This window comes from candidate division WOR-3 bacterium (genome assembly GCA_013177935.1).
Lineage (GTDB): Bacteria > Hydrothermota > Tepidihabitantia > Tepidihabitantales > Tepidihabitantaceae > Tepidihabitans.
Genome location: JABLXZ010000001.1, coordinates 115,344 through 346,029 on the forward strand (window position 1 = coordinate 115,344; position 230,686 = coordinate 346,029).

General features: G+C 48.1%; 203 protein-coding genes and 11 tRNA genes (2 of these 214 only partly in view). 139 read left to right on the plus strand and 75 right to left on the minus strand.

Annotated elements, in window-relative coordinates; translation table 11 throughout:
- The 24 genes from HPY86_00585 to HPY86_00700 all read left to right on the plus strand — a co-directional run.
- Positions 1 to 1,029 carry the final stretch of a hypothetical protein gene (locus HPY86_00585; GenBank protein NPV13419.1) on the plus strand. Its footprint begins 2,121 nt before the window's first position, so 1,029 of the gene's 3,150 nt are visible here — the last part of the coding sequence; its start codon lies off the left edge, out of view; it ends in the stop codon at positions 1,027 to 1,029.
- Between the two features lie 159 nt (positions 1,030 to 1,188).
- Positions 1,189 to 1,770: a hypothetical protein gene (locus HPY86_00590; protein ID NPV13420.1), complete on the plus strand. Its 582-nt coding sequence runs from the start codon at positions 1,189 to 1,191 to the stop codon at positions 1,768 to 1,770.
- Between the two features lie 37 nt (positions 1,771 to 1,807).
- Positions 1,808 to 2,365, plus strand: coding sequence for a hypothetical protein (locus HPY86_00595; protein NPV13421.1), 558 nt, complete (start codon positions 1,808 to 1,810; stop codon positions 2,363 to 2,365).
- Positions 2,366 to 2,470: 105 nt separating this feature from the next.
- Complete coding sequence (locus HPY86_00600; protein ID NPV13422.1) at positions 2,471 to 3,739, plus strand: hypothetical protein; 1,269 nt, start codon at positions 2,471 to 2,473, stop codon at positions 3,737 to 3,739.
- A 104-nt stretch (positions 3,740 to 3,843) separates the two neighbouring features.
- Positions 3,844 to 7,428: a T9SS type A sorting domain-containing protein gene (locus HPY86_00605; GenBank protein ID NPV13423.1), complete on the plus strand. Its 3,585-nt coding sequence runs from the start codon at positions 3,844 to 3,846 to the stop codon at positions 7,426 to 7,428.
- A 396-nt stretch (positions 7,429 to 7,824) separates the two neighbouring features.
- Positions 7,825 to 8,832 carry a helix-turn-helix domain-containing protein gene (locus tag HPY86_00610; protein NPV13424.1) on the plus strand — a complete coding sequence of 336 codons (1,008 nt, stop codon included), beginning with the start codon at positions 7,825 to 7,827 and terminating at the stop codon, positions 8,830 to 8,832.
- 96 nt (positions 8,833 to 8,928) lie between these two features.
- Positions 8,929 to 10,095, plus strand: a complete 1,167-nt coding sequence (gene pgsB, locus HPY86_00615) for a poly-gamma-glutamate synthase PgsB (protein NPV13425.1) — start codon at positions 8,929 to 8,931, stop codon at positions 10,093 to 10,095.
- Positions 10,085 to 10,528 (plus strand): poly-gamma-glutamate biosynthesis protein PgsC, encoded by a 444-nt coding sequence (pgsC, locus tag HPY86_00620; protein NPV13426.1) that lies wholly within the window; start codon positions 10,085 to 10,087, stop codon positions 10,526 to 10,528. The genes pgsB and pgsC overlap by 11 nt, the downstream gene beginning before the upstream one ends.
- The gene (pgsW, locus tag HPY86_00625) at positions 10,528 to 11,619 is read left to right on the plus strand and encodes a poly-gamma-glutamate system protein (protein NPV13427.1); all 1,092 of its coding nucleotides are present in this window, start codon (positions 10,528 to 10,530) and stop codon (positions 11,617 to 11,619) included. The genes pgsC and pgsW overlap by 1 nt, the downstream gene beginning before the upstream one ends.
- Positions 11,619 to 12,515 carry a hypothetical protein gene (locus tag HPY86_00630; GenBank protein NPV13428.1) on the plus strand — a complete coding sequence of 299 codons (897 nt, stop codon included), beginning with the start codon at positions 11,619 to 11,621 and terminating at the stop codon, positions 12,513 to 12,515. Before pgsW ends, HPY86_00630 begins: the two co-directional genes overlap by 1 nt.
- Complete coding sequence (locus HPY86_00635) at positions 12,502 to 13,533, plus strand: hypothetical protein (GenBank protein ID NPV13429.1); 1,032 nt, start codon at positions 12,502 to 12,504, stop codon at positions 13,531 to 13,533. The genes HPY86_00630 and HPY86_00635 overlap by 14 nt, the downstream gene beginning before the upstream one ends.
- Entirely contained in the window at positions 13,530 to 14,783 is a 1,254-nt protein-coding gene (locus HPY86_00640; protein NPV13430.1) for a hypothetical protein, read from the plus strand. The genes HPY86_00635 and HPY86_00640 overlap by 4 nt, the downstream gene beginning before the upstream one ends.
- Positions 14,784 to 14,785: 2 nt before the next feature.
- On the plus strand, positions 14,786 to 18,172 hold the full coding sequence (locus tag HPY86_00645; GenBank protein NPV13431.1) for a hypothetical protein: 3,387 nt from the start codon (positions 14,786 to 14,788) through the stop codon (positions 18,170 to 18,172).
- A 15-nt stretch (positions 18,173 to 18,187) separates the two neighbouring features.
- Positions 18,188 to 19,477 carry a hypothetical protein gene (locus HPY86_00650; protein NPV13432.1) on the plus strand — a complete coding sequence of 430 codons (1,290 nt, stop codon included), beginning with the start codon at positions 18,188 to 18,190 and terminating at the stop codon, positions 19,475 to 19,477.
- The gene (locus tag HPY86_00655) at positions 19,478 to 22,870 is read left to right on the plus strand and encodes a T9SS type A sorting domain-containing protein (GenBank protein ID NPV13433.1); all 3,393 of its coding nucleotides are present in this window, start codon (positions 19,478 to 19,480) and stop codon (positions 22,868 to 22,870) included.
- Positions 22,871 to 22,895: 25 nt separating this feature from the next.
- Positions 22,896 to 23,279: a hypothetical protein gene (locus HPY86_00660; GenBank protein ID NPV13434.1), complete on the plus strand. Its 384-nt coding sequence runs from the start codon at positions 22,896 to 22,898 to the stop codon at positions 23,277 to 23,279.
- A gap of 100 nt (positions 23,280 to 23,379) precedes the next feature.
- Positions 23,380 to 24,165, plus strand: a complete 786-nt coding sequence (gene mazG / locus HPY86_00665; GenBank protein ID NPV13435.1) for a nucleoside triphosphate pyrophosphohydrolase — start codon at positions 23,380 to 23,382, stop codon at positions 24,163 to 24,165.
- 209 nt (positions 24,166 to 24,374) lie between these two features.
- Positions 24,375 to 24,881, plus strand: coding sequence for a GyrI-like domain-containing protein (locus HPY86_00670; GenBank protein ID NPV13436.1), 507 nt, complete (start codon positions 24,375 to 24,377; stop codon positions 24,879 to 24,881).
- A gap of 65 nt (positions 24,882 to 24,946) precedes the next feature.
- Positions 24,947 to 25,270: a hypothetical protein gene (locus tag HPY86_00675; protein ID NPV13437.1), complete on the plus strand. Its 324-nt coding sequence runs from the start codon at positions 24,947 to 24,949 to the stop codon at positions 25,268 to 25,270.
- Positions 25,261 to 27,510: a V-type ATP synthase subunit I gene (locus HPY86_00680; GenBank protein ID NPV13438.1), complete on the plus strand. Its 2,250-nt coding sequence runs from the start codon at positions 25,261 to 25,263 to the stop codon at positions 27,508 to 27,510. The genes HPY86_00675 and HPY86_00680 overlap by 10 nt, the downstream gene beginning before the upstream one ends.
- Positions 27,511 to 27,519: 9 nt before the next feature.
- Positions 27,520 to 27,999, plus strand: coding sequence for a V-type ATP synthase subunit K (locus HPY86_00685; GenBank protein NPV13439.1), 480 nt, complete (start codon positions 27,520 to 27,522; stop codon positions 27,997 to 27,999).
- 3 nt (positions 28,000 to 28,002) lie between these two features.
- On the plus strand, positions 28,003 to 28,599 hold the full coding sequence (locus tag HPY86_00690; protein ID NPV13440.1) for a hypothetical protein: 597 nt from the start codon (positions 28,003 to 28,005) through the stop codon (positions 28,597 to 28,599).
- Between the two features lie 14 nt (positions 28,600 to 28,613).
- A complete protein-coding gene (gene rfbD / locus HPY86_00695; GenBank protein NPV13441.1) occupies positions 28,614 to 29,462 on the plus strand; it encodes a dTDP-4-dehydrorhamnose reductase in 849 nt (282 codons plus the stop codon).
- Complete coding sequence (locus HPY86_00700) at positions 29,443 to 29,847, plus strand: NUDIX hydrolase (GenBank protein NPV13442.1); 405 nt, start codon at positions 29,443 to 29,445, stop codon at positions 29,845 to 29,847. The genes rfbD and HPY86_00700 overlap by 20 nt, the downstream gene beginning before the upstream one ends.
- Here HPY86_00700 and HPY86_00705 read toward each other — a convergent pair whose 3' ends face one another.
- From HPY86_00705 to gcvT, 7 genes are read right to left on the minus strand one after another with little or no spacing between them, the layout of a single operon-like run.
- Positions 29,848 to 31,662 carry a methylaspartate mutase gene (locus HPY86_00705; GenBank protein ID NPV13443.1) on the minus strand — a complete coding sequence of 605 codons (1,815 nt, stop codon included), beginning with the start codon at positions 31,660 to 31,662 and terminating at the stop codon, positions 29,848 to 29,850.
- Complete coding sequence (locus HPY86_00710) at positions 31,659 to 31,991, minus strand: hypothetical protein (protein ID NPV13444.1); 333 nt, start codon at positions 31,989 to 31,991, stop codon at positions 31,659 to 31,661. Before HPY86_00710 ends, HPY86_00705 begins: the two co-directional genes overlap by 4 nt.
- Positions 31,991 to 33,433, minus strand: coding sequence for an aminomethyl-transferring glycine dehydrogenase subunit GcvPB (gene gcvPB, locus HPY86_00715; protein NPV13445.1), 1,443 nt, complete (start codon positions 33,431 to 33,433; stop codon positions 31,991 to 31,993). Before gcvPB ends, HPY86_00710 begins: the two co-directional genes overlap by 1 nt.
- The gene (locus tag HPY86_00720) at positions 33,430 to 33,630 is read right to left on the minus strand and encodes a hypothetical protein (GenBank protein ID NPV13446.1); all 201 of its coding nucleotides are present in this window, start codon (positions 33,628 to 33,630) and stop codon (positions 33,430 to 33,432) included. Before HPY86_00720 ends, gcvPB begins: the two co-directional genes overlap by 4 nt.
- 3 nt (positions 33,631 to 33,633) lie before the next feature.
- Positions 33,634 to 34,980 carry an aminomethyl-transferring glycine dehydrogenase subunit GcvPA gene (gene gcvPA / locus HPY86_00725; protein NPV13447.1) on the minus strand — a complete coding sequence of 449 codons (1,347 nt, stop codon included), beginning with the start codon at positions 34,978 to 34,980 and terminating at the stop codon, positions 33,634 to 33,636.
- Positions 34,981 to 34,983: 3 nt separating this feature from the next.
- Positions 34,984 to 35,391, minus strand: a complete 408-nt coding sequence (gene gcvH / locus HPY86_00730; GenBank protein ID NPV13448.1) for a glycine cleavage system protein GcvH — start codon at positions 35,389 to 35,391, stop codon at positions 34,984 to 34,986.
- 9 nt (positions 35,392 to 35,400) lie between these two features.
- Positions 35,401 to 36,498: a glycine cleavage system aminomethyltransferase GcvT gene (gcvT, locus tag HPY86_00735; protein ID NPV13449.1), complete on the minus strand. Its 1,098-nt coding sequence runs from the start codon at positions 36,496 to 36,498 to the stop codon at positions 35,401 to 35,403.
- A gap of 197 nt (positions 36,499 to 36,695) precedes the next feature.
- Between gcvT and queD the strand changes: the two genes are divergently transcribed.
- Positions 36,696 to 37,049, plus strand: a complete 354-nt coding sequence (gene queD, locus HPY86_00740; GenBank protein ID NPV13450.1) for a 6-carboxytetrahydropterin synthase QueD — start codon at positions 36,696 to 36,698, stop codon at positions 37,047 to 37,049.
- On the opposite strand, the gene HPY86_00745 is transcribed toward queD, so the two are convergent.
- Genes HPY86_00745 through HPY86_00760 form a run of 4 tightly spaced genes read right to left on the minus strand, consistent with a single transcriptional unit; the run spans position 37,046 to position 41,470 of the window.
- Positions 37,046 to 38,587 carry a S8 family serine peptidase gene (locus tag HPY86_00745; GenBank protein ID NPV13451.1) on the minus strand — a complete coding sequence of 514 codons (1,542 nt, stop codon included), beginning with the start codon at positions 38,585 to 38,587 and terminating at the stop codon, positions 37,046 to 37,048. The two genes, queD and HPY86_00745, sit on opposite strands and share 4 nt — an antisense overlap.
- A 3-nt stretch (positions 38,588 to 38,590) precedes the next feature.
- Positions 38,591 to 39,265, minus strand: a complete 675-nt coding sequence (locus HPY86_00750) for an Ig-like domain-containing protein (GenBank protein NPV13452.1) — start codon at positions 39,263 to 39,265, stop codon at positions 38,591 to 38,593.
- A complete protein-coding gene (locus tag HPY86_00755) occupies positions 39,255 to 40,634 on the minus strand; it encodes an MBL fold metallo-hydrolase (GenBank protein ID NPV13453.1) in 1,380 nt (459 codons plus the stop codon). Before HPY86_00755 ends, HPY86_00750 begins: the two co-directional genes overlap by 11 nt.
- Positions 40,631 to 41,470, minus strand: coding sequence for a deoxyribonuclease IV (locus HPY86_00760; GenBank protein NPV13454.1), 840 nt, complete (start codon positions 41,468 to 41,470; stop codon positions 40,631 to 40,633). Before HPY86_00760 ends, HPY86_00755 begins: the two co-directional genes overlap by 4 nt.
- Before the next feature lie 657 nt (positions 41,471 to 42,127).
- Here HPY86_00760 and HPY86_00765 point away from each other — a divergent pair.
- The 8 genes from HPY86_00765 (at position 42,128) to dapB (ending at position 50,858) form a co-directional block, all read left to right on the plus strand.
- Entirely contained in the window at positions 42,128 to 42,637 is a 510-nt protein-coding gene (locus HPY86_00765) for a 4Fe-4S binding protein (GenBank protein ID NPV13455.1), read from the plus strand.
- A 4-nt stretch (positions 42,638 to 42,641) separates the two neighbouring features.
- Positions 42,642 to 44,843, plus strand: a complete 2,202-nt coding sequence (sppA, locus tag HPY86_00770; protein NPV13456.1) for a signal peptide peptidase SppA — start codon at positions 42,642 to 42,644, stop codon at positions 44,841 to 44,843.
- A 23-nt stretch (positions 44,844 to 44,866) separates the two neighbouring features.
- Positions 44,867 to 45,166, plus strand: coding sequence for a (2Fe-2S)-binding protein (locus tag HPY86_00775; GenBank protein ID NPV13457.1), 300 nt, complete (start codon positions 44,867 to 44,869; stop codon positions 45,164 to 45,166).
- Complete coding sequence (locus HPY86_00780) at positions 45,147 to 46,283, plus strand: FAD-binding oxidoreductase (protein NPV13458.1); 1,137 nt, start codon at positions 45,147 to 45,149, stop codon at positions 46,281 to 46,283. The genes HPY86_00775 and HPY86_00780 overlap by 20 nt, the downstream gene beginning before the upstream one ends.
- Positions 46,284 to 46,384: 101 nt before the next feature.
- Positions 46,385 to 47,371, plus strand: a complete 987-nt coding sequence (tilS, locus tag HPY86_00785; protein ID NPV13459.1) for a tRNA lysidine(34) synthetase TilS — start codon at positions 46,385 to 46,387, stop codon at positions 47,369 to 47,371.
- Positions 47,361 to 49,232 (plus strand): ATP-dependent metallopeptidase FtsH/Yme1/Tma family protein, encoded by a 1,872-nt coding sequence (locus HPY86_00790; GenBank protein NPV13460.1) that lies wholly within the window; start codon positions 47,361 to 47,363, stop codon positions 49,230 to 49,232. Before tilS ends, HPY86_00790 begins: the two co-directional genes overlap by 11 nt.
- Positions 49,233 to 49,251: 19 nt before the next feature.
- Entirely contained in the window at positions 49,252 to 50,139 is an 888-nt protein-coding gene (locus HPY86_00795) for a 4-hydroxy-tetrahydrodipicolinate synthase (protein NPV13461.1), read from the plus strand.
- Positions 50,136 to 50,858, plus strand: coding sequence for a 4-hydroxy-tetrahydrodipicolinate reductase (gene dapB, locus HPY86_00800; GenBank protein NPV13462.1), 723 nt, complete (start codon positions 50,136 to 50,138; stop codon positions 50,856 to 50,858). Before HPY86_00795 ends, dapB begins: the two co-directional genes overlap by 4 nt.
- Here the strand turns inward: dapB and hslV are convergent.
- Positions 50,855 to 51,394, minus strand: a complete 540-nt coding sequence (gene hslV, locus HPY86_00805; GenBank protein ID NPV13463.1) for an ATP-dependent protease subunit HslV — start codon at positions 51,392 to 51,394, stop codon at positions 50,855 to 50,857. The genes dapB and hslV overlap by 4 nt on opposite strands.
- An 81-nt stretch (positions 51,395 to 51,475) precedes the next feature.
- Between hslV and metG the strand changes: the two genes are divergently transcribed.
- Genes metG through rsmA form a run of 3 tightly spaced genes read left to right on the plus strand, consistent with a single transcriptional unit; the run spans position 51,476 to position 55,104 of the window.
- Positions 51,476 to 53,479 (plus strand): methionine--tRNA ligase, encoded by a 2,004-nt coding sequence (gene metG / locus HPY86_00810; protein ID NPV13464.1) that lies wholly within the window; start codon positions 51,476 to 51,478, stop codon positions 53,477 to 53,479.
- Between the two features lie 4 nt (positions 53,480 to 53,483).
- Complete coding sequence (locus tag HPY86_00815) at positions 53,484 to 54,284, plus strand: TatD family hydrolase (GenBank protein NPV13465.1); 801 nt, start codon at positions 53,484 to 53,486, stop codon at positions 54,282 to 54,284.
- A gap of 22 nt (positions 54,285 to 54,306) precedes the next feature.
- Positions 54,307 to 55,104, plus strand: coding sequence for a ribosomal RNA small subunit methyltransferase A (rsmA, locus tag HPY86_00820; protein ID NPV13466.1), 798 nt, complete (start codon positions 54,307 to 54,309; stop codon positions 55,102 to 55,104).
- On the opposite strand, the gene HPY86_00825 is transcribed toward rsmA, so the two are convergent.
- The 7 genes from HPY86_00825 to HPY86_00855 all read right to left on the minus strand — a co-directional run bounded on the left by HPY86_00825 (position 55,069) and on the right by HPY86_00855 (position 59,938).
- Positions 55,069 to 56,232, minus strand: a complete 1,164-nt coding sequence (locus tag HPY86_00825) for a glycosyltransferase family 4 protein (GenBank protein ID NPV13467.1) — start codon at positions 56,230 to 56,232, stop codon at positions 55,069 to 55,071. The genes rsmA and HPY86_00825 overlap by 36 nt on opposite strands.
- Entirely contained in the window at positions 56,229 to 57,413 is a 1,185-nt protein-coding gene (locus HPY86_00830) for a glycosyltransferase family 4 protein (GenBank protein NPV13468.1), read from the minus strand. The genes HPY86_00825 and HPY86_00830 overlap by 4 nt, the downstream gene beginning before the upstream one ends.
- Positions 57,346 to 57,783: a dUTP diphosphatase gene (dut, locus tag HPY86_00835; GenBank protein NPV13469.1), complete on the minus strand. Its 438-nt coding sequence runs from the start codon at positions 57,781 to 57,783 to the stop codon at positions 57,346 to 57,348. Before dut ends, HPY86_00830 begins: the two co-directional genes overlap by 68 nt.
- Entirely contained in the window at positions 57,780 to 58,655 is an 876-nt protein-coding gene (locus HPY86_00840) for a hypothetical protein (protein NPV13470.1), read from the minus strand. Before HPY86_00840 ends, dut begins: the two co-directional genes overlap by 4 nt.
- Positions 58,636 to 59,055, minus strand: coding sequence for a ribonuclease HI family protein (locus HPY86_00845; GenBank protein ID NPV13471.1), 420 nt, complete (start codon positions 59,053 to 59,055; stop codon positions 58,636 to 58,638). The genes HPY86_00840 and HPY86_00845 overlap by 20 nt, the downstream gene beginning before the upstream one ends.
- A 50-nt stretch (positions 59,056 to 59,105) precedes the next feature.
- Positions 59,106 to 59,834 (minus strand): hypothetical protein, encoded by a 729-nt coding sequence (locus HPY86_00850; GenBank protein NPV13472.1) that lies wholly within the window; start codon positions 59,832 to 59,834, stop codon positions 59,106 to 59,108.
- Between the two features lie 28 nt (positions 59,835 to 59,862).
- Positions 59,863 to 59,938 (minus strand) — tRNA-Val (locus HPY86_00855).
- Between the two features lie 520 nt (positions 59,939 to 60,458).
- On the opposite strand from HPY86_00855, the gene HPY86_00860 reads away from it, so the two are divergent.
- The 7 genes from HPY86_00860 (at position 60,459) to HPY86_00890 (ending at position 72,303) form a co-directional block, all read left to right on the plus strand.
- On the plus strand, positions 60,459 to 61,073 hold the full coding sequence (locus HPY86_00860) for a hypothetical protein (GenBank protein NPV13473.1): 615 nt from the start codon (positions 60,459 to 60,461) through the stop codon (positions 61,071 to 61,073).
- A 75-nt stretch (positions 61,074 to 61,148) separates the two neighbouring features.
- Complete coding sequence (locus tag HPY86_00865) at positions 61,149 to 62,582, plus strand: Do family serine endopeptidase (protein ID NPV13474.1); 1,434 nt, start codon at positions 61,149 to 61,151, stop codon at positions 62,580 to 62,582.
- Positions 62,583 to 62,764: 182 nt separating this feature from the next.
- Positions 62,765 to 63,646 carry a bifunctional 5,10-methylenetetrahydrofolate dehydrogenase/5,10-methenyltetrahydrofolate cyclohydrolase gene (locus HPY86_00870; protein NPV13475.1) on the plus strand — a complete coding sequence of 294 codons (882 nt, stop codon included), beginning with the start codon at positions 62,765 to 62,767 and terminating at the stop codon, positions 63,644 to 63,646.
- Positions 63,624 to 64,451 (plus strand): polyprenyl synthetase family protein, encoded by an 828-nt coding sequence (locus tag HPY86_00875; protein NPV13476.1) that lies wholly within the window; start codon positions 63,624 to 63,626, stop codon positions 64,449 to 64,451. Before HPY86_00870 ends, HPY86_00875 begins: the two co-directional genes overlap by 23 nt.
- Positions 64,452 to 66,323, plus strand: coding sequence for a 1-deoxy-D-xylulose-5-phosphate synthase (locus tag HPY86_00880; protein NPV13477.1), 1,872 nt, complete (start codon positions 64,452 to 64,454; stop codon positions 66,321 to 66,323).
- On the plus strand, positions 66,320 to 71,962 hold the full coding sequence (locus HPY86_00885) for a hypothetical protein (GenBank protein ID NPV13478.1): 5,643 nt from the start codon (positions 66,320 to 66,322) through the stop codon (positions 71,960 to 71,962). Before HPY86_00880 ends, HPY86_00885 begins: the two co-directional genes overlap by 4 nt.
- Positions 71,962 to 72,303, plus strand: a complete 342-nt coding sequence (locus tag HPY86_00890; GenBank protein NPV13479.1) for a helix-hairpin-helix domain-containing protein — start codon at positions 71,962 to 71,964, stop codon at positions 72,301 to 72,303. The genes HPY86_00885 and HPY86_00890 overlap by 1 nt, the downstream gene beginning before the upstream one ends.
- 22 nt (positions 72,304 to 72,325) lie before the next feature.
- Here HPY86_00890 and HPY86_00895 read toward each other — a convergent pair whose 3' ends face one another.
- The 8 genes from HPY86_00895 to HPY86_00930 all read right to left on the minus strand — a co-directional run bounded on the left by HPY86_00895 (position 72,326) and on the right by HPY86_00930 (position 79,947).
- Positions 72,326 to 73,402, minus strand: a complete 1,077-nt coding sequence (locus HPY86_00895; protein ID NPV13480.1) for a hypothetical protein — start codon at positions 73,400 to 73,402, stop codon at positions 72,326 to 72,328.
- A gap of 15 nt (positions 73,403 to 73,417) precedes the next feature.
- Positions 73,418 to 74,551, minus strand: a complete 1,134-nt coding sequence (locus tag HPY86_00900) for a peptidoglycan DD-metalloendopeptidase family protein (GenBank protein NPV13481.1) — start codon at positions 74,549 to 74,551, stop codon at positions 73,418 to 73,420.
- The gene (locus HPY86_00905; GenBank protein NPV13482.1) at positions 74,551 to 75,330 is read right to left on the minus strand and encodes a hypothetical protein; all 780 of its coding nucleotides are present in this window, start codon (positions 75,328 to 75,330) and stop codon (positions 74,551 to 74,553) included. Before HPY86_00905 ends, HPY86_00900 begins: the two co-directional genes overlap by 1 nt.
- Before the next feature lie 143 nt (positions 75,331 to 75,473).
- Complete coding sequence (gene ftsE / locus HPY86_00910; protein NPV13483.1) at positions 75,474 to 76,184, minus strand: cell division ATP-binding protein FtsE; 711 nt, start codon at positions 76,182 to 76,184, stop codon at positions 75,474 to 75,476.
- Positions 76,174 to 76,833: a glycosyltransferase family 2 protein gene (locus HPY86_00915; GenBank protein NPV13484.1), complete on the minus strand. Its 660-nt coding sequence runs from the start codon at positions 76,831 to 76,833 to the stop codon at positions 76,174 to 76,176. Before HPY86_00915 ends, ftsE begins: the two co-directional genes overlap by 11 nt.
- 1 nt (position 76,834) lies before the next feature.
- Positions 76,835 to 77,710, minus strand: a complete 876-nt coding sequence (locus tag HPY86_00920) for a Gfo/Idh/MocA family oxidoreductase (protein NPV13485.1) — start codon at positions 77,708 to 77,710, stop codon at positions 76,835 to 76,837.
- A gap of 3 nt (positions 77,711 to 77,713) precedes the next feature.
- Entirely contained in the window at positions 77,714 to 78,652 is a 939-nt protein-coding gene (locus HPY86_00925; protein NPV13486.1) for an SDR family oxidoreductase, read from the minus strand.
- A complete protein-coding gene (locus HPY86_00930) occupies positions 78,649 to 79,947 on the minus strand; it encodes a UDP-glucose/GDP-mannose dehydrogenase family protein (protein NPV13487.1) in 1,299 nt (432 codons plus the stop codon). The genes HPY86_00925 and HPY86_00930 overlap by 4 nt, the downstream gene beginning before the upstream one ends.
- A gap of 177 nt (positions 79,948 to 80,124) precedes the next feature.
- On the opposite strand from HPY86_00930, the gene HPY86_00935 reads away from it, so the two are divergent.
- The 6 genes from HPY86_00935 to HPY86_00960 are packed head-to-tail and all read left to right on the plus strand — an operon-like array spanning position 80,125 to position 86,274.
- Positions 80,125 to 81,009: a branched-chain amino acid ABC transporter permease gene (locus HPY86_00935; GenBank protein NPV13488.1), complete on the plus strand. Its 885-nt coding sequence runs from the start codon at positions 80,125 to 80,127 to the stop codon at positions 81,007 to 81,009.
- A 6-nt stretch (positions 81,010 to 81,015) separates the two neighbouring features.
- On the plus strand, positions 81,016 to 82,002 hold the full coding sequence (locus HPY86_00940; protein ID NPV13489.1) for a branched-chain amino acid ABC transporter permease: 987 nt from the start codon (positions 81,016 to 81,018) through the stop codon (positions 82,000 to 82,002).
- Positions 81,999 to 82,769, plus strand: a complete 771-nt coding sequence (locus tag HPY86_00945) for an ABC transporter ATP-binding protein (protein ID NPV13490.1) — start codon at positions 81,999 to 82,001, stop codon at positions 82,767 to 82,769. Before HPY86_00940 ends, HPY86_00945 begins: the two co-directional genes overlap by 4 nt.
- A 3-nt stretch (positions 82,770 to 82,772) precedes the next feature.
- Positions 82,773 to 83,474, plus strand: a complete 702-nt coding sequence (locus HPY86_00950) for an ABC transporter ATP-binding protein (protein NPV13491.1) — start codon at positions 82,773 to 82,775, stop codon at positions 83,472 to 83,474.
- Entirely contained in the window at positions 83,404 to 85,209 is a 1,806-nt protein-coding gene (locus tag HPY86_00955) for a DUF2723 domain-containing protein (GenBank protein NPV13492.1), read from the plus strand. The genes HPY86_00950 and HPY86_00955 overlap by 71 nt, the downstream gene beginning before the upstream one ends.
- A 3-nt stretch (positions 85,210 to 85,212) precedes the next feature.
- Positions 85,213 to 86,274, plus strand: a complete 1,062-nt coding sequence (locus HPY86_00960) for an MFS transporter (GenBank protein ID NPV13493.1) — start codon at positions 85,213 to 85,215, stop codon at positions 86,272 to 86,274.
- On the opposite strand, the gene HPY86_00965 is transcribed toward HPY86_00960, so the two are convergent.
- Together HPY86_00965 and HPY86_00970 are read right to left on the minus strand one after the other, a co-directional pair.
- Positions 86,271 to 86,669, minus strand: a complete 399-nt coding sequence (locus HPY86_00965) for an EamA family transporter (GenBank protein ID NPV13494.1) — start codon at positions 86,667 to 86,669, stop codon at positions 86,271 to 86,273. The two genes, HPY86_00960 and HPY86_00965, sit on opposite strands and share 4 nt — an antisense overlap.
- 55 nt (positions 86,670 to 86,724) lie before the next feature.
- Positions 86,725 to 87,630, minus strand: a complete 906-nt coding sequence (locus tag HPY86_00970) for a hypothetical protein (protein ID NPV13495.1) — start codon at positions 87,628 to 87,630, stop codon at positions 86,725 to 86,727.
- A 171-nt stretch (positions 87,631 to 87,801) separates the two neighbouring features.
- Here HPY86_00970 and HPY86_00975 point away from each other — a divergent pair, with 171 nt between their 5' ends.
- A complete protein-coding gene (locus HPY86_00975; protein ID NPV13496.1) occupies positions 87,802 to 89,925 on the plus strand; it encodes a T9SS type A sorting domain-containing protein in 2,124 nt (707 codons plus the stop codon).
- Positions 89,926 to 90,052: 127 nt separating this feature from the next.
- A complete protein-coding gene (gene fusA, locus HPY86_00980; GenBank protein NPV13497.1) occupies positions 90,053 to 92,137 on the plus strand; it encodes an elongation factor G in 2,085 nt (694 codons plus the stop codon).
- Between the two features lie 2 nt (positions 92,138 to 92,139).
- On the opposite strand, the gene HPY86_00985 is transcribed toward fusA, so the two are convergent.
- Positions 92,140 to 92,805: a rhomboid family intramembrane serine protease gene (locus HPY86_00985; GenBank protein ID NPV13498.1), complete on the minus strand. Its 666-nt coding sequence runs from the start codon at positions 92,803 to 92,805 to the stop codon at positions 92,140 to 92,142.
- Positions 92,802 to 93,290, minus strand: coding sequence for a 2-C-methyl-D-erythritol 2,4-cyclodiphosphate synthase (ispF, locus tag HPY86_00990; GenBank protein NPV13499.1), 489 nt, complete (start codon positions 93,288 to 93,290; stop codon positions 92,802 to 92,804). Before ispF ends, HPY86_00985 begins: the two co-directional genes overlap by 4 nt.
- Before the next feature lie 157 nt (positions 93,291 to 93,447).
- Here ispF and HPY86_00995 point away from each other — a divergent pair, with 157 nt between their 5' ends.
- Complete coding sequence (locus HPY86_00995; protein ID NPV13500.1) at positions 93,448 to 93,867, plus strand: hypothetical protein; 420 nt, start codon at positions 93,448 to 93,450, stop codon at positions 93,865 to 93,867.
- Positions 93,868 to 94,014: 147 nt separating this feature from the next.
- On the plus strand, positions 94,015 to 96,627 hold the full coding sequence (locus HPY86_01000) for a T9SS type A sorting domain-containing protein (GenBank protein ID NPV13501.1): 2,613 nt from the start codon (positions 94,015 to 94,017) through the stop codon (positions 96,625 to 96,627).
- A 498-nt stretch (positions 96,628 to 97,125) separates the two neighbouring features.
- Here HPY86_01000 and HPY86_01005 read toward each other — a convergent pair.
- From HPY86_01005 to HPY86_01025, 5 genes are all read right to left on the minus strand, one after another.
- Positions 97,126 to 97,198: transfer RNA gene (locus HPY86_01005), tRNA-Asn, on the minus strand.
- 34 nt (positions 97,199 to 97,232) lie between these two features.
- Positions 97,233 to 100,049, minus strand: coding sequence for a S8 family serine peptidase (locus tag HPY86_01010; protein NPV13502.1), 2,817 nt, complete (start codon positions 100,047 to 100,049; stop codon positions 97,233 to 97,235).
- Between the two features lie 13 nt (positions 100,050 to 100,062).
- Positions 100,063 to 100,136 (minus strand) — tRNA-Lys (locus HPY86_01015).
- 19 nt (positions 100,137 to 100,155) lie between these two features.
- A tRNA-Arg gene (locus tag HPY86_01020) sits at positions 100,156 to 100,229 on the minus strand.
- A gap of 19 nt (positions 100,230 to 100,248) precedes the next feature.
- A tRNA-His gene (locus HPY86_01025) sits at positions 100,249 to 100,323 on the minus strand.
- Positions 100,324 to 100,467: 144 nt separating this feature from the next.
- Between HPY86_01025 and HPY86_01030 the strand changes: the two genes are divergently transcribed.
- Genes HPY86_01030 through HPY86_01040 form a run of 3 tightly spaced genes read left to right on the plus strand, consistent with a single transcriptional unit; the run spans position 100,468 to position 102,820 of the window.
- The gene (locus HPY86_01030; protein ID NPV13503.1) at positions 100,468 to 101,442 is read left to right on the plus strand and encodes an L-threonine 3-dehydrogenase; all 975 of its coding nucleotides are present in this window, start codon (positions 100,468 to 100,470) and stop codon (positions 101,440 to 101,442) included.
- A gap of 20 nt (positions 101,443 to 101,462) precedes the next feature.
- The gene (locus HPY86_01035; protein ID NPV13504.1) at positions 101,463 to 102,236 is read left to right on the plus strand and encodes a GTP cyclohydrolase I FolE2; all 774 of its coding nucleotides are present in this window, start codon (positions 101,463 to 101,465) and stop codon (positions 102,234 to 102,236) included.
- Positions 102,233 to 102,820, plus strand: a complete 588-nt coding sequence (locus tag HPY86_01040) for a C26 family cysteine hydrolase domain-containing family (GenBank protein NPV13505.1) — start codon at positions 102,233 to 102,235, stop codon at positions 102,818 to 102,820. Before HPY86_01035 ends, HPY86_01040 begins: the two co-directional genes overlap by 4 nt.
- Positions 102,821 to 102,955: 135 nt before the next feature.
- Here the strand turns inward: HPY86_01040 and HPY86_01045 are convergent, their stop codons facing one another.
- Positions 102,956 to 104,134, minus strand: a complete 1,179-nt coding sequence (locus HPY86_01045; GenBank protein ID NPV13506.1) for an aminotransferase class I/II-fold pyridoxal phosphate-dependent enzyme — start codon at positions 104,132 to 104,134, stop codon at positions 102,956 to 102,958.
- A 98-nt stretch (positions 104,135 to 104,232) separates the two neighbouring features.
- On the opposite strand from HPY86_01045, the gene HPY86_01050 reads away from it, so the two are divergent.
- From HPY86_01050 to HPY86_01070, 5 genes are all read left to right on the plus strand, one after another.
- On the plus strand, positions 104,233 to 104,892 hold the full coding sequence (locus HPY86_01050) for a DUF3108 domain-containing protein (GenBank protein ID NPV13507.1): 660 nt from the start codon (positions 104,233 to 104,235) through the stop codon (positions 104,890 to 104,892).
- Between the two features lies 1 nt (position 104,893).
- Positions 104,894 to 105,967: a mannose-1-phosphate guanylyltransferase gene (locus tag HPY86_01055; protein NPV13508.1), complete on the plus strand. Its 1,074-nt coding sequence runs from the start codon at positions 104,894 to 104,896 to the stop codon at positions 105,965 to 105,967.
- Positions 105,964 to 106,557: an RdgB/HAM1 family non-canonical purine NTP pyrophosphatase gene (gene rdgB, locus HPY86_01060; protein ID NPV13509.1), complete on the plus strand. Its 594-nt coding sequence runs from the start codon at positions 105,964 to 105,966 to the stop codon at positions 106,555 to 106,557. Before HPY86_01055 ends, rdgB begins: the two co-directional genes overlap by 4 nt.
- Before the next feature lie 53 nt (positions 106,558 to 106,610).
- Positions 106,611 to 106,684 (plus strand) — tRNA-Pro (locus HPY86_01065).
- Between the two features lies 1 nt (position 106,685).
- Positions 106,686 to 106,759, plus strand: a tRNA-Arg gene (locus HPY86_01070).
- Between the two features lie 50 nt (positions 106,760 to 106,809).
- Here HPY86_01070 and HPY86_01075 read toward each other — a convergent pair.
- From HPY86_01075 to HPY86_01090, 4 genes are read right to left on the minus strand one after another with little or no spacing between them, the layout of a single operon-like run.
- Positions 106,810 to 107,952 carry an acyl-CoA dehydrogenase gene (locus tag HPY86_01075; GenBank protein NPV13510.1) on the minus strand — a complete coding sequence of 381 codons (1,143 nt, stop codon included), beginning with the start codon at positions 107,950 to 107,952 and terminating at the stop codon, positions 106,810 to 106,812.
- Positions 107,953 to 107,961: 9 nt separating this feature from the next.
- Entirely contained in the window at positions 107,962 to 109,080 is a 1,119-nt protein-coding gene (locus tag HPY86_01080; protein ID NPV13511.1) for an acyl-CoA dehydrogenase, read from the minus strand.
- Positions 109,081 to 109,095: 15 nt separating this feature from the next.
- Positions 109,096 to 109,860 (minus strand): 3-oxoacid CoA-transferase, encoded by a 765-nt coding sequence (locus HPY86_01085; GenBank protein ID NPV13512.1) that lies wholly within the window; start codon positions 109,858 to 109,860, stop codon positions 109,096 to 109,098.
- Positions 109,860 to 110,831: a CoA transferase subunit A gene (locus HPY86_01090; GenBank protein NPV13513.1), complete on the minus strand. Its 972-nt coding sequence runs from the start codon at positions 110,829 to 110,831 to the stop codon at positions 109,860 to 109,862. The genes HPY86_01085 and HPY86_01090 overlap by 1 nt, the downstream gene beginning before the upstream one ends.
- A gap of 257 nt (positions 110,832 to 111,088) precedes the next feature.
- Here HPY86_01090 and HPY86_01095 point away from each other — a divergent pair, with 257 nt between their 5' ends.
- From HPY86_01095 to HPY86_01150, 12 genes are all read left to right on the plus strand, one after another.
- Positions 111,089 to 111,712, plus strand: coding sequence for a MotA/TolQ/ExbB proton channel family protein (locus HPY86_01095; GenBank protein ID NPV13514.1), 624 nt, complete (start codon positions 111,089 to 111,091; stop codon positions 111,710 to 111,712).
- A gap of 2 nt (positions 111,713 to 111,714) precedes the next feature.
- A complete protein-coding gene (locus HPY86_01100; protein NPV13515.1) occupies positions 111,715 to 112,143 on the plus strand; it encodes a biopolymer transporter ExbD in 429 nt (142 codons plus the stop codon).
- On the plus strand, positions 112,140 to 112,562 hold the full coding sequence (locus HPY86_01105) for a biopolymer transporter ExbD (protein NPV13516.1): 423 nt from the start codon (positions 112,140 to 112,142) through the stop codon (positions 112,560 to 112,562). The genes HPY86_01100 and HPY86_01105 overlap by 4 nt, the downstream gene beginning before the upstream one ends.
- Positions 112,562 to 113,191, plus strand: coding sequence for an energy transducer TonB (locus HPY86_01110; GenBank protein ID NPV13517.1), 630 nt, complete (start codon positions 112,562 to 112,564; stop codon positions 113,189 to 113,191). Before HPY86_01105 ends, HPY86_01110 begins: the two co-directional genes overlap by 1 nt.
- Before the next feature lie 64 nt (positions 113,192 to 113,255).
- Positions 113,256 to 115,022 carry a T9SS type A sorting domain-containing protein gene (locus HPY86_01115; protein ID NPV13518.1) on the plus strand — a complete coding sequence of 589 codons (1,767 nt, stop codon included), beginning with the start codon at positions 113,256 to 113,258 and terminating at the stop codon, positions 115,020 to 115,022.
- A gap of 106 nt (positions 115,023 to 115,128) precedes the next feature.
- Positions 115,129 to 116,220 carry a hypothetical protein gene (locus HPY86_01120; protein NPV13519.1) on the plus strand — a complete coding sequence of 364 codons (1,092 nt, stop codon included), beginning with the start codon at positions 115,129 to 115,131 and terminating at the stop codon, positions 116,218 to 116,220.
- Between the two features lie 9 nt (positions 116,221 to 116,229).
- Positions 116,230 to 119,016, plus strand: coding sequence for a TonB-dependent receptor (locus tag HPY86_01125; protein NPV13520.1), 2,787 nt, complete (start codon positions 116,230 to 116,232; stop codon positions 119,014 to 119,016).
- Positions 119,017 to 119,028: 12 nt separating this feature from the next.
- Positions 119,029 to 122,004, plus strand: coding sequence for a hypothetical protein (locus tag HPY86_01130; GenBank protein ID NPV13521.1), 2,976 nt, complete (start codon positions 119,029 to 119,031; stop codon positions 122,002 to 122,004).
- Positions 122,005 to 122,014: 10 nt separating this feature from the next.
- Entirely contained in the window at positions 122,015 to 123,043 is a 1,029-nt protein-coding gene (locus HPY86_01135) for a PorV/PorQ family protein (GenBank protein ID NPV13522.1), read from the plus strand.
- A 67-nt stretch (positions 123,044 to 123,110) separates the two neighbouring features.
- The gene (locus HPY86_01140) at positions 123,111 to 124,610 is read left to right on the plus strand and encodes a PQQ-like beta-propeller repeat protein (protein NPV13523.1); all 1,500 of its coding nucleotides are present in this window, start codon (positions 123,111 to 123,113) and stop codon (positions 124,608 to 124,610) included.
- The gene (locus HPY86_01145) at positions 124,607 to 126,958 is read left to right on the plus strand and encodes a DAK2 domain-containing protein (GenBank protein ID NPV13524.1); all 2,352 of its coding nucleotides are present in this window, start codon (positions 124,607 to 124,609) and stop codon (positions 126,956 to 126,958) included. Before HPY86_01140 ends, HPY86_01145 begins: the two co-directional genes overlap by 4 nt.
- Entirely contained in the window at positions 126,955 to 127,608 is a 654-nt protein-coding gene (locus HPY86_01150) for a glycerol-3-phosphate acyltransferase (protein NPV13525.1), read from the plus strand. Before HPY86_01145 ends, HPY86_01150 begins: the two co-directional genes overlap by 4 nt.
- A gap of 85 nt (positions 127,609 to 127,693) precedes the next feature.
- Here the strand turns inward: HPY86_01150 and HPY86_01155 are convergent, their stop codons facing one another.
- Positions 127,694 to 131,422: a hypothetical protein gene (locus tag HPY86_01155; protein ID NPV13526.1), complete on the minus strand. Its 3,729-nt coding sequence runs from the start codon at positions 131,420 to 131,422 to the stop codon at positions 127,694 to 127,696.
- 150 nt (positions 131,423 to 131,572) lie between these two features.
- On the opposite strand from HPY86_01155, the gene HPY86_01160 reads away from it, so the two are divergent.
- From HPY86_01160 to HPY86_01170, 3 genes are read left to right on the plus strand one after another with little or no spacing between them, the layout of a single operon-like run.
- Positions 131,573 to 132,712 (plus strand): aminotransferase class V-fold PLP-dependent enzyme, encoded by a 1,140-nt coding sequence (locus HPY86_01160; GenBank protein ID NPV13527.1) that lies wholly within the window; start codon positions 131,573 to 131,575, stop codon positions 132,710 to 132,712.
- On the plus strand, positions 132,712 to 133,356 hold the full coding sequence (locus tag HPY86_01165; protein NPV13528.1) for a hypothetical protein: 645 nt from the start codon (positions 132,712 to 132,714) through the stop codon (positions 133,354 to 133,356). The genes HPY86_01160 and HPY86_01165 overlap by 1 nt, the downstream gene beginning before the upstream one ends.
- Positions 133,357 to 133,358: 2 nt before the next feature.
- Complete coding sequence (locus HPY86_01170; protein ID NPV13529.1) at positions 133,359 to 135,026, plus strand: formate--tetrahydrofolate ligase; 1,668 nt, start codon at positions 133,359 to 133,361, stop codon at positions 135,024 to 135,026.
- 11 nt (positions 135,027 to 135,037) lie between these two features.
- Here HPY86_01170 and HPY86_01175 read toward each other — a convergent pair whose 3' ends face one another.
- Genes HPY86_01175 through plsY form a run of 3 tightly spaced genes read right to left on the minus strand, consistent with a single transcriptional unit; the run spans position 135,038 to position 136,989 of the window.
- Complete coding sequence (locus HPY86_01175; protein ID NPV13530.1) at positions 135,038 to 135,382, minus strand: MerR family transcriptional regulator; 345 nt, start codon at positions 135,380 to 135,382, stop codon at positions 135,038 to 135,040.
- A complete protein-coding gene (locus tag HPY86_01180) occupies positions 135,383 to 136,378 on the minus strand; it encodes an NAD(P)-dependent glycerol-3-phosphate dehydrogenase (protein ID NPV13531.1) in 996 nt (331 codons plus the stop codon).
- Positions 136,375 to 136,989, minus strand: a complete 615-nt coding sequence (plsY, locus tag HPY86_01185) for a glycerol-3-phosphate 1-O-acyltransferase PlsY (protein NPV13532.1) — start codon at positions 136,987 to 136,989, stop codon at positions 136,375 to 136,377. The genes HPY86_01180 and plsY overlap by 4 nt, the downstream gene beginning before the upstream one ends.
- A 688-nt stretch (positions 136,990 to 137,677) precedes the next feature.
- Between plsY and HPY86_01190 the strand changes: the two genes are divergently transcribed.
- The 23 genes from HPY86_01190 (at position 137,678) to HPY86_01300 (ending at position 157,419) form a co-directional block, all read left to right on the plus strand.
- Positions 137,678 to 138,460 (plus strand): hypothetical protein, encoded by a 783-nt coding sequence (locus HPY86_01190; GenBank protein ID NPV13533.1) that lies wholly within the window; start codon positions 137,678 to 137,680, stop codon positions 138,458 to 138,460.
- A 59-nt stretch (positions 138,461 to 138,519) separates the two neighbouring features.
- Positions 138,520 to 139,077, plus strand: coding sequence for a hypothetical protein (locus HPY86_01195; protein ID NPV13534.1), 558 nt, complete (start codon positions 138,520 to 138,522; stop codon positions 139,075 to 139,077).
- 24 nt (positions 139,078 to 139,101) lie between these two features.
- A complete protein-coding gene (locus HPY86_01200; GenBank protein NPV13535.1) occupies positions 139,102 to 140,325 on the plus strand; it encodes a 2,3-bisphosphoglycerate-independent phosphoglycerate mutase in 1,224 nt (407 codons plus the stop codon).
- On the plus strand, positions 140,326 to 140,889 hold the full coding sequence (locus HPY86_01205; protein NPV13536.1) for an IMP cyclohydrolase: 564 nt from the start codon (positions 140,326 to 140,328) through the stop codon (positions 140,887 to 140,889).
- Positions 140,890 to 140,967: 78 nt separating this feature from the next.
- Positions 140,968 to 141,369, plus strand: coding sequence for a 30S ribosomal protein S13 (rpsM, locus tag HPY86_01210; GenBank protein ID NPV13537.1), 402 nt, complete (start codon positions 140,968 to 140,970; stop codon positions 141,367 to 141,369).
- 3 nt (positions 141,370 to 141,372) lie between these two features.
- A complete protein-coding gene (gene rpsK / locus HPY86_01215; protein NPV13538.1) occupies positions 141,373 to 141,747 on the plus strand; it encodes a 30S ribosomal protein S11 in 375 nt (124 codons plus the stop codon).
- A 47-nt stretch (positions 141,748 to 141,794) separates the two neighbouring features.
- The gene (rpsD, locus tag HPY86_01220; GenBank protein NPV13539.1) at positions 141,795 to 142,409 is read left to right on the plus strand and encodes a 30S ribosomal protein S4; all 615 of its coding nucleotides are present in this window, start codon (positions 141,795 to 141,797) and stop codon (positions 142,407 to 142,409) included.
- Positions 142,406 to 143,467 carry a DNA-directed RNA polymerase subunit alpha gene (locus HPY86_01225; protein ID NPV13540.1) on the plus strand — a complete coding sequence of 354 codons (1,062 nt, stop codon included), beginning with the start codon at positions 142,406 to 142,408 and terminating at the stop codon, positions 143,465 to 143,467. Before rpsD ends, HPY86_01225 begins: the two co-directional genes overlap by 4 nt.
- Positions 143,468 to 143,529: 62 nt before the next feature.
- Positions 143,530 to 143,922, plus strand: coding sequence for a 50S ribosomal protein L17 (gene rplQ, locus HPY86_01230; protein NPV13541.1), 393 nt, complete (start codon positions 143,530 to 143,532; stop codon positions 143,920 to 143,922).
- Between the two features lie 13 nt (positions 143,923 to 143,935).
- Positions 143,936 to 144,289: an aspartate 1-decarboxylase gene (locus HPY86_01235; protein NPV13542.1), complete on the plus strand. Its 354-nt coding sequence runs from the start codon at positions 143,936 to 143,938 to the stop codon at positions 144,287 to 144,289.
- 205 nt (positions 144,290 to 144,494) lie between these two features.
- Positions 144,495 to 144,821: a LytR C-terminal domain-containing protein gene (locus HPY86_01240; protein ID NPV13543.1), complete on the plus strand. Its 327-nt coding sequence runs from the start codon at positions 144,495 to 144,497 to the stop codon at positions 144,819 to 144,821.
- Between the two features lies 1 nt (position 144,822).
- Complete coding sequence (gene rsfS, locus HPY86_01245; protein ID NPV13544.1) at positions 144,823 to 145,173, plus strand: ribosome silencing factor; 351 nt, start codon at positions 144,823 to 144,825, stop codon at positions 145,171 to 145,173.
- Between the two features lie 27 nt (positions 145,174 to 145,200).
- Positions 145,201 to 145,659: a PTS sugar transporter subunit IIA gene (locus tag HPY86_01250; GenBank protein ID NPV13545.1), complete on the plus strand. Its 459-nt coding sequence runs from the start codon at positions 145,201 to 145,203 to the stop codon at positions 145,657 to 145,659.
- Positions 145,656 to 146,006: a hypothetical protein gene (locus HPY86_01255; GenBank protein NPV13546.1), complete on the plus strand. Its 351-nt coding sequence runs from the start codon at positions 145,656 to 145,658 to the stop codon at positions 146,004 to 146,006. Before HPY86_01250 ends, HPY86_01255 begins: the two co-directional genes overlap by 4 nt.
- A 95-nt stretch (positions 146,007 to 146,101) precedes the next feature.
- Positions 146,102 to 146,803, plus strand: coding sequence for a hypothetical protein (locus HPY86_01260; GenBank protein NPV13547.1), 702 nt, complete (start codon positions 146,102 to 146,104; stop codon positions 146,801 to 146,803).
- Positions 146,794 to 148,359, plus strand: a complete 1,566-nt coding sequence (locus tag HPY86_01265) for a hypothetical protein (protein NPV13548.1) — start codon at positions 146,794 to 146,796, stop codon at positions 148,357 to 148,359. Before HPY86_01260 ends, HPY86_01265 begins: the two co-directional genes overlap by 10 nt.
- The gene (locus tag HPY86_01270; protein NPV13549.1) at positions 148,352 to 149,182 is read left to right on the plus strand and encodes a histidinol-phosphatase HisJ family protein; all 831 of its coding nucleotides are present in this window, start codon (positions 148,352 to 148,354) and stop codon (positions 149,180 to 149,182) included. Before HPY86_01265 ends, HPY86_01270 begins: the two co-directional genes overlap by 8 nt.
- Positions 149,183 to 149,216: 34 nt before the next feature.
- Positions 149,217 to 150,131, plus strand: coding sequence for a hypothetical protein (locus HPY86_01275; protein NPV13550.1), 915 nt, complete (start codon positions 149,217 to 149,219; stop codon positions 150,129 to 150,131).
- Positions 150,131 to 151,195 carry a CoA protein activase gene (locus tag HPY86_01280; GenBank protein NPV13551.1) on the plus strand — a complete coding sequence of 355 codons (1,065 nt, stop codon included), beginning with the start codon at positions 150,131 to 150,133 and terminating at the stop codon, positions 151,193 to 151,195. The genes HPY86_01275 and HPY86_01280 overlap by 1 nt, the downstream gene beginning before the upstream one ends.
- Complete coding sequence (locus HPY86_01285; protein ID NPV13552.1) at positions 151,170 to 152,120, plus strand: 2-hydroxyglutaryl-CoA dehydratase; 951 nt, start codon at positions 151,170 to 151,172, stop codon at positions 152,118 to 152,120. The genes HPY86_01280 and HPY86_01285 overlap by 26 nt, the downstream gene beginning before the upstream one ends.
- On the plus strand, positions 152,080 to 153,669 hold the full coding sequence (gene amrB / locus HPY86_01290; GenBank protein ID NPV13553.1) for an AmmeMemoRadiSam system protein B: 1,590 nt from the start codon (positions 152,080 to 152,082) through the stop codon (positions 153,667 to 153,669). The genes HPY86_01285 and amrB overlap by 41 nt, the downstream gene beginning before the upstream one ends.
- Before the next feature lie 47 nt (positions 153,670 to 153,716).
- The gene (locus tag HPY86_01295; GenBank protein NPV13554.1) at positions 153,717 to 154,397 is read left to right on the plus strand and encodes a hypothetical protein; all 681 of its coding nucleotides are present in this window, start codon (positions 153,717 to 153,719) and stop codon (positions 154,395 to 154,397) included.
- Positions 154,398 to 154,407: 10 nt separating this feature from the next.
- The gene (locus tag HPY86_01300; GenBank protein NPV13555.1) at positions 154,408 to 157,419 is read left to right on the plus strand and encodes a T9SS type A sorting domain-containing protein; all 3,012 of its coding nucleotides are present in this window, start codon (positions 154,408 to 154,410) and stop codon (positions 157,417 to 157,419) included.
- A 16-nt stretch (positions 157,420 to 157,435) separates the two neighbouring features.
- On the opposite strand, the gene HPY86_01305 is transcribed toward HPY86_01300, so the two are convergent.
- Entirely contained in the window at positions 157,436 to 158,014 is a 579-nt protein-coding gene (locus tag HPY86_01305) for a hypothetical protein (GenBank protein NPV13556.1), read from the minus strand.
- 258 nt (positions 158,015 to 158,272) lie between these two features.
- Between HPY86_01305 and HPY86_01310 the strand changes: the two genes are divergently transcribed.
- From HPY86_01310 to HPY86_01345, 8 genes are all read left to right on the plus strand, one after another.
- The gene (locus HPY86_01310) at positions 158,273 to 158,899 is read left to right on the plus strand and encodes a protein-L-isoaspartate(D-aspartate) O-methyltransferase (protein NPV13557.1); all 627 of its coding nucleotides are present in this window, start codon (positions 158,273 to 158,275) and stop codon (positions 158,897 to 158,899) included.
- A gap of 38 nt (positions 158,900 to 158,937) precedes the next feature.
- A tRNA-Pro gene (locus HPY86_01315) sits at positions 158,938 to 159,012 on the plus strand.
- A 49-nt stretch (positions 159,013 to 159,061) separates the two neighbouring features.
- Positions 159,062 to 159,586, plus strand: coding sequence for a hypoxanthine phosphoribosyltransferase (hpt, locus tag HPY86_01320; GenBank protein ID NPV13558.1), 525 nt, complete (start codon positions 159,062 to 159,064; stop codon positions 159,584 to 159,586).
- A complete protein-coding gene (gene ade / locus HPY86_01325) occupies positions 159,576 to 161,318 on the plus strand; it encodes an adenine deaminase (GenBank protein ID NPV13559.1) in 1,743 nt (580 codons plus the stop codon). The genes hpt and ade overlap by 11 nt, the downstream gene beginning before the upstream one ends.
- Positions 161,311 to 161,766: a TIGR00725 family protein gene (locus HPY86_01330; protein ID NPV13560.1), complete on the plus strand. Its 456-nt coding sequence runs from the start codon at positions 161,311 to 161,313 to the stop codon at positions 161,764 to 161,766. Before ade ends, HPY86_01330 begins: the two co-directional genes overlap by 8 nt.
- A gap of 10 nt (positions 161,767 to 161,776) precedes the next feature.
- On the plus strand, positions 161,777 to 163,270 hold the full coding sequence (locus HPY86_01335; protein NPV13561.1) for an aldehyde dehydrogenase family protein: 1,494 nt from the start codon (positions 161,777 to 161,779) through the stop codon (positions 163,268 to 163,270).
- Between the two features lie 9 nt (positions 163,271 to 163,279).
- Positions 163,280 to 164,269, plus strand: coding sequence for an ATP-binding cassette domain-containing protein (locus HPY86_01340; GenBank protein NPV13562.1), 990 nt, complete (start codon positions 163,280 to 163,282; stop codon positions 164,267 to 164,269).
- A gap of 11 nt (positions 164,270 to 164,280) precedes the next feature.
- A complete protein-coding gene (locus HPY86_01345; GenBank protein NPV13563.1) occupies positions 164,281 to 165,036 on the plus strand; it encodes an ABC transporter permease in 756 nt (251 codons plus the stop codon).
- A 40-nt stretch (positions 165,037 to 165,076) separates the two neighbouring features.
- Here the strand turns inward: HPY86_01345 and HPY86_01350 are convergent, their stop codons facing one another.
- From HPY86_01350 to larA, 9 genes are all read right to left on the minus strand, one after another.
- Positions 165,077 to 165,721: a hypothetical protein gene (locus tag HPY86_01350; GenBank protein NPV13564.1), complete on the minus strand. Its 645-nt coding sequence runs from the start codon at positions 165,719 to 165,721 to the stop codon at positions 165,077 to 165,079.
- Positions 165,718 to 166,614, minus strand: a complete 897-nt coding sequence (locus HPY86_01355; GenBank protein ID NPV13565.1) for a hypothetical protein — start codon at positions 166,612 to 166,614, stop codon at positions 165,718 to 165,720. The genes HPY86_01350 and HPY86_01355 overlap by 4 nt, the downstream gene beginning before the upstream one ends.
- Entirely contained in the window at positions 166,611 to 167,279 is a 669-nt protein-coding gene (locus tag HPY86_01360) for a DUF3623 family protein (GenBank protein ID NPV13566.1), read from the minus strand. Before HPY86_01360 ends, HPY86_01355 begins: the two co-directional genes overlap by 4 nt.
- A gap of 9 nt (positions 167,280 to 167,288) precedes the next feature.
- Entirely contained in the window at positions 167,289 to 168,371 is a 1,083-nt protein-coding gene (locus HPY86_01365; GenBank protein ID NPV13567.1) for a fibronectin type III domain-containing protein, read from the minus strand.
- A gap of 87 nt (positions 168,372 to 168,458) precedes the next feature.
- Positions 168,459 to 171,650 carry a UvrD-helicase domain-containing protein gene (locus tag HPY86_01370; protein NPV13568.1) on the minus strand — a complete coding sequence of 1,064 codons (3,192 nt, stop codon included), beginning with the start codon at positions 171,648 to 171,650 and terminating at the stop codon, positions 168,459 to 168,461.
- On the minus strand, positions 171,651 to 174,527 hold the full coding sequence (locus tag HPY86_01375) for a hypothetical protein (GenBank protein ID NPV13569.1): 2,877 nt from the start codon (positions 174,525 to 174,527) through the stop codon (positions 171,651 to 171,653).
- 202 nt (positions 174,528 to 174,729) lie between these two features.
- Positions 174,730 to 174,987: a hypothetical protein gene (locus HPY86_01380; protein NPV13570.1), complete on the minus strand. Its 258-nt coding sequence runs from the start codon at positions 174,985 to 174,987 to the stop codon at positions 174,730 to 174,732.
- Between the two features lie 12 nt (positions 174,988 to 174,999).
- Positions 175,000 to 176,289: an asparagine--tRNA ligase gene (gene asnS, locus HPY86_01385; protein ID NPV13571.1), complete on the minus strand. Its 1,290-nt coding sequence runs from the start codon at positions 176,287 to 176,289 to the stop codon at positions 175,000 to 175,002.
- 403 nt (positions 176,290 to 176,692) lie between these two features.
- A complete protein-coding gene (larA, locus tag HPY86_01390; protein NPV13572.1) occupies positions 176,693 to 177,916 on the minus strand; it encodes a nickel-dependent lactate racemase in 1,224 nt (407 codons plus the stop codon).
- A gap of 249 nt (positions 177,917 to 178,165) precedes the next feature.
- On the opposite strand from larA, the gene purE reads away from it, so the two are divergent.
- The 16 genes from purE to HPY86_01470 all read left to right on the plus strand — a co-directional run bounded on the left by purE (position 178,166) and on the right by HPY86_01470 (position 197,404).
- A complete protein-coding gene (purE, locus tag HPY86_01395) occupies positions 178,166 to 178,675 on the plus strand; it encodes a 5-(carboxyamino)imidazole ribonucleotide mutase (protein ID NPV13573.1) in 510 nt (169 codons plus the stop codon).
- A gap of 29 nt (positions 178,676 to 178,704) precedes the next feature.
- Positions 178,705 to 179,355 (plus strand): SagB/ThcOx family dehydrogenase, encoded by a 651-nt coding sequence (locus HPY86_01400; GenBank protein NPV13574.1) that lies wholly within the window; start codon positions 178,705 to 178,707, stop codon positions 179,353 to 179,355.
- A gap of 28 nt (positions 179,356 to 179,383) precedes the next feature.
- Positions 179,384 to 180,268, plus strand: coding sequence for a phosphoribosylaminoimidazolesuccinocarboxamide synthase (locus HPY86_01405; protein ID NPV13575.1), 885 nt, complete (start codon positions 179,384 to 179,386; stop codon positions 180,266 to 180,268).
- A complete protein-coding gene (queA, locus tag HPY86_01410; GenBank protein NPV13576.1) occupies positions 180,269 to 181,291 on the plus strand; it encodes a tRNA preQ1(34) S-adenosylmethionine ribosyltransferase-isomerase QueA in 1,023 nt (340 codons plus the stop codon).
- 53 nt (positions 181,292 to 181,344) lie between these two features.
- Entirely contained in the window at positions 181,345 to 182,688 is a 1,344-nt protein-coding gene (locus HPY86_01415) for a UDP-N-acetylmuramoyl-tripeptide--D-alanyl-D-alanine ligase (protein NPV13577.1), read from the plus strand.
- Positions 182,669 to 184,594 (plus strand): acetyl-CoA carboxylase biotin carboxyl carrier protein, encoded by a 1,926-nt coding sequence (gene accB / locus HPY86_01420; GenBank protein NPV13578.1) that lies wholly within the window; start codon positions 182,669 to 182,671, stop codon positions 184,592 to 184,594. The genes HPY86_01415 and accB overlap by 20 nt, the downstream gene beginning before the upstream one ends.
- 73 nt (positions 184,595 to 184,667) lie before the next feature.
- Positions 184,668 to 185,027 carry a peptide chain release factor-like protein gene (locus HPY86_01425; GenBank protein NPV13579.1) on the plus strand — a complete coding sequence of 120 codons (360 nt, stop codon included), beginning with the start codon at positions 184,668 to 184,670 and terminating at the stop codon, positions 185,025 to 185,027.
- A 115-nt stretch (positions 185,028 to 185,142) separates the two neighbouring features.
- Positions 185,143 to 187,401 (plus strand): T9SS type A sorting domain-containing protein, encoded by a 2,259-nt coding sequence (locus tag HPY86_01430; protein ID NPV13580.1) that lies wholly within the window; start codon positions 185,143 to 185,145, stop codon positions 187,399 to 187,401.
- Between the two features lie 133 nt (positions 187,402 to 187,534).
- Positions 187,535 to 187,608 (plus strand) — tRNA-Arg (locus HPY86_01435).
- Between the two features lie 9 nt (positions 187,609 to 187,617).
- The gene (gene tadA, locus HPY86_01440; protein NPV13581.1) at positions 187,618 to 188,097 is read left to right on the plus strand and encodes a tRNA adenosine(34) deaminase TadA; all 480 of its coding nucleotides are present in this window, start codon (positions 187,618 to 187,620) and stop codon (positions 188,095 to 188,097) included.
- A gap of 11 nt (positions 188,098 to 188,108) precedes the next feature.
- Positions 188,109 to 188,196: transfer RNA gene (locus HPY86_01445), tRNA-Ser, on the plus strand.
- A gap of 179 nt (positions 188,197 to 188,375) precedes the next feature.
- Positions 188,376 to 191,483, plus strand: coding sequence for a T9SS type A sorting domain-containing protein (locus tag HPY86_01450; protein NPV13582.1), 3,108 nt, complete (start codon positions 188,376 to 188,378; stop codon positions 191,481 to 191,483).
- Positions 191,480 to 194,209, plus strand: coding sequence for a T9SS type A sorting domain-containing protein (locus tag HPY86_01455; GenBank protein NPV13583.1), 2,730 nt, complete (start codon positions 191,480 to 191,482; stop codon positions 194,207 to 194,209). Before HPY86_01450 ends, HPY86_01455 begins: the two co-directional genes overlap by 4 nt.
- Before the next feature lie 12 nt (positions 194,210 to 194,221).
- Positions 194,222 to 194,872: a hypothetical protein gene (locus HPY86_01460; GenBank protein NPV13584.1), complete on the plus strand. Its 651-nt coding sequence runs from the start codon at positions 194,222 to 194,224 to the stop codon at positions 194,870 to 194,872.
- Positions 194,873 to 194,876: 4 nt separating this feature from the next.
- Positions 194,877 to 196,484, plus strand: coding sequence for an L-aspartate oxidase (gene nadB, locus HPY86_01465; GenBank protein NPV13585.1), 1,608 nt, complete (start codon positions 194,877 to 194,879; stop codon positions 196,482 to 196,484).
- A 20-nt stretch (positions 196,485 to 196,504) separates the two neighbouring features.
- Positions 196,505 to 197,404 carry a tyrosine recombinase XerD gene (locus HPY86_01470; GenBank protein NPV13586.1) on the plus strand — a complete coding sequence of 300 codons (900 nt, stop codon included), beginning with the start codon at positions 196,505 to 196,507 and terminating at the stop codon, positions 197,402 to 197,404.
- 10 nt (positions 197,405 to 197,414) lie between these two features.
- Here the strand turns inward: HPY86_01470 and HPY86_01475 are convergent, their stop codons facing one another.
- Together HPY86_01475 and HPY86_01480 are read right to left on the minus strand one after the other, a co-directional pair.
- Positions 197,415 to 198,413 (minus strand): phosphoribosylformylglycinamidine cyclo-ligase, encoded by a 999-nt coding sequence (locus HPY86_01475; GenBank protein ID NPV13587.1) that lies wholly within the window; start codon positions 198,411 to 198,413, stop codon positions 197,415 to 197,417.
- A 78-nt stretch (positions 198,414 to 198,491) separates the two neighbouring features.
- Positions 198,492 to 199,445: a GNAT family N-acetyltransferase gene (locus HPY86_01480; GenBank protein NPV13588.1), complete on the minus strand. Its 954-nt coding sequence runs from the start codon at positions 199,443 to 199,445 to the stop codon at positions 198,492 to 198,494.
- Between the two features lie 346 nt (positions 199,446 to 199,791).
- Here HPY86_01480 and HPY86_01485 point away from each other — a divergent pair, with 346 nt between their 5' ends.
- From HPY86_01485 to HPY86_01495, 3 genes are read left to right on the plus strand one after another with little or no spacing between them, the layout of a single operon-like run.
- Positions 199,792 to 201,057: a YjgP/YjgQ family permease gene (locus tag HPY86_01485; GenBank protein NPV13589.1), complete on the plus strand. Its 1,266-nt coding sequence runs from the start codon at positions 199,792 to 199,794 to the stop codon at positions 201,055 to 201,057.
- The gene (locus tag HPY86_01490; protein NPV13590.1) at positions 201,054 to 202,139 is read left to right on the plus strand and encodes a YjgP/YjgQ family permease; all 1,086 of its coding nucleotides are present in this window, start codon (positions 201,054 to 201,056) and stop codon (positions 202,137 to 202,139) included. The genes HPY86_01485 and HPY86_01490 overlap by 4 nt, the downstream gene beginning before the upstream one ends.
- 7 nt (positions 202,140 to 202,146) lie before the next feature.
- Positions 202,147 to 202,803, plus strand: a complete 657-nt coding sequence (locus HPY86_01495) for a prolyl oligopeptidase family serine peptidase (GenBank protein NPV13591.1) — start codon at positions 202,147 to 202,149, stop codon at positions 202,801 to 202,803.
- On the opposite strand, the gene polX is transcribed toward HPY86_01495, so the two are convergent.
- The 5 genes from polX to HPY86_01520 are packed head-to-tail and all read right to left on the minus strand — an operon-like array spanning position 202,800 to position 208,610.
- Positions 202,800 to 204,521, minus strand: a complete 1,722-nt coding sequence (gene polX / locus HPY86_01500; protein ID NPV13592.1) for a DNA polymerase/3'-5' exonuclease PolX — start codon at positions 204,519 to 204,521, stop codon at positions 202,800 to 202,802. The two genes, HPY86_01495 and polX, sit on opposite strands and share 4 nt — an antisense overlap.
- The gene (locus HPY86_01505) at positions 204,518 to 206,005 is read right to left on the minus strand and encodes an amidohydrolase family protein (protein ID NPV13593.1); all 1,488 of its coding nucleotides are present in this window, start codon (positions 206,003 to 206,005) and stop codon (positions 204,518 to 204,520) included. Before HPY86_01505 ends, polX begins: the two co-directional genes overlap by 4 nt.
- Positions 206,006 to 206,009: 4 nt before the next feature.
- On the minus strand, positions 206,010 to 207,359 hold the full coding sequence (gene rlmD / locus HPY86_01510) for a 23S rRNA (uracil(1939)-C(5))-methyltransferase RlmD (GenBank protein NPV13594.1): 1,350 nt from the start codon (positions 207,357 to 207,359) through the stop codon (positions 206,010 to 206,012).
- On the minus strand, positions 207,353 to 207,835 hold the full coding sequence (locus tag HPY86_01515) for an LptE family protein (GenBank protein ID NPV13595.1): 483 nt from the start codon (positions 207,833 to 207,835) through the stop codon (positions 207,353 to 207,355). The genes rlmD and HPY86_01515 overlap by 7 nt, the downstream gene beginning before the upstream one ends.
- Entirely contained in the window at positions 207,819 to 208,610 is a 792-nt protein-coding gene (locus tag HPY86_01520) for a thiazole biosynthesis protein (GenBank protein NPV13596.1), read from the minus strand. Before HPY86_01520 ends, HPY86_01515 begins: the two co-directional genes overlap by 17 nt.
- A 154-nt stretch (positions 208,611 to 208,764) precedes the next feature.
- On the opposite strand from HPY86_01520, the gene HPY86_01525 reads away from it, so the two are divergent.
- Entirely contained in the window at positions 208,765 to 209,178 is a 414-nt protein-coding gene (locus HPY86_01525) for a hypothetical protein (GenBank protein ID NPV13597.1), read from the plus strand.
- Between the two features lie 19 nt (positions 209,179 to 209,197).
- Positions 209,198 to 209,557 (plus strand): hypothetical protein, encoded by a 360-nt coding sequence (locus HPY86_01530; GenBank protein NPV13598.1) that lies wholly within the window; start codon positions 209,198 to 209,200, stop codon positions 209,555 to 209,557.
- Positions 209,558 to 209,688: 131 nt separating this feature from the next.
- Here the strand turns inward: HPY86_01530 and HPY86_01535 are convergent, their stop codons facing one another.
- Genes HPY86_01535 through HPY86_01560 form a run of 6 tightly spaced genes read right to left on the minus strand, consistent with a single transcriptional unit; the run spans position 209,689 to position 216,471 of the window.
- On the minus strand, positions 209,689 to 210,717 hold the full coding sequence (locus HPY86_01535; GenBank protein NPV13599.1) for a glycosyltransferase family 4 protein: 1,029 nt from the start codon (positions 210,715 to 210,717) through the stop codon (positions 209,689 to 209,691).
- Positions 210,714 to 212,213 (minus strand): polysaccharide deacetylase family protein, encoded by a 1,500-nt coding sequence (locus HPY86_01540; protein NPV13600.1) that lies wholly within the window; start codon positions 212,211 to 212,213, stop codon positions 210,714 to 210,716. The genes HPY86_01535 and HPY86_01540 overlap by 4 nt, the downstream gene beginning before the upstream one ends.
- Positions 212,210 to 213,415: a glycosyltransferase gene (locus tag HPY86_01545; GenBank protein NPV13601.1), complete on the minus strand. Its 1,206-nt coding sequence runs from the start codon at positions 213,413 to 213,415 to the stop codon at positions 212,210 to 212,212. Before HPY86_01545 ends, HPY86_01540 begins: the two co-directional genes overlap by 4 nt.
- Positions 213,412 to 214,368, minus strand: a complete 957-nt coding sequence (locus HPY86_01550) for a histone deacetylase (protein NPV13602.1) — start codon at positions 214,366 to 214,368, stop codon at positions 213,412 to 213,414. Before HPY86_01550 ends, HPY86_01545 begins: the two co-directional genes overlap by 4 nt.
- A 36-nt stretch (positions 214,369 to 214,404) precedes the next feature.
- A complete protein-coding gene (locus tag HPY86_01555) occupies positions 214,405 to 215,502 on the minus strand; it encodes a hypothetical protein (GenBank protein ID NPV13603.1) in 1,098 nt (365 codons plus the stop codon).
- 3 nt (positions 215,503 to 215,505) lie between these two features.
- Positions 215,506 to 216,471 carry a hypothetical protein gene (locus HPY86_01560; protein NPV13604.1) on the minus strand — a complete coding sequence of 322 codons (966 nt, stop codon included), beginning with the start codon at positions 216,469 to 216,471 and terminating at the stop codon, positions 215,506 to 215,508.
- Between the two features lie 594 nt (positions 216,472 to 217,065).
- Here HPY86_01560 and HPY86_01565 point away from each other — a divergent pair.
- Positions 217,066 to 217,140 (plus strand) — tRNA-Pro (locus tag HPY86_01565).
- Positions 217,141 to 217,163: 23 nt separating this feature from the next.
- Here HPY86_01565 and rplT read toward each other — a convergent pair.
- The 4 genes from rplT to thrS are packed head-to-tail and all read right to left on the minus strand — an operon-like array spanning position 217,164 to position 220,166.
- Complete coding sequence (gene rplT, locus HPY86_01570) at positions 217,164 to 217,523, minus strand: 50S ribosomal protein L20 (protein NPV13605.1); 360 nt, start codon at positions 217,521 to 217,523, stop codon at positions 217,164 to 217,166.
- A gap of 12 nt (positions 217,524 to 217,535) precedes the next feature.
- A complete protein-coding gene (gene rpmI, locus HPY86_01575; GenBank protein ID NPV13606.1) occupies positions 217,536 to 217,736 on the minus strand; it encodes a 50S ribosomal protein L35 in 201 nt (66 codons plus the stop codon).
- Complete coding sequence (locus HPY86_01580; GenBank protein ID NPV13607.1) at positions 217,733 to 218,203, minus strand: translation initiation factor IF-3; 471 nt, start codon at positions 218,201 to 218,203, stop codon at positions 217,733 to 217,735. The genes rpmI and HPY86_01580 overlap by 4 nt, the downstream gene beginning before the upstream one ends.
- A 52-nt stretch (positions 218,204 to 218,255) precedes the next feature.
- Positions 218,256 to 220,166 carry a threonine--tRNA ligase gene (gene thrS / locus HPY86_01585; GenBank protein NPV13608.1) on the minus strand — a complete coding sequence of 637 codons (1,911 nt, stop codon included), beginning with the start codon at positions 220,164 to 220,166 and terminating at the stop codon, positions 218,256 to 218,258.
- Between the two features lie 102 nt (positions 220,167 to 220,268).
- On the opposite strand from thrS, the gene HPY86_01590 reads away from it, so the two are divergent.
- The 10 genes from HPY86_01590 to ffh all read left to right on the plus strand — a co-directional run bounded on the left by HPY86_01590 (position 220,269) and on the right by ffh (position 227,408).
- Positions 220,269 to 220,763 carry a DivIVA domain-containing protein gene (locus tag HPY86_01590; GenBank protein ID NPV13609.1) on the plus strand — a complete coding sequence of 165 codons (495 nt, stop codon included), beginning with the start codon at positions 220,269 to 220,271 and terminating at the stop codon, positions 220,761 to 220,763.
- Entirely contained in the window at positions 220,696 to 221,532 is an 837-nt protein-coding gene (locus tag HPY86_01595) for a purine-nucleoside phosphorylase (protein ID NPV13610.1), read from the plus strand. Before HPY86_01590 ends, HPY86_01595 begins: the two co-directional genes overlap by 68 nt.
- Entirely contained in the window at positions 221,529 to 222,278 is a 750-nt protein-coding gene (gene bamD / locus HPY86_01600) for an outer membrane protein assembly factor BamD (GenBank protein ID NPV13611.1), read from the plus strand. The genes HPY86_01595 and bamD overlap by 4 nt, the downstream gene beginning before the upstream one ends.
- Positions 222,278 to 222,901: a nicotinate (nicotinamide) nucleotide adenylyltransferase gene (gene nadD / locus HPY86_01605; protein ID NPV13612.1), complete on the plus strand. Its 624-nt coding sequence runs from the start codon at positions 222,278 to 222,280 to the stop codon at positions 222,899 to 222,901. The genes bamD and nadD overlap by 1 nt, the downstream gene beginning before the upstream one ends.
- A gap of 66 nt (positions 222,902 to 222,967) precedes the next feature.
- Positions 222,968 to 223,231 carry a preprotein translocase subunit YajC gene (gene yajC, locus HPY86_01610; GenBank protein ID NPV13613.1) on the plus strand — a complete coding sequence of 88 codons (264 nt, stop codon included), beginning with the start codon at positions 222,968 to 222,970 and terminating at the stop codon, positions 223,229 to 223,231.
- 36 nt (positions 223,232 to 223,267) lie between these two features.
- Entirely contained in the window at positions 223,268 to 223,819 is a 552-nt protein-coding gene (gene def / locus HPY86_01615; protein ID NPV13614.1) for a peptide deformylase, read from the plus strand.
- Positions 223,810 to 224,754: a methionyl-tRNA formyltransferase gene (locus HPY86_01620; GenBank protein NPV13615.1), complete on the plus strand. Its 945-nt coding sequence runs from the start codon at positions 223,810 to 223,812 to the stop codon at positions 224,752 to 224,754. The genes def and HPY86_01620 overlap by 10 nt, the downstream gene beginning before the upstream one ends.
- Positions 224,741 to 225,490: a PASTA domain-containing protein gene (locus HPY86_01625; GenBank protein ID NPV13616.1), complete on the plus strand. Its 750-nt coding sequence runs from the start codon at positions 224,741 to 224,743 to the stop codon at positions 225,488 to 225,490. The genes HPY86_01620 and HPY86_01625 overlap by 14 nt, the downstream gene beginning before the upstream one ends.
- On the plus strand, positions 225,487 to 226,137 hold the full coding sequence (gene rpe / locus HPY86_01630) for a ribulose-phosphate 3-epimerase (GenBank protein ID NPV13617.1): 651 nt from the start codon (positions 225,487 to 225,489) through the stop codon (positions 226,135 to 226,137). The genes HPY86_01625 and rpe overlap by 4 nt, the downstream gene beginning before the upstream one ends.
- Complete coding sequence (ffh, locus tag HPY86_01635; GenBank protein ID NPV13618.1) at positions 226,122 to 227,408, plus strand: signal recognition particle protein; 1,287 nt, start codon at positions 226,122 to 226,124, stop codon at positions 227,406 to 227,408. The genes rpe and ffh overlap by 16 nt, the downstream gene beginning before the upstream one ends.
- 355 nt (positions 227,409 to 227,763) lie before the next feature.
- Here the strand turns inward: ffh and HPY86_01640 are convergent, their stop codons facing one another.
- The 3 genes in view from HPY86_01640 to miaA are tightly spaced (at most 33 nt apart) and all read right to left on the minus strand, a layout consistent with a single transcriptional unit that may run on beyond the window.
- On the minus strand, positions 227,764 to 229,017 hold the full coding sequence (locus HPY86_01640) for an adenosylhomocysteinase (GenBank protein NPV13619.1): 1,254 nt from the start codon (positions 229,015 to 229,017) through the stop codon (positions 227,764 to 227,766).
- Between the two features lie 27 nt (positions 229,018 to 229,044).
- Positions 229,045 to 230,247, minus strand: a complete 1,203-nt coding sequence (locus tag HPY86_01645) for a methionine adenosyltransferase (GenBank protein ID NPV13620.1) — start codon at positions 230,245 to 230,247, stop codon at positions 229,045 to 229,047.
- A 33-nt stretch (positions 230,248 to 230,280) separates the two neighbouring features.
- Positions 230,281 to 230,686: the 3' portion of a tRNA (adenosine(37)-N6)-dimethylallyltransferase MiaA gene (gene miaA, locus HPY86_01650; GenBank protein NPV13621.1), read on the minus strand. It continues 509 nt past the right edge of the window; only the last 406 of its 915 coding nucleotides appear in the window; its start codon lies off the right edge, out of view — the gene reads right to left on this strand; the stop codon is at positions 230,281 to 230,283.

Genomic DNA, 230,686 nt, shown 5'->3' on the forward strand with positions numbered 1-230,686 from the left:
TATCAGATGCGTTTTTACTACGACTCGACTAATTCGAACTGGAGTCGGATTTTTGGTACGGTGAACACCGTCTGGAATCCGGTTTCGGGAGTGAGATTGGCAACCGATTTAAGTCAATCTTTTCGTCAGGTGCAGTTACGCGATGAACAGTTCCGCTATGTTGGACCGGGTCAGGGGCAGTATGTACGCGACTCAATTACTGGTGGTTATCTGCCTTCACCGGATGGAGATTACGAGCGAGTTGTGGTCTTTCTCGGCAGGTTTGCCGCAGCGCAGGAATTGGGGTGGAACGGGATGGTCGAGTTCAGTCGTTATGAGCCGCTAAACCTTTCCCTTTCTTTTACCCGCAACTGGACCCGCTCGGATACCGGTCTGTTGAGTGAACTTTTTCGGACCGACCTGCGTGCCGAACTGAATTCTTTCGTACCGGTTTTTAGCCCGAGTGCGGGTTTTTCTATTGACCGCAGTCAGGACCGAACCCTTACCTTTACAGGAAGAGGGGTGACTAATTATCGGGTGTTTCTTGAGATGGCAAGCGGTGCACTTAAAGAACTGGAGTTGCAGGGAAAAGTGGAGCGTGCGGAGCGAACACGGCGACTGGTTTCCGGTGAGGTTGACTATGAAGAAAAAGGATGGCGCTTTTCGTTTTCCCCGATTATTGGCAAACAGTTGCGGCTGGAGGTTATTCTGGCTTACGAACCCAAGGAGTTAAGCGAGCCGCTCGCTTACCCGGAACTGGGCAAGTTTCGACTGGATGCTCTTGAAGGTTGGTTAGCAAGGAGCAGTTCATTTGCTTCAAAAACAAAGTTGCGGGTTAGAGCAGGGGGGACCTATCGCCGGGCGTCAGTTGAGGTCTTACCCTGGGATGTGGAGTTGAATCAGCCTTTGGGATTTGTGCCAGAGGTGGGCGTAGAACTGGAGCAGATTTTCAGCGAAATTTTCAGCGCTACCGGGAGATACAACTACACCGACCGGCCCGGACGAACGGCAGAACACGAAGTAAGTTTTGAGTTACGGGCATTTTTTTAATCGGTGACCAAATCAGTTTTTGCTTGACAGGAGGCGGGGTTTTGGTGTATTGTTTTGTGCGGAGTTTATCAGGATGCACATCCATTTTTTGAGGAATAAGCATCAAAAAAGGTTTAAATCGGAAGAGTTCCGCATACCCGGCAAACCAAGGAGGGTGCTATGATGTCTTCAAGCCGGTCAGGTGCTCCGAGAATGGGTCCACCGCGGCGCGGCGCCAAAAAATCCAGTTCATTTCAGATGATGTTGTTTCTGGTTGTGGCGGTTCTGGTGGTGGTAATCATTGCTGTGGTTGCGTTTGGCGGCAAAAAGGGCGGAACCACAAAGACCGCCCGGGAAAAGAGGTCCCGAACTACGACGGTTGCAAAGACCGATGCCGGTTCGGAAACGCAGACGAGAGTCAGGAGTTCTGGCGGAAGAAGAGAACGAGAGGGCCGGCGTAGAATGACAAGAGAAGAAAGGGCAGCCCAGCGGCGAGAACGCAGGAAAAGGGAACGGGAAACGGGCCGGGTTACGGTCCGAAGTTCCCGGGGCGGTTACAGCACAAGAAGAAGCACTACGCCGGTTTTAAGAGCGATTATCGCGGAGCCGAGTGGTGGACGGGTGGCAGTGATTGGTGAACGGAAAGTTAAGGCAGGTGACCAGATTGAGGGGCGCAGGATTACCGAGGTAGGACCGGACAAGGTTAAGGTAGAGTATTTTACCAAAACCTACGAGGTAAAACTTAATCAACCACTTTACTAAAGATAGAACAATAGTTAGATATAGCCGTTTTGTTTTGTTGCTCGGGCTGTTGTTAACCGCCGTTTATCCCCGAGAACTGATTTTTAACGGCGATTTTGAACTGCCCCCAGATTCAGGATGGCAGATTGTGCGCTGGGGTCTTTTTCCTGATACCGGTAATTGCCGTTTGCGCTGGCAGCACAGTTTTAATCCGGACCGGGACTTTGAGGTACTGATTCACAAGATGCTTCATCAGGGGATGAAACTTTATCAGCGCGTGGAAACTCCTTCAATTGACAGTTTAGAGTTTTCCGTTTCCTGCCGGCTCACCGCCAAAAGTGAAAGTGATAGCCTGTTTGCCGCGGCAGCGGTCTGTCTGGAGTTTCTTGATAATGAAGATTCGGTTCTGGGCGAGACAAGGGTTTATTTCGCGACCCGGGGTTGTGATTGGCAGAACAGCCTATGGTTGCATCTCATTCCTGCCCCGGACTCATTGAACTGGTACGATTACCGTTTTCTGCTCCGGGATGAACTGGAAAGTCTGCCCGGAGTTCAGCCCGAACTGGTTAAGGCGGTTCGGATTGGACTGCTCGGGTTTGTCCTTGACAACTGTTGAGGGGTTTATCCGGCGGCGAAGGTCTTCGCCGATGACATCTCCCTGCACACGATTGAGGCACCGGCGCTGGTTTATAAAACATTCCGGGTTCTGGACAGCACCGGTGTGCCTAACGAAAAAATTGACCGGGGCGAAACGGTCGATTTAACCCTTATTCTGCGCAACGCCGGAGCCGGTATCGGTAATACCAGTGGCAGACTCGTCAGTCGAACACCGTTCATTGAAGTCCTGGACGGTGATGGGCTTTTTGGTCCGGCAGGAACCGGGGAAACGACCGCTTCGCTTGTTGACCGGTTTCGGATTCGGGCAATGGTTGATGCGCCAATCGAGGTACCGCTTTACTGCCGGCTGTTTCTCAGCGGCTCGGGATACAGCGACACAATTCTAATACCAATAATTGTTGGTGATTCGATGAATCTGCCGGTTGGTCCTGACGCTTATGGTTATCGGATTTATGACTGGACCGACTCCTGTTATCAGGAGATGCCGATTTACGACTGGTTTGAACTGCGCGGTATCGGAGAGGTGTTGACAATCGGTGATGATGAGACCAGATGGCTGGAGTTGCCGTCGGATTTTGGTTTCTGGCGCTATTACGGCGTTAACTACCGACATGTTTCAATCTGTGCCAATGGCTGGATTGCTGCGGACACAACCAGTCGCTGTGACTTTACCAATGTAGAACTGCCCTATTCTGGAGCGCCACCCAACATCGTTGCGTTTCTCTGGGACGATTTAGCGCCCAGCCGATACGGGACAATTTTATACCATTATGACCGGCAGGGGCACCGGTTTGTAATTCAGTTTGACTCGATTTCCTATTTCGGTCTGCCCGACCGCTGGGAAAAGGTTCAAATTCAGCTTTTTGACACCGCAGTTGCCGGGTCAAACCAGGACAATCCGATTGCCATTCAGTTCCAGACGGCCAACGACTTTCGTTCAGTCACAGTCGGGTTGCAAAATCGGGATGGTAGTGCGGGTTTGACCTATCTCTGGAATGGGAATTATCCGCGCACCGCCGCGCCTTTAATTCCAGCGCATGCCTTGTTTATTAAAGCCGGGGTAACAACCGGACAGGTAGAAAGCCCGGGTGAAATGTTTTGCGATAGACAGTTACGGGTGGTGCCCAATCCTTTCGGGCGCGAGGTGGTATTAGAACTCAATCCGGTTCATAGCATTCCGGCAGATGCCAAAGTTTATCAACCGGATGGTAGATTGGTTAAGAGGATAACTCCGGAACGGTCAAGAGTGGTGCGCTACTTCTGGGATGGTAGAGATGAGCGGGGAAGGATGGTTGCTCCGGGTTTGTATTTCATTGTCGTGCCAGATGGTACTGGTCAATTTCAATCGGCAAAGGTGATATTTTCACCATAAGATTATATTTGACCCGAGCGGTTATTAAGTTAAAATTTTCAAATGAGCGGTTTTCAGAGAAACCGAAGATTGAACAATCCTAAACATCCAACAGGAGGTCCCCAATGGTGAGGCGTGTGTTTGTAGTGCTGATGGCGATTGTTGCCATCGGTATCAGCCGGGCAGAGTGGCTCACGGTTAATGGTGCGCCCGATGTTCCGGCGGTCAAAATTCTCGAGCAGAGTTCAAGGAGCACAACCTTTGAAATCACCGTGCCCGGACTGGAACTGGAACGGGTTGCGGTTGACGGTCAGGAGTTTGTGCGGCTGAACCTGCCGGGTGAGGTGATGGCGGTGTTAGATGAGGGTAAGCCCCAGGTACCAAAAGTTTCGGTTCTACTGGGGATTCCGCAGGGTGCAAAGGTTAGCACCCGGGTTCTGAGCAAGGAGACCGAAAGGTTTAAGGTTGACCGGATTTACCCGTTGCAACCACCCTTGCTTGATAATCAGGAGCCCGGACCGCTGGTAATTGACCAGGCTTTCTACACCCAGAACATCTCTTATCCGGGTAAGGATGTGGAATTAATCAATACCGGTGTGTGGCGCGATTTAGGGGTGGCAAATTTGCAGGTTTATCCGGTTCAGGTCAATCCGGCAAAAGGTGAAATTGAGGTGACAAAACGGATTCGGGTCCGGGTTGACTATTCGGGCGGAAATTACCCTGAATTTGTTGCTGACTGGATGGTGCCGCTTTATAGCCGCTATGTGGACAACTTCAATCTCCTGCCGGTTAAGCCGTTAACGGACTATACGCCCGGTGTACGCTATCTTGTTTTCTGCCACCAGAAGTTTGATACCTGCGCCTATCTTAACGATTCGCTTCTTTCTTGGGTTCATCAGCGCGGTTATCAGGTCCGAAAAATCACCAAGGCGAGTTTTACCGCCCAGGAGATTAAGGACTCAATCCGGGCTGAGTACAACCGCAACAACCCGGCGCTTTTACGCTGGGTGTTGCTCGTTGGTGAATACGGCGACATTCCGATGGGCTCTTATTCCGGTGTGGGCCGGTCTGACTTCTGGTATTCGGATATCTCGCCCTGGCCCAGCGGCGACAACTATCCGGAAATCGGCATTGCCCGGCTTTCGGTGAAGAATCCGGTTGACCTGTCCCAGCAGATTACGAAGATTCTTAAGTACCAGAAAAATCCACCTTCCACCAACAACTGGCTTGACAAACTTTCAATGCCAGCGCATTCCCAAGATTATCCCGGAAAGTATTCGGGCTGTGTGCGCGGGATTTACTTTATGCCCAAGCCTTACTGGAACCCATCGGTGGTTGAGACGATTATGGGTTATTACACCGGCAATACCACGGTGACCAACGCGATAAATGAAGGCAGGGGTATTGTTGCCTATCGCGGACACGGTGACTATATGGAGTGGCAGGCATGGGGTAGGGACGGCTCCTGGTACAACTCGCATGTGAACGCATTGAGCAACGGTGACCTGACACCGGTGGTTTACAATATCGCGTGTAACTGTGGCGACATCTATCAGGACACCTGCCTTTCGGAAAAGTGGATGAACAAATATCCGGGCGGTGCCGCAGCAAGTTTAGCCGCAACTCAGGCTTCCTATACCTATCCAAATCACGGCATCTGCTCAACCTTAGTGCGGGCAACCTGTGACACCTGGACAATCACGGTGCCTGGTGTGCGTAACTACGGTCCGACCGTGTTCCACCTTGCCGATATCAAGTGCTATGGGGTTGATGCCTATGTGGCGAAGTACTGGCCCAGTTCACCTTATCCTGACAACATCTATATGTATGTAATGCTCGGTGACCCGTCAATGCCGGTCTGGGCAGGTGGAATGCCCCAATCACCAAGCGTGACTTTGCCCGATTCAATTCCGCTTGGACCTTACAATCTGAATGTCACGGTGCGGGTTGGGAGCAGACCGGTTGAAGGCGCGCTGGTTTGTGCCTACAAAGAGCCAGACATCTATGTCTCGGAACGGACCAATGCCAGCGGAGTTGCGGTTCTGGCACTTAATGCCAGCACACCGGGTGATGTGCGGATTACGGTGAGTGAAGGTCATGCTGAGCACTCGGTTTCTGGTGTGCAGCATACGCCGATTCTGCCCTTTACAACAACCAGGCCCGTAGGTGGCGGCGGAACACCACAGCCTTATGTTGTTTATGTTTCCAATATGGTTGTTGACTCACCACCTGGCGGCAATAGCAACGGCAGGTTTGATCCGGGTGAAACGGGCAAAATCTATGTAACGCTGCGCAATGCGGGCAATACCGAGGCTCAGGGTGTCACGGCACGCTTGAAATCGAGCAATAACCTTTTTGTAATTACCGATTCCACATCATCTTATGGGAATATCCCGCAGGATTCTTTAAGAAATAACCGCTCTGACCCGTTTGTTGCTCAGGCTAACGGCTCAATTCCGCCGGGAACGGTTGTGGTCTGTACCCTCAAGGTACATTCGGACAATTACCAGCACGACTGGACCTACACATTTAGTTTACAGGTGGGACAGCCGCCAATGCCCGGGCAGTTTATGGTTGACCTTGACACCGGCTCGGTGCTCCTTTCGGTGTGTGCAATCGGTTCCATCGGTTATGACGAACCGGCAACCGACTTAGGTCAGGGTTTCAAAGTACCGAAAACCGCGGCTTCCTGTCTCTACTTTGGTGCATTGCTCGCGGGCAACTCGCCAACCTATCTGGTGGACCATTTCTATGGCCAGCCGGCAAGTTCCGGGACAAATCACGACTGGCGCACTCCAGACAGTTTCCGGATGGTGACACCACCGGCACCTGCGGATGAGCACTGGCTCAATACCCTGACCGATGCGGGCCATTCAACACCCAAAGGTCTGCAGGCGAGTCAGCATCTCTATATGAATAGTGAAAGTGGTTATGACGACTGGGCGGTTTTGACCTATGAGTTCACGAACAACGGTTCCCAGCCGATTAACGGTTTCTATGCCGGGATAATTGCCGACTTTGATGTTGGTTCGTCGCCGACCACAAACATCGTAACCTCGGACACGGTGCGCCGCGCGGTATTGATGCGCCAGTCATCAAGCGAAAACCCGAGTGCGGGTCTGGTTCTGCTTGAGCCCGAACGGTATGCCAACATCGGCGCGCTGGACCACGCTATCTATGTTTATCCGGACTCCTGTATGACCGATAACCAGAAGTATCGGGTTCTCAATGGTACGATTGTTCAGCGCAACTCCAACCGGGCTTATGACTGGTCGGTGTTTGTTTCTGCCGGGCCTCAGGACCTGCCGGTTGGTGGCACCTGGCGGATTGCATTCGGCGTTGTTGGTGCGACTACGGTTAACGGGTTCTGGGAGGCGGCGGACAGTTGCCGGCGCTGGTACCAGGCGAACCTGCTTGGCGTGAAAGAGGAGTCGGGTGAGGTTCAGGCGAGTGCGGCAAAGCCGCTCGTTATCAGTCCGAACCCGTTCCGCAATGGTGCCTTCATCAACTACTTCAGCCCAGAAAAAGGCAATCTGGAACTTTTGGTGTTTGATGCAGCGGGCAGAGTTATGGAACAGCACAGTTTTGCGGTTGAACCCGGAGCGGGCAGATTCTTCTACAAACCGGGCAGGCTTGCCAATGGCGTTTACTTCCTGAAGGTACGGGCACCAGGCTCAAGTGCGGTCGCCAAATTCTTAGTGGTCGAGTAGCGATTTACGGTTAATGCGAATGGGGCGCTCTTTGCAGGGCGCCCCTTAATTTTAATAGAATTTTTTACCCTAACCGGCGGGGCGGGATTGATTGGATTTAACCAGTAGGGAAAATTGTTGATTTCGCATCTGATACTGATGCTGGTTGAAAAGCGGGCATTAAAACCGGTTTAGTAGCCGGTGGTAGTTCAAAAAGAAAATCGGGAGTCAGGGTTAAAACCGTAATAGAAATGGTTTTGGAGATGGTTTTACGCACAATTTCCCATACCATTCCGGAGACTACCCCAGGGTTGGGTAGGGAAAATCGGGCGAGACCGCTAAGTTTAACAGTATCAACTGATTAGTTTCTTGTCCGGGTTTGCCCGGTGTATACTTTAAAGTATAATGAGAATGGCTATGGACAGGTTTGTCTGGACAAAACAGATGGGTGCACGGCTGCGCTCATTAAGGCAACGGGCAAATTTGAGCCTCAGGCAGATGGCAGAATTTATGGGAAAGGGTAAAGGGGGATGTAATGTGTTGAGCCGGCTGGAAAATGCGAGGGTCAAAAATCCATCGATTGGGTTAATTGCCGACTATTTGAGGGTGTGCCGGGCAGGGTTTAAGGAGATTGAGGATTTATTAACGGGTTATACGGCGCTACCAGTGCCGCAGAAAAGGGTCGAGAAAACTGCGCAGAGAACCGCACCGGAGAAGAAACCTAAATTCGTTCGGACCGAAGAGCAGAAGGCGCGACGCCGGCTGGAGGTTTATCTGATGAAACTTCTGCGGCACGATGTTGAGGAGCGGCTTTGTTCAGTTTTGAAGGAGCTGGGTGAGGTGGTGGCACGCACCAGTGTTTGTGGTGCCCTGTGTCAAATCGGGCGCCGCTGGTTTGAGATTCTGTGGCGCACCCGCAACCGGCCCATAAGCCGGGAGCGGCAGTTGAAAAAGGAGTCAAGCCGGGCGTTGCCAATAGCGTTGAAAAAAGAGTGGGTTGAACGGGTGCGGCAGGAGATGGCGTTACTGGTTGAGGAGAAGTTAAGGACGATGGCGGAACTGTCGTCCGAGCAGACATTAGAAACCGTTACCACACCAATCAGGGCTGAAGACCGATTTTTACAGGAGCGGATGGCAGCGCGCATTCAAATTCAGGAGTCCCAAAAGCGCCGGCTGGCGATGTTTGCCGATAAAATCGTTGCGGAGTTGAGAAGAGAAAACCTAACGGAAAATAAAATAGCGATGGTTAAACTTTCCCTTCTGCCAGAACTGATGCGTATCTGTGATGAGACCCGTTTTGACCCGGCTGAGCGACAACGGCGCATTGAACTATTGCTCTTAACCTGGAGGAAATTTCCGCAAATAGCAAGAATAAAGGAGATGTTTCTTGCTTATTATGAACAGGTTAATGATGTAAAGGGATAATGGGAAGAAAGGGTGTGAGGCGTGGTAACTTATGAGGGCGATAATTGACTTGGGCGAGACCGGTAATATAATTTTTTCCAACGACAGGCTCGGTCGATGATTTTTATACTCATTCTTGTCCTGGTGTTTATCGGGTTTGGACTTGCCGAGTACTATCTCCATCTGAGAAACCTGAAAGCGATTCCGGTGCGGGTGCAGGTTAATGGCACCCGGGGCAAATCTTCGGTGACGAGATTGATTGCCGCGGGGTTGCGCGCCGGCGGAATGCGGGTGGTTGCCAAGGTTACCGGCACAAAACCCCGTTTTATTGTTGGTGACAGCGAGGAGTATCCGGTGCGGCGGCTGGGCAAGGCAAACATTATTGAGGAGTTGCGGATTGTGCGGCGGGCAAGAGCGTATCAGGCGCAGGCGCTGGTGATTGAGTGTATGGCGCTGGTGCCGGAGTATCAGCGCATCGAGGGGCAGATGCTGATTCAGCCGACGCATGGGGTGATTACCAATGTCCGCGCCGACCATCTGGATGTGATGGGTCCTACGGTTTGGGATGTTGCCCGGGCTTTGAGCAATACGATTCCGCGACGCGGTAAGTTTTTTACTGCTGAGCGCGGGGCACCCCTTAAGGTGTTGCAGAAACGAATTCGACCAGGGGTGGAGATGACTGTTACCGACCCGGCGACGGTTAGCGATGAGGAGATGCGGGGTTTCAGTTACATCGAGCACAAGGAGAATGTTGCGCTGGCGCTGGCGGTGTGTTCCAGTCTTGGTGTTCGGCGCGAGGATGCGCTGCGCGGGATGCAGCGCAGTTTACCCGACTCCGGGGTGATGCGGATTTATAAAATCGTTGATGGGGGTAAGACACTGGAAGTTGTCAATACCCTTGCCGCCAATGACCCGGACTCAATCGGGATGCTCTGGCGGCTGGTCAAGGACCACAGTGAGCGCCGGATTGTGCTGGTGAACTGTCGCCGGGACCGGACCGACCGCTCGCGCCAACTGGCGGAACTGGTTAAGGACTGGGAAAAGGATTACATTGTGGTCACCGGCGGTTTGACGAAAGTTTTTATCAACCGGGCGCGGCAGTTAGGCGTGCCCGCTGAAAAGGTTGTGGACCTGGGTGAGGAGTTAGAACCGGCGCTGGTCTATGAAAAGGTTTTGAGTCTGGTCAATGAGCGGGCGCTAATTTTCGCCACCGGGAATACGGTCGGTTATGGCGAAAGGCTGATTAACTTTTTTGCCCAGAAAGGAGGCAGGGTTGATAATTGAAACCATCGGGCTGGGGATGCTACTTTCTTTTTTCCTTACCGAGACGGTCGGGCTGGCAGCCGGTGGCATTGTTGTGCCCGGTTACATCGCATTGAGTTTAAATGAGCCGGTGCGACTTCTGTCAACCGTAGCGGTGGCGTTTGTTACCTACTTCCTGTTAAAGTTTTTAAGCCGGTTTATGTTGCTCTTTGGTCGGCGCACACTTCTGCTCGGGGTACTCATCGGCTATCTATTGGGTTATGCGACCAAGATTGCACCGCCGCTGAGCTTGAACACCGGCAGGGTGGATTTAAGTGTGATTGGTTATGTTATCCCGGGACTTATTGCCTACTGGATGAGTCGTCAGGGGATTGTGGAAACGATTTCCACGATGGTGATTGCTGCGGTACTCACCCGTTTTTTGATTACCGCAATATCGGGCGGGGTGTTCTGATGCGACGCCGGCGTGGTAAGATAAATCGCTGGGTGATTTTTGTTCTGGCGCTAATCGCCCTGTTATTTTATTTTATCGAGACACGAACAAAACGGACGGTGCCGAGCCGCTGGTACGAAACAAAAATTGCCGCTGCCCGGTTGTCAGCAAAGGCGTTTGAGGTGGTGCGGAACTACCGGTTGAATGAACTCCATCTACCGATTGACTCGGTTAATGACCCGAACTTAACCGGTCTGGTCGGGGTTCAATATTCCCAGATTACCTATGGGAGAACCGATTTGAGCGATGCTTTGACGACCACCAACCCGAACTTCAGTGCCGCCCTAATTGAGATGTTTTACAAAGCCGGTGCCAAAGCCGGTGATACCGTGGCGATAAACTGGGATGGAACATATCCAGCGTTAAATATCCAGATTCTGGCGGTGGCAAAGACCTTAGGTCTAATACCGGTGATTGTTACCGACCAGAGTGCCGGGATGTGGGGGGCAAACTATCCGGGCTGGACCTGGCTTGAGATTGAGCAAGTTCTGCGTCAAGCCGGACTATGGGATTTTTCAAGTGTCCTGGCAACCCGGGGTGGAGAGACCGATGATGGTCGGGGGTTTTCGCCCGAAGGCAGGATGATTCTTGACAGCGTGGCAAAGTTAACCGGTGTGCCGTTGTTTGTGCCAGAGTCGCTCTCCAAAGCGGTCACAAAACGGGCGGCGATTTTTGAACGGTGCCGGCTTCTGGTTGCAGTGGGTCAGGCAAGTTCCAATTCCGGTGACCCACTTGTGCGGTTGCCATCAAGAGTAATTACCGAACGCATCGCCAAAGCCGGAACCGGGATTGTTGCCGAATTTTTAAACCGGAGATTGCCGGTGATACACATTGGTAGCCCAAGGCGAGTTGCCAGTGATTACCGCTTGCCGATTGCACCGGTGCCGCTGGGCGAGATTGGCAAGGGCAGGTTGTTTTACGAAGCGCGTTACTCGGTTGTCGGTGCGCTCCTTCTGGCAATAGTTCTGTTCGGTCTATTATTTCTAATCGTCCGGTATGAGATTGAGTACTACTTTGGTGTTCGGGGTGAAGATGATGGGGAGGCGGTATGATGAGACCGGTTAGCATGTTGACTGTTTTGTGCCTGACCGGTTTAGTCGCGGCGGCGCAGATTCAGCCGTTTGGCCAGCCGGCTAAAGTTCAGTTGAATGTTATCAAGCGGGTACCGGTTGACTACTACCTTTTGACTGGAGACCAGCCGCTGACCTTTAACATAAGCACCGTTTCCGATACCGGAAACTGGCTGCGGATTTACACCCGTTTGTGGTGGCAGAATCGGCAGGAAGATAAGGCGGTTTATTCAATCCTGTTTATTAAGGGCGGTCAGCGCCAGCGGTTCCGTCTTGAGACCGAACGGTCGAATAAAACACTGGGACCAGCAGGCCAGCAACTTGGTAAGTGGCGCTCTTTTTTTGTAAAACTGATGCCCGGTGATTCAAACTTCAAACTGGTTTTGGACAGTGCTCAGTCTGATACCGTGGCTATACGGCTGGCGTTTGAGACGCCTGCGGTCTGGGAGAGGTTGACAGTTTCGGGTAGTAAAGGTTTGACAGTTATTACCAAACAGGGTAGTGAAACGATGCGCCGAAGTGGTTACTATCATATTATTCGTGATGAGCCCTGTGAAGTCAGTTTTTCCGGCTCTGGTCCGGTTCGGTTGCGGGTGCGGTTGAATTTTGACCCGACAATGCGCGGTGAGCAAGTGTTCGGGATTGCGGTTCAGGAGGATGGCAAATTAATTACGGAAAGGAGTTTTAGAGTGAAGAAGGCGCTTACCGCGCGCTATGAGGAGATGAGCGATGTTGTTCCTTCGGTGGAGCGGGTGTTGAAGTTTGATTTGAAACCGGGTGCGCACCGGCTCAAGATTGTCCTGCAGGGTACGACCGCAAAAGGCGGGGCATTGATGATTGAAAGACTTGTAAAGGAAACAGGTTATGGCCAGGATTAAACCGGTAGTGCTTTTTTTGTTTTTGGCGACTGTTGCCCGGGGTGCGGATTTGTGGCGCACGGTCTGGGAGGCGGATGTTAAATACCATAACAACATCTTTCTTTTTTCCCCATCAGATATTGAGGTGTTCCGGCAGCGCGAGAATCCGGCACGATTTCCATACAAAACGCTTGATGATGTTGATGTAACAGTCTCTGGACAGTTAGCCTGGATGGGAACGAAAGGTTTTGAGCCGCAACTCGGTTTGAAAGTTCACCAGTTCATTATGAATTCAGAGAAGAGTTACGGACTGGTGACCTGCCGGATAAAACAGGATTTGGGAAAAGTTGGGACGGCTAAACTTTCTTTGGTATGGATGCCGAACTATCTGATTCGGTATTATCGCGATAATACCGTCAAGAGCGCTGTGCGGTATGCTGCGTGCCGTTTTAGTGAGTACCTGTTCGGGTTTGATTTTGAGCGGCAGTTCGGTCCGTTTACCCTGCAACCAGAATACCGTTTTGAAACAGACGATTACATTGCACCGTTTGACTATTACGACACCAGGGCGCACCGGACCGGTATTTCAATCGACTGGTGCCCCTGGTCCAACTTTATGCTCAGCGGCGAGTACCGGTTCAAATGGGCAAGGGCAAAAGGTCCAACGCCGGATATATCTTACGACGAACAGCAGATTGGTTTTCAGGTGGCAAGTAGACCCAGAAGGTTTAATCGGTTCGCAATTAACGCCGGCTACAACTGGTCTTATCGGCGTTACACAGCAACTGAAGATGAAACACACGCCGGCAGGATTGACGAAATTCAGGAGATAACCGTGGGCGCCGAATACCGGTTAAAACCGGTTACACTTTCCTTCACATATCAGCTGGAGTGGCGTGAAGTCAGTTCCCCTTACCAGAACGAGATTGACGAAATAAAGAATTACCGGGCGAGTGCATTCAGTTTTGGTGCCCGCCTGCCCCTTAAAATCGGTGCGGGCGCAAAGGCACAAAAAGGAAAGAAAGGGGGAGAAAGGTGAAAACGGCGGGCAAATTGGTTTACCGGCTGTTTTTTTTACTGACGGTAGTCTTTACCGGCTTTGGGGTTTACTGTATTCGTCCCCTGCCTGCTCCGGGTAAAGTGGTGTTGAATCTTCCAGCACCGGATGCGGTTTTAAATTCGGCAGAAGTTACATTTCAATGGGAAGATGTTGGTGCCGACTCTTATCTGTTACAGGTTGCTCAGGATAGCAAGTTTAAAAGTTTGGTGGTTGATGATACGGTTGCCGGATATTCGGTGACGGTCAGGTTGAAGACCGATGGTAACTATTTCTGGCGGGTAAAGGCACAGAGCGAAGAAGGGATTTGGGGTGACTGGTCCGAAACCGGTTCGTTTACGATTCAACGGTTTGCTCTTGTCGGTACGGCCAAGACTACCGGCTATCCTCATAATATTGCGATTGCCGAAAACCGGGCTTATGTGGCGGATGGTCAGGCTGGTCTGGCGGTTTTTGATATTTCCAATCCTGAGGCGCCGGTGTTTATGGGCGGCTATCTGGACTCACTGAATGTCGCCTGGGGCGTTGCGGTGCAAGACAGTCTGGCGTTTCTTGCCTATGGTTATAAGGAACTTTTGATTTTAAATGTCCGCCAGCCCGAGAGTATTAAGGTTACTGGCGTTCTTGAGTACCCGCAACCCGGTTATGGTTACAATCTGGTATTGCAGGACACCTGGGTTTACATCGCGGCGGGCGCTCAGTTTATCGCCGCATCAGTAAGCGACCCGCGTTATCCCAACCTCCGGTTTCAATACTATTACCCGCGTGACTGCCGGGATGTTGCTTTGCGTGCGCCCTGGGCTTTTGTCGCCTGTGAACAGTTAGGCGTTGCTGCCTGGCGTCTTGACACCTTTCCACCGGTACAGGTCGGAAGTTTTGATACGCCAGGAAACGCCCGCGGCATTGCGGTCCGGGATAACCATATTTTTGTCGCGGATGGGCGTACTGGGTTAATAGTTCTTGATGGGTCGGAGCCGGATAGTATCAAGGTGCTGAGTACATTAGCCCTTGAGGGATATGCAAATTCAGTTGTGATAGACGATAGCCTGGTGATAGTTTCCTGCGGTTCCGGTGGAGTTGCAATTGTGAACTGTGTTCAGCCTGAATCACCCGAACTGGTGGCACAGATAAAAACCCCATATGCGTATGCGGCGGGAGTATCTGCCAACCATCACTATTATCTGATTTGTGACCGGGATTGGGGAATTGTAACTATCAGGAAGGAGGAATGATAATGACCGGGTTGGGAATTTTACTTCTTGTCTTTGGTGCGCACAGTTTTATTGACAGTCCTGTTTCGGTTTCTTTCCGGTCTCAAACTTTAAATATCACTGTAACACCTCAAGAATCAATTACTGCTAATGCGATTCTTGTTCCAGCACCGGGCGCGGTTTTACCAGAAGTTTCTTCTGCCCAGAACTGCCAATGGTTTTTTGGCAGGGTGATGAAGGCAGGGGGAGTTGAGGTTGTTCCCTTGATTGTTGTACCCGAAGGTGATAACAAGGCAGAGTTAGAACTGAAATTGGTGCAATCGATTGATAAGCGTTGGATGGATAACCCGATGGCGCGTTTGTTATTTCCCTGGTCGAGCGGCTGGGAAAACAACAATGAAGAAATTGGTTATCTGATTATTGTCCCGGACGATTTTTATGACCACATTCTGCCCTTAGCGCGGTGGAAGGAACTTAAAGGGTTTAAGGTGTGGGTCAAAAAGACATCAGAGACCGGAACACAGCGGGATGAGATACGGAATTTCATCAGCAACGCCTATGCGACCTGGAACCCAAAACCGACCTATGTGCTGTTAGTAGGAGCGATAAACAAAATTCCTGCTTTTCCGACACCGGGTGCAACTTCCTGCGTAACCGACCATACCTACTCTTTGGTGGATGGTGATGACCACCTTGCGGACCTGTTTGTTGGCAGACTCCCGGCAGCGAATGTGTCAGAACTGGATTGCATTGTAGCAAAAATTGTTAACTACGAATCAAACCCTTATATGGCTGATACATCCTGGTTTCATCAGGCGTTGATGGTCGGCACAAGTTATCAGGAAGGCGGTACACCCGCGGTTACGGCACTGGTTACAAAGCGACGCATCCGCGAGCAACTTCTGAGGCGCGGATTTCATAAGGTTGACACCGTATTCTATCCGCCCACGCTTTCTGGTCGGGGACCGGTTGACAGCGCGGTTAATTCCGGAGTTTTGTTTGTCAATGGTAGAGGCTGGGGTCAAACAAGAATGTGGAACTATCCGCAGTTTGAGATTAACGATGTTTATAACCTGAATAATGGATGGAAGTTGCCGGTCATTACCAGTCTTTACTGCGGCACCGGTAATTACGGCGCAAACCCCTGTTTTGGTGAGGCGTGGCTGCGTGCCGGTACCCCTACCAATCCCAAGGGAGGGGTTGCATTCTGGGGGACATCTTATACCGGCACCTCAACCCGCTGGAACAACTGTATGGACTACGGGATTTATCGGGCGATATTTGACCGCAATGTTACGACCACAGGACCGGCGATGTACTGCGGGAAACTGGAGCAGTTGATGAACTTTCCGTTGCCCGAAGACTCTTCGGACCTGATTTTATATTTTTACACTTACAACCTTCTTGGCGATCCATCAATGGAGATGTGGACCACGGTGCCCAAAGAGGTTACCGTTTCCTACCCTGCGGTCTATCCGACTGGAAATATTTCTTTTCCGGTTTATGTCCAGGATGCTTCGGGCAACCCGGTAAAAGACGCCCTGGTCTGTCTTTACAAGTCAGGCGAGGTGCATTCATTGATGCGAACGAACAGCGCGGGCTGGGCACGGTTTGTCATTACCACGACGACACCGGATACGCTGTTTGTCACCGTTACCGGCAAAAATCTTAAACCCCATCTTGGTTTCAGCCTTGGTGAGGAAAGAGGGGTTCTGGTTGGCATTGCTAATTACGACCCGGAACTTGTTTCACCATCCGAGTTAGCCAATGTCTCTGTGACTTTGAAAAATTTTGGTGTTTCACAGCCCGCGAATGGGATTCAGGCGGTTCTTTATTCTCTTGACTCTTTTTCTACGGTAGCGGACTCAATCCGGGATTATGGTACGCTTAATCCCGGAGAGGAGCGCACCGCAACACCGTTTGTGGTCCAGATTGCACCGTCCTGTACCAGTCAGCAACGATTAAATTTTGGGTTGAGGATAACAGGTGGTGACAGTGTCTGGACAACAGGGTTTTCGCTTGAGGTTGTGGGCCCGACTATGGCGGTAACCGGTTTAACGGTCTACGATGCCAATGGATTTCTTGACCCGGGGGAAACAGGAGAGTTGTCGGTACGGGTGCTGAATCGCGGTGATGTTGAAGCGCAAAATGCCACAGGAATTCTGCGTTCTTCTAACAACCGGGCAATAGCGGTGCTTGATTCTTCAGGTTATTTTGGAACGGTTGGAGCAGGTAGCACAGGAGAGAATATTAGCGACCGGTTTGTGGTTCAAGCCGCACCGGGCATCGGTGTTGGCCGGAAGTTTCTTATGTGGTTGGTTTTCAGGAGTTCAGACGGTTTTGAGCAGACTGTAGGATTTCCGATTACAGTGGGCGAGCCAATTGCCAGCGCACCATTGGGTCCAGATTATCATGGGTATTATGGCTATGATGACACCGATATCGGTTATCAGGAGCGACCGGTTTATAACTGGGTTGAGATTGACCCTGGGCAAGGTGGGGCAGGAACCCATCTGGAACTCGGTAATGACCAGACGATACCAATTGACCTGCCGTTTACCTTCAAGTTTTATGGAACTGAGTACCGGACCATCTCGATTGCCGATAACGGTTACATCGCAATGGGCAGCACAACTTTCAGCGACCAGTACAACTGGCACATCCCTTCGGCACAAGGACCGGACGGCTTAATTGCGGTGTTCTGGGACGACTTCCGGGCAGACACATTGGGAGCACCCGGCGTGTTCTACTATTACGACGAACCGAATCATCGTTTTATTGTCCAGTGGAGCCGTGTGTATCATATTCACGGTTTTCGCAGACCCTATATCGGGGAGCAGCAAACATTCCAGGCGATTCTATTTGACCCGGCTTTTCATCCCACAAAAACCGGTGATGGTGCGATTGTTTGCCAGTACCTTTATGTACAGAACGATGACACATTATGGCAGAATAGTCACAATTTCGCTACAGTTGGTATTCAGAGCCCGAGCCACAACGATGGCTTAGAATGGACATTTGCCGGCAGTTATCCAGTAACCGCGGCTGAGGTTGTACCGGGAAGGGCGATTAAGTTCACAACCAATCCGCCAGATACATTTACCTTTGTCAGTGAAGACCAGAGCAGAGAGTTTGGCACCTTGTTTGAAGCGAAACCTAATGTTGCCCAGAGCAACGTTTCGTTTATTATCAGAGGTATTGATGAGGGCACGGTACAGATTTTTGATGTTACCGGCAGACAGGTGCGCAGGTTTGAAGTATCTAATGCTAAACCGCAAAGTTACCTCCGCTGGGATTTAAAAGATAACAAAGGTGCGGTGGTTCCGGGTGGCGTGTATCTGGTGCAATTGACGGGAACGAGCCGCGCCGGTAAAATTTTAGAGAACAAGGCGGTTGTTGTTGTCCGTTAAAAAGAAAGGGGTGTTATGAAGAGGTTGGTCTTAATCCTTGGTTTTCTTGCAATCATCGCGTCTTCCTGGGCGCTTATCTTCCACGGTGTCGCAACACCGCCCGGTGGAGAGCACGCCTGGGTTGTGACGATTGAAACTACCGCAGTGTTTCACTCAACCGATTTTGGTTCATCCTGGGAACCGGTTGAGATTCCTACAATCCGGGACTTTTTTGATGTTTTCTTTTTAACTCCGGATTCAGGCTGGACCTCGGGCAGGTCAGGTGATATCTGGCGAACCATCGATGGCGGGGACAGCTGGTCAAGGGTTAATCTCGGTGGTCCGAAACATGCAGCACGCATCAGATTTTTTGACCCTGAGTTTGGCTGGGCAGCAGGTGGCGATATCGTTCAGTTGAAAAGTACAACCGGTGGTGCCGAATGGGAGCAGATATTTTTAAGGGTTCCGCCATTTCCCGCCGGAGATACCGCTGAGTTTCAAGGGGTCTGGTTTGTTGACCGGAATTATGGCTGGTTGGTTGCCGGTCACTGGCCCAGTGGCGATACATTTTTAGGTGGACAAGGAGTCATTGCTCGAACCAGAGATGGAGGCACCGCAGATAACTGGGAGGTGTTACGCCGCGATAACAACTACGACTTTTATGATGTTTATTTCGCAGACAGCTTGCGAGGCTGGGTTGTCGGCGGTGATGACCGGAATTTCCGGGCGGTCGTTTTACATACGACCGATGGTGGAAATACCTGGGTTGAGCAGACGGTTCCGGCTGAGGCGCGGTTTCTGCGTGCGCTAAAGTTCATCAGTCCAACAAAGGGCTGGGCTTGTGGCAGAAATGGTACAATAATCCACACTTCAGATGGTGGAAATACCTGGGTTAGTCAGATTTCCGGTGCTGATAGTACCCTTTTTGACATCGATTTTGCCGATTCGCTGCGCGGTATGGCTTCAGGAAACGGTGTTGTGGTAAGGACGATTGATGGTGGTGCGACCTGGCAGGTTTGCTTTAGTGGATTGGAGGAAGGGAGTAATGGGCGGTTGTTTAAAGGGCAGGCTATCCGGTGTCTGGGCACAGTGGGTCGGACGATAACTTTTGTAATCGATGAGCAAAATCGGCAGGGCACGATTGAAGTTTATGACCTGTTTGGCCGTCAGTTGGCAATCCTTGGTTTTGGCAACAATACAAAGTCTGTGGTCTGGAATGGCAGTGGTTTTGATGGTCAGCCGGTTAAATCCGGTGTCTATTTTGCTCGGCTGAAAGGGGTGTTAAATTCGGGTGTGAGGTTTGTGTTTATCAGGAGCGAAAATTAAATGAAGAAGCGATTAATTGGCATCTTTTTACTTTTTGCGTTAGGATTTGCGGAAGAGGGGGCAAGGTATCTTATCATTTCTCATCCTGCATATGTTCCAATAGTTCAACCGCTTGCTGAGTGGAAGACGAAGAAAGGGGTGAAGGCGAAAGTTGTTTCTGTGTCGGAAATTGGCTCGACCCCTTCACAAATCCAGGCTTATATCCGGGACGCTTACAACAACTGGCCTGTAAAACCGGAGTTCGTGCTTTTGGTTGGTTCACCCAGTCAAATTCCAAGTTATGGCGGTACCACCGACTGTTACTATGGGGATATGTCTGGAGATTACAAGATGGAGATTTCGGTCGGCAGATTCTTTGCAATGAACGCCCGGGAGTGCAGTACAATGGTTGCCAAGGTCCTTGCCTATGAGAAACCGAACCTGCAGACAATTGACACCCTTTATTATCTGAAAGGGACTACGGTGGTACGTGAGGATAACCCTCCCGATGTTTATTATCAGGCAGATGCCAGACTGGTACGCAGTTACTGGCAGACTGCCGGCTATGTTTTAACCGAAAGTCTGTTGAACAACGCGGGTCACAACACCAGTCATGTAAATGCTGCCGGCATTGACGGCAGGATGTTTATCACTTACCGGGGACAGGGTGTTTATGACTGGTGGTCACCTTTTAACGGAGTTGACCCTTCAAGCTGGAATAATGGGTCAAAGTTACCGATTGTTGTTTCCGGTTCCTGTGCAATGATTGACCTTTCCTCCCAAGGGGGTGGTATGCAGGGTGACCGGTTTGTTCGGGCAGGAACACCTTCTGCGCTCGGCGGCGTACTTGCCTATTTTGGAACAACAAATAGTGGTTCACACATTTCCGACCGGCGCAGCGCCTGTTATCGTGGTTTCTTTACCGCCCTGTTTCAGGAGGGTGAATACCGTCTTGGTCCAGCAACACTGCGGGGCAGGTTCTGGGTTGATTCGCTTTTTCACCAGCAACAATATTACCAGGAGTGGAATCTTCTTGGCGACCCGGAGTTGAATGTCTGGACCGGTGTTCCACGACAGGTTACGGTTCTGTTCGACTCGGTGATTGAGATGGCGCCGCAGGAGATGGTCATTACAGTTTTACGAAATGGGGTTCCGATCCCTGGTGTTCTGGTGTGTGTGTCGATGGACAGCACGATTTATGCAGTGGAAACAACCGATGTGCAGGGCGAGGCTCATATCTTGGTGAACCCAACTCACATCGGGATGATGGAGCTGGTTGTCACCGGGAAAAATATCCTGCCTTATGAGGGAAGGGCACGGGTAATAACAAGTGGTACACCTTTTATTATTAAGGTTCACAGTTCTATTGACGACTACCTGGGAAATCACGACGGGTTGATAAATCCCGGGGAGCAGTTTCGTTTGACAGTCAGTTTGAAAAATGTGGGAGGTGTTACCGCGACCGGTGTTACCGGTCTGTTAAGGGTGTCATCACCGGCATTGCAGGTATTTGATAGTGTATCAAATTATGGTGCCATTGCACCAGACTCAACCCAGAATGGTGACCCGTATGAACTGTGGGTTGACAGTTTGGTGCCCGATGGGTTTGTTATCCCGGCGACGATTCTGGTCCGAGATGAGGCAGGGGATTCCTGGCAATATCCGCTTGATTTGATAGTACGGGCGGGTTTAATCAGGGTCAATACGGCATACTTTATTGATTCAGCACCCGGTGGAAATGGTAATGGCAGGGTAGGTAGACTGGAAAGCGGTTTGGTCCAGCTGGCAGTGGTAAATCAAGGCGGTGGTGCGCTGGAGAGGGTGCAGTGTATTATCACCTGTCTTGATACGAATGTGGTGGTAGTGGATTCTTCGGGTTATTATGGCAGGATTGACTCGGGTGCGATAAACAACGGTTTGCTGGACCAATTTGCGATTTCCGCTGGACCCGGGCTGATACGAAATCAACCGGTACGCTTTTTTGTGAGAGTTCAGGGCGATGGTGGTACATACCGTTATTCGGATACATTCAGTTTTGAACTTTCCGGTGAAGAAGGGGTAACAAGCGAACCGACTGGACCTGATGTATATGGTTACTGGTGTTATGATGATACCGATACAGCCTCGGGACGAGCACCGGTTTACCAGTGGCTGGAACTGGCGCCGCCCGGACCGGGTACGGTTATTTCCGGCGTTTCCGATTCGGATGCGGTGACAATAACATTGCCCATTCCGTTTACATTCCAGTATTATGGTACAAGAGACAATTTTGTCTCAATCTGTTCCAATGGATTTCTGACGCTGGGATATACCACTTATCGTTTTGGTTCCAACCGGCAGATTCCCGATACCGCCGGACCGCCTTTTATGATTGCTCCTTTCTGGGACGATTTGAATCCCGATGAAACCCGCAATGGGTACGGGACCGCATATCAGTATTTTGATACCGTAAATCACCGCTGGATTGTGGAGTTTAAGGATTTTGCGCATTACAATCAGCCTAACATCCGCGAGAGTTTTCAAATAATCTTCTATGACCCGGCTTACTATCCAACACCTACTGGCGATGGCGAAGTGGTCTTCCAGTATCAACAGGTTGCGCTGGGGTCAAGTTGTACTGTGGGCATTGAGGACGGGACAGAAACGCAAGGAATCCAGTATCTATATAACAACAGTTATGCGTCCACTGCTGCTTATCTTCAGGCGAACCGGGCAATAAAATTTACTACTAACCCGCCGAGAAACATTATGAGTCCCTGGCTGGTGCTTTCTGGTGTTCAGGTGAGCGATACTCTTGAGGGCAATGGTAATGGATTATGGGAAGCGGGCGAACGGTTGGAGGTCGCGGTTTTTCTGCAAAATCGGGGGAGTTGTGATGCGGTCAACAGTGTTATTGTCCTGAATTCAGAAGATGGTGATGCGGTTATTTTCGATTCAGTCTCGGTTTTAGGGTTAATTCCTGCCGGTGCGACAGTTAGCAACATTGCCAATCCGTTCCGGCTGGAGATTGTGCCTCAGCCGGAGGATTCAATTCTTGAATTCGGGCTGAGAGTTCAGGCAGAAGGATACATTACACTAAATTACTTTTCGCTCGGGATTTCTGGTTTAACCGGAGTAGAGGAAAAGCGGTCAGGGTTGCAGGTGGTTGGAATTGAGAAAATTAGACCCAATCCGATTAGCCGTTCTACAGTGCTTTACTATACTCTTGCTCAAACCGGTGAGGTTGACCTTGCTTTGTTTGATGCTTTGGGTCGCAGGGTCAAAACAATTGAACGCGGTGTTAAGTCCGGTGGTGTGCATCAGGCTCGTCTTTCTTGCGATGGGCTTTCAAACGGGGTATACTTCTGCCGGCTTTTGGTAAAAAACGGTACGGAAGAGAAGAAGTTTATTCAAAAGGTGCAGATTGTTCGGTGAGGAGTTATTAGAAAAGAGGTAATTAGTGAGATTGCTACTGATTCTTCCTGCTCTCTGGTTCGTGGTTACTTTCTTTAATACGGGATGCAATTCCGGTCTTCCACCTCAAAAACCGCAGATATTTGCCCGCCGGGATAGTGGGGCAGTTGGCGACACAATCATAATTCAAATCTACACTCTGGACCCCGAAGACCAGATGGTAACATACTGGGTTGAATGGGGTGACACAACTGTACCGCAATGGTCTTACTTTTTCCAGAGTGGTGATACCATTGAGCGCACCCATATCTATTGTACTCCCGACACCTATTTTATTCGGGTCAAGGCACGAGATATCGACCGAAATGAGTCGCCCTGGTCTGATAGTTTTAAGATGAGAATAACCGACACCATCACACCGGGGAGTTAAAGCCGGTTGACAGAGTTTGGTTTCTTTCGAAACCGGCGCCCCGATTTTTGTATTATCGCTATTAACTTGCCTTGTCCGACAATTTGATTAAACTCAAAAAATGTTTAATGAACTACTCAAGGTGATAAAGACTTTACGACAGAAGTGCCCGTGGGACAGAAAACAGAATTTAAATTCAACCCGTCCCCTTTTAATAAATGAAGTATTTGAGCTCGATGAAGCGCTGCGCCGCAAGGATAAAGCAGCGATTCAAGAGGAACTTGGAGACTATCTATTTATGGGTTTATTCTTGGCGCACCTTCTTGAAGAAAAAGAGGGTGTAAAACTCAATCACATTCTTGCCGGCGTGGTGGAAAAGTTAAAGGTCAGGCATCCGCACATTTATGGAACTGTTAAGGTAAAGGGTGCGGATGAGGTCCTTCGGAATTGGGAAGAAATCAAGGCAAGGAAAGGGCGACGTTCTATCCTCTCCGGGATTCCGATGGGTCTGCCGGCGTTACAGCAGGCGCAGTTGATTCAAGAGCGATGCCGCCGGGTTGGTTTTGACTGGGAGAATCCGAGGGAAGTTCTGTTAAAGGTGGAGGAAGAGGTCGGGGAATTGAAGAGGGAGTTGGGCCGGCGCAGAGTATACCAAAAGCGGGTTAAGGAGGAGTTAGGCGACCTGCTTTTTGCTCTGGTTAATCTTTGTCGTCACCTCGGGGTTGATGCCGAGGGTACTTTGAAGGACGCAAACCGAAAATTTCGCGAGCGTTTTGAGGTTGTGGAGCAGGAGTTCAGAAGACAGAAAAGAGATTTAAACTCAGTTTCGTTAAGGGAAATGGAAAACGTGTGGCAGCGGGCGAAGAAACAAAATAAAAGAAAAGCAAAGGGTAAAAATAAAAATTGAACAGCAGGTTGATTCACAGATGGACACTGAGATGTTTGACACCGGCAAAGAAGCAGGTATAATCACCGAAACGAGTCAAAATAAATCAAAAAGGAGAGCGGATGGTAGATAAATTGAAATTAACGGCTGTAGTTTCATGTTTTTTTCTTCTGTTTAACTGCGGGCCAAAGTCGGATAAGCCTGAAAGTACTAAACCAGCGCAGGAGTTTGTGGCACAGATAGAAACGCTGGATTCAATGACAGTGGCGAGTCTGAATCGAACTGCGCCTTACTCGGACATCGGAAATGCGATGAATGAATTGAGTGAATGGTTAGAAGCAAACAAGGTTACGGCCGCGGGTGCCCCTTTTGTTTTTTACTATAACAGCCCGCAGCAGGTACCTGCAGAAAGTTGCAATTGGGCGGTTTGTATTCCGGTACCGGCAGCAACGACGTCCGGTCATAAGGGTGAAATCGTTGTAAATAAATTGCCCGCGATGGATATCGCCTGGACGATACATACCGGTGGTTATGACAATGTTCAGTCAACCTATGATAAGTTGCTTGAGTGGATTGACGAAGAGGGGTACGAAGTTGTCGGACCAGCAGTTGAGTTTTTCCTTACCAACGAGAATGTACCGGTTGAGTCGATGAAGACCAAAATCGGGTTTGTGGTCCAGCCTCAACCCGATAACGAGATGGAAGAGGAGAGCGAACCGGCAGGAGACGGAGGTTGATTTTGACATTTCCACCTGGGACGGGTGTGGAAGTTGGCGGATTGAGGTTTTAGTTTTTGAGGACGATGTCTGAGTCAGATATAATTCAGCGGATAAAAGACGCCGAAAACGAAGCAAGAAAAATGGTTGCCGAGGCCGAAGAGGAAAAAAGGCGCGCGGTCGCCGAGGCTGAGGCGGTGGCATCAGAAGTTATCGCACGAACCCGGGAACAGCTTCGGGAGGAATTTGAGCAGGCGTTGACGAAAACGAGTTTAGAGGCAGAAGCGATGTTAAGAAGATTGTTGAAGGAGGCAAATGAGGAGGCGGAAAGGGTTAAAAAAATTCCGCAGGAGCGTTTTGATAAGGCGATAGAATTAGTTGTGCGTATGGTAAAAGAACGATGGCAATAGAACGGGTCTCCAAGGTTGCGATTGTCATTCACCAATCTAAAAAAGCTGAATTCCTAACCAAACTCCAACAGTTAGGGATTTTGCATATTGTACGGATTGCTGAGTCTGACGGCGAAAAACGTTTTGCTGATGAAGAGGGTAATCTCAATCAAATCCTGGGAACGATTGAATTACTGGATAGTTTACAGGATAAAAAGAAAGCAAAGGGAAAAGTACTTCTTGACCGAATGGAGTACGAGCGAATCGCGACGGAATTTGATATTGAGAAGAGGATAAAAGAAATTCAGCGGTTGACGACGAAACGACAGGAACTCGAGTCAAGGCTGAAGTTTCTGGAAGAGGAGATAAACCGTTTAAAACCCTGGGAAAATTTGAAGCACTCGGTTGCCGAGTTTGGTAGTTTTACCAGCGTCAAGGTTTTGTTGGGCAAGTTTCCTACCCGGCAGGAGTATCTTGATGCCCGGTCCGCGCTGGGCGAGAAGTTGGCGGTAATGGAAGAGGTCGGCGAAACGCGAGGTACGGTGTTTGCAGTGGTTTTAGTTTATCGGGAGGCGTTAGAAGATGTTACGGCGATTCTTAACAACCGACATTGGGAAAATGTCGAAATGAAAGATGAAAGCCGCTTGCCAGCGGATGTTATTAGAGACCGGCAACGGGAACAGGAACAAATTAAATCGGCATACGAAGAGGTGGAAAAGGAAATTGCCCGATATGCTGCGGAATTACCACAACTGAAAGCACGTGCTGATGCTATTATCAATCAAATCAAACGTCTGGAGGCAGAGTCTCGTGCGCTCTGGACCGATTCTGCTTTAATAATTTATGGCTGGATTAGAGAACGGGATTACAAAAAGCTGGTGCGTTTGGTTGAAGAGATGAAAACTGCGGTTGTGACTCGGGTACAACCAGAACCGGGCGAGGAACCACCGGTTGCTTTGGTTAATCGCCGTCTCTGGAAGCCGTTTGAGCTTGTTTTAGAGTTGTACCAGTTACCTTTACCAAATGAACTTGACCCAACCTGGTTGATTGCTCCGTTTTTTGGGGTATTTTTTGCCCTGTGTCTTACCGATGCGGGATATGGTATAATTGTAGCGCTGGCGGCTTTACTCTTGATGCGAAAAATGGGTATGGACAACAAGCTATTAGGAATAATCCTTATCGGTGGACTACTGACAATTCCAGCTGGAGCATTGGTGGGAGGCTGGTTTGGCGATTTGCCTGACCGACTTGGGATTTCGTGGCTTGTTGATTTGAAAAATAAGTTTTTATGGTTTGACCCGATGAAAGAGCCGATGAAGTTTTTTGTGCTGTCCCTTGCACTGGGGTATCTCCAGTTGATTGCTGGTATCGCTTTTGAGATAGCAGATTGTATTCGGGTGAAAAATTATGGTGAGGCGTTCCTTGGTCAACTTCCCTGGTTTTTGTTTATCAATAGCCTTGTCTCGCGACTTATTCTAATGCGTTCTTTACCCGTTTGGGTTAGTTCTCTTCTTCTAATCGTTACTCTTCTTTCTGTTGCCGGGATTGTGGTTTGGACCCGACGGGAAAAAGAGACGATGGTTTCTCAGACACTGTGGTTTTTCTTAATTGCCGGGCTTTTAGTTTCCATCGCCGCTCGACTGGGCTGGTTGCCCGAGGAGCTCCTTTTGGTTCGATGGGTGGTTTTGGGTTTGTTTTTTATTATGTCCGGATATGCAATTTATTCCATTTTACATCAAATTTTAATAAAACAGGGTGGGCAAAGAGGTCGGTTACAGTGGTTGCCTTTACTGTTAGGTATCGGAACAATAGTGACTATTGTACTTTATTTCCTTAAAACCCTGCCGGCGATAGTTCCGGGTTTGTTCGGTACCGCATTCTACTTTTTTGCGCCCGTCGGTAAAAGATTACTCAAGAAATTTGTCTGGGGTAGCTATGCTCTTTATGGGGCGACGAGTTATATCGGTGTATTACTTTCTTACATCCGATTAATGGCTCTGGGGATGTGTACTGGCGGGGTGGCAATGGCGATAAATGTGATTGCCTGGATGGTCGTGCGGGTACCGGTTGTCGGAGTTTTGATGGCGTTGATTGTGCTGGTAATTGGTCATACTTACAACATCGCGGTCAATGTTTTAGGGGCGTTTGTTCATTCGCTCCGCCTGCAATATGTTGAGTTCTTCCCTCGCTTTTATACTGGTGGGGGAGAACCTTTTGTGCCTTTCAAAGAAGTTCATCAATTTGTAACATGGAAATCATAAGGAGGCAAAATGGTTGATCCGTTTGGTCTGGCAATGGCATTGTTAGGTTGTGTCGCTGCGGTTTTGCCAGCCGGTATCGGTTCAGCAATGGGTATCAGGCTGGTTGCTGAAGTCGCAAATGGGGTTATGGCGGAAGACCCGAAAAAGTTCGGCAATCTATTTATCCTTGTGGCTCTTCCCGGTACTCAGGGTTTTTACGGATTTTTGGGCGCATTCCTGGCGATGATGAAACTTGGCATTCTTGGACAACTGGCGCCGATTACGATGGGTCAGGGTCTTCAGATGTTTGCCGCCTGTTTGCCGGTTGGTATTGCCGGTTGGCTTACCGCGATATGGCAGGGGAAAGTTTGTGCCGCAGGAGCGGAACTGGTGGCGAAGCGTCCGGCAGAATCGACCAAAGCGGTGATTTTTGGGGCGCTTGTTGAGACCTACGCCGTGCTTGGCTTACTGGCAACGATATTCTTACAGATGGGTGTAAAGCTGGGTTAAACCGTGGGAACTGCCGAACTGATTGAGAAGATACACGCTGATGCCCGTTTAAAGGTAACAGCGATTCAAGAGGAGAAAAAACGAGCGCTGGCAGAAATTGAGCAGCAAACCCAGAAGATAATTGAGACGCTCAAAAAGGAGAACGCCGAAAGGCTCGAACAACGGATTCGGGCTATGAATGACCGGGCTCGAAGTCAAGCGCAACTGGAAGGGCGTAAAATCGTTCTTGAAGCGAAATGGCAGATGATTGACTTAGTGTGTACCGAGGCAAAGAAGGTGATTTTAAGCAGCCCGGATTATCCGAAAATCATAGAGAAACTTGTGAAAAAATACGCATCGCCCCAAGCTTCAATTCACCTGTCACCTGATGATACAAAACGATGGGGCAAAGTAGCAGGCATTACACCGGGTGAACCGGTACCAATTACAGGTGGAGTGATTATTAGAGTAGCTGCGGCCGGTCATGCGGCTGGTAAAGAAGAGCTTGACCTTTCCCTGGACACAATTTTAAATCAGGTGCGGGAGGAGTTTTGCACGGAACTCGCCGCAATTCTTTTTGCGTCCCAAGAGAAGGACAATCGGTCTGAAGGGCAAGAGTAATAAGAAGAGACAAAGTGCGCTGTCTTGTAACTGGGGCACGGGGGCTTCTGGGGAAGTATTTAGTCAAATACTTGTACAGTCAACAGAACGAGGTTGTTCAATGGGACTTGCCGGAAAATGATGTTACCCTGGTGGAACAGGTTATCAATGGGCTGCACTCATTAGACCCGGATGTGGTCTTTCACCTTGCCGCATGGACTGATGTCGATGGTTGTGAGGAAAATCCTGCCCGGGCAATGGCGGTTAACTTTCAAGGAACCTGGGCGGTAGCTCTGGGTACCGCGGAAATAGACGCTAAACTGGTTTACATCTCAACGGATTATGTGTTTGATGGCAACACGAAAAGGGCGTATCGAGAGTCAGACCGTCCCAATCCATTGTCGGTTTATGGCCGGTCTAAGATGATGGGTGAACAGGCGGTAAGGCGCAATAGCCGCAGATGGTTTATCGTAAGGACAAGCTGGCTCTTTGGAAGCGGGGGGAGAAATTTTGTTGATACCATCCGGCAGAAGTGCGCGGTGGAGGCGGAGATTAAAGTGGTAGCAGACCAAGTTGGTTCTCCAACTTATGCTCGGGATTTGTGCGAACCACTTTTAGAACTTGCCCGTAGCGAGCATTATGGCATATACCATCTGACAAATTCGGGATTTTGTTCATGGTTTGAGTTTGCTAAAGAAATTGTTCGCCTTTCTAAAAGTAATTGCGCAGTAATCCCGATTACATCTGAAGAAAGTGGCCGTTGCGCATTACGTCCTCGATTTTCAGTTCTGGAGAACAGAAACTACCACCACCGGTTTGGCAGAGTTTTAAGGCCCTGGCAGGAGGCACTCAAGGACTATTTTGATGAGATATCGTCAACCTAAATTAGCCGTTGACTGCATTATTTTGTTGGGTAAACGTATTGTGCTGATTGAACGTTTGAACGAGCCTAAGGGTTGGGCACTGCCGGGCGGTTTTGTGAATTATGGAGAAACAGTGGAAGAAGCGGTGCAACGCGAGGTAAAAGAAGAAACCGGTTTATCTCTGAGCGGGTTGCGTCAGTTTCGCGTGTATTCAGCGCCGGACCGCGACCCGCGCGGGCATTGCGTTTCGGTTGTATTTGTGGCTCGAGGCCGGGGTAAGTTGAAGGCAGGAGACGATGCCCGGTCCTATAAACTTGTTGCACTGGATAAGGCGACGAAGGAAAATCTCGTTTTTGACCACCAACAGATTATCACCGATTACTTGAAATCTTTAAGAAAAACCTGATTAAAATGGGTAAGCGTTAAGCTGTGTTGCCCATTTTGCCAAAGTTTCTCGTCGAGTCCGGTCATCCGCAGGTAAAGTTAACGGTCGTCCCCGGGCATCGATAATAACTCCAGAAATGCCACCTTCAACCTGGGATTCGTAGGTTTTTCCTGAACCAGCACCAACATCAAACCCTCGTTCGGGCGTTATGATTGCTCGAGCAGTTTCTCCTACCGGTAGCGGCAGGCACTTTATATCGCCAAAGTTTACCCGTGCTTCCATCTCTTCACCATTCGACCTTACTATCTTTACATGAACACAGGGACGTCCCTCTTTGCCCTGTCCGGCGGGAGCAATGCTGGTGCCCAGATGAATCAGGCAGTCTTTTTCGAACACCTCCTGGGCGGCTTCCGGGTGAACTTCAGTAAGGACGCCAAGGTGAGGCATCATAAAGATTGAATCAACCGTGAGCCGGGTTACTCCTTCAGGCTGGAAGGCGTCAAGGAGCATCATTGCGGCTTGTGCCCGTCGCGGTGCATGAGAGAGCGCACCGCCCGAACCGACAACAAGGTTTAGTTCCATCATATTTACGAGGGTTTCGCCCGTTCGAGCCTGAGCAAAGGCATCAGAAATTGTACGTTCCTGCTGAATACCTTTTAACCCGACCGCCATTGATTTGTGATGTTCCAGTGCCAAGCGGAGCGCTTCCCGGGCAATTGCCTGTTCCAGTTTCAGGTCTTCAAGAGTCGATGGGATAGTGGTCGGACGAATCATTTTGTTACGGATACGATTGCGCACTTCGTTGGGCGGAATTTCTAATGGTAGCCAGCGAATGATATTCTCTTCTCCCGCTTCGACCAAAACATTGGAGACCGAATACGACATACCAAGGTTTGCGGAAACGGTACGGTTGAAAATACCCTGGAATACACTGAAAACATCGGTTGTGGCGCCGCCGATGTCGACTCCGAGAACCGCGATGTTCTGGGTTTTGCCGATGTTTTCAATTAGCAGTCCAACCGCACCGGGTGTGGGCATAATCGGAACATCGGTCCATTCCATTAATTTTTTGTATCCCGGAGCGTGTGCCATTACATGTTCCATAAAGAGGTCATGAATTTTGTGGCGCGCTGGTCCGAGATTTTCCCGCTCCAGAACCGGCCGGATGTTTTCGACAATCACTAAACTGGTTTTATCTTTTAAGGTTTTTAATACCAATTCCCGGGCATCGCGGTTCCCGGCATATATCACCGGTAGATTGTAGCCGATGCCGAAGCGTGGCTTTGGGTCAGCCGCGGCGATTAGTTCCGCCAGCTCAACAACATGGGAAATTGTACCACCATCGACTCCACCAGACAAGAGAATCATATCAGGCCGCAGGGTTCGAATTCGCTCAATCTTTTCGTGCGGAAGGCGGCCATCGTTAGATGCAATGACATCCATAACAATGGCACCAGCACCTAAGGCAGCACGGGCAGCGCTTTCTCCGGTCATCGTTAAGACCACTCCGGCAACCATCATCTGCAAGCCACCGCCAGCCGATGAGGTAGAAATATAAATGTCAGTACCCTCTTTTTCACTCGATTTGGGCTTATAAATTTCATCGCCGCGCACGAGTTTGACCCCGGACAGTTCTTCGACCTCCATTACCGAATTGAGTACCCCTTTGGTTACATCTTCAAATGGTGCTTCAACGGTAGTGGGTGCTTCACCGCGAACGATGAGTCGGTATTCAGTCCCACGTTTTTCAATCAGGATTGCCTTAGTTGTTGTCGAGCCACAGTCTGTGGCAAGAATACGGGTTATTTTTTCTTTTTCAAATGTTGATTTCTTCATAATTTCTTACCTTCTTGTGCCGGATGTTGTTTTTCACTTTTTGGAGTTTGGGAGCGGTTTTCTTCCAGGGATTCAATGGTCTGGATAAGAAGTTCGATATTCTCTCTTTCTTCGAGTAGTGCTGCGACCTCATCATATTGATGAAAGGGGAAAATTGCGGTAATTATCGGTTGAAAGAAAACCATCAACTGAGAACCAACAAAGGAGAGTGGTTTTACCGATTCAAGCAGGACGATGGCGACTGGGGTAAGACGCAGGTCTACCGTCTTCCGGGCGATTTTGTTAATTATTTCGGTTCGTCTTGCTGGGTTAATATCAGTGGGAAACATCAGCCTTGAAAGTTGACATCTAATTGCCGCGAGGCTTTGGCTTCATCCAGGCGCCGTACCGGTGTTGTCCAGGGTGCGCCGGTCAAATTTTCTGGTTTAGTTTGAGCTTCAAGGGCGATTGCCTTCATCGCGGCAATGAACTCGTCTAAAGATTCGATTGATTCAGTTTCTGTGGGTTCAATCATCAACGCCTCAGGAACGATTAATGGGAAATACACGGTTGGAGCATGCAGTCTAAAATCCAGTAAACGTTTTGCAACATCAAGGGTTCTGACTCCAAACTGTTTAAGATTGGTGCCGGAAAATACGACCTCGTGCAAAGAACGCCTTTGATAGGGGAGGTCATAAACACCTTCTAACTCTTTGCGGATGTAATTGGCATTTAGAACGGCACATTCGGCAACATCTTTTAACCCTTCGGCACCCAGCATCCTAATGTAAGTATAAGCTTTGACAAGCACCGCAAATTGTCCCTGGAAGGCAAGTACTCGGCCGATAGAATCGGGTCGGTTGTAATCGAACAGGTATTTTCCATCCTGGAACTTAATGACCGGTTTAGGCAGGAAGGGCTCAAGGTGTTTTTTTACTGCTACGGGACCAGAACCAGGACCACCACCGCCGTGTGGGGTTGAAAATGTTTTATGGAGGTTGATGTGCATCACATCAAATCCGGCGTCGCCGGGACGATGGATGCCGACATAGGCGTTGAGGTTGGCGCCATCGAGGTAAACGAGGGCGCCGTAACTGTGCATAACTTCGCAAATCTCTTTGATATCTTTTTCAAACATCCCCAGGGTATTGGGGTTGGTGACCATCAAACAGGCAACGCAGTCTGAGCAGGCACGTTTTAGTTCCGCGATGTCAATCAGTCCTTCGGGTGTTGATTTGATTTGAACGGCCTGGAATCCAGAGAGCGTTACGGAAGCCGGGTTGGTGCCATGGGCTGAATCTGGAATCAGGACAACAGTTCGATTTTCACCCCTTTTCTCAAAGTACTTGCGCACCATCAAAATTCCGGTGAGTTCTCCTTGAGCACCCGCAGCGGGTTCCAGTGTTATGGCGTCAAAGCCGGTCAGTTCTTTTAAATATTCGCCCAGTTCGTACATCAATTGGAGGGCACCTTGTACCAGTTCTTCGTTCTCATGGGGGTGCAAGTTGGTGAATCCGGGTAGTCTTGCGGTCTGTTCGTTGACCTTGGGGTTGTACTTCATAGTGCAGGAACCAAGGGGGTAAAAACCTTTGTCAACATGGTGATTTAAAATTGAGAGCCGGGTGAAATGACGAACAAGGTCAACTTCACTAACTTCGGGCAGACGATTGTCGGTGCGATATTCTTCGCCGAACAGTTTCGCTAAATCAACTTCCGGGACATCAAGTTCGGGAAGAGACCAAGCCCTACGTCCCTTTTTTGAATAGTCAAAGATCAGTTTTTCGTTCTTCATTTCTTTTGCCGTACAGTTTGAATAAAGTAGCTAATTGAGCGGTTATAGGTTCGTTCGGCTTCGGGTGGGAAAAGGCACCCGGGCAGTTCGTTGTTCGGGCGGTGATAGGCGATGCATTCGCAGCATTTGCCTTTCCGGGGACAAGGTTCATAGGTGCAGGTGCAACTATTAAGGTTTTTCTTCAATGAGCATTCCATATCTTATGCACTAAAAGTTTTAAGGAAATCAATGTAACGGTCAAGTTCCGCCCTGGTGCGTTTTTCCGTTGCGGTTATTAAAAGCCAGTGGTTCCATTCGGGGTTGAAATTTCCCAGGTCAACACCGGATAGTATGCCAGATTCGATGCCCGATTTTACAATCTCCCGGGCAGGAACCGGCGTTTTGACAGTAAATTCCCGGACAAACTTCCGGTCACTCAAGAGCGTAAAACCAGGTATGTGTTTGATGGCGTCGGCGATGTAGTGAGTTTTGGCACAGCACTGTTTTGCGATTTCTTTAATCCCTTCACGCCCTGCCCAGGTTAGATAAATGGTGGCGATTAGAGCACACAACGCCTGGTTCGTGCAGATGTTAGAGGTGGCACGTTCCCGGCGGATGTGTTGTTCCCGGGTCTGCAGCGCCAGAACATAACCAATTTTTCCGGTAATATCGGTCGTTCTTGCCGCAATTCGACCGGGCATATGACGAATGTATTTCTTCTGGGCAGTGAAGATTCCCAGATAAGGTCCACCGAAATACAAAGGGATTCCTAAACACTGGCCTTCGGCAACGGCAATGTCGGCATTATAGGCACCGGGCGGCGTAATGATGCCGAGACTGATTGGGTCAACAGCGCAAACGAAAAGGGCGCCTTTTTCATGGGCGGTCTGAACAATCTCGCGAACCGGTTCAAGGTATCCAAAGAAGTTTGGGTGCTGGATTAGTACCGCCGCAGTGTCGTTATCAATGGCGTCATTAAGCGCTTTGAGGTCCGTGGTGAGATCAGCGGTGTAGGGCAGGGTTTGAATCGGGACATTTAAACCGGTGGCATAGGTGGCAACGACTTCGCGGTAACGGGGGTTGATGGTACCCGAGATGAGGATTTTGTGGCGGCTGGTAATGTCCCGTGCCATATGGACCGTTTCGGCAAGGGCTGAGGCGCAGTCGTACATTGATGCGTTGGCGACCTCCATTTCAAACAGCCGACAGATAAGCGACTGAAATTCGTATATCACCTGCAGAGTGCCTTGGCTGACTTCGGCTTGATAAGGGGTATAGGCGGTATAGAACTCGGGTCGGGAGATAATGGCGTCAATTACAGGAGGGATATAATGGTCATAGGCGCCGCCGCCAGCAAAACAGATGAGTCGGTCGGTGCCAAGATTTTTATCGGCGAGGCGTTTGAGTTCGACTGACGCCTCCAATTCAGAGAACGCCGGGGGAAGATTAAGAGGGTTTCGGAGTTTCAGTTCTTCAGGAATGGAGTCAAAGAGTGAGGCAACATCTTTTACTCCGATTTTCTGTAAGAGGTACTGGATGTCTTCTGGAGTGTGAGGAGTGAACTTCATTTTTTAATGGTGTTGCGACCTTTGAACAAGATTGGTGTACGCCTCTTGGTCGAGAAGTGTTGACAGCTCGGCAGGGTTGGAGATTTTTATCTTGCACAACCATCCCATGCCATAAGGGTCACGGTTAACCATTGCCGGCGCATCACCTTCCTTTTTGTTAATCTGGGCGTTGGCTTCAATTACCTCTCCAGATACTGGGGCATAGATGTCGGAAGTTGCTTTGACCGCTTCAATAAAACCGATAGTCTCGGTTTGTTTTACCGTTTTGCCCAAAGCGGTGATTTCTACATAAACAATGTCGGACAGTTCCTTCTGGGCAAAATCGGTGATACCGATGGTGGCGATATCGCCTTCTACCCGGACCCACTCGTGGGTTTTGGTGTATTTCAAATCAGCCGGAATAGATGACATTGTGCCTCCTTACTTTTTTCTGGAACCATGCTTATAAAAAGGTGGAGCAACGACGACCGCTTGATGCCGTTCGCCCCGGATTTCAATCGTCAGTTTCGTTCCGACACTGGCTGATTCCCGTTGAATATAAGCCAGGGCAATGCCTTTGTTCAGAGATGGAGAAAGCGTGCCTGAGGTTACAAATCCAATCGGGTTGCCATTGGCAAACACGGAAAGTTTGGGACGAGGTATCGCCCGGTCTTGCATCTCGAGACAGACAAGCCGGCGCCGTGGTTTTTCCTTTGCAACCTGTTGCAAAACTTCAGCACCGATAAAACCACCGGGTTTATCAAGTTTTACTACAAATCCCAGACCTGCTTCAAGCGGGTTTGTTGTTTGGTCGATGTCGTTGCCATAGAGACAGTATTTCATTTCCAGTCGCAGGGTGTCGCGGGCACCAAGTCCGATAGGCTCAATTTCAAACTCCTTGCCTGCTGCCATAAGTTCATCCCAGACTTTAAGCGCCTGTTCAGCCGGGATGTAAAGTTCAAACCCGTCCTCTCCAGTATAACCGGTGCGGGAAATCAGGACATCGACACCGGCAACTTTTCCTTCCGCTGCCCAGTAAAATCCAATAGGCGATAGGTCAATTGATGAGATTTTCTGCAAGCAGAGTTCCGCTTTCGGACCCTGAACCGCCAGCTGGGCGACTTCGGTTGTGACATTTTCTAATTGGACATCACCAAAGAGGTGGTCTTTTAACCAGGCGGTGTCTTTTTCATTGTTGGCGCCGTTGACAACAAGGAGAAAATGGTCGGGCAGTCGATAAACCACCAGGTCATCAACGATACCGCCGTCAGGGTAGCACATTACTGAATACTGGGCTTGATATACTTCGAGGCTTGAGGCATCATTGGTGGTCATTCGGTTAATAAATTGTAATGCATTGGCACCCCAAACTCTAATTCTTCCCATATGGGAGACATCAAAAACACCGACGGTGGTTCTAACCCGATGGTGTTCCGGAATGATGCCCCGGAATTGAAGAGGGAGTTGGTAGCCTGCGAATTCGACAATTTTACCACCAGCGGCAAGATGCCGAGAATAAAAGGGAGTTGTTTTACTCATAAGAAAAAAAATGTTAACAAGAAATATATAACAGTCAAGAATATGAATTTAGGGTGACACCCCAAAATCCCGAATTACTCAATCAAGGGATTAATCCAATTTAGTGTGGATAACTCACAAGAAGACATTTGCCAACGGCTTCGGCGTTGATTGCCTTAAAATGGTGGTGGGTTAAAATAAGTGGTTAATTGCGTAAAATGGAGGTGGTAATGTGGACGGTAAAGGTTGTGCGTTCTTTCAGTGCCGCGCACTTTTTAAGTGGCAATGATGGCCGATGTGAAAATATGCACGGTCATAACTATCGGGTCGAAGTGACAGTCGGTTCGGATCGGTTAACGCCACCCGGTATGGTGGTAGACTTCATCGAACTGCGTTCTAAGGTTGATGCGATTCTGCCGGACCATCGGTTGTTAAATGAGGTGTATAACTTCCCGCCCACCGCAGAAAATCTTGCCCGGCATTTTTACGAGGAGTTAAAGAAGGTTTACCCTGTTCTCAAAGTTACGGTCTGGGAAAATGAAGATTGCTGTGCCGAATACTTTGAGGATTAACGGGGGATAATCAACTTAACTGAATATGGGGTTTGATTTTCGGGATGGAGAATCAGAAAGTAAATCCCGGAACCGGGTAAGGTAATTTTTGATTGCCTCTGGTCGAAGCGGTAAACTTTTTTCCCGGCGGGGTCATAAAGTTCAACAGTTCGAACTCCTTCCGGCAGGGTCAGTTCGGTTCGGGTGAAAATTGTGTTGCCCGAAATGGGGTCGGGCGCGTTACGGTGTTGGAACCCGGCAGGAGACACGTTTATCGGTTTTGAGCCGGTGTAAACTTGGGTTAGTTGTAAGGCGCGAGCGGCATTAACCATACCGTAGCCGAAAAGATTGTCCTTTCCTGGTGAACCCATATCAATAGCACTTGCCGCAAGGATGGCTCGCACTTCGTTTGGGGTAAGGGCAGGATTTAGCGAGAGGATAAGCGCTGCGACGCCGCTGACTTCGGGACAGGACATTGAGGTCCCGTTGGCAATTAGATAACTGTTATCCGGCGCGGTTGATGTTATCGTAACACCGGGCGCAACAACCTCTTGTTCTGGTCCGTAGTTGGAAAACGATGCCAGTTCAGACAGTTCGTCGGTTGCCCCGACACAGACGCAGGTGCTCAGGCGAGCGGGATAAGAGACATTAGCTCTGCCATCGTTTCCAGCAGCGGCGATTAAAATCGCTCCCCGGGAAAGGGCATAGTTGCAGGCTTCGTTTAAAGGTGTGGTAGTGGCATCACCGCCAAGACTTAGATTGATTACCCGGGCGCCATGGTCTACTGCCCAGCGGATTCCAAGGGCGACATCGGTAAGGTTGCCGTTACCAGAATCGTTGAGCACCCGAACGGCAAGGAGCTGAACCTGTGCCCAGCCCGCAACACCAATAAGGTTATCGGTAACCGCCCCAATGATTCCGGCGACATGGGTACCATGAAAGGCATTGGGAAGGTTGGGGTTGTCCGGTTTCGGGTCGTTGTCCTGGCCGACATAGTCATAGCCCAGTTCATTTGTTTGGAAGTTCCGGGCAAGGTCGTAATGGGTGTAGTCAACGCCATTGTCAACAACCGCAACCTTGATTGTTCCTCCTTTAATAATATCCCATGCCTGGTCCGCGTACATAACCCATTTGTCCCACTGAGTGCTCAAGAACATCGGGTCGTTCGGGATAAAGAAGGTACGTGCCGGATAATCAGGTTCTACAAACCTGATTCCAGATATTTCAGCAAGTTGTTGTTCAACATTTGTTAAAGATAGAGTAGTTGGCGTTTCAATTACGAGAAATCGGGCTGATGTGTCAATCAGTTTTATTTCAATACCGGTGAGATGAAGTTTTTTGACGATGTTCAGTTCAGCACCGGGTTCAAACCCGATGACAAATCTGCCCGGAATTGGCTCTCCGGATGTAGATAGTGAAACCGGACCAGTCGTGTCTGCCACGGCACTATGATAAAGACTTTCAAGGGCAAACATCCGCCTGATGTCGTCCGATGTAATTGCCGGGCAGTCCTGTCTTGGAAAAATGTTGAGCAGAAGAAGGGTGAAGATATAGACCATGGTCTATTCGATGAAGAACCTTGCCCAGTAGGTCTGGGTTGTACCTGTGGTATTGACAAAAACAAGGTAAAATGTGCCGGAAGCGGAGAAACTGTAAGACATGCTGAGTTCACGAATGTCCTGCTGTTCGTAAAGAGGGGTACAGGGTTGATTGGTGCGGAACCGGTTAAAGTTTTCCTGGTCAAGAATGAGAAAACGGCTCAGGGTTCCGCTCGTTGCGGTGCGGGTGTCGCCGATGAGCGTTTCCTCAATCTGGGCATTGAATTCAACCCAGCGGTAAAAGCGGTTAGCAAGGGTGAACTGGCCATGAAACACATTGCGCTGCTCAATTGTCTGAATTTGGACATTGATTGTGTCGCTGTAACCTTTGTTGCCGGAAAGGTCGGTCGCGATACAGTACAGGTAATGCCAGGTTCCTTCCGGTAACTGCCGGGTATCCCATTGAACCGTAACCTGGTTGCTACTTTCCTTTGCGAACAGCGTGCCATCGGCGTAAAATTCAATTGCGGCGACCCCGATTGAGTCAAAAGCCTCAGCCGTAACATCAACAACGCCGCTAACCATACTCGAATCCGCGGGCGAACGGATAATGCAAATGGGTGGGGTTTGGTCAAGTTGGAGTAATAGGTCGCAACCGGTGATGAGCAATAGCAAGGGGATAAAAGGTTTAAATCTCATACTCCTCGCCTTTTTGCGGAATTAACACTTCGGGAATGCCCATTTCCAAAAGTGGGGTACGGAGCGCCTCAGCCGATTCCAGTTCGGAGTGGACCAGAAACACCTTTTTGAGTTTTTGGGGGTTAATGTTTTTGACATATTCAAGTAGCCCATTACGGTCAGCATGGGCGCTAAACTCATCCATCACTTCGACTTCGGCGCGCAGTTCGTACTCTTCTCCTAAGATTTTTACCACTGGCTGGCGTTCAGCAATTCTCCGTCCCAGGGTGTGTTGAGCCTGAAAAGAGACAATGAGAATCAGGTTGTTGGGGTTACCGATGCCGTGTTTTAAGTGGTGAAGCACCCGGCCGGCTTCGCACATTCCGGATGGGGAAATGACAATACAGGGTTCAGTGAGGTAGTTCAACTTCTTAGACTCCTCGGCATCATCGATGTAGCGCAGACCGGGAAAGTCAAACGGGCCGCCCGCATCGTCAATTAACATCTGGGTTTCGTCGTCAAAATAGGCGGTACTGTTGCGGTAAACCTCGGTGACGCGGCTTGCTAAGGGGCTATCCACGAATACCGGGATATCAGGAATGGCGTTTTGTTCCCGCAACAGTTTAAGATGGTAGACGATTTCCTGTGCCCGCTCCACGGCAAATGCGGGAATGATGATTCTACCGCCGCGGTTAACCACCCGGTTGACAATTGTTGATAGGCGCCGGCTAACATCCTCATAGGGACCGTGCTGCCGATTGCCGTAGGTTGCCTCCATTATCAAACAGTCAACTGCAGCAACCTGTACCGGGTCACGGATGATGGGCATTTTCTTGCGCCCCAGGTCACCGGTAAAGAGGACGCGCTTGCCTTCGGCTTCGATGTCGATGAGCGCTGAACCAAGGATATGTCCGGCATCGTGAAAAACGAGGGAGAAGGGACCAAGGTTTTGCATCCGGGCATAACCGACACCTTCAAGATGGTTGATAGCCCGTTCTGCATCTTCAGTTATGTAGATGGGTTCTTTGGGTTTTTCACCTTTTTCCCGGCGCTTTTTGTTTAAGTAACGGATGTCAGACTCCTGGATTTTTGCCGAGTCGAGCAGTAACAACCGGGCAAGCGCAACGGTTGGTTTGGTCATCAATACCGGCCCATTAAACCCATTTTTCACCAGATTGGGCAGGTTGCCGATGTGGTCAATATGGGCGTGGCTGGCGGCGCACCAGTTTATCTTTGCCGCTTTAAACGGTAGATGGCGATTTATTTCTTCCGCCTCCTGGCGATGTCCCTGAAATAAGCCGCACTCGAGGAGTAACTGGTATTTGCCCGATTTCAGGATGTGCTGAGAACCGGTTACGGTCTGAACACCGCCCCAGAACTGGATTCTCACTTTACCAGGCTCCGGATGGTGCGCATATTCTCTTTGTCCTCTTTTGTTGAAGTACGAGGTGTTTCCATAATTCCGGGCAAATTTTTCAGTAAAGGATGGTTGACGATTTCCCGGAAGCCGTTGATGCCAATTTCGCCCTTGCCGATGTGCCAGTGGCGGTCAACCCGCGAACCGAAAGCGGTTTTGGAGTCGTTCAAATGGAGCAGGTACAGTTTGCCAAAGCCAATTGCCCGGTCAAACTGGCGTAAGGTTTGGTCAATGCCCTCTCGGGTGCGCCACTCGTAACCGGCTTCAAACGAGTGGGCGGTGTCAAGAGTTACACCAATCCGGTCTTTCTGTTCCACCCGGTCGATAATCGCGCCAATGTCCTCAAACCGGTAACCAACTTCTGAACCCATGCCCGCGGTGTTCTCAAGCAGGATTTTTACCCGGTTGGCTACACGGTTAAGGATGAAGTTGATGTTGTCGGCAATGCGCCGCAAGGCTGTTTTTTCATCATCACCCAGCGCTTTGCCGACATGGACAACAAGAAACTCAATCCCGAGGAGGTCGCAACGCCGGAGCTCCTCCGCGATGTTTTCGATTGACCTTTTTCTGATGGTTGAATCGGACGCAGCGAGGTTGGGTAAGTACGGGGCGTGAGCAAAAACCGGATAGATGTCCGCCTCTTTCATATCGGATTTGAACTTTGTTATATCATCTTCTTGAAGTTTGGTTGCTGCCCAGCCCCGCGGCGAACGGGTAAACAACTGAAGTGTCTCGCAGCCCAGTTCAACAGCCCGTGCCCGAACATTGGCAAAACCGCCGGCGATTGATATGTGAAAACCGAAGCGCATGCTGTATTGAAATGTTAACACCAATTGTATCCCAGTCAAGTTGTTATGGAGCAAAATTAGGAGCGTAGAGGGAAGCCACGAGGCAATCAGATTGAATTTTGACAAGCCTCTGGGCAGAATGCAGAAAAAGGCGGGATGATGGAAATGGTGTAACTCATTTGATTTGCGCCGGGATAGGGCGTCGGCTCAGAACTTTGTAGAGCGGGCAGGACAGTAATCTGACAGAACAACCACGAGCAATTTCAGATGGCGCAACAGGATAACGGTAAGATGTGGGAACGGGCTGAGCACTGATTTGGGAATCCGGACAAGGTGGAGAAACCCACCCGGTAACAGTTCCGGGGATTACTCCTGGTCAGCCCGGGGAAATTTTCCTAACTATTTGTAAATCGGTATATTGTTGCAACAAGTCTGTTTTTAAGCGTTAATTTTTTGTCCTTTTTAGCTCTTATAGTTGAGTGGTATAGAACATAATCGAGTGGTCTTAAAACAGTTGCACGATGTAAAAACACGGCACAATTTAAATAAAGTGTCCGGGTATTTGGTAGCAAGTTGTTGAGGTGTGATTTTTCACCGCTGATATCTTATAGATTGTTTAGCACTTTTGCCTAATTCTTGACTGGGGCGGCGGTTTCCTTATAATCAGGTGCTTTTGTTATGGGTTTAAAGAGTTATCAGCGTACCGGGGTATTGAGTAAGGCAGACCTCAAGGCACGGGGATTAATTCCGGAAGTCGAAAGATTGAAAAAGGGGCCGGTGGTGATTGTAGAATGTGTCGAAAACATTCCCTGTAACCCCTGCGTTGATGCCTGTCCGCGGCAGGCAATTACGATGAAAGGCAATCTGACCGACACGCCGCAGGTGGATTTCAACCGGTGTAACGGCTGCGGAATGTGTGTTTCGCGATGTCCAGGTCTGGCAATCTTTGTCGTAAATTACAACTACTCTTTGAAAGAGGCGACAGTCAGTCTGCCTTATGAACTTTTGCCCCGGCCTGAACCCGGAGAGAAGGTTGTTGCCCTTAATCGTCAGGGGAAAAAGGTTTGCGATGCCCGGGTTGTGAAGGTGCTGGATACCAGGGTTCAAAACCGGTGTGCGGTGGTTACAGTGGCGGTGCCAAAACGGTACTGGAACGATGTCCGGGGCATCGCTTTGAAAGGGCGGTAACGTGATGATAGGAACGATAGTTCTTACCTTGATTCTAACGGTTACACCGCAGATGCCTTTGAGTATTGCTCATACCGACGATGGGTTAGCGATTTTTGCCAATCCGGCTGGTTTAGGAACTGAGCGGGGATTTGAGTTTTACTATCTTTACGACTTTCAACCAGGGGCGTTTTTGTCCAACAACAGTTTTGGCCTGCGCGCCGGTCCTTTTGGTTTTTTCTTTGAACCGGAACCGCTGCGTTATGGGCTGGCTTTGGGCGCGAAACAGGACAATTTGCTTGCCGGGGTCCGAATGGTCCGGGATTCAATTACCCACTGGGATATTGGGGCAATGGTGCGACTTGGTAGATGGGTGTCGCTGGGTGGGGTGTGGCAGGATTTGAATCGCCAGGGTGGCAGAGTCGGCGCGGGTGCGGCGTTTCGCCCTTTTGGTCCGCGGCTCACGGTTTTTAGCGAAACTTATTTTAATCCATTTCAGCCTTTTGCCGGGCTTGAAATTGAACCTGTTTCTGGCTTGAAGTTTGGGGGCAGGGCAAAACTGGGAAAAGGGGACGATTTTGCCTTCGTTGCCGGGTTAACGGTAAGTCTGGGCAGATTGGGTGTTGGGGTTTTAGGGGCACCGAAACCGCGGCAAGTTGCCGGTCTGGTGCGCATCAGCCAGGATTTGTACCGGTCGATTTTACCCCCCAAGAAGCGCTTTCTTGAGTTGCGGTTGAGCGAACCGGTTGTTGACCAGAAGCCGGGTTTCAGTTTGATGGGGCAAACAAAGGTCCGTACCACCTATTCGTTGCTTGAGTTGCTGCAGCGGGCAAAAAAGGACCGTGCCCTCACCGGAATTTTTTTGAGGCTGGAGAACGAAAATATCAGTTTTGCCCAGGCTCAGGAGTTGCGTCAGGCGTTAGCTGAATTTCAGACTGAAGGTAAAAAAGTTTGGATTTATGCTCCTTCACTGGGGATGATTGGTTATTACCTTGCTTCTGGCGCTGATAAGGTGATTGTTCATCCGATGGGTGATGTGGTGATACCCGGGGTTTCCGTTCAGACGCAGTTTATCAAGGGTGCGCTGGACAAGTTGGGAATCAAGACCGAGACCTATCGCTATGGTAAGTATAAGAGTGCGGTTGAGATGTTCACCGAGGAGACGCTTTCAATCTCCAACCGGGAGCAGTTGCAGGCGCTGGTTGATGGAATTTACGAGGACTTTATTCAAATGGTAAGTACGGGCAGAAATCTGGATACCACAACAATGGAGAGTTTGGTAGGGCGGGCGCTTTTCCGTGCTGATGAGGCAAAGGCAGTCGGATTGGTTGACACCCTGTGTTATGAGGATGAACTGGATTCACTGATCCGGCGTGAGTTCAAAGGTGGGCAGAAGATTGACGAGAAGGGTTTACAACGGGCAGAGGTGGTTTCGGACCGCTGGGATGAGCCGGCACGGATTGCGGTGATATACGTTACCGGAAGTATTGTTCAAGGTGAATCGGGCACAGATTTCCTAACCGGTGAGCAGCGGGTTGGTTCGACAACACTCTGTCGGGCGATTAAACAGGCGGGAAAGGATAAGAGGGTGAAGGGGATTGTTCTCCGGGTTGATTCGCCCGGCGGCGATGGTTTTGCGTCGGATTTAATCTGGCGGGAACTGGAGCTGGTAAAAAAGAAAAAACCGGTCGTGGTTTCAATGGGAACGCTGGCGGCGTCTGGTGGGTACTACATCTCCTGCAATGCGGACAAGATTTTTGCCCTTCCCGGGTCAATAACCGGTTCAATCGGCGTGTTCAGTCTTCGGTTGATAACAGAAGGTTTATACAACAAACTTGGTATCAGAAGGCAGACGGTTAAGAGGGGGGAACATGCTGACCTGCTTTCTGATTTCCGCGAGGCAACGCCCGAGGAAGATTCGATTTTGCAGAGTCAGATTGACTGGTTTTATCAACAGTTTATCAACAAGGTGGCAAAGGGCAGGGGGTTGACACTGGCAGGCGTGGACTCCGTGGCACAGGGCAGGGTCTGGCTGGCAAAAGATGCCAAGAGATTCGGGCTGGTGGATTCACTTGGTGGTCTGATGCAGGCGATAGAGTTCTGCCGCGAAAAAGCCAATCTGGGTACGGATTATCGTCTTGAGTTCTATCCGAAAAGGAAGCCCGGGCTGGGTTCATTTTTAGAAGAGAGGTTTAGCGAGTTGTTGTTTGACTATATCAGAAGATGAAAGTTAGGAAAAAGTCAGCTAAGATGAGTTCGAAAAAACGGTCCGGTTTCAGGGTTGTCTGTCGGTGTGAGGAGGTTACCGAAGATGAGGTTCGAGCGGTGATTCGTAATGGGTACCATTCACTAGAAGAGATAAAGAGGATTTTACGAACCGGGATGGGTCATTGCGGCGGCAGAGGGTGTTTGAAGGTTATCGCCCGCTTGATTGAAGAGGAGACCGGAATTCCGATTGCTCTTCAGAAGTTTCCCAGTTCGCGCCCTCCTTTGAAACCAATTCCATTAGGCCAACTTGGTTCATACAGGAATGAGCAAGAAGAGCGCTGATGCGATTGTAATTGGTGGTGGAATTATCGGTGCCGCCACCGGTTATTATCTTGCGAAGCGAGGGCTAAAAGTTTTCATTCTTGAGCGCAAGTTTCCCTGCGCCGGTTCAACAGGCCGGTGTATTGGTGGTATCAGGGCACAGTTTACCCACGATTTGACAATTCGGGTGATGCTGAAAAGTATTAAGATGTTTCAAGAACTGCATGAGGAGCTTGGGACCGATGTTGAGTGGTATGCAGGTGGGTATCTGTTTCTCGCCTTTGATGAAGCCCGTAAGAAATCATTTGAGCAAGCCATAGAAATACAAAGAAGATATGGGCTTAAAGTCGATTTCATTTCAGCTGATGATTGTGGTCGAATCGTCCCCGGATTGAATCGAGAAGGATTATTGGGTGGTGCCTGGTGTCCAACGGATGGACAGGCAAATCCATTTAAGGTTACCTATGGCTATCTTGAAGGGGTCAAACGCCTTAATGGCCAGGTTTTCGTTAATGCCGATGTGAAGAAGATTAATCTTTCTGGTACGCGGGTTGTTTCGGTGGAAACGGCGAATGGAGATGAGTTTTTCTCTCCCATTGTGTTGAACGCGGCTGGTCCATGGGCAAGTGAGATTGGCAAACTCGCCGGTATTGAGATTCCGGTGAAACCGGACCGGCATGAGGCGCTGGTTACTGAAGCGATTGAGCGGTGTTTAGAGCCGATGCTGGTTGATTACCGTGCGGACGGGTGTTACTTTGTTCAGCACTACGGAACCGGCCACTTTATTGGTTGTTATACCCCGGTGCCGATTGTTCCGGGAGATAGTGTCGATGCCTCTGATGAGTTCATCACCGAAATGCCACGGCGGATGGTACGGCTCCTTCCCAAACTCGCATCAGTAAAAGTGCTCCGGCATTGGGCAGGTTCTTATGAGATGAGCCCGGATGGTAATCCAATCTGCGGGAAGACGCCGGTAGAGGGTTTTTATGTGTCAGCCGGGATGAGCGGGCACGGTTTTATGTTCGGTCCGGCACTTGGTGAGTTGATGGCAGAATTGATTACCACCGGCGAATCATCAATTGACCTTTCAGAGTTTCGGCTCGACCGGGAGTGGAGCAAAGCCGAAGCGATGAAATAAAACATCCTTTGCCAGCGAACAGGATAATGGGCAACCGGTCGGGATGGGAAGGAGAGTTACAATTTATTGACGGAAGGGTTGCCGACAAATAATATCTTTCAGTGAAAAGAGTTTCAGTGCTTCATCAGTTTCTTGATACAATTGAGGGGAATCGTTTAGTGGAACCGGGAGATCGGATACTGGTCGGAATTTCAGGCGGAGCGGATTCCGTTTGTCTTCTCGACCTTTTCCGAGTGGTGGCAAAGAAGTGGCGGCTTGAACTGTTTGGGGTTCATATCAATCATCAATTGCGGGAGAATGCAGCGCGGGATGAGCGGTTTGTAAAAGAACTCTTGGAGTTATGGGGTATACCGTTAACTTTGGTGCGGGTTAATGTCACGGGCTATGCACGGCGTTACAAATTGGGGGTTGAGGATGCGGCAAGGCAGTTACGGTACAAAAATTATTACCGGGTAGCAAAAAAACTGCGTTGCAACCGGGTGGCGCTGGGGCATAATGCGGATGATAATCTTGAAACGATAATCCTCAATCTGGTTCGCGGGGCTGGTTTGCGAGGACTGTCCGGCATTCCAATACGAAGGGATATTTTTATCCGGCCGCTTCTAAAAATTGGGCGCGATGCGATTCGCGATTACCTGCGGGCGCGGGAGATAAACTGGGTTGAGGATGAGACCAATGAGGATGTAAGATTTCGCCGGAACCTTATTCGGCAGGAGGTTGTGCCGGTCTTGAAGCAATTGAATCCAGCACTGGTTGATACCGTTGCCCGGAGCGCGGCAATTATTAGCGCCGAGGATAGTTTTCTTGACTTTCTTGCGACCCGGGTGCTGGAGAAAATCGCTCACTCCGAGCAGCGGCAAGTGCTGATTGACATTAAGGAGTTTAACAGTTATAATAATGTTTTGAAGCGGCGAATGATAAAAGTTTTAGTTTCGCAGATTGATGCCGATGCCACCGAGCGGCTGATTTTTTTAATGGAGCGGGGTAAGGGTGGAAAATATCTACTGCCGGGTGGTACTGAGGTTGAAATCAGGAGAGGTGTTTTAAAAGTGCCGGTGTTCCGGCAAAGGATTTTTGATGCCGATTAAGCCGTCAGCGAGTAAGGCAATAGGTTCAATTGTTGTCTGGATTTTCATTTTTGTTGCCGCCTGGTTGGTCTGGACAATTTTTTCCCAGCGTCAGACTGGTGCCGCGCGGATAACTTATACCGAGTTCATCAAGCAGGTTGAGGCGAAGAATGTAGTGCGCGTGGTGCTGACGGAGCAGGACATTTCCGGAACACTGCGTACGCCGATTGAGCTCGGTACCGATAAGGGTAAAAGGAGTTTTACCGAGTTTCGAACTACCGTTCCGAAGAATGACCCAGAACTCGTTTCCCGGCTTCTGAAGAGCGATGTTTATATCGACGCCCGGGAACGCTCCCAGTGGCCCACGATTCTTATTTCAATTTTGCCCTGGGTGCTGGTGATTGGCATCTGGGTGCTTTTTATGCGGCGAATGACATCGGGTCAGGACCGGGCTTTTACTTTTGGCCGTTCCCGGGCACGGTTGGTTACTTCTGACCGACCTCAGGTTACATTTCAGGATGTTGCCGGCGTTGAAGAAGCAAAAGAGGAGTTACAGGAGGTAATCGCCTTTCTGAAATCGCCCCAGAAGTTTCAACGGCTGGGGGGCAGAATTCCTAAGGGGGTACTGCTGGTTGGACCTACCGGTACCGGTAAGACATTGCTTGCCAAAGCGGTGGCGGGCGAAGCCGGGGTACCATTTCTTTCCATCTCCGGCTCCGATTTTGTTGAGATGTTTGTGGGTGTCGGCGCGGCACGGGTGCGAGACCTGTTTGAACAGGGTAAACGAAATGCTCCCTGTATTATCTTTATTGATGAGATTGATGCGGTTGGCAGACAGCGGGGCGCAGGGTTAGGTGGTGGGCATGATGAGCGGGAGCAGACTTTAAATCAACTACTGGTTGAGATGGATGGATTTGAGGCGGCTGATGGTGTTATCATTATGGCGGCGACGAACCGCCCTGATATTCTTGACCCGGCACTGTTACGGCCCGGAAGGTTTGACCGCCGGATTGTTGTTGACCTGCCTGATGTTGTGGGTCGTGAGGGGATTTTACAGGTGCATATCCGGAAGATTGCGGTGGCTCCGGATGTTGATGTTAAGGTTTTAGCCCGGGGTACACCGGGCTTTTCCGGTGCCGATTTAGCGAATATGGTCAATGAAGCGGCACTTCTGGCAGCACGACGGGGACGTTCCGCTGTAACAATGCAGGATTTCGAAGACGCAAAAGATAAGGTATTGATGGGTGTTGAACGGAGAAGTTTGCTGATCAGCGAACAGGAGCGAAGATGGATTGCCTATCACGAGTCAGGGCATGCTCTGGTGTCAAGGTTGATTCCTGGTACCGACCCGATACATAAGGTAACGATTATTCCCCGGGGCAGGGCGCTTGGTGTTACGCAGCAGCTACCGCTCGATGACAAGCGGATTTATTCCCGGGAGTACTGTCTTAATCAACTGGCAATTATGCTTGGGGGCCGCGCCGCCGAGATGATTGTTTTTGGTGATATTTCAACCGGTTCCCGGGACGATATTGATCGGGCAACGATGCTTGCCCGGAGGATGGTTACTGAATGGGGAATGAGTGAGAAACTCGGTCCTTTGACTTTTGGTAAAGGGGAAGAGGAGATTTTTCTCGGCCGGGAGCTGGGTTTGCACCGGACTTTTTCGGAGGAGACGGCTCAGTTGATCGACTCCGAAATCAAGCGATTTGTTGACAGTCAGGCAGAAAAGGCGTTCCGGCTGGTGAACGAAAACCGTGAGAAACTTGAGGCTCTGGCAAAGGCGCTACTTGAGAAAGAGGTTTTAACCGGCACGGATGTTGACCGGATTCTGGGCATTGTCTCTGAAGGAGATAGTAGTTCAATTGCCGCGCCGCTTTAAAAATTTCAGGAGGTGGTGAATGTTTTCTGGTTGTATAACCGCTTTGATTACGCCGTTTAAAGACGGGGTATTAGATGTTGATGGGTTAAGAGCCAATATCAAATTTCAACTGGCGGCAGGTGTTAGCGGCGTACTGGTGTGTGGTTCTACCGGTGAGGCACCAAGTCTTACTGAAGAGGAATGGGAGGAGGTGGTAGGAATTGCCGTTTCGGAAGTGAAGGGAAAGATAAAGGTGCTTGCCGGCGCCGGGACGAATAGTACCCAAAAATCAATAAAGCAGGTTAAAAAGGCTGAGGAGCTGAAGGTTGATGGTGTGCTAATTGTTGCTCCTTACTACAATAAACCTACCCAGGAAGGGCTTTACCGTCATTTCCGTGCCTGTGCTGAGGCAACAAAACTGCCAGTGATAATTTACAACATTCCACCTCGAAGTGTTGTGAATGTTCTGCCGGCGACAGTTGAAAGACTGGCAAAGGATTGTCCGAATATTGTAGCGGTAAAGGAGGCATCGGGTAGTATTGACCAATCCAGCGAGATAATTGTTAGGTGCCGAGAAAGAGTCGTTGTGCTCTCCGGAGACGATTCGCTGACTCTGCCGATTCTCGCAGTGGGTGGTAAAGGGGTGATTTCGGTGGTCTCCAATATTGTGCCCAAAGATGTTGAACAGATGGTTCGTGATTATCTCGGCGGGAAGGTTGATGCGGCACGGCAGAAACACCTGAAGTTGTTTCCTTTAATAAAGGCGCTGTTTGTGGAAACCAATCCGATACCGGTTAAGGCGGCAATGAACTTTCTCGGAATGGCAGCCGGTGAGCCGCGATTACCGCTCTGTCCACTGAGCCCAGAAGCTTCAGCGATTTTGCACCGGTCACTGGTTGAGTATGGATTAATGTCGGGAGATAGATGATAAAAATTGTTGTGGTGGGCGTTTGTGGTCGGATGGGAAGCGAAATTGTCCGTCTTATCAGCGGGCAGTCGGATATGGAAGTTGTTGCTGGGGTTGAGGCGATGGGACATCCGCTGGTTGGAACGCCGGTTGGTAGTGGATTGATAGTTACCGAACTCACGCCAATTGTTGATAAATGCGATGTGGTAGTGGACTTTTCGACTCCTAATTCGGTGCTGGGGAATGTTCAGGTTTGCGTTCGGGCAGGAAAACCTCTGGTTACCGGTGTTACCGGTTTTCAGAAAGAGGAGATTGAGGCGCTGAAAGATGCCGGGCAAAAAATACCAATACTGTATGCACCAAACTTTTCAACCGGTGTAGCGGTTCTGGCGAAGTTGGTTGAAGAAACTGCTCGGTTACTCGGGAGAGATTGGGATATTCATATTGTAGAAGCTCATCATACGAAGAAAAGAGACGCACCATCAGGCACGGCTAAAATGCTTGTAGAAATGATTAAGAAACAACAGGAAAATAAGATAGTCGGGGTCAGCAGTATTCGTGCAGGTGATATTGTTGGGGTGCATCGGGTACTGTTTGCTGGTCCGGGTGAACATGTCGAGTTGATTCACCAGGCTGAGAGCCGTGTTGCCTTTGGATGGGGTGTTGTCCTCGGGATTCGCTGGATAATTGGTAAAGCGCCCGGTTTTTATTCAGTCAATGATGTGCTGGGTTTGAGTTAAATTGTTTCGACGAAAATTTCCGTGTTAGTGTAAACGCAGACCTGCGCTGCTGCTTCAATTGCGCTCCGGGCGATCATATCGGCGGGTAATTGAGTATGCTTAAGTAACAGTCGGGCAGCAATCAGGGCATAGGCGCCACCGGAGCCGATGGCGACAATGCCGTCGTCCGGTTCAATAACATCACCCGAACCCGACACAATGAAGGAAAACTGATGGTCAATGATGCCGAGTAGTGCTTCAAGGCGGCGGAGGATTCGGTCGGTACGCCAGTCTTTTGCCAGTTCGACAACGGCACGAGGCAGGTTGCCCGAGAATTCATCTAATTTTGCCTCAAAGCGTTCGAACAGGGTAAAGGCGTCGGCGGTGGCACCAGCAAAACCAACCAGCACCTTACCATTGTGGAGCTTACGAATCTTCCGGGCGCCATGTTTGAGAATGGTATCCCCCATTGTTACCTGACCGTCAGAAGCCATGGCGACGATGTTATCGCGGCGCACACCGATTATCGTCGTGTGGTGAAAATTACCATTTCCCATTAGGTTAATTTTAACGGCTTAAGGGGTGGTTGTAAAGCGTAACGCTTGACTTTATTCAGGCAATAGTTATCCTTTAACGCTGTGAAGATACTGGTAACAAGTGCGTTGCCTTACGCAAACGGAGAGATTCATTTTGGACATCTTGCGGGTGCTTATCTTCCTGCGGACATTTATGTAAAATACCACCGGCTGAAGGGGTCAGATATTGTTTTTATCTGCGGTTCTGATGAGCACGGTGTGCCAATTACCATTGCGGCTCAGCAGGCGGGTATCTCACCGCGCGAACTGGTTGATCGGTATCATCCTTCAATTAAAAAGTCGTTCCAAGAGTTCGGCATTGAATTTGACAACTATTCCCGGACCTCGTTGCCCATTCATTACGAGACAGCGCAGGATTTCTTTCTCAAGGTTTACCGAAACGGATTTATTGCTCCCAAAACAACAAAGCAGTTGTACTGTCCCAGATGTCGGATGTTTCTTGCTGACCGTTATGTTGAAGGCGTCTGTCCGGCGTGTGGTACTGCCGGGGCAAGAGGCGACCAGTGTGAAGCCTGCGGTAAGTGGCTTGAGCCGTTTGAACTGGTCGAACCTAAGTGCAAGACCTGTGGCGCCACACCGGAAGTTAAAGAGACAACCCACTGGTTTTTTGCCCTTTCCAAAATTGAAGACCGTTTAAAAGCTTGGTTGGAAACGAAACAGCACTGGAAGCCCAATGTTAAACGATTCTGCGAGGGGTGGTTTAAGCGCGGTTTGCAAGACCGTCCCATTACCCGGGATTTAAGCTGGGGGGTTCCGGTACCGCTGCCTGAAGCAAAGAATAAGGTGATGTATGTATGGTTTGATGCTCCGATTGGCTACATATCGTCAACAAAAGAGTGGGCGAAAAATACAGGGAAACCAGATAAGTGGCAGGAGTACTGGTTGGATCCGAAGACGAAACTGGTTCACTTTATTGGCAAGGACAATATCGTTTTTCATGCTATTGTCTGGCCCGCAATGTTGATGGCGCACGGCGATTATGTACTGCCCGCGGAGATTCCCGCCAATGAGTTTCTCAATCTTGAAGGGGCAAAGTTGTCCACTTCTCGGAACTGGGCGATATGGTTACCCGATTATCTTAAACGATATCAAGCCGACCCGTTAAGATACTCCTTAGCAGTGAATCTGCCGGAGAATCGCGATGTGGACTTCACTTGGGCAGATTTTCTTGCTCGTAACAACAACGAACTGGCAGATGTTTTCGGGAATTTTGTAAATCGGGTGGCGGTATTCATCAAAAAGAATTACGGTGGTAGGGTTCCGAGCGCTCCTGTAATTGATGAACCAGCCGAAGAAGTGTTGACCGCACTTAGTAAAGCAACGCAGGAGATTGGTCAATTAATTGAGTCGTTTCAGATTAAGGATGCGACACGGCTACTGATGACCTTGCCGGCATTGGGAAATCGCTATTTTGACCACGAGACGCCGTGGCGGACATTCAAGGAAAATCGCGCTCGTTGTGACCGAACGATAAATGTCTGTACCCGATTGGTATCGGCGCTGGAAATTTTGACCTTCCCGTTTATGCCTGAGACGAGCAGAAAAATCGGACGAATGCTTAGTCTTGGGAAAAGGTCCTGGAATGATGCAGCGAATCCAGCTCTTCCCGGAGAGTTAACCGGACCAGTTGAGATTCTGTTTGAGAAACTGGACGAGGCGATTGTCATTCGGGAAAGAGCGCGTCTGGGCGCAGGGTCGGTAAATGAGGCAAAGGAGGAGAAGGATATGATAACAATTGACGATTTTAAAAGGGTGGAATTGCGGGTTGCCCGCATCGTCAGTGCCGAACGTGTTGTCGGTACAACGAAATTAATAAAGATGATGATTGACCTGGGAAATGAACAACGGCAGATTGTTGCCGGAATCGGTGAAGCGTATCAACCTGAGGAGTTGATTGGCCGCAATGTTGTTGTGGTCGCTAATCTCCAGCCGGCACGAATCCGCGGGGTTGAGTCAAACGGTATGCTACTGGCGGCGGTTGATGGGTCGAAAGTTGCACTTGTTACGATTGACCAGGAGGTTACTCCGGGTGCTTTAGTTTCGTAGCGTTATGCCGCGTCGAAGTAAAGAAAACCCCGATGGTCTTGTGATTTTTGATTCTCACTGTCACTTAACCGATAACCAGTTTATCGCCGATTTAAGCGATGTTCTACGCCGCGCCCGACAGGCTGGTGTAAGGGAGATGTTGACGGTCAGTATGAATGTTCCGGACAGTCAGGAGGCGATAGAGTTGTGTCGGGGACGGGAAGGGCTTTATTGCACAGTGGGCATTCATCCTCATGAGGCGGATTCTTTCCGGAGTATGGATATTCAAAGTTTGAAAGAGATGTGTATTGAACCGCAGGTCAAGGCGATTGGCGAAACCGGGCTGGATTTCTTTAGAGGATTTTCTACCCGGGCTAATCAAGAGACGGCATTTCGAGCCCAGATTGAACTTGCCCGGATGCTCAATCTGCCCTTGGTAATTCATATTCGTGATGCAGCGCAGACGGCGATGGCGGTGCTTGAAGAACACGGATATTTCCGAGGTGTTTTACACTGCTTTTCCGAAGGGAGGAAATTTGCAGAATGGGCAATTGAGAAGGGGTTTTATATTTCATTTTCGGGAACTTTGACCTATGGCGATAAGAAATTGATTGATGTTGCCCGGGCGATTCCTCAGGAGCGGATACTCGTAGAAACCGATGCGCCTTATTTAGTGCCGGAACCAGAAAGAGGCCCGGGTAAGCGCAATGAGCCAGCGTTCATCAGACTGACGGTTAAAGCGTTAGGTGATATTTTGGGCCTTACACCGATTGAAGTTGCCCGGGTTACTCGCAATAACGCCCGAAGATGTTTTCAGATAGGGTAAAATACAGTAGTTATCCTATTTAGTGGCGGCTATTCGTCCAATAAAATCTTTAGGTCAGGTTTTTTTAACTCACAGTAAAACCGCAGATGCGATTGTTGAAGCACTTGAGATTGAAGCAGGAGAGATAGTTCTGGAAATTGGGCCCGGGAAAGGGATTTTAACGCGGCGATTGGTGGACAAGGGGTGCAGCGTCATCGGAGTGGAGATTGACCCGCGGTTGGTGAGTTTGCTTAAAATGACAATCGGCGCAGCGCCTAATTTGACGCTGGTAAATGACGACTTTCTGCAGTTTGATATGAGGCGGTTTTCCGGAATAAAAATAGTGGGTAATTTGCCCTATTACCTATCCACGGAAATTCTTTTGAAACTTCTCGAACACAGTTCGGCATGGGAGCGTGCGGTACTTACTACCCAGAGAGAGTTTGCGGAACGGGTTTTGGGAAAGCCCGGAACAAAGCATTATTGCGCTCTAAGCGTAATCTGTTCTTATTTATGTTTAGGTCGTCGGTTGTTCAATATTCCTCCAAGGTTTTTTAAGCCCAGCCCCGGGGTAATGTCAACGACATTTGTTTTGACCAGGCGTTCACCACCAATTTCCCTTTTGGATGATAAATGGTTTTATCAGGTAGTTCAAGCTGCGTTTAGCCCCCAGCGGCGCAAAACCGTTTTAAATAACATATGTGTTAATCTCAATCTAAAAAAAGAAACGGCAATTAAAATCTTTTCCCAAATTAATCTCGACCAGAAACTCCGGGCAGAAAAGTTGAGTCTGGAGCAGTTTGGGTTATTGAGTGAGGCGCTGAGGACGGTTTGCAAGTAGTTCGTAGTAATAATCAAGGGTTTTTTGGGCAATTACAGGCCAGTCATAGCGCCGAACTGTTTCCAATCCTGCGGAAACCAATTGGTTTCTAAGTTCTGGTTCAGTAAGTACTTTGACCACTGATTGAGAAAGTGCTTCGATATCGTTTGGGGGAAACAGGATGCCGTTTACATTGTGTTGAACCGTTTCGTTGTAGCCGGGGATATTAGAAGCAACAACCGGTGTACCGCATGCCATTGCTTCGAGGAGCACGATGCCCTGTGTTTCACCGCCGAGTGTCGGTGCGCAGTACACATCACAGTTCTGGTAGTAAAAAGGCAGGTCTTTCCGGGGCACGGCGCCGACCAGTTGTACTATTTCGGTCAATCGCAGCTCCTTGATTATCTGGCGACATTTTTTTTCCATTATGCCGGTACCAACTACTGTAAGGCGGATGTTGGGTACTGACTTTTGAATCAACGGTAAAGCCCGGAGAAGGATATCGATTCCTTTTCTCTTGTCAAGGCGACCGAGAAATAGTATTGTTGGCGGTCGATTGGTTTTATTTTGATGGGTTGGTGAGTGGAAAAGACTTAGGTCTATTCCCGATGGGATGATGCGGTATTCACCAGGAATGTACGGTTCTATTGCTGCGCGGGCGCGTTGCGATATGGCAATTTTGCCGTGGATTTTTTTTATCTGATTGCGGAAGAGCGATTGAAAAAGGGTGCTGCCAAAACGGTGCAGGCGAAACCCGGCGGTGAGAAATGTAATTAAATTTATGCTCCGGCTGTAGCGTAAAGCCCAGTAGGAGATTTCGGGCCAAAATACCCCCTGGCAGTGAACAATATCAAACTCATAAGACTCGAGAAAATGTGCGATCTGAGAAGGGAGTTTTAAACCAACTGGCAGGGTGGCATAGGAACGGTTAAGGGGCACAAGGACCGCCCGGCCAAACCGGTACACCGGAATTTCCTCCGGTGTTTCGCTGGAAAGGTAGTCGAATTGCGGAAATCTCGTGGTTAGAATAGAAACCTCGTGTCCCGCCTTTTTTAAATTCAAAGCAAGGTTGTGGGTGTGTTCGCTGACGCCTGATGGATAAGGACGATAAGCAGCAGAAACCAGCAGGATTCTGAGTGGGCGGCTCATTTGCTCAACACCTCCTGATAAACCTGTTCAACGTGCCGGGTGACTTTTTTCCAATCGAAGTCTGCGGCTCGAGCCAGTGCCGCTTGGGCTAATTCTTTTCTTAATTTGGGCGAATCTAAGACGGTGAGAATTGCTTGAGCGAGTGATTGATGTTCGCCTCGGGGGATAAGGATACCATTTACACCGTTGGTGACAATTTCGTTATAACCCGGGATATCAGACGCAATGACCGGTCTACCGCAGGCAAGAGCTTCAATCAGGACGATTCCCATTGCCTCATTACCTATTGTCGGCGCGACATATACCGTGGCGCTGGTGTAATAACCGGCAAGGAGGTCGTTGGGGATGGCGCCGGTAAAAATAACTGATGAGGCAAGATTCAAGCGAATAGCCAGTTTTTGGTAATAGTTTTGTAGTGGTCCGTAACCAACGACCACCAGTTTGGTTTCAGGGTACTGCTTGACGATTTCCGGTAAAGCCATGATGAGCGTATCCAGTCCTTTACGCTTCTCCAACCGGCCAACAAATAGAATAAGAGGTCGTTTTTCTTCTAATAGCGGCGGGATGTTGGGATGAAAGCGCTCCATGTCAACACCGTTGGGGATTACCCGAAAATCGCCGGTAAAAAATCTTTCTGCCCAGCGTTGACTTCCTCGCGTTACCGCAATCTTTATTTTAATTTTGTGGTCAATTTTTTTGAGAAAAAAGCCAACCGTTTTGCATACGGTGTTTGGTAATTCCGGAGTAACGGTGTGAAATGTTACTACAAGAGGATTTTTAGTATAGAGTGCCGCCCAGTATGCCAGTTCAGGGGGAAATATTCCGTGGCAGTGAACGATGTCGAATTTATTGGCGGAAAAAAAGTTTCGCGTGGCCAAAGGAAGTTTGAATTCGAAAGGCAGAGTAAATTGACCTCGGGCAAAGGGCAAAAGCAAACCTTTTCCCAGTCGTGTGGCCGGTAATGCACTATTATCAGGAAACGATGTGTAACTGGTGGTTAAGATGTGTACGGAATGTCCAAGATTTTGCAGTTGTTGTGCCAGGTGGTGTACATGTTCCCCAACTCCGGAGATGTAAGGTCGATAGGCACTGGAGACGAGGCAGATGCGCATTTTACCGTCCGGTGTGCCCAAAACCTCCTTGTCCTCGTTTCGTAGGGGTAAGCGAGTGCTTTTCTTCAAATTCAACTTCAACCGTTCTGCTAAATACGATTTGCGCAATCCGGTCTTTGGGTTTTATTTCAAAATCGACATCTGAGAAGTTGAAGAGAATGACTTTAACTTCTCCGCGGTAATCAGGGTCAATCGTTCCTGGACTATTCAATACACCGATTCCGTGGCGAAGGGCAAGCCCGGACCGGGCACGAACCTGGCCTTCAATACCGTGGGGTAGTTCAATGGCAATGCCGGTTCGGACTACTCCAAAACTGCGGGATTTGATGATTGTGGCTTCGGCAGCGTGAAGGTCAAAGCCGACCGAGTCCGGTGTTGCCCGCGAGGGCAAAGGGATGTCTTTTTTTAGTCGTAAAACACGAATTTTGATTTTTTTCATTGCCAGCCGGCGTTGAATACGAGCCACTGCTCAGGATATTGTTTAATAACCTGGTTGAGTTTTTCAGCGATGATTTGCGTCAGGGAAACAATATCTGCGTCAAGGTCACCCGTAGGGTTGAACTCAATGGGACCGGATATTACGCCGAGATATGGCGGTCGATTTTTGGTACGCTGCCGGACGAAATAACCTATTACAATTGGGATGTTGTAACGCAGCGAGTAAACGGCTGGGCCTTTGGGAAAAGAGCGTTTGGCATCAAAAGCCGGGCAGACGATACCTCGTCCTGTAAGGTCGCGGTCAGCAACCAGTGCCAGAATCCGTTTTTTTTCGAGGGCTTGAATGATGCGATAGCGTTCCGGAATTGGAATTGTTTCCATCGCCAGAGCCTTGCGGTAACGATTAAAGGTTTTCATCCAGCCACCGGGCACCGGTTCTACTACCGCAGAAAGCGGATAGCCAAGGGCGGTTAGAAATACTCCGGCGAGGTCCCAGTTGCCAATGTGACCGGTAACGAGAATTGCGCCCTTGCCTCTGGACAGAACCCGGTCAAATTGTTTCCGATCAAGTTCACCAAGGAGAGCGGTTCGTTTTTTCATCACGGGAATACGAAGCAGGTCAGCGTAAAAAATCGCCATATTCTCGAAAGCCTGACGGGCGGTTTGCAAAATCTTTTTTTCTGTAGCGTCGGGTCCCAAAATATGGCGATAGTTTTCGATAAGCCGCAGCCGCTGGCGGTTGTTTAACCGGAAGGCGACTTTTCCCAAAAGCAGAGCGATTCGGATCGCTAAAAAACGGGGCAACATAAATTGAATAAGTGTTCCCAGTGGCATCAACCAGGTTACTGCAGCTTTACGGTTTCTTCTTTTCATTCCAGGAGCCAAATTTGTCTGAAGCAGATTTTGCCAGTTTGTCCGTAGTTTTGTTCTCGTCCCGCGGAACAAATACAATCTGCACTTCGGGCAATGTGTTAAGAAGCCCAACTGCCTGTCGGTAAAGTGGCTTAAGATTTTCATCACGGACCCGATATTCGCCTTTTAACTGGCGATAAACAAGTTCTGAGTCGGTTTTTATCACCACGGGCTGATTGGGGCAAAGGGTGCGGATTTCCTTTAAAGCAGTGATGAGTGCCTCGTACTCTGCCTGATTGTTCGTTTTTATCCCGATAAAACGGCTAATTTCCTTCAATACGCTCTGGTCCGGTCTCAATATTCTTATTCCGATTCCAGCTGGTCCTGGGTTATAACGCGCTGAACCGTCCACTTCAACCAAATAAGGTGCAGAAGAACTTTCGGGCAATTTGCGATTTTTAGGTTCTGAGGTCAATTTTTCTTTGGTTGAGAGTCCAGCTGGGCAGGAAGTAATATTCTGCCACAGGCTTCACAAAGGTAGAGTTTATTCTGCTTTTCAATTTCAAGTATGCGTTGCGGTGGGATTGGACTGAGACATCCATTACAACGCTCGTTTTCGGTAGTGGTTACTGCCAATCCGCCTTTACTCTTGCGAATTCTCTCGTAACGCTGTAAAAGTTCTGGAGGCAGCGAGCGGGCAATTTCCTGGCGTCTGGTTTCTCTTTCAGAAATTGCCTTCTGCAGTTCATTTTTTTCTCCTTGCAGTGCCTCGATTTTTTTCATCGTCTGGCTTTCGTTTTCGGCAACATTTTTTTCTAAGGCTTTTATTTCTTTTTCGAGCACTTCCAGTTCTTCCATGAGGACAATCATCCTGTCTTCAATCTCCGTTTTAATTCGTTTCTGGGTTTCAATCTCCTTTAAAAATGCCTTATATTGCTCATTGGTTTTAGCCGAATACAACTGAACCGAATAGCTGGCGATTTTTTCCTCAGCGGCTCGCAGGTCAACCTCGGCAAGTTTGTACTGTTTTTTGTGTTCCACGACGCCCTGTTTGCGGGATTCAAGGGCTTTTTTATATTCGTCCACTTGCCGGTGGAGTTCTTCAATGCTTTTTGGGATTTCCTTCAGCCTCTCGTTCAGGCTCTTAAGTTCGGTGTCTATTTCCTGTAATGTTCGCAGGAGGAGAAAGTTCTCTTTCATTGGCGATTGGATTTATTTAAGATAAAAATGGGCGATACCTGATTTGAACAGGTGACCTCTTGCATGTCAAGCAAGCGCTCTAACCAAAGCTGAGCTAATCGCCCGATTGTGGTTGAACAGTTCAAGTTAAATTAATATATTAATTCTTATTCCGTTGTCAAGAAATCAAATTTGTGTTAGAAATCGCAATCAAGTAAGAACCTCAACTGAACTTGCAAAACCATCTCACCGGTAAAGAGTTAAGTATCTCGGGGTTTTGACCGGTTAAAGTCAAGCAGTGTATTTAAATGGGCAGGTTTGCGGTGTTATACGAAAATTATGTTATATTAGAACAAAAAGGCGGTTGGTCCAGAATCCTGGACATCACCAGGTCTGTTTTCAAGAATCAGGATTGCAATGGTGTATAGTTCATAACCGTATTAATTCTCAATGAGATAGACCGTAAAACGGCATTGGTAACCGTGGTTAGGGTGTTGATAATGATGGCAAAAAGGGCAAATCATCAAAGGGTGTTGAAGGCTATCCCCGGAACTGTATCCGGGCTGGGGAGGTATAGGAAACCAATTTTTGTGTTAACTGCTGTTCTTTCTTGCATTTAATGATTATATGTGGTAATATTTTATGATGGTTCCAGAAGTTTGCAGTTACTGTGGTCGGCATCGGCCCAATCGTTTCTGTCCGGTTCTCGGTAAGCCCTTGTGTTCCCAGTGTTGTGGTAGAAATCGACGTAAGTCGATAACCTGTTCTGACGACTGCCGTTACCTGCTGGAAAGTCGGCGTCAGGCGCTGAAAAGGCTGATAAACTTCAGTGGCGATGGTTCGTTTGAACTGAAGATGTTTTCGGTTTTGCACGACCTTCGTTTGGCTTTAGTAAAATTTCGTGAAGGTCAAAAAGAGTCGATATCGGATGTCGAGATAGTTTCGGCGATTGGTAATGCGATAGAGACCCTGAGGGTTCGCGCGCGTGGGCTTATCTACCACTTTCATTCTACGAACCCTATTATCCAGCAGGCAACAGATGTGTTGCTTGGCATCGCGGAACTTTATCAGAATGATGGCAGAGCGAATATGCGGATTGCGCCCGAAGATATAGTTGCCTGTTTAAGGTATCTGGAGAAACAGATTACCGGTGTTAAGGCAAGGGGCGGCAGTTTCTGGGACCTGACAAGAGAAACTGTTGGTATGCGTTTGATTGTAAAAACTCCTGAGAAGGAAGAAAGTAAAATTTTGAAACCCTGACTTCGGGGTTGAAGTTGCTATATACTTGAAACGACCGGGGACCCAGATGAGTCTATTGTATACAAAGGAGGTATGATGAAAAGAGAATTTACACTAACGCGCAAATTTCTGGTGTTAGTAGCCTGTACACTTTTCAGTTGGGGATTGGTCTATGCTGAAGCCGACTCTCTCGCTGTAAATCAGAGTCCTTTTGTGAAAGCGGTAGAACGCGCTATGCCTGCGGTAGTTAACATTTCGGCTGAGAAAGTGGTAAAAGTTTCCCGAGACGAGATATTTCCCGATTTTGGCGGACCTTTTGATGAGTTTTTCAGGGAGTTTTTTCGGGGGATGCCAATTCCAGAACAGAATATCCGTTCACTGGGCTCTGGGGTGATTGTCAGTTCTGAAGGTTATATTGTGACCAATAACCATGTTATTGCTGGCTATGAAGATATCGTGGTAAAACTGGCAGATGGCACAGTTTTCAAGGGTGACGAGGTTAAAGTTGTCGGCAGGGACCCGCAAACTGACCTGGCGGTCTTAAAGGTTAATTCTGATAAGCCGTTGATGGCAATAAAGTATGCGGACCCGGCAAGTATTAAGGTCGGTGATTGGGCGATAGCGATTGGTAACCCCTTTGGGTTGCAGGGAACGGTTACGGTTGGTGTGGTTTCCGCAATTGGCCGTTCGGGAATTCCTTTGCCTGAAGGACCAACACGCCAGGATTTTATTCAGACCGATGCGGCGATAAATCCTGGTAATTCCGGAGGCGCACTGGTAAATATTAGGGGTGAGTTGATTGGAATTAACACCGCATTGAGTTCTCCGGTGGGCGCTAATGTTGGTGTTGGTTTTGCAGTGCCGGTTAGTTATGTTAAGCCGGTTGTTGAGCAATTGATTACGTATGGTAAGGTAATAAGAGGGTATTTGGGTGTTAGGCCTCAGGTGATTAACGAGAAAATCCGGCAGGCTTTGAAACTTGATGACACAACCGGGGTATTAATAAGTGAGGTTGTTGCGAATACACCCGCGGAAAAGGCGGGGTTGAAGCCCGGGGATGTTATCGTGGCGATAAATGGCGAAAGTTTTGCCGGTGTTGAGGGTTTTCGCAAACTGATAGCGGAATTTAAGCCGGGAACAGAAGTTGTGTTAACCGTAATACGAAATGGCAAACGGATGACAAAAAGGGCGGTTCTGACCGAATTTCCCGAAGAGAGGGCAGAAAATATACCGACTGATGTTGAGAAAGGTAAAGGCTGGTTGGGAATTAAAGTGAGCGAACTTTCGTCTGATGAAAAGAAGGCGGCTGATGTGAGCGACGGTGTGAAGGTTATTGGGGTTGAGAGAGGTAGTCCGGCAGATAAAGCGGGAATTGAAGTTGGTGATTTGATTCTGAAGGTGGGAGATGAAACGATAAAAGGGGTGGACGAGTTTTACCGGCTTACCGAAAAGTTGTCCGGCGCAAAGGAGCCCTTACTTTTGTATATTAAACGCGGGAGCCAGCCGATGTTCGTTGCTGTTGAACCATAAACAGATTAGTTCAATGTTGACGAGCGGCTTAATTTTTGCCACAATATGCCAATAAAAGGAGGTTTAATAGCGTAGTTGTTCGTTTTGAATGACAGAAGGTATTTATTTTATTTGTTGTTTGAGTAAAATAGAAATTGTTTTTTCCAATTTTTCCCCGAAAAAAGAAGGGTGGTTTTTATATTATGGATGGTATAAAAGAAAAACCATTAATACTTGATGGCAAAAAGGTATCCCAACTTATCAGGGAAGAACTTAAAAACAGGGTTGTTACACTGAGAGAAAAAGGAATTGTTCCGAAACTGGCTATTGTCCTTGTTGGCGAATATGAACCATCGCTAATCTATGTAACAAATAAAGAACGAGCATGTCGGTCTGCTGGAATTGAAGCAGAAACTTTCCGTCTCGGTGCCGATGTCGAAGAGTCAAGAGTGGTTGAAATAATCAATCGGTGTAATGAAGACAGGAAAATTCATGGCATTATTTTGCAATTACCATTGCCCGGACATTTAGATAAGGATAAGTTGCTTGAAGTTATTAAGCCGGAAAAGGATGTCGACGGTCTAACGCCGGTAAATTTAGGAAAACTGGCAGCGGGAAAACCGAGGTTCATTCCAGCAACACCAAGTGGGATTGTTGAACTACTGCTACGGTATTCTATTTCTCCAAAGGGGCGTCGAGTAGTAATTGTCGGTCGTGGCGAGCTTGTGGGCAAGCCGCTCGCAAATCTTTTACTTATAAAAGGAGAACGCGGAGATGCCACGGTAACGGTGTGCCATAGCCAGACGCCCAATCTAAAATCGGTTTGCCGCGCGGCAGAAATTTTAGTAGTCGCGGCGGGAAAGCCAGGATTGATTAAAGGTGATATGGTTTCAGAAGGTGCAGTGGTGGTTGACGCTGGTATTCATCGGACAGAACAGGGTATCATTGGAGATGTTGATTTTGACAGTGTCGCGAAAGTTGCAGGGGCAATTACACCGGTTCCCGGTGGCGTAGGTCCGATGACGGTAGCGATGTTGTTGTACAATACAGTGGAGGCGGCAGATGGAAGCGGTAATGGAAATTGAAGCAGTTTTAACAAAGGACCAGATACTAATCAATAAAGAACTGCGCCGAACTTTTCACGGATTCCGAAATATGCCAGCTCGGTTGCGGGCTGCAATGCGTTATGCGGTATTTTCCGGAGGCAAGCGTTTGCGGCCAATACTGGCATTAGAAAGTTATCGAGCATGTGGTGGGAAAAACATCAACTGGATTATACCTTTTTGTTGCGGAATAGAATTAATTCATACCTTTTCTCTCGTTCACGACGACCTTCCGGCAATGGATAATGATGATTTTCGTCGAGGGAAACCTTCAGTTCATCGTCAGTTCGATGAGGGGACAGCGATTCTGGCGGGTGACGCTCTGATTGCTTGTGCTTTTGAGTTATTTGCCGTCAGCCCTGCCCCTCTTGCCAATCGCTTAAAGGCAATTCACCTCATCGCGCATGCTATAGGGCCCAAAGGAATGGCGGGTGGTCAGATGTTTGACCTTGAAGGGTCGCAAGAAACCGAGCGGGTTGCACGGCTGAAAACCGCCGAATTTATTGCTGCTTCAATCAGCGTTGGGGCAATAATTGCCGGAGCACCGGTGAAACTGCAGAAAAAGTTACACCATCTTGGTTTGATTACCGGCGTGCTTTTTCAACTTACCGATGACCTCCTTGATATTGAGCAAGATGCCGTCAGGAATAGCAGGAAAATACAACCCAATCTTATTCGAAGGGCAAATCTACTTTCCCGGCGGGCGGAGAAAGGATTTGCATCTCTGGGGCGCAATTTCTCCTTTTTTTCTCATCTGGCTAACTTTATTCTTCGGCGGAATGCGTAGATGGCTGTATTAAAATCCGTCAATTCACCAGAGGACATTCGCAAACTATCGCTTGATGAACTAAGGCAACTTGCCAGCGAGATTAGAGATTTGATAATTACAACTACATCACTTACTGGAGGTCATGTAGCCCCAAACCTTGGGGTTGTTGAGCTAACTTTAGCGCTGCATTACGTTTTTAATACACCGGACGATCGGATTATTTGGGATGTGGGACATCAATGTTACGCTCATAAAATAATTACAGGCCGTAAGGAAAAATTTTCCACATTGCGCCAATACGGCGGAATCGCAGGTTTTCCTAAAAAGTCGGAAAGTGTTTACGATGTTTTTGATACGGGACATTCTGGTAATTCAATCTCGGTTTCCCTCGGAATGGCAACGGCAGATTATTTACTTGGTAATAACACTCGGCGCACAGTGGCAGTAATCGGGGATGGTTCAATTGTCAGTGGAATGGCGCTTGAGGCCCTCAACCATGCGGGGATGTTGAAGCGAGATATTATAGTTGTTCTTAACGATAACGAGATGTCAATTGCCCGTTCGACCGGCGCCATTGCTGCCTATCTTAATCGGGTGATTACGGGAAGGGTTTACAATAGGTTGCGGGAGGATGCCTGGTCCCTACTCGGACATCTACCGAAAGATTTAAGTGCCCGTGCCCGACTTGCGGCAAGAAAACTTGAAGAAGGGTTAAAAAATCTTGTTGTCCCCAGTCTTCTTTTTGAGGAGTTGGGTTTTAGGTATATTGGGCCGGTAGACGGGCATAGTATTCCCGAATTGATAGAGACCTTTCGTCGAGTAAGAGGGCTTAAAGGTCCGGTATTGATTCATACAGTAACTAAAAAAGGTCAAGGTTACTCGATAGCGATGGAGCAACCAGAACGCTTTCATGGCATCGGTCCTTTTGATGTAAAGACCGGTGCCTCCAGCGTGTCCTCGGGACCAACATTCACCGAAAGTTTCGGCAGAAAAGTTGTTGAGCTTGCGGAGCGAAACCCACGAGTGGTTACAATAACCGCGGGGATGTGTTTGGGAACTGGGTTGGAGCAATTTAGAGAGAAGTTCCCTGATAGGTTTTTTGATGTGGGGATTTGCGAGCAGCATGCGGTGAGTTTTGCAGCGGGGTTAGCGCAAAATGGATTAAGACCGGTGGTGGCGATATATTCTACTTTTTTGATGCGGGCAATTGACCAGTTACTGCAAGATGTGTGTTTACAGAATCTGCCGGTGGTATTTGCGATAGACCGAGCGGGTCTGGTTGGTGAGGATGGGCCAACTCATCATGGGGTTTATGACCTTTCGTACCTGACAATGCTCCCCGGCATAAAAATATTTGCTCCACGAGATGAGTTTGATATGGCGCGGATGTTGGAGTATGCGGTTGAATGTGTTAATGGTCCAGTAGCACTTCGTTATCCTCGCGGTGGTTCGGAATTAACTCTTTCGTCCACCGAAAGAAGTCCGATTGAACCCGGGAAGGGAGAATTGTTACGGTACGGAGAGGACGGCGCGGTTCTCGCTGTAGGCTCGATGGTAAAATATGCCCTCGATGCCGCAGAACTTCTTGCCCAGCAGGGTCTGGACTTGGCGGTTGCGGATGCTCGTTCAGTTAAACCCGTTGATGAGGAACTTATAACGCGACTAGCACGGATAAAAGGTAAACTGGTTACACTTGAGGAAAATACTCTATTGGGCGGGTTTGGGAACCTCGTGAGTTTAGTTCTTGAAAAAAGAGCTGTTGACTGCAAGTTACGCCGGATTGGGCTGGAAGATAGATTTTTCGGTCACGGCCCACGGAAGAAGTTGTTAGAAGAATGTGGGTTGAGCGTTGATAAGATTAGCAGCAATTTGATGCAGTTTTTCCGATGAACAAAATTAAATTTTGGGCATTTTGGGGAGCATTACTTTTTTCGTCAAATTATCTTTTTGGTTACTCTTTGGTTGAAGAGTCAAAGGTTGTTGCTCGACCTGATTATGTACTGGGTGTTGTTTTTCTTGAAAAGTGGCGGGATGATGTTTATTTGGGAGTGGAAAAGGTAATTCCCCTTGAAGAGTACTTAGATTATTCGATTAAGGAGGCAGTGATTGCTACCTGGCAAAGTGAGGCACGTCAGACGATGGAGCGACGAGAACTGGCTGCAGAGCCAAGCGGGTTAATTCCTGACATTGAAATACCAAAATTACCGATATTAGGGGAAGGCTCTAAGATAGATATCACGGGAAGCGACCGAATAACACTTGGTGGTAGTCAGACGGTAGTTACCGGTGTGACTCAGACGGCAAATCAACCTTCGCTTTTCCCCGAGTTGAAAATGGAACAACAATTGGCGGTCAGCGTTAATGGGACGATTGGCGAGCGCGTGAAGGTTACCATTGATCATAATTCAGAAAGAGAAGAGCAGCAGAATAAAATTAGACTGCAGTACACAGGAACCGAGGACGATGCGGTTCGTTCAATTGAGCTGGGCGATACCAAACTGGATATTCCTGGAACCAGTTACACGGGAGACCTGCCAGCGCGGCAAGGGCTTTTTGGTATTTCGGCAAAGGGTAAAATGGGTCCAGTTGACTTATATGCTGTTGCCTCGCGGGAAGGCTCACAAAGTCAAAGTCAAAGTTTTACTGGTAAGAGACGAGTGAAGACCGATACCATCTGGGATGTTGACTTTGTCCCACGGCGTTTTTATCGACTTCCGGGCGTAGATACAAGCGAGCGGTTGGTTGGTTTGAGAATTTACATCGATGACCGAAATTCTGGTAACAACCAGGCGGCGGTGAAAGCAATCGCGACGGTATTTCCCAACGCACCCGATTCGGTAGTTGAAGACACTACTACTTGGTGGAGTTATGACCGGGCAGGCGGTGATTTTGACCTCAAAGCTCCGGGTATCGACTATGTTGTTCAGCCCAATAATATAGTTGAATTCCTGAGCCCGATTGAACGCAATTATATCATCGGGGCTGTTATTTATAAGGCGACCGATACGCTGGGGGGGCAACTGTTACGCGATTCTTTAGTCCTGTGTTTGCTTAAACCGGAAGTGAGTGATTCTCTTTCTCGAGCCTGGGATTTGGAACTTCGGAACAGTTATCAGTTACCAGAAACCGATGTTAAATTGGACGCGATTCAAATATTCCGTTATGACCCTCAGGGTCAACATGCCGATTATGAAACCGACCCGGCCAATCCATACTTCGGAATGAAATTTCTTCAGATTTTGAAATTGGACCCCGACGGTGATGGTAAACTTCAATACCCCGAGTTTGACAGTAAAACAGGTATTATCAGATTTCCCGGGTTAAAGCCATTTGCCGCAGGAGAGCTTTCGGTAAAAGATTCAATTATCTACCGTGTCAATACCGATATTTTGCCACCCGGTTTGGGTAGAAAATATTTTCTCGTTGCTTCTTATTACTCGGTTACCGAGACTTATTATCTGGGTCAGACGGACATTATGGAAAATTCCGAGAAAATCCTTGTCAATGGGCAATTGAAAACACGAAATGTGGATTACTCGATTGATTATAAAACTGGTATCATCACTTTTTTAACTCCTTTACCTCCCGACGCCGACATTCAAGTAACATTTGAATACCAGCCATGGTTTTCTCTTACCCAGAGTTCGTTGGTGGGTACCCGGGCAGAATGGGTTTTTGCACCGCAGGGTAAAGTTGGTTCCAGTTTTTTCTTCCGGGACGAAGGCGTCCGGGAAGATAAACCAATCCTTGGTTCGGAACCTTTTCAGCGCACTATTGCCGAAACCGATATTGGATACAGTGTTACATCAGATGCGGTCACGGCGTTTCTCGACCGGCTTCCCATTCTCTGGGCACAGGCTCCATCCCGTCTTGATTTTCGAACCGAAGGGGCCGTATCTCTGCCGAATCCCAACACCCGGGGGGTGGCTTATCTTGATGATTTTGAGGGTACAACAATCACACGAGATATTCCCAATACGGCATTGCTCTGGTCATTGGCATCTGTACCGGTTGGCAAAGACACCAGTCAGTTTGCCCGTACTCCACTGAAATGGATTAACCCAGCGAAGAAGATTCGTAAGGACAGTGTGTTTGGTACCAATATCGGCGATGAAGCGAGTGAGACGCAAGATATTCTGCAAGTTATTGTTACTCCTGACAACTCGGCAAGCTGGGCCGGGATAATGCAGGCACCACCTGGGGCGCAAATTGGGATGAATTTTACCGACATCGAAAACCTTGAATTGATTGTGAGGTCGCGACAAGGGCGAGGTAATTTACACATCTCAGTTGGAATGGCAATCGATGAGGATGCACCGCGCCGCGCAAAAGATGGCACGATTAAAGGGCTCAATGGCCGTCTTGATACCGAGGACCGAAATGGCAATGGTATCCTTGACGAGGATGAAGATACCGGGCTTGATAGTGTTTTCGGTTCAGATTCTCTCTGGAGCCCAGGTTCATTAGACGATGGCACTGACGACTACGATCCGTATACCAATCAACAGGGAACCGAAAGGAATCGTCGTCTTGATGCAGAAGATCTGGATCGCAATGGGTTTTCTCGTTACAACCATTACTTTGAATATACCATTTCCCTACAAGATGATAAGTTTCTGACGCCCCTTTACAACAACTGGCGCCTCTACCGACTTTCTTTACGCGACAGCACCCTTTTTAACAAAATCGGTACTCCGAAGTGGGAGGATATACGTGTAGTTCGGGTTTGGTTTGATGAATTTGACAGTTTGGATACGTTAGAGATATATTCAATTCAATTTGTTGGCAGCAAATGGCGCGACCCCAGGATTACCGACAAGATGGACAACCGGATTGTTATTGCTGATACCACGGAAAAAGTTTGGGTCGGTCAGGTTTCCAAGAAAACAGATACTACTTATAACTCACCGTTTGAACTCAAACGAGATATAACCGGACGATTAGAAACTGAAGCAGCACTTTTGTTTGGGTACAGCAACTTAGATACTTCGCATCAGGCGTTTGTTAGTAAGACAATTACCACTGGCGAAGATTATCGCGATTACGAAGAGTTGCGGTGGTTTGTCCACGACGATGGAAACGGACTCAACACTTTTATTAGACTTGGTTCCGATTCGGCAAACTATTATGAATTTCGAGCTCCGATTGCATCAGGAAGAAAGATAGCATACGGAGATGGCAGATGGTTTGAATTTTCGATAAAACTGGAATCGTTGCCTTTTCTTAAGTTGAAGCGCGATTCATTAAGGATAGCACCGGAGTCAATTTTGACCCTAAAGATGGGCGAGCATTATTACCGAATTAAAGGAATGCCTCTTTTAGCCAATATCCGCTGGACCGCCTTGGGTGTTGAAAACACCGGCACTGAAAGAGTGAGCGGCGGTGTTTGGTTTAATGACCTTCGACTGACGACTCCCCGTAAAGACCCGGGGTATGGATTCACAGCGCAAACGAACTTCCAGCTGGCAGATTTTGCGGCAATTGATTTGAGGTACTCATATTCCGATCCCAACTTTCGCCGTTTTTCCGATGGGAGGGGTGTAAAAACTGGTGGTTTTGAGCAAAACTTCGGCACTAATGTCCGGATAAGTTTTGATCACTTCTTTCCCCGAGATTGGAAATTATCAATTCCTTTTGGATATTCAATGTCGCGTCAGGTTTCTGTCCCGAAGTTTTCTCCAACATATCCTGACCTAAGGTTGAAGCTGGAAGATGGGACACGGGTAATCGGCAGGGGGGTTGCACAGGAAATTAATCTAACAAATATTTCTAAGGGTAAGTCCAACAATAAATTGCTTAATTATACTATTGAAGCAATGAGTTTCTCTTGGTATGAGCGTTGGGCGGCAAGTCGTAGATATCCTTTTTTTGATTCCAGTAATGCGCGGGGATGGCAATGGCGGTACGGTATCAATCCGGATGTAAAAATTTCCCTCGGCAAAGATAAAGAACTTTATCCTTTACCTCGTGACATTCGGTTTGCAATAACTCAGGGGAAACGTATTGATATTCGAGGGGATACGATTCGCTCTTATCCTGATACGCTGCGCGGTAACGGAATTTCCGGAGATTTTAGTATTGGTTTTTCTCCTGTAGAAGACCTTAATATCGAATATGGATGGGAAACAGAGCGAGATTTAATTACCTCCAACCCTGATACGATTTTCCGTTTTCCACTGGGAGCAGAAGGTCGCCGAAATGAAGACTTCAATGTTTCCTATGAATTACAGATTGGGGAAATTTTCAATCCGTCTATTGAGTTCAACGGCGAGTATAACCACGAACGTCCTAAAATTGGCACCACCTATGCAGATTATCGGAATATCGATAATTCGGGCGAAATAGCACTCAGTGCGACATTAGAACTGCCAGATATATTGGACAAGCTTGCCACTGCTCCCAAGAGACAACCCGTCTCTCCGCAAAAACCTATCAGGGAAACCGGGAGGCCATTAAGAAAATCAGGCGAGCAAGAACAAGCAGAAGATACGACCGCGTTGGAATCAAATGGAGATACCATTTCCGTTGTACCTCCAGTAGCGAAAAAATCCACACTATTTTTTGATCTAAAGTCGGTCGTTAGTGAACTTGCAAAAAATATTGAGCCCCTGGAAGTAAGTTACTCAATTTCGCGCAATAGTGATTATCAGGTGTTTCCTGGAGCAGCGCCCTGGTATTATCGATTTGGATTTCTCGATACATTTCCAATTGATACCATAATTGGCAGACTTCCACGCACGAGAGAACTTGATAACAACTTCCGATTTTCAACGGGTGGTGGTTACCGAGACTTTTCGATTAGGTTGGATTACAGCCTCAGTTGGGGGAAAAACGCTGCTCTTGTGGGTGCAACTGCAGACCGTAATTTGGTCTGGCCTAACATTCAAATTAATATCAATCGGGTACACAATTTATTCAGTGCATTTGCTACTGATTCTCGAATTTCTTCCAGCTATCGAAAGAGCTGGGATATGAGAGGCGAGCTACTGCCAACTTCTTATGGTGGCGAAACACTTGCAATATTTGGTCGTACCGAAACAAGGTCGATTGATTTAAACCCTCTTTTCTCTTGGCAAACTTCTTGGAAAAAGAGAATTTCGACAACATTTAACATAAATTACAGCACGGTCAGTAACATTTCCTATCTCAGTGAAACCGGTGTCAATCGCAGCCAGACGGATTCTCGAACTCAGGGTGCCAACTTTTCTGTTTCATATGCCTTTTCTGCTCCTCAGGGTTTGAAATTGCCATTTTTAAGACGGGTTCGATTTTCTTCAGATCTGAACCTTACCGGCCAGCTGCGAATATCTCAAACATTGCGGGACCAGAAAGTCTGGAGTTCTATTGGCGAACCTTCGGTTGTACCCCAACAAAAAGACAATGCATTTGGCACAACTATTGGTGCATCTTACCGTTTTTCCCGAGCTATTGAAGCAGGGTTGAATACCGGCTACAGCCACAACCGGGGATTGAGCGGTATTACTACCCGTCGAACCGATCTAAGCTGCTGGGTACTGTTTCGCTTTTAATGAACGACCGCGAGAAGACCGTTGTTATCTTTTTGGTAAGTGTGCTTGTGGTTGGAGCGGGAATAAGTTTTTTCAAAAAAAGCCAGCGTTCTCGAGTGGTTTCTGAGGTGAACATTATCGGAGGGGAAAGGTCGGGAGATGAGAAGTTGGATATCAATCAGGCGACGGCAGAACAGTTGGAAGCTTTGCCGGGCATAGGGTCAGTGATTGCACAAAGGATCGTTGAGTACCGTGAAAAGCACGGAGGATTTAAAACGGTGGATGAGCTTCTTGAAGTGACTGGTATTGGGCCTAAAAGGTTGGCAGGAATTAAGGATTTTGTAGTTTGTAATCCACCTTAATTTTAAAAAGTTGGTTTATGGATTACCTCTTTTCTGTGTCGATGTTATAAAGTAAAGAAAATATTGAGAGTGTGGGATTGGTGTTTAAGTTTGTGTCTTTTAATCTGGCAATAAGAAACTGAAGCCTTTTGAGTATCTCGGCGGGGTGAAGGTGAGTGAAATCGCGAGGGAGAAAAAGGTCGAAGTGCGAACAGCCAAATCGAGCTCGGAGTGCATTCTCTAATACAAAAATCGCGGTGTTGATTGCGGTGCTGAGCGATATTTTTTCTGTAACTATGACATCAGTAGTATTAAGAAGAGATGTTTTTTGAGGAGTTGGTATTTTTACGTTAGCCGGCTTATCACTCAGAAATTGAATAATTGCGGTTGAGAAGTACTCATCTGGGTTGGAGGCGATTACATAAGCTTTTCCTAACGAGCCTTGGGCAAGGGCAGCAACGAGGTCCAGGGGAAATTGAGATTGATTGAACCGATTTACCAACCAGCTTTTGACTTCCCCGTCAGGAATGTTGGCGAATCGAATAAGATGGCAACGGGATCGTATCGTTGTAAACAGCGCTTCGGGAACATCGGTTGTTAATAAAAAAATAGTATTTCGCTGTGGCTCTTCCAGCATTTTTAATAATGCATTCTGTGCTTCGGCGGTCATCTGGTGTGAGTTGAGGATGATAAAGATTCGCATTTTTGCTAATAAGGGTGGTTTTGCCATTTCTTTTCTAATCCACCGGATTGCTTCGATACTTATCTGGTAGTTGGGAGGAATCGGCGGCTGCGGTTTGTCAATGGTATATGATTCATAGAGATGGGCGGTTGCTTCCATCACGCCTTCGGGAGTTGCATCCTTTGGCTTACGGATTGGGAAAATGAGCCTTACATCAGGATGAGTGAGGTGGGCAATATTACGACAAGCAGAGCATTCGCCGCAAGCGGCTCCGGGCGATTTTTCACAATTTATTTCTTGGGCGAATTTGATAGCTACTGTCCTTTTTCCTACTCCGGCTTGACCAACAAAGAGGAGAGAAGAGTAATGTCCGGTAGCAATTACTCTCTGGAGAATACGACAGACTCTTTCTTGGCCGATTATCCCGGTAAAAGACATCTTGAGTTCAGTAGTTTATTCAGGAACAAGGTATTCCAATGGGTTTACGGGCTGTCCTTCTTTTCTGATTTCGAAGTGGAGATAGTCATCAATCGTTCCGATAATTGTGCCGGTGTTCAGTTCAGCATTTACTGTTGTGCTGATATTGGTTAAGTTTCCGTAGAGAGTGTAAAATCCTGCTCCATGGTCGACGATTATCAAATTGCCGTAGCCGATAAACCGGTCCGCATAGACGACTTTACCAGGGGCAACTACTTGTACTGATGTTGGTTGCTTGACTTTGATGTCTATGCCCGGGTTGTTAGTCTTGGTTCGGTATCGAGGATGCATTTGTGAACCAAACCGAGCAATTAGTGTTCCGGAAACGGGCCACGGTACATTCCCCTTGTTTCGTTCAAAATAATGGTTATTTTCGTTGATTTTTGATTTACGGGCGAGAAGGTCATTGATCAGTTGGCGTAACTTTTCGCTGGCCACTTCCAATTCATGTTGGATGCGTTGATTGGTTTCTTTTTCTTGTCGGATTCTTTTCAAAAGTGTTGCTTCTTCGTCTCGAATCGATTCTAATGATGACTGCTTCTCTTCAGTTTCTTTTTTTAACTTTTCCAAATCGCTACGGGCTTTTAAAAGCATTTGACGTTTTTGTTCAGATTGTTTCAGAAGCGCTGACATTTCGCTGATTAGCTTTTTATCGTGTCGGCTAATTAAACGGAGGTTAAGGGCACGACGGTAAAGTTCCGGCATATTTTTACTGGTAAGTAAAGCTTGTAAGGGAAAAACTCGTGAATACTTATAAATGGCAAAAACCCTTTTTCTAAGTAGTTCCTGGTGTTGTTCAATTTGTTGGTTTACCTGAATTAATTGAGCGGACAGTTCATTTATTTCCCGGTTGCGAAGTTCAATCTGCGTGTTCAATCGTTTAAGCAGTTCCTGGGTAACTTCAATTTTCCTCTGCAGTGCATCAAGTTGGGCGAGAGTAGTTGTTTCTTTACGTGCAAGTTCTTCAAGGTGGGCTGAGAGTTTATTTAGTTTGCTCTGTATTGAGTCCAGTTGATGCTGGAATAGCTTTATAGAATCTTCGAGTGTGGAGTTGGTACCCCTGCTGATAGCAAATAAAAAAAGCAGTACTACTAAAGCGCTACTTTTCATCATCCGATTTGTACTGTTCGTCCTGACGGGCGTTTCGAACCCGTGGGAATTGTCGTAAGTGTTGAAGGAATGCGAGTGAGTGCGAGATAAGCTCCACCCAGACCGAATAATAAGCCGAGAAAGATGTTACCTAAAAGTATTAGACAAACCGGAAATAATGGTGCCGGGATGAAGGAAGAGACAATTCGGTAGAGAAGAAATGTCAACCCAAAAGATAAAATACCACCAAGTAGACCTTGCAATGCTCCTTGAACTAAAAACGGAAACCAGACGGCGGCGCGACTGGCTCCAACCAGTTCCATTATTTCTATTTCCTGGGTGCGACTAAAGATTGAATTTTCAACTGTTTGGAACACAATAAATAAGAGTGATATGGTAACGATTGTAAATAAGATTAGGTCCAAGAGAAAAGCGGTATTAAGAGCACGGTTAAGCTGGGCGAGTAGCTCTTTTCCGGACCAGACTTCAGTTACGCCGGGCAACAAAAGCAGTTTTTGTTCAGTTGCATTGACATTTTCCACGGTAGCGTAGTTAGGCTGAAGCCGGATGCGGATTGAGGCAGGGAGGGGGTTTTCACCAATCGCTGTGAGGAGGGAGGTGTCGGAACCTAAATCTTGGCGTAATTCTTCAAGGGCGTCTTCTTTTGAAATATAACGAATTTCGGCAACTCCGGCGATGCTGGCGATACGCTGTTTTAAAGGCGCCGGGTTCTCGGCGGCTTCCTCGGAGATAAAGGCGTAGATTTCTGCCCGTTCACTTGCGGCACGAATGACCGTCATTATATTAAAGGTGAGCAGGGCAAATAATGAAAGGAGAAGCAAGCATATTGCTTGAACCGCGCCAGACAAAAGGAATTGTTGCCGGCTTCGGTTAATAGTACGGAATGATTCCTTTAAAAGATAAAGTGCATTCATAATAATCGCTAAACCTCGTCACGCACAATTCTACCAGCATCAAGGGTGACGCGTCGGCGCCTGGTTCTTTCGGCAAGGAGGGCATCATGGGTTGCCATCAGGACCGTTGTGCCCTGGTAATTTATATCTTTTAGGATGTTAAGGATATCGTCCGAAGCTTTGGGGTCTATATTTCCGGTTGGTTCATCGGCGAGTATGATGTCGGGTGATTTTACCAGTGCCCTGGCAATTGCGACTTTCTGTTGTTCGCCGCCGGATAGTTCATATGGATAGGAGTTTTTCTTGTGGGCGAGTCCCAGTTGGTTCAGAGTTTCTTGTATGCGTCCCGGGATTGTGTCGGGTTGAACATTGATTGCACGCAAGACAAACTCTAAATTCTCATAGACCGTTCGTTCGGGCAATAACCTAAAGTCCTGGAAAATAATACCCAGCCGCCGCCTCAGAAGAGGGATTTCTTTTGCCTTCATTGTTAAAATATCATAGCCCAGTACCCTTATTTCTCCTTCGTCGGGCAGTTCCTGTCGATAAAGAAGTCTGAGTAAAGTAGTTTTGCCGGCGCCGGTAGCACCAAGTAAAAATAGGAAATCACCTTGATAGACTGTGAGACTGATGTCTGTCAGCGCTGGCCAGTCCCCCTGGTAGTATTTAAAGACGCCGGAGAGTTCAATTACCGGCGTTGTTTGGGTATTACTACTATTATTAAAGTTTTCAGCAGACATACCACCTTAGAAGCGTTTTAATCGCGGCTACTCCGTCTTGCCAACCAATTTTTTTGCCTTTGGTTCGGGCAGTGTAGTGGATTGGAACTTCAGCAATACGAACACGAAAGCGCAAGAGTTTTGCTGTGATCTCTGGTTCGATATCAAACTGATTGGCGACCAATGCCAGTTTTTGTAACAAAGGCCGCCGGATTACTTTGTAACAAGTTTCCATATCAGTTATTTTACCACCAAATAAAGCGTTTGTAAAAAAAGTCAGTAAAATATTTGCCAGCTGGCTGTAGAGGAGAAATCTTCCACGACCCCGGAAGCGCGAACCGAATACCGCTCCAACATTTTTATCAGCGAATGGCACAAGCAATTGGGGATAATCAGCGGGGTCGTATTCCAGATCGGCATCCTGGATTATAACTACATCACCGCGGGCGTATTTTAATCCGGTGCGTATTGCAGCTCCTTTACCTTGATTGCGGGAATGCGTGAGTACGCGTATGTCCGGAATTGTGCGCAATAACTCAGGCGTGCGGTCTTGGGAACAATCATCGACCACAATGATTTCTTTTGCAACAGGAACTCTTTGAACTTTCTCTATTAAATTAACTATTGATTCTTCCTCGTTGAAAACCGGGATTATAACAGAGAGTAGCATATCATTCGCTTCGCTGATATTTTTCTCCATCCGATTTTAATCGATAGATAGATTGAGTAACCTTAAGCCCCAATGTTCCATCACTTACGGGGCTTTTGCGGGTGCGGCAACAGGATATAAAATCGCGACATTCACGAGTAAGCGGAAGGTTATTGAAATGAAGGCTATATCCGGTCAGTTCATCACAAATTGCTGATTGTTTTGAACCAGAGACGGTAAATCGGCGGATAAAAGGCGGTTCCTGCCAGCATGCGGTACCGTTAAGTACCTCACCACCGGCAAAATTCATCTGATATAAAACCCTGTTTTTGGTGATTTCTTTTAAGGAAACGGCGACCGGTTCACCCCAAAGCTTAATTGCCATTGCCAGACAATGGGGAAGCAAGTCATTGAAAATGTCAACTTCATCCCTTCCTCTTGATGTCCGGACGGCTTCGGCGTGAAGGATTCTTCCCAAACTGTTAGTTGCAATAAGATGTTGCAATTTTTCAAAGCCGGGTGTATAAACTGCGGTGTGTCCAACAGCCAGAATTAGTTCGCGCTCCTGACTCAATTTAAGCATTTCGTGAGCTTCGTTTGGGTCTATCGCCATGGGCTTTTCGACCAAGACATCTTTTCCCTGCCGGAGTGCCTGACAGGCAAGTTGATAATGGGTTTTATCAGGAGTGGCGATAATCACGGCTTTTATTTTAGAGTCAGCGAGCATATCCTCAAATGTGATGATGTTGACGTCAGGGTAATTATTGTGAAGATTCGCAAGATTATCGGGATTGGTATCGGCAACAAAAATTCGAGAGTTATTAAGCATGGTAACGGTCCGTAGGTAGTTTTTACCCCACTTACCAATCCCAACAATCCCAATGTACAATTCAGCCATAACCTAAATTAGCATTTGGTCTTTAAACCATTTTATTGTCATTGTTAATCCCTTTGTCAAATTGACTTTTGGTTCCCACTTGAGAAGTCTTTTTGCCCGGGTTATATCAGGACAGCGTCGTTTGGGGTCATCGGGAGGAATAGGCATAAATACCAGAGGACTTTTTGAACCGGTAAGTTTTTTTACCAGCTGGGCAAATTTGATAATCGTGAATTCTTGAGGATTGCCAAGATTTACGGGTTCGGCTATCGGACAATAAATCATCTTGTAAAGACCTGCGATTAAATCACTCACATAGCAAAAACTACGTGTTTGTTTACCGGTACCGTAGATTGTGAGAGGTTGGCCATTGAGCGCCTGATAAATTAGGTTAGGGACAACACGGCCGTCGTTTAGTTTCATACGGGGTCCATAGGTGTTGAAGATTCGCGCAATCCGTACCGGTAAGTGAAAGATTCGATGGTAGGTCATTATCAAAGCCTCGGCATATCTTTTTGACTCGTCGTAAACAGCACGGGGGCCTATCGGATTTACATTTCCTTGGTAAGATTCGGATTGTGGGTGTTCTTCGGGGTCGCCATAAACCTCTGAAGTGGAGGCGTGAATGAAAATCGTTCCTTTTTTGCGAGCGATTTCCAGTAAATTATGTGTACCATAGGCGCCCGCCGCCATTGTCTCGAGGGGATAGGCAAAATAGTCTCGGGGGGAAGCAGGTGAAGCCAAATTAAAGATTACATCTATATGACCCGATACCCGGAAAGGGCATACGATATCTTTCTGCATAAACTTGAATCGAGGGTGGTTTATTAGATGCGCGATGTTCTCCTTTCTGCCGGTAATAAGGTTGTCAACACATATCACCCGCCAGCCTTTTTTCAAGAGGAAATCACAGAGGTGGGAGCCGATAAAGCCTGCCCCCCCAGCCACTAAACCTACTTTCAATCCCGACCCCTTCCCATTCCGATATAGGTGAATCCTTGTTTTCTTACGGCATCCGGGTCGAAGATATTTCTGCCATCACAGATGATGGGTAAACGCATTTTTTCCTTTATCTCTTTAAGGTCAAGGTTCTTAAATTCTTCCCATTCGGTTATAACGGCCAGAAGGTCAGCATCAACCGCGACTTCAAGGGCGTTGTTGCAATAATCAATATCGGGCAGGATTTTTCGGGCATTTTTCATCGCTTGGGGGTCATAGGCCCGAATCCTCGCACCTTCGGCGATTAGTGCGTTGATAATATCGATTGAAGGTGCAAATCGCATATCATCGGTATTGGGTTTAAAAGCCAAGCCCAGAATCCCGATGTTTTTCCCTTTTAGATTCCACAGTGCTTTACGGATTTTACGGACAAACCTTTGTTTGGTCTCTTGATTAATTTTCTCGACTTCTTTTAACAGCTGAAAATCATAACCCAGCTCTTCGGCAATACGGATAAAAGCCCTTAAATCTTTTGGGAAGCAAAAGCCACCATAACCAACACCAGCGTCGAGAAATGCCCGTCCGATTCTTTTGTCCATGCCCATTCCATCGACAACCAGACGAACATCAGCACCTGATGCTTCGCAGATAACCGCTAAGGCGTTTGCAAAAGAAATTTTCATAGCCAGAAAAGCATTCGAAGCATGTTTGATTAATTCCGCTGATTCAATGTCAGTAACAATTATGGGTGCGTTAATCGGACGGTATATTTCTGTCAGTATGTCCCGCGCTCGGGTAGTTTCTACCCCGATGACAATACGGTCGGGATGTAAGAAATCGTGGACGGCAGAGCCTTCGCGTAAAAATTCTGGGTTACTGGCAACATCGAAGGGAATGTTAGCACGGTTGTAACGTTCAACTGTTTTTTTTATCCACTTTCCTGTTTGGACGGGGACGGTAGACTTTTCGACGATTAAACGGTAACCATCCATACTGGCGGCGATATCGCGCACAACCCTTTCCACATAAGTCAAATCGGGTTCACCATTTTCCAGAGGTGGCGTACCCACGGCAATAAAACACACCTCACTTTCCAGAACCGCTCTCTTAATGTCTGTTACAAAACTTAAACGGTTTTCCCGGATAGCATCAGCAACGATTTCTTTCAACCCTGGTTCATAAATGGGCATTTCACCGCGTTTCAGCAGGTCAATTTTGTCAACATCACTATCGACGCAAACTACTTTATGACCAATTTTTGCAAGACAGGCGCCGGAAGTAAGTCCCACATAACCCGTCCCAATCATCGCAATTTTCATATCGATAAATATATTAGTAGCGGAGATAAAGTCAAGTGTAAATTCAACCTGCCAATAGGACGACTGGTAATGCCTTTTTCGCAGTCGAATTTCAAGGAGTTCAATCAGGGAATCTTTTAAAAATTTTATTAATGGAGTTCTTGACTTTGCGTTATTTTTGTTTAATTATTGAACCAATTGACTTATTTTCTTCAACAGTTAATTAACGGCTTACAACTTGGCTTTGTGTATGCCCTGATTGCACTGGGCTATACCATGGTTTATGGAATTGTCCGTTTAATTAACTTTGCCCATGGCGATGTTTTTATGGTGGGTGCCTATTTGGGTTTCTTCGCACTGACCAGCTGGCGTTTGCCTTTTCCCCTTGCAATAATCACGGCGATGGTTGGTTGCGCTCTGTTGGGGGTTTTTATTGAACGGCTGGCATATAAACCATTACGGCGGGCACCCAGAATCTCTTCCTTGATTACTGCGATTGGGGTGTCGCTTTTCCTCGAGTATTTTACCAGTTTGAAGTTTGTGTTCGGACCTTATTTTCGAGCGTATCCGCGCCCATTCGCAATCAGAACTTATAATCTGGGGGGCGTTACGGTTTCAAACATCCAAATCATCGTTTTCGGTGTGGCAATTTTATTGATGGCGGCTTTAACACTGTTCGTTAACCGCACAAAAACTGGTATGGCAATGCGGGCTGTTTCTTTTGACCGGGATGCAGCAGCGTTGATGGGAATAAATGTTGACAATATTATCTCAATTACTTTCGGTATTGGTGCGGCACTTGCCGGCGCGGGTGGTGTGCTCTATGGTATTGCCTATCCGCAGATTAATCCGTTTATGGGAATTATGCCCGGATTAAAGGCATTTGTTGCGGCGGTGTTAGGTGGAATTGGCATTATTCCGGGGGCGATGTTGGGCGCAGTGATTATGGGTATCGTAGAAAAGTTAACCGAGGTTTACATTTCTTCAACTTTGAGAGATGCCGCAGCATTTGCAATATTGATTATTGTTCTTCTGGTTCGTCCTACAGGCATAATGGGAAAGCGAGAACAGGAAAAGGTGTAAGGGAAAATGGCGCCGGAGAATAAATCGAGGATTGACCCCGGTATTGTAGTATTTTTAGTCACGTTAGGAGTGTTTGGGGTTCTGGAGTTTTTGATTGTGTCCGGTGTGATTAATCCTTATGTTCATACAATACTTTGTTATGCTGGTATCGTCGTAATTTCGGCATTAGGGCTGAATTTGATTTACGGATATACCGGACAATTTTCTTTGGGTCACGCTGCCTTTTATGGCATCGGTGCATATACTGCAGCGCTAATGACCCGGGTGATATCCTCAAAAGGTTTATGGGTGCTTCCCGTCGGTTTAATTGCCGGCGCGTTGACGGCGGGAGTTATTGCTTGGTTAATCGGGCTGCCGATTTTACGATTAAAGTCCGATTATCTGGGTATTGCGACGCTGGGTTTTGGTATGATTATCAATGTACTGCTCAAAAACTCCGACAAAGTAATTAAATCAATGGGTGGCGCTGCCGGGATGAGAGGAATTGAAAAATTAACGACATTCCCCTGGGTGTTTCTTTTCGGGTTGCTGGCTGTAATCGTCATCCGTAATCTGGTTTTTTCGGGTGTAGGACGGGCACTGATTTCAATTCGTGAGGATGAATTAGCCGCCGAAGCGGTTGGGGTGAACGCTACGCGCTACAAAACATTGGGGTTTGTCATCGGATGTATGTTCGCCGGTGTTGCGGGAGCACTTTATGCCCATCTCTACACCTACCTCAATCCCGACAATTTCGACTTTTTAAAGTCAATTGATGTGTTGCTGATTGTCGTGATTGGTGGTCTGGGTAGCATATCCGGCACGATTATCGCCGGTGCCGGCTGGGCATTTTTACTCGAAGGTCTCCGGATAATTCTCCCTTCAGCGGTACAGGAGTGGCGAATGGTTGTTTATCCCTTGATTTTAATCGTAATAATGCTCTTCCGCTCCAGTGGGATAACGGGCGGGAGCGAATTCAATTTTCTAAAACCCCAGGAGTATCGCCGACGGTGAGTGCGCTACTGGAAATTGCTGGGTTAACCAAGGCATTTGGTGGGCTTATTGCAGTAAAAGACTTTTCACTTACGCTTGAGCCTGGTGCTCTTACCGGATTGATTGGGCCCAATGGGGCGGGAAAGACTACGGTGTTTAACCTAATCACCGGGATGATTGCCCCGAGTGGCGGTTCAATAATCTTTTCAGGCCGTCCGATTACTGGATTGAAGCCTTATCAAATATACCGTTTGGGAATTGGTAGGACATTTCAGAACATCAGATTGTTTAAGGAACTTTCGGTTCTGGATAATGTCCGGGTGGCTTATCACCATCGAGGTAATGCCAGTGTTTTCGATGCGATTGTCCGCACCCCGCGTTTTTACTCCGAGGAAAAAACGGTAACAGAAAAAGCCCGCGAGTTGCTGTCAATCTTAGGACTGGAAACAAGGGAAAAAGAGATGGCGAAAAATCTTCCCTATGGAGAGCAACGGCGGCTGGAAATTGCCCGGGCATTAATTGCCGAGCCAAAGTTACTACTTTTGGACGAACCGGCGGCGGGTATGAACCCCGCAGAGGTTGGTCGATTGATGGATTTGATTCTTTTCATCCAGGAACGATTTAAGGTGACCATACTTCTAATAGAACATCAGATGAAAGTGGTGATGGGTATTTGTCGCTGGGTGGTAGTGATGGATTTTGGCGAATTAATTGCCCAGGGTGTACCTTCTGATGTGCAGAATAATCCTAAGGTTATCGAGGCTTATCTGGGAAAGTCGGGAGGGTAAGTGTTGCTGGAAGTGCAGGATTTAGTTGTGGACTATGGAGCAATTCGGGCATTACGGGGGATATCTTTTAGTGTTGGAGAAGGGGAAATTGTTACTCTCATTGGGGCAAATGGGGCGGGGAAGACAACAACATTAAAGACAATTTCTGGATTGCAAAAGCCATCGACCGGAAAGATTGTATTTTTGGGCAAGAGAATTGATGGATTAAGTGGGCACCAAATCGCAAAATTAGGTGTCGTTCATGTTCCAGAGGGCCGCCGGCCATTTGCTGATATGACAGTGCGAGAAAATCTACTTCTCGGTGCTTTCAATCGCCCCCGTTCTGAAATTGATAAATCTTTTGAACGGGTTTTCAAATCTTTCCCGAGATTAAAAGAGCGGCTTAACCAACGTGCCGGAACGCTTTCGGGAGGCGAATTACAGATGCTTGCGATGGGCCGGGGCTTGATGGCGAAGCCAAAATTGTTGATGCTCGACGAACCTTCAATGGGGCTCTCGCCGATTCTCGTTCAGGAGATTTTTTCTATAATCCAAGAGATTAATCGCCAGGGGACAGCGATACTACTTGTGGAACAGAATGCGTACATGGCGCTTCAGATTGCCCATCGGGCATATGTTCTGGAAACAGGACAGATTGTTCTTGAAGGCAAAGCGGATGAACTGCGAAATGCACCTGAAGTCAAAGCCGCATATCTCGGTGAATGAGCAAACCAAAAATAACCGGGCCGAGAATGCTTTCTGGTTGGCAGTCCCGCTGGTTTTCGTTGTTTACCTCATTACCCGAACACCCACAGTTGGACTAATTGATTCTGGCGAACTGGCTGCGGGGTGTTACCTGCTTAACATACTTCATCCCACAGGCTATCCGCTCTGGACATTACTGGGTAGAATAGCTTCGCTTTTTCCTCTTGGTTCGGTAGTCAACCGCGTTGCATTGATGAGCGCATTTTTCTCCACGGTAAGTATTGCATTGTTCATACTCCTATTGAAGCGGTTGGGATGCAGTTTTTCGGTTTCCAACGCATTGGGCATGGTTCTCGGTTTTTCGATTCCGGTTTGGTCGGTGAGCACCGATGTTGAGGTTTACAGTCTGTCTTTAGCATTGATTATTATTGTCTGGCTAACGGTTGCGGCTTCTGATACAAGAACTGCTTATCTTTTTTTTGCCTACATTGCTGGTCTAACGCTTACTAATCATATGTTCGCTCTGAGTGTTGTTATCGGTGCGGGAGTTGTTTTACTGCTGCGGGAAAAAAGTCAAATTGTAAAGCGATTGCCTTTGATGTTGGTACTATTTTTATTGGGTTTATCGCCTTATTTATTTCTCATTTTACGGGCACGTTCTGAACCGATTTTAGCATGGGGAAATCCGGTGGATTTAGAAAGGTTCTGGTGGCATATTACCGGAAAGCAGTATCGAGTATGGATGTTTTCTTCTTCGCTAAATGAAGTTTTAAGAAATGCGGGTAAAGGGACATTACTTTTGCTGGGAGCCTTAGGTTATGTTCTATTCCCTTTTGCACTATACGGATGGGCGAGGTTATTTAGACAACGCAAAGCAGTTGCATCGGGATTAACAATCAGTTTCTTGCTCAGTTTCCTGTATGCGGTAAATTACAGTATCCCGGACATCGAGGCTTATTTTATTCCACCGTTGGTGTCTTTGCTCATTTTTACCGCGGTCGGGATTGAGGGTCTCAGAGGATACCTTCGCAAGTTTCGTCATTTAATATGGCTGGTCGCGATTGGCATCTTGATATTCAATTTTCCGTCTCAGAATCGTGCTGATGACTGGGTGGCTTACAACCAGGCGTTAAATACGCTTAACTCTGCGGATTCAAATGCGATAATCATTACCGATTGGTGGGACATTTACGCCCCAATTTTCTATTTGCAACAGGTAGAGGGAGTAAGACCGGATGTTTGTATCATTGACAAAGAGTTGGTGCGGCGTTCCTGGTATTTTAAATACTTAGAGAAGCAATATCCCTGGTTAATTGAACGGTCACAAGTGGAGAAGGACCGTTTTCTTGAGCATCTGTACCGATTCGAGCGCAACCAGCCCTACAATCCGATGGCAATTCAGGAAAGTTATATTTCACTCTTGAAAAGTTTTTTCTTAAAATCTCCGGAACGCCCTGTTTATACAACTTTTTCTATGATGAACAATGAAGATGCTCGCCAGATGTTGACTGGTTTTAACCTAGTGCCGATGGGGATACTTATTCAGGTCCGGCAAGACACATTGGTGCCGGTATTTGATTACAATCGTTTACGGGTTCGTATCCCCAAGAGAAGGTTGGATGAGCGAACTCAGGTTAACCTGCAGCGGTACCGGTTTTTTGTTCAGCAGCGGTTCGATTTATTAAGAAGTCGGGGCAGATTACAAGAGGCAGCGGCTGTGGTTGATTGGTATCAACGAAATTTTACGGCGCGTTAATTTATGGTTCCGTATTTAATACAGATTCTTGCCAACGCCGGTTTAATGGCAGGAGTTGTTTACATCCCTCTTCTGGCAAAGGAGTTGGGAGCCAGTGCAGCATCAATTGGTCTTCTGGTAGGAGTTTACCAGGGGGCAATGTTTTTTTCCAATTTGTTGTTTGGTAGATGGGCAGATTTTGGCAACAGGAAAATTTTTGTCGTTGTTGGGCTGGCGGTTTCTGCATTAGCCCTTGCCCTGCACATTCCAGTTAGAAACCTGTCTTGGCTTTTCGGGGTTCGATTTCTTACCGGACTTTGTGCCGGTGTTTTTCCGGCTGCGCTGGTTGCCTATTTCTATGAGAACAATAAGAGGTTGGGAAGGTTCAGTGGATTTGGTTCACTGGGTTGGGCAACAGGGGCGTTGATTTTTGGCTTGGTTAGCAAAAAGGTAATATTTGTTGTCGCAGCACTGGCGATTGCGTTAACCAGCGTAATCGCCTTGTTGGGACTGCGCAGTCAGAAAGTTGAATTGGGGCGGACATTTTTTGATTTAAGGGTGTTAAAAAGAAACTGGCGGATTTACATTTCTTTTCTTTTACGGCACTTAGGGGCATTTAGCATCTGGACGATTTTCCCGGTTTATCTTTCCAGCCTCGGGGCAAACCGGTTTTGGGTGGGGTTGGTTTATGCGCTCAACCCATTGGGACAGTTTGTGTTTATGAACCTCCTCGAGCATTATGAGGAGGAAAGGCTTATTAAGAGTGGACTGTTGTTTTCTATTTTAGTATTTATCGCATTTGGGCTGGCAAACGACTTTCGTCAGGTAATTCCTGTACAATTGGTGCTGGCACTTTCCTGGTCCTGCCTTTATCTTGGTTCATTAAAACAGCTAATGCGAACTAACCCAGAGAGGTCAACGGCAGCTGGTATGCTCCAATCGGTTTTAAGTCTTGCTGCAGTACTGGGTGCGCTCCTTGAGGGTGTGACAGGTAATTTTGGTTACCGAGCAGTTATGTTTGTCGCTGCCGGTCTGGCGTTAATTGGTGCCCTCATCTACTTATTAACTCCAGAAAAATCTGGTTAAGCGAGAAACAGGACCGCTAAAATGGCAAAGCCCAATCCAATGAGGTGTTTTAAATTTAACGGCTCTTTAAGGATGATATAACCGAGGACAGCGGGAATGATGATGTACATTCCGGTTAAAGGGATGACGACCGAAGCGGGTCCTTTTTTCATCGCCAGATAGAAGAAAATGGTTGCTAATCCGGCGGCGGCACCGGAGAGAAAGGCGACCGGTGTTGACTTCACCCAGTGCATTGTTCCGACCGACAGAGTGTAGATAAGAATCGGAATAACACTGGCGATTGTTGACCAGAGGGCAATGGTTTCTGCCGGGGTGTCACGGGTCAGGACTTTTGTCAGAAATCCCCAAATACCCCAGAGGAGTAAGGTGAAAATAGACAACAACCGGTAGTCCATAATAAAAGCCTAACAACCTTTTAATCTGAAGTCAAAGGTGTAAGGGGTTCTAATATTAAAGGTTAATATTGACCGGTGTCCAGTTGTAGCCGCCGTCCCGACTTTGCAAAAGGGTAAGTTCGTCACCACCAATGATGCCGACAATCCCGTCTGGGAAAAATCGGATGGTATACAGGTCATAGGTTGTTGCCGCGTTAATCCTTTCCCAGGTTTCGCCGCCATCAATGGTGTGAATCACCGTTCCTTTTGCGCCGACACAGAAACCAGCCATCGTGTCGTGTCGCATATCAAGCGAGTAAAGTGGCGGAAGAACCATTTCAATGGGCAGAGGACGCCAGATTTCACCGCCGTTCGGGGTAAAGAAAACTTTTCCGGAAGTGGTGGTCATAAATCCGACGACATCATCGGCGGGAAAATGCACAGCGGTAAAATGGGTGTTGGCAACAAGCCCCTGGACATTTTCCTGCTGGGAAAACCACAATTGTCCGCTCGTCGAGGTCTTCAGTACTGTTCCATTAAGCCCTACTGCATAGCCGGTCATATCGTCGGCAGGGAAGTGGATATCCATAATTTTTTCGTTCGTGGCGGTCAGCAGTTTTTCCCATGTTTTACCACTATCGCCGGTGCGGAGGATTGTGCCACTATCTCCGGCAACAAAACCGATTTCGTCTGAGACAGGAAATTTTATCGCTCGCAAGTCCACATCTGTACCAGAATTCAAGGGAAACCAGGTTTTGCCACCGTCTTCAGTTTTTAGGATTGTACCTGCATCGCCGCAGATGTAACCGATGTCTGACTCCCTGGGAAAACAGATACTGTAAAGATTGACCGTAACCGGTGCATTAAGCCTTTCCCAGTTTGCGCCGCCATCACGGGTGAAAATGATAAGCCCATTGTCCCCGACAGCGTATGCAATCAGGGAGTTTTCAAATGCAAACACCGAGTTAATACGATTCGGCATCGGATTATAAGATATTGTAAAAAGCAGGGTGCTGTCAAGAATTTCATCACGCAATCGATAATAAAAGGAGATATTAATAAATACCCTATTGACAAAAGGTGATTAATAATTATACTCAAACCTGGTAACTGTTTAGGCTAAAGGACGATAAGCAAACCAAAGGAGGTAAAGATGAAGTACTGTCGTGTCGGGGTGGTCTTTTTCCTTGCGCTGGGAATTGCCCTTGCGGCATTACCCGAAAGCGAGCAAGGAGTAAATACCCCTATCATCAGCCGGTCGGAAGCGGTTATCGCACCGGTCGAATTGCCGGGAGGAAGCCATGCGGTTGAGTTCCCGTTGCCCTTTGCTCCGGATGAGACGCTACATTACGACGGCACGCCTTATACCGGTGTGGGTTTAACCAATGGCGGGACATTCTACACTGCGGCGCGTTTTACACCGACGACCGCCTGCACACTCAAAGCGGTTTTGTTTTATCAGTGGGGTCAGTCTTCGAATGATTATGTCTTTATCTTTGGTGAAGAGAACGATACGACCCCGGGTGCGAAACTGGAGTCGATACCTTATAGCGGAACCGATACTATGCGCTGGAAGCGAATCGATTTGAATCCGCCGCTTATTATGCAAGCCGGAACCGACTTCTGGGCTTGTGTTCGGTTAACGCACGCTGCGGGCAGATATCCGATAGGATGCGATGCAGGACCAATGGTGCGCAACCGGGGTGGTTTTATCTCCACTAATGGTACCCGGTGGCAGCAGTTAGCCGACCTTGGACTGGATTACAACTGTAACATCCGGGCGGTCATCAGCCGGATTCCGGGTCTGGCACATGATGTCGGAGTCTCAAAGATTGTGGTTCCCGGGGCTAATATTGGACCTGGTTCTTATCCACCGGTTGCTCGTGTGACGAATTTTGGGACGAGCGCCGAATCCAACATACCGGTTTACTGCTGGATTGATTCCGGCGCAACCCGAATTTACAATCAGACCGTAACAATCCCTGGTCCGTTGCAACCGGGTAATAGAACAGAAGTGACCTTTCCAACCTGGAACACTGGACCTGGTGGTGCCCAGTATACGGTTACGATGTTTACCGACCTTTCTTCAGACCTGAATCGTGCCAATGACTCCTTACGTCAGCAAACACGCATTGCCAATGTGTTTGCTGTTATGGACCACGACACCGGCTATTGTAAACTGAGCGTCTCCTGCTTCGGTTCGATTGGTTACGACAACCCGCAAGCCGACCTCGGTTCTGGCTTCTGCTATCCCAAGACCGCGGCTTCCTGTCTGTTCTATGGTTCGTTTGCGATGGGTACTGATGCCAACTATGTTGCTGACCGGCATTTTGGTCAACCGGCAAGTGGTCCGGTCAACAACGACCTGCGGGCAGTGGATTCACTGCGGGCGATTGTTCCACCGGTGATTGGCGATGAGCACTTCTATGGTAGTTTTTCTGATGCCGGTCATTCGACTCCGAAAAATTTAAAGGTTACCCAGAACAGTTATATGAGTGCCGGCACCAACTATGACGACTTTATCGTGATTATCTACGATATTGAGAATCAAGGTTCCAGTGCGGTGAATGGACTGTACGCTGGTGTGTTTATGGACTTTGATATCGGCTCTTCGCCCGCTACAAACCAGGGCGCCTCGGATACGGTGCGGCGTTTGACCTATATGCGGCAGGCAAGTTCGGCTAACCCTTCAGTTGGGGTTAAAATTCTTGAGCCGGCTTCGTTTGCCAATCTGAGCCTGGTTGACCACGCAATTTATGTGTACCCGGATTCGGCGATGACCGATAATATGAAGTGGCGGTTCTTGAACGGAACAATTCGGCAGCGTAACTCCAACCGTGCCTATGACTGGTCGATCGTTACTTCGGCTGGACCGTTTAATATCGACCCGGGCGCGACGCAGCGATTTGCGATTGCGGTGGTCGGCGGAACCGACGAAACTGCAATTCGGAACAATGCCGATGCGGCACAGCAGTGGTACAATGCCAATGTTGGCGTGGCGGAAAATTCCGGGGTTAATCTTATGGATAAGGTCCACATCGCCCCTAATCCCTTCCGCAAGAAAACCGCAATTTCTTACAATGTAACCCAACCCGGCAGGTTCGTGTTTGAAGCCTATGATGCATCAGGACGGATGGTTGATAAAGTAGCGTTTGAAGTTGCGGCTGGTAAAGGGGTCTTTGTGTGGCAGCCGCGAACTCTTGCCCGGGGTGTTTACTTCTTGAATATCAGCACGCCTGATGTCAACATTAGAACGAAGGCGTTGGTTCTCGAATAGAAAAGGCAGCGATAACTATCGGGCGCCCGTCTCCGGGCGCCCTTTTTTATTTCGAATACCTTTACTTGACTCAATTAGCAATTTAGTTATATTACCAGAATAATAAATAAATTTTCAGGAGGAAATTGTGAAGGATTATAAAGCAGAGCAAATTCGCAATATCGGTTTTCTTGGACACGGCGGCTCGGGCAAAACCTCGTTATGCGAGTCGCTACTTTTCACGATGAAGCAGAATAACCGACTGGGTTCGGTTGATGCCGGTACTTCTTTGCTCGATTATGATGAGGATGAAATTGCCCGGAAAATCAGCATTAACCTTTCTCTGGGGTATGGCGAGTACCGGGATGTTCTGATAAATCTTGTTGACACGCCGGGTTACGCGGACTTTTTTGGCAATGTTGTATCCGCGGTTCGGGCAATTGACTGTGCGGTGGTGGTTGTGGACGCAACCTCTGGTGTTGAGGTTGGTACCGAAATGGCATGGCGCCGACTTGAAGAGTTGCAACTGCCCCGGGTTGTTTTTATCAATAAATTAACAAGGGAAAATACCAGTTTTGATACGATTGCCGAAGAGGTAAGAAAAATCTTTGGTAGCAAAGTCACCCCGGTGTACATACCGATTGGAAAGGAAAGCGGATTAAAAGGGGTGGTAGACCTTTTGAACGATAAAGCCTATCTTTACGAAAATGGCGCACGCAAGGAGATTCCGGTACCGGCAGAAATGAATGAGGCGATTCGTCAGTGGAAAGAGCGATTGATTGAGGCGGCGGCTGAGGTTGACGAAACGCTTATGGAGAAGTTTCTTGAAGGAGCGGAAATCACGCCCGACGAGATGCGGACCGCAGTGCGCCAGGGTATTAAGGCAGGGGTGGTTTATCCGTTGATGGGTGGCGATGCGCTTACCCAGGTCGGTGTTGACCAGATACTGGACCTGGCGGTTGATGTTTTACCCAGTCCGGTTGAGATTCCGGCGTTGAAAGGAACCCGGCTCGGAACCGATGAGGTAATTGAGATTAAACCCGAACCCGATGGTCCGGTGTGCGCGCTGGTGTTTAAGACAATTTCCGAAGCCCATGTTGGTGATATGCACTATGTGCGAGTTTTTCGAGGGAAACTGGAGCCGGGAATGGTGGTGGTGAATGGGACGAACCAGCGGGACGAGAAAATCAACCAGATTTACATTGTCAAAGGCAAGGAACGGAGTGAAGTGGCGCGCTTGACAACAGGAATGATTGGGGCACTGGTTAAGTTGCGCGATACCCACACCGGCGATACCCTTTCTGATAAGAAGGAGCCGGTGCGGCTGGCACCGATTGTTTTCCCCAAGCCATCAATTTCGGTTGCGATTGTTCCTCAAAGTAAAGGAGATGAAGAGCGAGTTTCTAATGGACTCGCCCGACTTCATGAAGAAGACCCGACCTTTTCTTATGAATACAATGCCGAGTTAGGCCAGCAATTGATTAACGGTATGGGTGAGTTGCATCTTGATGTCATTATCGGTCGGCTCAAACGGCGGTTCGATGTGAATGTCGATATTGAGAAACCCCGAATTCCTTATCGTGAAACAATTACCCGCAAAGCCGAGGCGCAGGGGAAGCACAAAAAACAGACTGGTGGTAGAGGTCAGTATGGCGATGTCTGGCTCAGAATCGAACCAAAGGGCAGGGGTGAGGGTTTTGAGTTTGTCGATGAGATTTATGGCGGTGCGATACCGGCGAAGTACATCCCTTCGGTTGAGAAAGGTGTTGTTGAAGCGATGGAGAAGGGTGTGCTTGCCGGGTACCGGATGATGGACATCAAAGCCACCGTTTACGACGGTTCCTACCATGAGGTCGACTCCTCGGATATCGCGTTTAAAATTGCGGGCGGTTTGGCGTTCAAAAATGCCTGCGAGAAGGCGGGCGTTGTGCTGCTTGAGCCAATTATGAGGATTGAAGTGACTGTACCGGACCGCTACACCGGAGATGTGATTGGTGATTTGAACGCGCGCCGGGGCAGGATAATGGGTATGGAAATGCAGGGTGGATTACAGGTAATCAAGGCGCAGGTGCCGCTTGCGGAAATGTATAAATACTCCAACAGTCTTCGTTCAATGACCCAGGGTCGAGGATTTTTCACGATGGAGTTTGACCATTACGAGGAAGTGCCCCGTGAGATTGCCGCTAAGATAATTGAAGAGGCAAAACGGGTAAAAGAAGAGGCGAAGGAGTAAAATCAGTAAATTTCGTACCAGGGACGCTGGACCCGTTTCCTGACCAGTAACGCAATTAATACGCCACAGACAAAACCGCCAATGTGCACGAAATAAGCCACGCCACCACCGGTTCCCGGTGAAGAGGAGCAACCGTACAGGATTTGGAACAGTATCCAGAATCCTAAGAGAAGTGAAGCGGGAAGATAGATTAAACGGATAAAGAAAAAGAAGGGGACCAGGGTTAAAATCCGGGCACGCGGAAAGAAAACAAAATAGGCGCCCATTATTCCAGAAATTGCACCGGAGGCACCGATGGTAGGGATGCGCGAAAAAGGAGCGACCAACACCTGGAGTAGATTGCCGGCAAGTCCGGAGATGATATAAACAAAGAGGTAAAAGAAATGGCCCAGAGTGTCTTCGACATTGTCACCAAATATCCAGAGGTAGAGCATATTGCCTAAAAAGTGAAACCAACCGCCATGCATAAACATAGAACTGAAAAGGGTCCAGAGGCTCTGTCCCTGGACGATTTTTGCCGGTATCATACCAAACTGCCTTATCTGCCATTCAAAAGCCTCGGGCGAACGGGTGAACTGTAATATCCAAACCACCGAACAGGCACCGATGAGACAGTAGTTAATATAGGGCCGATGCCGGGATTTGATGTCATCGTAAAGTGGAATCATCGTTTTTGGGGAACAAGGAGCGCAATACTGAGTGCGGCGATGCTCTTACGTTTAAGGGCAATCCTGGTGCCTTCGGTTGTCTTTGCCTTTAACCCAATGAGTACCGGAGCAATTTTTAACTGTTTCGCAACATTTTCTCTAATTGCAACAACAAAGGGCGTAAGGCGCGGGATGTCGGTGATTAGTATTGAGTCAATCTGTGCCACCTGCCAGCGAGACCGTTTGATTCGTTTAACAACGGTTTGTAACAATTCGGTACTGCAGGCGTTTTGGTACTTCGGGTCACTGTCCGGGAACAGGGTGCCGATGTCGGGCAGCGCCAGCGCGCCGAGCAGGGCATCAATGATGGAATGAACGAGTACATCGGCATCAGAGTAGCCCATCAATCCATAAGAGCAGGGGATATGTATACCGCCCAGTATCAAAGGGCGTCCTTTTTTTAGAAGATGGGCGTCAAAACCGAGGCCGACACGGTAGGGAAGAATATGCTTCAAGATGGCTATATTTTACTCGTTTGGTCTTGATGGTCAAGGATTCGGGAAAGGTAAATTTCTTCTTGACAAATGGGTTTAACTGGTGTTTAATTAAATCGAGGTTGAGTTCGGCGCCGATTCTCTATTAGTGATAAAGAGGAGGTGTGAGATGGCGGAGCGAGATGTTGAGGAACAGGTTAAGCATGACCATCTAATAAATGTGTTGAGCAAGCGGTGTTATCATTACCCAAATCCGGCTCATCCGCACCTTATCACTTTTGCGAACCATCCGGTAAAGACCAAAGCGGTTCGGGACGAGATGGGAAAAGAGTTGTTTCCAGACATCGTGGTTCTGAACGGCGAGACAGGCAAGTTGGTGATGATTGTTGAGGTTGAAACTGAAACGACCGTTGAACAAGAAGAGGCGCAGGAATGGCAAAGGTTCGCGGCGTTAGGGCCGAGGTTCTATCTTTATGTTCCAAGAGGCCTGGGCGCCCAAGCTGATGTGTTGTGCCGCAATATAACGATAAGTGAGATTGTTCAATATTACTATGATGGCAAGCACTATGTCCTCGAGCGGTTTCGATAGCAAAATGAGTCAAATCGGTTTGACGGATAAAAACAATTTGACATTGGGACTTTGAAGTGTAGACTTTCGGTAGTTAGGGAGTCAAAGGTTCCAGTGTATTTTGGAACCGGACTCAAAGTAGATAAACAAAAAAGCAGGAGGAAAGATATGAGGAAGAATGTCGCGCTCCTCGCTCTGGTTAGTCTATTGGGACTGGTGTTTGCTGCTGGTTCTGATGTAACCACGAGCGACTTGAGCCAGAGTGCACCCCAGAAGGTAAAACTGTACTATGGCACTTATGGCTCAAACGACTATGTCTGGGGGACAGTAAATCCGTCCCTTCCGAACGATGCCTGGATGTTGCACAGCGAAATGCCGGGCAGGATGATGGACAACACCTGTGCCACTGATGGCAACTATGTTTATGTCCTTGCCGGTTATGGTACCACCAATGTGCTTTATCGGCATGCGATTGGTTCAACAACCTGGGAAACGAGGGCGCCCTGTCCGCTTGATATCTCCAATGGTGGTGCGGCAATTATTGGCGATACGCTGTATTACTGTTCGGGTTATTCTTATTCACTGGGCACGACCGTTGACACGATGTTTAAGTACTGTATCAGCACCAACACCTGGACGAGTGGTCCTGGTCCTTTTACCGGTACAACCTATAACTGGCAGCCGCTTGTGTTAGCCTGTGGTGGCAAGCTGTATTACATCAGCGGTTGCAACCAGCCTGGAGCGACCAACCCGACCCGTAATGTCTGGTGCTATACGCCGGGCAGTGGCTGGGCTCAGGTTGCGGATATGAACCAGGGCAGGGTTTTTGCGATGGGCTGTGTTTACCACGATACCATCTGGGTTACTGGTGGCTATCAGAACACGACCGTTTTGAACCACTCTGAGTTCTACGACCCGGTTTCAAACACCTGGACGGTTGACAACACCCGTTTTCCGCAGTTGCCGATTGCGACTTGGGCAGCAGCGAGCGGTGTTGTTGGTCAGACGATGTTTGTCCATTCGGGCGTGAGTTCTGCTATGGCGCTGATGGACACGACTCAGTACTTTGACTTTGGTACAAGAAACTGGACTGTGACACCGACAGTGCTATTAAAGGTTTACCGCGGCACTGGAGTTGGTAATGCTGATGGCAAGGCGGTGGTTTACGGTGGTTCAACTGGTGGTTTTACACCAACCGACACCTGTCAGTATGAGGTCCTCGCTACCGGGAATACCAACGATGTGGGTGTGATTCAGATTGTCAGTCCGGCGAGCGTCATTACACCGGGTAACATCACCCCTCGGGCAAAGATTAAAAACTTTGGTACTGCTGCGCAGTCAAACATACCTGTTTACTGCTGGATTGATTCCGGTGCAACCCGGGTGTACAACCAGAGTGTGACTTATCCTGGACCACTGGCACCGGGTGCAACTGCTGATGTGGACTTCACCCCTCAATGGCGCGCGGTTGGTGGGACTTATAATGTCACAATGTTTACCGATTTGTCGGGTGATGAAGCGCGATCCAACGACACGTTGCGCGGAACCGCTCAGGTGATGCAGTATACTATTGACTGGTATCAGAGCGATACGATTCGACCCGACCGTGTGAGCCGTGTTGCCTGTGTCAACGATGCCCAGGGCAATCTCCATGTTATCTGCGGCAACTGCTTCCCACACTCCTCCCATCCTTATGACCAGGTTTACGACACGGTTGCAAATACCTGGTCACAGGGATTGCAGCATCCAGCAGGCGGTGGCGTCGGAGTTCATAACCACGATGCGGTTATAATTGGTGATGTTATCTGGGTAGGCGGTGGTAGCAGTGGCAGCGGGTTTTACAACTACCTGACCAAACTTGACCTTGGTGCCAACACCTGGACGCAAGCCGCAGCAATGCCTCAGTCCAATCTGCTCTACTACTCGTTTGGTGAGTATGCGGATTCGGGCTGGGTGTACTGCTTTGGCGGTTCACCGGACGGAACCTCGGGTCCGATTAACAACACTTATCGGTATGATCCATCCACTAACTCCTGGACAGCGATGGCAAATATGCCAGATGTCCGGCGGAATCCGATGGTTGCTCGGGTTGGCGACACCATCTATGTGATTGGCGGAATGTCAGCCAATGACTATACCTCTACGCGTGGCACTATGTGGAAGTACTCGGTATTGGGTAATACCTGGACCGTAGCGGCTGATTCGATGCCCGACAAATTAGGCTGGGGTCGGGCGGTTGCCTACTCTTATTCGGGCGGAACATATATTTATGTATTTGGTGGTTATCGCACCGGTTCGATTGTTAACGCCTGCTGGCGCTATGATGTGAATAATCATACCTGGACTGCAGACCGTCCTCTTCTCACTCCAGTGCGTTCCCACGGTGGGTCGATTTCTGGAAACTACATCTGGGTTGCTGGTGGTTACGGCACCGCAATTATGCCCAATGTTCAAAAAGGTATCATTTCCCTTACCGGGGTTGAAGAAGGTAAACCGAGCATCAACTGGGAAGGGATTGATGGTATTGCTCCGACATTGGTGCGGGATTTCTGCCGAATCAGTTACAATGTTCCTTCTACGGGACGGGTCAATCTGAGTGTTTATGATGCATCGGGCTCACTGGTCAGGACTCTGGTGAATGAGATTTCAAATCCGGGTAATAAGACCGTTACCTGGGACCGGCGTGATGCTTCAGGCAAGCGGGTTGCGAACGGCACCTACTTCTACCGGCTGACGATTGATGGTAAGTCGGTTTCTGCCAAGGCGATAGTGCTGCAATAACACCTCCTTATCTACAACAGGGGCTGCCATTGCGCAGCCCCTTCTATTTTTATCAGACCAGGGGTTAAAAAGTTGTCGTTATTCGGTCATTGTTAATTAGACCCCAAAACAATTAAAAATTAACTGTAATCTTTCAACAATAGCGGCTTAACCTGCGGAGTATCAACAGGAAAGGTTTATACCTGATACCGTCTAGGGAACGACCCACTCGGCCCTTTCCGGGATGGTATCCGATAGCGGGGTTGGTATGATGTCGTCAACTGAGGATATCTGAGCATTAAGTTATGGTATCCTAACTGGTTATCGGTAAATTGTAGAATTTACATCGGAGAGAAACTTGAATGTAATTTTGTCCAGCGTGCCTTTCTTTGCCAGCCCGCCTTTTTTCTAATTGCTGTTAGTGGCGGCTTTAGGCGACAGTCATAAATCAAGTTCTTTGTGGGTACTCTGGAATAAAAATAAAGGGGACTGGTAATAATAATTAAACCTGAAACAAAACTCCAGCGGCAGGGCTCGAACCTGCGACCCTCCGGTTAACAGCCGGATGCTCTACCGATTGAGCTACGCTGGAACAGAATGAAATATACCGAATAATAACCCAAAAATCAAGGTTTGCGTATCAGGGCAAATTTTGAAGCACTTCTACCAAAGGTTGTTTTAAGAACTGCGATGTACAAGCCCGACGCTACCGGTTTGCCCGCATCGTTTTTGCCATCCCAGCAGGCGCCGATGTCCTCAAGAAATGGGATTTCGTAGTACCTGCCCGGACTTGATAGTTTCAGAGCGTTAAGCGTGATGGTTTTGACCAATGTGCCACCAGTTGTGTAGATGCTGATACTCGCATCCGGAGTAACCCGTGCGATATTTAAGCCGAAATAGATGCGGTTGTTGTCTTCCGACATAAATGGATTGGGGAAGATTTTGCCGATTTCATTTTGGGAAACCGGAGGCGCCTGAGGCGTGGGCGGAAAGATTTTGAATGCCGAGTCAACCCGCGGAACACCAAAGCCGAAGGTACAACTTTTTACCGGCAGAGTGGCGGTCATAAATAGTGCTGCCTTGATTGAGTCGGCATTCCAGTTGGGATGGGCTTCTTTTAAGAGCGCGGCACAACCGGCAATGAGTGCGGTGGCGCAGGATGTGCCAACACTGCCTTCAAGGAGGTTTTCTGAGTCGGGCGCAGCAACGGCAACGGTGTCAGCAAGGGCAACAAGGTCGGGTTTAATTCTACCGTCCGCGGTTGGCCCGATGCCGGTACCGCGCCAGGGTAGCATATTTTTCTCAACGCCGCCGCAGGTGATAACGCCTTCCGCATCACCTGGGGCAACAATGTAAGGCTGGGGCCAGGGATGAGTGGTGGAGTCGCGGTTGCCCATTGCGGTAACAACAAGTAGCCCCTTTTTGGTTGCAAGGTCAGCAGCGATGGAGACCGGAATCGTTTTGCCGTCAAACTGTGCATCCTGATAAAAATCGCGGTAGCCAAGCGACGTTGAGACGATGTCAGCGCCACATTTTGCCGCCCATTCCAGTGCCTGAATATAGGTGTCTTCTTCCATATTGTATTCGTAGTAGCGGTTGCTGGCGGTTTTGTGAAGTTCGGTCCGGGCGACAAGCAGGTCAACCGCCGGAGCGATGCCCATTAAGGAGTAGGGTTGATAGCCGGCGATGATTGACGCCATTCTTGTTCCATGATTGGGTTGTTCCCGGGAAAATTTTAAGGTGTCGGCATCTTCCCAGACCGCATTTTCGTCGCCCCGACGGAACCAGAGGCAGAAGTCGTCGTTGTTTATTCCTACCAAACGGGGGGCAGCCGAAAATCCAATCGTGTCAATGGGTGCCGCATTTTGCCAGGTGGCACCATAATCGGTACTCGCGCACCGGTATAAAATGCCATCTGATTCGTAGATTAGTTTTATCTCATCACCGATGTGCGCGGTAAAGTCGCCAATGTTTAAGGTGCTGTCAACGACCGTGCCATTGTTCCAGTTTGTACCGTAGTCGGTAGATAGTTTTGCTATCAGCCGGGTGAAGGGCAGACTGTGTTCATCAAGGTAGAGGAGGAGTTTGGTTGAGTCGGCGAGATGATGGGAGAAAAGTTTTGTCATTCGGGCAGATTGGGAGACGAGGTCACCGGTAGGAACGAATGTGTTACCACCATCGGTGGAGCGAAACTGGGTAATTTTACCTGAAGTCCGGTACAGGGCGATTAGATTGATAAGTCCGTTGGGTCCAGCGGTTATCTGTAACTCACTGACTGGTTCAAGAACATTTATCTGAGTGGTTAGCAACAGGTTCGGGTCGGGCTGAGTAATATCGTATTTTTTTAGTGTGATGAGGGAGTCGTTAGTAATATAAACAAGGTACAGGGTGTCTGCATATACAGTCAGGGCAGGATATCTACCGGTGCCGACTGTTAATCGGTTGCGCCAGGTGGTGTTGGTGAAGTAACCGAGATAACAAACCGGTTGGCCTCCGGGGTTCAGGTTTACTTCGTTATAGGCGAGGTAGGTTAATGAGTCCCGGGAAATCATTTTGAGATTTTCATAGGTGTAGTAGTAAGGTCGGGAAATGTGAAGGGCACGGGCTGGGGTCCAGGTTTCGCCCTGGTCTGTAGAATAAGAGAAAAACAGGGCACGGGCTGGTAAGCCGTACGGGTAGTTAAAACTGTCGGCGACAAATGTGAGCATCAGGGTGTTCTGAGTATTGGTCAGCGCCGGGTCTTTAACCAATCCGAGATAGCGCAGCGAGGAAATTTCCGCAGGTGGGAAGGTAAGACCCCGCTGGTAGTAGAAATTGTCACCGGAGAGAAAGTCAAACTGTCGGGTGATGCGTATTCCTTTTACAGCGGTGTGTTTCAGTTTTATACCGGTATCAAAAAGTGCCAGTTTTACTCCGGAACCGAGATAACCGCGGTAAAATATCTCAGGGACGCCCAGCATTTGCGCCTGGTCGTAGGATGCACCATAGAATCGATGGGCTTCGGCGGTATCGACCTTGCGCACCGGTGGCAATGGTTGAGGAATTGGGAATGTGATTTCTCGGTCCAATTCGGCGCGAACTCCGACCGGTTTGATGTCATAAACAAATGGAAGATGATAGACTTGCGCAACCAGTTCCGAAGGCATATCAAAACTCGCGGCGTTTAGCCAGTTGGAAATGTGCCGTACGCGAGCTCCGAGCGCTTCAATCTGGCGGATGTAAGCGGTACGCACCGGCAGGTCGGCGAAGTCCGGTTGACCAATCAGGGGCGATTTTCTTTTTAATTCGGTCAGCGCCTTCTGGTACTGGTTTTCATCGAATACGCCTTTGTCGGTAAAAAAGACCCAGACTTTTCGACTGTTTAGTTGCGGCGCGGTGGTTTTTTGTGCACTGCGGACAAACTCCGGACTGAGCAGGGCGAGAAGGTAAAATAAAGTTAACATATTCAATTTTAAGTACCCCGCGCAGGACTTGAACCTGCAACCCGCGGATTAAGAATCCGCTGCTCTGCCAAGTTGAGCTAGCGGGGTATAATTTTTCTCTTTTTCCTGCGTCCGGCGCGACTCGAACGCGCAGCCTACGGGTTCGAAGCCCGGCGCTCTATCCAGTTGAGCTACGGACGCATCACTCATTTAAGTTCAGGGTGAGTGAGGGGATTCGAACCCCCAACATCCTGATCCACAGTCAGGTGCTCTAACCAGGTTGAGCTACACTCACCGTGATAACCTGCTGTTCATTCTGGAGTATAGCAAAACAAGGCTCGTTGTCTATACTTGCATTTTATCTTCCGGTGGTTAATATTTTGTAAAAGATTTAATTAATCCAATCGGAAAGGAGAAAATGATGAGTAAAACAAGAGAGATGAAGAAAATCCTTGTTACCGGTGCCGTAGGTCAGATTGGTTCGGAACTGACCCTGGCACTGAGGGAACGCTATGGTGCGGAAAATGTTATCGCCACGGGCAGAAAGACCCAGCCCAGTAAGGAGTTGCTGGAGTCCGGTCCATTTTATTTCATCGATGTGGCGAAGCGAGAGACGATTGAGGAGGTTGTTAAGAAGCACAATATAGATACCATTTTCCATCTGGCGGCGATTCTTTCTGCTGCCGGCGAGAAAAACCCGCAACTGGCGTGGGATGTTAATATCAACGGGCTTTACAATGTCCTGGAAGTGGCGCGGGAGCACAATATGGCACGGGTGATTGTGCCCAGTTCAATCGCGGTCTTTGGACCGGAAACCCCGCGGCAGAATACACCTAACGAGACGATTCTCAAGCCGCGCACGATGTACGGTATTACCAAAGTGGCAGGAGAGTTGTTAGGTGATTACTATTTCCGCCGGTTCGGGCTTGATGTGCGCGGGTTACGCTATCCCGGCATTATCTCCAATGTTACCCTACCGGGTGGTGGAACTACCGACTATGCGGTGGAAATTTTCTATGCGGCGATTAAGTTTAAGCGCTATAAATGTTTCCTGCGTGCCGATACCCGATTGCCAATGATGTATATGCCGGACTGTATCAAGTCGACGATTATGCTTGCTGAGGCGCCGGTGGAAAAGTTAAAGCATCACTGCGACTTTAATGTTACGGCGATGAGTTTCTCCGCCGAAGAACTGGCGGCAGAGATTAAGCGTTACATTCCGGAGTTCGAGATTACCTATGAACCGGATTTCCGGCAGGCGATTGCTGACTCCTGGCCCGAATCAATTGACGATTCCGCGGCACGAGAGGAGTGGGGCTGGAAACCGGATTACGACCTAAAGGCAATGGTCAAAGATATGCTGGAGGTTTTAGGTAAGCGGCATCAGGAAGGGAAACTGGGCTGGCCGCAATAGAGCGGCAGTATGGTTGAGTAATGGACGACCTGCGCGGGCGAACGCCCGAATCTTCGGTGCCGATTGACAAGGTTGGTGTCAAGGGGTTACGGTACCCGATTGTTCTCCTTGACAAGGCACACCGGCAGCAGCATACAATTGCTACTATCAGTATGTTTGTTGACCTGCCGCGCGGTCAGCGGGGCACCTATATGGGGCGGTTTGTCGAGGTGTTGAATCGTCATCACCGCGAGATTGATGTGCACAAAATCGGTACGATTCTTAAGGAAATGCGGGAGGTACTCGGTGCCAGTTCGGCTCATCTTGAGATGGAGTTTCCCTATTTCGTGGAGAAGCAGGCACCGGTTTCGGGCGCCCGGGCGCAGATGGATTACCGTTGCTGGATAAACGCCAGTCTGAAAGACAAGTTCCGATTACGGCTGGGAGTGGCGGTGCCGGTTACAACCCTTTGTCCCTGTTCTAAGGAGATGGTTGGTAAAGGAGGACATAATCAACGCGCTGAGATTAGAGCGGTGGTTGAGTTTAAGGGTTTTCTCTGGCTGGAAGATTTAATCGACCTGCTTGAGGAGTGCGGTTCCAGCGAGGTATATGCGCTTCTGGAACGGGAGGATGAAAGGCATCTAACCAACCAGGCGTATGAGAATCCGGTGTTTGTGGAAGATGTCGTACGCCGCGTTGCCCAGCGGTTGAATGAACACCCTTTGATTACCGGTTATGAGGTGGAGGTGGAGAGTTTTGAGTCGATTCATCATCACGAAGCATATGCGTGTATCAGCCGGTTTTGTGATGAATGAGAACATTACTGGTTAACTGTTACAAGGAAAAGCCCGAAACAAGAATGCCTTTTTACCGCGCGCTCTGCGCACGGTATTCAAAGGTTGCGGAAATCGTGATATCCGAACTCAAGCCCGATTACAATCTGAACGGTGTTGATGCGGTTGTTTTCTCCGGTTCGCAATGGATGCTTTCGGAGCAGGAGCTACCATCAGAAGTAGTTGAGTTTGTACGTGGTTTAAAACTGCCAACGCTCGGAATCTGTTTTGGACATCAGTTACTTGCCCGTTCTTTCGGAGCAGAGGTTAAAAAAGGTAACATCTTGATTGAGCGCGACGAAAAAATTAAAGTCGTCAGGGAGTGGGAGATTTTTTTCGGGCTTTTTCCAGAAACAACAATGCGCGAGAGCCATCAGGAGTTTGTGACCCCGGAGTCGATTGTGAAAACTGGCTGGGAGATTGGCGCGATTTCTGAATCGTGTCCGGTGGAGGCAATACGCCACCCAGAATTGCCACTTTTCGGTGTTCAATTTCATCCGGAAAGGTCGGGTGAAAATGGCGCGAAACTATTTGAAAACTTCTTTTTGAGGGTAGTGCGAAGGTAGATGTTTTAAGCCGTTAATCTTAGAAGAATATACAATTTGTAACAAAATGTTGTAACACTTAATATAAAGGCAACTTGTCTTTCTATATTCCCCAAATAATCTGGTTAATAATGGCGTAGTTTGGTTATGCCTTGACTATACCTGGTCAAGCGCCTGTTTCAGGTCGTTGATGAGGTCCTGGGCGTCTTCAATGCCTATTGAGAGCCGAATTAAGCCGTCGGTAATGCCTGCCTGTTTTCTAATCTCGGCTGGCATTGAGGCATGGGTCATTGATGCCGGGTGCTGAATTAAGCTTTCGACACCACCCAGGCTAACGGCAAGCAGGAAAAGTTTTGTCGCGTTTAACAAACGGCGAGCCGCTTCAAAACCGCCTTTGAGTTCAAAACTTATCAACCCACCAGGGCCAGACATCTGTTTTCGGGCGATGTTGTACTGGGGATGGCTGGCAAGTCCGGGAAAACGAATCCATTCAACTTTGGGGTGTTTTTCCAGAAATTCGGCGACGCGTTGACCGTTTTCGCAGTGGCGTGCCATTCTCAGGGCAAGGGTTTTTATTCCTCGTAAAACAAGAAACGCCTCAAAGGGCGCAAGTACGCCACCAAAGTGATTGAGCGTCTTGCGGAGTAGGTCATAATGTTTTTCATCTTTGACAACAATTGCTCCGCCGACAACATCGGCGTGGCCATTGAGAAATTTTGTCATTGAGTGAACAACGATATCAGCGCCCAGTTTTAATGGTTGCTGGAGAACCGGACTGGCAAAGGTGTTGTCAACCGCAAGCAGGGCATCTTTTTTGTGGCAGATATCGGCAATGGCAGCGATGTCGGAAACAACGAGCGTAGGGTTACCCGGGGTTTCAATAAACACCAGGCGGGTTTCGGGTCGGAAGGCTTGCGCAACCGCGTTGAGGTCTGATGAGTCAACAAAGGTTGATTTTATCCCGAACCGGCTGAAGTAGTTTTGAATCAATGTTGCGGTTGGTCCGTAAACCGATTCGGAGCAGATGATGTGGTCGCCACTGGTAAGTAAACCACCAATTAAGGTTTGAATTGCTGCCATTCCTGAAGCGGTGGCAAGCGATTTTTTACCTTGTTCAAGGCGGGCAAGACAGTCTTCAAGGAGTTCGACCGTTGGATTGAGCATGCGCGAGTATATGTAACCCGTAGTTTTGCCCGCAAACAGGTCCGCGCCCTGCTCGAAATCCTTAAAGCGAAAGGTTGATGTGGCATAAATCGGACAGACAACCGGACCGGGTGCGGTTTCGGGTGAACTGGCATGAACGCAGATTGTTTTGATGTCAAGGTTTTTATTCATCGTTTGACTCCTTTCCCATTAACGATGCCGGGAAATTTTTATTTGTCAACAGATTCTTATCCTTGACTTGTTAGTGAGGATTTTTATTATTCGCAGTGGTGCTTGCGGTTTTGCTCCTGGTGCTATCAACCGGTACGGAACGGCTGGAGTATGAAATTAAGTACGGTCCGGTTGTGCTCGGGTCAATGGTTATGGAGTATCAGCCTTTAGACAGTAGCGGCGCGGATTCGTTGTCGCATATAAAGGCACAGGTTGAGATTGACCGGGCACTTTCGTTAGTTTTCTGGGCAAATTATCAACTGGAAAGCTGGTGTCGCAAGGATGATAAAGTTACGGTGCGTTCTTATAAAAAGACCCGGGAGAGGAATTACAAGGCTGAATGGTGGGCAGATTACTTTCCCGAACAGGGTTTTGTCCGCTACTCGGATGGCGTTCGGTTTCCTTTAAGCGACTCAGCCCGGGATATGCTTTCTTTGTGGTTTTATCTCCGGAGTTTGCGCTGGAGTGAGGGCGATAGCCGGATTGTAAATGCCCATATTGACCGGCGTAACTGGCGAATATGTTTTGTTGTAAACGGGACACAGTATGTGAAAACACCGCTGGGCGGATTTAACTGTTTGGTAATATCGCCCCGAACGCAGGGTCCGTTGGGAGCAGTTTTTCTTTCTCAGGACAAAAGGAGACTGCCAGTCGTGATTCGCACCCGAATCGGCGGGTTTACCGTAAGCGCGTATTTGAAAAGTATTGGCAGGAGGTAAGATGGGTACTTACGCGGTAATTTTGTGTGGTGGTAAAGGCGAACGGTTCTGGCCCAAGAGCCGGGTCGATTTGCCCAAGCAGTTTATGGTGCTTTTCGGTAATCGTTCAATGGTGCGGGCAACAAGTGAAAGAATAAAAAAGGTTTGTCCGCTGGAAAGGCAGTTTTTCGTTAGCGGCGAACGGTTTGCGGCGCTGTTGAAGAAGGAACTACCGGTTAAAAAGGCGAACCTGCTGCTGGAGCCCGTAGGTAAAAATACCGCGCCGGCAATTGGTTTTGCGGCAACGGCAATCACCAGTTTCGACCCGAATGGGGTGATGGTGGTTTTACCGGCGGACCATTTGATTGCAAATCAGGCGTCGTTTCTCAGGTCGGTTAAACTGGCGGTCAAGGCGGCACAGCAGGGCTATCTCGTGACATTTGGTATTATGCCTGCGCGACCGGACACGGGTTATGGGTATATTCATTTTGGCAAACAGGTGATGAAGGATGCCGGCGGGTCTGTCCATCAGGTAATTGCCTTTAAGGAAAAACCGGATGCACGGACGGCACGGAAATATGTGAGCAGCGGCGAGTATCTCTGGAATTCCGGAATGTTTGTGTGGCGGGTGGATGTGATTCTTGATGCGTTTAAGCGATATATGCCCGACTTTTACCAGGCGTTGCTCCAGTTCAAGAGACGCTGGACAGCCGGAGATAAGGAACAGGCGGTAAAGCAACTTTACAAGCGAGCGCCTTCAATTTCGATTGACTATGCAATAATGGAGCGAGCCGAAAATGTGGCGGTTGTTAAAGCGGAATTTGACTGGGATGATGTAGGGTCGTGGCAGGCGCTTGAGCGGCATTTTCCAAAAGATGAAAATGGTAATGTTGCGGTTGGGTTGTGGTTCCAAAAAGACAGCAAAAACTGCATCGTATATTCCGATGAAGGAGTCGTTGCTGGTCTTGGTATCAATGATCTGGTTATTGTCCGGTCCGGTGATGCGGTGTTAGTGGCGCGTCGGGATGCGCTGGATGGTTTGAAACAACTCCTCAGCGAAATCGGTAAGAATGAAAAAGGAAAAAGGTTCCTATGAAGTTGCTTTTTGCAACTCGTAATCAGGGGAAGTTTCGAGAGGTAAAATATCTGTGCGAACAAGCCGGCTTGGAGGCAATCAGTCTTAACGACATCGGCTTGGATTTGTCAGTTAAGGAAGATGGCGAAACCTTCGCGGCGAATGCTTACAAAAAGGCACGCGCCGCATTTGAGTTGACCAAGATGTGGGTCTTGGGCGAGGATTCGGGACTTGAGGTAGATGCGCTGGGTGGGAAACCAGGGATAATGTCGGCACGATTCGGTGGGGAGGGAGCGACCGATTTAGAACGCAATCAGCGACTGCTGGAGATGATTATTGCGGTGCCGTACGAGAAACGCACTGCTCGTTTCCGGTGTGTAATGTGTCTGATTAGCCCGCAAGGAGAAGAAAAATTTTTTGAGGGGGTGTGTGAGGGTAAAATCGCCCATACGATTCGCGGTATTACCGGGTTTGGCTATGACCCGATATTTATTCCGGAAGGTTACGGTTTTACCTTTGCCGAATTGGGGTGGGCAGTGAAGAATGAAATTAGCCATCGCGCCCGAGCGCTTCGTCAAGTCATCGAGTATCTGAAGAGTATTAACGGGTAAGAGTGTCAGGTTTACAATTGACAAAACTAACGGATTGGTTTATAGTTTTACCACGGGGAGTAGCGCAGCTGGTTAGCGCACCACGCTTGGGACGTGGGGGTCGCCCGTTCAAATCGGGTCTCCCCGATGCGCCTGTAGCTCAGCTGGATAGAGCATCGGATTTCTAATCCGATGGCCGGGGGTTCGAATCCCTCCAGGCGCGCTTATTTCTTGCCGGTTATTCTAATTGTTTGAGGCTTCCAATTTTGTAGTTTATGCAAGGAGATTCCGGGCGATAACAATCCGCTGAATCTCGGATGTGCCTTCGTAAATCTCCATACACTTGGCATCGCGGTAATGGCGTTCGACCGGATACTCCTTGGTGTAACCGTATCCCCCGAGAATCTGAACCGCTTCTCGAGTAACTTCCACTGCGGTCGTTGCGGCAAAAAGTTTCGCCATCGCCGCTTCCTGACTGAAGCGCGGTTTGCCAGCATCTTTCTGAAATGCCGCATAGTAAACCAGGAGTCGAGAGGCCGCGATTTTGGTTGCCATTTCGGCAAGTTTTGCCTGAATCATTTCAAATTCGCAGATGGGTTTACCAAACTGTTTTCGTTCTTTGGAGTAGGCGAGCGCCTTTTCAAAAGCCGCTTGGGCGATCCCGACCGCCTGGGCGCCGATGTCGATTCTTGAGACATCAAGGGTACCCAGCGCCACTTTAAAGCCGGCGTTGAGTTCACCGAGGACATTTTCTTTTGGGACCTCACAGTCTTCGAATATGAGTTCACAGTTGGCAGTTGCCCGGAGTCCCAAGAGGTCCTCGTGTTTTCCAAGCGAAAAGCCCGGGAAAGAACGTTCAACCAAGAATGCGGTTATGCCTTTACTGCCAAGTTCCGGTGCGGTTTTCGCAAAGACGATGAAGATTTGGGCAGCGCCAGCGTTGGTGATGAATCGCTTGGAGCCGTTGAGGATATATTTATCTCCTTTTAGCACCGCTTTTGTCTCCATCGAAGCCGGGTCACTGCCGGCATTGGCTTCGGTTAAACCGAATGCGCCAAGCATTTCGCCGGTAGCCATGCGGGGGAGATACTTTTGTTTGAGTTCTTCACTTCCCCAGTTCACGATGGGCCAGGCAACAAGAGTGTTGTGAACAGCGGTGATGACACCGGTGGAGGCGCAACCCCGGGAGATTTCTTCAATCGCAATCGCGAGCGAGACAAAGTCAAACTTATTGCCACCGTACTGTTCGGGAATGGTCATCCCCAGAAGCCCGAGTTCTGCCAGTTTCTTTATCGTCTCGTGTGGAAATTCGGCGCTGGCATCAAGTTGGGCTGCCTTGGGTTCAAGTTCGTTAGTTGCGAAGTCGCGCACCATATTGCGTAACATTATCTGGTCTTCGGTTAAATTAAACTCCATCTGTTCCTCCTATACTTCTTTTAATACCTCTTTGGCAATTATTAACCGCATTATTTCGGATGTGCCTTCACCGATTTCGCCTAGTTTGGCATCCCGGTACACCCGATTTAAATTCATCTCCTGGGTCAGAGCCGGGAAACCAATGGTAGCGATTGCGGTGTTGACCGCACGCATCGCCACTTCCGAAGCAAAAAGTTTGGCAAAGGCGCACTGTTTATCCGCCCGGACCCCGGCATCTTTGATTAATGCGGCATCGTAAACGAGGAGTCGTGCCGCTTCAACCTCCATTGCAGTATCAGCGAGCGCTTTTGCCGCCTGCTGGGACAGTTCACGGCTTTTTGCCCAACCGATTAAGGCATCAAGCGCACTCTGTGCCATTCCGAGACAGAAGGCACCGATTGAGATTCGGCCGCCGTCGAGAGTTTCCATAAATATCCGATAGCCATCGTACTCTTTACCCAGGATGTTTTCCTCAGGCACAAACAGGTCTTCAAACGCCAGTTCAACGGTATTTGAGCCCCGCAAGCCCATTTTATTCTCTTCTTTGGCAACGGTGAAGCCACGGGATTTAGTTTCTACGATGAAGCAGGTGATACCTTTGCGGCCCAATTTACGGTCAAGGGTTGCGGCAACGACAACCGTGCCAGCAAAGGCAGCATTGGTGATAAACCTTTTTGAACCGTTGATGATATACCCCTTTTCAGTTTTTCGGGCACTGGTTTCGATACTCGCGGCGTCACTGCCGGCGTTGGGTTCGGTCAGTCCGAAGGCGCCGAGGTATTCGCCACGGGCGAGCGGCGGAATAAACTTTTTCTTCTGCTCCTCAGTGCCAAATTTGTAAATAGGATATGTGCCCAGAGATGTGTGAGCGGCAAGGGTGAGGCCAGTTGCGGCGCAGACGCGGGACACTTCCTCAACTGCAATTGCATAGGATAGATAGTCAAGGCCCATTCCACCCAGTTCTTTGGGCCAGGGGATGCCAAGGTAGCCAGCTGATGCCAGGGTTTGGATGTTTTCCTGAACAAATTTGCCGCTGGTATCATACTCTTTTGCCCGGGGTGCGATTACCGACTGCGCCAGTTGCCGGATTTCCTTTTGAAACTTTTGGTGGTTGTTTGAAAGAATCAATGCCGGCTTCCTTTCTTAAATATAATAATGGTCCGGGTCAACTTCTTCCCGCAGAATCCGTAACTGTTCGTCGGTAGGTTCGGGATTGGTGATAAGATGGTCGGCAACGAGCAGTTCAAAGCCGGTATTTTGTTTTACCTGCTCGACAGTAACATTCGGGTTCAGTCCAATCAGGCGCATGCGTTTGGACTCCGGCTCAAAGTCAAGAAGGGCAAGGCTGGTCACGACGCGATAGGGTCCGGTATTCGGTGGCAATCCGGCTTTTTCCCGTGCCCCCGGACCGGTAAGATATCCCGGAGTAGTTAGAAAATCAACTTTCGGAACGAAACGCCGGGTGTCATGTTGACGAACAATGATGATATTTTTCCAGCAATGGGAGCCGACATCGTTAGCACCACCTGAACCAGGAAGGCGTACCTTTGGTGGCCAGTAGGGACCGATTATTGTGGTATTCAGATTTCCATACATATCAATCTGCGCCGCACCGAGAAAGCCGTATTCAATAAAACCGCGTTGGGCAGTTTCCATAATGTCACAAATGCCTGAGGCAGCAACCGCTTTGTGAAAGGTTCGTGATTCACCAACCGCAAGGGGGAGTCGTTCCAGTGAGGCGCCGGTTCCGCCGAACTCAAATACCGCCACTAAGTTCGGGGCGTGCGTCTTTTTTGCCAGAGCGGCAGCAAGCATCGGTATCCCGGTACCGATAAAGGCGGTTGCACCGTCTTCCATCAGGCTGGCAGCGAGGCAGATGAGAAATTCAGTTTCATTGTATCTCGCCATTAACGACCTCCAATCATTTTTTCCAGTTGTTTTAACCTTTCAATCCCAACTTTCTCGATATAATCATCGTGATTTTTGCATCCGTAAACCCATTTATCGAGATAGGCACGGGTTTTCTCGGGGTCGGCAGAGTCTTTGTAAAATTGAAGAAGGTGTTCTTCATCCCGCCAGTAGCGGTAACACATCTCGCCGGGATGAGAGCCGTATTTTGCTAAAACAACCGCATCGACCAGATAGTAGGGGAGGATGGTCCTTTCCGGATAACGCCGTATTTCTTCGGTGGGCACGATTTCTTCAGTTGATACAATCAGGGTTTTTGATGCCCGGGCAAGTTCAAAGGCAAATCCAGAAATACCCTCAATCCGGCAATTTCCAAATTCATCCGCCTGATGCACATGGATGAATCCGACATCAAGATAAAGTGCGGGAAGAAGGCAGATGGGTTTGCCCGTCCAGGGGTCTTCTACCACTTTGGCAGCAGAATATTTTAAGGTGTCGGTGCCGAGCATTGAACGGACCGGGATAAATGGAACACCCATTGCCGCAGCTTTGAATCGCCAGGAGATGGCAGCATTGGACCATTCGGTGGTCTTTACCCGGCCCGATTCCACGGCACGGCGTAAAATATGCGATATCCCGTACACTTCCCAGCCGATATAGGTGATGTCAAGGGCGTCAACCATATCCGCGGCAAGCAGGAGGTCGATTTCATGGATTCCCTGACCTGCGACCCGGAGGTGTTTTTTCCCCTGTCGTACCAATTCGCGAATCAAGGACATTGGGCCCCGAACAGTACCGTAAAGTTCAGTGCCGATGTAGTCGCCATCTTTAACAAGGCGGGCTATCGCCTCCTGTTCGCTCATCACTTTTGAAACCATTCTGGTATTTTTGTGTTTGTGAACCCATTCCCGGAAGCCATCCGGGTCCGGGGGTTGAAAAAGTTCACCGATTCCCGATTCCAGTATGTTCATCTGTTTCCTCCGATTGTAATAAATTGCCAATTGATGACAGGATATTAAATAAACTGAGCATTGCTGTCAAATTTATCCGTTTTTAGATGAAGTGCCTGGGTACTTGTGCAGCATAAGCACCGGGGCAGGACTTGATGAATATTTGCGGATATCAGGGTTAAAAAGTTGCTTGACATAGGGATAATTTTGATTAAAGTTAAAGTGTGCTGCTGATTAAATTAAGAAGGCATATATACAAAACCTAAGGAGGATACAGAATGATACAGGAATTTAAAGATGGCGGCGGCATAATGTGGTTTCTTCTGGCGTGTGCCGTATTAGGCATCGCGTTGACGCTGGAGAGGCTGTTTACAATATTCATCCGGATGCGGGTGAATGTCAAAAAGTTCAGCCAGCAGTTATTACAGACAATCGACCAAAACGGCATCCAGGCTGGTGTGAAACTTTGCGACGAAACCCCCAGTCCGGTAGCCAAGGTTTTAAAGGCGGCGCTACTGAAAGCCAGTGAAGGTAAGACGGTGATGGAAGATGCGATTGTTCGTGCTGGAGCAACTGAACTGGCTTTTCTTGACCGCGGGATGGCACTGCTTGCTGGTTTGACTACGGTTGCGCCTTTCTTTGGTTTTCTCGGCACCGTTACCGGGATGATTAGCGCCTTTAAGGCGATTGCCGCAGTTGGTGAAGTTGACCCAACGGTTGTTTCCAGCGGTATTGCCGAAGCGCTGATTACCACGAAGTGGGGTTTGATTATCGCCGCACCCCTGTCAATCGTCTATATTTTGATTTCAAGCCGAATAAACGGCTATCTAAGGGATATGGAGACCGCGGCGAGCGAGTTGATGGACTATCTCGTAACCAAAAGTGGTGTCTGTAAGGAGTAAGAATGGCATTGAGTTTGCGGCCCCGGACAAGAGGTTCGAGTGAGCCGAACATTCCTACTGCTTCCACCGGTGATATTGCGTTTCTGATACTGATTTTCTTTATGTCAACCAGTATCTTCAGTCGCGAAAAGGGGTTGAAAATCGTACTTCCAGAAAAAGGTGCAGAAACGAAGATTAAGTCCGAAAACATCCTCACGGTTGCGGTCAATCAAACAGGACAGGTTTTGATTGGTGACCGGATTGTGAATGTCCCGGAGGTTCATTCCCTGGTCAGGGAAGAACTGGACAAAAATCCTGAACTGGCGGTGGCATTAAGAGTTAGTCGGTCTGCTCCCTATCAGATAATGGTTGAGGTTTTTGACCAGTTGAAAATTGCCAAAGCTGAGCGTATTAGTTTGGTTCCGGTGCAGGAAGAAGGGGGTGGGCAGTGAAACGGATTGGGGAAAGAAAGATTGCCTCACCCAACATCCCTACCGCTTCTACGGGTGATATCGCCTTTCTATTAATCATCTTCTTTATGGTTGCTACCCATTTCCGCACCGAACGAGGATTGAAGATAAATTTACCGCAGGCGGAGATGACGGAGCGTATTCTCAAACGGCGCAATGTGGCAGCAGTGTGGGTAGATGCGACCGGTAGAATGACGATTCAGGATAATCTGGTTAATCCAGCGATGATCACGGCGATAATGAGCGAGAAAGTAATTGAGAATCCAGAACTGGTAGTTCTTCTTCAGGCGGATAAAGATGTGAAATACGGATTTGTCACCGATGTGCTGGAGGCATTAAAGGATGCGCGAGCGTTTAAGGTTACATTTGCTACGAGTTATGCTAAAGGAGGAGGTGGATGATGAACGATACTACCAGAAATATTGCAACCTTGGAGTTTGAGGAACGCTACTATGCGGTGGCGATTCGGGTTGCACTAATAGCAGCATTGGTCATTGCGATTTGTGCTTTTCTACTTTTACCCAAAGAGTTTGTGGTAAAACCTTATCAACTGCGACGTTCGGTAGAGATGGTGATGGAGAATTTGCCACCGGTACTGGAAAAAATCGCTGAGCCGCCCAAGGTAGCAAAACCTTCGGTTCCAGTCGCAGCAACCAGTGAAGCCGAGGTTGAAGCCACCACGGTTGAGGCGACCACTTTTACCGAGGTGACCAAAAGAACTGAGGAGACCGATATTCCTGTTGTCGCTTTCTGGAAAGTAGAGGTAAAACCAAATCCGATAAACATTCCTAAGCCGGTTTACCCTGATTTGGCAAGAAATGCCGGAATTGAGGGACAGTGTGTAGTGGAAGCATTGGTTGATGTTGACGGCTCGATAATTGAAGCACGGATAATTAAGAGTTCGGGAAATCAGTCTTTGGATGCGGCGGCAGTCGAAGCTGCATACAAAGCGAAATTCACCCCGGCGAAACAGCGGGATAAGGCGGTGCGGGTGTGGGTGTCCATTCCTTACCGCTTTACCCTGCAGTAGGGGTGGATAAATAATAAGTAGTTAGTATGGCAAAAAGCCAAAACTCAAAACAAGGAGGATGTGTATGCGCAGTATGTATATCCTGATGGTGCTGGTGCCAGCGCTTGTCTTTGCTGGCAACCTCCAGCCAGTCACGGTTCTACCTCAGGAACCGGCGCAGGTGAATGGGTCTGCAGGTGCACTTGTGCCAAACAGACAGGCGACAGCACCGACCGCAAAAATCTACACGGTAGGTATTGTAGATACCGTCGGCGGAACAACTTACGACTGGCAGTTCAATGGACCAGTTTACCGTACGATTGTAAACTCACTGGATTATGGACTCCATGTGGGTTGGATGTTTTCGGCATCAGAGAACCCCTGGCCTGATAGGAATATGCGCTACAACTTCTACGACTATACTGCTGGTGCCTGGAACTGGATTGACCCGGATTTTATGGCATCTGGTGTCGGTGTTTATACGGCACGCTCTGGCTTCGGTCATCTTGATGCTGACCCGGTAGAAGGAGTGGCGATGTTCACCGCTCATCTTGCCGGCTCGAGCGGGAACTTAATTCCGGTTCTGGGTAAGGATATGGCCCCAGGGACCGGAATTTTTGACTTCTGCCGTGGTGAGCCCAACTGCGATGCCTATCAATGGCCCCCGATTTCCATCGACGGTCAGCAGGTTGTACACTGTGCTTTGATTGATGCAGCGACAACCGACCAGTTGTACTACACCCGTGTTCCAACTTGGTGCAACTGGGAGTCACCGGTAAGCATTGTAGGCTCACAGCCTGACCCGATGTTTCCTGACCATAACATCGCCGCTTCCAAGGTGAGTCAGAAGGTGTGCGTTACCTGGGTGTATTCAGAAGGCGCGCCATATGAGCCAGCATACTACCGAATTTCCACCGATGGCGGCACAACCTGGGGAGACCCGATCGAACTTACTCCGCCGCCGGCATATTCTGGTGATACAATTGCTTCTTTCCATATTACATCACTTTTCCCGTGGTACGATGCTGAGGACCGCCTTCACATTGTTGCCGGAATAATCCCGAGTGTTAGAGAAACACTTTACATCATACCTGCGGAAATCTGGCACTGGTGTCCGGATAATACGCCGCAGTGGTCAAAGATTCATCGTGCCGGTTGTGACCCGATGAACCTTCAGGCGGGGGTTGGTTACAATGCCGCATATGCCTGCCGTCCCAGCATTGGTCAGGACCGTGATGGCAATCTCTATGTTGCCTGGGAGCAGTTTGACTCGTCCAATGTAGAACCGGTAACCAGTGTGCTCAGGGCGGACATTTTTGCTGCGGCATCTACAGATGGCGGTAATACCTGGTTGTCAGCGGTTAAACTGACTCAGGCGGGTACCGCATCTTGCAGATTCCCCTGCGTTGCGGACAAGATGGTGGATATGAATGGCGCCCGCTATATGCCCGTTGTGTATGAAATCGACCAGCAGGCAGGGTTTATTGTACAGGGAGAGGGTAATTCTACCAATAACCCGTTTGTGGTTCAGTGGGTGCCAGTTGAGTCTCTTGGCGTGCCTTACGGCATTGCAGAAGGAGCAAGAACGCCCACTCGTTTGGAACTGAGCGCAAATCCAAACCCATTCTCCAACCGAACGGTTATCTCTTATGCGCTACCACAGTCAGGAAATGTTACTCTTACGCTGTTTGATGCGGCGGGTCGGCCAGTTCAGACACTGTTCAGTGGATACCGCGCTGCCGGACGTTACGCCTTCAATCTAAACAACAGCAATCTTGCGGCTGGGGTTTATTTCTATACTCTCACTACCGGCAACTCTTCAGTGACGAAGAAGCTGACGGTAGTTCGGTAAAATACCGATTGCGGGGGTCCGATTAATTCGGACCCCCGCTTTCTTTCAGCATCGCCGGGGGATAGAGTTGCAATCTTCCCATTATTACAAAAGAGCAGGGGGTAAAATGATACGAAAAAAGTTTTGTTTCTGGCAGATAAAGTCCGGAATTGTTGCAGCCGGACTTATCTTCATCGGCTTGCTCATTTTTTCTGGTTGCGGTAGAACTTCACCACCACGCTGGCCCTGGTGGACAGCGGAGGATTCGATTGCAGTCAATAAGGCGCTTGAACCTTGGCGCGGTTTACTGAACTTTTTCTATGCTGTCGAAGACACTTATCGCTTGGATATTAAGGTGGGTCTTACTTACCAGGATAGCAGCTCGCGGACCGGCGATACGATTTATAAAGTTGCCCATCTGCTCAGGGCGTGGGTTGAGCCTACCGAGACCATCCAGGTCAATGTTTATCAGTTTGGCGTAACCGCGGATACGGTTAGTATGACCGATACTTTTTGTCAGGTGATTTATCGGGATTCAATGTCCGCATGCCAATTACATTATGAGTTTGACACCATTTGGGTTATCGGTTTTCGACCTGATACGATTATTGATACTACAAAAACACCGCCTGAAACCACTATTGTACAGAAGGTTAGTTATGTGGAGAAGCGAGGGTTTCCAACGACCCAGTTAGGGATGAAGAGTTACAGCTGGGCAGCTAACCGCTGGGTTTTCCTGCGACGGGATACAGTTCCAGACACCTTGTACTATTATGTGGTAAAACTCAGTGGTGCTTATGCGAGCATCCCCAATACGGAAGAGGCTCCCCAAATCTCGAGAGTGGTTTTTAGTAGACCGGGAAGAGTGGATACAATTTTCTTTGCACCGCGACTCGATGGAAGAGGATTAACTAATTTAAAACACCTTGATTCACTTTATCAGGTGCGGGTCAATGAGGAAATAAATGTAACCGTAGTTACCAGCACACCTCAGGACACGGTGGCGGACAAGAACAGATTCTTTTTGACGACTGCAGGGAAGAAGCAAGAGATAACGGTTGGAGCACAGAGAGGTATTGGAGCGTTTAGATTTTCATCGGCCGATACCGGTTACCAACATATTTACATCGAGGTTATCCCTTATTCAAATTTACTTTATCCCGATGCGGAATATAAAGGGTGTGTCTGGGCGATACCAGTTCAGGTGGTACCAGAATAAGGAGGAGAGATGACAAAGAGGATAATTGGGTTATTTCTTGTATTTGTATTGCTGGACATTGCCCAAGCAGGGGAAACAGGAAGAATTCGGGGTCGGGTTGTCGATGCCAAGACCGGGGAGCCACTTATCGGTGCGAATGTACTTGTTGAGGGAACAATGCTGGGCGCGGCAACCGACATCAATGGAGAGTATCTTATCAGCAATGTACCTGCCGGCAATCAAACACTGGTGGTTTCTTATGTGGGATACCAAACCCAGCGGCGTTCCAATGTTCTGGTAATGGTTGACCAGACAATTAAAGAGGACTTTCGCCTTTCTCCAGGAACGGTGGAAATGGGGGTAGTAGAGGTGAAAGGGAAAAGGGAGGCAATAGTACGTACCGACCCAACCACCAGCCGGTATATAACGACCGAAGAGTTTACCAAGATGCCGGTTGCAACCCTTGCTGACATTGTCCGGTTGCAAGCCGGTGTTGTTACCAGCCCGGCATACGGTCAGCATCTGCGTGGTGGTAGGCCCGATGAGGTGATGTATTATGTGGACGGTGTTGCTACTTCAGACCCGTTATTTGGGTATCAAGCGGCACGGGTCAATCCTGAAGCAACGGCTGAGGTAGTGGTAATTTCCGGCGGTTTTGATGCCGAGTACGGTGAGGCGATGTCCGGAATTATTCAGGTCATTACCAAAGAAGGTCGGGAAACTATGCAAGGTCGGTTCCGAATGACAACCGACGAAATATTTCCGGCGCCATTGAATTTCGGTGATAATCGTTATGAGGCATCAATCGGCGGCCCGCTTTTTGGGTTAAAGCCTTTGCGTTACTTCGTTTCGGGCGAGCTTTATTTTTCCGATGACTATAATCCAATGCGCTATAAATTGCCCCATCAGGAGCGACAGGATTATAAAGTGACCGGGAAGATAACCTACTCACTCCCATTAGGCCAAGGGTTGAAACTTACAACCGACGGTTATGTGGCACGGGAGCAGTACGGGCTTTATCCTTATGACCGGGAGAGCGAAAATCACCTCGGATTTAAATACAACCTCGACCATTTTCTTTCGCGCCGCGAACGGGTTAAGAAGTTCAATGTTTCTGCCAACCATATGCTGACCAAGTCGACGATATATACCCTGCGATTGAGTTATTTTGGCAATGAGCGAATGATTGGTATTCGTGACCTCGAACGCGAGTCCAACGAGCGCAACTATTCATTGCGTTTCTGGGAAGATTATATCTTTAAAGCTGAGGATACAGTGCGTAAAGACCCCGAGGTTATTTTTCACCCTATGCCGGGTTATGTTGAGCAGTCAAAATCCAATACCAACAACCCGTGGGGTGTCTACAACCTGTTCTACGGTTTTGGAGATTATCGGTATTTTCAGCTGCACTGGGCGGATGTGTGGACTTTGAAGGGAGACATTACGCACAATATTGGAAAGGTGCACGAGTTAAAAGCCGGTGGTGAATTACGCCAGAATTACCTGCACCGGCGTTACAACTCTTTGCCCTGGGACCCCAATCCGTTTGTTGACCTATATGATTTTAGTCCAATTGGAGCGGCTTTCTTTGTTCAGGACCGGATGGACTTCGAGGACTTAGTCGTTCGTCTTGGCATCCGACTTGATTACCTTGACCCGAAGGCTTACAAACGAGCAAACCCAGCGGATATTGAGGATACGACAATGGTTCGAGCGATGCAGAAGTATAAGTTTTCCCCGCGCGTTGGCATATCTTTTCCGATAACTACAAAGACCAAGTTTCGATTTAGTTATGGTCACTTTTTCCAGACTCCGGCTTATCACTTTCTTTACGACAACATTTCTTCGGCTGCCTATGCCCGGGGCAATCAGATAATCGGTAATGTCGATTTACGGGCACAGCAGACCATTGCCTACGAGTTGGGACTGGAACAGCAGCTTACAGATGTCCTGGTATTTGATGCAACTGCATATTACAAGGATGTTTTTGACCTTATGGGTGTGCGTTATCAACCCGCCGTGCCAATGGGTTACTATCCAATTGTGAATGAAGAGTATGGTAACATACGGGGTTTTGAAGTCGGGTTGCAGAAGCTGGAGTCCAATTACTGGAATGCTCGGGTATCGTACGGGTTATCGCTGGCGCGGGGTACTGCTTCTTATGCCTACGAGTGGTACTATGAGCGTTATCGGTATGGGGTAGACCCAGTAACCGGCGAAGAAATGGAGCCACCGCGGCGGGATTACGCTCTGGAGTTTGACGAACGGCACAACGCAAAGATTTCCGTCGGCTGTGACTTTCCTGAAGACTTTGCGTCAGTTCTCCTTCGGCAGTTTAATGCTTCGCTCCTTTTTAACTACGGTTCAGGATTGCCTTACACGCCGCGCGAAGTCCGGAGGTTGAACGCGGGAAGGCCAACTGCAGAACGTAACTCAGCTCGCATGCCAGCAAGATTTACTGCGGACCTTAATGCCGCCAAGTATGTAAAGGTTGGCAAGTTTAGACTGGGATTAACCTGCGTCGTTACGAACCTGTTTGATAACGAGGTTGTACAGTGGGTATATGGAGCAACCGGTTTACCTGATGATGACGGCTACATTGCAACCTATTCACCAGCGAACTGGGTCCTTGACCCTGATGTTACACTGTTGAATACCGGAAAGTACAATCCAGTACGGGATGTTAATCATGATGGCTACATTACCGATACTGAAGAGTATATCGCATATAAGCTTGCTTATCTTGACTTTGTCAACAATCCGGTTAACTATGGTCCACCCCGACAGATTAAAGTTGGCTTGGTGTTTGAGTTTTAGGGAGGAGGTACTATGACAAAAGGAGAGAAAAGGTTGAGACCAGTTCTGATAATAATTCTTACCGTTTCTGGTTTAGTTTCTGCCCGCACCGCAGTTACGCCTGCAAAGCCTCGTCGGATATACGACTTCCAGTGGTACCAGAAGAATCAATGGAACCTCGCAGTGACAAATTACGGTACATTTGGTTATGGTATCGGACGTTCCGGAGGAGAGTGGCCCGCTGGTTCGGGCGATATGTATATTTATGGAGCGGGCATCTGGATTGGTTGTATCAAAAGAACTGTAGCTGGTCCTGACACATTTGTTTCTAACGGCTACAATCCCAATTCAGGTAAATCAGAGATGACCCCAGGTTGCTATGACAATGCGGGGAGTGGATACAGTTCGCGATCTTTTGAACGGGTTTACATTACACCAGATTTTCCGCCTAATCCGGCTGATTTTCCCTCATCTTTACAGGATTCGGTCCTTACACCGTTAAAAATACCGCTGGGCAATGAAACGATACCAAGTTATTTCCATTATATACCTCGACGTGCGGTTTCAACCGGAGATGCCTGGGCAGTTTTTAATGATGCAGACCCGGCTAATCACACTGCGGGAAGAACGCCGCGACCGATCGGTGTGGAGGTTTATCAGACGATATATTCCTGGAATTTGCCCTGGAATCGAGATATTGTGTTTTTTAAACTGGATGTGCGAAATCGCAGTACCGATACACTTAAGGACCTTTATCTCGGGGTCGTCTGTGATGCCGATGTTGGTAACGCAACCGATGACTGGTGTGGATTGTGTCTGCATAAGTATATCAAAAATGCGAGTGGCACGGATTCCGCTTACGCCGACAATCTGGGATATGTCTATTCGGATGATGCTTCACCAAGTGGGTTTGTCGGGTTTGATTTTCTTCAGAGCCCGTATGTAAAAAACCCGGATGGTTCGATAGACGGCTTTGACGGTATCGATAACAACAACAATGGCTTGATCGACGAACCGGCAGAAGGCAGACAGGTGGGGATGAGTTCATTTCAGATTTTCATCCTTGCTGGTGACCCGAAAAACGACTTTGAGCAGTATCTTGCCCTTGCCGGCTATGACTGGAATGACCCGACTTATCCCTATGTGCCTTATGATTCAAACGATGCTGCACCCGACGACAAACGGTTTTTGCAGGCGACCGGTCCCGTAACATTGGCGCCGAATGAGTTAACGACTGTTACGGTAGCAGTTATCGCCGCACGTTCCGACCGAACCGGTCCACCGACAACCTGGCCCTATTACTTAGCAGTTGCCTCTCGAGCTGCCCAACAGGCATACGACAATAACTGGATAATGCCCGAACCACCAACTGGTCCTAATGTTACGGCAATCCCCGGAGATGGGAGAGTGACTTTAGTGTGGGATGATATTTCGGAAGAGGCGCGCGACCGATTTTTCCCGCTGGCACCTACATTACAGAATCCCTATTATGTGGAGCAGGATTTCCAGGGATATAAGGTATATCGCAGTCGGACCGGACAACCAGGCGACTGGCAACTCCTTGCCCAGTTTGATAAAAAGGATGGTATTAAGTTTGAAGATACTACGGTAGTAGAATCTTTGCGCACGAAGGCGCAGGATGTGGGGTTGGCTTACTGTTATATTGATTCCAGTAACCTCCGGCTCGGTTTTCCTTACTACTATGCGGTTACCGCATTTGATATCAACTACCTGGGTGGCGACCCCAATCAAACTCCTCCAGTACCACCTGATACGCTATCTCTTGAGTCAGGGATAATTGGTATCAAAGCGGTTCCACGTACTGCACCAGCGGGTTATGTACCTCCCGGAAGCGATTGGTTGCAGGTGGCAGGTAATAGTCGGCTAAAAATAAAGATTGAACCATTAGGAGTCGTTCCGTATGCGGTAAAGCCTGATACTTATCAGTTGGTATTTCTGCCAACCGTTTACGATGCGACTTTACGTCAACCGCGTTACAGGTATTTGCTTCTGAAGAACGCAACCGACACAATCGTTCCGGTTACAGATTTCCCGGTAAAAATTGATTCTCGAACCGACACCATCGTTTTGGTGATGACCGCTTTTGATTCAATCGTCACGGATATAACTCAAAAAGGTGACAGTTCAGTTGATACTGTCCGTGCCTGGATGCCGGTGGCTCAAATTACAGTAAGGTTAAAGATGGATTCGATTCCTTACCAGTTTTTTGACCGAGTGAGTGTCATCGGTTCATATCCGGTGGATTCAATCGCTTTTCTTGATGATGGAACGAATAATCGGGCGCACTGGGCGTATCGAGGTTCTCATTACCGAATTGTCTGGGAAGAAAAAGGGAGTAGCAGAACTGCTAAGGTTTATGACCTTGATAATGATATCGAGGTGCCTTACCGATTTATGCGCTTCCGGCGCGATGTTGATTCTGCTGATGGCTGGTGTTTTCAGACGGCAAACAGCGCGGCTGACACGCTGGCGATTGGGCAGACGCTATATATGTCAATCTGCGGTGCTCAGTTGATGTTCCGACCTCGTTCTGGTAGTCCTGTTTTGCAGTTACCGGACCCGGGAGACACCTGGATTGTATATACTAAACCCCTATCTCCGGCACCTTATGCGGGTCGATTCCGTATATCATTTACTCCAGCATCTACCGATGAACAAGCCCAAAAGTTGCAGGTGAAGGTTGTACCCAATCCTTATCTCGTACGGAATGAATGGGAAAGACACAGAGACTTCCGTAAGTTAAAGTTCATAAATCTACCGGCACGGTGCAAGATATACATCTACAATCTTGCCGGCGACCTTGTTAAAGTTCTCACCCATTATGAAACCAAACCCGAAATAGGTGGTGTTCCAGGACGTTTTGGGGGCGACGAAGACTGGGATTTACTTAATGAAGCGCACCAGAAACCTGCCCCCGGTGTGTACATCTTTTATGTCGAATCCGAGGATGGTAGGTCGCAGACGGGTAAGTTTGTTTTGATTTACTAAGGAGGCTGATATGGAACTTGGGAAAAAATTAACAGTTATCACGCTTGTCTTTGTCGTTGTTGCACCTGCCTTCGCTGCCTTCACCAAAGTTGGTATGGCGGGATTACCCTTTTTAAAGATTGGCGTTGGTCGAGGGACTGGAATGGGAGAAGCATTTGTGGCGATAGCGAATGATGCTTCAGCTACTTACTGGAATCCTGCGGGTTTAGCACTCGTTCCCAACCGCCAGTTGGTTTTGAATCACATAGACTGGATTAACGACATCAGCCACGAGTTCATTGCTGCGGTTGTGCCGTCAAATCTGGGGAGTTTTGGCATTTCGGTTACAGCGCTTTCACTCGGTCAGTTTGAGGAAACAACAGTTGACGAGTATCAAGGTACAGGTAAAACCTTTACTGGTGCGGACCTCGCAGCGGGAATTTCTTATGCTCGAATGTTTACTGATAAATTGTGCTTCGGGTTAACCGCTAAATTCGTCTCGGAGAAAATCTGGAATGTCGGAACAAGCGGAATCGCGTTTGATTTCGGAGTACACTATAACACCGGCTGGCGGAATTTGCGAATGGGGATGGTGATTGCCAATTTTGGTCCAGACTTGCACTATTCAGGCAGTCAACTCAACTTTACTTACGACCCAGACTGGGAATGGCCCTGGACCAGAGAGCCGATACCGGCGACATATCTTACTGAAACCTTCCCGTTGCCAGTTTTATTCCGCTTGGGACTTGCCTACGATATCTTTAGCAGTGATGCCAGCACACTGACCGCGGCGGTTGATTTAAACCATTTCAACGATGTGAACGAAAAAGTAAATATCGGGCTGGAATACCGAACTGGTGCCTTCGCACTACGGGGTGGATATATACTCAACACCGATGTCAACTACGCAGCAGACCTTCGTTGGGAAACCGGAATTTCGTTTGGAGCGGGATTTCGGGTTAAGCCAAGTTCCAATCTTGCTCTTGGGCTGGATTACGGATATCGGAATCTTGGAAGATTAGGAATGTCCCATCGGTTGACACTCGGGGTGGATTTTTAATCGGACGCGCGAGCGAATTTTAGGATTTTAAAGAGTCAGTTTTAACGTCGTCAGTCAGGAGGTAAATATGAATTTAGCGATGTGGTGCATATTGGTATTGGTCTTAGACCTAACACCAGAAAAAAATGTTTCAGTCATTGAGAATTCTCGCGCATCACAGCATTTTTTCCCTGGTCCAGGGTATTTACTATGGTCATTCCAGGGTGTTGATGACATAGAATGTGTTGCACCATTCTGGGATGTTGATGGCGATGGTGTGAATGATGTTCTTGCCGAATCTTTCGATGCCGGTGCCAGCGGTGTCGCACACTTCTTCTGTCTTTCCGGTTCGTCAGGTGATACAGTCTGGGCAGTTTGGCCCTCGGGTGGTGTTAGTAACAGTGGTGGTTGGGGAGACCAGTGCGTTTCAGCGGCGCCGGATTTAAATGGTGATGGTTTGGGTGATGCGCTGTTGGGAACTGCTTGGGGCGGTAGAACAGTTTTCGCTATCAGCGGTAGAGATGGTGCGATTCTATGGTCGTATGATACCTATCAAGACTCAATTGCTTCAGGGTGGGTTTATAGCGTTACACCGCTACCCGATGTTGACGGCGACTCTATTTACGAGGTTTTAGCCGGTACCGGTACCTATTGTCAGACTGTTTTCTGCTTCTCGGGAGCCACAGGAACAATCCTCTGGCGGTTCTATGCCGACGACGCGATTGGGTCGGTGTGTGCCATTCGGGATGTGAATGGTGATGGATATGCCGATGCGGTTGCTGGTGCCTGGGGTAACAGTCGCGACCGTCATGTGTATTGCATCAGTGGCCATAGTCGTGGTAATCAACCTCAGATTCTCTGGTCTTACCTTGCTGCCGGTGATGTTTATTGTGTGCGTTCTATTCCTGATGTTAATAACAACGGCATCGATGATGTTGTTGCTTCAACCTGGGGTAATTATGTGTATTGCCTGGAGGGTAGCACCGGGCAGTTAATCTGGTCCACCAATATCGGCAATTACGGGATGAGGATTGAGCTACTGGCAGATATCAACGGCGATTCAGCTCCGGAGGTGATTGTCGGCTCCTGGAATTCCGCAGTAATAGTTCTTGATGGACGAAGTGGAACACAGCTGTGGCGCACATCAGTAGGTGATGATGTCTGGACAGTTTACCCTATTGGTGATGTCAACAGCGACGGTGTCCCGGATGTGGTTGGTGGTTCTGGTGATGGTAATGTTTATTGTTTAAGTGGCAGAGATGGGACGCTAATCTGGAACTATGCAACCGGGGGTTGGGTAAATTCAGTGCGGAGTATCGCTGATGTTAATGGTGATATGCGGGACGATGTCATCGCGGGTAATCAGTATCGGGAATCGCCTGGTTATGTTTACTGTATTGAGGGCGATAGTGTGGTATCAGCGGTAAATGAGTTAGAGGCACCAATAAAGATGACAATTGAACGGGGGCGAGGAACAATTTATGACATTACCGGTAGGCGGGCGAATAAATTGCAGCCCGGGGTTTATTTTATGATATCTGGGGAAAGGGGAAGAACCGTTCGGCAAAAGTTGTTGGTACGGCAATGAGCCGTCCCGTTCGAATTGCCGTTGACAGCACAGTTAACTTCAGTCCGGAAGAACAGGCACAACTGGGTATTGAAGTTCTACCGATTATTCATATTACCGGTTTACCCCAGGAGACGGAAAATCGCCTGAAACAGGGAGATTACCAGGCTCTGTATCAGTTAATTTCTGCCCGGCAAAGTCGGCGGCTTGTTCTGGGAACGCATGCGGGCAGTCCCTGGGAAATAAAGCAGATTCTTGAATCGGTAATTCGGAAGTATGATTGTGACCTTGTCTGTTTTGTTGTAAGCGGTCAACTTTCCGGCGTGTACGACAACACCCGACAGGCGGTACAGGAGTTGAGCCGAAAATACCCCAATCGGATTGTCGTTTTTGGGGAACAGGCGTTTATTACATTGAGTATTTTAGCACGAACTACTGCGGTGTACGCGATGAAAGGCAAAAGCATTGATGAAGTCCTGGAATTCGTTGAGGATAAACTTGGCCAGGGTTTTGTATGCGGTTGTTTACTTGATGTGCGGCGGTTACGACGCTCGGGTCGTGTGCCAATTCCGGCCTTACTTACTACGATCGCGCAGCCATTTTTGAAAATTTTCCGGTTGCTGCCATTCTTTATCCTGGAAAGCGAAAAACCCCGGACCATGGCATTGGTGCGAAAAAGCCAGTTTGAGAGGTTTGTCCTGGACACAATCCGACAGCGGGTGGGATTTCAGGAGCCAATAGTTGCCCAGGTTTCCTGGACCGGTTCTGAGGTTATGCCTGATGCCGAACGGTTAAGAAAGATTATCGAGAACCAATCGGAGTTTGCTTTGGCTGAGCCGGTTTTGTTTCAACCGGCGAGTCCAGTAATCGGGGTCCATGCTGGCGCGGCGCTTGTGGCGTTTGGGGTTCTTGGGTTAGGTTACGAGACGATTTCCACTTCGGTGTTTTTACACTTCCTTAACGAAGCCCAAAAAGAACTTAAAATCTTTCAACGAACGGTAAATGCAATAAATGTGTTCCCGGTTAGAGATGGGGATACCGGTTCCAATTTGCTATCTCCGCTTACTGATGCGGGAGTGGATATCGATGTTTCTCTACCCTTTGGACAGATGCTAAAACAGGTTGCGATTGGAATTGCCCGAAAAGGGGGCGGATATTCAGGCGGAGCAATTGCCGCCTACTTTCTGGGGTTGAGTGAATATGTGGAGAGACATAACCCGGGCTCAGATTTAACAGTTGAAACTCTGGTTAAAGCCTTAAAGGCAGGTACGGACCGATGCTACGCTTATTTTGGTTCTGAAGCGAAAGAAGGGACTATCCTTTCGGTAATGCGCGCTTGCGACCAGGCAGCACAAAAGGCGTTTGAACAGAGACCCACACTGCGCAATGTTCTGACCAGTGCCTATTTTGCCGCAACCGAAGAACTGTTAAATCCTAAGGTACAGGAGGTCGAGATTTTACGGCAGGAACGGCTGGTTGATGCGGGTGGATTTGGATTCACACTAATTTTGTGGGCACTGTTGCGCACCCTGGGTATTGCTCGCGACCCAAGGCTGAAGGCGCGTTATCAGCTGGTGTTAAAAGAGGCCCAGCGCCATGGGGAGTTAGCACAGCGGCTCATTTATCGCCATCAACCTCCTGAGTTGCGCGGTTTCTGTGTCGAAGGCTGTGTTCAGGGTGAGGTCGCTGAGGAGTTAAATAAAGCGTTCCTTATGCTTGATAACCGTTTGCCCAATCCCAAGATGACCTTTAATGTAGTGGATGGGACAACCCATTTCCATATCCATGTATCCGAAGGTCTGGAGCAGGAGGTGTTACGGATTGCCGCACGATTTGGTTATGCGGTGCCGCCCAAACCGCCAACCCGGCTGGCAAAGCGAAAAAGAGAAATTTATCGTTTTCGTTTTGCCCGGACTTTCAACTGGGCAAGAAAGGTTCCAGGGTATGTCGTGCGCTTTTTTGCTAACTGGGTTGCCTACGCGGTGCTGTTTCCCATAATGTGGTACCGTGCCCATCACCGGTATCAAACTCTACAACGGGAGGTGGAAAGGTTGCGTTTGATTCAGCGGGCATTTGAAAGTTATGTCCGGACCGGTGAGGACTCGCTACTTGTTCTTGATTCCCAGGGCACGGTGATTTTCGCTTCTAATTGGGTTTACGAGAGATTGGCGTCGGAAGTAACCGGTCTTGAAAAGATTTTTCCTGCTGAGGTAGTGCGACTCCTGCGTGAAAAAACCGAAGAGGCAATCAGTCAGCGGCGTGCAGAATTTGAGTTGAACATTGGGCAATTCTGGTTCGATGTTAAGGTATTGAGGAGCGTTGGGCTACACGGGTTTCTTGTTCGCTACGGTCAAATTCATAACATATGAAACTACTCTTTTTCGGATTGGCGCTGTTGGTGGGCTACTTTTTTGGTTCAATGCCCTTTTCCTGGCTTCTGGTTCGAGCCTGGAGGGGAATTGATATGCGCCACTATGGCAGCCGCACCGTTTCCGGCTCGATGGTTGGTTTTCTTGTATCTAAACCAGCGGCGGTGCTGGTTGGAATCCTTGATATCCTTAAGGCGCTTGTTCCGGTTTCTGTCGGTACGGTTCTTTTACCCAACTCGCCGTTCCCGCTACTGATTGGTATTGGCGCGTTTGTTGGACACACCTGGCCTGTCTGGCTTGGTTTTCAAGGTGGGAGGGGTGTGAGTGTGATTCTTGGTTCTTTGCTGCCGATATTCCCAATTGGTACAATATGGATTTTAATCGCGTTAGGGTTAGGGAAAATTTTGCGAGCCGGTGCGATAATGGTTTTTATCTTCCTTGCCCTTTCACCTGTTCTGGCGTTATTGCTTCATAAACCAACAGAAGTTACCGTTTTTTGTTTAATACTTTTCTTGCTTACGGTGATTAAACGGCTGGAGGCAAACCGGGAACCATTGCCGGCAAAGGGGAAATTTACGGTATTGATGCGTCGGCTCCTGCTCGACCGGGACATCAACGATTATCAAGCCTGGATTTCTCGTAAACCTTAAAATATCCAAGGTTGTCTATTTCGCAATAGAGCATAAAGAAAATGGGGCGGAGAAGTTCTCCGCCCCACCATTTTGTTGTTTTTCTTTAACGGGTGATAACCGTTTTCACCTTGGTTGAGGTTTCTGGTGTTTGCAGACGGATGAAGTAAACGCCATTGCTGAGTTGTCTGCCCGCATCATCGGTGCCATTCCACATTGCTGAGTAGTTGCCCGCTGTCATTTTTCCGGAGGCGATTGTTTTGACCGCCCTGCCGGTCGCGTCAAACACCTTCAGGTCGACATAACCCTCTTTGGCAATTAGCCAGTGGATTGAAGTTGTGCGGGGGAACAAACTGGGAGCGACAGCAAGGATTTTTCCTTTACCGAGGAGGATTGCGCCATAATCTTCGCTGACTCCGGTGGGCACGTCGGTAGAGAACTTAATCGCATGTCCGGAAACCCAGGGTGATGCCCCACGGTGATAACTACCATCGAGCAATACCTGGATGTACTTTGTTCTTGTTGGGTCCTGGATGCCCACGGTTGCTGAAGTTCCGGGCTGATTTGCGGTGAGGTACTGGAACACAAAACGGCAGTTACCATCTTCGGCAGCGAGGGTTGTATCATAGAGGATAATCTGGAACTTATCCCATTGCCCGCGGGGGTCGAAGTAATGTACTGAGTCCCATTCAATGATAAATCGGTGGTTGGCGGCATCGTGATAGTACCAGACGCCGTTACCGGTTGGTGGATACAAATCGTCCCAGTTGGCAGCAAGTAGCGGTGGCATTGATGTGTTGGGTAGCGAGGTGTTAGTATAAGTTGTAACCGTTGAATAGCCTGGTGCAATCCAGCCGTTGGAACAGATAGATATCTGGTTGTAAGACTGGCCATAGAAGATGAATGGACCAAACGATGATGGCAGAGTTATCTGGACGGTCTGGTCGTCGCTTAAAGTCAGCCTTGTACCCAGGTTTCTGATTTCCACCCAGTTGAACTCGGGATGCGGGGGATAAAGTGTGTCGACTTCATCGTATGACCAGTAGAGGGGCGGATTGCTGTTGTCTGGAATCGGGTCGATTGACCGGATTTCGCCGACGACAATTGTGAAGGTTGCTTGACTGAAATAACCGTTGTCGGCATAGATGTTAAGGGTACAGGAGATTGGGGTTTCCGGTAAAATCGATGGGGCGGCAGTGATGGTGAAGTGGTCAGAATAGTTTGTTCGGGATGAGTCAACGAGGATTGTACCGTAGAGTGCCACGGAATCCGGTACAGTGAGTCTTGAATCGCCCGAACGGAGAACTGCCCGGACATTGTAAGCATTGCCCAAGCCCGTATTGGCAAGGGTAACTTCGAGGTCAGCAGTTTCTCCCGGGTCAAGCCTGCCATTAGGTTGACTTCCCATAGAGTCCTTAACCGTTTTTGCAACAAAGCCGATTGCCGGCGCGCCAACATAGAATGTAACATAGGAGACCCAGGTTGAGTCAAGAGCATCCTTACAGATTAGTGAGCAGGGAATGGCATAACCATTGGGCAGACCCTGGGCAACGGTCATTGCAAACCCCTGGCTGTTCAACGCTGAGTCGCCTGCCGGGATGTTGCCGAAGGTTTTAACCGAGTCGGTGATGGTTACACCAGCCGTGTGGGTGCGGAGTCGAGCGGTAACATTGTTTGCCTGGAGGCTACCGTAGTTCTTGACCCAGGTGGGAATCCGGAACGATTCGCCGGGATTGATGATACCGTCACCATTGCCACCCGGTGCGGAGTCGTTGATTGAGTGGCGGAGATAGGCAACATAGCGACCCGAAGACATCACAACAATTGAGTCAAGATACGGGATGTTGTTGGCACCGGTAATCGCCACTTGCAAAAATCCCGGAGTTGGGCAGGAGACAAGAAGGGTAACCTGACCTGAAGCATTGGTGAAGCCCCGAACAAAGGTTTCGCCCGGTTTTTGCAGTACAACCATTGCCGATTCCACTGGTGCGAAGCCCGGGTTCTGTACGGTGATTGTGACGGGAATGTTGTTGCCAATGTTGATGGCACCCGGTTTGGTTACCTGAGCAATGAAAGGCTTTGCCGACCAGATGGGCGTTGCCGGTTCACCGAACAGGTGTCGCTCCATAATCTCCATCCGGTACTTCTGGGAGTCAAGGATAACCGGCACCCAGTAGTCACGACCATAGGAAAGCATCTCACCCTGATGAACTTTCCGGCTGGTCCGGAAGTTCAGAAATCCATAGCCGATGGCGTAGTTGAGTTTTTCGGCAACATTGACCCAGCCTGATTCGTAATTCATCATTACGCCGATAAATCCGTTGGGCGCATGGTTGAACATATTTTCCGCGATACAGTCGCCGTTGGTTGAACCCTGGTCCCACTGGCCTACATTGCAGGAGACCGCGGTGATGCAGTTGAGGCGGTTGGTATTGGTGAGGTTGAGCATCATTTGTGAGGTGACATAGCCGTTCAGGTCATAAACATCGGGATCGCCGTGGGCAATGACCGCGGTGAAGGTGTAGCCGGAGTTCAGAGAGTCACAATAGCGTTGCGGTGTGGGTTGGACCATTCCACCCGAGTAGTACATCTTCAGGTCAAACCAGGGCGGGGATGGTGAGGCGTTGGCGATTGAGTCGTTGTAGTTGTTGGAAAATGCCACTCCGTTGGGGAGCAGTATTTTGTGCCACCATTCGCCCGTGGTGTCGGGTGCAGTTTCATAACGCAGAATTTTGCTGCGCACATTGGCGATTTCCGAAAACTGGTTAAGGGTCATCATTCCGACATGGACATCAGCGTAACCATCAACCGAGTCGGCATTCTCACCAAAGATGTTGTTGTTGTTGCGGTCCCAGGTTCCATCAAGGTCGGAAAAGTACATATCTGAGTAAAAGTTATAACCGTACACATAGCACACGCGATAGTAGTTGGCGGGATAGTCAGGACGGGCGATAAACACATAGATGATTCCCCAGGTGGTGTCGGCATCTTTAATGAAGTTGCGCATTTTTTCTGCATTATCTCTTCCCGGATAGGTGTTACAGATTGATTCGAGGATGGCGATTCTTGAGCGCCAGCCTAGTCGGGTGCGCCAGTCACGCAGCCATTTCAATGAGTCGGCAAACTGCTGACTGGTGATAATCAGATGTTCGTATTCGCCGGGTTCAAGGAATTGGGAACCAGAACTTTTTGTCCGTCGGGGCGGAGCAAATCGGTCGACATCTTCCGGATTAAGAACAAGCATCTTTACCTGGTCGCCAAACATCTTAATCTGCATATCGGTGTACGCCGGGGTGTGGCGTTTACCGGTTTCGTAGTTAAGCCGGACGGTAATGCTGGTTAATTGATAGAGTTTACCCTCAACCGGATTGTAGCGTACCGGGTAAACGAGAAAACTGGCAATGCGGTAACCGGATTTGTTGCCGATATGGGCAAAGGTTGCTGGTTGAGCGGGCCAGATTGCATCGCGTTCATAAATCTTCGGGTCGGGTGGTACGAAGGGCATTGGTTCGTAATCTTTTTTCCAGGGAATGGGGTGTTGGACCGGCAATATTTTGTAAGAGCCGGGGACCGGTTGTTCTTTGTACGATACAATTTCTATGTTTGTGACTTCGGCATCGGCTGGTATAACCAGTTGATAGGGCAGGACGGGTAAATCGGGTTCGCCGAGCCTGCCCGGATGGGCTGCTATTCCGAAGTCCACTTTGGTCCAGCCGTCTTCGGTCTCAATCCGGAGGGCATCGACCGGGTAGTTGAAACTACGGGTGATACTGCCTCCGATGGAGACGGTGAAGGCGGCAACCAGCGTCAGTACGACGATAGTTAGACGCTGCATTGTTGTGCCTCCTTTTGGATTATAGATAGCCATTTATTCCTTGCACGGGGACCTCTATTAAGTCATTCCGCGCACTTAACTATTATACCCATCGGGTATAAAAGTCAACATAAATTGACATTGTAATTTTAACAAGGAAAATTGAACGAGATGTTAAATCAAAAAGTGGAACGCATCCGGACGCTCTTTCCGGTTGTAAACCGACTGGTCTATCTGAACCATGCCGGTACCGGACCGTTGCCTTTACCGGTTATCCGGGAAATTGAGAGGTTCTGTAAAAAAGCGGCAGAACATGGGTCGGTGCCATATCAGGAGGCGGAAGGTGTTGTTGAGAAGACCCGGCGCCTGGTTGCGCGGTTAATGGGGGTAAAGCCGGCGGAGGTTGCCTTTGTAAAAAACACTTCAAGTGGAATTATCATTGCAATCGGTTCGATTCCCTGGGAGCGGGATGACAATATGATTATGATGAAGGACGGTTTTCCTTCAAACTCTTACCCGTATCATCTGCTATTACCAGAGGTTGAAAAACGGTTTGTTACCAGTGTCGAACTCACTGAGGGACCAGAGTGTGTGTTTCGTCTGGTTGATGAGCACACCCGGGCGATTGCTTTGGACTGGGTCCATTTTCTGTCAGGCGCTCGGTTTGATATTGAGGTGGTTAGCCGGTTTTGTCAGGAACGCGGGATATATTTTATTGTTGATGCGATTCAGGGTCTTGGTGCAATTGCTACTAATTTCGGTAAAATCGGCGCCGATTTTGTGGTTGCAGGTGGAGGAAAGTGGCTTTTAGCCCCTCAGGGTATTGGCGTGATGTATGTAAATTCCCGGGTTTTGCCCCGGCTTAAACCCTTTAATCTGGGCTGGCTTTCCTGTGAATGGCAGGAGTTCAACGACTGTTTTACCCCTCGACCATTAAAAAAGGGTGCTCGGCGATTTGAGGAGGGCACGAAGAATTACCTCGGTATTTACGGGCTCCAGGCGGCGTTAAAAATTCTACTTGGATTTGGTATTGACAATATCAACAGTCGGATAAACGGTTTAATTGAACTGCTGCGCGCGAGAATCACCACACTGGGTTTTGAGATTTTAACACCTGAGAATATAACCCAGCGAGCCGGGATTCTTGCCTTTCGGCGCAATGGGTCTAATATGGTTCAACTGCAGCAACAACTGGAGGAAAGGGGTTTTGTTGTTGCGGTGCGCGAAAACTGGTTAAGGGTATCTCCTCACTTTTACAATACCGAAGCCGAAATTGAACATTTCGTGGAGCAGGTTAAACTTATTAAATAATGCGTCGATTGCTATCATTGTTTCTAACCATTAATTTTCTCTTGCCTTCGGTTTGGGCAGATGCTGATAAGTCGGTTGATGTGATTGATGAAGGTGAGGGACAGTTTCGAATAGAAGTTCCGCTGAGTCCGGTTGACACCGGGCGGGGTGCGAAGGAATCACAGGGTCTGGAAGCTGATTGGTCTTTTGATGACGGTGGCGCGGGTATTGGTTATCTTAAAATAGCGATAGACACATTTCCGGCTGAGGTTTATCTTGATGGCAAGAAATTGGTGCTTAACGGTCCGGTGCAGGAGTTTTCTATCATACAGGGTAAACATTTTGTCAGCCTCTTTTCCCCGAAACAGGTTTACCTCGCATACCGGGATGAGACGCCCGAGGTGTTCTGGCAGAAGGTTGCGCCTGAAGGGCTGGGTACGGACCGTTTTGGGCTTATTGCCAGTTATGAGCGCGAGGCGGTGCGTACCGGAACAAGATGGGTTCGGGTGACGCCGGAAGAGACACTGGTGGTGAGTCTTTCGCCGATTGAAGCCCGGCGGGCTTATCGCCGGAACGCGACAACTGCGGCGATTACTTTCTTCAGCATCGCTACGGTAATTGCCGCCGCAATGTTCGGCAGTGCAGCATTACTGGCAGGAGAGTGAATATGTTGTCGGATATTGAGATTGCTCAGCAGATAAGACTTTTACCAATCTGGGAGATTGCCCGAGGGTTGGGGATTAACGATATGGATTTAATCCTGCCTTATGGCAATTTCAAGGCGAAACTCTCGGTCCGGTTGCTGGAACAAATTAAATCACAGCCTACCGGTAAACTGGTGCTTGTTACCGCAATTACACCAACTAAATTTGGTGAAGGAAAGACCACAGTGTCAATCGGGCTTTCAATGGCGTTTAATCGGTTGGGTAGAAAGTCAATAGTCGTGCTGCGCCAGCCTTCTCTGGGACCGGTCTTCGGAATTAAAGGCGGGGCAGCGGGTGGCGGTTATTCTCAGGTATTGCCGATGGAGGACATCAATTTACACTTTACCGGTGATATCCATGCGGTCACCGCGGCTCACAATTTGCTTTCGGCAATGCTGGACAACTCGCTCCATTTTGACAATCCACTTGGCATTGATGAGCGGGAGATATTCTTTCCCCGGACAATTGATATGAACGACCGGGTGATGCGTTCAATGGTTGTTGGCTTAGGAGGCAAGAGCAATGGACCGGCACGGGAGGACAGTTGTGTTATTACTGCAGCCTCGGAAGTTATGGCGATTCTTGGATTGGCACGCGACCGGGCTGATTTGAAAAAAAGGCTGACGCAGATTCTTGTGGCTTTGAGTTTCGACGACAAGCCGATTACCGCCGGTGACCTTGGCGCGACCGGCGCAATGGCGGCACTTTTGAAAGATGCGATTAAACCCAATCTGGTTCAGACAACGGAGAATACGCCGGCGCTGATTCATACCGGTCCTTTTGCCAATATTGCGCACGGTACCGCATCAATCATCGCGACCAATGCCGCGCTCCGGCTCTCCGAATTGACCGTGATTGAGGCCGGGTTTGGCTCAGACCTGGGTGCGGAAAAGTTTATTGACCTGGTGGCGCCGATTGGCGGATTCAAGGTTGACGGTTGTGTTCTGGTGGCAACATTACGCGCCTTGAAACATCAGGGTGGAGCGCCGGATGCCCGCAAGGGGTTGTTGCGCCACCTCTGGCTGGGTCTGGAAAATTTACGGCGCCACATTGAGAACTGCCGAACTCTTGGTATGGAACCGGTCGTAGCGGTTAATCGATTTGAAACCGATCCGTCCGACGAGTTAAAACTGATTGTCAAGTCTTGTGAGGAGTTAGGGGTCCGGGCGGTTATCTGTGCGCCGCACAGCGCCGGTGGCAAAGGTTGCGAGGAACTGGGTCAGGCGGTTTTGGAACAGATGGCACAGAAACCCGGCGATAATAAGCCGGTCTATGATACTGCGATGAGGGTGGAGGATAAGATTGAAGCGGTCGCCCGGAAAATTTACGGTGCCGAGCGGGTTGTTTACACGCCACGTGCCGAGCGGGACATCAAGCGGATTTACGCGCTGGGGTATGATAAACTCCCCATCTGTATTGCCAAAACGCCCCTTTCTTTGAGTGATGACCCGGATTGTCTTGGTGCCTGCAGTGGTTTTAAGATAACCATTTCCGCGGTCCACATTCGAGCCGGTGCCGGATATCTTGTGCCGGTAGCCGGTGAAATGGAGCTACTGCCCGGGCTGGCAAAGAAGCCGAATGCCTTGAAGATTGATATCGCTGATGACGGCAGAATCAGTGGACTGTCTTAATCGGGTACTAACTAATTAGCGCTCTCGTCGCTTTTTAAAAGGGCGCGCAGTTCAATCAACTGTTTTTTTAGCCAGAGGAGGAGTTGCGCATAATCTTTTGTTTGAGGGATTTCTTCTTCGGTTATATTCATCGTAGCAAGTTTGCGTTTGGCACCCTTGACCGTCATCTTTTCCCGGTGGAGAAGGTGCTGAATCAGTTCCAGTTTTTTGAGCTGTTCTGATGATACGATGCGCCGACCCGCGGAGTTGCGTTTGAACTTTATTTCAAACTCCTTTTCCCAGTAGCGCAGCGTATGAGGCTGGATGCCCAATTTTTTGCAGACCTGTGTAACTGAATAAAATTTTTGAGGGCTCATTTAATAAAACTCCTTTTTTAAAGGCCGACTGAGTAAACGTTCAATACTTTCCAATGGTTGAGTTCCCTGATAAAGGATTCGGTAAACCTCTTCCGTGATTGGCATTTCAACCCGCATCTGATGGGCAAGTTCTCGTCCGGTAAGGGCGGTAACCGCGCCTTCGGCAACTCCGGTAAGTTCTGCCTGGGCGGTGCGGGCGTCTTTACCTTTTCCCACCAACAGCCCTAACTGGTGGTTGCGAGAGTATGGAGAAAAGGCGGTGACAATCAAGTCACCCATTCCTGCCAGACCGGAGAAGGTCAAAGGGTTGGCATTGAGTGCCAGACCAAGACGGGTGATTTCTGCCAGACCACGGGTCAAAAGCGCGGCTTTGGCATTAATGCCCAGACCCAATCCATCAATGATGCCCGCCGCGATGGCAATGACATTTTTGAAGGCGGCAGCAATTTCAACACCGACAACATCGGTGTGATAGTAAATCCGCAGGTTGGAAGTGGTGAAAAGGTCGCGAACAAATTGTGCAGCATCCTCATTTTCTGACACGGCGACAAGGGAGGTCGGGTCTCCCTGAACAACATCGTAGGGAATCGCAGGTCCGGCAAGGACAACTACCGGCAAGGAGGGAATGGTTGATTGAAGTGCAACCGAAAGCCGGCGTCGCGTTGTTGGTTCGATACCTTTGCTTACCGAAACCAGAGTCCGCGTTGTCTTTGGTATCAAGGGGTGAATTGTTTTCGCTGCTTCAATTAGAGTTGCTGAAGGTGTGGCAAAAACTAATACCGTAGCCTCGTTTATTACCAGTTCAAGATTTGTTGAAAGTTTGATTGCATCGGGCAAAAGTACATTTTCCGGCAGGTCAGGATGGCGGTGGGTGGTTTTGAGCTGTTCGATGTTGCGGGCGTTCACATCGTAAAGGGCGACTTCGATTTTCTTTGCAAACAGTTTTATTGCTAAGGCGAGTGCCCAGCGGCCAGCGCCGATAAAAGCGACTTTCATATTTCCTCTTTCCTGAAAAGTTTTCGCCACAGTCCAAATTGGGGTTCGGTTTTGTTGATTAAGCGCCGGATGTTGGGGATATGGCGAATGAAGATGATAAGACCGGTGCCGAGGGCAAAGAGCAAAAGGGGAAGATTCGAGCAATAGCAAAGTCCGGTTACAACCGGGAAAAGCAAGGCAAAGGAAAGCGAAGCGAGGGAAACATAACCGAAAATAATTAGGATTAACAGATAAACCACCAAAGCGATAAGCAGACTACGGGGGCAGAGAAAAGCGGCAACCCCGATTGTGGTGGCAACGCCTTTACCGCCGTTAAATCCGAGCCAGGGGGTGAAGATGTGGCCGGCAATGGCGCCTAATCCAACGAGTACCGGTGTTAATCCAATGTTGTGGGCAAACATTGTGGGCAATAAACCTTTGGCGATGTCAAGAATCAGGACCGGTATCGCCCAGCCGATACCAAGGGTACGCTGGACATTGGTAAACCCGATGTTACCTGACCCCTTTTTTCTAATATCAATGCCGGCAAGTTTGCCGGCGAGAAAACCAAAAGGAATTGAGCCGGGCAAAAAACCAAAAAGGAGTGAAAATAGCCCATTTCCGAGGCTCATATTCAATAGCGTAACTCTGGTCTGATAGCGGAGTTTTCAGGCTTGTACCTTATGGTCATAGGTAATATATACATTTTTCAAAACATTAAGTCAATAATGAGCGGTTATAGCCGGTTGGATAGCATCATTACAGGCGACAAATCGTCCTGTTTGTGGTTGTTTGAGACCGTTGCGAATGATAATTGCGAATATCGGGTTCTTAGTCTTTCTAAATAAAATCGGCATACTATATTTAGAGCCTGTAATACGAAGATGTTAACGATTTGGTTAACATATTAATAAATTGTGAGTTACACGCTAGCAGTGGAATGTTATACGGTCCAGTGGGTCGTTCCGGAGGTGGTTTCAGTTGTCCCTTTGTCTTTAAAAGTAATTTCAGGTTCAGTTGCAGAACTGTAATTGAATTCACTCGTGTCTTACATTTCAGACGGTTCTGTTATGGTGACCAAAATGTCGATAGTGCTAACTTAACCTGATTCGCCTTGGATTTTGCCCGCGACTGTTTGTTTGAAATTCATCGGGAAAGTCTGGGGTATGTTATTAATAGATAGCAACCGAGATGGAAGGATTGATAAGATTTGACATTACGAGAATAAGTGCATATCTTATCTGAGGTGATATGTGCGAGCACATCGTTTATTACACCGAGCGGTGAGTAGTGAATGGATATAAAGGGCTATAATGAGTTATGATTGACGAGAATCTTCCCGAAGGTCCAGGAAAACTGGAGTTCAAGCCGGATGAGAAGCGTCTGGCAAAACTCGCCCGGTTCCGTCGGTTTGCGCTTTTACTTACGATTGTTTTGCTGGGTGGTGCTTTGTTGCTCACACTTACAATTCAGCCGAGGTGGATGATGGTTGGGGTTGGTATCAAACCGGAGACGGTAGCAACTGGCAATGTGCCGCAGGATGCGGAAACATTTGGAGCCCGCGCACCGAGCGTGCCGGTAATATCTCCAGCCGAGCGGCAAAAGAGTACGATAATAGCAACGGCGCAGTTGATTGACTCAAGCGCCAGAACTGCGGTTGTTCTGTGGCAAAGGGCAGAGATGCTGGTGCTGGAGGGTGTGCTGGAGCGGGATGGTGCTGAGGAGGTTTTAAGGCGGGTCGGAATGGCGCGGGTCGTTAATGACAGTGCCCGTAAGCTTTTAAGTGAGGCAAAAGCCGGGCTGGAGCGAATGAAGAGTATGACGAACTTTGTGTCGGTAAAGGGTTTAAGATGGAGTGCATTTTTGACTGCGGGCAGAGATTTTCTGGCGTTGCTGGAGGATGAGTCCAATGACCGGCTTGCCTGGCTTGATGCCTATGAGAGTTCGGTACGAGCGTTTGCCAGCGGTGATAAAGCGGATTTTGAAATCAAGGGTAATGTTGCGGGCGGATATCTTCGGAAGTGTGAGGTACGAAGGCGGAAATTAAGCCGTGCCAGCGCCCGTTTCACCGAGAGCCGCGTCGCGCTGGAAAGCAGTCTGTAAGTTTTAGGCCAATTTTAAACTGGATTTCCCGATAAATTTTTGGTATAATATTTCGATTCATGGGAAGGCAGGGTTCAGAAGGTGTCGAAAGTTTGCCCGCGGTTAGTGCTCCGGAGCGGGCGTTGCCACTGGAATATCGCTATCGTACCAGTTTTGCGGGCAGCCTCTTTGCCGGTGTGACAATTTTAATTGGTATTGCGGTGCTGGGCGGCGGAAGATTCAGTATTTTCTTGATTGTGTTGAGTATTGTTCTATGCGTTTACGGATTGGTGGTTTTCAGTGCCGACCCCGATGGTTTCTGGCATTCGGTGGGTAAGAGGTTGATTATCAGTGACGAGTGTCTCGAAGAGGTGGATGAGGAGTGGCGGGTTCGCTGGGTGATTTTGCCCGGTGAGGTTAAGAGTGTGAAGAAGCATCTGGGTAGACCGGTGTTACCATTTGGAATTAATCAAAACTGGCGGGTAGAGGTCTGGGAAATATTCCTAAAGGATGGTAAGCGGGTTAAAATTCCGGTGTGGCTTCTGCCCGAAGGCGGGAGAAATTTCAAGCAGCGGTTCGAAACTTTTCTTAAATTTAGTACCGAGCGGTTAAAAAAGGATGGTTCGGTGGTTGGTTGACAAAGGGGGTATTTTAGTTATGATTTGAATGTGTTTGACTACAGCAAAGTCCCAATTGAGTCGAATGATAAGAAGATACTTTTAGTGGTGCTGGATGGTCTTGGTGGTCTGCCCAAGCATGACAAGACCGAACTGGAAGCAGCATGGGTACCAAATCTCGACCGGCTGGCGGTGACTGCCAGTCTCGGCCTTCTGGTGCCGATAGCGCGTGGAGTGACTCCCGGTTCTGGTGCCGCCCATCTGGCGATTTTCGGCTACAATCCTGAACAGTATCAGGTAGGACGAGGGGTACTTGAGGCGTTGGGAAGTGGTTTAACACCGAATCCGACCGATTTGTGTTGCCGGGCAAATTTTGCCACCATCGATAAAAATGGGGTGATTACCGACCGAAGGGCAAAAAGGGCAGGAGAGCGGATGAGCGATGTCGAAGGGGCGGAATTGTGTGCCCTTTTGCAGGATGCGATACCGAAAATTGACGATGTGAAGGTGACGATAAAAGCGGGTAAAGGGCATAGATTTGTCGTCGTGTTTTCTGGACCGGGTTTGAAGGATGGGCTAACAGATTCTGACCCGGGTAAGGATGGGAAAAGCCCGTTAGCGGTAAAGCCCTTTGTGCCGGATGCGGAGAAGGCGGCGGTAATTGCCAACCGGTTTATTGAGATGAGTGGTGCCGTGCTCAAAAATCGGGAACGGGCGAACTGGGTTTTACTGCGCGGACTTTCCCTGCCGCCGAATTTGCCACCATTTCCCGAACGGTATAAGCTGCGCGCAGCAGCGGTTGCCGCTTACCCGATGTACAAAGGTCTGGCACGGCTCTTGGGGATGGAGGTGCTGGAATGTGGCGGGACCTGGGAGGAGGAAGTGGCAGCGGTGGCAAAACATCGTGATGAGTTTGACTTTTTCTATCTTCATTTTAAGGAGTTTGACCAGGCGGGCGAGGATGGGGATTTTGAGAAGAAGGTTGAGCTTTTGGAACGGTTTGACGAACAGATTGTTCCCCGTATTGTAGAGCTGAATTTTGATGTTTTGTGTATTACCGGTGACCATTCAACACCGGCAATTTTAGGTGCCCATTCGTGGCATGCGGTGCCGATAATGCTTCACTCCCGCTATTGTCGGATTCATTCACTGGTTGAAGAGTTTGGCGAGCGAGCCTGTATGCGTGGTTCGCTTGGTGTTGTTTATGGACGGGAGTTGATGCCCTTGCTCCTTGCCCATGCCTTGCGCTATGGAAAGTTCGGGGCGTAGGTGAGCCGTCGCTGGGCAATTTTTTCGCTCTGGGATAAAACCGGGGCGGAACAACTGGCGCAGGTGTTAGCCGATTGTGGTTACGGTATTCTCGCCACCTCAAAGACCGCGGCAATTTTAAAACAGTCCGGGATAACGGTTACCGATGTGGCAAATTGGACCGGTGCTCCGGAGATTTTAGGGGGCAGGGTAAAGACGATTCATCCGAAAATTGCCGCCGGGATTCTATCTTATCGTGATGATAGCAGTATTGAGCCGATTGATTTTGTGGTCTGTAATCTTTACCCATTTGCCCAGGGTCTCAAAGAAAAGCGCGGTCTAAAAGAGATGGTAGAACTGATTGACATTGGCGGGGTAACACTTTTGCGGGCAGCAGCCAAGAACTGGTTTTTCGTTACCCCGGTGCCAAAGCCGGACTATTACCCGCTGGTTATTGAGCAGTTGACACGGTACGGTCAGGTGTCGGAAAGTTTGCGCCGGGAACTGGCACAGAAGACATTTGAACTGACGGGAAATTACGATATGATGATTTCCCGGTATCTTGCGGATATTGTTGACAGATAGTTATTAATTTGTGTATAATTATCGTTGTTTTATAAAGTAACAAAAAGATATCAGCAAACTTTATTATCAGGAGGATAAGTGGCTCGTATTGTTGGTGTTGATTTACCGGACCGTAAGAAAGTACTGTATGCCCTGCCGGCGATATACGGCATCGGGCTGGCTTCGGCGCAGAAGATTTTAGCTGCGACCGGCATCGACCCGAACAAACGGGTTGGTGATTTGACGGACGAAGAACTGGCAGCGCTCCGGAAGGAGATTGAAAGTGGGTACAAAGTGGAAGGTGAACTGCGAGCTGAGGTTGCGGCGAACATCAAGCGTTATATCGAAATCGGTTGCTATCGGGGGTTGCGTCATCGGGCGCGGCTTCCGGTACGCGGCCAAAGGACACGGACGAACGCTCGAACCAGAAAAGGTCCCCGTAAGACCTCCGGGGTGCTTAAAGTGAAGGCGACCGCTGGAACCGCGGCGAAAAAGGAGTAGCCTATGGCAAAAAAGAGTTCGAGAAAACGAGCCTCACCAGTATGTGTTGCTTACATTACGACCACTTTCAATAATACTATTGTGACGATTGCGGAATCAAACGGTGCGGTGCTTTGCTGGTCTTCCGCCGGTAGAGTGGGATTCAAGGGTGCCAAGAAAGGGACGCCTTATGCTGCGGGTCAGGCGGCAGAGAGTGCAGGCAAAGAGGCAGTGGCGCTGGGTGTGAAAAAGGTCGAGGTGCGAATAAGTGGTCCTGGTCCGGGGCGAGAGGCAGCGATACGCTCTTTACAGAATGCTGGTCTTGACATCATTTCAATCCGGGATATTACTCCCATTCCTCACAACGGCTGTCGGCCTCCAAAGCAACGGCGGGTTTAGGGTGTTGTTGACAGTAAGATTGCTGATTCTATAATCACAGGTGAAATATGGCAAGAGATATAGGAACAAAATGTAAAAGATGTCGCCGGGCACGGGAGAAGCTATTCCTGCGCGGCAATAAGTGTCTGTCCGATAAATGTGTGCTGATGAAACGCGGCGAGGAGGCGGCAGCGCCGGTGCGCCGGCGCGTTTCCGCTTATGCGATTCAGTTGCGGGAGAAGCAAAAACTGCGGATGCTTTACGGAATTCTGGAAACCCAGTTTCGCAACTACTTTGTTCGAGCGGCAAAGAGTCCGAATACAGCAGCGGCACTGTTAATTCTACTGGAACGAAGGCTGGACAATGTTGTCTATCGGTTGGGGTTTGCCGATTCACGTGCTCAGGCAAGGCAACTGGTGCGTCATGGTCATATTACGGTTGATGGTAAAAAAGTAGATATACCTTCATATCAGGTAAAAGCCGGCCAGGTTATTGCGGTGGCAACGGAACGGGGAAAGAAGCTGGTAAGTGCAATTATCGCTAATAAAGAACCAACCGTTGTCCCCTGGTTAAGTGTTAACCAGCAGCAATTAACCGGTCAGGTGCTCAGATTGCCTGAATATGAGGATGTTAAGGATGTTCCCTGTAATATGCAGTTAATCGTGGAGTTTTATTCAAAATGAAGCTGAAACCTTTTGTAATGCCCGAGAAATTTGAAATAGAAGCCGATACGGCAACTGACAGTTATGCCAAATTTATCATTGCACCGCTGGAACGCGGGTGGGGAGTTACCGTTGGCAATGCGCTGCGCCGGGCACTGCTTTCTTCGGTTCAAGGAGCGGCGGTGGTTGAGGTTCGTATCGACGGTGTAACCCACGAGTTCACAACGATTGATGATGTCGTGGAGGATGTACCGGAGATAATACTGAATATCAAGAAAATTCGGTTCCGCCTGTGGTCGGAAACGCCTCGCGCCTGCTATCTGCACGCCAAAGGCAAACGGGCATTTTTTGCTCGTGACCTGACGGTGCCGCCGGAGGTGGTGATTGCCAACCCGGACCAGAAGATTTTGACCATTTCTGATAGCAAAAGAGCGGTGAACATCGAGATGATTGTTGAGAATGGCCGAGGTTATGTGCGGGCTGAGCGGCTGAAGAAGGACCGCTCCGTACCAGAAGGGACGATTTTCCTCGACGCGTTCTTTTCTCCGGTGAAAAAGGTAAACTACTGGGTCGAGAATATGCGGGTGCTGGACCGGACCGATTTTGAGCGAGTAATGCTGGAGGTGTGGACCGATGGTACGGTGAAACCGGAAGAGGCATTGATTCAGTCGGCGACGATTTTGAAGAATCATATGGGCGCTCTGGTGCCGATGGAGAAGGAACCGGAGTTTATTGAAGAAGAGCGGGTGTATCGCGACCGGGACCGGCTTGCCGAATTGCTGGCGATGGACATCGATGAACTCGAGTTGTCAAACCGGGCGCTTAACTGTTTGAAGAAGGGGCGTTCCAAGCGAACCGGGGAACGGATTTCAATCCGGACGATTGCTGACCTGGTGCAGTATACCGAAAAGGAGATGCTGGATATTGAGAACTTCGGCCGAAAGTCACTGGAAGAGTTGAAAAAGGTTCTCGAAGATATGGGACTAACCCTGGGTATGGACATTTCGGGGATACCGATTGGTAAGGGAGCCGAAGTTGAAAACGAAGAGGAAGAGGCGGAAGAAGAGAAGGAGGAGTAAGCGTGCGGCACGGTGATAAGGTCAAAAAATTAGGACGGAAAAGTGCCCATCGAATTGCGTTAATGCGCAATCTTGTTTCGGCGCTGATAAGGTATGAGCGGATTCGAACTACGGTAGCAAAGGCGAAAGAGGCAAGGCGATTTGCGGAACGAATGGTGAGCCTGGCGTGCACTGGTACACTGGCGGCACGCCGCGAGGTTGCTAAGTTTATCAACGACAAGGCGCTGGTTAAAAAACTGTTTACCGAGATTGCACCGCGTCTTGCCGACCGGTCCGGTGGTTATACAAGGATATATCGGTTGGGTAATCGACCAGGCGATTCCGCCGAGATGGCTTATCTCGAATTTGTCGTGCGCGGGGAAAAAGAAAAGCCCGAGGAGATTAAAGGGAAGGGTAAGAGTAAGGCGAAAAAATCAGCAACCAAAAAGGCAACTAAAGACAAGGAAACCGGATAAATCTGTGAATCGCATCCGGAAATTTATCAAATCGAAAATTCAGGGATTACGTATTACCGGCAAGGAGCTTTATTATGAGGGTAGTTTAGAACTGGACCTCAGATTGCTCCAAGCCGCTGATATTTTACCCGGCGAGATGGTACAGGTTGTCAATGTGAATAACGGTGAGCGGTTTGAGACCTACGCAATTGCCGGCAGGGCTGGTTCGGGGCGATGTGTGCTGAAAGGGGCGGCGGCGCGATTAGGCGAAATCGGCGATGAAATAATCGTAATGAGTATGACTTATCTGGACGAATCGGAGTGGGAAAAGTACAATATGATTAAGGTCCGGGTTGATGCTCAAAATCGTATCTTAGCGGAAAAATAGTGGATAAATCATTCTATACCGGTGGGAAGTTAACTGATTTAAATGCGTTCAGATTTTTCTTTTGCCAAATTGGTTGAGAAAGGGTATTGAACTTTATATCATATTGGTTTTGGGGATTTCCCTGGGGATTGGTCTTTCATCCGGTTGTCAGAAGAAAAGCAGGCGGGAAAAATCCAATCCGGAATTTTTTGGGGTCGGGGTCAAAGTGATAAACAGCACCGGCGTGCACCGGCTTGCCTGGCTTGTCGCCTGGGATATGATTAATCGTGGATTCAACGTTTACGGGACCGGCGATACCTGTGACAGTTTTGAGCATACGGTTGTTGTTGACCTGAAGGATTCATCGGCAAAAAATGCTCGAGCGGTTGCCGAAGGGCTCAAAGCGGAAAAACGGATTGCGATTTTGCCGATGAAAAGGGAAATGTTACCGAGGATTGAGGTGAAGATTGATTCTACCCGGTTTGTCGATGTCTTGCTGATATTGGGGGAAGATTATCAAGTTTTTTTCCCCGCAGTGGAGCCGTTTAATTAAAATGGATGCTGAGAAATTGGCAACCAAACTGGCAAAACTTATTTTAAAGAAGAAGGGCGAGAATATATTAATTCTCGATTTGCGCAATACTGCACCGTTTGCCGAATTTTTTATCATCGCCACGGCGACTTCCACTGTTCATGCCAAGGCAATTGCTGATGCCCTGCAGGACCGTCGTGAGATTGCTGGTTTGGAGAAGCCCCACCATATTGAAGGGCTGGAATCGGCGCAGTGGATACTTCTCGACTATTTTGATGTTATCGTTCATATATTTCTTCCTGATGTAAGAGAATTTTACGGTTTGGAACGGTTGTGGGGAGATGTGCCGCAGAAGGTCGTGAAGGATGAGTAGGTTTGATACTTTTCAAGGAGGTGTTGTTTGAACCTTACTTCATTACTCAAGGTTGAAAAGGTCAACCTTGATTTAAAAAGCCGCAAAAAACAAGATGTGTTGAGGGAACTGGTGACGATGATTCGAGAGGGAGAGACGGCTGAGATGCTCTATCAAACTTTATTGAAACGCGAGGAGTTGGGTTCGACCGGTATTGGTAAAGGTATTGCCATTCCGCATGGACGGTCGTTGCTTCTTGACAAACTGGAAGTAGCGGTGGGCAGGTCGACAAAAGGGGTAGATTTTGATGCCATTGACAATAAACCGGTGTATCTCTTCTTTCTGGTTATGGCACCACCCCAGGACCCGGGTAACCAGTACTTGATTACTCTTGGGCGGATCGCGATGGTGGCGCAGGAGTTGACCAAACGCAAGCAACTTTTTGCTCCGCAAACGCCGCAGGAGTTTCTTGAACTGGTGCGGACGATTGAGGAGAAGGTGCGATGAATCCTAAAATCGAAACTTTGCGTTCGCTTGAGGAGTTTGACCACATTCTCCGCGACATAGAAAGCGATAGTTATCAGCGGGTAGGATTCAAAGGGGTAAAGGTTTCGGAAGAGCTTATCCGACTGGCGGAAAAAGAACGGGCAAAACTGACCAAGAAGATTGACCCGAAAATTCTCGCTCAATACGAGCGGATAATGAAACGGTATGGTGGCCGGGTTGTTGTTCAGGTGATTCGCGAGTTCTGTGGGGGGTGTTATGTGCGCCTTCCCTCGGAACTGGTGGTACGATGTCGGACCGAGCTTGTGACCTGTCCTAACTGCGGGCGGTTTCTTTACTGGGTAAAATAATTCCCGGATCAACCTTCCTTTAGGGCGTGCTTTTACTCTCGATACTTTTTTGCTGTGCTTTTGACTATTTCCCGGCTGTAGGCCCGAGTGCCGGAATGGGGGCTGGAGTTGCTTTTGCTGACTGGCGTAACAGTTTCGGGATTAATCCAAGTACCGTTTTGTCCGGAAGTAAATTTGCTATCGGGGTTACCTATGTCAATCTTTACGCCCTTCCCGGCGTACACTGTGGGTTAATCGGAGCGAAATGGAAATCTGGGAAACAGGCAACCGCGGTTGCCTTTACCAGCGTTGGTTTTGACGGTTATCGTGAAAATGACCTGTTGCTTAATTTCGCCACCGAACCGGTAAGAACAATCAGGGTTGGGGTTGGTGTCCATGCACTTATGCAGACGGTTGAGGGAAAAATGAGTTTACTCCCTCAGGTCGATGCCGGTGTTTTGTGGTTAACCGAACATACCGCAATAGGGGTTTCCGGAAGAAGGTTAAATGCGCCCCGGTTACCGGACGGAACAGTGCTAAAATCGCAACTCTGGTTAGGGGGTTTATGGAAACCGATTAAAGAGTTGAAACTTGCCTGTGATTTTAAGAAAGAAGACCAACTGGAGAGATTGTTAATCGGTGGTGAATTCACAATATTACCGGAAGTTACTCTTCGGTGTGGTGTAGAAACTTTTCCTCTGGTTTATCACGGCGGGGTGCAGGTGAAGGTTGGTGTGATGTCGCTTGATTACGGGGTTCAGTATCATCTTGAACTCGGGGATAGTCATAGCATAACCATTTCGGCTGAATGGCATTGATTGTTATTATCGGGTTAGTTGTTATGTCCCAAGATTTAGTTGCCGATGGCTCGTCAGTTGGTCCGGATGAAGAGGACTTTTATGAAACAGTTGAAGATAGTCTGGCACAACTGGAAGCGACTGATTTTACGGCACCTCGTACCTATCGTTTGTCACTGAGGATGGGGTGTGATTCATCCTTTAATAACGGCATTGGTTGCCGGGCTTTTACTCGGTTGAAAGGTTCTACTGAAAAGCGCGAGATTTTACTGCTTATTGATAAAGATCGAGGAGAAAGGAACTGGGCAGATTTTATTGGGGGCGGTGTTACTTTTGCGGGTAATGGATGGCGTTTCACCGCAGGCGATTTTATCGTGTTTTTCGGACGGGGGTTGCTAATTACCTCTCCTGCGGTCCGGGCAGGTTTTCGGTGGAATTTAACAGTTCAACCCAGAAGTTCACTGGCACAGACCGCGCAAGAGAACAGAAATTTACGCGGTATAAAATTCGATTTCAGTTATGGTCCTCTTATTATTGGTATGTTTGGCAGTTATTCGCTGCGAGACGCTGTTCTCAATAGCGATGGAACAGTAAAAAGGCTTTCCTTCTCGGGTGTTCATGACGACTCTGCTTCACAATGGAGCAAGAACCAGTTAAGCCAGAAACTGGCTGGGGTGGTAATTAACTATCAGGGCAAGAAGTTCAAAACTGGTGTTGGTGGTTATGGGGCAAATTTCGACAGGAATTTTTCGCCCGAGGATTCATTGGGCTCATTTTATGGTAGAACACTGGGTGGTTTGAGTGTTTATGCCGGCTACGGTAACAGTTCCCGATTTTGTGAAATTGAGGTGGCACATTCTTTTCCCGGAGGAGGGGCAGTAGCAGGGCAAATCGGGTTTGATACTGCCGGAATCAGAGTACGGATAAGTGGTACCGGTTATCAGGCGAGTTTTTTTTCACCCGCGGGCAGGATTTACAGTATAACGGGTCGCCGTGCCCGATTTGACCTGACCGGAGCGGTCAGCTATAAGTTAAAATTCTTGCAATTTGGGCTGGATGGCAACACCTATCGAGATTATACCGTTGACTCAATTCCCGCCCGGGTCAATGTGCATACCAGTTTTGAGGGTAAGGGTTATAAGATTCGGTGTCTTTTGGGCAGGATATACCGGTTGGAACAGGAACGTTCTCGGCGGGCACGTCTTGAAATGAGTACCGAAGGGCAGCGGTTAAGATTTGGTTTTTTAGTTGAAGATGAATATGCCGATTATACAGATGGTCAGGGTGTTTTAGTGGCGTTAAGTAGCGGGATTAGAATCAAGGAGTTCGGGGCGCAATTCGCGGTCAGCCGTTTTTTTATTTCGGGAAGTGGTGTTGAACTAACCGTTTCCGAGCCCGGGACAATGCGAATTGGTTCAAGTTACAGTTCCCGGGAAAGTGGGTGGCGAATCGTTGCGGCCGGTTACGGACGCCGGGATAAAATTGGACGGTGGGCAATCAAGTTTGGTGCTACCCGGATCAATTTTTGGAAGTTTGACTTGAGCGGGCAGTTAGAATTGGAGGCGAGTTGTGATTGATTACCACATCCATCCCGATTATTCCAGTGATGCTCAAGGTAGAATCACCGATTATTGCCAGCAGGCGCTCAAGGTCGGCATAAAGGAGTTATGCTTCACAACTCATTACGAGCCCGACCCGATGCGGGCAGAAATTGAACAGGTGATGGTGGCAGGGCAACCGGTGCCCGTGGATTCGGATTGGGTTGATATGTATCTTGAAGATATTGAGAAGGCGCGACGCGATTTTCCCGAACTGATAATACGGTCCGGGGTTGAGGTCGGATACGAGAGGGGATTGGAAGGTAAGATTGCCGATTTTCTCGAACGTTACAAATTTGACTATGTTCTTGGTGCGATTCACTGCTTAGACCACATTGCGATTACATCAGGTCACGAATTAGCAGATTTTCGCAATGGTCTTAAACCCCGAGGGGCAGAGTACATTGCGCAGCGTTACTTTGATTATGTGCGAGCTGCAGCGGGTTCTAAGCTATTTGACTGTATAGCACATCTTGATATCTGGCGTAAGTACATCCTACCAGAAGTTGGAGTTGAGTTTTTGACTTTTATCGAGCCCGGAATTGTGCCGATGTTAGGATATATCGCTCAGTCGGGAACAGGGCTGGAGATAAACAGTTCGGCATTACGGCGGGGAGATGAAGAACCGTATCCACAAAGTAAAATTATCGCTCAGGCAATTGCTGCCGGAGTAAAGACATTTACCGTTGGTTCTGATGCCCATCGGGTTGCCGATTTGGGAATAGGAGTCGATAAATCGGTTGCAATACTTGCTCAATTCGGGTTTAAGCCCACACGGTTTCAAAATCGTCAAAGGTATTGACTTTTGCGATGATAAGTAATAGAATAAAACTGAGATGAGAATTGGGATTCCCCGTGCCCTTTTGTATTACCGTTATGGCAGATTCTGGGAACGGTTTTTAACTGAATTGGGTAGCGAAGTTGTCTTAAGTCGTAAGACGGACGAGGAGTTGGTTCAAAATGGGTTGGTATGTGTTCCGAGCGAAGTCTGTCTCCCGATTAAAATCGTTGCGGGCCATCTATTGCAATTGAGAAATGAGGTTGATGCGATTTTCTTTCCCCGATTAAACTGGTTGGGCGATAAACTATTTGCCTGTCCCAAAATGATTGGGATTGTTGATGTTGCCCGGATGCTTCTCAATAAAAAGGTTCGATTGATTGCGCCAACGATTAACGGGGACCTATTTCGTGCTCACTTTGCGGCGGGTTTGCAGATTAATCCTAATCCGATCAAGGTCTGGGCCGCATGGCAAAAGACAAAAGAGGAGTTGTTTCGGAAAGTACCAGGAGATGACGTGATTTCTTACGATTCAAGTCAAACGGGTATGACTCACCCGACCGTTGCGGTGATTGGACATTTTTACAATATCGGAGATGAGTTTGTATCCCGGGCGATAATCAGCACCTTCAAGCAAAACGGATATCGAATTTTGACGAAGGAAGATTTGCCGGATGCTGTTCTGTCAAAAGCCAATGGTTTCAGTCGAAATATCCGCTGGGTTTACGAAAGAGAACTGTTTAATGCTTTCGAATATTTTTTAGGAAAAGTGGATGGATTTTGTGTCGTGGTTTCAATGGGATGCGGTCCGGATTCACTGGTTGCGGAATTTATGCGGGAGCGAGCCCAGGAACAGGGTGTTCCCTTTTTGCTCTTGGTAATTGATGAACATACCGGCGAGGCAGGATTAGTAACCAGGGTCGAGGCGTTTATTGAACTTTTGCGACGCCGGCAAAAAAAACAGCAAAGTTAATGCGTGTTACTTTCCCTAATTTTGGTTATGACACATTGGCGCTGAAAGGTTTCCTGGAAGATTTGGGCGCGGAAGTGGTGCTACCGCCGCCAACATCCCTACGGACAGTTGAACTGGGAGTAAAATTTTCTCCGGAACTGATTTGCATGCCTTTTAAAATCACACTGGGCAACTTTATTGAAGCGACCGAACAGGGGGCTGACACCCTGTTGATGGCGGCGGGTGCTCGGAAATGCCGGTTTGGCTATTACCATTATCTTCAAGAAATCGCATTAAAGGCAGCTGGTAAAAAAGTCAACCTGGTGCCGATTACTCAATACTCAGCGACCGATTTTATATTTCGCTTGATGCCATCTTTGTTTGATGTTTCACCGATACAGGTAACTCGGGCAGTTTACCTTCTGCTGGCAAAAAGTGCCCTGACCCGTGATTTTCGTCGGCTGTTGAATAGAAAAAGGGCGCTGGATTTCGTGGCAACAGAGCAACTGGTAAAACCGGCGTTAAGGGTGATTGCTGAAGCTCGTACTCTTTCAGAAATTAAGCGTGCCCACCAGACCTTGAAAGCTATGTTTAGCCTGAATGGTGATAAGCCCCAATTGCGGGTTGGACTTGTCGGCGAGATTTTTTTTACAATTGACCAATTTGCCAATCACGAAATCGAGAAGAAACTGGGTCAGCTCGGCGTTGAGGTGATTTTTGAACGGTGTTTGCACAACCATTTGCGTCATCTGCTAAGGGTCGATTTTGGATATCTGCGTTCCCGAAGGCTGGCGCATCCTTATCTTCAGGAGTGTCCTGGGGGGGAGGCGATTCGAACTGTGGGCGAAGCGGCAAAATTTATTCGTCGCGGTGTGGATGGAATAGTTCATGTATTTCCATTTACCTGTATGCCGGAAAACATCGCCTTTGAGGCGTTGCAGCGGTTGTGCGAATTGAACAGCGTACCTTTATTGTCTTTATCTTTTGATGAACACACTGCTCCTACCGGGCTTGTGACCCGCCTTGAAGCATTTGTGGAACTTCTACGCAGGAGGCAACATGGTCGAAGGATTTCTGGGAATTGATGTTGGTTCTATTTCAACCAAAGGTGTTGTGATTGACCGTGACTATCGAGTACTGACAAGCCGGTATTTACGAACTCGGGGCAATCCAATAAACTCAATAAGACAGTTATTACGGGAGTTGGGGCAGGATGTCAATTCAAATGTGAAAATTCTCGGGGCAGGAACGACCGGTTCAGCACGGCGGCTAGCTGGTGTAATGGTTCAGGCTGATGTCGTCAAGAACGAAATTATCGCCCATGCGGTAGCAGCAATTCACTTTTACCCCGATGCTCAGACCGTTTTAGAAATTGGCGGTCAGGATTCCAAAATCATCATTATTCGAGACGGTATACCGGTGGACTTTGCGATGAATACGGTTTGTGCTGCGGGTACTGGTAGTTTTCTTGACCACCAGGCAACAAGGCTTCATATCCCAATCGAGGAGTTTGGGGAACGGGCATTACGGGCACAGAACCGGGTTTCAATCGCGGGCCGGTGTACCGTCTTTGCCGAGAGCGATATGATACATAAGGCTCAGCTTGGCGTTCCAACCGATGATATTCTTGCCGGTTTGTGTGATGCAATCGTCCGTAACTATCTTAATACCGTTGCCAAGGGTAAAGAGATTCGTCCCCGCGTTTTGTTCCAAGGGGGAGTGGCGGCAAATGTTGGGGTACGGGCGGCGTTTGAACGGGCGTTAGAGGTTGAAATCACTGTGCCCGAGCATTTTCTGGTTATGGGTGCAATCGGTGCCGCAATACTGGCAAGTGAAGAAACCGAGAGTAAGAAGAGTCGATTTGCCGGTTTTGAAATGGCTGATATTATATTTGAGACTCGCGTGTTCGAATGTGATGGATGCCCGAATCGGTGCGAGGTTGTGGAAACACTGCGCGAAGGGGATGTAATTGACCGATATGGCGACCGGTGCGGTAAATGGTCAGGTTAATGGATTTTGCGATGTGGAATCAATTAAAATTATGATAAACCGGGTAGCGTTACTCTTTACCTTTTTGACCGGTTTGGTCTGCGCTTACCCGAGAGAGACCAAGGAGGTGAAGATGGTCCGAGAGCCCGCAGTTGCCGGACAGTTTTATCCTGCCGAAGAGAAAAAACTTAAGTCAATGATTGATTCAATGCTTGAGCAAGTTTCCCCTGTTAAATTGCCGGGTAGGATTATCGGAATTCAGGTTCCCCATGCCGGCATTGAATTTTCCGGACCAACCGCGGCTAAAGCCTACAAACTCCTTCAGGGAATGGATTCACTTACCGTCATAATGCTGGGACCGAGTCATCGGGTTGATATCAGGCAGGCAGCGGTGTTTGATAAAGGGGTCTGGCGGACACCACTGGGAGATGTGTTTGTTGACGAGGAAATAGCGCGTGAATTGCTTAAAGAAGATAAATTTTTTGTCCGACTTCCTACTGCTCACTCTCAAGAACACTCCCTTGAGGTGCAACTGATTTTCCTCCAGCGGGTTTTGCAGGATTTTAAGATTGTTCCGATAATGTTGCTCTTTCCCAGTTATGAAGAGTGCGAGCGGGTTGGTAAGGCGCTGGCAAGGGTGGCAAAGGGTAAAAAGGTTCTCTTGCTGGCTTCTTCTGACCTTTACCATGGTTATTCTTACAGTGAAGCCCGGTCATCAGATTCGTTGACTCTTAAACTGATGGAAAATTTTGACCCTAGGGCGTTTTATCAAGCGGTTCATGAGTCCTATTTAAAGGATAAACCAGTTGCGTGTGGTGGCTATCCGATTGTTGCGATGATGATTGCAGCACGGGAACTGGGTGCAGATAAAGCGGTGGTGCTGGGCAGAACTAATTCTAATGAGGTCCTGAATCAGCGGGGTGGCTACTGTGTTGGTTACAGTGCGGTGGCATTTGTTCAAACAAATGAAAAAACGGAAACTAGTGAACAACAGTCAGAAATTAATGAAATTAATGATAACGAGTTGACACCTGAAGAGCGAAAGAGCCTTTTGACGATTGCCCGCCAGACGCTTGAAGTGTATTTACGGTCGGGTGTTAGGCCAAAGGTTGAACCTTTGACCGAGCGGCTAAAGAAAAAGCAGGGGGTGTTTGTTACTCTTCACAAACACGGTGAACTCCGTGGCTGCATTGGCTATGTTGAAGGGATTAAACCGCTTTATCTCGCAGTTCAGGATATGGCGATTAGTGCCGCAACTGAAGACCCGCGATTTCCTCCGGTTACTGCTTCAGAGCTCAAGGATATTGATATTGAAATAACGGTACTATCGCCGTTAAGGAGGATCGTAAGTCCGGATTCGGTTATTGTCGGAAAGCACGGCCTTGTGATTCGGAGAGGTTTCTACTCCGGACTACTTTTACCTCAAGTGCCTGTTGAGCAGAAATGGAATCGGGAACAGTTTCTTATACACACCTGCTTGAAAGCCGGTTTACCGCCTGATGCTTATAAAGACCCAAAGGCGGAACTTTATGTTTTCACCGGTGAGGTTTTTGGTGAAAAGATGCGTTGACTTTCAATTTAAGTGGTTTTATATTTATGATATAAAAGGAGGCATAGATGAGACTCAGCGTCGTGGTCTTAACCACCTTACTTACGGTCGGAGCAGCTTTTTCGTCCTGGCTGGGGATTACCAGCCCAACACCGACCATCCCGAGAATTGAGATAAATCCGGATGGTAATAATGCCACCATAATAGAAATAACCATTCCGGGTTTAGAGACAGAAACTAAAGAGATTGATGGCGAAAACTGGACCGTTGTACAAATTCCTGGTGAACCTGCAATAACCGGTAAAGTGGGATTGCCCCAATTGCCGGTTGTTGTTCGTAATCTTGCTTTGCCCGACAACGCCACAGTTGATGTATCGGTTGTCGAGAGTGAATTTGAAAAAGTTAGTGGTGTTCTTATTTATCCAACCCAGAAACCTTTGACTGAGTGCGAGCAGCCCGTCTGGCAGGTGGATGAGACTTTTTATCAAAAGGATTTGGTTTATCCCTCAGAACTGGCAACGGTGAAACTTCAAAGCACCTGGCGGGGACTGCCTTTTGCCACGATAGAAATAAATCCCGTGCGTTACAACCCGGCAAAAAGAGAGCTGTTTATTACCAAAAAACAGGTGGTGCAAGTAAACCATGCCGGTGTATTTCGGCGTAAAGTCATTGAACCCTGGACACTGGGTGTTTTGAAAAACGCTTATCGACAATCCCGAAAGGTTCAACCTGGACGTGCGCTGGATTGATAGTCCAGGTGTGCGCTATCTGGTCATTGCCCATTCCAATTACATCAGTCCCTGGCTTGACTCATTGGTCAACTGGCATCAGAAGCGCGGGGTTGAAACGCGGGTGATTGCTAAATCCTCCTGGACGACGACTGAGGTGAAAGACTCCATTCGGGCAGAGTACAATCGAAACAATCCTCCGGTTCTCCGGTGGGTGCTTTTAGTTGGAGAATATAACGAAGTACCGGGATATGCGTACCCCGGTGTTGGGTTTTCCGATGTCTGGTATACGGATTTAAACCCTCCTTCGGGCGACGATTACTTTGAACTCGGCATCGGGCGCTTCAGTCCGTCTTCGGTTGCGGACCTTGAAAATCAAATTCGAAAGACCTTAAAATTTGAGAAAAATCCACCCACTGGTGTCTGGACCGGAAAATCAGGACTGGTTGCTCACTCTGAAGAATATCCAGGTAAGTATTCTGCCTGCACCCGTGGTATCTACAACTTTCCCTATCCGCTTTATCGCTATACATTTGATACGATTATGGGTGGAGCAGGTGGTACCAATGCGATGGTTTCGGCGGACATCAATGAGGGGCGAGTGGTGATAAACTACCGGGGTCACGGTTCTGAAACCGACTGGTCCTCCTGGGATGCGCAGGGACAATCCTGGACCGCCACTCATATCAATGCGCTCAACAATGGTGATATGACGCCGGTGGTGATTAATTGCTGCTGTTTAAACCATGTTCTGTCTACCCCTACCTGTTTAGGAGAGGCCTGGATGAGGAAATATCCTGGTGGCGCGGTGGCTTCATTGGGTGCAACCGAGGCATCTTACACGGTTCCCAACCACGGTTGGGATTCAACCTTATTCCGCTGCATTGGGGATACATTTACAATTTCCATACCTGGTGTGCGCAACTACACCTGTCCGACCTGGGATTTAGGCTGGATGCTTTGTAATGCGGACGCGTATATTCAGAAGTATTATGCTTCTCAAGGAGGCACCGACAATGCCCGTATGTATCTCTGGCTTGGTGACCCGGCACTGACGGTTTGGACTGGACCATTGACAGCTGCTGATATCGTTCATCCCCCTACGGTTCCACTTGGCAATTACGACCTTGAGGTGAATGTTACAAAAAGCGGTAATCCAGTTAAAGATGCGCTGGTTTGTGCCTGGAAACCGGGCGATTTTTATGTGTTTGGCTACACCGATGTTTCCGGTAATGTAACCCTGCCAATTTGTGCAACCAGCGCTGGTTCTTTTTCGCTTGTTGTCACCGGCCAAGGGTTTCCGCCTTACGAAGGTACAATTTTGGCACGAGCCGTCGGTACGCCATACGTTACCTACCGCCGTTCATTTGTGAACGATTCACCACCCGGTGGTAATGGTGATGGTAGTATTAACCCGGGAGAAAGGATAATATTGCCCACCTGGGTTAAAAACTGGGGTGATGTCCAGGCGAACTCGGTAACCGGTACAATCAGGACTAATGACCTTTATATTAACATTATAGATTCGGTTAAAACCTTCGGGAACATTCTGCCTGGTGACTCAGCTTTCACTGGACCCAACGGTTTCAAATTTGATGTTGCTCCTGCTTGTACCAATGGACACACTATCCGTTTTGACCTGTTCTGCAGGGATGCAAATGATTCGGTTTGGCAATCGCGTATCTATCTGCGGGTTGGCACACCCAGTCTGGAATACGCGAGTTTAAATGTGATTGATACAATCGCGGGTGGCAATCGGAATGGTAGACTTGACCCGCAGGAATCGGCACTTTTGATGGTTTCGTTACGCAATATCGGGTTTGGCAATGCTAACGATGTTAGTGCAATTCTCCGGTCCGGCGATGCAAGGTTAGTTGTCAACGATTCCACCGGTTTTTACGGGTTGATAATGCCAGAAAGTACCCTGGCGAATACAAATGACCCATTTCAGATAACAACGCTCACAATGCCGCCTGAGACACGTGTCTCCTGTACACTTTATGTAACGGCTCAGGGTGGTTATAGTGCAGTTATCCCATTCTCAATTCTGGTAGGTGAAATTCGCGCCTGTGACCCGATACCGGATACCGGTGGTGTCTCGGTTTCTTATTGGGCTTATGATGATGTGGACACATTTTATACCAAACATCCCGAGTTCAACTGGGTGGAAATCAGAAACCTGGGTACACGGCTGACTTTAAGCGACGACCAGACCGTCCAGATAACGTTACCCCCATCGTTTGGTCCCTTCATTTTCTATGGCCAGTCTTACAACCAGATTTCGGTCTGTTCCAACGGCTGGATTGCACCGGGCTATTCAACGGTTACAACTTATACCAATACCTCTTTACCCAACACATCAATGCCACCGCTGCTTGCTGCGAACTGGGACGATTTATATCCTCCTACCGGTAACAGCGTCTGGTACTATCACGATGCCGCCAACCACCGATTTATCATTGAATGGGACTCAGTACATTACTTCGACCCCCGCGAGCAATGGGATAAGTTCCAGATTATTTTATACGATACGACAGTTACTGACGGTGATTGTGAATTTGAATATCAGTATTTGACTTCGAACTACAACAGTTCTTGTACGGTTGGTGAACAGGACCATACCTTATCTCGCTGGATTCAGTTACTCTTCAACGGCAGTTACCATCGTGGTGCGGCGCCGCTGGCACCCGGAAGAGCGGTGTTGTTTACACCCGATGGTCCGCAGGTGGGAGTTAAGGAGTCAGAGGTTTCAGGCGGTAAAATTCCAACACGGCTGGCACTCGGAATTTCACCCAATCCCATAATCAGGCAGGCGACGATTCGTCTTTCGGTGCCAAATAAAGGCAAGGCGCGATTGACAATATTCAATATCGCGGGAAGAGTTGTGCGGACGCTGGTAAACAGTGAGGTTGCTCCGGGATATTATACGGCGGTATGGGATGGTACCGATGACGGTGGCAAGCAAGTTGCGAATGGTATTTACCTTTTCCGGGTAGAGACTGAAACGAGTCGTTTGACGGTAAAGGGAGTGCTATTGCGATAGCGGTTAAGGTTAAAGGTTAATAGATAACAACTACTCCCGAGGGTATGACTTTGGCTTTAACATGACGGATACCACTGCGTCGTTTGGCATAGACCCGGATGCGATAGTTGTAACCGGTACGGGGTTCGAATCCGACAATGGTGCCAGTTGCACTGCGGTTGAGTTTAGCTGGACCAGCCCAGATGAAGACAATCGTTTCGATGATTGCCATTGGGTCGTAGAAGAACGATTCACGGTCTTCTTGAGACAAACCTTTGAACACATCACCAGCGATTTCCACATGGGAGTGAAAATTGCCCAGAAATCTCATCCGGAATTTACGCGCCAGTTCTTTGCGGCGTAAAAAAACCCTGCGAATGTTGGTCCAATTTTTAAAGACAACGCCGGTACGGGTTTTCTCACCGCCCCGATAATAGCAGGAGCGGCGCACGATTAACCGTTTGTCCTGTGATATTGTGCCGTAAAGAAATCCGAAGGTTTCTCTTTTGAACTTGGTTTCGTAACCTCGGCGGGCAAGACAGCACAATTCGCGCACCGCGGACTCTTCAAAAAGAACTGGTGCGCGGAATTCGATCAATGGATGTGGTGTTGCCATCGGTGATGAATAATATCGGTATTGGCATTATCGTCAAATCGTGCGTAAAAACAAAAATGCCGCTGGAGGGCCTAGGCCTTAAGGTTGATGACTCCAACCAGGCAATCGCCCGACCAGCAGCAGGAAATAAATAGCAAAAACACAATTCCAAGTCAAGCAAAATTTTACTTTATATACGGTAATGATTGACGGAACAATTAGGCATAATATTATCACTGCGCTATGGCATTGGACGAGTTTACGTTGAAGAGAAATCGAATGGTAGAAGAGCAGATTGTCTCGCGGGGCGTAAAGGATGAACGGGTGCTGGAGGTAATGCGCAAGGTACCGCGCCACCTTTTTGTCCCGGAGGGTTTAATTCATCAAGCCTATGACGATAACCCCTTGCCTATTGGGCAAGGACAAACTATCTCACAGCCATATATTGTGGCGGCAATGAGTGAGGCGCTACAGGTTGAAAAAAGCCACCGGGTCCTGGAAATCGGCACCGGTTCTGGGTATCAGACCGCAATACTTGCCGAACTTGCTCAGATGGTCTGGACCGTAGAAATCATCGAGGAGTTGTCGATTCGAGCACGGCAGGTGCTCAATCGGCTTGATTATCGTAATATCCGGTTTCGGATTGGTGATGGGAATATGGGCTGGCCTGAATTTGCTCCTTATGACCGGATAATTGTCACTGCAGCAGCCGAGAACTTTCCTTTCAAATTAACAGAACAGCTGATTGATGGTGGTCGAATAGTTGTGCCTGTTGGGTTTTTGGGACGGCAGACGCTTATTCTTGGCGTAAAACATAAAAATCGGGTCGTGCAAAGGCCCTTGATGGATGTGGTTTTTGTGCCTCTGGTGCGCGGCAAGCCGTCGCGAGTAGATGAAGAAAGCTGATATTGACTGAAGTCGAATATCGTTTATATTGTATCAGACGGGGCGTAGCGCAGTTGGTTTAGCGCGCTTGGTTCGGGACCAAGAGGTCGCTGGTTCAAATCCAGTCGCCCCGACTTGTTTTTCCAGTATGTTTATTTTCTCGAGGGAAAGAAATTTACTACTATGGTAAAGGTTCTGATTTCCGCTGAAGAGATTGCACGCCGGGTAAAGGAACTGGCAGACGAAATTTCCCGGGATTATGCCGACAAAGAACTGCTGATGGTGGGAATTCTCAAAGGGTCGTGGATTTTTCTTGCCGACCTGGTGCGACAGTTACGCGTACCGGTTTTTGTCGATTTTATGACCGTTTCCAGTTATGGCAAAAGTACCAAGTCTTCCGGTGTCGTAAAAATTGTTATGGATTTAAAATGTTCAATTGAGGGCAAGGATGTTTTGATTGTTGAAGATATCCTTGATACCGGTTTAACTTTGAAATATATCATTGAGAGTTTACAGTTGCGCAAGCCAAACAGTTTAAAACTATGTGTTTTGATGGATAAACCTGAACGACGCCGGGTCAGAATCGAGCCGGATTATCGGGGATTTGTTGTACCTGACAAATTTGTAGTCGGTTATGGCGCTGATTATGCGGAGCGGTTTCGAGGTTTACCTTATATCGGTTATGTCGAGGAAGAGAATGACCAATAAGGAGCTAAAGACGCTTCAAGAGTTTTTAAAGGTGAGTCGCGGTGAGGTCCAAGGCGACCTTCTGCTTAAAGGTGGTTATGTAGTCGATGTTTTTACCGGTGAGGTGCGCAGGACGAATGTTGTCATCAAGGGCAACCGAATTGCCGGTGTCGGCTCCGAATACAACAGGGCAAAACAGGTTGTTGATGTGTCCGGATTTTACATTGCACCAGGGTTTATCGATGCCCACATCCATATCGAAAGTTCTTTACTCTCCGTCGCTGAGTTTGCTCGTTTATGTTTGCTACACGGTACGACTGCAGTTGTTGCGGACCCGCACGAGATTGCCAATGTTCTGGGTGAGCGGGGGGTGAATTACATTCTCAAGGCGAGTGAAGGTTTGCCTCTTGATGTATTTATTGCGGTTCCTTCCTGTGTTCCAGCCACATCCCTGGAAACCAATGGGGGAAAAATTGATGTGCCGGTAGTAGAGAGACTTTTAAAGCACAAGCGGGTTATCGGACTGGCAGAGGTGATGAACTATCCCGGGGTAATTTTCGGAGATAAGGATGTTCTGCAAAAGATTCAGGCGGCAAAAGCATCAGGTAAAAAGGTAGATGGTCATTCACCGGGACTTTCCGGTTTACTGCTGCAAGCATATGCGGCTGCGGGTATTGGTTCAGACCATGAATGTATTAGTTTTGAAGAGGCAAGGGAAAAGTTGCGCGCTGGGATGCGGGTTTTCATTCGCGAGGGTTCTGCAGCGCATAACCTTGAAGCGTTGGTCCGGGTGGTAAATGCGATCTCCCTGCGGCGATGTTGTTTGGTAAGTGATGACCGGCACCCTTCAGACCTGCTTTATGAGGGCCATTTAGACTGTGTCTTGCGTAAGGCGATAGCGCTGGGCATAGTTCCGATTGAGGCAATCCAGATGGTGACTTTGAATCCAGCTGAGTACTTCGGTTTTGATGACCGCGGGGCGGTTGCACCTGGGTATCTGGCGGATATTGTGGTTTTGGGAGATTTAGAGAAAATAGATGTTCAGATGGTTGTTAAATCGGGAAAAATAGTTGTTGAAAACCGTCAGTTCAAAGTCAAAATTGCGGTACGGGATGATAAAAAGGTTTTAAACAGTGTGCGGATACCTGCGTTAACCGTAAAGGACTTTGCGATTAAGGCAGAAGGCGAGTTGTGTAATGTTATCCGGGTTGTGCCCGGACAAATAATAACGGAAAGGCATATTCAGGCGCCAACTGTGAAGAACGGTTTTGTTGTGGCAGATACCCGACGGGACCTTTTGAAGTTGGTGGTTATTGAAAGGCACAAAGGCACCGGAAGAATGGGCAAGGGGTTGGTAACTGGATTTGGACTTAAGAAGGGTGCGTTAGGGTCGACCGTGGCGCACGATTCCCACAATATTATCATTGTGGGTACGAATGACCGGGATATGCTCGATGCTGCCCGCGCGCTTAAGAGTATGGGTGGTGGTTATGTTGCGGTGGCAGAAGGCAAAATTGTTGCAAAACTCGCATTGCCTATTGCCGGACTTATGTCCAACAAACCAGCAAACGAGGTGGCGGCTGATTTACGGTTTCTCATTGAAAAAGCACAACGCTGGGGTTCAAGGTTGGAGAATCCATTTGTTACCCTTTCGTTTCTTGCTTTACCGGTGATTCCGGAATTAAAACTGACCGACCGGGGATTGGTCGATGTAAGTCGCTTTGAAATTATCGACCTGTTTTGCCATGACTAAAAGGTATGTTGGCGTGATAGGTGCTGGTGAATGCGATGATAGTTTAGGACAAATGGCAAAGGAGGTTGGGCAGGGAATCGCTCGGATGGGGGCAATACTGATATGTGGTGGACTGGGTGGGGTAATGGCAGCGGCATGCGAGGGTGCAAGACAGGAAGGCGGTTTAACCGTAGGAATTTTGCCCGGAACGCGTCGGGGTGAAGCAAATCAATTTGTTGATATCGAAATTGTTACCGGTATCCTAGAAGCTCGAAATTTGATTATTATCAGAACTGCGGATGTCCTTGTAGCAATCGGCGGCTCCTACGGCACTTTATCAGAAATCGGGTTTGCTTTAAAGATGAACAAACCGGTTATTGGCTTAAAGACCTGGGATATTCCTGGGGTTTTGAAAGTGACAACCGTTGCAGAGGTATTGCAACTGGTTGCCAATGAAATAAAAAAATAAAAGGAGGAATATGGCAAAAGAGTACTTAAATTTTATCAACGGCAAGTTTGTGCCGGCAAAAACCGGTAAAAGTTATGAGAACCGCAACCCGGCAGATACTGATGACTTAATCGGGATATTTCCGTCATCCGGACCCGCGGATGTCGATGATGCAGTTCAAGCGGCAAAGCAGGCATATCCTGGCTGGCGTGCTCTGCCCGTGCCGAAAAGAGGAGAAATTATACGGCGGGCAACCGAAATACTGATTAAGCGCAAAGAAGACCTGGCACGATTGATGACACGGGAGATGGGAAAGGTTCTAAAAGAGACCAGGGGAGATGTACAGGAAGCGATTGATACCGGGTTGTATGCGGCGGGTGAAAGTCGGAGGCTCTGGGGCAAATTTGTGCCTAGCGAGTTACCGAACAAGGTTGCATTTGTAACCCGGCAACCAATGGGTGTTTGGGGTATGATTTGTCCCTGGAACTTTCCGATGGCAATCCCTTCCTGGAAAATCTTTCCGGCATTGATTTGTGGCAATACGGTTGTTATTAAACCGGCAACATTAACTCCCGCATCGGTGCACGAATTTGTTGCTGCTTTGACCGAAGCCGGTGTGCCAGCAGGAGTGGTGAATATCGTATATGGTGAAGGTAGCGTTGTTGGTGAGGCGTTTTTGAACCATCCGGATATCTGTGGTATTTCCTTTACCGGTTCTTCAGTTATCGGTAGACGGATTGCCGAGGTGTGTGGCAAGCAGTTAAAACGATGTTCGCTGGAACTGGGCGGAAAAAATGCCCAAATCGTGATGGGAGACGCCGATTTGGAACTGGCACTGGAAGGTGTTATCTGGGGTGCGTTTGGAACTACCGGGCAACGTTGTACCGCAACATCGCGGCTTATTATTGAAGCCGTGGTATATGACAAATTTCTTGAAATGGTTGTGGAGCGTGCGAAGAAGCTGAAGGTTGGTAATGGACTTGACGAAACCGTTGAGATGGGACCGCTTGTCAGTGAAGGGCAGCGAAAAACGGTCCACAGTTATGTGGAGATCGGTAAGAGTGAAGGAGCAAGGCTGGTCTTGGGTGGTGAGCCGTTTGAAGGTGACGATTATGACAGAGGGTTTTTCTATAAACCAACGATATTTGCCGATGTAAAACCCGGGATGCGCATTGCCCAAGAGGAGATTTTTGGACCGGTGCTCTCGGTTATCAAGGTTAAGGACTTTGCCGAGGCGATTAGTGTACTCAACGGTACATCCTATGGTCTTTCTTCCTCTATCTACACCCGCGATGTGAATCGGGCGTTCAAGGCGATTGAACAGATTGAGGCGGGTATCACCTATGTCAATGCGCCCACCATCGGCGCTGAATGTCATTTGCCATTTGGCGGCGTTAAGGAGACCGGTAATGGCCATCGCGAGGGAGGTTGGACTGCGTATGAAATCTTCTCAGAGCTGAAAACGGTATATGTTGATTATTCTGGTGTTCTCCAAAAGGCGCAGATTGACACGGCGGAGGATTAGCTTGCAAAAGTGAATAGCGCGCCGGTTATTCAGGTAGACAGATTAACAAAGGATTTTAAGGGCTTTGTTGCGGTTGACCACATATCCTTTGAAGTTAAAACTGGTGAGATTTTTGGCTTTCTGGGTCCCAATGGTGCAGGTAAAACTACTACGACACGCATGCTTTGCACCTTGACCCGCCCCAGTGCTGGTCGGGCTTGGGTGGCAGGTTACGATGTTCTCTCGCAACAGAGTTTGGTGCGTCGGGCGATAGGCATAATCTTTCAGGACCCTTCGCTTGACGACCGGCTAACCGCGCAAGAAAATTTGAAGTTCCATGGTCTGATTTATCGGGTTCCCAAGAACGAACTCAAAAAAAGAGTTACTGAAGCACTGGAATGGATGGAACTCGCTGACCGTGCTGATGACTTAGTTCGCAACTTTTCCGGCGGCATGAAGCGTCGGCTGGAGATTGCTCGAGCGTTACTTCATACCCCGCGGGTTCTGTTTCTGGATGAACCCACGCTGGGGCTTGACCCACAAACCCGTAACCGCATATGGGAAAGGCTATTAAGACTCAGGCAAACAGGGAATATGACCTTATTCCTTACCACTCACTATATGGATGAAGCCGAGTATTGTGACCGAATTGCAATAATTGATTATGGAAAAATCATTGCCCTCGACACGCCGGCAAATCTTAAGGCACAACTACAGGGCGATTGTGTTATCTTAACTACCAGGGACAACAACCGCGCTGTCCTTGAAATCAGACAGCGCTACAATATCGAACCAACCGTTGAAGGGGAACGGTTACGCTTTGAGGTGAAAAACGGCGCCGAGTTTGTCCCAGGCTTGATAAAAGAAATTTCCGTTCCCGTGGTTTCGGTTTCGATTCATCAACCGACGCTTAACGATGTTTTTCTTAAACTTACCGGCCGGGAGATACGGGATGAAGAGGCGTCAAATCACGAAAAGCTAAAAGACAGGATGCGCCGTATGGGCCGAGGCTGGCGCTAAAGGGGGTTGATTTGATTGACCTGTCCTGTATCTATATGGTCTGGCTCAGAGATATTATTCGGTACTTTCGGGAAAAGAGCCAGTTGTACGGTTCGCTTACCAGGCCTATTCTCTGGCTTTTTATACTCGGGCTCGGTTTGCGAGGCGGATTTCGGAGTGTACAAAATGTTAACTATACTCAGTTTATCTTTCCGGGTATTGTAGCGATGACCGCAATTTTCACTTCAATCCAATCCGCGATTTCGATTATCTGGGACCGGGAATTTGGTTTTTTAAAAGAGGTTCTTGTTGCGCCCGTACCAAGGACATCAATTGTTCTTGGTAAAGCCCTTGCCGGCACAACTCTATCGTTAATTCAGGGTTGTATCATCCTATTGCTTGCACCGTTAGTCCGGGTTAAATTACAAATTATCAATGTGTTACCACTAATAGTGGTAATTGTTATTATGTCATTTGCCCTTACCGGAATCGGTATCATAATCGCAGCGCGAATGACCTCTTTTCAAGGGTTTGGGACAATTATGAACTTTGTGATAATGCCGATGTGGTTTTTAAGCGGCGCTTTGTTCCCCTTGCAAGGTCAAATCCCCTGGTGGCTCAATTTTCTGGTGCGAATCAACCCATTGACCTATGGGGTTGACCTTGTTCGGCGTTTGGTTCTTGGTTTTTCTTTTTATTCACCCTATTTTGATTTGGGCTTTCTAATCATATTTAGTGGTTTGACCACGGCGCTTGCGGTCTACTTTTTTAACCGCGGTGAATATTAGATAAACCAAGTGCTCTTATTGCCCGATAAGTAATCTGGAGTTATTTTATCAGCCCGAGCCAGTCGCCCAATAAGAACTGAAGCCTGCCAATAAATAAGGAGAGCCGCGCCATTACCGTATAGCCAAAAGAGGCGCCAAACCCAATCATTATGAAAATAATACCGGTATAACTTAACGGTTTAAGAATACCCTTACGTTCGGTGGAGAAGAAGAAGTAACTGATGGTTGCGATAACTCCGAAGAGGATGATCACTGCCCAGAGACCTGCCTGCCAGTGGGCAAAACTCGCCCGGGTAACAATGGTCGCTTTTGCCTGCCGTATGATTTCGGCGTCAATAGCACGCGGAATTGATGTACCAGATGCGTAACCGAGGACAATGGCGATGGGAATACGAATCAGCCAGGAGATTTTTGGAATGAACCGGGTAAAGTAAAGGGCTCCGATTATAGCGATGGCGATGAGCCAGACTTTGGTGGAAACCGGTGTTTGAGCAGAACCAACCCGGTCAAAAAGGGAGGGGACAAGAATCCGATGCCAGTAGAAGGTTATTGCATAGCCGTTAGCGATACCAACATAGAGATGTTCAGCAAAACGGTAGAAGGGATTCTCTTTGTAGAGAAATGAGAAGATTGCCAGGGTCAAAATTGCGGCAATCCAGACCCAGGGGTCGGTTGACAGGTTCATTTTTTCCTCCTCCTTGTTGCGAAGAAGGCGATGTTGCCGATGATAATAAATGCCATAATCGCAAGGTGCGCCGCGGTCTGCGAGGACATCGCTTCGGTACCGCGATTGCGCAGCGCCCAATTCATACCGTTTTTCTTCATTCGTTCGGCAACAAGTTGCTCATATTCAGCAGCGCCTTTCATTCCGGCGAGCATCCCAATGAACTGACCGGAGTTGACATACGGGTAAAAATCAGCTGCCGAGACAGCGGTGATACCACAACTTAAGTTGACACCAAATTGAACCTGAGCGTAATTTATCCAGGAACGGGGGATTGCGGAAGCGGCGATTGTGATAAGAATGCCGATATCGTCATAATTTTTGATATGGCGCATTATCGGCAGGCTTTCGGTGCGATTGCCATAGTAATCAACCGGGAAGACATTGGTAATGCGTTCACCCATACCGAGCATCACGGTGAGTACTGGAGTTGTCCAGCCCCAGAATACATAATCTTCACCATAGATAACGGAGTCTTCACGAGTTCGGGCATTGCTATTGAATTCGGTTGTTACCTGCTGAATTGCTTCCTCTGCTAATCCCAATCCGTAAACCGAAATGGCAAGAATTCCTACCCGACGTTTCTGGGCAAAGGCATGGCGCATTAAGGCAACAACCATTGGCTGGAGTTCGGCACGGGTGTCAGGAGTAAAGTCAACGGAAATCGCCAGCGCTTTGTTTTCCGGCATTGTATCAATGTAGTTAAAAAGTTTTTCAACCGTTGATGAGGGTTGAGGCTTAATTCTAAACGGGAAAAGCAAAGGTATCATTACCACTAACCACAGCACAAGGTAAATCCAGCGGCGGTCAATTTTCTGAAGCCGAACAAGTATATTTTCCCGGGGTGTGCTCATTTTCCACCTCCACCCAGCCAGCCGCGTTCAATACCGAGAATAATTTTCAAGGAAGTGGCAAAGATGCCCAATTCAACGCCAAACAGGATGCCCCGTTTCGAAGCGGTATTGGGTACGGCAAGAATCCATTCCGCAAATGCGGGCAGTTGGTGATGAATCAGTCTGCCGAGGGGAACTGCACCCAGCATCATTATGAATGCGGCAAGGAGTAACAGTGTTGCCTCAAGGTTGCGTGCCCGGAAGGCACGATAGGCGGCAGAAGACATAAAGAATGCCAAAAGCGAAAACATCGTCGCGGCAAGTGGAACCATCATATTGGAGTAAATCGTTTGAATGTGGAATGAGAAGTTGCCGATACGCGTTGGTAAAACTCCAGGACGGGTGACATCAATACCACCAAACAAGCCGATAATTGCGGTAATAACCAGAGCGATAAGGGTGATGTAACTGTATTGCCAGAATTGGGCTTTGCGTTGAATTTTAATCAGATGGTGCTGAACGATTGAACCGACACCGAGCACAAGACTGAAGGCGGCGATGATGCGCTGGACATCGTTGCGCATAATCTCATCGGCGCTACGGATTGCGGGGTAGGGAACAAAGAAGGCAACGGCACCAAAAATACCGGTGATAAGGACAATCAACAAAGGTAAGCGGCGCTGCATAATACCTCCTTAAAGCCAGTTGAGTACAGGTAGATTAAACCCCAAGGCGAGTAATGACATCAAGAGAATCAAAATTGTAATTAGCGCCTTGGAGTAATCCTGGCCCTTAATTGCGCCGAGCAGCAGGGGTTCGCGTGAGATGTAGGCACTTGCCGCATAAAGCTCTTCACCAATCAAAGTGTAGTCGCAGGCGGTGATAAAGAACGGTAACTGGGCAATTGCATCGGTACCGGCAATCTGAATGGCACCGGTTGCCGCACCGGTTTCGGCAAGAATCAGAGATTCCGCCCAGAACATTCCAATCAGAAAGTTGGTGGCAGGCTTTTCTCGGGTCATAATTCCATCGACCGCAGCAGCAAAGGCGAATTGCTGGTCAGTAACGAAGAAGACAATGTCCTGGTGAAAGGCGTCAGGACGACCCGCTGCGGTGTACGATTCCTTGACAACTTCGCGAGCAACGGTGTAAACAATCGGGTCACTGGTGGGAACGATCAATGGGGTGCCAAATTGGGCGGTCTTTTTTGCCACTTCACCCAGGATGTTTAATGAGGCGATTGTCGCAACATCGCTCACCGTTGAGAGCCCCGGGACATACAAGGTTGCTCGTCCCATTTCAGTTGCTCTGCCCAGGGCTTCTTCAACGGCGTCCAAACCAGTGATGCGGCGGATAAACAGGGAACGGTCTCTTTTTGCCCGGTTGATAAAATAGACAAAAATCAAACTTAATACTATGGTGCCAATGAGGGCAGGGAGTGTGGACTTGTCAAACCAGTGTGGGATAGCGATGGCATATTGGGATGCTTCAGATTCAGCAATTTCTGTTGCTGATGCGGCGAGGATTTTATAGCGATAGGGTACCTTGTTTTGTGCTTCGTCATCAATATAACGAGATGTGAGTCTGCCGACAAAGGCGAGTGTCTCCCACTCTTCTGAGCCTTGCTTTTGACGTAACACCCGGTAACTGAGTACCGTCGTATCGGCGGATTTCTGCCAGGTGACAAGGAGCTTGCCACCTTCGTCGTTAGGGACATCGCAGACGGTAATGTCGGTTGGTGGTAAAATCGCAAAGAATAGTAAAATTAATTGCAACATTAAATTGGAGTTTAAAGCAAATCAATCAGGTGTCAAGCAAAATGCAAATAATTTTGAAGAATGGCGATATAACGCCGGCTTGCTTTATTAAAGTTCGGTAGGCACCGGGACAATGCGCAAAGCGTTGGTGAACACCAGGTATACATTTACTTTTTTATCGGGAAACATTGACCGAGCCGCTGCGGCGTAATGTTTAAGTTGCAGTTCGTAATACTCCTGAGTCAGGGTGGGAATCTCAGTTTCTTTTATCGGAAATGTTTTGTAATCATACACCCGTACCTCATTAGGTAGGACAATCAATCGGTCAACGCGGCAGTTCCATAAGGTCGCGCCGTCTTGATACATCAGGGGAAGTTCGGCAAAGGAGTCGGGTTGCGGCTTGATAATTTGCCAGAGGGGGGATTTTTTAATGCGGTTAATTTGCGCTGTAACAAGCTGGGTTAGTTTATCTAAACGGTCCTGAGGGATGGGATTTTGACGGAGTAGCCGCATAATTTCTTGTTTAAGTGCGGGGTCCTCGGGTGCCAATCGGCGGGTTGAGAACATTTCAAAGAGGCGATGAAAAACATCACCAAGGACGATGGCTTCAGGATGATGCCGGGAGTGGTCACGGGGTGTATAACGGGTTACGGAACGGATTTGGGGCAGGGTAACCGGTTGTATTGGACCCTTTTTGACCACGGGCTTCGGCTCTTCTTTTACTTCTGGTGCTGGCAAAACCGGCTCCGGGATTGTGGTGGCATTAATACAATAGACATTCGCGATGTTAGCGTTTTCCAACTTAAACTCCTTACCATCAAAGGTCAGTCCAAGATGTTTTTTTAACCAGTCAAGTTTTATCTTTTCTTTCCCGTCCGTTTTGGTACTCATTTGCCAGACGCCGGTGAGAAAGAGCGCATCACAGGCACGGGTACAGGCGACATAAAAAACCCGCTTCTCTTCCTCGATTTGCTTTTCGAGAACGGTTTGAAAAACCGGATGGCTTTTCCGAACATCGCTGTCGGGCAGGTAATATGCCTGCGCTTCAACGATGCCCTGTTCGTTAATCGTTTCGTCGATGAGCAGGTCTTCTTTATAACTTTTTCGTGCGAGGATTTCTTCATTTAGTCCGGGGTGAAATACGATGGGAAATTGTAAACCTTTTGCTGCATGCACAGTCATTATTTGGACGACATCCATTCCGCTAATCGTGACATCGGCACGCGCCTCGTCTTTTTCGCTGTCTTCGAGGAATTTCTTGATGCGGTAGAGGTTGATACCTTCCAGTTCCATATTTTGAATAATCTGAAGGAATTTTTTGACATTAGCCGCGCGCTGCGGTTCCCAGAACTTCTCCCAGGCTCGGGTCTGGGTGAGTACGCGGTCGACAATCAAATGTAGTGGTTCGTAATTGACCCGGGAAAGGGCGGTGTTGAGGATGTGGACCGTGGTTGTGAGTTCGTGGTTATCGGTGGCAAACTGGCTTACCCGTTCCCATAGGGTAGGGGAAAAATCTTTAGCTGGGTATTGGGCGTTACTGATAATGAGCAGGTCTTTTTCTTTGATGCTGAATAAGGGGCTCCGTAATGTAATATAAAGGGCGATGTCATCTGCCGGGTCAATAAGAAAAGATGTCAGGGCAGCAAGGTAGCGGATTTCGGCTTCTTGATAGAATCCGGTGCCCCCAACCACCAGAAATGGAATCGCATAGTCGCGCAACGCCTTTTCAATGGCGTCGAGCTGGGTGCGGTTGCGAATAAGAATGGCAATATCCTGGTAACGGCAGGGACGCGGTGTTTCACTGCCGTTGGACTGGCGCTCGTAAATTTGATAACCGTTATCAATCAAGGCGCGAATGCGTCGGGCAACAATCCGGGCATCAATCTGTCGGCTTTCCGGGCTGTTGATTTTTTCTTCTGCAGGGTGGAGGACAATTTCCACTCGCCCGGGTCCGCTTCTGGTGCGCTGGCAGACAAATGGGGCGTAACGGGTGCACCAGGCTGGTTGTTCAGGCTCGGGTGCCATTAACCGGGGAAAAAGTGTATTGGTAAAGTCAATTATTGCCGGTAGCGAGCGGTAGTTATTTTTCAGGGTCGTACGGTTGAACTTTTCTTTTCCCAGCCAGTTTTCCAATCGCTCAGCGGCTCGCGTGAATACCTCGACATTGGCGCCCCGAAATAGATAAATTGACTGTTTGTCGTCCCCAACAATAAAGATTGTGGGGGTAATACCCTTGGCGGTTTTTGCGCCTGCGCCGGAGCGCCACTCTTCGGTCAGTTTGTCAATGATTTCCCATTGGAGAAAGGAGGTGTCCTGAAATTCATCAACCAGGATATGGTCGGTGCGTTCATCAAAGGCATAGAGGATATTCTGCCACTCATCATGCTGGCTGATAAGTTTCAGAGCAAGGATTTCCATATCGTCATAGTCAACCTGGCCCAATTCGTGCTTCATCCCTTCGTAGGCTTTGAGGAAAATTTCCCGAAACAGCCAGAACTGTTTGGCAAACTGGTGCTGGGCACGCGCGTTGAGCAGCAACCAGCGATAGCGCGCCATTAGTTGCGCCCACTTTCGTTCTTCAGTAGTGAATCCCTGTCGGCGTGGGTCTTTATTTTTTGTTAAGAATGTAAGTTCGTGATTTTGCAGATGGCGGTAAGCGTATTCGATTGTTTCCGGTGTAAAGTTGTCAGGAAAAAGGAGGTGGTAATTATCTATTTTGTCGTTCCCGACCGGATGTTCTTTTAACTGACAGGCAAGTTCGCAAATTTCCTGTGCCATTCTGTTTTGGATGGTAACGCGGAGCGTAGCGATGCGCCGTTTAAAGAGTTGATTAAAAAGTTCCGACAGTTTATCCCAGTTTTGTTTGGTTTCGGTAGTTATCAGGTCAAGGAGCAACTGGTACTCCTTGGAATCCACATTCTCTTCAGCGATTTTCATCAGGGTGTCATACTTTGTCTGTTGCCACAAAGATTCCGCATCGGTAAGCGCCTGAGGGTTGGGGTCGATATCAAGGAGATAGGCAAATCGGCGTACCAGCGAAAAGCAGAAGGAATGAATCGTAGAAATCCGCAGTTTCAAGATGTTGTCGCGTAAGAGTTGAGAGAGTTTTGGGTCGGTTTCTGCCGCCTTTTTCAGAATCCGTTCTTTCATTTCGGTTGCCGCTTTGTCGGTGAAGGTGATGGTAAGAATCCGTTCTGGTGGGACATTTTGCCTTAACAGTTGGATGTACCGTTCGCTCAGTTGCTCGGTTTTGCCTGAACCGGCAGGGGCAAAAACCACTTTGCTCTGCAGTTCGTTCATTTAACCTCCGTTGTCATCTTCCGACGCCTCTGTTTTGTAACCGCAGGTGAATTGAAAGTCGCAGTTGCGACAGTTGTTTTTCTTACTGGGTTGGGCAATAAACTTACCCATTCTAATGGCTTCAACGATTTCAGTGGCGTTTGGAATTGCCGCCTGAATTAAATCAGCAACGGTAGTTTCTTTTTTGGCGAGCCAGTTGATTTCGGCACGGCGGATGTGATAAAAACCAATATTGTCAACATTCTTTTGCGCGAACTCTTCTTGTTTCGAGAGCAGGTGAGCATAAAGTGGCAACTGGAGATGGGTGCGGTATTTTATTACATCCTGCTTGGAAATCAGGTCGGTGCCGGTTTTGTAATCGAGAATTCGAACCGCTGTGTCTGATGAGTCGATGCGGTCAATTCGGCCCTTCACCTTAATGTTCGGGGCAATGGCGCCCTTGAGTACATATTCAGTTTTAAAAGGTAAAAATCCTTCGTTGCGTAATTCCTTTTCCTGTTCGATAAACCGGGGCAAAATGTTTTTGAAAACCCGGCGGGTTACTTCAGCCCAGAACCGGGGTAATCCGGCATCTTTTAAAACCCGGTTGAGCAACCTTTCGGCATTTGATTCAATTTCTTTAAGGGATGGGATGGTTGCGCCGGAATAAATAAGTTTAAAGATGTTGTGGAGCAAAATACCCCACTGCTGGGCATCAATCACATACTCCGGTTCCGGTGGTATTTCCAGCCCTAACACATCTTCAAGATAAAACATAAATGGACAGCGCCGATAGCGCTCCAGGGCAGTAACCGAAATGTAGGAGTTAGGACCAAATCGGTGACTGATAATTTTCTGAACCTCTGGCTCGGCTGAGAAGTCAACCGAATGTGTGAGTTGTTCGAGGGTGACATTTGACATTTTCCCAAGATAGAGCTGGTGTTCTATTTCTGAGTAGATAACGGTGTTTTCTGTAAGATGGCGGGGTTCGGCAATTGCGATGCTGGGTTTAATGTCCGGCAGGAATGGTGTAGGCAGCACCGGATTGCCATCCTGGGTTTCAGGAAAACTGAGGAATGGTTGATTAAGGCAGGAACCGAGCGTGCGGTGAAAGTGGAATCGCTGCCAATCTCGATGCCAATCGATGTCCGGCAAACCCAGTTGTTTTCTTATTTTTTCGGGAATGAGCGGGTCGGGTTGATAGGCACCGGGCAGGGCATTTTCGGTTAAGCCGGCAAAGTACAAATTGTCCGCGGCGATACCCAGCATCTCTTCCATACTGAGGACAACAACCCCTTGCTGGTCCGGTTCCGAAGTTTTCGGGTTCAGGGATAGTAACTGGTTGATAATTTTTATGAAGTCGGTGCGGGTTTCTTTACTGGCACCAAAATCGGCTTCAAATTCAACGATAGTGTCAAGGATGTCGTACAGTTTTTTGCGGTCTTCAACCATTTCTGAACCAACCGGGTCGTCGGGAGCAATGTTGGTGCCGAAATCAACGGTTTCGAGAAACTGTTTGAGCCGGTGTGCCTGACTGCCGAGCGTGTCGGCTGGTTCAAGGATTTTTTCGGTAATACCCAGCGCCTGACGGACGCGTTGCTGGATTTCGCGTAGGAAACGGGCTTCCGGTTCGGATTCGTCCAGTGTTTCAGCACGGATTATCCTTTCGGCAATATTGTGCCAGTTTTCTCTGCCTTTGATGATGCCGGCGCGGCGGGAGACGATGTTGAGCATCCGGGCGGCGCGGTTACGGCTATTTAGTCCGGTGTGCGGGTCAATCGCGTTGTTGTCTTCAGATAGGCGCAAGAGCCTGGGGAAGAAGGGGGAAGAGAATGCGGCGGTCGTGGAAACCCGTTCGTAGTCGGTGTTCAGGGCGTTGAGGAGTTCGAGCACGGCAATTATTGGCGGCGCTGAGGATAGCGGCGATTCGGGATAGATGGTGAACGGGATTTCGTAATGACGAAAGATGCGGTTGACGAGCGGTGCGTACTCGTTAAGACGGGGAAAGACGACATATGTGTTCTTTAATCCTGATTTTTCCGCCTGAAGTCGTAAATGCCGGCAGATGCCAGTAACTTCGTCTTCGGCGGTAGGAAAACGCCATATCGTCGGTACTGTTTCTTTGTTCTTCTCAAAGGCTAAAGGATGCAATGTAAAACCCGGTTGGGAGAGGATAAAATCGTTAAATATCCGGGCAAGGTCGTAACCGGGATTAGGGTCAGAAGCACCATAGCCTAAAGCAAGGGTGTGTTCTGCTTTATCAATCAGTGCGGCAATGAGTTCCATCTCGAGCCGGTTGGGTGCAACAAAACTGTCAAGAATAAGAACCTTTATTGTGGGAACTTTTTCAAGGAGCCAGGGTGCCTGACTGAAAATGTCTTCGCTGTCAATCCAGCCCGATTCTTTAAGGGAACTGTTGTAATCGTTCATTATCTGGTGGGCGTCAAGTAAACGCTGGAGTACCTTTTCGTGACCAATGAATACATCCATTTTCTTAAGCCGTTCGGGTAGAGTGTTCTGTTCTTCCGGTGTGATGTGGCGTTTCAGGTCTTCGATAAATCGGGCAACAACCTGGGCATAACCAATTGTGACTTTTTTCTTTTTGCCGAGAAACAACTGGCGAATGAGAAGGGGTTTTAACTCATCGGGAAAGGGGCGCCGGTCGCTGTACTCACTGTTGAGTTTCAGGGCAAACTGGCGCAGGGTGAAGAATGCCGGTGGAATAAATGCCGATTTGCCATAAATCTGAGCGAAGAGCACCTGAGTGGCGCGCAGTTTTCGGGGGCTGGGCGTAAAGTAAAAAATTTCCTGAGGTAACACACCAATTTTCAAGGCCATTTTAAGAAGTTGTTCGGTGGCGTTCGGGCAGGAAAATGGAGCAAGAAACAGTTGACGCATAACTAAGATTTCAAAGAGTTAATTTACCTCTTCCGTAAATTTGATGTTTTTGCCGCGCACTACTGCCGGGAGGCTTGCAACGCCTTCTTGCGGGCTTCTTCCCGGCGCCTTTTCTTTAATATCCAGCGATGACGCATCCGTTTTACCTTTGTTTTGCTTCTGGGCATACTCCTCCTTTTATAGCAGCGCTACTAATGGAATCTTAATCAGTAACCTTAAACACCTCATCATGTTCGTGGACCCGTGCCGTAACCTTCATTCCGGCTTCCTGACCAACTTCAATCCGGTTTACCGGTGCATGTTCAATCTGGAGCGATTCGACAATCTGGGTGTGGTCGGTGGTGTGACCTTTGATGTGAATTTTATCACCCACGGCAATTGGTCCAGCGGTTGCCCTGACCACGGCGACGCCGATTTTGCCAAAGTAGTGGGTAATAACTCCGACTTTTGTTTCAGGCATTTTAACCTCCTTTTAAGGATAAACCTTTTCCAAAAGTCGCGGGAAAGGAATTGTTTCCCGCACATGCTTTAAGCCACAAATCCAGGCGACGGTACGCTCCAATCCCAAGCCAAATCCGGAGTGGGGAAAAGAGCCAAATCGGCGTAAATCAAGGTACCAGGAGTAGGCGTCGCGCGGTAGGTTGAACTCCTTAATCCTCTGTTCAAGGGTCGCTAAATCATCTTCTCTCTGGCCGCCACCAATAATTTCACCATAACCTTCTGGAGCAATCATATCAACTCCGAGCGCTAGTTCAGGGTTTTCCGGGGCACGCTTCATATAGAACGCCTTAATCTTAGCAGGAAAACGGTGAATCATCACCGGAGTGTTGAACGCCTGACTTATCACCGTTTCTTCATCACCGCCAAAGTCGTCGCCAAACTCTATTGGTTTACCGGCATTTTTTAAAATCTCCAGCGCCTCGCGATAGGTGATGCGCGGAAATGGTTTCTTTACCGCCTGAAGTTTGGTGATATCCCGTTCCAGCGTTTCCAGTTCTGGTTGGCGTTTTTCGAGGATGCGATTAATTAGATAGCAAATCATATCTTCCATTAAATCCATTGTGCCGTCAAGGTCGAGGAAAGCGATTTCTGGTTCGAGCATCCAGAATTCGGTGAGATGACGCCGGGTTTTGGACTTCTCAGCACGAAATGTCGGACCAAAGCAGTAGGTTTTACGCACCGCGGCGCAGAGCGCTTCATTGTACAGTTGTCCGGACTGGGTAAGGTAAACCTGTTCGCCGTAGTAGTCGACCGGGAACAGGGTTGTTGTGCCTTCGACTGATGCCGGGGTTAATATCGGGGTGTCGCAACAGAGAAACCCTTGTTCTTCAAGATAGTCCCGCAGCGCCTTGATAATTTCATTCCGAATGCGTAAAATCGCCACCTGGCGACGGGAGCGTAACCAGAGGTGCCGGTTTGCCATCAAAAACTCAATGCCATGTTCTTTGGGTGTAATCGGATAAGGTTCGGCAAGGGCTATGACTTTGAGGTCCTGCGCGGTGAGTTCATAACCTCCTGGTGCCCTTTTTTCTTCCCGTGCTGTTCCGGTGATTTCTACAGCGGACTCCTGCGGGATTGAGTCGGCAAGTTCAAACGCCTCCGCTGGTACACTGTTTTGAACAAAAACACACTGGATAATTCCGGTTCCGTCTCGCAGGAGTACAAACCGAACCTTTCCCGAAGAGCGTTTGTTGTAAACCCAGCCGGTCAGCCGAACCTGCTTGCCAACCCAGGCGCCAATTTTTTCAACTGTTGTGTCCATTGGCTTAATTGTAAGATGACGGAATATTAAGTCAAGCACACAGCCTGGCGAATGATATACATTCAAGAACCATTTACCCCCTATATATAAATAATACGAAAATTCACCCCAGAGTGACAAAAAACAACTCCCTGCACAGTCCGGGGGTAATTCCTGGGATAGTCTCTAATACCTCCTTCTTCGCCGTAAGTGCGGTAGCGTGGAAGACCGATAGTGCGGTAGCCGTGATTGCGGCGTTCGGTTCTATCTTATTGATAGTACTGAATGTTATGCCTGGTGTCGTATCTGATACTCATATTGGACAACTTTGTCCGGTAATCTGGCAAACTGTTTTTGATGCCGTTTTTGGTTCTGTTTCCGGGGGTGTTGGCAGACCGGTATTTATGAGCCCTTTCTTAGCAGATTAAGGGTTAATCGGTATCGGAACTACCGCACCGGCATCAGGTATGATGTATATTCGGGCGCTGTTTCCCAGCTCGTTGAACGCTGCGGCAAGTGCCTGTTGGATTGAAGGGAACGGGGTCATAAAACAGGATTTGACAACCTGGTCTTCAATACCCATCACCGTGTAAAGTTTTGCCTTTTGCATCGCCCGTGCAAGTCGCGCCGCCTTATACCAGCCGGGATGGTCCGATTTTTCGCCCTGGAGGAGACGGTTAGGTTGGTTACAGATGGAAAGTACCCGGATGAACTCATCGTTGCCGATTCCCTGGTGGCAGCGCGACACCGTAATTTGAATGCCCCCATCTTTTAATGCGTAAATGCCAAACTCAAGGGCACGCTGGGACTGATAGAAGTTGATATCATAAGGGGGTTGCAGGATACTCAAAACAATGTCCGCTTTTTCTTTGATGGGCAGGGCAAAAAGCCGGTAGGCATCGGCACAGGCGTTTTCAAATGAACTAAAGAGGTCGCCGTAATGAACCGACAAAATACGGTGGTTTGCGTCCTGGACAATCTGAATTGAGAAGAGGGGTTTGGCAACCATTTTTGCCGCTTCGGTCATGTCGAGGTGGACCGGGTTGTTTTTTAACGAGAGCGGTGCCGAAGCGGGATGGAGTAAGAGGTTGTGGTTGTGAATTGTTGTTTCGTATGCGGCACAGCCCGGGATAAAACACTTTCTGCCACCGGTATATCCGGCAAAGTAATGGGGTTCAATTGAGTTGATTGTGAGAATGGCGTCAGCCCAGAGAATCTGGCGGTTGAGAAAAACATCGGTATTGAACGAAGTTTTGCCCAGGAAAAATAGAGCGGAACGGTCTCGAGCGTCGTGTTGAACGATTGCTGAAGATAAAGCGGAAAAGGTGTCTGAACCGAGAATTGTTTTTAACTCATCTTCGGTCGCTTTGCGATGGGTACCCAAACCGACAAGGATTTTTGTTTGCCGGGAGCAAAGAACCGGCAGAAGTGGAGTGAGAAAGGGCTGATTGGGAGTGGGTCGGGTGTAGTCGTTGACCAGAATCAGTATCCGCTGGTACTTTTCGATAAATTCAGTCGCTGAATTGATAACCGGTTGAAGTGGAACATCAACGATTTTTTGAGGAACCGGGGTTAAAATTCCGAGGATGTTTTCTTCTGGGACCTCAACCGTTTCACACCTGTCTCCGAAGCGTAGACTTAAATCCATAGTTTATTTTAATGGAAAACCGAAAATTTACAAGATGTTAAACCCACAATCAGTGTTAGAGGGCTTACCGGAAAGGATTCACCAATTTATTCGGTAAGTTACTTACCTAACCGTTCAGGGAGTCGTTCCCCTATTGAATCGGGTAATCGCCTCCGGGTGGATATTACCAATAATGTTCTATCTTTTATGCCAGTTAAATAGAGATTCAATTGTGATTTGACAGGAATTATCGCTTTGCTATCATTGGGTATGAGCGATAAAAATCAACCAGTCGTTGCTATTGTAATGGGTAGTCATAAAGATTATGATGTGATGGAAGAAGCAAAGAAGGTGTTAGACGGGTTCGGGGTGGCGAATGAGATACGGGTGATATCCGCACATCGGACACCCGCCGTATGCCAGGAGTTTGCGGTTAATGCGGCAAAACGAGGCATTAAGGTGATAATTGCTGGTGCGGGAAAAGCGGCTCACCTTGCGGGAGTGATTGCTTCCTGGACAACATTACCGGTTATCGGGGTTCCTTTGGACGGCGGAATGGAGGGTATTGACGCCCTGTTGTCGATGGTGCAGATGCCCGGAGGTGTGCCGGTTGCCTGTATGGCGGTTGGGAAATCGGGAGCGATCAACAGCGCGCTTTTTGCGATAGAAATACTGGCGCTGGAAGATGAAGGGTTGCGGGTTAAACTGGACCAGTTTCGCGAGCGCCAGGCAAAAGAGGTAATAGAAAAGGACGAGAAACTTCGACGGGGTAAGGATTAAACTCGATAACCAATTGCAGGGAGACGGGGATGTTGACAATTGCTTTGCTATTATTTATTGCCGGAGAAATGGGCACCTTTAATTCACTGATTAAACTACCGGCACCTGATACAATTGGCAGGGTCACAGTTGAAAAAGCGTTTTTGTGGCGGCGGTCTGTGCGCTCTTATGCGGACAAGGCTTTAAGTTTGCAAGAAATCGGTCAACTGCTCTGGGCAGCACAGGGAAAAACCGGTAAAAGTTACGGTCGAACTGCACCTTCGGCTGGCGCAACTTACCCAATGGAACTTTACCTGGTTGCCGGTAAAGTAACTGGTTTAGATTCCGGGGTTTATCGCTATTTGCCGGAAGAGCACGCACTGGAGTTTGTCAAATCTGGTGACTGGCGTCAGGAACTGGCAAGTGCGGCGCTGGGACAATCCTGTATAAATTATGCACCGGCAGTTCTTGTACTATGCGCTGAATATGAGCGGACAACCAGTCGCTACGGGGAGCGGGGCAAAAGGTATGTCCATATTGAGGCGGGCCATATTGGCCAGAATGTGCACTTACAGTGCGAGGCGCTGGGGATGGGAACAGTGATGGTTGGAGCGTTTGACGACAGAGCAGTACAACAAGTCTTGGTCACGAGGTTCGCGCCGCTTTACATTATGCCCTTTGGCTACAAGAAAAAACAGTAATTTTTGTAATATAAAAGGAGGCAACTGAATGGTCTTAACACAAACCGATTTGAAAGGTATCAAAAAGGTTGCGCAGGGTAAGGTGCGCGACATCTACCAGGTGGGTGAACATCTTTTAATCGTGGCAACGGACCGATTGAGCGCCTTTGATGTCGTTCTACCGGACGGGATTCCTGACAAAGGCAGGGTGTTGAACCTGCTTTCGGTTTTCTGGTTCGAAAAGTTCGCAAGGCTTATTCACAACCATCTCATCAGTGCTAAAGTTGACGAGTTTCCCGCGGTGCTGGCGCCCCATCGCGAAGTAATAAAAGAACGGGCGATGCTCGTGTATCAGGCAAAACCGTTGCCGGTGGAGTGTGTAGTACGCGGGTATCTTGCCGGTAGCGGCTGGAATGATTACCAGAAAACCGGTGCGGTGTGCGGAATAAAACTACCCCCGGGGTTGCAACAGGCAGAGAAACTGCCCCAACCGATATTTACGCCATCAACCAAAAGTCATACCGGGCACGATGAAAATATATCTTTTGAGGAGATGAAAAGTCTTGTGGGTGAGGAGCTTGCTCAGAAGGTGCGCCGTATTTCAATTGAAATTTACGAGGAGGCAAGCGAATACGCCCGGCAAAAGGGAATTATCATTGCTGATACGAAGTTTGAGTTCGGAATTTACGATGGCAAGTTGATGTTGATTGATGAGGTGTTGACACCGGACTCTTCCCGTTTCTGGTCGGAAAAGGAGTACCGATTGGGAATTTCGCCCCCCAGTTTTGATAAACAGTTTGTCCGGGACTACTTAGACTCAACAGGTTGGAACCGACAGCCGCCCGCACCTCATTTGCCACCTGAGGTAATCGCGGGAACAACCGCCCGTTATCGGGAGGCGTACCGGATGCTCACGGGCAAAGAACTTGACTGAATGCGTATTGAAGAGTTTGATTACAATCTACCTGCAGAGTTGATTGCTCAGACTCCTGTTGAACCGCGTGATGCATCCAGGCTTCTGGTTTTGGACCGTAAGACAGGAGCCTTAGACGAAGCCCGTTTTTATGAAATCGGCAGGTGGCTTGTACCGGGTGATGTACTGGTGTTTAATGATACCCGGGTGATACCGGCAAGGATTTATGGTAAGTTACCTACCGGCGCAAAGGTTGAACTACTGCTGCTGCGACAGATTCAGGATGGGGTCTGGGAGGTTTTGAGCCGACCGGCGCGAAAAGCCCGAATCGGAACGGTGATTGAGTTTGATGGTTTCCAGGCAGAAATTGTCGAAAGAAAACCAGAAGGGGTAAGGGTGGTGCGATTTGAACCCGAGGACATCAGTCTGCTGTTACAAAAGAGTGGTGAGGTTGCATTGCCCCCATACATTAAAGAAAAGTGTCCTGACCCGGAACGGTACCAGACGATTTTTGCCCGGGTACCCGGTGCGGTTGCCGCACCAACAGCGGGTTTGCACTTCACGCCAGAACTTGTTAAGAATCTTTGTGCAAAAGGGTTGGAAGTTGCTGTAGTTACATTACATGCCAGTTTGGGCACTTTTCGTCCTGTGAAAGTGTCTGAGGTGGAAAAGCACCAGATGCACCTTGAGGAGTTTGAGATTTCTGAGGAGACGGCGGCGCGCATAAATCGGGCATTAAGCGAGCAGAGGCGCGTGGTCTGTGTTGGTACAACTACGGTACGGGTGCTCGAAAGTCAGGCAGAGTGGCACAATGGCAAAGTTGTGGTGAAGCCCGGAAAGGGCGAAACACACCTTTATATCTATCCAGGTTTTGAATGGAAGGTCACCGGTGCGCTAATTACCAACTTCCATCTGCCAAAATCGACCTTGCTACTTCTGGTATCGTCATTTGCCAGCCGGGAGATGATAATGAAGGCATATGAGTACGCAATTAATCACCGGTTCCGATTCTACAGTTTCGGCGATGCGATGCTGATTATTTAATTGTGGAGCCGTTAAAGATTAGCCAGATTGCGCAGGTGACCGGTGGTTCTTTAGTGCCAGAAAATTCAGAACCAATTGTGGCCGGGGTTTCGATTGATACCCGAACCATAAAGCCAGGTGAACTTTTTATTGCGCTCAAAGGCAAGCGGTTCGATGGCCATCAGTTTGTAGAAGAAGCGTTCTCTAAGGGCGCGGCGGCGGTTATGGTGGAAAAGGGACAGGCGCCAAAGCATAAAGGTGTTGTCGTTGCGGTGCCGGATACCAGAGTGGCATTGCTTTCTCTGGCTCAATGGTACCGGGAACAGTTAAAGGTTCGTGTGGTTGCAATAACCGGCTCGAACGGCAAAACGACTACTAAGGAGATGCTGGCAAAGATACTTGAGTCTCGATTTTCTGTGGTGAAGGCGCCGGCGAGTTACAACAATGACATCGGCGTGCCTTTGACAGTAATGGCGATGGATTCGAGAACTGATATCGCCATCTTCGAGATTGAGATGAATGAACTGGGCGGCACCTTGCGACTGGCAAAGGTGTGTCAACCGGAAATCGGTCTGGTTACCAACATTGGCGATACCCACTTGGAGTTTATGAAGGACCGTTCTGGTGTTGCGCAGGAAAAGGCAGAATTACTTGAGGCGCTGCCGGAAAATGGGGTGGCGGTTGTGAACTTTGATGACCCATTGGTGATGGAAATCGCAGACCAAATCGGCAGAAAAAAAAGGCTGAAACTATTGACTTTTGGTTTTAATCGAGGCGCCGATGTGTATGCTACTGATGTGGTCGTAACAGGGGTGAAAAGGACCCGTTTTCTTCTTGTCGGTAAATACCCGGTAGAACTACCGGTTTTAGGTCAGCACAACATCGCCAATCTGCTTGCGGCAAGTGCTGCGGCTAATGTGCTGGGTGTTTCGTTTTCCGAAATCGGCGAGGCGATTAAGGATTTCTGTCCGGCACCACAGCGGCTTGCGATTCGGAAACTCAATGGCGTACTTTTAATTGATGACTGTTTTAACGCCAACCCCCAATCAGTGGCGGCAGCGCTGGCGGTACTGGGGAGTATCGCACCCCCGGAAAAACGGGTGGCAATTCTGGCTGATATGTTAGAGCTGGGAGAGAAGTCCGAAGTACTGCATCGGGAAGTTGGTGTTCAGGCGGCTCGTTGTGTCAACCGGTTGGTGGTAATAGGTGAGAAGGCGCAATTTATCGCTGAGGCAGCGGTTTCTGCTGGACTAAAATTAGAGAACATCAAAAGCTATCAGACCGTCGCTGATGTCGGCCCTGACTTATTTGACTTTATCAAACCCAATGATACAATACTTGTCAAGGGTTCGAGAGCGATGGCTCTCGAAAATGTTGTAGAAAAGATTGTGAGGCATTATGGAGAAAAAACCGATTAGATTCACCGATACGACCTTGCGTGATGCCCATCAGTCGCTCTGGGCAACGCGGATGACACTGGAAGATATGCTTCCGGTTCTGGAAAAGTTTGATGCGGTTGGCTACTGGTCGCTGGAAATGTGGGGCGGAGCAACATTTGATGTTTGTCTCCGTTATTTAAATGAAGACCCCTGGGAAAGGTTGCGGGAGATTCGGAAACGAATTAAGAACACCAAACTGCAAATGCTTTTACGGGGGCAGAATGTCGTTGGGTATCGGAACTATCCGGACGATGTCCTTGAGGCTTTTGTCTTTAAAGCCGCGGAATGGGGTATTGATATCTTCCGGATATTTGATGCATTAAACGATGCCCGGAATTTAGAGAAGGCGATTGAGTTTGTTAAAAAGGCGGGGAAACATGCCCAGGGGACCCTTTGTTATGCGGTGAGCCCGGTCCATACCGTTGACTATTATCTTGCCCGGGCAAGTGAACAGAAAGAGATGGGGATTGACTCTATCTGCATTAAGGATATGGCGGGGATTCTGTCACCGCCTAAGGCGTTTGAACTGGTCAGCGCCCTTAAACAGGAACTCGGGCTCGAAGTTCAGGTACATTGCCACTCTTCCAGCGGGATGGCGGTTGCGACCTACTTCAAGGCGGTTGAAGCCGGTGCCGACATTATTGATACCGCCTCTGCACCACTTTCATTTTTTACCTCACAACCGGCGGTTGAAGCTCTGCTTGCCTGTTTTCAGGGGACGCAATGGGAGACCGAACTCAATCTTGAAGCGCTCGAAGCAATTGCCCAGCATTTTGAAAAACTAAATGCTAACAAGTGTATTCCCGGTACCAAGGTGATGGATTCGATGGTCATCACCCACCAGATTCCCGGTGGTATGGCATCAAACCTTCTCTCTCAGTTAAAGGAGCAAAAGGCAGAACATCGGTTGCCTGAGGTTCTTGAAGAGGTACCCAGGGTACGCGAAGATTTGGGTTATCCGCCGCTCGTTACACCAACCAGTCAGATTGTAGGTGTTCAGGCGGTGATGAATGTTTTGAGCGGTGAGCGCTATAAGGTTGTGCCGAAAGAGGTCCGGGACTATGTAAAAGGTCTTTATGGTAGGCCACCGGCACCAATCCGGGAAGCGGTGATGAAGAAAATTTTAGGGGATGAAAAACCGATTAAAGGAAGGCCTGCAGACCGGCTGGAACCGGGTATGCCACGGGCAAAGAAGGAGCTTTCTCGGGATTTGGTGGTTAAGGAGGAAGATTACATCTCCTATGCGATTTTTCCTGAGGTGGCACTGAAATTTTTCCAGTGGCGGAAAAATCCAACTCCTGTTCCAGAACCCAAACCGGCAGCAGCCGCAAAACCGCCAGCGGAGAAGCCTACCGTCCCGCAACCGCCGGAAGAGCCTGGTATTAGAAGGTTGCGCAGCTTGATGGAACTGGCAAGTGCTCATAGCGTAACTGAACTGGATTGGGAGTCGGGTACAGAAAAGGTGCGGATTAAGCGGGGTGGAACAACACCAGCAACCGTTCCGCAAACAGTATTACAAACGCCAGTTGTGGTTTCACCGCCGCCGGCACCTGTTAAAGAAGAGCCTCAGCCTGTTGCAACTCAACCGATTTCAGAAACAGCTCCAACTGTGCCCAGTGAACTGGCGCCGGCCAAGCCGGCAAAAACCGAAGAGATTGTTTCGCCGATGGTCGGTACGTTTTATTCGCGTGCTCGTCCCGAATCCGCACCGTTTGTGGAAAAAGGTGATGTTGTAGAACCGGGACAGACGCTCTGCATCGTTGAGGCGATGAAGCTGATGAATGAGATTCAGGCGGAGAAGAAGTGTCGGATTGTTGAAATACTGGTAAAGGATGGCGATTCGGTTGAATATGGTCAGCCCCTGATGATTGTTGAGCCGATTTAACCAGTTGGGTTGAGGAACAGATTTGAGTAGGTTCGGGGTAAGTGCTAAAAAAGAGGCAGAACTGGCGGAAAAGATGGCACGGCTGGGAATCCGGGAGGAAGATTTAATTGAGCGGTTTGTCCGTTCCCGCGGACCGGGTGGCCAAAATGTCAACAAGGTGGCAACCGGAGTTTATCTAAAACATCTGCCAAGCGGAATAGAGGTCAAGGTTACCAAAGAGCGTTCCCAGGCGTTGAACCGGTTTTGGGCGCGGCGAATTTTAGCCGAGAAGGTTGCCGCACAAATTCTGAAAATCGAAACGGAGCGGGAAAGAGAGATTGCCCGGATTCGGCGTCAGAAGCGCCGCCGTTCCAGAAGGGCAAAAGAAAAAATTTTGCGATTAAAACATCTTGTTGCCGAAAAAAAAGAGTTGCGCCAACCGCCGGGTGAGTAGCCGGATTTAATTGACCCGATTTGAATCCAGAGTTATAATTTTATGGTGAGCAGAGAGTGTAATAGACTGGTGAGTTTGTTAACCAATGGTTCCCAAAAGAGAAAAAGGAGTTAAAATGAAAAAGAATCGTGTCCCAGGTAGGGCTTTAAGCCTTATTTTTTGCCTTGCTGCCCTGGTAAGTTTTGTTCAGGCAAAGCAGTTGATTGTTCGAGTTGCGGCACCGGACTATCAAACAGTTTATCAACACATTCCCTTTAAGGGCACATCGATTGAGATTGCCGGTGCAATACCGGGCTCTTCTTATGACCTGCTTCTTGAAGAGGAGGACCTGAGCCTAGTGCTCAATTCCGGTTTAAAAAGCGAGATAATCGTCCCGGACCTTGAGGTACAAAAACTGCAAGCCCAGGAGTTTGGATTCTACTGCTCCTACGATTCACTGGTTTCAATTATGCGGTCCTGGGCGTCAAACTATCCTGGAATCTGCCGGTTTGACTCCATTGGCCAGACTCACGAAGGTCGCTGGATTTATGGGGTAAAGATTTCTGACAACCCGCAGGTTGAGGAAGATGAACCTGAGGTTTTGCTTGTTGCGATGCACCACGCCCGGGAATGGGCATCGCCACAGGCGGCGCGCTACTTCACAGACACCATTTTGCGTAACTACGCAACGAATACCGAGTTCCGTAACTTTGTTGACAATCATCAGGTTTGGGTTATTCCGATTTTGAATGTTGATGGCTATGTCTACGATTATCCGGCTCAGCGTTCCTGGCGCAAGAACCGTCAACCTTTTAGTTCGGCGATTGGCTCGGACCCGAATCGGAACTACAACGGTGCCTGTAACGGCTCAAGAATGGCTGACTGGGGTTCGCTGGTAGCCGGTTCAAGGACCTCCCACCGTCCTGCCGACGAAACCTTTATGGGTGGGTTCGGTGCCTGGGGAAAAGAGGTCGCAGCGTTGAGCTCGTTTTTTAAACAGCACACATTTGTTTGTGCGGTCTCTTTACACTCTTATTCAGAACTTGTGCTCTGGCCCTATGGCAACGGAGAAATACCCCCAGACAACACCACACTGATGAGTCTGGGGCAGGGTATTGCTCAACAGATGCAACGTCTATCTGGTGGCACCTATACGCCTGAACCGGCAAGCCAGCTTTATCCGACAAACGGTGGTGAAATTGACTGGATGTATGGTTGGGCACATTACATCGGCGGTTTCCCGTGTATGAGTTATGTTTTCGAAATTGGCACAACCTTTTACCAGTCAACAAGCCAGCTGGATGCGATTCAGCGCGAAGTTTTTAAAGGGCTCTGGTTTCTATACAGCCGCGCCGATTCAGTTATTCAGGCACTTGAAGGGATGGTACCACGACCAATTCTTGCACCGATGGATTCAAGCGCTACCGGAACTTTTGTCGTGCACTGGACACCAATCAGACCGGAACATAACCATCCGGACCGCTGGGAACTGGAGGAGTTGAGTGACCTTTCGGTTGTCGAAGATGGATTTGAAAGTGGCAGCAGCCGTTGGGTATTTCAGGGGGCATCGCTTTCCACGACCCAGAAGCGTTCCGGAAGTTACAGCGTTTATCTTGGTACCGGTAACAATATTGCCAATTATGCAATGACCGTAGACCCTTATCCGGTTCAAAGCGGTGACAGTTTGCGCTACTGGATTTGGTTCAACACCGAGAGCAATTACGATGTGGTTACCACCGAAGTTTCGCTTGAAGGTAAAGAGTGGATTCAGTTGCACGACCGTTATACCGGCAATTCGAACGGCTGGCTCTATAAGTCCTATTCACTCGAACCCTGGGCAGGAAAGTCGGTTTATATCCGGTTCCGCTATATGACTGATGATAATACGCTCAATGCCGGTGTTTATATTGACGATGTCTGGCCCGTACCCGGTTTTGCCAGTCGCCGGACCGTGGCTGACAATATAACCGATACAATGTATGAAGTTACCGTTACCCAAACCGGTCGGTACTGGTACCGGGTGCGAGGACACAACGCTGCGTGGGGCTGGGGTGATAAAGGTCCGCTCGAAGACATTGTTGTCACCGGCACCGGCATTGCCAGCGAGCCAACAGTGAAATACCAGACTTCACTTGCCATTGCTGGGGCAAATCCCAACGGTTCGGTTATTAATATCCGCTATTCCCTCGGTACATCTGGTCCGATTCGTCTTGAAATTTTTGATGCCCTGGGCAGGAAAGTGAATAAATTGGTCGATGGTGTTTCTGCGGCAGGAGAGTATCAGGTCTCCTGGAACGGTACCGACCGTACCGGTCGCAGAGTGCCAGCGGGCATCTATTTCTGCCGGTTGAGTGCGGAGCGGACGCTCACGGAACGAGTTGTGCTTACCCGGTAACAGTTGGTACCGCTAACGATTACTTAAACGGCTCCAATCGCATCGTTGGGAGTAATGTAAGAGAATGCCGGTACAACGCTTCGATATTCGGGCTTGACTTTCTGTATTGTAAATCTACAATAGATTTAAGAATGCGCCCGTAGCTCAACTGGATAGAGTGCCGGACTACGAATCCGTAGGTTGCGCGTTCGAATCGCGCCGGGCGCATGATATAGGATGTGGAATTTAGAAGAAGACGAAAGGTGGATGCGACTCGCCCTTGCCGAAGCACAACTGGGGCTTAAGGAGGGTGAAGTACCGGTGGGTTGTGTCGTGGTTAAAGAGGGTGTTATTATTGGGCGGGGCCATAATCGCGTGGAAACTCTTAAAGACCCAACCGCTCATGCCGAGATTCTGGCGTTGACTTCAGCCGCCACTACTCTTGGCAACTGGCGATTAACCGGGGCAACGGTTTACATAACTCTTGAGCCCTGCTTGATGTGCACCGGTGCGTTGATTCTGGCACGACCTAAACGGGTTGTATTTGGAGCCCGCGATGAGAAGTTTGGTTGTCTTGGTTCGCAATACGATATCGCCCGGGACAATAAGTTTAACCATCGCCTTGATGTAACCGAAGGGGTCCTGGCGAATGAAACGACACAACTTCTGAAAACCTTTTTTAAGAAAAGGCGCGAGGTAAAACGAGCGGCAAAGTAAAACAGTTTTGTGGAGAGATGGCCGAGTGGACGAAGGCGCGTGACTCGAAATCACGTATACCCTTTTCGGGTATCGGGGGTTCGAATCCCTCTCTCTCCGCTTTTGATTTGATAAAGTGAGGAACAGTGAAGAGAGTATCACTACCGGCGATTTTAGCCTTAATTTTTATTTGCTTTGAGTTCGGATTCGGGGGAAAAGTTACCTTAACAAGGCAACAATCAGTAAGAAGTAACCTTCAAATTGAGTTCAGCAAAAGGCTGATACCTTCTCAAACAATAATGCAGGACAGAACATCGCCGTTTCAGCGCTTTCGCTTCCAGCCAACCGGCAGTGATTTGGCTCGGATTGAAAGACTGCAGCAGGGCGGCGTTGATACGGTGCGGGTGCTATGTATACGGGTTGAGTTTGTTGAAGATACGACACCGCTAACCACAGGAAATGGCAAGTTTGACACCTTGGGATTTCTTTCACCGGACTCAGGACTCTTTTACGACCCACCCCATTTCAAACGGTACTTTGAAAGGTTGATGGAGGGGTTGCGAAACTACTACCTTGCCCAGTCTCAGGGCAGACTCTATATTGACTTTCGGGTTGTACCTGATGAAGAAAAGGCTGCCTATCAATTACCAAGAGAGATGATGTTTTATGGCGACACGGTTTCCTACGAAGGAATTGAGTTCGGGCTGGTGCGGTTGCTGCATGATGCGTTCAAAATTGCCGATGAAGATCCTTCAATAACCTTCAGTGATTATGACGAGTTCATCATTTTCCATGCAGGAAGTGGATTGCAATCAGACCTTGCCGCGGACAATAAGTTGGACAGTCCTTATGACCTGCTTGCAGGAGAAATCCCCCCGGGTGCGATTGAAGCGTATCTCGGTGTTCCATACATCCTTGTTGATTCGGGGAGGACCCGCATCGAACAGGCAACAGTTCTACCGGAAATGATGCGTCAGGACACCCTGACCGAAACGGGGGAGACTAACCTTGCTGGAATGGTGGGTTTGGCAGGAACTCTTGCGCACGAGTTTGCCCATCTTCTGGGCGCCTATGACCTTTACGATGTTACCGGTGTAACAATGGGGGTTGGGGCATGGAGTTTAATGGGCTATGGCGGATGGTTAGGAGATTATGGCGCTGGTGTACCACCCGGAATAATACCCGGTTTTCTTGACGCTTATAATCGGGTCAAACTGGGATTGGTTAATCCCACAGTAATTCAAACTCCTACCGATTCGGTTTTGGTATATGCAGCAGCAATTGACACTCAGCTTTTTTTATCGCGACCCGAATCGGTTTTTCCGGTGGTGGTCAAAGTGCCGATAAATGAATATGAGTACTTCTTGATTGAAAACCGGCAAACCGATGTACGAAAACCGGATACCATTATTGTTGATGTTGAAGATGGTGTAGTAATTTCTGTTGAGTCGAACGAATACGACTTTTTTCAGCCCGGGTCGGGCATTTTAATCTGGCACATTGATGAAAAAATCCTTGCTGACTACGGTCCCTACAATGCGGTCAATATCTTTCCGGAACACAAAGGTGTTGACCTTGAAGAGGGGGATGGGGTTCAGGATTTTGATGTGCCTTACTGGCAGACTTACAATTACCAGTACGAAGTCTACGGTTATAAATTTGATGCCTTTTCCAAGCAGGGTTATAATGACCGTTTTAGCGCCCACACCAATCCGAATAGCGATGGTTATAATGGAAAAACATTTATTGCGGTTGAAATTTTGGGGGAGAGAGACACAGTCAACCGACTGAAAGACACAGTGATTCCTTTGCGGATTAACTGGGAGCTTTATCAATCAGGTTTCCCCGTTGACCAGAATCGGGACTCACGGTTCCTTTCTTCATTTACGGCTGATATCGATGGGAATGGCATACAGGAGATTATTACCGCAGATAGCGCGGGTCAGATAAGCATCTGGGAACCTGATGGCAGAGGGTACCGGTTTCCTAATGGTAGTTTTGTTAACATCGGGACAGGTATCAGTGCTGATGTCGCGGTTGGCGATGTGGCACCGAATCCCGGACTTGAAGTCGTGGTCGCTGGAGAAGATGGCAGGGTCCGGATTTACGGAGCTAACGGTCAGTCCATTGCAACAGTGCGGACATTGGACCGGATAACTGCGGCTCCGGTACTGGTTGATATCGATGGCAACGGGTTAAAGGATGTTGTTGTCGGTTCTACCGATACGAAACTTTATGCCTGGAACTATCAGGGAACATCATTACCCGGATTTCCAGTACCCGTCGGTTCAGAAATCAGGGCACCGGTTGCGGTTACCGATACGATTCAGCCGAAAATTGTGCTTCTCACTGGAGACCATCGCCTTTATTTAATCAACCCGGATGGTTCAATTATTCCCAATTTCCCGGTTGTTTTTGGAGTTTCGTCGTTCTATGCAGTAAGTCAACCGATTGTTGCCGATTTTGACCGGGATAGTGTTATGGAAATTGCGGTTATCGCAGGGGGAGAGCACGATTATAAACTTTACATAGTGGAACAGGATGGCAGGATTGCATACCGTTCGGAAAAACAGATTGAACACCCATTTGCCGGACAACCGGCGGTCGCAGATTTGAACGGTGATGGCTATCTTGATATTGTTGCTGCTTCCCGATACAAAATCTACGCCTTCAACTTCAATGGTACTCTGGTCACAAACTTTCCATTTATTCAGGAATCGACCTACACTGTACAGGAACTGGCAGGAAACTGGATTATAACTTATGATGTACCTTTTAATTATACCTCATCGCCGGTTATCGCCGATTTGAACAACGACGATGTCTTAGATTTGATTATTGGCTCACCTCAATACGGGATTCTCGGGTATGATGGCAAAACAGGTAAAATGTTACCATTTTTCCCTTTGCAAACGACCGCTCCAGTTAGTGCCATTCCGCTGGTTGCCGATATTGACAAGGATGGTGTGATGGAAATCGTTGCCGGTTCGGACAACGGGGTCTTTTATGCATATAAAATTCCTGGTTCGGCTGATAAAGCCTTTTGGTCCTGCGCCAATTATGACCCCTGCCACACCGGCTTTGTTCCCCTTGCTAATTTGACCGTTTCTCCCCATCATTCAGAAAATCTTGTGCAATCATTTTATGTTTACCCCAACCCAGCTGGAGAAAAGGTGACGATTCGATATCGTCTGGGTTCTAATTCGGGTAAAGTCTGGTTGATGGTGCTTGATATGAGCGGAAAACCAGTAGTTGATGAGTTTGAAGGTCATGCAGTTCCTTTGCTCGACAACGAAGCACCTGTTGATTTAAGGAATATACCACCGGGTCTCTATGTGGTACGCTTGCGTATTGAAAACGGGCAGAGCGATATCATTCGTTTTGCTAAACTGGCGATTGTTCGATGATACTTTGCGCTCTTTTGCTTGGTTCGTTGCTTTTACCACCAGCAACTCAGAACTTCTTAACCCCCGAGCGAATGTTAATTGAACGCAACCTTGAGAATCCCAGGCCTTTACCTGTTGGTTCTTTGCCCAATCGCAGCGGAAGAGTAACTTATTCAAAAGGAGTAGGTGTCGACAGCGTTATCAAAACCGATTTTGTGTGTAATGACGATACCAGTGGCGGATGTAAACACATCAGTCCAGAGGTGGCGATTGGCACCAATGGGAACTTTGTTGTTGTCTGGTGTGATTTTCGGGATGGGGATGCTGATGTCTGGTTCCAGCGCTTTGACGCTGCAGGGGAACGAATTGGGGTTAACGAACGAATAAACTCCGATGTCACTTTGGGCTGGCAGGGTGACCCGGCAGTAGCAATGGGACCAGAAAACGGCTGGACATTTTCCTGGGAGGACCGAAGGGAGATTGGAAATTCCGATGTATTTGCTCAACGATTTGACTCGGTGGGTAACCGCCTTGGTGATAACTTTCGGGTAAGTGATTCTGGTGTGCCCGGTGACCAGAGTATCTCGGCTATTTATACAGCGGCTGACGGGACAACATTAATTACTTGGGATGACCGTCGATATGGTCTAACCGGGGATATTTTTGCCCAGTTTTATAACCCTGATGGTTCACCCCTAGGCGGTAATTTTCGGGTCAATGATGACCCAATCGGGTATGGCAATCAATACGAACCTGATGTCAGTGGCGACGACTCAAACCGGTTCGTTGTCGTCTGGATGGATGGCCGAAGGGGCAGCTGGGATATCTTCTTTCAACGGTTTGATAGAACTGGCAATCGGCTGGGTAACAATGTGCTGGTGACACCGGATGACAGCACCCAATGGACACCCAAGATTTCCTGTGCGTCAAGCGGCTGGTTTATAGTAACCTGGGACGACCGTAGAAGAGCGAATTGGGATGTCTATGCTCAGATGTACAGTTCTGATGGAACACCGCTTGGTTCTAATTTTCGGGTGAATGCTGATGCCGGTAGCACCGACCAGTACGGCGGCGTCTGTGCGATAAATAACCTTGGAGAGTTTATCGTTGTCTGGACCGACACAAGAAACGGCAACGAAGATATCTATTGCCAGAGGTTTGACGCCAGCGGCAACAGAATAGGTGTTGAGTTTAAGGTAAACGACGACATCGGTTCTACAGCCCAAAATGCGCCCGCGGTTGTTGCCAGTCAGGATGGAGGCTACTGGATTTTCTGGAGTGACTCCCGCAATGGCAATTTTGACATCTATGCTCAGCATCTGGACCGCAATGGTTTACCGCGAGGCACAAACTTCCGGGTCAATGACGATTATGCCAGTGCTCACCAACGGTGTTCTTCAATCGGAATGGAACGAAAAGGAAACATTGTCATTGCCTGGGAGGATGAAAGGGGAACTTCCTGTGATATCTATCGGACGGTGCTTGATTCTTCGGGAAACGAACTTGCTTCCAATCTTCGGTTGAATGAGGATGCCGGCGGTGCCGCCCAGTATTATCCAAGTGTTGCCGGTGGAAATCGTAAGTTTATCGTTGCCTGGTTTGACAATCGTGTTGATGGCGACATTTACGCTCAGTTTCTGGACTTTTCCGGACAGAAGCTGGGTGGTAATTTCCGTGTCAATTCCGATGTTGGCAACAATTTCCAGTGGTATCCATATTGTGCGATGGATTCGTTCAATCGTGCCATTGTTGTCTGGATGGACTATCGGGAAAGACAGTACCGGATTTATGCCCGTCGCTACGACGAATCTGGCAATCCGGTTGGTGAAGAGTTTTCAGTAGCCGATACGGCGGCGGAAGGTGCCTATGCGAGCGTGGCGATGAATTCAAACGGTTACTGGGTTGTATCCTGGATGGATAACCGTGATGGGGATTACAATATTTACTGCCAGTTGTTCCGAAACGACGGTTCAAGAATCGGCAGGAATATCAGGGTTAACACCGATGCGGGTACGGTATATCAGGGCTACCCTTCGTGTGCGATTGCCGAAGACGGCACGATTGCCATTACCTGGGAGGATACCAGAAATGGCTATTACGATGTTTATATTCAGTGGCTGGATTCGCTGGGCAATCGACTTGGCGAGAACGAGCGGGTTAATGATAACCCTGGCGGTAGCGACTGCTATTCACCCAGTTGTGCTTTTGACCGGTCAGGAAAGTTGGTTGTTTTATTTAACGACGAACGGGAAATTGCCGGTAATCCCCAGATTTACTGCCAGCGGTTTCGTGCCGATAGAACCCGCATCGGCGCCAACGCCAAGATTAATGAACCAAACTACTTTCCTAAAAACACCCACTGGACTGTGGGACAGAGCGTTGCTGCCAATAGCTCAGTTATTGCCTGGACCTGGACCGACAACCGACGCCATCTGGGCTGGGACATCTATGCCAAATTGACCGATTGGAATTTAATCGGCGTAGAAGAAATACACCAAAGCAAGCCGACAGCAGGCACTTCAAGAGTTGTTTTTCCCACTATCGTGACCAACCAGAAACGGTTCATGAGTGAGGTTCCGGCAGGTGCAATACTCCAAATTTATGATGCTGCGGGCCGTCAATATGAAGGCAAACGTGTGCTTGCGGATAAAGCATCATTTGACTTCAGTTCATTAAAGCCCGGAGTGTATTTTTTGAGGATAAGGCAGGAAAAAGAAGCAGAGGTTAGAAAATTTATTGTTCAGTAGTTAGGAGGAGTGATGAGTTTTATTATTGCAATTATCGTAAGTTTGACTCCGACCCCGGAAAAACCAAAAGCAAACCTATCAACCGGTAAAGCGGCGCTTGCTTCGGCGATTTTGCCGGGAACCGGACAACTAATTTCCGGAGTACGTACTCGAGGAGAGGCGATGCTCTGGGCAGATGGTGTTATGTGGCTCGGTTGGGCGGGTTTTTCCTGGTACAGAACAAGTAAAGAAGCGGATGCTCGCTTGATTGCCAGCAGATTTGCCGGTGCGGACATTACCATTAAAGACCCTAACTATTACCGGGCGCTTGAACGCTACAAAAGCAGTACCGAGTACAACGAAGATATCCGGCGCGTGGCGAGGGAACTTTATCCTGACGACCCTGATGCCCAGCGCCGTTATTATGAAAGCCGGGGCTATTTTGGCGAGCAGGAGTGGAACTGGAGTTCGGATTCTATCCGAATTTACTCCTACTGGCAGACAAGGCGGGCAGCGCGTGCGGCGGGAATGACGGTAAGTTTCTTAGCCGCTGGTTTGGTGCTGAATCGTTTGATAAGCGCATTTGACTGTCTTTTTTTTCTGCCCGAAAAACCTTTAAGCAAGAGGGTTGAAATTAAGCCCGCAACTGGCCAGTTAGGAATTGCTCTTGGCTGGCGTTTTTAGTCTGATGTACGATATAACGCGAGTTGATTACTTAGTAATCGGTTCGGGTATTGCCGGTTTATGGTTCGCCTGGAAGGTTGGCGACAAGGGCAAAGTTCTGATAGTTACCAAAAAGGACAGCGCCGAATCCAATACCAATTATGCGCAAGGAGGCATCGCCGCGGCAGTTGCGCAAGATGACAATCCACGGCTCCATTACGAGGATACGATGCGAGTAGGCGCCGGGTTAGCACACCCGGAAATTGTCCAGATGGTTACCGAAGCCGGTCCGCGTTTGGTTCGGGAGTTGTGGGCATTGGGAATAAAATTTTCGACACTGGAACAAAATCATGGTGAACTGAAGTTTGAGTTAGGTCAAGAAGGCGGACACCGCCGCCGGCGAATTGTTCATGCCCGCGATGCAACTGGCGCCGAGATTGAGCGGGGGTTACTTCAAGCGGTGCGCTCCCATCCTGATGTCACAATCTGGGAGGAACATTTTACCGTTGACCTTATTGTTGACGACACGGGTGCCTGTCGCGGGGCGTTTATCCTCGACAAATCGTCCGGAGTTGTAAAAACTGTTTTTGCAAAAGTTTGTTTACTTGCGACCGGTGGTATTGGCCAGGTGTATCGACACACAACCAATCCGGCAATTGCAACGGGTGATGGTATTGCAATGGCTTTTCGTGCCGGGGCAAAAATAGCAAATATGGAGTTTATTCAGTTTCACCCCACAACCCTTTTTGGTTCTCGAATTGATGACCGGGTTTTTCTGATTTCCGAAGCGGTCCGCGGGGAAGGCGCGGTTCTGCGTACCAAAGATGGGAAAGAGTTTATGTCTGCTTACCATCCGGATGGCTCACTGGCACCCCGTGATGTTGTTGCTCGAGCGATTGCGGCAGAACTGTCGCGGCGGGGTGACGACTTTGTTTTACTTGATTGTACTTCAATTCCAGCAGAAAAGTTGGTAACCCGTTTCCCGACGATTTACCAGACCTGTTTGAGACTCGGTATTGATATTACCCGGGAGCCGATTCCGGTTGTGCCTGCGGCTCATTATGTTTGCGGCGGTGTCCAGATAAACTCCTGGGCAGAAACTTCTATTAAAAACCTGTTTGCCGCTGGTGAATGTGCCTGCAGCGGTTTGCACGGCGCCAATCGACTGGCTTCCAATTCACTACTTGAGGCGTTAGTATTTGCTGAAAGAGCAGCAGTTCGGGCAAAAGAAGTTACGGAGTTAAAAATGGGCAGTGAATTTTTACCAGCGGCTTTTTTAAATGGCGAAAACAGAAAAATCCAGGAAAGCGAAACAATCGTTAATCGGTTGCGTGACACGATGTGGCGTAATGCCGGTATCGTCCGTACCGATGCCGGCCTTGCTGAAGCAGAAACAGAATTGACGAAACTGATTAACAGAACTGCCGAATTTATCGGGGGTGGCACACGAACTGTTGATATCCTTGAACTGAAAAATATGCTTACGGTGTCCTGTCTTATCGTTACCTGTGCCCGGCGGCGCCTTGAATCCCGCGGCTTACATTACAACCAGGACCACCCGTTACCGGATGAAAGGTTTGAAAAAGATACGGTTGTTTCCCGGGAAGATTTAAACACCTTTTTTCAAATTTGAAAGGGAAGAGTCCGGGCAAAATTAGGGAGTTAGTTTCATCAACCCTTGAGCGTTTTAGTCATTACCTTTTGGTTGAGAGGGGTGTAACAAAAGTTTCGGCTGACTGTTATCTTGCCGATATTAAACAGTTGTATGCGTTCAAACCAGAGATTGCCAAAAATCCTGAATTGATAAACTCGAAACTGTTGCGACAATTTGTTCAGACTTTGTCCGACTGCGGTATTGCAACATCCACATTTGCTCGTAAGTTGAGTTCACTGCGTGTGTTTGGAGCGTTTCTTGAAGCGGAGTATAACTTGCCGGACCCGGCACAGGAGTTGAAGTTGCCCCGGCCGAAGCGCCGGCTGCCAGAAACCTTAAGTCAAAATGAAGTATCGTGTTTGATCGAAGGCACGGTTAAGGCTCCGGACCGGTTCTGGGCACTTCGGGCAAGGGCGATGCTGGAAGTGGCTTATGGTGCAGGATTAAGAGTATCAGAACTGTTAAATTTAAAAACGAGCGATATCGATATGAGCGAGAGGTTTGTTCGCATTTTTGGCAAAAGGTCTAAGGAGCGACTGGTGCCATTGGGCACACCGGCTTTGCAGGCGGTTAAAGATTATCTGGCGCTGGCACGCGAACATTATGCCCGGGGTAAAAGCACGCCTTATCTTTTTCTCAATCGGAGGGGCGGCAGATTGAGTAGAATGGGGTTCTGGAAGATTCTTAAGCAGTGTGCCCGTCTTGCTGGTATCGAACGACGCATTACACCTCATATTCTGCGTCACTCATTTGCAACTCACCTGCTGGAAGGAGGCGCTGACTTACGGGTTGTGCAGGAGATGCTGGGCCATTCCAGTATTGTAACGACCCAGATTTACACCCATATTGACCGAACTTATCTGCGGGAGGTTTATAAAACCTTCCATCCCCGGGGGTGATTTTCAGTGTTTATATCACCGCTACTGCAAATGTGCCGCGGACAATTTTACCGATTACCCTTGCACCAGGGATACGACGTCGCATTGTCGCCGCTTTATCCGGGGCAACAAAGAGTACCATGCCGATCCCCATATTGAAAGTCCGATACATCTCCTCATCCGGAACCGCACCCAATTTCTGGATTAACTGAAATATTGGGGGAGGGCGCCAGGTCGATTTTTTGATGATACATGAGGTTTCCGGCGGTAATAGCCGGCTTATGTTGTCGTAGAACCCACCGCCCGTGATATGAGCAACTGCTTTGACCTGGTTAAGAAGCGGATAGACCAACTTAAAATAAGACCGATGAGGCCGGAGCAGTTCTTTGCCCAGAGTGTACTTAAGTCCCTGAACTTTGGAATGTACCGTTAAACGATTTAACTTAAAAAGGACCTTGCGGGCAAGCGAGTAGCCATTGGTGTGGAGACCGTTGGAGGGAATCCCAATTGCAACATCACCGGGTTTCAATTTTTGGGCATCAACGATCTGGTCCTGCTCCACAATGCCGACGATGAATCCCACAAGGTCAAAATCTCCGTTTCGGTAAATATCGGGCATCATCGCGGTTTCGCCACCTACCAGGGCGCAGCCATTTTGCCGGCAGGCATTGGCTAAACCTTTTATCAGGTCAAGCAACTGGTTACTGGAGAGGTCGGAATGGGCTATGTAATCAAGGAAGAACAACGGTTTTGCGCCGAGGGTGAGGATATCATTTACACAATGGTTAACGATGTCGATACCAACGGTGTTAAATATGCCCATTTCCCGGGCGATGAGTACCTTTGTTCCCACGCTATCGCAACTGGCAACAAGGACCGGTTTTTGTTTCCGGGGGATTTTGAATAATGAACCAAACAGCCCTACTTCGGAAATGACCTCAGGCAAATATGTTTTTCTGACTATCCGGCCAATTTCTTTTTTGACAGCATTCATCCGTTCGATATCAACACCAGCATCACGGTATAACATAGGTTAATTTAGCAAATGTTACGCTTTGGGTCAACAGGGTAATTTGCTTCTGATATGAACAAAACGGAAACAAGGTGCTTAAATTTGCCGGATGAAAAAATTGTAGGTGCGGAGCGGGTCCGGACGGAATTTTAACCGCCAGTAGAGTGAAATCACAGAATTGCTGCTGAATGCCGCGATTAATGCAACGCGGGCATTTTGTTTTTTAATCCAGTGCAGTGCCGAAAGAAGTAGGGCGGTGCCGATTCCCTTACGGCGCATACGCGGAACAACCCCGACTTCGGCAATGTCGTAGCTCTTTTCTCCGGGGCGGTTTGTTCCCGAGAAAATTACCAGATACCCAGCAGGTTTATCTTCCTGCCAGGCAATCATAAATTGTTCGTTTTTAAATTCCGGGTTTCCCATTTCAATATCGAGATGGGATTCGTGGATATGCTCACCTTGATTTAGCGGGTCGTCGAACGCTTCCATGCCCAGGGAGTGAATTAAACCTTTTTCATCGGGGAGATGGGCAGGACGGATTACGATTCCCGGGGGAAGCTTAATTTCATCTAATGATTCAAGAGTATGCCGAAAACCAAGCATTGAAACCGGATGTTTTTGAAATCCGAGTTGGTAAATTATTGGTGGATGGATATAGTCAACGCTTCGATAGAATATTAAAGCCTCAGATATTCTGAAGCGATGTGCCAGGCCCTGGGCGATTTTAAAAAGTTCGTCAGTAAGTATTTTATATTTGCCTCTTTCCCGTGCTTCTGGACCCAGAAAAAGTCCCATATTGATTACATTGCGGCAGTGCCAAGCTTGATACCTTGCCCAACCGTAACCTATAATCAGTTTGTTCTGTTCAAGAACCAGACCGGCACCATCTTGCAACCAGGGGGTTTCGAAAAGTCTTATCATGGCATCGACCGAGTAAAGCGGCTCAGTGCCCATTTCCGCGTAAATTCGGTCTGTTAATATACCTACTTGATAGGCATCACTTTTCTCTATGGGTCGAATTTTCAGGGAAGATGCATCATTCACATTCATTAATTGCGCCCTTTTGGTTAAAATATAATATCTATAATAATTCTGTCAATGATTTACACTGATATTGGCAACTATATTGAATGTGAGTAAATTAATAAAGTGGCGGTTAATTTTTATTGTTCTGCGGTTGGGCTTAAACATCTGCTGGTCAGTATACTTTAAAGTATACTTGATGGCAGAACGGAATTTTTAAATAAGGCTATGAAATTTAAAGGGGTTACCAGTTTTGCAACAATTTTCCATACCCAACCCCGGGGTAGTCTAAGGGATGGTAACGGAAATTATTGTCCGTTCTCCTGTTTGTACTGAACCTTGACTTAAAATAGGTACTGAATATGATAGTTAAATGAGGATTTTTGAGCGGGAGACCTTCCGGCAAATAATTCCTTCTTTTGTATTTGCGATTGTCGTCTTATCCTTTATTTTGCTTATGGACCGGCTTTTTCTTCTTGCCGACTTATTGGTGCGTAAAGGGGTTGCGGTAAAAATCATCGGTGAAATAATGTTTCTCTCACTCCCTTTTGTAATCAGCATCAGCACTCCTCTGGCAATCCTGATTGGGGGCGTAATTACCTTTGGCCGAATGGCGCAGGATAATGAAATCACCGCGATTCGTGCGGCGGGAATCCCCACCTGGCGGATTTTTGTTCCGGCACTGGTTTTTGGGGCGGTTTTAATGCCGTTTATGGCATTTTTTAATGGGTTCGTACTTCCTGAGTCGCAATACCAGGTTCGGGGGCTTTTGACCGATATCGCCCGGAAAAAACCGTCCCTGCGTATTCAGGAACGAGTATTCCTTGATGACTTTCCAGGATATATGGTGTATATCGGCGTAATAGATGAGAGGCGCTCGGAAGTTTCCAATGTGGTGATTTTTGAAAAGTCAAAGGGAAAGGGGGTGCCATCATTTGTCACGGCACCAAGAGGTAAAATTGATTATACACCCGATGACCGGTATATGATTCTTTCTCTTTACGATGGAGAAATACACGAACTGACAACGAACGGTAATTACCGGCGTCTGGATTTTCAGCAACATACGATAAACATACTGATGGACGACGAGTTAATTCGAAGAAATCGGGAATATCGGGGTGATGACGAGAAGCGCCTGTTCCAGTTACTAACCGTGGTCAAGGAAAACAAAAAGGCGGTACAGGAGTTAAAGCGTCAACTTGACTCACTGGCGGCCAAGAATTCAGACAACGAGGCGTTACAGTTCAAACGCGACGAACTGAGAACCCAGCTGCGCTACAAAAATACTGAACTGGCGCGGTCCCTGACCGAAGTACACAAACGGTTTTCCCTTGCCTTTTCGGCGTTTTTTTTCCTCCTGTTCGGGGCACCGCTGGGAGTGGTGTTACGGCGGGGTGGGGTCGGCACCGGATTTATCGTTGGCTTGATATTCTTTGCGGTTTATTATGTTGTTCTCCTCGGTGGGGAAAACTTTGCTGAGGGCGGTCGGATATCACCCTTTTTAGGAATGTGGCTGCCTAACATCTTACTCGTTGTTCCGGTGGCAGAGTTGATGGCACGAGCGTTCTTTGAGGTTTCTCTGGGCGAGAAAATAATAAACCTTCTGGGTTTGGGAAGCGGTGCCGGCGCAAGATGAAGATAATTTATCGTCATCTATTTTACGAACTTATCAAGTTTACCCTGCTGGCACTTCTGAGCGTGGTAACAATATATCTCTTAATCGACCTTTTTGAAGAACTCAGTTATTTCACCAGCCGCAATGTTGCACTGCCTGTGGTCCTCCGTTACTATTTTTATAGCCTGCCCACAGCAATAGCGCTTTTGTATCCGGTGAGTCTTGTTTTAGCGGTATTCGTCGTGTATGGCCAGATGACCCGTTACAACGAAATTGCCGCTTTAAAAAGTGCCGGGGTAATAATTTATCGCCTTTTTATACCGGCGATAGTTATCGGCGCGTTAACCGGGATGTTGTATCTGGTGGGTAATGAGTTGATAACAGTACCTTTTAACCGTTATCTCAGTGATTTACGGCGCTACGTGATTGAAAAACGGTCGGTGCCGGTTGAGCAGCGCACTGTTGATGTCTATCGAGTTGATGGCAACCGGGTACTATGGATTCGGGAGTGGCAAAAGACAAAAGAAAAATCGACCTTACACAATTTTTTGCTTCTGGAACTGAATAAAGAACGGCGCGTAGTAACGCGGGTTGACGGTGAAACAGCAACTTTGGGCAACAGTGGTTGGGTAGGAGACAATATTGTGCTTCGGCAATTTTCGGCCCAAGGCGAAGAAAAATTTCAGCGACTAAAGCGCGTCGCACTTACTATGTTCAACTTTTCTCCTGATGAGTGGTTGATGCCAATGCGTCCGATTGAGGAAACATCAACGCCATTTTTAAGGCGCTATATTGCCAAAATGAAAAGGGCAGGGGAAAATGTTGCGCGGGAAGAGGTTGAATACCATTATCGATTTTCTTATGCCCTGATTGGTTTAATCGTGACCGTTTTAGGACTGCCCCTTGCGGTAAAACTGCGCCGGGGCGGGGTTATGTTGGGCTTGGGCTTGGGGTTGCTTTTTTCTTTTTTATACTGGGGTGCAATTCAGATTTGCCGGGCGTTCGGTTATGCTCATATCATAAGTCCGGTGCTTTCTGCCTGGCTACCGAATATCGTTTTTGGCATTAGTGGCGTAATACTGTTATTAAAAGCCGAAAGATAGGCTCGAAATGGGACTTTTCTGGGGATTGTGTTTTGTTGCGCTGAATTTGATTTCTCAGCCCGTGGTCTATTGCGATGAAGACAGTAACTGTTACTATGTGCCGTCAAGGGTCGTAAGTGAGAAAATTCTGGTCCCCGGTTTAATTGTCCTCCAGTGTAATGGTGCAACCCGCGGAGATATCGACAGTTTTAGACTTATTGCGGACTCTCTGAATTGGGCGCTGGCTACCTGCCATGCCAGTCGCAATCACCGAGATATTTATCTTAACGATGCTGATATCTATCGCACTGTGAAAAAGTTAATCAACCGATATCCGGTTGATTCCAGCCGGATTGTTATTTATGGATTTTCCGGTCAGGGCGGTCAGGCTTTGGCAACAGCCCTTATGCATCCGGAGTTAATCCGGGGCGTGGTTGTGGTATGTGCTCCGATGGTAGCACCAAGATTAGCCGATTCACCCTCGATGTTTACCAACAACTTTATCTATCTTGTTACGAGAGAAAAAGACTGGAATTGCCAGAGTAATTACAGAATGTTTGAAGAGTTTGCGTCCGCAGGGGTGGCTTGTACATTACTTGTGACAAAAGGTGAACACCAGATTGGCAGCCTGAAAGAGGTTTTAGCCGGCTGTCGATGGCTTGATAAACGAATGAGCGGGCGTTAAATCTGCCTGATGGATTTTAGAAGTTTTAAAAGCTGGTTTAAGGTAAGGCAATTAATCACATCGGTTTTTTCCAGCCACGCCCGGCGCGCGGTAATGACCCCGTAACGCATCCAGGAGAGGTCGGCAACTGCATGAGCATCGGTGTTAATTGCCAGAAGCACGCCAGCATCTTTTGCCTTTTTTGCCCAGACATCGTTTAAATCAAGACGGGCGTAATACGAGTTAATCTCAAGGATTTTTTTGAATTTGGCGGCCCATTCAATTACCTTTTCGAGGTCGATATCATAGCCCGGTCTTTTGTTGATAAGTCGACCGCTCGGGTGGGCGATGATGTGGACCAGTGGGTGTTCAATTGCAAAGCAAATGCGTTTGGTTGCTTCCCGGTTAAATGCCTGGTGGATTGAAGCAATGACCAGGTCTAATTGCTTAAGGGTTCGGTCTGAATAGTCAAGTTTTCCTTCAGGTGTGATGTCTACTTCCGCGGCTTTTAACACCCGGAATCCGGTGAGTTTGTTGTTTAACCGGTCAATCGTTTCACACCGGCGCAGGAGTTCATCTTCACTAAGCCCTCCGGCATAACCGGCTGATACCGAATGTTCAGCAATTGCAATATGGGTATAACCTCTTTGCCGGCAGGCGGTAACAATATCTTCCAGTGATGACAGACCGTCGGAAGCATCGGTATGGATATGAAGGTCCGATTTAATGTCGGCTAATTGAATAAGGTGGGGAAGACGCCCGGCTTTTGCGGCTTCGATTTCGCCCCGGTCTTCGCGTAATTCGGGTTCGATGTAGGGGAGACCAAGGGCTTGATACACTTCGGTTTCGTTCTTTCCGGCAATCTTTTTTTCACCCTGGAAAACGCCATATTCAGAAATCTTCAAACCCTGTTTCTGGGCAATTGTTCTCAGGGCGATATTGTGGTCTTTCGAACCGGTAAAGTACTGCAGGGCAGCCCCGAATTCACTTTTGTGGACAACTCGCAGGTCAATCTGGCGAAGCGCCTTTCCGGCACTTACAACAATCGACGCCTTGGTGTCACCGGCTGAAACCACCTGGTGTTTTTGGGGATAATTAATAAAACAGTTGATAATCGCGGTCGGATTTTTACCGCTGGCAAGGATGTCGATATCGCCGATTGTTTCTTTGCCCCGGCGCAGGGAACCGGCAAAGGTCACCTGGTCGGCAACACCCGCATTCTTAATATAATTCACAATCGCTTCGGCTAACTCATACGCTTCGTTTAGATACATTCTTTCTCCGGCATGTTCGGCGGTTTGGATGCCTTGCAGTATATTTTCTACCTTTTTTCTTCCCATACCGGGTAGTTTTGCGGCTGAACCGTCGGCAAGAACTTTCTTTAAATCTTCAAGGTCTTTTACCCCAAGTTTTTGATTAAGGAGCCGTACTGTTTTGGGCCCAACCCCGGGAATTTTTAGCAGGACAAAGAGGCCGGGTTCCAGACCATTCGTAACCTCTTTGAGTTTTTGCATTTTGCCGGTGGTCAGATACTCATGAATCTTTTTGGCAATTCCGGAACCAATCCCCGGGATAGTTTCCAATCGATTTTCCCGGTCAAGTTCTTCGATATCTTCGGTTAGTTCGGCAAGCACCCGGGCTGCCTTACGATAAGCGAGGACCCGAAAACCGGTTTCTCCTTTTAGCTCTAAGGCATCGGCAATCTGGTCGAAGATTTCTGCAAGTTCTTGATTTTTCATCTTTCTTTCACAGGAGAGGTGCTAAAAAGCATTTTACCCTGGTAATATGTTGCCAATATCTGGCAATGAACATCTTCTCTTGGGTCGCTACTGAGCACGACAAAATTTGCTTCCATACCCGGTGCAATCCTGCCGCAAATATTTTCAATGCCGAGAGAGTATGCCGCATTTTCGGTAAAAAGTGCCAGTGCTTCAGATCCGGTGATTCGTTGTGCTTCATTGGGCAGGTTCATTGCCGCATAAATCCCACGGAGTGGGTCAAGCGGTGTGATTGGTGCATCTGAGCCGCCGGCGACAACGATTTTGTTGTCAAACAGGGTTCGATAGGGGTTGGTAGACCGCCAGCGCGCACCCAATCGCTTAGCGTACATACCCTGTGGACCGCCCCAGGTGGTTTCAAAGGCAGGTTGGACACAGATTACCAACCCCTGCGCTGCAATCCTTTTAATTAAATCTGAAGAGAGTAGTTCGGCATGTTCAATCCGGTGGCGCAAATCTTTTCTCGGCAGCGCACCGGCAACCTGTTCGTGGCAGCGAACGATTTGTTCGACGGCACGGTCGCCAATGGCGTGGAACGCAGTTTGTAAATTCATTTTAATTGCCTGTTTCAGAAATTCGATTATGTGGTTATCCTCGTGATATAGCACGCCCTGATATCCTGATGCGTCGGCGTAATCTTCGAGAAGTGCCGCAGTGTGGGAACCAAAGGAACCGTCAAGCAATAAACAGCCTCCAATTCGGGAAAGAGAAAACTGCTCTGCGACTTTTACATTCCAGGTTTGAAGGTAGGGAATCATTTTGATTGGTGCGCTGGTAAGTGCGTTAAGCAAAGTTGCCCATTCGTTTTCGCTGTATTCGTCCGAGCCCACCATTGCTCCTAAGGCAACGACACCGTTGCGCAAAGCGGTGTGTGCAGTGAAGTTGATTGCCTCCTGGATAATTTCTGAAGGGAGCCGGCGTTTTAGGTTTGCCGAAAGGAACTCGTATGCATTACCCCTAACAACGCCGGTTGGTTTACCGGCACCGTCCAATTCCACCCCGGGATAGTTTATTTCTGGTAACATTTCCAGCGTCCTGGAATTTACTGCAGCAGAATGGCCATCAACCCGATAAATCAAGATTGGTACCCGGTCAAATATCCGGTCTATTTCCCGGCGGTAAGGATAGCGGTGTTCTTTTAACCGGTCCGGGTCCAAGTTGAATCCCAGAAAAACAGGAGAATCAGACATCTTGGCGATGCTTGACGCGAGAATTTCTAAGACCTCGCCGATTGAAGAAGCAGCCGAAAAATCAGGATAAATCATTCCCAGGCCTGTTTCTATTGGATGAGTATGAGCATCGATGAAACCAGGTGCGATATAATTTTTTGTTTTTAGTTCGGGATTCGGTAAAATTGCGGCAACTTTTCCACTCTCTGTTACCAACTTCCCGGCAACGGGTGGGTTCTGCGCATCAACAATTATTAAGCCCTCAAATACATCCATTGCGTTACTTTCGGATAACTTTTGCTACGACCTCGATATGGGCAGTTTGTGGAAACATATCTAATGGTTCAACCGATATACAAGAATAACCCGAATTTTCCAGAAGGGCAAGGTCGCGCGCCAGCGTTGCCGGGTTGCAGGAGATATAGATTAACGTTCGGGGAGACAGGTCAACGATGCGCGAAATTGTACTGGCAGAACAACCTTTACGCGGCGGGTCAACGACAATTACATCGGCATGCTCGATGTCTTTTATAATGGCATCGACATCACCCTGAATGAACTCGGCGTTGGTGATACCCAGATTTATGGCGTTGAAACGGGCATCAGCAACCGCGTCTTGGGCGATTTCTATTCCGATAACTTTTCTAACCCTATCTGCCAGCAGTAAACTGATCAATCCTACCCCGCAGAACAAATCGAGTACAACTTCGTCACCCTGCGGGTTAATTGCTTTAATTACTTTTGAACAGAGTTCTTCGGCTTGAGGAATATTAACCTGGAAAAATGAACTGGCAGAAACCCGAAACTCTTTCTTGAGAATTTTTATCGTGATATATTCCTTTCCCCAGAAGACAATACTATCATTACCAAGAATTTTATTTGTCGGCAGCGGGTTTATATTCTGGACGATTCCAGTAAGTGAAGGGAAATCAATTAGATAAGAGATAACTTGCGGGTTTATGTCTTTCGTCCTCGTTACGGCAATCAAGAGTATTTCGCCGTTCGTACCCTGTCGCATTACAAGATGTCGGATATTACCCGAATGTTTGATTTCGTTATAAGGTGTTTCGCCCAATTGAACAAGGGCATCGTATGTTTTTTGGCGCAACAGATTGAACTCTTCAGGATGCAGTAGACAGTCCGGGATATCGATTACCCGATGGCTCTGTTTCTGGTAGAATCCAATTCGAATTTTTTTTGTGCTGCCGGAAACTGGGTATTGGGTTTTATTGCGATAACGCCAGGGGGTCGATTTGGAATTAATGTTAGCAACCGGAACAAAAATTTTGCCAATCCTTTGTAAGGCATCATTAACCAGCAATTTTTTAATTACCAGTTGTTCTTCGTAAATAATGTGTTGTAATTGACAACCACCGCATTTTTCGTAATACGGACAGGGGGCGGGAACGCGAAAGGGAGATGGTTCTAATATTTCTTTTATCCGGGCAATGCCGTAATCCCTTTTTCTTATGATAATCTGTGCTACAACTCTTTCCTGGGGTGCGGCATAAGGGATAAAGACCTTCCATCCGTTTAAATTAGCAAGGCCGGTGCCACCGGCAACAATACGGTCAACAAAAAGTTCAACTCTGTCACCAGTTGAAGGTGGGGAGGATGAATACTTTACCATGCGGTAATCACTTGCCGTACAATCTCTTGGGCAAGCTTTTCAATTGCTTTTTTAGCCACCTCCTCTTCCGAACTGGTTTCTGGATTATAGGAAACACGGCTTGATATACTTCCGGTAAAAAAGGGTTCGTTTCTAATTTGGTCAATAACTTCAACATTGGCGGTGATACTTATTTCATAGGCGGACACTTCCTGATTAGAGTTATAAGCCGCCGCAGTCCTGGAGTAGTTAGTAATAATTGCTGTCAAAAGTAAGTGGGCTTGTTCAACACTGGTAACGCGGAGCGAACGGTCAAGATTAAATGCTTGAGGAAGGGCGAAAGTCAGTTCTTCGGCTAAACCGGGTTGGGTTGAAGAGTTTTCTATTGAACCAAGGGCAACGGTTTTTAAATGAGAGGGGAGAAGGGACCGGGTTGAATAACCGCAAGCAACGAACAGTAGCAAAAGAAACAGAAGAAATTTACGAGATTGTTGCATCGTTGTTTAAGAAATGTGAGATGTCTTTGGCAACTTTGACACCGGAGAGAAACATTCCACCGAAGATCGGACCCATGCGTGGTCCGCCAAACACCGCGTTTGCCGCCATTCCTGTTACCCACAGCCCTGGGAAAACCTCTTTTGTGTTAATAAGAGTCAATCTTTCCGCTTCGTCCGCCCACATTGGCCGCTCTCCTTCTATTGTCCCGGAAGGGGTTGCCAGCCGGACTTTTGCCTTACGGATAAGATGATTTACAACCTCGGCAGCATGGCCCGTAGCATCAATGACAACCTTAGAATATACCGTAAGCGGGTCGACATGAAGTTTTGCCATTTCTACCGCAGTCCAATTTAACACCAGCCCTTGAACCCGGTCTCCAATCAGTACGACATCTTCAGCGCTGATAAGATTAAACAATTTTACTCCAACGCGGTAAACTTTAACGAGCAATGCACCAAGGATTTCATTTGCATCAGCCACAAAATAGCCCGGCCGTTGCTCGATAAAACTTACTTCCAGTTGTTGCAGGATCTCAGTAGCTTCCTTTTGTACGACGATGTCAGAGAACATCATTCCACCACCTGGTAGTCCGCCGCCCGGTTTGAGTGCTCTTTCAAAAACTGTTACTTTTATACCCTTTTCGGCAAGTTTCCATGCAGCAGTCAAACCAGATGGGCCTGCTCCAACGATTACCACATCATTTTTAAGACTATTTATAAACCGTTCGGTCCAATGTTCGATGATTGCCCGGGAAATTTCGACATCTTTAATCATAGGAAATGTTAAAAAGTTGCCGGTATAAGTCAAGCAGTTGAACTTATTTGAAACTTCAGCAAGGTAATTCCCCGCGCAGACAGGCGATAAACGGTATAAACTGTTTAATAATTGAATTTTGACAGCTTGATTCAATTTGGTATAATCAATTGAAATGGAAATGCGAGATACGCCTGAACAATATCAAGCCGTTTCCCAGGAAGGAAAACTACTTGCCGCATTAGGATATATCCCGATGTTGTTCTTTTTACCACTCTTAGTACGTCCTCGGGATTATTTTTGCCGTTTCCACGGTATTCAGAGTGTAATACTGATATGCGCATTAACGATTTTCTGGATATGTGTTTACATCCTTGATTTAATTCTCGGGAAGGTCCTTGGGAATGTTATATTTATCGGGTTCATTTTCAAAGCCGCTGCCTGGATATTCCATTATTTGGTCGGGACGGTAATTTCTTTGCTGTATATAATATTATCAATTGCTGGTATGATTCAGGCAGCAACCGGTCGTTACTGGCGTATTCCAATCCTGAGTCTTTACATAGACCGGTTGCGTGGAGATAAGTAAATAACGAAAAGGAGGAAAAATGGCTGAAGAAGAAAAAAAGGTAGAACAGATGCCCGCAAGCACCCCGGATGAAGATATTGAGAAAGGTAAAGGATTAGCTTGGTTGTCTTACTTATGGCTATTGTGGTTAGTACCGCTCTTGGCGATGAAAGACAACGCATTTTGCAAGTTCCATGTTAAACAGGGGATTATCCTTACCATACTGAGCGTCGCAATATGGATTATTGGCTGGATTCCGTTCATCGGCTGGATTGTGACATTTGTCGTATACGTATACATTGTCGTAATGATAATAATGGGTATCATTAATGCAGCAAGCGGTAAGTACTGGAAGATGCCGATACTTGGCAACATTGCGGCTAACTGGTTCAAATTTTAGAGAAAGCAAGCCAGCGAATTATCAACATTCTACATCTCTTCTGATAATATTTATTATGTAAACTAAACTTTCTTTTCAAGAAAACTAACGTGTTTCGATTCTACGGTGTCGGGAATTCTGGTCTCCTCTCTTTACTTAAAGTACTGGCTATAAATATCTAAAAGTTTTGCGGCGCATTTATCCCAGGTGTAGTTGTCTTTTATGTGCTTTTGGAGCGCAGTTGTCTTTGGTTTGTTAATAGTTGTTATCAGGGCTTCTTCGATGGATTTTTCTTTTTTGGGGTCAAGATAGGTTGCGTTTTCACCAAAATACTCTATGGTGCCACCGTACTTAGTTATGCATATTTTCGCGCCGGCTAAACCTGCTTCCAGCGCTGCTAAACCCGGTGTTTCATATAAAGACGGTAGAATGAATGTGTCGCATGCCGCGTAAGCCGACTCGATCATTGGTGAATCACCTGCCAGACCCGGAATCAATTTTATCGAGGGCGTTTCTGCAACAATTTTGAGGCATTGAAGCCCATATGTGTTGTTTAGTACCGGACCAATCAGAACCGCTTTTAATCCTGTTTTGCGTAAAACTTTAAGCAATGGCAGGACATTCTTTCTTCCCCATCCAATATGCCCTACATAAAGCACAAAATCTCGAAGTCCGTGTTCTTTGATAAACAGTTCGGGTGAAGCATAGGCAAACCTTTTATCAACTCCATTGGGCACGATTTGCATTTTTTCTCTTGATACCCCCAAGCCCTGTTCAATCAAATTTAATTCTGCTTTGGTATTCACTATTACGAGTTCTGCCATTTCACACAGTTCTTTGCAAAAAAGGTGTTCTGACCAGAAACCTCCATACTTACGTAGGCCGGTACCGAGCATTAGATAAAATCTCAATTTTTTAGGGTTACTTCGGCTGTAAAATATGGGTGTTACAACGAGTTTCACCCCGGTATTTTTTATTGACCGCCCAAAATGGTATGTTCCGAGATTAGCGCCGAAAAGATGAAAAAAGTCGAACTCTTTTAGATTGTATCTTTTCCACGGGTCAAACAATTCAACCTCTATTCCCTTTTGTCTCAGGGCGTTAGCCAGAGAACGAACCTGGGTTTCAACGCCGCCCCCAAGTGTTGTTATTGCCGAGAAAGAGCCAAATAAAATCTTCATAATATGCTATGGGTGCTGTTTTTTATCCTTCTACGGTAGTTTTGCAATCTTCTCTTTATTTGCATAAGTAAATCTGCCCGTCGAGTGTATAACTCATGTGGGTTAAACCTCTTAACTCGAGGAGTTTCAATCCACTTTAGTTCGTTCCAGCGTGTCGACTGGGTTTTAATTGGCACGAAAGCAATTCGATTATTTTGTTCTATGACTAAACTAATTTCCGGAATGGCTTGTTCGACTATTAAGTCAAATCCGTCATCTTTGAATTGGATCTGGTAATTAACCGATTCGCGAAGTTGCCACCAGCGGTAGTAGTCGGTTAGTGTGACCCAGCTGCGACATCGTTCTAATCCGTATTGTAAAATGTCTTTTAGGACATCCGCGTAATGTACGATCCACTTTGGATGGTCATAAAGAAAGCAGGGCTCTAAACGGGAACATTGCAAATCTATTATTCGGGCATAATAGTCAAATATTTTTTTTCGCTCCAGTTTCGCCTCGGCAAGTCTTCCTAATGAAATTGGATGCACCGGAATTTGTAGTACCGTACTGCGCTGTCCATTTACTAATGGTCGCTCGGGCAGGTCGTCATATGAATAGCCAAACTCTGAGGAGTATTTAAAGCCAAGTTCGGCATATGCTTGTTGCAGGTTTTCATTCCACTCACCATAGGGCGCAGCAACACCAACCGGTGATATTCCCAATCGATTCAGTATTTCTTTGCCTTCAGCGTAATTTGCCTTATTTTGCGCAACATCAACATAAACCTGATGACGATGACAGTGTAGTTGAATATCCTGTCCCTTGAGAATGTTTATTATTGCTTTAAGTTGAGCGGGCTTATCACCGGTAGTAACAAACCAGGTCCAGCGCATCCCCACTTTTTCTGATAGCCTTAAAGATTTTTCGATTAGAATCGGTGAACTGTAATCTGTATCCACTCTGAAGGCAAATGTCGAGAGAAACGAACCAGGGTTACAGGAAATTCTCACGAAAGGTAAACCGTTTAACTCCCAGAGATGCTTTAAACAGGCGAGGAATAACCTACGGACCCCTCCTCTATCAGTAAAGGCAACCTCCTCATAAGGAAAATGAGGGACTTGAACCCAAAATTTTTTAGGCGTTATCCCTCGATGTTTTAACAATTCATTTAAAGAAAATGGTATCACAAGCAATTTTCCTTGACCTGAGTCTTCGTTTAGATAAAGCACATTGGACCCTCGGTCACTGATACCAATATTTGCTAACACCGGAATCAGGCAGTGAGCGTTTATATCAACGATTCCTACTTTATCAAGAAGTCCTGATTTATCAGGGGCGATGTATTTTATTTTTCTTAAACAGGATTTGATTTCTGTGGGAACATCCGGAAAATCAGATATTATCAATTGATGTGCGGTCTGGGTAATAAACAGATATTTACTGGTTTGGTTGTTTGACTGATACATTATCCCTTCGCGTTTCAGTAAATCTTCAAGATGGTTATCCGGCTTTTTCAATAAAACCAATTTTCACTCCCCGGTTTTGAGAAAATAGCGTGGTACATATCCAACAGCGATTTTTCCGCAACACTCCAGTTGTATTTTTTCTCTACCGCTTTTCGGCCCGCCAGACCTCGCTGGATACTGTCTGCCGGTTTTTCAAGTACAGCAACCATTGCTTCGGCGATTGCTTCGGGCTGAGTAGGGTCAACAAGCCATCCACATTTTGATTCGTTTACTACTCGAGCGATTTCAGGAAAATTACTGGCGATAACCGCTAAGCCACACCCCATGAACTCAAAAAGCTTATTTGGTTGATTGGTCCAGTCATTTCCTCGCTTGGGTTGAAATAAAATCAGCCCTGCGAGGCAGGGTTTTATAATATCAAATACCCCTGCATAAGACGGGATTGCTGAGAGAAAAACTACATTATCAGTTAGTGCCTGACGATTTATGTACTCCTTTGTCCATATTTCAATATCATCTCGTTGGTCAAATTCACCCCTGACCATCAATTTTACTTCGCGATAGCCTCGTTTAATAACCAGTGTCAGCGCCTTAAGAAGTTGGTCAAAACCGCGTGGGCGGCATATAAGTCCGGTATAAACAAACCAGGGGTTCCGATTTTCTAACGGGGTTCCAATGAGTTCGAGCGGAGGATAATTGGGAACTTGAATCGGGACTCGACCGCGCCGGACAAAACGGCGTGCTCTTGTATAATTAGTTTCGATAATTGCCTCTGCCTGAGAACTTGCGGTGTATTCCAGATAACTGACCAATAACCAGCTCAGCCAGCGCAAAGGTAATGGGAGATCCTGCCGATCAAGATATGTTTGAGGAAACCACTCGCTTGATTCATATATAAGATAAATGTGGGGGGAAAATCGTTTTAACCATAGACCAATAGCCAGACACCAGGGGTCGAGGCATTGATAGGCATCGGCATTTTCTTGTAAAGCCAGTCGGGCAATGTCTTTAAGAAGAACAATTTTGTCCCAGTGCTGTCGAGCCGGAACTGAGACAGTTTTTATGCCGTCAATATATTCCACCTTGAATTCTTTTCCTAATCCAATAAGTGTAACCTGATATCCGTTCCGATAGAGCGAATGGGCTTCGCGGTCCCAGAATCTACTATATTCAACAGGATGCGATGAAGTTATCATACAAATATGTCTTGACCGCAAGTGATTGTTTTTCCCAGAACCAGAATAACGAGTCAAGCGCTGGCGGTTTCTGATTCGTTGGGATTAGAGCGAATTTCTTCTGTTGATTTGGATGGCAGCTGGCCGAGCACTCTAAGGCATTCTTTCGCTGTATTTATATGGATTTCGGCTGTGTCTTTTGTATCAAGGGCATAGCCCCCGGCAAGAACTGTTGCAACCGGTATACCAGCCTTATGGCAGTTTTCCAGAACGATTCGGTCTCTTAAGGCAAGGCCGCGTTTTGTCAATCTTAAGGTTCCTAACTGGTCATTGAAATAAGGGTCGGCTCCTGCTACATAGACAACAAGTTGAGGGCGATGTTCTGAGATAATTTTGGGAACCGCTTCCTTCATCAAACGATTATACTCTTCGTCTCCGGTTTCATCTTCGAGTCCAATATCCCAGTCCGAACGTTCTTTGATTGGGTAAAGATGCTCCTGGTGAATAGAAAAAGTGTAGACCCGGGGATCATTTTGAAAAATCCGGGCGGTACCATTTCCTTGATGTAAGTCACAATCAATCACTGCTGCTCTTTCCAGCTTACCGTCTTTCTGAAGTTTTTTAATTGCTACCGCAATATCGTTAATATAGCAAAAACCTTCTCCATGTTCCGCGAATGCATGATGGAAACCGCCGCCAATATTCATTGCTACCCCATCATTTAATGCGAGTTGACAGGCAAGAATTGTTCCTGATGCATGAAGGAAAAACCCCTGGACAATTTCCCAGGTAAGAGGTAATTCAGAACGCACCGTGCGTGCGGTCCAGCGTAGATTCAGTAGGTCATCAACATACTCCTTGGTATGCACAAGACGAATGTCATCAACAGAAGGCTCTGGTGGTTCAACAAAATCTTCAGCACGGGCAAGGCCTTCCGCCAATAACCCTTCGCGGACCATTTTGTACTTTTCAGTGGGAAATACATGGACACCAACATCAAATCGATATCGTTCCGAATACACAAATTTCATTTTTACCTTCTTTTCTTTAAATTATAGAGGAAGTCTTTATTCTGTCAAAGATTTCTTACTCAATGCTCGTCTTCGTTCCAAAAGAGAGATAAACGCTTCGAGACGAGTGATAAACCCAGCCTCGCTGGTATGTTCATCAACAGAAATAGAGAGAAAAGGAATATCGTACTCCTGGCTGATTTTTATAAGGGTCGGCTGTACTACGGTGCTGGGCATACAGGCAAAAGGGTGGATATGAATTACACCATCGTAACCTTCGCGACAGGCAAGGATCATATGCCCCACTGAGTTGGCATCTTCTCCACCCACACAATAGCGCCAATAATTTTTTGCCATATTCTGAACAAAGGTTATTTCATTTTTGCCAATCCGGAAGCCGTGGAAACCGAGCCAGCGTGGACCAGTAAGAAACGGTTCGAGAATGCCCCCCATCTCCCCTACGCGTTTTATAATATTAAAATTAATAAACGGTTCTATGGTGCAGTAACTTTCGCCGATCAGTTTGATTTTGAGAACATTGGTCCGGCCGTTTCGCGGAAGGTTTTCAAAACGGTGGGCAATTGATGCTGAGATGTCCTGTAACTCTTTTATTACTTGGGCTCGGGTGATTTCCTTCATAATTTCGTCGAAAAGTCGGTGGCACTTTTCAGGTTGTTTTACTAACGGAAGCGTTTCTCGGAGCGCTTTGTAAGTTTTCTCCAATGTCATCGCTTTCCACCATCCCAACCGAAACGCCTTTAAAGTCTTAATAACTGCCCCGGATAAACTACCATTGTTTAATTCGACCACCGTTCGGACAATCTCCTGGATACGGTCACGACGCAGTTCAATTAACCTGAACCGATACCCTAAGTCGCGTAAGATGTCAGCCTGCAGCCGGCCGTAGTAACCAAATCGGCAGGACCACGAACCGCTTACATACGCTAAAGTGTCAGCACCTGATTTTAGTGCGTTTAGCATATTACCCAATGTAATTTTAAAGGGAAGACAGATGGTTTCAGGAGCAATCTGGGTGCCGATTGCTACGGTATTTTTATTGGGTTCGGGCGGAATAACTACATCAGCGCCGAGGGTACGTAAAATCGGTTCTAACACCAGATGGATGTCTCCCATATAGGGAAATGCAACTTTCATATCTTACTTTTGTCTTCTGACCTTAAGCAAATCAACAAATGCTTCCAGTCTTGTTTTTAATCCAGTTTCACTCGTATGTTCATCAATAAGAAGTGTAAGTATCGGGATGTTTCTTCTTGAAGCGACTTCGCGCCGTATTAGTTCATTTACAACTGAAGCGGTGCCACAGGCAAAGTTGGAGAATAAAATTAACCCGCTGATTGTTTTGTCCTGAATCAGTTGTCGAGCACTGGTAATTAATTCCAGTTCGTAATACCAGTTAGGGGTGTTTTTGGTCAGGGCATTCTGAATAATCTGCTTTTCTTCAGGGAATAAGACAACCGGTTCGGCGCCGCAGGAATTAATGAATTTGAAAATCCCCCCGTTCAGGTATTCGTCAAACAACAGGTAAGGATGGCCAATAAGACCGATTTTTATTTCAAAATGATTGTGCTTTAAAAAAAGCTTGTTGCTTCGTTGCGTGAACATATGCATTGGTGTTGCTATTTGTCGTGTTAATTCATTTGCCGCACGCGCCGCTCTTTTTGCCACTTGGTAGGCTGCTAATGCGTCCTCCTTTTTCACTTTCAATTTGCGGGCAAAATGGACTAATGCGGTGGTTTCAGAAAAGATTCTGTCGTCGATGACTAATTCTATAATAATTTCATTTAAATTAGGAAAAACGGCTCTGGTCAAATCGGGAAGGGCGAGTGCTTTGGGGCATCCAAAATAAAAATCATTGCCGATTTTTCGGCACACCAATCGTGGAATTAACATGGCGTCCACCTTTTGTTGTAAAATCGTAATGTGACCCAGGAATACCTTGACCGGGAGACATAATTCAGAGGGTGCTACTTTTAGTCCTTCTTCAACCATTTGGAAAGTTGTTCCGGGAGTCAGGACTACCTCGAAGCCGAGTTCTTTTAAAAAGCTGTTCCACAGGGCAAAATGGTGAAATGTGTGGAGCGCGCGGCATAGCCCGATTCGCATTGTGAAATTATATATTACACGATGTTCGGGTCAAAAGGAAATTTTGCCAGTAAAAGTTTTTTGCTATATCGTTGAGTTGACTGTAAATAAGTAGGGTGGTAAAATAAATTAATTCAGGATGCGACGATTTCTTAAAAGACTCATTTTGTTACTTTGCTTCGCATGTAATACCGGTTCTCAGATTCGAAGTTTTATATTATCGTCAAATCAAGCAGTTCAAATTGGCAGATATCCGTACTACTTTCGACTTATATCCGAAGACGAGATAAAGAAAAGAGGAATTACCAGACTGATAAAGGGCGGAGAAAAACACCGTTTCCTGCTTCAACATGAGTTAGAAACTAAGTTAGGTATCTCTTTACCACAACCGATAAAATACAGTTACACGGGGTACGATTCGATTAATCAGCGTATTATTATTCGTTATTATGCTTCTAATCCTCAATCTCGTATCATTGCAGGCTGGCAAGCGCAACTTGTTTATCAACTTCCTTCATTGGTATTGGAAAAAATATATATTAGTGAAGTTCCCTTAGAATAAAAACCTTCTTGACTTTATAGTCAATTTGTTATAGGATTAAAAAAGATATATATCGGGGCGTAGCGCAGTTGGTTTAGCGCACCAGCTTGGGGTGCTGGGGGTCGCTGGTTCAAATCCAGTCGCCCCGATTTAATTTAAGCCAAACCCGGGGTTAACTTGCTAAGTGTTGTTTTGCCAGTGCGACCAGCTGGGCAAAGTCATCCGGGGATTTAATTGCAACTTCGGAAAGAATACTCCGGTCAAGTTTCACTCCGGCCAGTTTAATACCGTGCATAAATCGGCTGTAACTCAAGTCATATGGACGGAGTGCAGCATTAATTCTGGTTATCATCAATGCCCGGAAGACTCGTTTTTTCTGCTTACGGTCACGGTAAGCGCTCAATAAACCATGCATTACCTGCAGCCGGGCGGTTTTGTATAAACGGGATTTTCCTCCCCAGTAACCTTTTGCCTGCTTCAACCATTTTTTGCGTCGTTTTCTGGTCGCTGGTCCTGTTTTAACTCGTGCCATTATGCTCTCCTGTTATAAGTAAGGAACAAGTTTTTTTATTGCCTTGACTCGTGTTTTATCGACGATTGCCGTACGATGGAGCCGTCGTTTACATTTACTACTTTTGGCGCTGTTATTATGGCTTGTTCCGCTATGGCGATGAAGGTATTTCTTATTAGCGGAACATTTGAGCCGTTTTTTTAGTGAACTTAAAGTTTTAATTTTTTGTTTCATTTGGGCACCAACATCAATTGAATAGATTTTTTTCCTTCGGTTTGTAACTTAATGTTCCCTTCTACTTTTGCAACATCAGCAAGGTCTTGTCGTATTCGGTCGATGAGTTGATAAGCCAAGTCGGTATGGAGAACTTCTCTACCTCGCAGCCACAGGGTAAGTCGAACGCGGTCTCGGGCGGCAATAAACTCGCGCATTTTCTTGAGTTTTACTTCGTAGTCGTGCCGGTCAATTTTCATTTTCATCCTGATTTCTCGAACCTGAGTCTGATGCTGTTTCTTTTTCGACTCCCGCTGTTTTGCCTTTTGCTCGTAAAGGTGCCGACCATAGTCCATAATGCCACATACCGGCGGTTCTTCTTTTGGGGCTAACATTACCAGATCGAGGTTTTGCCGTCGCGCCAGTGCAATCGCTTCGCGCGTTGGCATAATCCCAATTGGCTTTTTATCAACCCCAATTACGCGCACATAAGGAACCCGAATCTGCTCGTTTGCCTTTGGTCGGTCCTTATAGAAATCTTTAATCTTTTCCTGTTGCTCTTCCAGAGGTTTCCTCCTTTATTTGTTCCAATACTCTTTCCAGCGGCATACTGCCAAGATTCCCTTTACCGCGTCGGCGCAGAGAAACCGTATTAGTCGCCTTTTCTTTGGCGCCGACGACCAGCATAAAAGGAATTTTTTGTCTTTCCGCTTCACCTATTTTATAACTAATTTTATCATTATTTAAATCAATTTCAACTCTGACATTTTCCTTTTTTAGCATTGCAACAATCTCACGGGCGTAATCTGCTTCCTTATCGGTCACGGTCAAAACACACGCTTGAACTGGTGCCAGCCAGGTTGGAAAAGCACCACCGTAATGTTCAATCAAGATTCCGACAAACCGTTCGATACTACCAAGGACGGTACGATGGACAAGATAGGTCGGCAGGTGTTCGCCATTATTATTCATATAGTAAACATTGAATTTCTGGGCAAGATTAAAATCAAATTGGCAGGTGGCACATTGAAACTCTCTTCCCAATGAATCGGCAAGATGGATATCAATTTTGGGACCATAGAAGACCGCTTCGCCTTCAGCGCGGGAAAAATCTAACCCCAGTTGTTTCAATGTGTTTACCAGGGCATTTTCTGCTACGGACCACTGTTCATCAGTACCAAGATAATTTTCCGGATGTTTGGGGTCGCGCACGGAAAGGGCAACGCTAAATTTCTCGAAACCAAATTGGCGTAGCATTTTAAGCGATAAAGAAATGACACCGTATATTTCTTCTCCGACCTGCTCCTGAGTGCAGAATATATGGGCATCATCTTGAGTGAATCCGCGGACTCGCATTGTTCCGTGGAGCACACCGGAACGCTCATATCGATATACTGTTCCCCATTCTGCCAATCTGAGGGGTAAGTCGCGATAGGAGTGAACTTTTGTGCGGTAAATGAGAATATGTCCCGGACAGTTCATTGGTTTTAATACATACTCCTCCTTTTCCACCGGAAGGACATACATATTTTCCCGATAATAATCAAAATGTCCTGACTGCCGCCACAGCTGCGCCCGGGCGATATGAGGAGTTACTACCAGCTGATAACCGTTGGCAAGATGCTCTTTTTCCCAGTAATCCTGGATGATTCGGCGCACCGTAGCACCTTTCGGATGCCAGAACACTAAACCGGCACCCGCCTCTTCATGGAAACTGAATAAATCCAGAGCCGGTCCCAGTTTACGGTGGTCGCGCCGCTTAGCCTCTTCGATGCGCTCCAGCCACTCTTTCAGCAAACTTTCATCAGGGAATGCTACGCCGTAAATTCGCGAAAGCATTCGGTTCTTTTCATCGCCGCGCCAGTAAGCCCCAGCAACGCTTAAAAGTTTTATCGCTTTGATTTTTCCTGTGTCAGGAAGATGTGGTCCACGGCAGAGGTCAACAAAATCGCCTTGCTCGTAAACCGAAATCTCTTCATCAGGTATTTCGGCAATAATCTCCAATTTGTAGGTCTCCCCTCGCTGCCGAAACAGTTCTATTGCCTCTTCTTTCGGTAAAAACTTGTGAACAATCGGTATCTGTTGTCGCGCCAGTTCACGCATGCGTTCTTCAATCCTGGGTAAATCATCTTCATTGAAAGGCTTTGGGACATCAAAATCATAGTAAAACCCTTCGGGAACTGCCGGACCAATCGTAACTTTCGCTTCCGGGTAAAGTTGTTTTACCGCCTGTGCCATCAAATGCGATGCCGAATGCCAGAATATTTCGCGGCCTTCCTTTGAATCAAAGTACACGGGAAGCACTACCGCGTCTTCCTTTATCGGAAAGGAAAGGTCAACCAGCCGGCCGTTTACCATCGCCGCCAGTGCCTTTTTATCATTCAACGCTGCCCCAGCCGTAATGCCGGGCTCGACTTCTTGGACAGCACCATTAACCGTAATTTTTATCACGGTTCAATCTTACTCAATGATATCGGTGTGTCAAGTAACCGATATTTGGTTTGGAATGATACTTTTTCTTGACACCGCTTCTTATAAATATAGACTAAAACGATGGCGTTAACACCAATTGAAATAAGGAAGAAGGCATTTTCTGTCTCGTTCCGGGGATATGCAGTAAAAGAGGTACGAGCCTTTCTTGCCGTCGTTGCCAATGAGTTTGAAGAACTCCGTAAGGAACGAGCAGCACTGGCAGAAAAGGTCGATGAACTTGCTTCACGAGTAGCCGCTTATGAAAAAATGGAGAAGCTACTTAAAGAGACGCTGCTTACGGCACAACAGGTTGCCGATGAGATGCGCGCCAATGTGGAGAAAGAGCGTGAACTGATGATTGAACAGATAAAGCAGGAGGCAGAAAAGATGCGGTCCGAATTAAATGAGTTACAAAAGCGGCGGGCGCTGATACTCGATGAGGTCAAAGGTATTGCCAATACTTACTTGGCAGTAGTAGAAAGATTTGAAAAAGGACGGTTAGAACTAAATGAATCCGACACACACTCCAACACTGAAACAAAGGATTCAAGAGAGCGTTCAAGCGATAAGAAATAGAACCGCTTTCAAACCGCGAATCGGGATAATTCTCGGTACCGGTTTGGGTAAACTTGCGGAGAAGGTAGAAAATGCCGTAACCATTCCCTATGCGACAATTCCCCACTTCCCCATTCCGACTGTGGAAAGTCATGGTGGTCGTTTAATACTTGGAATGTTGAGTGCTAAACCGGTGGTGGTAATGCAGGGTCGGTTTCATTACTATGAAGGTTACGAACCTCAAGAAATTACCCATCCGGTGCGGGTAATGAAGGAACTGGGTATCGATACGCTGATTGTCTCAAACGCCGCTGGTGGCTTAAATCCTGAGTTTCAAGCCGGTGATATTGCAGTTATTACCGACCACATCAATCTTACCGGTCAGAACCCTTTAAGGGGACCTAATGACGAAACGCTGGGACCACGATTTCCTGACATGTTTGAATGTTATGACCCGCAATTGATTAAACTGGCGGAAACGGTCGCGGCCGAACTGAGCATAATCCTGCGCCGGGGAGTTTATGCCTGGGTTACTGGTCCCAATCTTGAAACTGCCGCCGAGTATCGCTATCTTCGCATTATCGGCGCTGACCTTGTGGGAATGTCAACGGTACCGGAAACAATCGTTGCCCGGCATGCCGGATTACGGGTTCTCGGTTTTTCGGTTATCACCGATATGGGAATACCTGAGCAGCTCCAGCCAGTTGATCTGGCAACGGTGCTGCGTGTCGCCAACGAAGCCGAACCGAAACTTACGGCAATCGTGCAGGAAGTGGTAAAAAGGATTTGAAACCTTTCCTAAGTTTGAGGCTGATACTACTGTTAGTTCTGACTGTCACCGCCTGCCCGAAAAGACAGGAACAAACAAAGCCCGCAACACCCCAGGAAGCGCTGGAACGAGCACTGTCCGATAAAAAGGCGAAAAAGTTTCAAAAAGCGGAAGAAGGTTTTACCTACTTAATTTTTAACTTCCCCGGTAGTGCCCAGGCAGCTGATGCTCAGTTTTACCTGGCTGACTGTTATTTTGAAAGTAAAGATTATGAACAGGCGCAAAGTGAATTCGACTTTTATCTTAAAAATTTTCCGAACGGACGATTTCAGGAAGAAGCCGCTTTTAAAAAAGCGATAGCGGCATTGCGTTCGGCACCAGCGCCCAATAAAGACCAGAGTGATGTATTGAAAGCCCAAGAATTACTGAACGAGTTTCTTGAAGAATACCCTGACTCAAGATTCCGGGAGCAGGCACAAAACGCTTTGAAGGAAATTGAGTCCCGTTTAGTGCAAAAGGAGTTTGACGCCGCCCGACTCTATTTCAAGGCTGGCGAGTACAAGTCCGCGCTGATTTATTACCAGTTCATTAAAGAGAACTATCCGGAAATTAACTGGTCAGAAAATGACCGTTATCAGTTCGCTGTTTGTTATTATGAAACTGGCAATCCTGAGGCGGCGCGCCCGATTTTCGAAGAATTGGTTACCAGTGCAATTTCCCCTCGGGTTAAACAGGGGGCACAGCGTTATCTCAACCGGATACACTAATGCGGCGCTGTACGGTTAACAGAACCCGCATTGGTATATTCGGCGGTTGTTTTGACCCTATTCATTTGGGACATCTTCTGATAGCGGAAGATGTTTTACTTAAATTAAAATTAGACAAAGTCATTTTTATCCCGACCTTTCATCCTCCTCATCGACCTCCGCCTGTTGCCTCTTATAATTCTCGGGTCGAAATGGTCCGGCGGGCGATTGCTGGTAATCCCCGATTTGCTCTTTCCCGGGTAGAAGAGAATCATCCCGGGCCATCTTATACTGTACAAACTCTAACCCGTCTGCGCCTTATATTCCCTCAGGCTCGTCTTTTTCTTATGTTGGGATATGACCAATACCGTTCGATTGCTCGCTGGCATAAACCACTGGAACTTACCAAAATAGCAAAACTGGTTGTTATGAGTAGGCCCGGTGTTCCACAACCTTCCCTTTTGCCAGGACACAAACCCAGCGATGTAATCTTTCTTAATGTTATCCCGGTGGAATTAACAGCAACGATCATAAGAGAACGACTTGCCAAAGGGATGTCTATTTGTTATCTTATACCAACAGCAGTGGCGGAGTACATTTATAAAAACCGCCTTTATTTAAAAGATAAAAACAAAGGAGGATAGGTGATTGAAATCGCATTTGCCCAGACTGGAACAGGCACCACTCCCCAGCCTTCTGGTGGTTTGGGGATGCTGGGTAGCCTATTACCACTGATTCTAATATTTGTGGTGCTCTATTTTCTGATGATTCTTCCCCAGCAACGTCGTCAGAAAAAACACCAGCAGATGATTGCCAGTCTTAAAAAGGGCGACCGGGTGGTATTTGCTTCGGGCATTCTTGGTGTTATCACAAATGTGAAAGAGAACACATTTATGGTCAAAGTGTCAGAAGGCACAGAAATTGAAGTGGAAAAAGGTGCGATTGCATACAAACTGGGTTCTTCGGGTCAATAAGTAACAGCCTTAATAGTTTCGGGTAAGGGGTTCTTAATGGCAGAATTGGTCAATGTCGATAATAGAGGTAAATGTCGGAGGATTGTCCTTTACGGGAATCCAGTATTAAGGACTCCTGCCCAGCCTATACTTGAATTAAACCAGGACATTGAGCACCTTATTCAGGACCTTCTGATTACGATGATTAAGAAAGATGGTGTTGGGCTGGCGGCAAACCAGATTGGCATTCCTCTGGCGGTTTTTGCTCTTAACCCTCCGGCTTGCAATTTGGACCGTCCTCCCCTATGTATCATAAACCCGGAAGTTGTGATTACCGAAGGAAAGGTTGAAGAGGAAGAGGGTTGCCTTTCCCTGCCGGACATTTATGAAATCGTTACCCGGCCAGAGTTTGTCCGCATTAAAGGTCTTAGTGTTGAAGGTAAACCGTTACATATGGAAGGTACCGGTTTGCTGGCTCGTGCCCTTGTTCATGAAATTGACCATTTGCGTGGTATTCTGTTTATCGACCATATCAGTGAGCTGCGCCGCAAACTACTCGCCCCAAGGCTCAAACAACTTGAAGAAATGGAGCGCCAGATTTGCGGATAGTTTTCTTCGGTACCGCGCCATTTGGGATTCCAACATTAAAGCTACTTCAGCAAAAGGGGTTGGAAATTGTTGCGGTCGTGACCAACCCTCCACGACCTCAGGGCCGCGGTTTGAAGCCCACCCCTTCGCCTGTTGAACTTGTTGCCCGGGAGAATGGTATCATAGTTCTTTCGCCCGAGAATCCCAACGGTCGCGATTTTATAGAAAAACTAAGCAGTTTTAAACCGGATTGCGGTGTCCTCGTCGCTTACGGTGTTATTTTGAAAGAACCGCTTTTAAACATACCCCGGTATGGATTCATTAACCTTCACCCTTCGCTGCTTCCTCATTATCGGGGCGCAGCACCTATTCCCCGTCAATTGATGGATGGTTGCACCGAATCCGGGGTGACCGTTATCAGAATGGATAAAGGGGTTGATTCAGGTGATATTTTGAATCAAATCCGGGTTGAAGTTTATCCTGAAGAAACAGCAGGAGAACTTGAGACGCGGTTATCGTTGCTCGGGGCAGATTTGGTTTACAAAACCCTAATCGAAATAAAAGAAGGCAGGGTAAAAAACCAGCCGCAAAACGAAAGTTTCGCGACCGTCGCACCTAAACTAACAGCAGCCGACCGAGATATTGACTGGCAGAAATCAGCCCAGGAAATTCACAATCGGATTCGAGCCCTGTCGCCAGAGCCCGGTGCAATAACCTATTTTCGGTCGAACCGGTTGATTATTCTTCGTTCCCGTATTTTGAGCGAGAAACGCAACATCAAACCGGGTACAATCGTTTACAGCGCTTCTGGTCTGGTCGTTGCTACCGGGACCGAGTTACTCGAATTGGTTAGCTTGAAACCCGCCGGGAAAAAAGTTTTAACCGGCCGAGATTTTATTAACGGCTACCGTCCGCAAGTTGGAGAAAGATTGGGCAGGTACGATGAAGAAATCTAAAAAGCCATTGCGCGTTTTTATTAGCCTTTTGATACTGCTTGCGATTCTTGCCCTTGTTTTTGGAATTGTTAACCTGCTGATGCCTATCCTTGTTCATAAGGGCAAAGAGGTATCTGTTCCTAATCTGATCGGGTTAACACCCGAAAAAGCCGAAAGCCTCCTGCTTAAATCAGGGTTGAAAAAGGGTGAAGTTCGAACTGTTCCCAGCGCCGAGATTCCCGCCAACCGGGTGTGCGCACATTACCCGCGAGCCGGACGCCGGGTAAAAATTGGTCGGGAAGTTGACTTGGAAGTAAGTGCCGGTGTCAGCAAGGTCCGGATTCCTAATCTTGAAGGTTTACCCTTGGCGAATGCGATAACCGCTCTGGAACGTTCTGGCTTTGTTATCGCTCGGGTTGAATCGATTCGTACAGCAACAGTACCGGCGGGCAGAGTTGTTACCTTATTTCCTCCGGCAGGAACCGAAGTTCGCCGGGGTACTGAGGTGGTAATTTCAGTTTCGACCAAAACTGGTACTTTTCCAATGCCTAACCTGGTCGGGCTAAACATCGAAACCGCGCGCGGGATTATTGTTTCCCATGGGCTTATTCTAGGCGGAATAAAGTCCGCTTCAAGTAGTGAACCGCTGGGCACAGTGCTTTTCCAGTATCCGGAAGAAGGTATGTCTGTCGCAAGCGGGGATACGGTTAATCTAATCGTTGTTCGGGAATCTGAATCGTCGGAACAGAAAAGATGACGAAAGTCTCGGCTTCGATTCTCGACTGTAACTTTCTTCGGCTCGAAGATGAGGTGCGCGCCGTGCTCGCGGCTGGTGTCGATGCTTTGCATCTTGATATTATGGATGGACACTTTGTTCCCAATCTCAGTTTTGGCGTGCCGGTTGTTAAAGCGGTCCACAAAATCTCTTCGGTTCCGATATACTCTCACCTGATGGTAATTAAACCAGAAAAAATCATTGAGAAGTTCCTCCCCTACTCTGACTACATTATCTTTCACATTGAAGCAACTGATGACCCGGAATGCTGTATAAACACCATTTCTGCGGCGGGCAAAAAAGCGGGAGTTTCTTTTAATCCCGACACACCAATTGAAACAGCATCTTCCTTACTGAACAAGGTGGACGATGTTTTAATAATGAGTGTCTTCCCGGGTTTAGGTGGACAAACATTTCTTCCCCACTCTCTTGAGCGCATCAAGCAACTTTACGACATGCGGATTCAAACCAAAACCCAGTTCACGATTTCGGTTGATGGCGGGATATGCCCGGCAAATTGCCGGCAGGTAATAGAGGCAGGTGCCGATATATTGGTTGCGGGTAGTGCGATTTTTAAAAGCAGAGATTATACTCAAACGGTTCGTCAATTGAAATGTTTGACATACTAACTCAGAAACTTACTGAGCTGCAGCGCAAACTCCTTGGTCGGGGTAAGCTAACCCCGGCAGAAATTACCCGAACTCTCGGAGAAATTCGTACCATTCTCCTTGAAGCTGATGTCAACTACAAGGTTGTAGGCCAGTTTATTCGCGGGGTTGAAGCCCGACTTAAAGAACAGGACATTACTGCCAGTTTGAAGCCCGGCGAATTGATATCTTATGTTGTTTACCAGGAAATGGTAAAACTGCTTGGTACCAGCAGTGCCAGGTTGGATTTAAGGAATAGTCCATCGATAATCAGTCTGGTTGGACTGCAGGGTACCGGTAAGACAACGCTTTCTGGAAAACTTGCGTTCCGTTATCGTAACCGCAAACCGCTCCTTGTTGCCTGTGACCCGAAAAGACCGGCAGCGGTTGAACAGTTAGAGAGTGTTGCCCGCCGTGTTAACTGCGATTTCTTTCCCGTAGAAAAAGATGTGATTACCACCTGCATTAAAGCACGAGAATATGCTTGCAAAAATGGTAATGGGCTTTTAATCCTCGACACCGCAGGCCGACTGCACATCGATGAAGAGTTAATGAGCGAACTCAAAGAGATTCAAGAAAAGATTAAACCCGATGTTACGCTGCTTGTTCTTGATGGAATGGTAGGACAGGATGCGGTTAACCAAGCCTCGGAATTTAACGAACGTCTGGTCCTGACCGGTTGCTGTTTTACAAAACTTGATGGTGATGCCCGGGGCGGTGCGGTACTTTCGGTTCGCCAGGTAACTGGTTTACCAGTTTATTTCATCTCAACAGGAGAAAGACTGGAAGACATTGAAGAGTTTCATCCTGACCGTATCGCAGCACGCATCCTCGGTATGGGTGATATCAAAACCCTGACCGAAAAGGTGCAAAGCGTTACTGACGAAGTTACTCAGCGCCAGATGGCAGAAAAATTTCTTAAGGGTAAATTCAATCTCGATGATTTTTTAAGACAGCTTAAGGCGGTTAAAAAAATGGGTTCTTTCTCCAAGTTACTTTCCCTTGTTCCGGGGGCTGGTAATATCGATGTTGACGAAGATGAGTTTGTTAAGATTGAGGCAATTATCCAGTCAATGACGCCGGAAGAACGGCAGAATCCAGACATTATTGATGGTTCACGACGGCGCAGAATTGCTGCCGGTTCGGGAACAACAGTTACCGATGTTAACCGGCTCCTTAAAGAGTTCGAGCAGGCACGGCTTCTTGCCCGACAACTGTCGTCGGGCAAAGGACCCCGTTTCCGAATCCGGTAGCGCAAATCTGTCGCTTCTTGTCATCGGTTTTTCGTTATTTCGGGATAGAGTGGTTTGGGAAGATAGTAAAAATTAACTATCTATAACAGCATTCTTTAACATTGCGGTAATATGTAAGTTAGCCAGTGAATCAGTTAAAATTAATACTAATGACTGCTATAAAGGGGAATATCGTCCCGAATACTACTCAGGGGGTCGTTAGGGGAACGGCTCCCTGATTGACTACCCGAACGACTCTTTAACTTAATCGGTGATAAATGCCTCTATTCATTTAGAGGTTAACTTTGGGGCTCCTCTCCAGGATTATTTCTTCCAGAATAGGTCCTGGTGAATTAACCGATACACTGTAAAGGACTTAAGTACCTTCCTGCCAGGATGCTATGTACTCTTTTTGCTCCCTGGTCAGCCGGTCAATTTTAATCCCCATCGTCTTTAACTTCAACTCCGCTATTTTCCGGTCCAAATCTTCGGGCAATTTGTAAACCCGGGGTGCTAACTTCCCTTGATTTTTATAGATAAACTCTATTGCCAGAGCCTGGTTGGCAAAAGACAAATCCATTACCATTGCTGGATGTCCTTCAGCTGCAGAAAGGTTTACGAGTCTGCCTTCGGCAAGAAGAATCACCCGTTTACCATTGGTCAGTGTGTGTTCAACGCAAAACTGCCTTAACTCTCGCTTCTTTTTAGTAATCTTGTCCAGGGCACGGCGATTGATTTCAACATCGAAGTGGCCCGCATTACAGATGATTGCACCATCTTTCATTTTCAGGATGTGGGCTCGGTCTATAACATTAATGTCGCCCGTAACGGTAACAAAAACATCGCCAAGTGGCGCCGCATCTATTAGTCGCATAACCCGGTGTCCGTCCATTCGTGCTTCAAGCGCCCGAATCGGGTCAACCTCGGTCACAATCACCTCAGCACCTATCCCACGCGCCTTTGCTGCTAAACCGCGGCCACACCAACCATAGCCACAAACAACAACCGTGGCACCGGCAAACAGTATATTGGTCGCTCTTAATATACCATCGAGCGTTGACTGCCCGGTTCCGTAACGGTTGTCGAACATAAATTTCGTATAGGAGTCGTTCACCGCAATTATCGGGTAACGCAACACCCCGGCTTTTTCCATACTGCGCAACCGGATAACACCGGTGGTCGTTTCTTCGGTACCGCCTAATACTCCTTGGACCATCTTACCGCCCTTTTTGTGCAATGTGGAAACCAAATCGGCACCATCATCGGTGGTGATATGCGGTTGATGGGCAAGCGCTTGCTCGATATGACGGTAATAACTCTTTCGGTCTTCACCTTTAATGGCAAAAACCGGTATCCCCTCTTCTACTAAGGCGCTCGCCACTTCGTCCTGAGTGGAGAGTGGGTTTGAGGCACAGAGCCGAACACGAGCACCTCCGGCCGTTAATGTGCGAACAAGGTTGGCGGTTTCCGAAGTCACATGTAAACAGCAACTTATCCGAACATTTTTAAGTGGTTTCTCACGGATAAATCGTTCTTTCACCAGAGATAGAACGGGCATAAACTTTGCTGCCCACTCAATTTTATTCCTGCCTTTTGAAGCGAGGGTCAAATCTCGCACATCATACTCAATCCCTTTTGATTTCATTCTAACTCCTTTTTACAAACCAATCTCCGCCCGTATCTCAGCCACCTTATCGGTCTTTTCCCAGGTAAAAAACTCCAGTTTTTTACCCGACAGTTTGTCTTTCGCAACTCGTGGTTTCCGGCCAAAATGGCCAAACACCGCGGTTGGCTGATAAATTGGACTGCGTAACTTCAGGTGTTCAATCATACCCTTGGGTGTAAGGGGGAAAATTTTCCGTACCACCTCCTGAACTTTCGTTTCAGGTACGCGGCCGGTTCCCATCATATCAACTGAAATGTCCACCGGGTCGGGTTTACCGATAACATACGCCAGCCTGATTTCTACTTCTTCACAAACGCGAGCGGCAACTAAATTTTTAGCGATATAACGAGCCATATACGCTGCGGACCGGTCCACCTTGGTTGGGTCTTTACCGGAAAATGCGCCACCACCATGTCTTGCCCAACCACCATAAGTGTCAACGATGATTTTTCTGCCGGTCATTCCGGTGTCCGATTGTGGACCCCCGACCACAAACTTGCCGGTCTCATTGACATAGAATTTGGTCCTGTGGTCCAGATACTCCTTGGGTAAAATCGGTTTTGCCACGACATCAATAATTTCTGCCCGGGCTTTTTGGGTAATTTTTGTGCCGGTAGGGTTAAGGATTGTTTCGTCGTGATGAGCGGCAAGGACAACGCTGTCAATTCGTCGCGGCACGCCATCTTCGTACTCAACTGTTACCTGTGCCTTTCCATCGGGCCGCAGATAAGGAAGAATGTTTTTCTTTCGCACCTCAGCCAGCCGTTCTACAAGGCGATGGGCAAGAACAATGGGTAAGGGCATAAGTTCCTCGGTCTGACGGCAGGCATACCCAATCATCATCCCCTGGTCCCCGGCACCACCAACGTCAACTCCTTGCGCAATATCCGGCGACTGCCGGCCGATTACATTCAGTATCGCACAACTGTCCGCATTTAAACCACACCTGGAATCAACATAACCAATTTCTCTAAGAACCCGACGCACCAGTTGTTCCAAATCCACCCAGGCGGTTGTGGTAATTTCACCGCCAACCATAACCATTCCCACGGTTACAAATGTCTCACATGCTACACGGCCTTTCGGGTCTTGTCTTAAAACCTCATCTAATACTGCGTCCGAAATCTGGTCGCACAACTTGTCCGGGTGTCCTTCGGCAACCGATTCCGATGTAAACCTAAAATTTCTTTTCAAGTTGCACTCCTTTCTTTGAATTTCCATTTAAGCCTAATGTTTATCTTTTAACAGGTCAAGCAACAGCGGCGCCAGTTTATCGGCAACTTCATCGGCGCTTGTAAATTCAAGCCAATGGGCATCTTTAAGTCCTCGAAACCAGGTTAACTGACGTCGAGCATACTCCTTGGTTTTTCTCTTTGCTGTAGAAATCGCTTCTTCCAAACTCAGTTCGCCATCAAGATAGCGCAGGAGTTCTGCATAGCCATAGGCGTTGGTGATGTAACTACTCTGATTTAATCCCAGCTCTTTGAGCTGTCGCACCTCATCAAGCAATCCATTTGCCATCATCTGGTCAAAACGCTTATCAATTAGCGCATGAAGCCGCTTTCGCTCCATATTGAGAACAGCATAGACCGGAACAAATTCCGTTTTCTTTTTTCTTTCGGCAGTGAGTTCA

What these genes read in the sequence shown, in the direction of transcription:
- HPY86_00995 (NPV13500.1), top strand. Translation starts at nt 93,448, where the DNA reads ATGGCGGAGCGAGATGTTGAGGAACAGGTTAAGCATGACCATCTAATA.
- HPY86_00920 (NPV13485.1), bottom strand. Translation starts at nt 77,710, where the DNA reads ATGGCTGAATTGTACATTGGGATTGTTGGGATTGGTAAGTGGGGTAAA.
- HPY86_01180 (NPV13531.1), bottom strand. Translation starts at nt 136,378, where the DNA reads ATGAAAGTCGCTTTTATCGGCGCTGGCCGCTGGGCACTCGCCTTAGCA.
- mazG (NPV13435.1), top strand. Translation starts at nt 23,380, where the DNA reads ATGTTTAATGAACTACTCAAGGTGATAAAGACTTTACGACAGAAGTGC.
- HPY86_01295 (NPV13554.1), top strand. Translation starts at nt 153,717, where the DNA reads ATGAGACTCAGCGTCGTGGTCTTAACCACCTTACTTACGGTCGGAGCA.
- HPY86_00825 (NPV13467.1), bottom strand. Translation starts at nt 56,232, where the DNA reads ATGAGCCGCCCACTCAGAATCCTGCTGGTTTCTGCTGCTTATCGTCCT.
- rplQ (NPV13541.1), top strand. Translation starts at nt 143,530, where the DNA reads ATGCGCAATCTTGTTTCGGCGCTGATAAGGTATGAGCGGATTCGAACT.
- HPY86_01030 (NPV13503.1), top strand. Translation starts at nt 100,468, where the DNA reads ATGAAGAAAATCCTTGTTACCGGTGCCGTAGGTCAGATTGGTTCGGAA.
- HPY86_01035 (NPV13504.1), top strand. Translation starts at nt 101,463, where the DNA reads ATGGACGACCTGCGCGGGCGAACGCCCGAATCTTCGGTGCCGATTGAC.
- HPY86_01110 (NPV13517.1), top strand. Translation starts at nt 112,562, where the DNA reads ATGAACGATACTACCAGAAATATTGCAACCTTGGAGTTTGAGGAACGC.
- HPY86_00865 (NPV13474.1), top strand. Translation starts at nt 61,149, where the DNA reads ATGAAAAGAGAATTTACACTAACGCGCAAATTTCTGGTGTTAGTAGCC.
- HPY86_00635 (NPV13429.1), top strand. Translation starts at nt 12,502, where the DNA reads ATGGCCAGGATTAAACCGGTAGTGCTTTTTTTGTTTTTGGCGACTGTT.
- HPY86_00780 (NPV13458.1), top strand. Translation starts at nt 45,147, where the DNA reads ATGAGCAAGAAGAGCGCTGATGCGATTGTAATTGGTGGTGGAATTATC.
- HPY86_01305 (NPV13556.1), bottom strand. Translation starts at nt 158,014, where the DNA reads ATGGCAACACCACATCCATTGATCGAATTCCGCGCACCAGTTCTTTTT.
- HPY86_00840 (NPV13470.1), bottom strand. Translation starts at nt 58,655, where the DNA reads ATGAAAAGAAGAAACCGTAAAGCTGCAGTAACCTGGTTGATGCCACTG.
- plsY (NPV13532.1), bottom strand. Translation starts at nt 136,989, where the DNA reads ATGAGCCTCGGAAATGGGCTATTTTCACTCCTTTTTGGTTTTTTGCCC.
- HPY86_01285 (NPV13552.1), top strand. Translation starts at nt 151,170, where the DNA reads ATGGTCGAAGGATTTCTGGGAATTGATGTTGGTTCTATTTCAACCAAA.
- HPY86_00915 (NPV13484.1), bottom strand. Translation starts at nt 76,833, where the DNA reads ATGCTACTCTCTGTTATAATCCCGGTTTTCAACGAGGAAGAATCAATA.
- queA (NPV13576.1), top strand. Translation starts at nt 180,269, where the DNA reads ATGCGTATTGAAGAGTTTGATTACAATCTACCTGCAGAGTTGATTGCT.
- HPY86_00905 (NPV13482.1), bottom strand. Translation starts at nt 75,330, where the DNA reads ATGACGGTCATTCGTGCCGCAAGTGAACGGGCAGAAATCTACGCCTTT.
- HPY86_01040 (NPV13505.1), top strand. Translation starts at nt 102,233, where the DNA reads ATGAGAACATTACTGGTTAACTGTTACAAGGAAAAGCCCGAAACAAGA.
- HPY86_00850 (NPV13472.1), bottom strand. Translation starts at nt 59,834, where the DNA reads ATGAAAGAGAACTTTCTCCTCCTGCGAACATTACAGGAAATAGACACC.
- HPY86_01405 (NPV13575.1), top strand. Translation starts at nt 179,384, where the DNA reads ATGGTCTTAACACAAACCGATTTGAAAGGTATCAAAAAGGTTGCGCAG.
- HPY86_01260 (NPV13547.1), top strand. Translation starts at nt 146,102, where the DNA reads ATGGGGGCTGGAGTTGCTTTTGCTGACTGGCGTAACAGTTTCGGGATT.
- HPY86_01515 (NPV13595.1), bottom strand. Translation starts at nt 207,835, where the DNA reads ATGCAACAATCTCGTAAATTTCTTCTGTTTCTTTTGCTACTGTTCGTT.
- HPY86_01425 (NPV13579.1), top strand. Translation starts at nt 184,668, where the DNA reads ATGGCACGGCTGGGAATCCGGGAGGAAGATTTAATTGAGCGGTTTGTC.
- def (NPV13614.1), top strand. Translation starts at nt 223,268, where the DNA reads ATGGCAGAATTGGTCAATGTCGATAATAGAGGTAAATGTCGGAGGATT.
- nadB (NPV13585.1), top strand. Translation starts at nt 194,877, where the DNA reads ATGTACGATATAACGCGAGTTGATTACTTAGTAATCGGTTCGGGTATT.
- HPY86_01265 (NPV13548.1), top strand. Translation starts at nt 146,794, where the DNA reads ATGGCATTGATTGTTATTATCGGGTTAGTTGTTATGTCCCAAGATTTA.
- HPY86_01560 (NPV13604.1), bottom strand. Translation starts at nt 216,471, where the DNA reads ATGCGAATCGGGCTATGCCGCGCGCTCCACACATTTCACCATTTTGCC.
- HPY86_00890 (NPV13479.1), top strand. Translation starts at nt 71,962, where the DNA reads ATGAACGACCGCGAGAAGACCGTTGTTATCTTTTTGGTAAGTGTGCTT.
- HPY86_01275 (NPV13550.1), top strand. Translation starts at nt 149,217, where the DNA reads ATGAGAATTGGGATTCCCCGTGCCCTTTTGTATTACCGTTATGGCAGA.
- HPY86_01400 (NPV13574.1), top strand. Translation starts at nt 178,705, where the DNA reads ATGTTGACAATTGCTTTGCTATTATTTATTGCCGGAGAAATGGGCACC.
- yajC (NPV13613.1), top strand. Translation starts at nt 222,968, where the DNA reads ATGCTGGGTAGCCTATTACCACTGATTCTAATATTTGTGGTGCTCTAT.
- HPY86_01170 (NPV13529.1), top strand. Translation starts at nt 133,359, where the DNA reads ATGTTGTCGGATATTGAGATTGCTCAGCAGATAAGACTTTTACCAATC.
- polX (NPV13592.1), bottom strand. Translation starts at nt 204,521, where the DNA reads ATGAAAAATCAAGAACTTGCAGAAATCTTCGACCAGATTGCCGATGCC.
- HPY86_01010 (NPV13502.1), bottom strand. Translation starts at nt 100,049, where the DNA reads ATGTTAACTTTATTTTACCTTCTCGCCCTGCTCAGTCCGGAGTTTGTC.
- HPY86_00675 (NPV13437.1), top strand. Translation starts at nt 24,947, where the DNA reads ATGTCTGAGTCAGATATAATTCAGCGGATAAAAGACGCCGAAAACGAA.
- HPY86_00900 (NPV13481.1), bottom strand. Translation starts at nt 74,551, where the DNA reads ATGAAAAGTAGCGCTTTAGTAGTACTGCTTTTTTTATTTGCTATCAGC.
- HPY86_01310 (NPV13557.1), top strand. Translation starts at nt 158,273, where the DNA reads ATGGTAGAAGAGCAGATTGTCTCGCGGGGCGTAAAGGATGAACGGGTG.
- HPY86_01195 (NPV13534.1), top strand. Translation starts at nt 138,520, where the DNA reads ATGGGAAGGCAGGGTTCAGAAGGTGTCGAAAGTTTGCCCGCGGTTAGT.
- nadD (NPV13612.1), top strand. Translation starts at nt 222,278, where the DNA reads ATGCGGCGCTGTACGGTTAACAGAACCCGCATTGGTATATTCGGCGGT.
- HPY86_01145 (NPV13524.1), top strand. Translation starts at nt 124,607, where the DNA reads ATGAGCCGTCCCGTTCGAATTGCCGTTGACAGCACAGTTAACTTCAGT.
- HPY86_01045 (NPV13506.1), bottom strand. Translation starts at nt 104,134, where the DNA reads ATGAATAAAAACCTTGACATCAAAACAATCTGCGTTCATGCCAGTTCA.
- HPY86_00875 (NPV13476.1), top strand. Translation starts at nt 63,624, where the DNA reads ATGGAAGCGGTAATGGAAATTGAAGCAGTTTTAACAAAGGACCAGATA.
- HPY86_01095 (NPV13514.1), top strand. Translation starts at nt 111,089, where the DNA reads ATGATACAGGAATTTAAAGATGGCGGCGGCATAATGTGGTTTCTTCTG.
- HPY86_01075 (NPV13510.1), bottom strand. Translation starts at nt 107,952, where the DNA reads ATGGAGTTTAATTTAACCGAAGACCAGATAATGTTACGCAATATGGTG.
- HPY86_01000 (NPV13501.1), top strand. Translation starts at nt 94,015, where the DNA reads ATGAGGAAGAATGTCGCGCTCCTCGCTCTGGTTAGTCTATTGGGACTG.
- HPY86_01535 (NPV13599.1), bottom strand. Translation starts at nt 210,717, where the DNA reads ATGAAGATTTTATTTGGCTCTTTCTCGGCAATAACAACACTTGGGGGC.
- HPY86_01090 (NPV13513.1), bottom strand. Translation starts at nt 110,831, where the DNA reads ATGAACATACTGGAATCGGGAATCGGTGAACTTTTTCAACCCCCGGAC.
- HPY86_01475 (NPV13587.1), bottom strand. Translation starts at nt 198,413, where the DNA reads ATGTTATACCGTGATGCTGGTGTTGATATCGAACGGATGAATGCTGTC.
- HPY86_01225 (NPV13540.1), top strand. Translation starts at nt 142,406, where the DNA reads ATGAAGCTGAAACCTTTTGTAATGCCCGAGAAATTTGAAATAGAAGCC.
- rplT (NPV13605.1), bottom strand. Translation starts at nt 217,523, where the DNA reads ATGGCACGAGTTAAAACAGGACCAGCGACCAGAAAACGACGCAAAAAA.
- HPY86_00700 (NPV13442.1), top strand. Translation starts at nt 29,443, where the DNA reads ATGAGATATCGTCAACCTAAATTAGCCGTTGACTGCATTATTTTGTTG.
- HPY86_01085 (NPV13512.1), bottom strand. Translation starts at nt 109,860, where the DNA reads ATGGCGAGATACAATGAAACTGAATTTCTCATCTGCCTCGCTGCCAGC.
- HPY86_01595 (NPV13610.1), top strand. Translation starts at nt 220,696, where the DNA reads ATGAATCCGACACACACTCCAACACTGAAACAAAGGATTCAAGAGAGC.
- ftsE (NPV13483.1), bottom strand. Translation starts at nt 76,184, where the DNA reads ATGTCTGCTGAAAACTTTAATAATAGTAGTAATACCCAAACAACGCCG.
- HPY86_00705 (NPV13443.1), bottom strand. Translation starts at nt 31,662, where the DNA reads ATGAAGAAATCAACATTTGAAAAAGAAAAAATAACCCGTATTCTTGCC.
- HPY86_00970 (NPV13495.1), bottom strand. Translation starts at nt 87,630, where the DNA reads ATGCCGAATCGTATTAACTCGGTGTTTGCATTTGAAAACTCCCTGATT.
- HPY86_01430 (NPV13580.1), top strand. Translation starts at nt 185,143, where the DNA reads ATGAAAAAGAATCGTGTCCCAGGTAGGGCTTTAAGCCTTATTTTTTGC.
- gcvT (NPV13449.1), bottom strand. Translation starts at nt 36,498, where the DNA reads ATGAGTAAAACAACTCCCTTTTATTCTCGGCATCTTGCCGCTGGTGGT.
- HPY86_01590 (NPV13609.1), top strand. Translation starts at nt 220,269, where the DNA reads ATGGCGTTAACACCAATTGAAATAAGGAAGAAGGCATTTTCTGTCTCG.
- HPY86_01490 (NPV13590.1), top strand. Translation starts at nt 201,054, where the DNA reads ATGAAGATAATTTATCGTCATCTATTTTACGAACTTATCAAGTTTACC.
- HPY86_00720 (NPV13446.1), bottom strand. Translation starts at nt 33,630, where the DNA reads ATGGAATGCTCATTGAAGAAAAACCTTAATAGTTGCACCTGCACCTAT.
- HPY86_01135 (NPV13522.1), top strand. Translation starts at nt 122,015, where the DNA reads ATGGAACTTGGGAAAAAATTAACAGTTATCACGCTTGTCTTTGTCGTT.
- rdgB (NPV13509.1), top strand. Translation starts at nt 105,964, where the DNA reads ATGAAGTTGCTTTTTGCAACTCGTAATCAGGGGAAGTTTCGAGAGGTA.
- hslV (NPV13463.1), bottom strand. Translation starts at nt 51,394, where the DNA reads ATGGGAAATGGTAATTTTCACCACACGACGATAATCGGTGTGCGCCGC.
- HPY86_01625 (NPV13616.1), top strand. Translation starts at nt 224,741, where the DNA reads ATGAAGAAATCTAAAAAGCCATTGCGCGTTTTTATTAGCCTTTTGATA.
- rpsD (NPV13539.1), top strand. Translation starts at nt 141,795, where the DNA reads ATGGCAAGAGATATAGGAACAAAATGTAAAAGATGTCGCCGGGCACGG.
- HPY86_01380 (NPV13570.1), bottom strand. Translation starts at nt 174,987, where the DNA reads ATGCCTGAAACAAAAGTCGGAGTTATTACCCACTACTTTGGCAAAATC.
- HPY86_01120 (NPV13519.1), top strand. Translation starts at nt 115,129, where the DNA reads ATGATACGAAAAAAGTTTTGTTTCTGGCAGATAAAGTCCGGAATTGTT.
- ffh (NPV13618.1), top strand. Translation starts at nt 226,122, where the DNA reads ATGTTTGACATACTAACTCAGAAACTTACTGAGCTGCAGCGCAAACTC.
- HPY86_01160 (NPV13527.1), top strand. Translation starts at nt 131,573, where the DNA reads ATGTTAAATCAAAAAGTGGAACGCATCCGGACGCTCTTTCCGGTTGTA.
- HPY86_00790 (NPV13460.1), top strand. Translation starts at nt 47,361, where the DNA reads ATGCCGATTAAGCCGTCAGCGAGTAAGGCAATAGGTTCAATTGTTGTC.
- HPY86_01125 (NPV13520.1), top strand. Translation starts at nt 116,230, where the DNA reads ATGACAAAGAGGATAATTGGGTTATTTCTTGTATTTGTATTGCTGGAC.
- HPY86_01350 (NPV13564.1), bottom strand. Translation starts at nt 165,721, where the DNA reads ATGAACCTGTCAACCGACCCCTGGGTCTGGATTGCCGCAATTTTGACC.
- HPY86_00860 (NPV13473.1), top strand. Translation starts at nt 60,459, where the DNA reads ATGGTTCCAGAAGTTTGCAGTTACTGTGGTCGGCATCGGCCCAATCGT.
- HPY86_01175 (NPV13530.1), bottom strand. Translation starts at nt 135,382, where the DNA reads ATGAGCCCTCAAAAATTTTATTCAGTTACACAGGTCTGCAAAAAATTG.
- dut (NPV13469.1), bottom strand. Translation starts at nt 57,783, where the DNA reads ATGAAAAAAATCAAAATTCGTGTTTTACGACTAAAAAAAGACATCCCT.
- dapB (NPV13462.1), top strand. Translation starts at nt 50,136, where the DNA reads ATGATAAAAATTGTTGTGGTGGGCGTTTGTGGTCGGATGGGAAGCGAA.
- HPY86_01375 (NPV13569.1), bottom strand. Translation starts at nt 174,527, where the DNA reads ATGCGTCAACTGTTTCTTGCTCCATTTTCCTGCCCGAACGCCACCGAA.
- HPY86_00605 (NPV13423.1), top strand. Translation starts at nt 3,844, where the DNA reads ATGGTGAGGCGTGTGTTTGTAGTGCTGATGGCGATTGTTGCCATCGGT.
- hpt (NPV13558.1), top strand. Translation starts at nt 159,062, where the DNA reads ATGGTAAAGGTTCTGATTTCCGCTGAAGAGATTGCACGCCGGGTAAAG.
- rpsK (NPV13538.1), top strand. Translation starts at nt 141,373, where the DNA reads ATGGCAAAAAAGAGTTCGAGAAAACGAGCCTCACCAGTATGTGTTGCT.
- HPY86_00630 (NPV13428.1), top strand. Translation starts at nt 11,619, where the DNA reads ATGAGACCGGTTAGCATGTTGACTGTTTTGTGCCTGACCGGTTTAGTC.
- HPY86_00975 (NPV13496.1), top strand. Translation starts at nt 87,802, where the DNA reads ATGAAGTACTGTCGTGTCGGGGTGGTCTTTTTCCTTGCGCTGGGAATT.
- HPY86_00645 (NPV13431.1), top strand. Translation starts at nt 14,786, where the DNA reads ATGACCGGGTTGGGAATTTTACTTCTTGTCTTTGGTGCGCACAGTTTT.
- HPY86_01190 (NPV13533.1), top strand. Translation starts at nt 137,678, where the DNA reads ATGATTGACGAGAATCTTCCCGAAGGTCCAGGAAAACTGGAGTTCAAG.
- HPY86_01330 (NPV13560.1), top strand. Translation starts at nt 161,311, where the DNA reads ATGACTAAAAGGTATGTTGGCGTGATAGGTGCTGGTGAATGCGATGAT.
- HPY86_00685 (NPV13439.1), top strand. Translation starts at nt 27,520, where the DNA reads ATGGTTGATCCGTTTGGTCTGGCAATGGCATTGTTAGGTTGTGTCGCT.
- HPY86_01165 (NPV13528.1), top strand. Translation starts at nt 132,712, where the DNA reads ATGCGTCGATTGCTATCATTGTTTCTAACCATTAATTTTCTCTTGCCT.
- HPY86_00610 (NPV13424.1), top strand. Translation starts at nt 7,825, where the DNA reads ATGGACAGGTTTGTCTGGACAAAACAGATGGGTGCACGGCTGCGCTCA.
- HPY86_00775 (NPV13457.1), top strand. Translation starts at nt 44,867, where the DNA reads ATGAGTTCGAAAAAACGGTCCGGTTTCAGGGTTGTCTGTCGGTGTGAG.
- HPY86_01505 (NPV13593.1), bottom strand. Translation starts at nt 206,005, where the DNA reads ATGGATGTATTTGAGGGCTTAATAATTGTTGATGCGCAGAACCCACCC.
- HPY86_01360 (NPV13566.1), bottom strand. Translation starts at nt 167,279, where the DNA reads ATGCAGCGCCGCTTACCTTTGTTGATTGTCCTTATCACCGGTATTTTT.
- HPY86_00590 (NPV13420.1), top strand. Translation starts at nt 1,189, where the DNA reads ATGATGTCTTCAAGCCGGTCAGGTGCTCCGAGAATGGGTCCACCGCGG.
- HPY86_00795 (NPV13461.1), top strand. Translation starts at nt 49,252, where the DNA reads ATGTTTTCTGGTTGTATAACCGCTTTGATTACGCCGTTTAAAGACGGG.
- HPY86_01485 (NPV13589.1), top strand. Translation starts at nt 199,792, where the DNA reads ATGAGGATTTTTGAGCGGGAGACCTTCCGGCAAATAATTCCTTCTTTT.
- purE (NPV13573.1), top strand. Translation starts at nt 178,166, where the DNA reads ATGAGCGATAAAAATCAACCAGTCGTTGCTATTGTAATGGGTAGTCAT.
- asnS (NPV13571.1), bottom strand. Translation starts at nt 176,289, where the DNA reads ATGGACACAACAGTTGAAAAAATTGGCGCCTGGGTTGGCAAGCAGGTT.
- HPY86_00750 (NPV13452.1), bottom strand. Translation starts at nt 39,265, where the DNA reads ATGAGATTTAAACCTTTTATCCCCTTGCTATTGCTCATCACCGGTTGC.
- HPY86_01460 (NPV13584.1), top strand. Translation starts at nt 194,222, where the DNA reads ATGAGTTTTATTATTGCAATTATCGTAAGTTTGACTCCGACCCCGGAA.
- HPY86_00655 (NPV13433.1), top strand. Translation starts at nt 19,478, where the DNA reads ATGAAGAAGCGATTAATTGGCATCTTTTTACTTTTTGCGTTAGGATTT.
- HPY86_00710 (NPV13444.1), bottom strand. Translation starts at nt 31,991, where the DNA reads ATGTTTCCCACTGATATTAACCCAGCAAGACGAACCGAAATAATTAAC.
- HPY86_01495 (NPV13591.1), top strand. Translation starts at nt 202,147, where the DNA reads ATGGGACTTTTCTGGGGATTGTGTTTTGTTGCGCTGAATTTGATTTCT.
- HPY86_01155 (NPV13526.1), bottom strand. Translation starts at nt 131,422, where the DNA reads ATGCAGCGTCTAACTATCGTCGTACTGACGCTGGTTGCCGCCTTCACC.
- HPY86_01365 (NPV13567.1), bottom strand. Translation starts at nt 168,371, where the DNA reads ATGTTGCAATTAATTTTACTATTCTTTGCGATTTTACCACCAACCGAC.
- HPY86_00815 (NPV13465.1), top strand. Translation starts at nt 53,484, where the DNA reads ATGCCGCGTCGAAGTAAAGAAAACCCCGATGGTCTTGTGATTTTTGAT.
- HPY86_01055 (NPV13508.1), top strand. Translation starts at nt 104,894, where the DNA reads ATGGGTACTTACGCGGTAATTTTGTGTGGTGGTAAAGGCGAACGGTTC.
- HPY86_01100 (NPV13515.1), top strand. Translation starts at nt 111,715, where the DNA reads ATGGCATTGAGTTTGCGGCCCCGGACAAGAGGTTCGAGTGAGCCGAAC.
- HPY86_00985 (NPV13498.1), bottom strand. Translation starts at nt 92,805, where the DNA reads ATGATTCCACTTTACGATGACATCAAATCCCGGCATCGGCCCTATATT.
- HPY86_01555 (NPV13603.1), bottom strand. Translation starts at nt 215,502, where the DNA reads ATGAAAGTTGCATTTCCCTATATGGGAGACATCCATCTGGTGTTAGAA.
- gcvPB (NPV13445.1), bottom strand. Translation starts at nt 33,433, where the DNA reads ATGAAGAACGAAAAACTGATCTTTGACTATTCAAAAAAGGGACGTAGG.
- queD (NPV13450.1), top strand. Translation starts at nt 36,696, where the DNA reads ATGGAGGTGGTAATGTGGACGGTAAAGGTTGTGCGTTCTTTCAGTGCC.
- HPY86_00895 (NPV13480.1), bottom strand. Translation starts at nt 73,402, where the DNA reads ATGTCTTTTACCGGGATAATCGGCCAAGAAAGAGTCTGTCGTATTCTC.
- rlmD (NPV13594.1), bottom strand. Translation starts at nt 207,359, where the DNA reads ATGGTAAAGTATTCATCCTCCCCACCTTCAACTGGTGACAGAGTTGAA.
- HPY86_01150 (NPV13525.1), top strand. Translation starts at nt 126,955, where the DNA reads ATGAAACTACTCTTTTTCGGATTGGCGCTGTTGGTGGGCTACTTTTTT.
- gcvPA (NPV13447.1), bottom strand. Translation starts at nt 34,980, where the DNA reads ATGAAGTTCACTCCTCACACTCCAGAAGACATCCAGTACCTCTTACAG.
- HPY86_00870 (NPV13475.1), top strand. Translation starts at nt 62,765, where the DNA reads ATGGATGGTATAAAAGAAAAACCATTAATACTTGATGGCAAAAAGGTA.
- HPY86_01335 (NPV13561.1), top strand. Translation starts at nt 161,777, where the DNA reads ATGGCAAAAGAGTACTTAAATTTTATCAACGGCAAGTTTGTGCCGGCA.
- sppA (NPV13456.1), top strand. Translation starts at nt 42,642, where the DNA reads ATGATAGGAACGATAGTTCTTACCTTGATTCTAACGGTTACACCGCAG.
- HPY86_00940 (NPV13489.1), top strand. Translation starts at nt 81,016, where the DNA reads ATGGCGCCGGAGAATAAATCGAGGATTGACCCCGGTATTGTAGTATTT.
- HPY86_00765 (NPV13455.1), top strand. Translation starts at nt 42,128, where the DNA reads ATGGGTTTAAAGAGTTATCAGCGTACCGGGGTATTGAGTAAGGCAGAC.
- HPY86_01455 (NPV13583.1), top strand. Translation starts at nt 191,480, where the DNA reads ATGATACTTTGCGCTCTTTTGCTTGGTTCGTTGCTTTTACCACCAGCA.
- HPY86_01370 (NPV13568.1), bottom strand. Translation starts at nt 171,650, where the DNA reads ATGAACGAACTGCAGAGCAAAGTGGTTTTTGCCCCTGCCGGTTCAGGC.
- HPY86_01530 (NPV13598.1), top strand. Translation starts at nt 209,198, where the DNA reads ATGGCTGAAGAAGAAAAAAAGGTAGAACAGATGCCCGCAAGCACCCCG.
- rsfS (NPV13544.1), top strand. Translation starts at nt 144,823, where the DNA reads ATGGATGCTGAGAAATTGGCAACCAAACTGGCAAAACTTATTTTAAAG.
- pgsB (NPV13425.1), top strand. Translation starts at nt 8,929, where the DNA reads ATGATTTTTATACTCATTCTTGTCCTGGTGTTTATCGGGTTTGGACTT.
- HPY86_00760 (NPV13454.1), bottom strand. Translation starts at nt 41,470, where the DNA reads ATGCGCTTCGGTTTTCACATATCAATCGCCGGCGGTTTTGCCAATGTT.
- gcvH (NPV13448.1), bottom strand. Translation starts at nt 35,391, where the DNA reads ATGTCATCTATTCCGGCTGATTTGAAATACACCAAAACCCACGAGTGG.
- accB (NPV13578.1), top strand. Translation starts at nt 182,669, where the DNA reads ATGGAGAAAAAACCGATTAGATTCACCGATACGACCTTGCGTGATGCC.
- HPY86_01280 (NPV13551.1), top strand. Translation starts at nt 150,131, where the DNA reads ATGCGTGTTACTTTCCCTAATTTTGGTTATGACACATTGGCGCTGAAA.
- pgsW (NPV13427.1), top strand. Translation starts at nt 10,528, where the DNA reads ATGCGACGCCGGCGTGGTAAGATAAATCGCTGGGTGATTTTTGTTCTG.
- HPY86_01255 (NPV13546.1), top strand. Translation starts at nt 145,656, where the DNA reads ATGAATCCTAAAATCGAAACTTTGCGTTCGCTTGAGGAGTTTGACCAC.
- HPY86_01520 (NPV13596.1), bottom strand. Translation starts at nt 208,610, where the DNA reads ATGATTAAAGATGTCGAAATTTCCCGGGCAATCATCGAACATTGGACC.
- HPY86_01355 (NPV13565.1), bottom strand. Translation starts at nt 166,614, where the DNA reads ATGAGCACACCCCGGGAAAATATACTTGTTCGGCTTCAGAAAATTGAC.
- HPY86_01115 (NPV13518.1), top strand. Translation starts at nt 113,256, where the DNA reads ATGCGCAGTATGTATATCCTGATGGTGCTGGTGCCAGCGCTTGTCTTT.
- rpe (NPV13617.1), top strand. Translation starts at nt 225,487, where the DNA reads ATGACGAAAGTCTCGGCTTCGATTCTCGACTGTAACTTTCTTCGGCTC.
- HPY86_00880 (NPV13477.1), top strand. Translation starts at nt 64,452, where the DNA reads ATGGCTGTATTAAAATCCGTCAATTCACCAGAGGACATTCGCAAACTA.
- HPY86_00930 (NPV13487.1), bottom strand. Translation starts at nt 79,947, where the DNA reads ATGAAAATTGCGATGATTGGGACGGGTTATGTGGGACTTACTTCCGGC.
- HPY86_00960 (NPV13493.1), top strand. Translation starts at nt 85,213, where the DNA reads ATGGTTCCGTATTTAATACAGATTCTTGCCAACGCCGGTTTAATGGCA.
- tadA (NPV13581.1), top strand. Translation starts at nt 187,618, where the DNA reads ATGTGGAATTTAGAAGAAGACGAAAGGTGGATGCGACTCGCCCTTGCC.
- HPY86_00650 (NPV13432.1), top strand. Translation starts at nt 18,188, where the DNA reads ATGAAGAGGTTGGTCTTAATCCTTGGTTTTCTTGCAATCATCGCGTCT.
- HPY86_01140 (NPV13523.1), top strand. Translation starts at nt 123,111, where the DNA reads ATGAATTTAGCGATGTGGTGCATATTGGTATTGGTCTTAGACCTAACA.
- ade (NPV13559.1), top strand. Translation starts at nt 159,576, where the DNA reads ATGACCAATAAGGAGCTAAAGACGCTTCAAGAGTTTTTAAAGGTGAGT.
- HPY86_01525 (NPV13597.1), top strand. Translation starts at nt 208,765, where the DNA reads ATGGAAATGCGAGATACGCCTGAACAATATCAAGCCGTTTCCCAGGAA.
- larA (NPV13572.1), bottom strand. Translation starts at nt 177,916, where the DNA reads ATGGATTTAAGTCTACGCTTCGGAGACAGGTGTGAAACGGTTGAGGTC.
- rpmI (NPV13606.1), bottom strand. Translation starts at nt 217,736, where the DNA reads ATGAAACAAAAAATTAAAACTTTAAGTTCACTAAAAAAACGGCTCAAA.
- HPY86_00965 (NPV13494.1), bottom strand. Translation starts at nt 86,669, where the DNA reads ATGGACTACCGGTTGTTGTCTATTTTCACCTTACTCCTCTGGGGTATT.
- HPY86_00745 (NPV13451.1), bottom strand. Translation starts at nt 38,587, where the DNA reads ATGGTCTATATCTTCACCCTTCTTCTGCTCAACATTTTTCCAAGACAG.
- HPY86_01130 (NPV13521.1), top strand. Translation starts at nt 119,029, where the DNA reads ATGACAAAAGGAGAGAAAAGGTTGAGACCAGTTCTGATAATAATTCTT.
- HPY86_00885 (NPV13478.1), top strand. Translation starts at nt 66,320, where the DNA reads ATGAACAAAATTAAATTTTGGGCATTTTGGGGAGCATTACTTTTTTCG.
- HPY86_00680 (NPV13438.1), top strand. Translation starts at nt 25,261, where the DNA reads ATGGCAATAGAACGGGTCTCCAAGGTTGCGATTGTCATTCACCAATCT.
- HPY86_01550 (NPV13602.1), bottom strand. Translation starts at nt 214,368, where the DNA reads ATGAAATTTGTGTATTCGGAACGATATCGATTTGATGTTGGTGTCCAT.
- HPY86_01450 (NPV13582.1), top strand. Translation starts at nt 188,376, where the DNA reads ATGCAGGACAGAACATCGCCGTTTCAGCGCTTTCGCTTCCAGCCAACC.
- HPY86_01480 (NPV13588.1), bottom strand. Translation starts at nt 199,445, where the DNA reads ATGAATGTGAATGATGCATCTTCCCTGAAAATTCGACCCATAGAGAAA.